The following is a 173,157-nucleotide window of genomic DNA, read 5'->3' on the forward strand; positions in this document are numbered from 1 at the left end:
TCCGGGTGATTGCGGAGCGCAAATTCCATGGATGGAATTTGGGCAAGATCGTCGACGATCTTGCCGCCGGGGGCGGCAGCCCTTGGTATAAATGGAAAGCCCCCTCGCAGGCTGCTGCGAGGGGGGCTTTGTCGTGAAGGCGAACCGGGGTCAGATGTCGAGGGTGTTGTCTTTCTCCCACCCGGAGAAGTGGTTCACGAAGGAGTTCCACTCCTGCCGCTTCATCTTGATGTAGGAGGTCGAGAACGCGTCGCCCATGGCGGTCTTCAGTTCGGGGTCAGCGTCATAGGCGCGGATGGCGTCGAGCATGTTGAGCGGCAGCATGGGCGCGCCGGTGACCTTGTGGCCCTCGGCATACATGTCGATGTCCCAGCGCTTGCCCGGATCGGCCTTCGAGCGGATGCCCGAGAGGCCGGCGGCGATGATCACCGCCTGCAGCAGGTAGGGGTTGGCGGCGCCGTCGGGCAGGCGCAGCTCGAAGCGGCCGGGGCCGGGCACGCGCACCATATGGGTGCGGTTGTTGCCGGTCCATGTCACCGAGTTGGGCGCCCATGTGGCGCCCGAGGTGGTGCGCGGCGCATTGATGCGCTTGTAGCTGTTCACCGTGGGGTTGGTGATCGCCGCCAGGGCGCTGGCGTGCTTCATGATGCCGCCGAGGAAGTGCTTGCCGCGCTCGGAGAGGCCCAGCTCGCCGGTCTGGCCCTCGCCCTTGCCGGCGAAGACGTTCTCCTTCGAGGCCTTGCCGGGCGCGTCCCAGACCGAGATATGGGCGTGGCAGCCGTTGCCGGTCAGTCCCTCGATGGGCTTGGGCATGAAGGTGGCGCGGAAGCCGTGCTTCTCGGCCACCGAGCGGGTCATGAACTTGAAGAAGGAATGCCTGTCGGCGGTCTTCAGGACGTCGTCGAAGTCCCAGTTCATCTCGAACTGGCCATTGGCGTCCTCGTGGTCGTTCTGGTAGGGGCCCCAGCCGAGATCGAGCATGTAGTCGCAGATCTCGCGGATCACGTCGTAGCGGCGCATGATGGCCTGCTGGTCGTAGCAGGGCTTCGCGGCGGTGTCGAAGGGGTCGGAGATCTCGTCGCCCTCGGGGGTGAGCAGGAAGAACTCGGCCTCGATGCCGGTCTTGACGTGCAGCCCCTCTTCGGCGGCCTCGTCGATCAGCCGGCGCAGCACGTTGCGCGGCGCCTGGGCGACGTCCTGGCCCTCCATCACGCAGTTGCTGGCGACCCGTGCGATCTCGGGCTGCCGGGGAAGCTGGATTACCGAAGACGGGTCCGGCACCGCCAGCATGTCGGGATGCGCGGGGGTCAGGTCGAGCCAGGTGGCGAAGCCCGCGAAGCCGGCGCCGTCCTTCTGCATGCCGGCGATGGCCTGCGCCGGGACCAGCTTGGCGCGCTGGCCGCCGAAGAGGTCGGTGTAGGAGATCATGAAGTACTTGACGCCCTTGTCCTTGGCGTAGGCGGCCGGGTCGATGGTCATTTCCGCTGTTTCCCTGTTGTCTTTTCGTTTGTTTTTCACAGAAACGGCGCGGCCCCGTCGAGAGGGCCGCGCCGCAAGAGCTCTGGTCAGTAGCCGGTGCCGGGCTTGCCGGGGTACCAGTCGCTGCCGGCGAGGGGGATCTTGGCCATGGCCGCCGCCTCCAGCGTCAGGGCACAGAGGTCCTCGGGTTCGAGGTTGTGCAGGTGGCTCTTGCCACAGGCCCGCGCGATGGTCTGGGCCTCCAGCGTCATCACCTTGAGGTAGTTGTTGAGCCGCCGCCCGCCCTCGACCGGATCGAAGCGCGCCATCAGGTCCGGGTCCTGCGTGGTGATGCCCGCCGGGTCGCGGCCCTCCTGCCAGTCGTCATAGGCGCCCGCGGTGGTGCCCAGCTTCTGGTACTCGGCCTCCCACTTCGGATCGTTGTCGCCAAGCGCGATCAGCGCCGCCGTGCCGATGGCCACCGCATCGGCGCCAAGCGCCATGCATTTGGCCACATCGGCGCCGGTGCGGACCCCGCCCGAGACCACCAGCTGCACCTCGCGGTGCATGCCCAGGTCCTGCAGCGCCCGCACGGATCTCGCGGATGCAGGCGAGGATCGGCTGGCCGACGTGCTCGATGAAGACGTCCTGCGTGGCCGCGGTGCCGCCCTGCATGCCGTCCAGCACCACCACATCCGCGCCCGCCTTGACCGCCAGCGTGGTGTCGAAGTAGGGCCGCGCCCCGCCGATCTTGATGTAGATCGGCACGCGCCAGCCGGTGATCTCGCGCAGCTCGAGGATCTTGATCTCCAGGTCGTCCGGCCCGGTCCAGTCCGGGTGACGGCAGGCCGAACGCTGGTCGATGCCCTTGGGCAGGTTGCGCATCTCGGCCACGCGGTCAGAGATCTTCTGCCCCGAGGAGCATGCCGCCGCCGCCGGGCTTGGCGCCCCGGCCCACGACGATCTCGATGGCATCGGCGCGGCGCAGGTCGTCGGGGTTCATGCCGTAGCGCGAGGGCAGGTACTGGTAGACCAGCCGCTGCGAATGGCCGCGCTCTTCCGGGGTCATGCCGCCGTCGCCGGTGGTGGTCGAGGTGCCCGCCAGCGTGGCGCCGCGCCCCAGCGCCTCTTTCGCCGGACCGGAGAGCGCGCCGAAGGACATGCCCGCGATGGTGATCGGAATATCCAGCTGGATCGGGTTCTTGGCAAAGCGCGTGCCCAGCGTCACCGAGGTGTCGCAGCGCTCGCGGTAGCCTTCCAGCGGATAGCGCGAGATCGAGGCGCCGAGGAACAGCAGGTCGTCGAAGTGCGGCACCTTGCGCTTGGCGCCGCCGCCGCGGATGTCGTAGATGCCGGTCGCCGCGGCCCGCCGGATCTCGGCGTTGATCGACTGCGAGAAGGTCGCCGACTGGATCGGCGTGGTGCGCGGCGCGTGTCTTGTATCGTCTTTCATCTGGCGGGCCCCTCAGTAGGCGTTGTCAGGCTTGAAGTTGTACAGCTGGCGGGCCGAGCCGTAGCGCTTGAACTCTTCGGGCTTGGCGTCGCAGCCGCCGCGCTCCAGCAGCTCGGCCAGCAGCGTCAGGTGCTCGGGCCGCATCTCCTTCTCGATGCAGTCGGCGCCCAGCGATTTCACCGAGCCGCGCACGAAGAGCCGCGCCTCGTAAAGCGAGATCCCCCAGCGCCTCGCCGGCATCGCCGCAGACCACCAGGTTGCCGGACTGCGCCATGAAGGCCGACATATGGCCGATGTTGCCGTGCACGATGATGTCGATGCCCTTCATCGAGATGCCGCAGCGCGAGCTGGCATTGCCCTTGATGACCAGCGTGCCGCCGCGCCCGGTGGCGCCGGCGTACTGGCTGGCGTCACCCTCGACGATGACGGTGCCCGACATCATGTTCTCGGCCACGCCCGGCCCGGCAGAGCCGTGCACATGCACCGTGGCCTGCTTGTTCATGCCGGCGCAGTAATAGCCGGTGGAGCCCTTGACCGAGACCTCGATGGGCGCGTCGAGGCCCACGGCAATGGCATGGCTGCCGCGCGGATTGACGACTTCCCAGTGCGGTCTGGTTGGTGCTTCCGGCCTGCGCGTGCAGCGTTTCGTTCAGCGAGCGCAGCCCTTCTACCGCAAGGTCAAATGTCTGCATGTCTCAGTGCTTCCAGAAGTAGACGGTTGCGGGTTCGGGTTCCCAGACGCGGGCATCCTCGATGCCCGGCAGGTTCACCAGCGCGCGGTATTCGCTGCCGAAGGCAACGTATTGATCGGTCTCGGCCATGACGGCGGGCTTGCAGGCGATCGGGTCGCGCACCACGCCAAAGCCGTCCTCGGTCCCCACCACGAAGGTGAAGAAGCCGTCGAGATCCTGCAGCGCGCCTTCCAGGGCCTCGCCCAGCGTCGCGCCCTGCTGCATCTTCCAGGTCAGGTAGGCGGCGCCGACCTCGGTGTCGTTCTGGGTCTCGATATGGACCCCGTCGCGGCGCAGCTTGCGGCGCAGCGAGTTGTGGTTCGACAGCGAGCCATTGTGCACAAGGCACTGGTCGGGGCCGGTGTTGAAGGGATGCGCACCCATGGTGGTCACGGCGGATTCGGTCGCCATGCGGGTATGGCCGATGCCATGGCTGCCCTGCATCTTCGAGACCTCGAAGCGCGCCGCCACGTCCTTGGGCAGGCCGACTTCCTTGTAGATCTCCAGCGTCTCGCCCGAGGACATGACGCGCACGCCCGGCGCCACATCCGCCAGCGCCTTGCGCGCCTCGGCGAGCTTGTCGGCGGGCAGGTCGAGCACCGCGTGGCTGTCCTTGCGGGTCAGGCCGACCCCGGCGCCGATCGCCGCGCCCAGCTTTTCGGCGAGATCGCCGAAGGCCGCGTCACCCTCGTCCGACTGCACCGTCAGCTTCGACCGGCCCTCGGCGGTATTGCCGTAGATGGCGATCCCGGCGCTGTCCGGGCCGCGATCGGTCATGGTGATCAACATGTCCGTCAACAGGGCGCCAAGCTGCGGCTCCAGCGCCTTGTCCTTCAGAAAGAGTCCGACAATCCCGCACATTCGCGTTTGCTCCACTTCTTGATTCTGCCCGCGGGCACCTGACGAAAGGCTAGCACCCGATCCCTGATCCCGCAACTGATATGAAAAAAGTTTTCCTCACAGTCAATCAAGCCTGCCAAATCGCCCAAAAACCCGCCGGTTTCCTCAGCAAACATGAGAAATCGACAAACCGCGCCCCCCGCCCTGTGGCCCGCATGACACCGGCCCGCCACCTCTGCGCGGCACGGGGCAGGCGGGTGTTCCGGCGCGAGGAACGTCCGGCGCGAACTGCGGCGGGCAGTGCCCGGATGCATCGAGCGCATAGAGATCACCGGCCCCGGGGCATGGATCCCGGTGAATGCGGGCCTGCGCGTCTTTCGGTTGCCATGCATCGGCTCCTGCCTGATGATGACGCCTGGCATTGGTAAAAAGTCGTTTCAAAGCCACCCGAAAGGGCGGCCATGACCCCATGGCGCGGCAGTCAGGGGGGCCGCGCGCCGCAGCGCATATAAAGCGGCAGCCCAGGCGGGAGTTTTCCCGTTAGGAAAAAAATCTGAACGAAAGTATTGATTTTTGCGGCGACTCGGGTCTGAATGCTTGCCAAACTAACACGAATGGGAGGCGCGTTATGGCGATCATCTACAGAACTTCGGCGCTTGCTCCGCGCCACGCGGAACTTGGCGCAGAGCTTGAGGACTGGAACGGCATGGGCACCGCGTGGTTCTACGACCACACGGACGAGCGGGCCGTGGCAGACTATGAAGCCGTGCGCACCAAGGCCGGGCTGATGGATGTCTCGGGTCTGAAGAAGATCCACCTGACCGGCCCGCATGCGGCCGCCGTGATCGATCGCGCCACGACGCGCAATGTCGACAAGCTGATGCCGGGCCGCGCGGTCTATGCCTGCATGCTGAACGACGACGGCAAGTTCATCGACGACTGCGTGATCTACCGCATCTCGGTCAACCACTGGATGGTCGTGCATGGCACCGGCACCGGCAATGAATCGATTGCCCTGGCGGCCCATGGCAAGAACGTCGCGGTGATCTTCGACGACGACCTGCACGACATGTCGCTGCAGGGCCCGACCGCCGTCGACTTCCTTGCCAAGCACGTGCCGGGCATCCGCGATCTGGCCTATTTCGGCATCGTTCAGACCAAGCTGTTCGGCTACCCGGTGATGATCTCGCGCACCGGCTACACCGGCGAACGCGGCTACGAGATCTTCTGCGAGGCGCGCCACGCCATCGCGCTGTGGGACAGCATCCTGAAGGATGGCACCGACGAGGGCATCCGCCCGGTGCAGTTCTCGACGCTCGACCTGCTGCGGACCGAAAGCTACCTGCTGTTCTATCCCGGCGACAACTCGGAAACCTATCCGTTCAAGGACGAGCCCTGCGGCGACACCCTGTGGGAACTGGGGCTGGAGTTCACCGTTTCGCCGGGCAAGACCGGCTTCCGCGGCGCCGAAAACCACTATGCCGCCGAGGGCAAGGAGCGCTTCAAGATCTACGGCGTCATGCTGGATGGCACGACGCCCGCCGACATGGGCGCACCGATTCTGAAGGACGGCGAGACCGTGGGCGTCGTGACCTACGGCATGTACTCCAAGCTCAACGGCTACAATGTCGGCATCGCCCGGATGCCGGTGGACTGCGCCGTGCCGGGGACCAAGCTGACCGTGCGCAACGAGGACGGCACCGAAATCGCCTGCACCGCCGAGGAAATGCCCTTCTACGACAAGGACAAGTCGATCCGCACCGCAAAGGGCTGATCGTTGGCAGGGGCGTCCTTCACGGGGCGCCCCTTTCCATATCCATGGTCCGGCCCCCCGAGGGGCAGTCGCAGCAGCAAGATGGAGCAGCCACCGCGATGTCAAAGTTCCAGTTTCCAGAAAGCATCCAGAGCCGCCCGGTCTACGGCACCCTCACGCCGCGCCCGGGCAAGGGCCACCTGATGATCGCCGACGCCGAGGGCGCCGAGGCGCTTCTCGATCTCGCCGCGCAGGACGCCGGCCTGATGACCCAAGCCCACGTGATCTATATCCCCAAGGGCACCGATTTCGCGGACCGCCTGCGTGCGCTGAACCCCGCGCAGTTCCACGAGGGGCCCAGCTACGAGGCCTCGGTCCCGCGCATCCGCCGGGTGCTGTCGGACGCGCATATGGGGCTGCAGGTCTACCTTGCCGGAACCGAGGGACTGATGGGGCAGGCCATGAACGAGGCCACCGCCGCAGGCATCCCGCATACCGCCATCCAGACCGAACACCGCGGCTCTGTCGCGCGTCGGATGCAATGCGTGCATTGCAAGGGCATCACCGAGGACGTCATGACCGATCCCTTCACCTGTTCCCACTGCGGGTTGAACCTGTTCGTGCGCGACCACTACTCGCGCCGCATCGCCGCCTTTCAGGGCGTCTGCATCGACGCCGAAGACCCGGGCAATGTCCCCGCAGCGGTGAGGCTGTACTCATGAGCGCCGCGCCCCAGAAAGCCCGCGCCGGTGCCGAGCGCATTGCCGTCACCGTCTCTGCGGTGGTGCCGCTGAACGAGCTTGTGACACGGTTCGAGTTCACCCGCGCCGACGGCAAAGCCTTCCCGCCCTTCTCCGCGGGTGCACATACCGTCATCGAGATGAAGGACGGCGACCGTACCCGCCTGAATCCCTATTCGCTGATGTCCGACCCCGCCGATCCCACGACCTACGCGATCTCGGTGCGCCGCGACGACGCGGGTCGGGGCGGGTCGCTGTTCATGCACCGGAACGTCAAGGTCGGCGATACGATGACGCTGAGCTACCCGGTCAACCTGTTCGCGCTGGACATGCGGGCGCGCAAGCACGTCTTTCTGGCGGGCGGCATCGGCATCACACCCTTCATGGCGATGATCGCGCAGCTCGACCGCATGGGCGGGCAGTGGGAACTGCATTACGCCACCCGCAGCGCCGCGCTGGCCTCTTACGCCGAGGAGCTGACCGCCCGCTACCCGGCGCGCGTGCATGTCTATTACGACGATCAGGGGCAGGCGCTGCCGCTGGCGGATCTTCTCGACGGTCAACCGCTGGGCACCCATGTCTATGTCTGCGGCCCGGCGGGCATGATCGACTGGGTCCACAGCACCGCCACCGCCCATGGCTGGCCCGAAGAGGCCGTGCACTCCGAGGAATTCCTCGCGCCGCAGCCCGGCAAGCCCTTCGAGGTGCGGCTCTGCCGCTCGAACATCACCATCCAGGTGGGCGAACACGAAAGCCTGCTGGAAGCGATGGAGCGTTGCGGCGTCGACGCGCCCTTCCTCTGCCGGGGCGGGGCCTGCGGCCAATGCGAAACCGACGTGATCGAGGCGGACGGCGAATTTGTCCACCGCGACCACTGGCTGGAGGAGGAAGACCACGCCTCCGGCAAGAAGATCATGCCCTGCGTCAGCCGCTTCGTCGGCAAGACGCTGGTTCTGGACCGGTAAGGAGCAGCGACATGACGATCCAGTTCAACGAAGAGACCTTCCGCGACGACTATTCTTTCCGCAATTCCGCCTGGGCGATCAAGCGTTTCCCCTTCCCGTTCCACGAGGACAGCTACATGTACTCGGTCAACATGGAGCAGCACCAGGGCGGGCCCGAGGGCTCGATCTACGAGAAACGTTTCGACGTCGACGAGCACTACCTGTCCGAGATGCAGGACCGCGCGCTGGTGCTGGCCGAGGACCCGCTGCGCTGCCAGTCGCTGCCGCATATGACGCTGGCCGGCTGGGATACGCTCGAACTGATCATGGTGTCGAAGTCCGAGGACTACCCCGACCTCTTCGAGCTGCACCGCGACGGCGACCGCTGGCGCTGGGTCAACAAGCCCATGGGCATCGACCACAGCTTTACCTTCCTCGACGAGACCACGCTGCCCTGTGGTCCGCTGGAATACATCACCCGCCAGACACAGGGCGATTTCGCCGTGCTCGACCAGCGCGACGAGATGCTGTGGATGGACGCGGGCATGGTGACGACGCAGGCCGACTGGAGCCTCGATTTCGACATCGGCATGAACTTCTTCGAGTGGCACGCCCCGGTGCCGCTGGCGCATGAGATGGGCATCTTCAAGCGCGCCCTGAAGTTCCTGCTGAACGTCCAGCAGGGTGCCCCTGCGCGGCGGCTGAACTGGACCATGACGGTGAACCCGCGTCTGGATACCAGCCCCGAGAACTACCACAAATGGGGCATCCAGAAGACCACGCTGACGCCCGAGAACATCGGCGCCAAGCAGCACCTGCGGGTCGAGTTGCAGACCTTCTTCCGGCTGCCGCGCTCGAACGCGCTGCTCTTCCCGATCCGCTGCTACCTGATCGCCTTTCAGGACGTGGTGACGGTGCCGAAATGGGGCCGCCGCCTGCACCGCGTCCTGAGCGACCTGCCCGACGAGCTGGCGACCTACAAGGGCTTCATCGACAACCGTCCGATGATGCTGGACTACCTGTCGCAATACGACGACGGCCTGCCCACCAGCCCCGGCATCTGGCCGGACGTGGACAGCGAGCCGCCGCTGCAACGCTGACATCCCTACGGGGCCCGGAAACTTCCAAAGTTTCCGGGCCGGTTTCTTTCGAAGAAACCGGCGCCCCTCAGGTGCGTTGCGGGTAGCAGATGATCGAAAGGTAACGGATCGGGAAGCGGATCAGCTCTTCCGGTCCATGCGGCGCGTCGGCGTCGAAGAACAGCGTGTCGCCCGGCTCCAGCCGGTAGGTTTCCGTGCCATGGCGGTAGCCGACACAGCCCTCCAGCATGTAGATCGTCTCGATCCCGTCGTGCTGGAAGGTCTTGAAGGTGTCGGATTCGTTGTTCAGCACGATCAGGTAGGGCTCTACGATCACGCCGCTGGAATTGGCGCCGATATGGCCCAGCAGATTGTACTGATGCCCGGCGCGGGTGCCCGCCCGCTCGATCTCGACCCCTTCGCCCGCCTTGGTGTGCACCGCCTCGCGCCGTTCCTCGAAGCCCTTGAAAAAGGCCGTCATCGGCACCGACAGGGCATTCGCAAGGGTCTGCAGCGTGGTCAGAGAGGGCGAGGTATTGCCGTTCTCGATCTTCGACAGCATCCCGATCGACAGATTGGTCAGGGCAGACAGCTCTGCCACGGTGATGTTCTGCTTCTTCCGGTAGGCGCGGACTTCACGTACCGATGGCGACTTCTAGAACCTTCTCGCGTTCCTCGCGAATGCTGTGGGGATCCTGGATGAGCTTGGTCATGGCCTTGGGGGTGTCAATTTTCATGCCTGCATATCCCTCGATGAAATCACTGTATAGGCTAACGTCCACGCTTCTTACTTTTAGCGGAATTTCACTGCATTGCAAAAAAGTTTTCCTGTGGTTAAAAAAATTGGTCTGATTGGTTCTATTGGCCCGAAGCCCGAAGAGCCTGAACCGCCCTCTATACCGAATTCGCGACGTCTCCGGCGGGCCTAGGCGGATCGTACCGGCGCAATCGGCCAGAGAAGGCTTCCGCGGAATTGCCTTTGGCGGCGCCTCGCCGACGGGCGGAGGTTTCTTGCTCATGCATCCGAAAGGCGGGCTTGACCCTTGGTCTTGAAGGAAGACCTCGCGCCGCAGGCAGCAGCCCGCTGACGATCCCGGTGTGGGTCGATGCGCAGTCAGGGGCTTGGCGGCCACGGTGCAAGAGCGCCGCCTGCGGCCCCGCAGAGACGGGCCAGGACAACAGGTTGCGCCCCGCTTCCATTGGTTCGAAGTGGTTCAGATCGCAGCGCGCGAGGCCGCGAGCCGTTGATTCCCTGAAATAATTTTTCTCGTGAAATGAGCGAAATCCGCCGCCGCAGGCGGCAGAATCGCGGTCCCGGATCGCTGTTCCCGCCGATTCCCGCGATGACAGGCCGACCGATCCGCCGGACAGCGCGGCGGGATTCTGTCCCTGCGCGCATCAGCGGGGGCAGGGGCCGGGTCGCGATCCTGCGCGGATCGGCCCAGAGCACGACGCCCCCGACACAGGCGTGTCGGGGGCGTCGCGGATGCAAGGGAACCCGGCGCGCTTACGGTCTCGCGCCCCGGGTGCCGGATCAGGCGTTCTGGAGGTAGGCCGCCATGCTGTCGTCCAGCGCGTCCTTCCACGGCGTGTGGTGCACCGGGGCCATGGTTCCGGTCATCACCGACTTGTAGCGGTTGTTGCGGAAGCCCATGATGTCCTCGGCCTTGTGCTTCTTCCACTGGAAGAAGGCCTCGCAGGCGCCGTCGATGTCGAAGCTGGGATAGTCGGTCTCGGCCACCAGCTCCTGGATGTAATCGGCCTGGTAGCGGATCGCGTATTTCACGTCGTCGTCCACTTCCTCACGCGCTTCGCGCTCCTTCACATCGGCCAGCATCTGCTCCTTGCTGACGCCCGAAAGGTCGATCTTGCCCATGATCGCGTCGCGCACCCACCAGGCCTGCGCGTCGAACATGTTGAAGGTGAACCACTGGTCCTGCATGCCGAGGTAGAAGAGCTTGGGGTTGTTGGCGAAGACCACGCCCTTGTAGAGATCCGCCGTCGCCAGGCGGTTGGCCGTCTTCAGGCGCAGGTCGTCGGGCAGGAAGTTGAAGAAGTGCTTGTAGCCGGTGCACAGGATGATCGCCTGCACGTCCTTGGTGGTGCCGTCCGAGAAGTAGACGGTGTTCCCGCTGACCTTCTCCATCGCCGGCTTCTCTTCCCAGTTGTCGGGCCATTTGAAGCCCATGGGCGCCGAGCGGTAGCACGAGGTGATCGACTTGGCGCCGTATTTCCAGCACTGCGAGCCGATGTCCTCGGCAGAGTAGGACGAGCCGACGACAAGGATGTCCTTGCCCGAGAACTCGCGGGCGTCGCGGAAGTCATGCGCGTGCACGAGGCGGTCGTTGAACGATTCGAAGCCTTCGTAATAGGGCACGTTCGGCGTCGAGAAGTGGCCGGATGCGCAGATCACGTGGTCGAAGTCTTCCGAGTAGACGTGGTCCTTGGTGTGATCGTGCACCGTGACCGTGAACTGGCCGGTGGCCTCGTCGAAGCTGACCCAGCGCACCGCGGTATTGAAGCGGATCAGGTCGCGGACCCCGGCCTTCTGCACGCGGCCTTCGATGTAGTCGAACAGCACGGCGCGCGGCGGGTAAGAGGCGATCTGCTTGCCGAAATGCTCTTCGAAAGAGTAATCGGCGAATTCCGAGCCCTCTTTCGGGCCGTTGGACCACAGGTAGCGGTACATCGAGCAGTGAACAGGTTCGCCGTTCTCATCCAGCCCCGTGCGCCAGGTGTAGTTCCACAACCCGCCCCAGTTGTCCTGCTTTTCGAAGCAGACGATGTCGGGGATTTCCTCGCCCTTTGCCGCCGCCGACTGGAACGCGCGAAGTTGGGCAAGGCCGGACGGTCCCGCCCCGATGATGGCAACCCGTTTCTTGGTCATTTCTGTCTCCCATGCTGAAGAGGACTTTATTGGTACTTATTGGTTGCACCAAATGTCACCCCTGTGCCGCCGTTCTGTCAAATACTTTTTTCACGGAGGCAAACAAATTTACCCTCGGGTGAATATTAGCCGTCTTGTAAAAAGGCACTCGAATGGTAGAGATTGGTATGCTGGGATCAAGTTTCGCACAGACCATCGCCGTAACCTCGCTGTTTCCCAATGATCGCGTCGGGATGACAGAGCCGGTCAATGTCGGCTTTCTGGCCCCCCTGAGCGGCCCGGTCAGCTCGTGGGGTCTTCCGGGCCTTTACGGCTGCGAGCTTTGGGCCGAGTGGCTGAACAGGGCAGGGGGCATCCTGATCGGAGGCCGCCGCTATCCGCTGCGGATCATCCCCTTCGACTGCGGTTACGATCCGCAGCGCGCGATGGAAGGCGCCCGGCATCTGGTGCTGACCGAAGGGGTCAGCCTGCTGATGATGCTGGGCGGCGACACCTTCACGCCGCTGCGATCCTTCCTCAACCAGAGGCGCGTGCTGACCTCGACCCTGTTGCCCAGCGACCTGTCGCCGGACACGCGCTACCTGATCGCGCCCTCCGAGGTGCACCCGGTCTTCAACGTCACCGCGGTCGACTGGCTGGCCGAGAACGAACCGCAGCGCCGCCGGATCGCCCTGTGCAGCCAGCGAGATGCGCTGGGGCTGCCGTCAACGGCCACCTATCGCGCTGCCTTCGAGGCGGCGGGACTGCCGGTGGTCAAGGACATCCTCTACGACCCGGAAGAGACCGACGTCGCCGCCATCGTCGACCCCATGCTGGCCCAGAAGCCGGACGTCCTGTGCTGGTGCACCAGCTACACGCCGATGGTGCACGCCATGACGGAATACGCCTATCAAGCCGGTTTCGACGGGCGCATCCTGTCCTGCACCTTCGACAACTACCCGCGCTGCGTGGCGCGGACGTCGCGCGCCTTCATGGAGGGCACGCTGTTCCAGTTCCCCGATTTCGACGACCCCAAGCTGGCGCGCAAGGCGTTCTTCTTCAACCGTCCCAAGGAGTTCTACCGGGAATACAACGCCCGCTACCCCGAGACCTGGAGCGCGGTCAGCTGGGAGTATGTGGCGATTCTCGAAATCTGGCACGCGGCGGTGGAAAAGGTCGCCTCGGTCTCGCCGGTTTCGGTCCTGACCACCATGAAGCAGATGGAGCCGGTGACCCATGCCTTCGGCCCCGCGCGCTGGTGGGGCGAGCAGGTCTTCGGCATCGACAATGCGCTGATCGGCGACTGGCCGGTGGTGCGCCTGGTGGACGGCAAGGCGCAGATCGCCGAGTTCCGGTCGGTCCCGGACTGGCTGAAGCGGCACGAGACCTTGCTGCGCAGGCACCTGCAGTCGATGGGGCAGCTGTGGCAGCAGCGCGCAGAGGCCGGCACCGTGCAGACCACCGGCCTTCTGACCCGCGAAGCCGGAGACTGACAGGCCCCGCGCGCTGCGCCTTGACGGATGGGGCCGCCGCCGACCAGCGGCCTGCGGTCACCGCTGCGCAAGAGGCCGGGCGGGGCGGGCAACCCGGTCATCGCAGGCGGCGCCCCGTGTCAGGCGGCCCGGGGGTTTAACGCTCGTGCAGGAACAGCATCTGCTCTTCGACCAGATGCAGCTTGGTGATCTCGACCGCCGCCTCGACGTCCCGCGTGGCAATCGCGTTGAACAGCGAGTTGAACCGCGCCTGATAGGCCTGAATGCGTCCGGGCGTCAGGTGCTTGCGCATCAGCGCGGTGCGGAAGCTCTGACGGCAGACCTCGATGGTCAGCTCGTAGCAGGCTTCGAGCAGGGGGTTGCGCGTGGCCCGCGCGATCGACCGGTAGAACTCTTCCTCACCCCTGATGAACTCGTTGAGGTCAGTGCGCACCGCCTCTATCCGGACCACCACCCGGGCCAGTTCCTCAAGATCCTTGGGCGTCATGTTCATCACCGCAAGGCGGGTCATCTCGGGCTCGATGATCGAACGCACGATCAGGTGGTCCAGCGGGCTTGTCCGCTCTCCGATGGAGCCCTGCTGCGGGGCCTCGGACCGGTGGGAATGGTAGGTGACAAAGCTGCCGCTGCCCTGCCGCCGCCGGACCATGTCACGGCTTTCGAGCACATCCAGCGCCTCGCGCACGGTGTTGCGCGACACCCCCAGCTCCGAGGCCAGCGCCCGCTCGCTCGGCAGGCGGGAATCCGGCGGATACTCCCCGGACTGGATGCGGACAAGCAGCCGGTCCACCACGATGCGGACCGTTTCCCCGATACTGCTCGGGGCGGCAGAGGCGTTGAGTCTGGTCTGGTTCATCTGTGTTTCCGTCACGGCGATCCCGGCGCGTCTTGCGCCCCGTGGCAGGACGTCCAACCTTGTATTACGCGACAAGCGGCGCTGGATACAAGAAGGCCCCGGCGCGATGCCGGGGCCTGCCAATAGGCTTTGCGGTCAGCTGCGCGCCAGCCCGTCGGGCGTTCTGGCTGCCGCCGGGGCATCGTGGGGCCGCCCGGTCGAACCCGCACCCGGCACGCTGTCCGCATGGGTGTGGACGTCCGGTTCGAGATCCCAGTACAGCTTGTCCAGACCGTCGACCTGGTCGGCATCGTCCACACGCAGTCCGACGGTGGCCTTCAGGATCACCGACAGGACCAGAGCGGTGACAACGCCGGTCCCGACGCAGGTCACGATCCCGGCAAGCTGCATCAGCAGGGAAATCTCGCCGTGCTGGAAGGCATAGGCGCCTTCCTCGATGCCCAGGTACCCGCCGCGCGGGGTGCCCGCCTTGAAGATGCCAAGGAAGATCAGGCCCAGCGTGCCCGACCCAAGGAACAGCGGGAACAGCTTGTGCTCATCGATGCCGCGCTTCAGCGTGAACTCGTAGACCGCGTAGGCGGCAAGCGGCGCAACGAGGCCCAGCAGCAGCGCCTGCCACGGCAGGTAGACGTCGAAGCCCGAGGCCCCGGCCACGTAGCCCGCAAGCGGCCCGAGCAGGGTATAGGCATAGTTCTTCGAGGCATAGGCAAGGATCAGTCCGGTGACCGCGCCGCCGGCCCAGACCAGTGCATAGTTGTTCAGCGCAACGCCGACGCTGGTTTCGGCCATGGTCACGCTGAACGCCATGGCTTCGGGATCGAAGAAGAACAGGCAGGACAGGATCACCGGCGGCAGACCCGCGAAAATCATCAGCAGGCCCGGTGCGCAAAGGCCGATGCTGGGCGCCAGATAGGCCGACACGCGCGGATGCGGCTCCATCATGCCGGGGCGCTTGCCAAGCATGGGGGTGAAGACCAGCAGCATGCCCGCCGGGAACATGTAGACGAAACCCACGCCGAAGAAGTCATGAAAGCCCAGGTTGGTCAGCGGCCCGACCGACCCCCATGTGACAAGGCTGAGCGCCGAAGAGACGACGGCGGCAACCACGCAGGTGATGTAATAGGCCGCGGGCTTCATGCGCTCGGCAACCGAGAAATGCAGCAGGACGTTGATGATCCCCGCAAAGACCGCCAGGAAGAAGACGAAGATCTGGAAGGTGTTCAGGCCGGGAAAGATCGCCGGATCGACCCGGTGCGCAAGGCTGTTGGTCATGGCTCCGCCGATCCACCAGTCCTTGATGGAATCCATCAGCGTGCCTTCGACCATGATATAGTACTGCGCGGCCCAGAAGCCGAAACCGATCACGTAGTAGGTGGTGAAGCCCAGGAAGAAGCCCAGGGTCTTTTCGATGGTCGAGTTGAACAGGTTCTTCCGCCGGGTGGTGCCCGCGTCGATCAACAGCAGGCCGATCACGACGAAGATGGCGCCCACGGTCCCAGACGCGTACAGCAGGTTCTGCACGAGCTGGTTGAGCGTCACCTGTTCGGCATAGATAGTGCTAATATCCAGTGACATTAAGTCATCCCTCTTGGTTCTGGTTCTTCTGGGGACACGTGCCGACGCGAAGGCGGGCCAGGGGTCCTGCAAAAGACCATTGTTGGTGTATATTGGACCAATTTGGACCGCTTAGGCCTGTTCGGTCGCGGGTATGATGCAGGAAGAAGGCTTGTGGACCAAAGAGTTTTCTTCATGAGGGGAAATTTTTTTGCCGCGCGGGCATGGTTTTGAACAATTTTCGAACGCGCGGGACAGGGAGTTGTCGGATTTTAGATCTTGTTTTTCAGCGCCTTGCTTTCCATGCCCCCTAAGATGGAGATCCCATTGCGTTGCTTCGACACGCGTCGCGTCAGGCTGTCTGACAAGGCCGTGTATGGGCCGATGGTTCCCGGTCTGGTCCGTTCAAATAGACCAATAGGCGCGAATCTCGGGCCCGAAACCGGCGTGAACCGCTGGGCCAGCGGGCGGGGCATCAGGGCAAACGGCCCCAGCTTAACCATTCAGGAAGGCAGTCCGGTCCCGCCGGTCCTGCGCGTCAAAAGCGCTGCGGCGGGCGCTGGCTCTACACCTTGCCCCGGCTCGGCTCGCACTTGTGCATCAAAACCCATCCCATATCCGCGTGCCCGCAGATCGTCCTGCGAGGAGAGTGACATTTCTGAGTTGCTCATGGGGGAGATCGTCGCCTTGGGGCGACACAGGTGACTCCGGTAATCCGTCTTATGTAATGTATGGCACAGAGCGCTCCTTCGCTGCGCCCTCGATAAACGGCAGCGATCCGCAGGTGCCGCCGCGGCCAGGTCCGTTCAATCCCGCTCCGACGTGACTTAACTGCACGTAGCCGCCTCTCACAGGTCGCAAGAGACCGCTCTTCGTTTGCCATGTGAAGGACAGGCCCCTCATGACGATGACTGAAGCTCCTGATGAGCGGCGCGGCGGCTTTGGCGGGCCATGATCCGATTCCCGCAAACGTCCGGATTGCGGCTAGAGTTGACCCGATGGAATCCCTGGCTGGCAAAGGAGCGGAAAGGCATGAAGGCATGCATCACCAGGCAGGCCGAAGACGGCATCCTGTCGGCCTGATCCGCCGCAAGGCGCGGTTCAGGGAGGCGACCTTCTTCAATTGGAAGAAGACCTACGCTGGATTGATGCCATCCGAGATGAAGCGTCTGCGTCTGCTCGAGCTGGTGAGCCTGCGGCTGGAGAGGAACGTCGCCGGCCTCGCATTGGGCAAGGAGAGGCTGAGCGAGTGAACGCCACCGGGCCGAGAGGGCCCGCGAACGGACGTCACTAAGCGTAAGCACCGAGGCCTGCCCGAAGAGGACACTGGTCGACGGGATGCGGGCCGTTTCGCAGCTGTCGATCCGCCTGAACAGCCAAAGCTTCATGAGCCCTGAAGATGCCGCCGAAAAGCCAGTCGCTTGATGGTTTCCACGCTGTGGCTGACGGCGTGGGGGCACGCGTTGAGGGCGGGTTGCCCCGGCCTGGCAGTTTTTTTTCGGGAATTTTTTGGATTTTGGATGCAAGAACGCCCCGGCTGATGGGATCAGTCGGGGCGTTCTGGTGTTTTTTGTATAGAGAGATTTGGTTTTTACTAGGTTTGGCGGCGACCTACTCTCCCACGTCTTGAGACGCAGTACCATCGGCGCGGAGGCACTTAACGGTACGGGTTCGGAATGGATCCGGGTGTTTTGCTCTCGCTATGACCACCAAACCAAGGAAAAACCAAAATGCTGCGCATTTTGCTTTTGCTTGGTTTGGTGAGCGGGTGACAGGGTATCTTGCACAGCAAGACGGCCCGAGAACCCGCACCCTAGCAAGCTGGGCGCTGATACGCAGCACAATCAACATCGTCGTCCAGGTCATGTACACGTTCTGTGTATGCTTGTTTTCCGTAACAGGTTTGATGCGCTACCGCTTTGCTACTTGAGCGCGGAGGCGTATCCAACCTTGCTGTTACTGGATCAAATCAAGCCTATCGGACCATTAGTACCGGTCAACTGAATGCATTGCTGCACTTACATCTCCGGCCTATCGACGTGGTGGTCTTCCACGGTCCTCAGGGATACCTTGTTTTGAGGGGGCTTCCCGCTTAGATGCCTTCAGCGGTTATCCTGTCCGTTCATAGCTACCCAGCACTGCCGTTGGCACGACAACTGGTCCACCAGTGGAACGTTCACCCCGGTCCTCTCGTACTAGGGGCAACTCCTCTCAAGTATCCTACACCCACGGCAGATAGGGACCGAACTGTCTCACGACGTTCTAAACCCAGCTCACGTACCTCTTTAAACGGCGAACAGCCGTACCCTTGGGACCTGCTCCAGCCCCAGGATGAGATGAGCCGACATCGAGGTGCCAAACACTGCCGTCGATATGGACTCTTGGGCAGTATCAGCCTGTTATCCCCGGCGTACCTTTTATCCGTTGAGCGATGGCCCTCCCACTTGGGACCACCGGATCACTATGGCCGACTTTCGTCTCTGCTCGACTTGTCAGTCTTGCAGTCAGGCTGGCTTCTGCCATTGCACTCAACGAGCGATTTCCGACCGCTCTGAGCCAACCTTCGCGCGCCTCCGTTACGCTTTAGGAGGCGACCGCCCCAGTCAAACTACCCACCACGCAGGGTCCCGGATCCGGATGACGGACCGCGGTTAGACATCAAGCAGAACAAGGGTGGTATCTCAAGGATGACTCCACCGCGACTGGCGTCACGGTTTCAAAGTCTACCACCTATCCTGCACATGTTGTGCCTGATGCCAGTGCGAAGCTGTAGTGAAGGTGCACGGGGTCTTTCCGTCTAACCGCGGGAAGCCTGCATCTTGACAGGCAATTCAATTTCGCTGAGTCGATGTTGGAGACAGCGGGGAAGTCGTTACGCCATTCGTGCAGGTCGGAACTTACCCGACAAGGAATTTCGCTACCTTAGGACCGTTATAGTTACGACCGCCGTTTACCTGGGCTTCAATTCAGAGCTTGCACCCCTCCTTTTAACCTTCAGGCACCGGGCAGGCGTCAGACCCTATACGTCGTCTTGCGACTTCGCAGAGCCCTGTGTTTTTAATAAACAGTCGCCACCCCCTGGTTTGTGCCCCCGGCACTCTTGTACCGGGCCTCCTTCTCGCGAACTTACGGAGGTATTTTGCCGAGTTCCTTCAACATCGTTCTCTCAAGCGCCTTGGTATTCTCTACCAGTCCACCTGTGTCGGTTTGGGGTACGGTCTTACAGTGGGGCTATTTCCAGGGACCGTCTTGAACATGCACCAATCCGATAAGGTACATGCGTCGCCACGATCCGTCACCACCACACGGCCCAGGAATATTAACCTGGTTCCCATCGACTACGCCTTTCGGCCTCGCCTTAGGGGCCGGCTTACCCTGCTCAGATTAGCTTTAAGCAGGAACCCTTGGACTTTCGGCGAGAGTGTCTCTCACACTCTTTGTCGCTACTCATGTCATCATTCTCGCTAGTGATCTCTCCACCGGATGGCTCACGCCCCGGCTTCACAGAAAGCACATGATCTTGCGCTACCGCCTAGCGGCTACTTGAGCGCGGTTTCCCGCGATCAACCAACCTAAGCGATAGTAAAGATCAGTGCTATGTCACACTACGCTCCGCTACCATGCCTTACGGCATCCTAAGCTTCGGCTCATGGCTTGAGCCCCGTTACATCTTCGCCGCAGGACAACTTGATTAGACCAGTGAGCTGTTACGCTATCTTTAAAGGATGGCTGCTTCTAAGCCAACCTCCTGGTTGTTTTGGTCGTCCCACCTGCTTTCCCACTTAGCCATGAATTGGGGGCCTTAGCTGTAGGTCAGGGTTGTTTCCCTCTCCACTACGGACGTTAGCATCCGCAGTGTGTCTGCCATCTAGTACTCCCGGGTATTCGGAGTTTGGTTAGGATCAGTAAGCCTGTGGGGCCCCATTACCCATCCAGTGCTCTACCCCCCGGGGTATTCGGATGACGCTCTACCTAAATAGATTTCGCGGAGAACCAGCTATCTCCGAGTTTGATTGGCCTTTCACCCCTAGGCACAACTCATCCCGACCTTTTTCAACAGGTGTGGGTTCGGACCTCCAGTTAGTGTTACCTAACCTTCATCCTGGTCATGCCTAGATCACTCGGTTTCGGGTCTGATCCATCTAACTCATCGCCCTATTAAGACTCGCTTTCGCTGCGCCTACACCTATCGGCTTAAGCTTGCTAGATAGACCAAGTCGATGACCCATTATACAAAAGGTACGCCGTCACAAGACTGGACACTAATGATAATCATCTGATTGGAACCGACACCCTGAACTGCACCGTTTCGATGCCCGGGTTGTCATCGTAGATCCCTGCGTTCGACCGGTGGTCGTAGCTGAGGCCGAGCCGCCATCCCTGGCGCGTCTCGTATCCCAGTTCGACACCCGAGCGGAACTCGAGAGGTCCACCCAGATCGAAGCCGCCATTGTCGAAGTATATCCCCGGCATGGCATGCAGTTCGCCGTAGAAGCCGCTCTTGCCGAAGGGAAACGTATAGGTCTGGCCGAAGCCAACCCATGTCTCCCCCGCTTCGCCAACCGAAAGACCGACTGCGCTTCCGAAGGGACCCATCTTGTGGCCCAGATCGTAGCGCAGGTAGACTTCGGAGGCGGGCTGAGCGCGCCGTTCCAGAACCTGGCCGGCCGAGAAGGCCACCCGGGGGTCGTTGCCGACTTGCCCAGGCATCCAGCCTCGGTGCCACAGTGGTTCACCCCCATATCGGTCAGACCGAGCAGGAGCAGTGCCACTGCGAAGGTTCCGTCTGCCATGATCGTATCTCCTTGTTACAGGAGGCGGTCATGACCCAGATTGTCATTAGAGTCCAGTCAAGCTCCGACTGATTGTAGGCGTTCGGTTTCAGGTACTGTTTCACTCCCCTCGTCGGGGTGCTTTTCACCTTTCCCTCACGGTACTGGTTCACTATCGGTCAGCAAGGAGTACTTAGCCTTCGAAGGTGGTCCTCCGATCTTCAGACAGGATTTCACGTGTCCCGCCCTACTTAATACGTCCCATTGAGCTTCTCATACGGGGCTGTCACCCGCTATGGCTAACCTTTCCAGGTTATTCTGATCACTCTCAAGGCTCGGCTGGTCCCCGTTCGCTCGCCGCTACTAGGGGAGTATCAATTGATGTCCTTTCCTCCGGGTACTTAGATGTTTCAGTTCCCCGGGTTTGCTCTTCAAACCCTATGTATTCAGGTAAGAAGTACCTGGTTCAGCAAGATATAAGCTACCGAAGTAATTATATCGAACTGTCAGGTGGGTTGCCCCATTCGGAGATTCATGGATCAAAGCCTATTCTCGGCTCCCCATGACTTATCGCAGAGTATCACGTCCTTCATCGCCTCTTGCTGCCAAGGCATTCACCAAACGCCCTTCTCGCGCTTGATTTGATCCAGTAAGAGCAAGGTTTTAGATGGTCCCGAAGGACCAAATGGAGGATCGCTTTAGGATCGTTCCTCCGCCCCGCTGGTTCACAGGGCCTTGCGTTGAGCGACACGGTCGGCAGACCGCCCCGCTCTCTTACCGGACAAAGCATACTTTCCCGCCCTCGCCTTCCGGCGAGGACTGTCACCTGGTTAAGGTGACTTTGGTTAGTGTACTTGACTTGGACAACGATTGCTCTTTTCAGAAGGGATATCCCGCGACGGCCGGCTAGACCACCTTGGAACCTTCACCGTGGTCCTTTCCGCGTCACGCCTTGCGGCGATCCCCGGTCAGGGGTGAACCAACTGAGATTGCCGAACACTTACGGCAATCAAGCAACGTTGATTGTTTCTCTCTATACGATGTCATTGAGTTTGTCCCAGCGCCTTGCGGCTGCTTGAGGACGAAGTCTCGTCCGATTGGACGGGGAAGCATTCGCAAATGCTTGCCGATCTAATCGGAGAACTATGCTGGTCCGGTTTTCGCTGAATGGTGCCCTCTCGTGAGCTTTGCTTCGCAAAGCCACTGTCGGGACCACTTTCCTGCGGAAAGTGGTGGGTCGAGGAGGACTTGAACCTCCGACCTCACGCTTATCAGGCGTGCGCTCTAACCACCTGAGCTACCGACCCATTCTTTCGGGCCCTGCTTGATGGTGGAGCCTAGGAGGATCGAACTCCTGACCTCCTGAATGCAAATCAGGCGCTCTCCCAGCTGAGCTAAGGCCCCGTGCTTTGGAACCCCACACGGCGATCCGTGCGGAACCTAGCGTTCTGAAGAGATATGAGGACGGCGATGGCCCGGTGTGATCGGCTTTGATTGCCGATCTTCTGCTAAGTGCATCATGATCAAGGCGAACCTTGATGCTAGAAGCATCCTTAGAAAGGAGGTGATCCAGCCGCAGGTTCCCCTACGGCTACCTTGTTACGACTTCACCCCAGTCGCTGATCCTACCGTGGTCCGCTGCCTCCCGAAGGTTAGCGCACGGTACCGTCAGGTAGAACCAACTCCCATGGTGTGACGGGCGGTGTGTACAAGGCCCGGGAACGTATTCACCGCGTCATGCTGTTACGCGATTACTAGCGATTCCGACTTCATGCCGTCGAGTTGCAGACGACAATCCGAACTGAGATATCTTTTGGGGATTAACCCATTGTAGATACCATTGTAGCACGTGTGTAGCCCAACCCGTAAGGGCCATGAGGACTTGACGTCATCCACACCTTCCTCCCGCTTATCACGGGCAGTTTCTCCAGAGTGCCCAGCCGAACTGCTGGCAACTGAAGATGTGGGTTGCGCTCGTTGCCGGACTTAACCGAACATCTCACGACACGAGCTGACGACAGCCATGCAGCACCTGTCACTGCGTCCCCGAAGGGAACCATCCATCTCTGGATGTAGCACAGGATGTCAAGGGTTGGTAAGGTTCTGCGCGTTGCTTCGAATTAAACCACATGCTCCACCGCTTGTGCGGGCCCCCGTCAATTCCTTTGAGTTTTAATCTTGCGACCGTACTCCCCAGGCGGAATGCTTAATCCGTTAGGTGTGTCACCGAATTGCATGCAACCCGACGACTGGCATTCATCGTTTACGGTGTGGACTACCAGGGTATCTAATCCTGTTTGCTCCCCACACTTTCGCACCTCAGCGTCAGTATCGAGCCAGTGAGCCGCCTTCGCCACTGGTGTTCCTCCGAATATCTACGAATTTCACCTCTACACTCGGAATTCCACTCACCTCTCTCGAACTCAAGACCAACAGTTTTGGAGGCAGTTCCGGGGTTGAGCCCCGGGATTTCACCCCCAACTTGCTGGTCCGCCTACGTGCGCTTTACGCCCAGTAATTCCGAACAACGCTAACCCCCTCCGTATTACCGCGGCTGCTGGCACGGAGTTAGCCGGGGTTTCTTTACCAGATACTGTCATTATCATCTCTGGCGAAAGTGCTTTACGACCCTAAGGCCTTCATCACACACGCGGCATGGCTAGATCAGGCTTGCGCCCATTGTCTAAGATTCCTCACTGCTGCCTCCCGTAGGAGTCTGGGCCGTGTCTCAGTCCCAGTGTGGCTGATCATCCTCTAAAACCAGCTATAGATCGTAGGCTTGGTAGGCCATTACCCCACCAACTACCTAATCTAACGCGGGCTAATCCTTCTCCGATAAATCTTTCCCCCGAAGGGCGTATGCGGTATTACCCTCAGTTTCCCGAGACTATTCCGCAGAGAAGGGCATATTCCCACGTGTTACTCACCCGTCCGCCGCTCACCCGAAGGCGCGCTCGACTTGCATGTGTTAGGCCTGCCGCCAGCGTTCGTTCTGAGCCAGGATCAAACTCTCAAGTTGAAAGCATCTTGCGATGCTATCCTTGACGTTCGAACCTCTGCACATCTCCAATACTCACCGGTGCTTTGGGGGCATCCGGCTATATCCACCCGGCTAAGGAAGGATACGTATTGGAAGTCATCTGTTTGATTGTGCTTCAGGTTTCATCAGAAACCGAAAGCCGCTCAAACAGTGAAGCTGACACCACATCATCTAGCTGAAGCCTAGTGGCGCGACATACAGACAGTTGATCCATCGATTTGGACCAAAGCCGCCCGCATATCTCTTCAGATATTAGCGATGTCAAATAGCGTAGAAACAAATACCGAACCGGTGCGCCCTAACTTCTTCGGCGCGCCCGCCCGTCATGCCTCTGATTTCTGCCGCCGCGCTTCCCTTTCCGGACCCCTCGTTGGCGCCCCGTCCGTTCCGTCTGGCGTCCCGTCGTGCGCCTCAGCGCCGCCGGTGAAGGGGGTTCTACAGTTAGCTTCCCGGACCCGCAAGCGGTTTTTTCAAAAAAATGGCAGATAACTCCCCGGGCCCGTCGGAGGCCGATTTCGGCTGGGTCAGCGGCCATCTCTACAGCCTCCGGCACACGTGGCGCGGTTCAGCCATATGTGGCCTATAAGAAGGCCGCCGCGTGAAACGGCTCCGGCGTCCCTGGCAGGCCCGCGCCTTCGGTCAGGCATCGCCACCAGCGAAGTGCAGACCGGCCCGGCGGCGGTGGTGTGCCGGAGGGCGCGGGACGGCGGATCGATGCAACCGCCCCGCAGTGCCCGTGGAAACCGGCGCCCCGCGCGGCGTTCCCACAGATACAGAAAAGGGTCGCCCCGGATCCCGGGGCGACCACGTCAAAGTCAGGGATCAGTCGAAGCTCTGCAAGATCCCGCGCCCGACGAGATTGATGTCGTCGGGATTGATCAGGTCCGGGCCGGTCCAGCCGGACAGATCGTATTCGCCCATGCACCGGGACACGAAGCCCTGCATATTGGCGAGGTCGCCGTTGGCCGTGGCGTGCAGCAGCGTCTCGATGCGGATGTTCTCGTAGTTGCCGGCATAGTTGCGTTCGTAAAGCTCATGCCGCCCGCCGAACTCGGTGCCAATGGCATCCCAGAGCAGCTTCAGAAGCTTGACCCGGTCGATGGCCGCATAGCCGTTCGAGCCGCGCACGAAGCGGTCGAGATAGGGCCGGATCGCGTCGCTTTCGAAATCGGCGGCAGAGGAGGGCAGATAGATCAGCCCAGAGGCGACATGGCGCTCGATCAGCTCCTTGATCCGGCCATAGGCCATGGGCGCGAAGACCCGGTAGGCGAGGCCGGCGTTGGCGTTGGGCAGGTTGAAGCCCTCCGTGCCCTCCCACGGAACCGGGGATTTCACCATGGCGTCGGACAGGCTGTGGAACAGGTTGCGCCAGGCCAGCACCTCGCCGACCGCCGTTTGCACGCCGCGGAAATCCTTCGACCCGGTCGCGGCGACCGCCATCGAGAACAGGCCCGCGATGAAATCCAGCTTGACCGAGAGCCGCGTCAACCCGTGCAGGGTGAAGCGCGGCACAAAGCCGGAGGCCGGGAAGAACTGGTTGATCTTGTCGGTGTCGCCGTAGACGAAGATGTTCTCCCAGGGCACCAGCACCTTGTCGAAGACAAGAATCGAGTCGTTTTCGTCCATGCGGGACGACAGCGGGTAGTCGAACGGCGATCCGGTGGCGGCGGCATTGAACTCGTAAGACGACCGGGCGATCAGCTTGACCCCCTCGGCGTCCATCGGCGCGGTGAAGATCAGCGCGAATTCCTTGTCCTTCACCGGAATGCCGTAGTGGGCGATGAAGTTGTAATGCGTCAGCGCCGAGCCCGTCGCCACCACCTTGGCCCCCGAGACGATCAGACCGGCGTCGGTTTCCTTCTCGACATGCATGAAGACATCGCGGACCTCCTCGATCGCGCGGTCGCGGTCGATCGGCGGGTTGACGATCGCGTGGTTCCAGTAGTCCAGCCGGTTCTGGGTCTTGTTGTACCAGTTCACCGCGTTTCCGGCATATTCGCCGTAAAAGCCGCTGTTGGCGCCCAGCGTGCCGAGGAAGGCGGCCTTGTAGTCGGGCGACCGGCCCATCCAGCCGTAAGAGACCTTTTGCAGGTCGGCCACGGCGTCCCGGCTCTTGATCAGGTCCTCGCTGGTCTTCGAGCCCGGGAAGAACGGATGCGTGACATTGCCGGACCCGTTGTCCGCCTGCACACCGATCACGTCCTTGCGTTCGTGGAACCTGTCGTACCAGCGCGCCACCATGCGGGCGGAATTGCGAAAGGCCGGGTGCTTGGTCACGTCCTTCACGCGTTCGCCGTAGATATAGATCTCGCGGCTGTCCTGGATGCTTTCCGGGAACTCCTGTCCGGTGAAAGCCTCGGTCTTGGAACCGGGTGCGGCGTCTTTGGGCATGGTCGTTCTCCTCCGATGAAGCACCGGAACGGCCTGAATGGCGCCCGGCAAGATGGTCGTCATCCTGCGTCCCGCACCGCCCGTGCCGCTAGGTATGACAGCATACCAATCCGGGTATCGCGTCCTGCAACCCGGCGCGGCTAGGGTCAGGTCGACCGGCAGACCGGAGGAGGAGGCCGCCATGTTTGACCAACCCGACCTGACGCATTGGCACCGCGACGTGCCCTCGCTTGGCGCAAGCGTCGTGACCCTGGGCGCCTTTGACGGTGTGCATTCCGGCCATCAGGCGCTGATCAACGGCGCGGTGAAAAGCGCCCGCGCCCTGGGCCTGCCCTCGGTGGTCTGCACCTTCGATCCGCCGCCCAAGGTCTTCTTCGGCAGGGCCGCGCAGCTTTGCCCCCTGTCGGTGAAGCTCGCCCGCATCTCGGCGCTCGGCCCCGACCACGTGGTGGTGCTGTCCTTCGACGAGGCGCTGCGCGGCCTGTCACCGGAGGCCTTCATGGCGCGGCTGACCCGTTTGCAGCCGCAAGAGATCCGCGTCGGCGGCGATTTCCGCTTTGGCGCGAAGCAGGCCGGCGACGTGTCCCTGCTGGCGCGCCGCTTCAACGTCCATGTCCAGTCGCCGGTGCGCTGCGCCGAAGGCGAAGTGATCTCCTCGACCCGGATCTGCGGCCTGCTGGAGCAGGGCCTCACCGCCGCCGCCGCAACGCTTCTGCGCCCCGGCTTCAGCCCGGAGACCCCCGCATGACCCAGCTTGACCCGCGCCAGCTTCGCGATGCCTGCGGCCTGTTCGGCACCGGCGTCAATGTCATCGCGACGCGCCCCGAGGGCGGCGATCACGGCATGACCGCCAATGCCTTCATGTCGATCTCGCTCGATCCGCCGCTGATCTCGATTTCCATCGGCGCGCGGGCGAAGATCCTGCCGCACCTGCAAGAGACCGGGCGCTTTTCGGTCAGCACCCTGGCCGAAGGCGCGGAGGCCCTGGCCCGGCACTTCGCGGGACGGCCTGCGGAAGGCCTGCCGAACCCCTTCGTGGATCTCGACAACCTGCCGGTGATCCGCGGCGCGCTGGCCGCCTATGCCTGCGACGTGGTGAACGAGGTGCAGGCGGGCGATCACACAATCTTCATCGGTCATGTGCGCCAGCTGGTCACCGATCCCGGTGCGCGACCGCTGATCTTCTACAAAGGCCGTTTCGGCGCCATCGCCGGGCAGGCGCCCGCCCCGGAACTCTGTGATCCGATCGCCGAGGCGATCTGGTAGCCCGAACATCAAAAGAATACGCCAAGGAGGAGCCCCATGCGAAACATTACACTCGAGAACATCACCGAAGCCGTCACCGGCGCGATGAAGCCCGATATCCCCGAGCGCAACCGCGAGATCATGACCGCCGCGCTGAAACACTTCCACGCCTTCGCCAAGGAGGTGAACCTGACCCATGGCGAATGGCTGGAAGGCTGCGAATGGATGCGCCGCGCGGGCGACATCTCCAGCGCCGCACGCAACGAGTTCATCCTGATCAGCGACATTCTGGGGATCGAGGTGCTTGTCGACATGCTGGACAACAAGGTGACGGACGGCGAAAGCGAAAGCACCGTTCTGGGGCCGTTCTACCGGGAAAATCCGCCGGTTCTGCCCAAGGGCGCCAGCATCATCCAGAAGGGCTTCGACAACCAGAAGACGCTGCGCGTTTCGGGCCGTGTCGTGGATACTGCGGGCACCCCCATCGAGGGCGTGCAGATCGACGTCTGGGAGGACGCGCCGAACGGGCTTTACGAACAGCAGGACCCGGATCAGCCGGACTTCAACCTGCGCGACCGGTTCCTGACCGACGCGGAGGGCTCTTACGAGTTCGTCGGCCTGCGCCCCGAGCCCTACCCGATCCCCTATGACGGCGCCGCCGGTGAATTGCTGAACTACATGGGCCATCACCCGATGCGCCCGGGGCACATCCATTTCATGATCTCCAAGCCCGGCTACAAGCCGCTGATCAGCCAGATCTACGACAGCGAGACCGAGTACCTCGACAATGACGCGGTCTTTGCCGTCAAGGAAAGCCTGATCGGCGAGATGAAGCCCGCCCCGGAAGGCGCCGATACCGACCTGGTCATGAGCTTCGACTTCCGGCTGAGGCCCGAGGCCGGGGCCCGGGCCGTGGCTGCCGAGTAACCCCTACCTTCCCCCTGCGGGCGCCCTTCGGGGCGTTCGCCCTGTCATCCGAAGGAGACGCCCATGGCGCATAATGCCGCCGAACTCATCGAAACGCCGCTCCTTGACGGTGACCTCCTGCGCCAGACCGCGATCCGTGAGATCCGCGCCCAGATCGTGACGCTTCCCAGCGTCCGCGCGCATCGGTTGTCGAATACCGAATTCTCTCACCGGGAGTTCGTGCTGGTGCGCGTGCGGCTGGCCAACGGCATCGAGGGGATCGGCGAGGCGGCGGTGCTGGGCGGACCGCGTTGGGCCGAGGAATCGGTGGAATCCATTCAGGCGGCGGTGACCCGCTACCTTGCCCCGGCCCTGCTGGACTGCCCCGCTGCCCGGCCCGCCGAGGCGGCGCTGCGCATGGCCAAGGCGGCCTTTCGCAACAACGCGGCCAAGGGCGCGGTCGAAACGGCGATCTACGATGCGCTCGCGCAGACGCTGGACGTGCCCCTGACCCTGCTGTTCGGCGGCGCGCTGCGCGACCGCGTGCCGGTGCTCTGGGCGCTGGCCTCGGGCGATGCCGAGCAGGAGGTCGAAGAGGCGCGCGCCAAGCTGGCCGCCCGGGAACACCGTGACTTCAAGATCAAGCTGGGCTTCGCAAGCCCCGAGGACGACCTGCGCCGCCTGCGGAGACTGCGCGACGAGGTGCCGGAGATGCGCCGCCTGATCGTCGACGTGAACCAGGCCTGGAGCGAGGCCGATTGCCGCCGCTTCCTGCCCGCCCTGCAGGAACTGCGGGTCGACCTGATCGAACAGCCGCTGCCCGGCGACGATTTCGAGGGCATGGCGCGGGTCGCGGCGCAAAGCCCGATCCCGCTGATGGTCGACGAGGCCGCCTTTACCCACCGCGAGATCACCCGCGCCGGAACCATGGGCTGCGGCAGCGTCTATTCGCTGAAACTGGTCAAGAGCGGCGGGCTAAGGGCGCTGACACAGGCGGCACGGGTCGCGGAAAGCAGCGGCATGGAGCTGTACGGCGGCTGCCTTCTGGAAGGCTCGATCGGGGCGGCGGCGCATCTGGCGGTCTTTGCCACCCTGCCCCGCCTGCCCCAGGGATGCGAGCATTTCGGCCCGCGCCTGCATGTCTCGGAAATCGTGAAAGACCCGCTTGTGATCGAGGATTTCCACCTGTGCGTGCCGCAGGGGCCGGGCCTCGGCGTGCATCTCGACGAAGACCGTTTGCGCGATGCCCTGCGACCCTCGTAGGGCTTGTCCGGCGCCGGCGGAGCGCGGAAGATGACCGAAGGGGGGACGGCGATGGACTTCAGGCGGTTGAGCTATTTCGTGGCCGTGGCCGAAGAGCTGCATTTTGGCCGCGCCGCGACGCGCCTTGGCATCGCCCAGCCGCCTCTCAGCCGTCAGATCGCGCAGCTCGAGGCCGGGCTGGGCGTGCTGCTGTTTGACCGCTCGCGCAGCCAGATCCGCCGCACCCGGGCCGGGGATGCCCTGCTCAAGCACGGTCGCAATATCCTCGATCAGGTCGAGCGTGCCGAAAGAGAGGTGCGCCGCATCGGAGAAGGCGCGGCGGGCCGCCTGCGCATCGCCTTTGTCGGCACCGCCAGCCACGGCGTCCTGCCCGAGTTGATCCGCGAGTTCCGCAATGCCTATCCCGACATCGAACTGGCGCTGTCGGCGATGAACAATGCCGAGCTGAAGACCGCCCTGATCGCGCGCCACATCGACGTGGCCATTGCCCGCCCGGCGCTGGAAGACGAAGAGATACGCTGTTTTCCGCTGCACGAGGAACCGCTGATCCTTGCCGTTCCGGTCGAATCCGATCTGGCGCGCGCCGAACGGCTTCGTCTGGCCGACCTGAAACGCGAGACCTTCGTGCTCTACCCGCGCCGTCCGCGTCCCAGCTTTGCCGACAACATTCTCGACCTGTGCAAGAAAGAAGGCTTCATCCCCGCCAAGGAGGTCTTGGCGCAGGACTTCCAGACCGCGATCTCGCTGGTCTCGGTCGGCGTGGGACTCGCGCTGGTGCCGCGCTCGGTGTCATTGTCGCCGCGTCACGGCGTGGTCTACCGTGACTACGACGGGCACAATCCGGGCACGACGATCTCCCTTGCCATGAGGCAGGACAACCAGGGGGTGCACTCGCAGAACTTTGCGTCTCTGGCCAAGAACTTTGCCCGCAGGTTGAAGAAGGACGGAAGGTGAGCGCCGGGACGGACCGACTCCACCCCGGCGCTGCCTGAGGCTGTGCTTTCAGGCCATGACCGCCTGCGGCAGGCCAAGTATGGCGCGGGTCTGGGCCGGGGTGGCCGCAGGTCGCCCGTGCCGGGCACAGAGCGCCGCCGCCCGCGACACCAGCGCCGCATTGGAGGGCGCCAGCGTGGTCCGGTCCAGCCGCACGTTGTCTTCCAGACCCGTGCGCACATGCCCCCCGGCCCGGATCGCCCAGTCGTTCAGCTCGATCTGGTGCCGTCCGATCCCGGCGGCGCACCACGGCGCATCCGGGCCGAACAGGCGGTGCATCGTCTGCACGTAATAGTCAAAGACCGCCCGGTCGGCAGGCATGGCGTTCTGCACGCCCATCACGAACTGCACGTAGGGCCGATCGCGCAGGCGACCGTCCTGCCACATGCGATGCGCCATCAGGATATGCGACAGGTCGAAGGCCTCGATTTCGGGGCGCACCCCATGCGCGGCCATCTCTGCCGCCAGCCAGTCGACCAGCGCGGGCGGGTTCTGATAGACCCGGGTGGGGAAATTGTTCGAACCTACCGACAGCGAGGCCATGTCCGGCCTCAGCGACACCATCCCGCCCCGCTCTTTGCCCGCCCCCGATCGGCCACCGGTCGAGAACTGGATCAGGATGTCCGGGCAATGCCTGCGCAGGCCTTCCAGCAGGCGCGCGAAACGCTCGGGGTCGGAACTTGGGCTGCCGTCGGGGTTGCGCACATGGGCGTGCACGATGCTGGCCCCCGCCTCATGGGCCGCCTGCGTGCTTTCCACCTGCTCTTCAACCGAGACAGGCACCGCCGGATTGTCGGATTTCTGCGGCAGCGAGCCGGTGATGGCCACGCAGATGATGCAGGGGCTGGTCATGCAGCCACCCCCTGCCCCGCCCTCATCCGCGCGAGGGCGTCGATGAAGAAGGGCCGGAACCCCTCGGGATGCTCGCTCATCGGGAAATGGCCCAGCTCATCCATGACCGCGCAGGTCGCCCCCGGGATCGCCGCGGCGGTGCGCTCCGTGTCTGCCGGTGTGCAGGTCAGGTCATAGGCGCCCACCAGCAGATGCACCGGGGTCCGGGTCGTGTCGATCCGATCCAGCCGTCCGATCAGGCTGTCGTCGCGGGTGTAAAAGCTCAGGTCGCCGCGAAAGACACCGGGGCCGCTGGCCATGAACATCCACAGCGTCGCCCAGCGATCACGCTCTGGCGCATGGGGCGAGATATTCGCCGAGACCAGCGCCGCCCCCATCTGCCCGCCATGCGCATCGGGCCGGTCGAACCAGTCGATGTCGTACCAGGCGGACTGGAAATCCGAAGCTTCGATGGCGATGAACCCGGAAAACCGATCCGGGTGCAGCGCCGCCAGCTGCAAGGCGATCCGTCCCCCCATGGAACAACCGGCGAGCACAGGCCGCTCCAGCCCGAGCGCCTCGCAGACCGCAAGAACCGTGGCGATATAGGTCTCGGTGGTCAGCAGGTACTCTTCGCGCTCGAAGCCCTCGGGCGGCAGCGACTTGCCGTGCCAGGGCAGGTCGAAGGCGATCAGCCGGTGGCCCTCGGTCACGGCGGCATCGTTCATCAGGTGCCGCCATTGCCGGGTATCCGCGCCCGCCGTGTGCAGGCACAGGACCGGGCGGCCCGCGCCCGCCTCTTCGAAATAGATCCGCTGCCTGCGGCCTTCGATCTCGACCGTCGCGTAGCGCCCGGTGATGGGTTCGATGCTCATGCCCGTGCCTCCCCACGCCCGAGGGCGAGAAATTCCTTGAAGAACCGCAGGTTCTTGACAAGGCTCAGGATATCGCCGTCGATGCGCGCCCGCTCGATCTTGACCAGGCCGAAGAGGTCATGGAACCCGGGCGCGGGCCGGGCCGTCCAGAAGGCCCGCAGCGCCTCGGCATCGGTCCTTATAGCGAAGCGCCAGGCGATCTTGCGGCTGGGTCCGGTTTCCACGCGGGCCAGTGCGCCCTTCTCGAAATGCAGGTAGTATTCCGCCTCGTCCACCTGCAGCAGGACCGTATCCGAGAAGAGCCGCCCCAGCCTGACAAGATGCGGGGTCCGGCCCAGCTCTTGCCGCATCGCTTCGATTGTTTCGAGCACATCAAACTCCCTGATTGGTCCGGCAGCATGATCGCTTCCGGAGGCGCGCCCGACAATGCTGCGCCCGGTATCGCGCGATACCGTGGCGTTTGCCCTTCGGGGGACCGGGGCGCTGTCTTGGCGATGAAGGCAGGGGACTTTCCGCGCGCGCCGCCCCCCGGCCCGGAGCACCCGCAAGACTTGCCGCCTGCCCCGGTGTCCGGTTCAGGCGCCCCCCCGTGACCGTCCGCTCACAGCGTCCGTTCACAGCGTCGGGGGCGGCCCCAAGGCCCAAGCCCCTGCCGCTCTCTGCCCCCTTTGCACGGCCCATGGCGACACGCCCCCTTTGGCCGAGGGCGTTTGACAGGGTCGCGGCGGCTTGCTAGCTAAAGCCCGAACCGTTGGGGTGCCTTGCAAAAGGCTGAGAGGCGCGGCTGCGCTAACCCATCGAACCTGATCCGGGCAATTCCGGCGGAGGGAACGGTCTTTGCGCAAGCTGGCAGTTTTCACACGCGGTGCCCCTTTGTAAGAGGCATCTGCCATGGCGCATATCGCACTGACGATCGCGGGGTCCGACAGCGGCGGCGGGGCTGGCATTCAGGCCGACCTGAAGGCGATGTCGGCGCTTGGGGTCTACGGCGCCTCGGTCCTCACCGCCGTCACCGCGCAGAACACCCGGGCCGTCACCGCCGTACACGGCATCCCGGTAGAGGTGATCGCGGCGCAGATCGCGGCGGTGCTGGGCGATCTCGATGTCCGGGCGATCAAGATCGGCATGCTGGCCCTGCCGGAGATCATTCACTGCGTGGCCGAAGGGCTGAAGGGCTACGCCGGTCCGGTGGTGCTGGACCCGGTGATGATCGCCAAATCGGGCGACGCGCTCTTGTCGCCCGAGGCGGTCGCGACCCTGACAGAGACCCTGTTGCCCCGCGCGCATCTGCTGACCCCCAACCTGCCCGAGGCGGCCCGCCTGCTTGGCCTTCCGGTCGCGCGCGGCAAGGACGAGATGATCGCACAGGGGCGCGCGCTTTGCGGGCTTGGCGCGCAGGCGGTGCTGATGAAGGGCGGCCATGCCGAGGGCGATCTCTGCCGCGATATTCTGGTCGCGCCGGATGGCGTGCTGGCCGAATACACGGCGCCGCGCATCCACACCGGGAACACCCATGGCACGGGCTGCACCCTGTCGTCTGCGATTGCCGCCGGTCTGGCCAAGGGGCTGGCGCTGACAGAGGCCGTGCAGGAGGCGCATGGCTATCTGCAAGCGGCCATTGCCGCCGCGGACCGGCTTGGGGTCGGCTCCGGCCACGGGCCGGTGCATCACTTCCACCCCTTCTGGCCCGCATCGGATAACCTGTGAAAACATGGTCGGTCATAGGCGCGGGCGTCGCGGGGCTGACCGTCGCGACCGAACTGGTCCGGCGCGGGGCCCGAGTGCAGATTTTCGACCCCGCCGGACCGCCGGGGCCGCATGGCTGTTCGTGGTGGGCGGGCGGCATGCTTGCGCCGTGGTGCGAATACGAGAACGCCGAAGAGCCGGTCCTGCGGCTGGGCCAGAAGGCCATCGGATGGTGGGCCGACAGGGTCGGGGTGGAGCGCCGGGGCACGCTGGTCGTGGCCGCGCGCCGCGACCTGCCCGACCTGCGCCGCTTTGCCCGGCGCACCGAGAATTTCGCAGAGGTCACTGCGGAAATCGCAGAGCTTGAGCCGGATTTGCCGGGCTTCCCGCAGGGCCTGTTTTTCGAGGCTGAGGCGCATCTGAACCCGCGCCCTGCGCTGGAGGCCCTGTTTGCCGCGCTGCGCGCACAGGGCGTGGCCTTCCACCAGACGACCGCGCCGGAGGGCCTGCAAGACGTGATCGATTGCCGGGGCCTCGCGGCGCGCGACCAGCTGACCGACCTGCGCGGGGTCAAGGGCGAGATGCTGATCATCCGCTGCCCGGGCGTGACTCTGACCCGTCCGGTCCGGCTGCTGCACCCCCGGATCCCGCTTTACGTCGTGCCCCGGGGCGACGGGGTCTACATGCTGGGCGCGACGATGATCGAGAGCGAGGACAGGGGCCGGATCACCGCCCGCTCGATGCTGGAACTGCTGAGCGCCGCCTACGCGCTGAACCCCGCCTTCGGCGAGGCCGAGGTGCTGGAAATCGGCGTCGATCTGCGCCCCGCCTTCCCCGACAACCTGCCGCGCATCCGCAGGCGCGGAGGCACGATCTTTGCCAATGGCCTCTACCGCCATGGCTACCTTCTGGCGCCCGCGCTGGCGCAGGGGGTCGCGGATCTTGCGCTGAACGACACACATTCGGAGTTGGTCGATGAAGATAGTGCTTAACGGAACACCGCGGGAGGTCGCGGCGGAAACGCTCGCGGATCTTCTGAGCGAATGCGGAATGTCCGGGCGCGTCGCCACGGCGGTGAACGAGGCCTTCGTGCCCGCCACCCTGCGCGCCGCGACGCCGCTGCACGACGGCGACCGCATCGAGGTCGTCGCGCCGATGCAGGGGGGCTGAGCATGAAGGCGTTCTACGGCACAGAGCTGCCCAACCCCCTGATGCTGGGCACGGCGCAATATCCCAGCCCCGCGATCCTGGCGCAGGCCTTTCGGGAAAGCGGCGCGGGGGTCGCGACCGTCTCGCTGCGCCGCGAGGGGGCGGGCGGCAGCGGGCAGGCCTTCTGGCAGATGATCCGTCACCTCGGCGTGCCTGTGCTGCCCAACACGGCGGGCTGCCACACGGTCAAGGAGGCGGTGACCACGGCGCAGATGGCGCGCGAGGTCTTTGACACACCGTGGATCAAGCTGGAACTGATCGGCCACACGGACAGCCTGCAGCCGGACGTCTTCCAACTGGTCGAGGCGGCCCGCATCCTGACGGAGGACGGCTTTCAGGTGTTCCCCTACACCACCGAAGACCTGATCGTCGCGGAACGGCTGCTGACCGCCGGGTGCGAGGTGCTGATGCCATGGGGCGCGCCCATCGGCTCGGGCCGGGGGCTCAACAACGAATACGCCCTGCGCACCATGCGGGCCGAGTTTCCCGAGGTGCCGCTGGTCATCGACGCGGGCATCGGCCTGCCCAGCCACGCCGCCCGGGCGATGGAACTGGGTTTCGACGCCGTGCTGCTGAACACCGCCGTGGCCCGCGCGGGTGATCCCGTGGCCATGGCCCGCGCCATGATGCGCGCGGTCGAGGCGGGGCAACTGGCACATCGGGCCGACCCCATCGATGCCCGGGACATGGCCGAGGCCTCGACCCCCGTAGTCGGAAAGGCCTTTCTGTCATGACGCTCGACCGCTTCTACCCGATCTTCGACAGCGCCGACTGGTTGCGGCGGATGCTGCCCCTCGGGGTGAAACTCGTCCAGCTGCGGATCAAGGACGCCGCGCCCGAAACCATCCGCGCCGAGATCGCCCTCTCGCGCGACCTCTGCCGCCAGCACGGCGCGGTTCTTGTGGTCAACGACCACTGGCAGGCGGCGCTGGATCTGGGCTGCGACTGGATCCATCTGGGGCAGGAGGATCTGGACGTGGCCGACCTGCCCGCCATCCGCAAGGCCGGGCTAAGGCTTGGGGTCTCGACCCATGACGACGACGAGTTGGAGCGGGTGCTGGCCATGGCGCCCGACTACGTGGCGCTCGGGCCGGTCTATCCGACCATCCTGAAGAAGATGAAATGGCACCAGCAGGGTCTGCCCGGGGTCACCGAGTGGAAAGCCCGCGTGGGGGACACCCCGCTGGTCGGGATCGGCGGTATGTCGGTCGAGCGCGCGCCGGGCGTCTTCGATGCCGGGGCGGACATCGTCTCTGTCGTCACCGACATCACCCTGAACGCCGACCCCGAGGCGCGGGTGCGCGCATGGCTGGCGGTCACGCGATGAGCCGATACACGCGGCAGACGATCCTTCCGCAGGTGGGCGAGACCGGGCAGCAGCGGCTGGCCCGCGCCCGCGTGCTGGTGGTGGGCGCGGGCGGGCTGGCCGCCTACGCGCTGCCGCTTCTGGCGGGGGCGGGCGTCGGCCATGTCACCGTGGTCGACGACGATACGGTCTCACTGTCGAACCTGCACCGGCAGACGCTGTTCACCGAAGACGATTGCGGGCAGCCGAAGGCCGAGGTGGCCGCAAACCGGTGCCGCGCCCTCAATGCGCAGATCACCGTCGAGGCGCGGTGCTGTCGCGTGACCCCGGCCAATGCGCCCGAGATGATCGCCTCGGCGGATCTGGTGCTGGACTGCGCCGACAGCTACGCCGTCAGCTACCTGCTCAGCGACCTCTGCCTTGCCCGGGGCACACCGCTGATCAGCGCCTCGGTGCTTGGACTTGGCGGCTATGTGGGCGGGTTCTGCGGCGGCGCCCCCTCGCTGCGCGCGGTCTTCCCCGATGCGCCGGAGAGCGGCGCAAGTTGCGCCAGCGCCGGTGTGCTGGGTCCGGTGGTGGGCGTGATCGGTGCCATGCAGGCGCAGATGGCGCTCGCCGTGCTGCTGGGGCTGGCCCCAACGCCGCTCGGGCAGCTGGTCAACCTCGACGCGCAGAGCCTTGCCACATCGGGCTTCCGCTTCGACGCGGCGCCCGAACCCGCGACGGGGTTTGCCTTTGTCGCCGTCTCTGATCTGACAACAGACGACCTGATCGTCGAGCTGCGCGGCCCCGACGAGGCACCGACACCACTGCACCCGGCGGCCCGGCGTCTGGGCCCTGACCAGATCACCGACACCGGCGCGCGCCGCCTTGCCCTGTGCTGCGGCACGGGCCTGCGGGCGTGGCGCGCCGCCGAAACCCTTCACCGGACATGGCCCGGCGAGATCGTGCTCGTCTCGGCCTCTGCTTGCTAAAAGGACACCCACACATGAAACGCCTTCTGATCCCTGCGGCCCTCTTGCTGGCCGCCTCTCCTGCGCTGGCGCAGGACAAGATGACCGTGCTGCTGGACTGGTTCGTGAACCCCGATCACGGCCCCATCATCATCGCCGAGGAAAACGGCTATTTCGCCGATGCGGGCCTTGAGGTCGAGGTGATCCCGCCCGCCGATCCCTCTGCCCCGCCGCGCCTCGTGGCCGCCGGGCAGGCGGATCTGGCGGTGTCGTACCAGCCGCAACTGCACCTGCAGATCCACGAGGGCCTGCCGCTGAAGCGCGTCGGCACCTTGGTCGCGACCCCGCTGAACTGCCTGCTGGTTCTGGCGGACGGGCCGATCGACACACCGGCGGACCTGAAGGGCAGGAAGGTCGGCTTTTCGGTCGGAGGCGTCGAAGAGGCGGTCCTCTCCACGGTTCTGGGCAAACACGGCGTCGCGTCCGATGACGTCGAGATGATCAACGTGAACTTCTCGCTCTCGCCCGCGCTGATGTCTGGGCAGGTCGATGCGGTGATCGGCGCCTTCCGGAACTTCGAGCTGAACCAGATGGAGATCGAAGGCGTCGAAGGCCGCTGCTTCTACATCGAGGAAGAGGGCGTGCCCTCCTACGACGAGCTGATCTATGTCGCCAACCCGGACCGCATGGACGCCGACCGGATCGCGCGCTTCCTCGAGGCGACGGAACGCGCCACGCAGTTCATCGTGAACCACCCCGAGGAAAGCTGGGAAATCTTCGCCGCCACCTCGGCAGAGCTTCAGGACGAGTTGAACGAAAAGGCGTGGATGGACACCCTGCCCCGCCTTGCCCTGCGCCCGGCGGCCTTCGACGCGGGCCGCTACGCCCGGTTTGAGGCCTTCCTGAAGGACAACGGCATGATCGACAGCCTGAACCCCGTCGAGGCCATCAGCATCGACGTGACCGCGCAATGAGCGGCTATGGCACGGCCTTCTCGCTGCTGCGGGCGCAGGCCGGGGACGCATGGCGGGACTATACCCGCCATGCCTTCGTCGAGGGTCTGAAGGACGGCACCCTGCCGCGCGCGGCCTTCCTGCACTACCTGCGGCAGGACTACGTCTTCCTGATCCACTTCTCCCGCGCATGGGCGCTGGCCGTGGTGAAGGCTGAGACGCATGACGAAATGCTGGCCGCCGTCGCCACGCTGAACGCGCTGGTGACCGACGAGTTGAAGCTGCATATCGGCATCTGCGAGGCGGCGGGCCTGTCGCAGGCCGAGGTCTTCGCGACGAAAGAGCGGCCCGAAAACCTCGCCTACACGCGCTTCGTGCTCGAAGCCGGGTACAGCGGTGACCTGCTGGACCTGCTGGCGGCGCTGGCCCCATGCGTGATGGGCTATGGCGAGATCGGCACGCGACTGGCGGCCGAGACGACCTCGGACAGCTACGCCGATTGGATCGCCACCTATGCCGGCGCCGAGTATCAAGAGGCCTGCCGGGCCGCGGGCACCCTGCTGGACGCGGCGCTGATCCACCGTCTGGGCGCCGATTACGCATCCTCTCCGCGATGGGACCGGCTGTGCCGGACCTTCCGCACGGCAACGGAACTGGAAGCCGGTTTCTGGCAGATGGGTCTGACGCCGTGACAACGGCCCCCGGCATTACCCTGCAGGGGCATGCCTCGGTCAGGGGCGCGCCGCTCTTTGCGCCCCTGACCCTGTCCCTGCCCGCCGGGGAATGGACCTGCCTGCTGGGCGGATCGGGCGTGGGCAAGTCCACCCTGCTGCGCCTGATCGCGGGGCTGGACACCGGCGCCGCTTTCGACGGCACGATCACCGCCAGCGACAGTGGCGCCGTGGCGGCGCGCACGGCCTACATGGCGCAGGACGACCTGCTGTTGCCACTGGGCCACGGTGCGCCGCAACGTCCAGCTGGGCGCCCGCCTGCGCAAAGAGCAACCGGACCATGCCCGCACGGGCCGCATCCTGCACCGCGTCGGCCTGAGCGATCATGCCGACAAGAAGCCCCCTGCCCTGTCCGGCGGACAGCGCCAGCGGGTCGCCCTTGCCCGCACGCTGATGGAGGACAAGCCCATCGTCCTGCTGGACGAGCCCTTCTCGGCGCTCGACGCCCAGACCCGGGCCGCGATGCAGGAACTGGCCGTCGAGGTCTTGCGCGGCAAGACCGTGCTGATCGTGACCCACGACCCCGCCGAGGCGGCGCGTCTGGGGCAATCCATCCGCGTGCTCAGCCATGCGGGCCTGAGGGCCCTGCCCCACCCCGCCTCTGACGTCCCGCGGCCCTTCGACGATCTGGAAACCCTTGCATGTCAGGCCGCGCTCCTGTCCGAGCTGCGCGAAGGCGCGCCATGAAGGCCCTTCCCGCTGTCGTCGCCTCCCTCTTCGCTCTCGCGCTCTGGCAGGCCATCGTCACCGTCACCGGGTTGCCGAAGTTCATCCTGCCCGGCCCCCTTCAGGTGGCGGAAACATGGTGGCACAACCGCGCCCTGATCGCGGAACACACGCTGGTGACCGCGCTCGAGGTGATCCTCGGGCTGGGGATCGGCGCGGCGCTGGGGATCGCCACGGCCCTGCATCTGGCCGCCTCGCGCACCGCGCGGGTGCTGATCCGTCCGATCCTCGTCTTCACGCAGGCGCTGCCGGTCTTTGCCCTTGCCCCCATCCTGACGCTTTGGCTGGGGTTCGGGCTGTGGTCCAAGGTCTTCATGGCGGTGCTGATCATCTATTTCCCCGTCACATCCGCCTTTTTCGACGGCTTGATGCGCACGCCCAAGGGGTACCTCGACCTGGCGCGCACGATGCAGGCCAGCCCCTCGCGCATCCTCTGGCATATCCGCGTTCCCGCGGCCCTGCCCTCGCTGGCCTCGGGCCTGCGACTGGCCGCCGTCTATGCGCCCATCGGCGCCGTGATCGGGGAATGGGTCGGCGCGTCGCGGGGCCTTGGCTACATGATGCTGCTGGCGAATGGCCGCGCCAAGACCGACCTCATGTTCGCGGCAATGCTGACGCTGGGGCTTTTCGCCATCCTGCTGCATGTGGCGATCGTCCGGCTGACAAGACCGCTTGTGCCGGAAGAGGCCAATGGCGCCCGAACCCGACAGGCCGCGCCCGGCACCGGACCGTAACACCCCCGGGCGCCACCGGGCGCTCTGACCGGATTTCCGGCACCGGCCCTGTCAGGGCCGAACCCTCTGGCGGATCTGGCGGCAGGGGCCGCGCCCCGCAGCGCCTGCGCTGCCCTTGTCAGAAGGCCTGTCCCATGATCGACCGCGCCGCGCTCGGGTCGCTTCGCGAGCCCCGGGCAATGCCGCGTTGTCACCGCCTCACCGAAACGTGACTCCGAACCGCCCGGAATCCGTGCCGCTGGGGCGTGTAATCTGAACCGTTCGGTTTACTTATCAGCCCAAAGCAATCCCGGGCGAAGGAAACCCACATCATGGCCATGACCGGCAAACAGCTCTTCACCACGCTTGACGCGGACGGCACACTGACCGTCGCGCTTGAAGACGTCACCGTCGCGGACCCGACCGGCAATCAGGTGCTGGTGAAAATGGAAGCCGCCCCGATCAACCCCTCCGACCTGGTCATTCTGGTTGGCGGCGCCGACATGGAGACCGCCGACTACAGCCCCGGCAAATTCGTGGCGAAGATGCCCGAGCCGGTCAATGCCGCGTCCAGCGCACGGCACGGGCTGAAGCTGCCCGCCGGCAACGAGGGCGCGGGCACGGTCATCGCCGCCGGCGACAGCGCGGCGGCGCAGGCGCTGCTGGGACAGCGCGTGGCCTGCGTGCCGGGCAATGCCTACAGCCAGTATTGCCTTGCCGATGCAGCCATGTGCCTGCCCTCGGGCGACCATACGGCAGAGGAAGGGGCAAGCGCCTTCGTCAACCCGATGACCGCGCTCGGCTTTGTCGAGAACGCCCGGGCGGACGGTCAAAAGGCCATCCTGCACACGGTCGGCGCCTCGAACCTCGGCCAGATGCTGACGCGGATCTGCAAGGAAGACGGCCTCGATCTCGTCAACATCGTGCGCAAGAGCGAACAGGCCGATCTGCTGCGCGCGATCGGGGCAGAGCATGTGGTCGACCAGTCGCGCGACGACTTCATGGAGCGCCTGACCGATGCCATCCGGGACACCGGGGCCTTCTACGGCTTCGACCCCGTCGGCGGCGGCACGCTGGTCGACACCGCCTTCAAGGCCATGGAACGGGTGGCCGTCGAACGGATGAGCGAATACTCCCGCTACGGTTCGGACCAGCCGAAGCGCATGTTCATCTACGGCCTCCTCGACACCGGCCCGACCACGCTGACGCCCAGCTACGGCTTTGGCTGGACGCTGTCCGGCTGGCTGCTGTTGCCCTTCCTGCAGTCCGCCGGTCAGGAAACCCTGGCCCGGATGCGCCAGCGCGTGCGCGACAATCTCACCACCACCTTCGCCAGCCACTACAAGACGCGGGTCACGCTGGAGCAGATGCTGACCAAGGAGGCCGTGATGGACTACCGGCAGATGCGGACCGGCGAGAAGTACCTGGTGACGCCCTGGGCCTGAGGCGGGATCGCACGGCCCCCCGCACCGGGCGGGAAGCGCCTTCGAAGGCGCTTTCAAAAGACCCTTCGAAGGGCCTTCCCCGGCGCGCGCCGGGACGGGGGCGGCGCCCGCAGCCTCCCCCGATTGCGGGGCGCCGCCTACGGGACGCGATCGGCGCTGGATGACTCCGCCGCCGTTTCGCGGCAATGGATGCCCAGCATGACCAGCGCGGGCCACAGCAGATAGGCCTCGATCTCGACATTCTCGCCGAAGGTCAGCAGCACGATCACCATACACAGGCCAAGCGGCAGGCGCCCGCGCGGCCCTCGCGCGGCATCGACCATCGCGACGGCGGTCTGCCAGACCAGAGGCACCAGCAGCGCGGCAAAGCCGACGACCCCCTTCACGAAGAGCAGGCCGTACCACGTATGGTGGCTGCCGATGGGCATGTATTCGACGATATGGGGGCCCGGCTCGACCCGGCCATGGCCGAACCAGTAGGCCTCTGACTGCCAGCGGTCCGAGGCGATCCGCTGCAGCGTCGCGCGCACCCGGGTGCTGTCGGCGCGCGCCGACTTGAAGGCATCCACCCCGGCCAGGATGTTGCGGCCCAGTGCCTCGCCGATCACCGCCATGGAGGCCGCCAGCGCCGCCAGTGCCGACCATGCCCAGCCCCTCAGGATCAGCGGCATGAGGCGCGGCCCGACGGTGCAGGCCACCAGACCGACAAGACCCATGCGGGATTTCGAGGCGAGAATCATCAGGACGCCCGCCGCCACGCCCGCCGCCATCCAGCGCCGGTCGCGGTCCTCCTGCGCGAAGAGCACCATGGTCACGCCCAGCAGGGCCGCAAAGGGCGACCACGGCGCGTAGAACTGCCAGCGCGGTGTCCAGGACGCCGGGTCGAAGGTGAAGAAATAGACCGAGAAATACTCTGGCCCCGGACCGCCCACGGCCTTCAGGGGCGAGGTCCAGATGCGTTCGGGCAGGCCGATGTAGGGGGCAACCAGCAGCACCGGGGCGATGCAGAGCGTCCAGAGGCCAAGGCGGCATTGCGCCCGGACCAGCGTTTCCCGCCGGATCGGCAGAACCGCGCCCGCAAGCGGAAACAGCGCCATGAGCGCCCAGCCCTTGGCCCAGCCGATGGAGGATTTGATCGACTGCTTCAGGCCAAGATCCCAGTTCAGATGCCCGGCCCAGAGCGCAACCAGCATGACGATCATGCCGAGACACCAGCACAGGACAAGCGGCGGCACCGGGCCGGTGGCGCGCAGGTCCGGGCGGATCGCCGGTCCAAGGTAAAGCGCCAGCGCCACGAGCCCGGCAAGCCACCACGCAAGCACCGGCCCGACCACGTAGAGCGCGCCAAGCGCATAGAACGGCCAGGTCCAGGTGATGGCGCGGCGGACCAGCCGCTCCGGCAGAGTCTCAGGCCGGGTCACGACGCTCTCCCGCGCCACGGGTCAGGCCGGTGATGATCGCCCGGCGCAACCATCCCAGCGCCAGCGCCAGGCCAAGCATGAGCGAGGCGGCGATGCCGACCGCCAGCGACAGCTTGAGGTTCGGCGAAGACGGCCGGTCCGGCATGGTCGGATCCTCCAGCACCTGCACGAGGGGATAAGAGGCATAGACGTCCGTCCGCTGCGACTGGCTGCGCGCGATCGCCGAGGCAAAGACCGCTTCGGCCACGTCGAGATCGCGTTGCAGGTCATCGAGGCGGGTCGCCAGCGGGGCCAGCCTTTTCAGCCGGGCGGTTTCGCCCTCGTGCTGTTCCCGCAGCGTGGCCAGCTGCGCGGCAAGGCCCGCCCGCGCCGCCTCTTGCCGGACCAGGTCCGTCAGCAGCGCGCCGCGCCCGTCCGCCTCGGTGCGCTCGGGCACAATGGGGCTGCCGGTCAGATCCTCGGCGCGCGCCGCGACCTTGCGCCCGGCATCGCGATGGGTCGCGGCGGCGGCCTCGACTTCGGGGTGTCTTGGCCCGTAGCGGGCTTCGGCGTCGGACAGCACGGAGGCGGCCTCTGCCATGGTCTGCATCAGCGCGCGATAGGTCTGGTCGCCGTTCAGGCGCAGGATCAGCGCCGCCCCGTCGGCCCCGGTGCCCAGCCGGGCCTCCATCCCGGCCACGGTGCTCTGCGCCATCTGCAATTCCGCCTGAAGAACCGCGATCCGCTGGGCGAGGCCGTCGGCCTCATCCACAAGGCGCTCGAATTGCTCGGCGGAATGCAGGCCGGTCTCGGCGCGCAGGGCATCGATGTCGGCGCGCGTGCGCGCGACCGAGTCGCGATAGTCGCGGATCGCGTCCAGCCCGCCGGTTTCCCGTGCATCCTGCTCGTCGCTGCGCAGGCGGTCGATCTCTTCCATGAAGGCCTCCAGCAGGGCCTGAAGGCGGCGCTGCACCGCCGCGGCGTCTGCGGCGGTCATCTGCACGTGGATGAAGGCGGTCTGATCGACCAGCTTGACCTTGGGCCGCCCGAAGTCGCGGTCGGACAGGCCGACCCGCGCCGCCGCGTCGCGCAGGACGCGGTCGGCGGTCAGCAGGCGCTTGTAGGTTTCGGTCGGGCTGATGGCACTGCTGGCGAAGGCCGAATTCGCATGGGTCGAGGCCTGCCCGATATTCGCGAGGTTGACCGAGGACGAGGCCCCGGACCCCGGCAGGATCAGCGACATCGCGCTGTCATAGACCGGCGGTGCGGTCATCAGGTAGCCGGTGATCGGCCCCCAGATCGCGCCCAGCCCGGCAAAGGCCAGAAGCAGGTAGCGCGGCAGCCGCCCGGCATCGGACAGGCGCCCGCCACGCAGGATGCGCCCCGCCGTGGGACGCGCCCGCCACAGGGCGACACTCGGGAAACTGCGTCGGGGCAGAACGGGATCGGTGGCAACTGACATCCGGCAAACTCCTTTGCGGATGTCTTACCCCGACGGCCCGTCCGGCTCAGCCGCGCGTCAGGCGGGTTGCGCGGCGTCTTTGGCCCCGCGCCTACCCCATCGGATAGGGTTCAGAACAGCTTTTCCTCGCGCGCTATGATCGCCGCCTGCGTGCGGTTGTTGACCTCGAGCTTGCGGTAGAGCGTCTTCATGTGCAGCTTGATCGTCGGCTCCGTCAGGTCGAGATCGCGCGCGATCTCCTTGTTGGACTTGCCCTCTGACAGGCCCTCAAGCACCTGCAACTCGCGCGGGGTCAGCTTGTCGACCAGGGGATGCGTCTCGGCCTTCTCCGGTGCGGTCATGAAGTCGATGGGCGCATATTGCTCGCCCATGGCCATGAAGCGCACCGCGTTGACCAGCGATTTCGCGGGCAGCGTCTTGGGCACGAAACCCGCCGCGCCGACGGACAGCGCCTCTTCGGCGATCTCGCGCGTCGCCTGCCCCGAGATCAGGGCGACACGCTGCCCGCCCTGCAGGGTCAGGGCCCGCCGGAGACCGTCCAGCCCGTCCATGCCGGGCATCTTGTAGTCGAGCAGGACCAGATCGTAGGGCGCGTCCTCCTCGATGCGGCGCACCGCCTCGTCGAAGGTGGCCGCGCTGCCAAGTTCGATGCCCTCCTCGGCACCGAGAAAGGCGATCAGCGTGTCGCGCAGCAGGTCATGGTCGTCGGCAATCAGAACTCTCATCAATCGTCTTCCGGTCATCGGCTGTGAAGCGGTGGGCGGGTGGTCAACCAAGAAGGGATAGCGCAGGCCGGCAATCCCGCTAAGGGGCATTCGCGTCACCTGTCTATCCCTTTGGAGTAGCCTTGCCAATTCCGGATGGGGCGAAACGCCGTGGGGAGGATCCTGCGGCGCTTTGGCGTCCCCTTCGACCCGCAAGCCCGCTGCGCCCATCCGGGCGCGGAATTGCCCGCGAAGGGCGGCTCGGCTCTTTTCGGGGAAACCCTGCCCACCGTCGAAAGGTCCCTGCCATGATCCCAATCCATGCCGCCCGTTTCCTTGAAACCTGCGAACCCGCCACGGCCCTGCCCACCCGGACGGTGCTGGGCCTGCCGCTGGCCGATACCGGCGCCCCCGAGGTCATCGCGCGCCTGCTGAACGGCGAGCGGCACAGCGTGTTCTTCCTGAACGCGCATTGCGCCAACCTGCGCGAAGCCGACCGGCGCTATCGCGACGCCCTTGCCCGGGCCAGCTGCATTCTGCCCGACGGCATCGGCGTGGAGCTGGCCGCGCGGATGACCGGCAGCCTTCCGACCGTGAACCTGAACGGCACGGATTTCACGCCGAAGCTGTTGCAGCAGGCCCGCGAGCGGGGCCTTTCGGTGTTCCTCTTCGGTGCGGCGCCCGGCACGGCAGAGCGTGCGGCGCGGCGGCTGGCCCGAGGACATTCCCGGCCTGCGCATCGCCGGCACGCGGGACGGGTACGACGGGGCGCAGGATACGGACGAGGCGATTGCGCGGATCAACGCCTCGGGCGCCGATATCGTGCTCGTCGCCATGGGCGTCCCCGGGCAGGAACTGTGGATCGACGCGCACCGCCAACAGCTGGACGCGAAACTCGTCATGGGGGTCGGCGCCCTCTTCGACTTTCTCGCCGGAAACGTCGCGCGGGCGCCGCTCTGGCTGCGGCAGGCCAAAATGGAATGGCTCTGGCGGCTGTTGCAGGAACCGCGCCGCATGGCCCGGCGCTACCTGTTGGGAAACGTGACCTTCATGGTGCGGGCGGCCCGTCATGCGATGCAGCAATCCCGCCCCGAGATGCGCGCCAAACGGACCTTCGACCTGGTGGGAAGCGCCGCGCTGATCACGCTGATTGCGCCGCTGCTGATCCTGATCGCCCTGCTGATCCGCCTCGACAGCCCCGGTCCGGCCCTGTTCCGGCAGGTCCGTGTCGGACGCGACGGGCGGCCCTTCACCATCCTGAAGTTCCGCAGCATGTACCGGGACGCCGAGGCCCGGCTGGCCGAGGTCCGCGCGCAGTCGGATCGCGACGGGCTGTGCTTCAAGGCGCGGCAGGATCCCCGGGTGACGCGCATGGGGCGGATCCTGCGGCGCACCTCTCTGGACGAGCTGCCGCAGATCCTCAACGTGCTGTTCGGGCAGATGTCCCTTGTCGGGCCGCGTCCCGCCCTGCCCTCCGAGGTCGCAGCCTACCCGGCGGCGGCGCTGGAACGGCTCTCCGTGCGCCCCGGCATCACCGGGCTCTGGCAGGTGGCCGGGCGTGCGGACATCGGCTTTGACAAGATGGTGGACATGGATGTGGCCTATGTCCGCTCCCGCGGCCTGATCGTCGACCTGCTGATCCTCGCCATGACGGCGCGGGCCGTCGTCAGCGGACGCGGCGCCTACTGAACCCTCTTACCGGCGTATCCTATCCGAATGGATAGGCGTCCGATCCCGAAGTCCCGGTGACCGTCTTGGCAGCGCCGTGGCAAAATCGCATCATGCATCAAGGAGTCCCGCCCATGTTCCGAATTGCTCGTTTCTTTGCCCTCTTCCTGTCTCTCTCCGGCTTCGCGGCCCGGGCCGAGGTACAGACACTGCCCGCGCCCGAAGGCCCGGTGCTGCTGACGATCTTCGGCAATATCGCCGTGACCAATGTCGACGAGACGGCGCAGTTCGACCTCGAAATGCTTCAGGCACTTGGAGAGACGGATATCGTCACCGACACGATCTGGACCTCGGGGTCCCACCGCTTCACCGGCGTCCTGCTTGAAACCCTGCTGGCGGCTGTGGGGGCAGAGGGCGCGGAGGTATCCGCCACCGCGATCAACGATTACACCGTCGAGATCCCCCGCTCGGACGCAACCGAAGACGGGCCGATCATCGCCTATGCCATGGACGGCAAACCCATGTCGCGCCGGGACAAGGGGCCGCTGTGGGTGATCTATCCCTACGCATCCGACCCGAAATACAGGACAGAGGTGATCTATGCGCGCAGCATCTGGCAACTCGACCGTCTGACCCTGGACGAATGACGGAACGGGACGGTGGGCGCCCGGCCTCCGAGGGCATGCGCATCTCTTTGGCCGCCGCCCTGCTCGCCGCCATCGTGGCGGCGGGCTTTCTGGTTTTCGAGGTGCTGCGCGAGTTCCGCCTGCTCAGCACGGCCAGCTCCGACAACACCCATTGGGTTCTGTCCCAGACCGAGGTCGAGTTTCTCGAATTCCGCTCGGCGCTGATCGCCGCGCGGCACCCCGAGGCCGGAGAGGACGAGCTCGACCAAGTCGTGATCGAATTCGATGTCTTCTACAGTCGCATGACCACGCTCGGCACGGGGCAGCTTTACACCGAGTTGCGGACGATACCGGGATTCGCGGACCCCGTGGCGGACATCCGCGCCCGGCTCGATGCGATGATCCCCGTCATCGACGGCCCCCGGGACGATCTGGCCACCGCCCTGCCCCGCCTGTTGGCGGAGGCGGATACCATGCGCCTGCCGCTGCGGGGTCTGGCGACGACGGGTCTGCAGTACTTTGCGGCAAGTTCGGACGAAAGCCGCACCTCGGTCGCCGATACCCTGATGCGGCTGGCGGTGCTGACCGCGACGATGCTTCTGGCGCTGATCGTGGCGATCGCCCGGATACGGCGTACCGGCCTGCAGACGGAACGGCGCGGCAAGCAGCTGTCCGAAGCCTACGCCCGGCTCAACACCATCCTAGACACCTCGCTTGACGCGGTGATCGTGGCCGACATGCAGGGCCACATCCTGACGTTCAACCCGGCGGTACCGAACGGATTTTCGGCTACCGCTACGCGGAGGTCTACGGAAAAAACCTTGCAGAGATCATCGTTCCCGACCACTTCCGCGAGGCCCACGAGGCCGGCATGGCGCGGATGCGTGAGACCGGAGAGGCGAAGGTGGTGGACCATGGCCGCGTGCGGCTGGAAGCCCGGCGCCGCAACGGCGAGGTCTTTCCGGTGGAACTGGCCCTGCAAAAGGCCCGCGCCGGGGGCGAAGAGGTCGTCATCGGCTTCCTGCGCGACATCTCGCACCGCGTCGCCGCCGAGACCGAGATCATGGAGGCACGCGACCGGGCGCTGGCCGGAGAGAAGGCCAAGGCCGAATTCCTTGCCATGATGACCCACGAGATCCGCACCCCCCTGAACGGGCTTCTGGGCAACCTCGCGCTTCTGAAGAAGACGCCCCTGAACAGCCAGCAGGCTCACCATCTGCGCAATATGGACATCTCGGGCGCATTGCTGATGCATCACGTCGACGCGGTGCTCGACGTGGCCCGGTTCGAGGCCGGGGCCGTCAAGGCGCAGGAGGACACCGTCCACCTTGGCCAGCTTTTGCAGGACATCGTCGACGCCCAGCGCCAGCGCCGCCATGGCGGGCGGCAACCGCATCGGCTGGGAATGGTCCGGCGCGGCCCTGACATGGGTGCGCGTGGATGCCTCTCGGCTGCGTCAGGTGCTGGTGAACCTCGTCGGCAATGCCATCAAGTTCACCCGCGACGGGCGCATCCAGATCGAAGCCGAAACCCTGCCGCCGGAAGACGGCACCCGGCCCATGGTCGAGATCCGCGTGATCGATACCGGCATCGGCATCGCCGAAGAGGAGCTGGGCAAGGTCTTCGACGACTTTCACACCATCGGCGGGGCCGAGGCGTCCACGGTGGGCGGCACCGGGCTTGGCCTCGGGATCGCGCGGCGCTTCATGCAGGCCCTGGGCGGCGAGATCGGTGTCGAAAGCACGCCGGGCGAAGGCAGCGCCTTCTGGGTGCGCTTCCCCGTGACCCCGGCAGAGGCACCGGCGCCGGACACCGACAGGCCAGAGGCGCCGCCCCCCGACACCGCACCCTGCCGGATTCTTCTGGTGGAAGACAACGAGATCAACCTCGACCTTGCCCGGCACATGCTGCGCGGCCTTGGCCATTCCGTCACCGAGGCGCGGGACGGTCGGGCCGCGGTGGCGCTGGCCGGTGCAGAGCCCTTCGACATGATCCTGATGGATGTCCGAATGCCGGTTCTGAACGGGCTGGACGCCACGCGCGCCATCCGGGCGGGCGCGGGACCGAACGCGACCACCCCGATCATCGCGGTCTCGGCCAATGTCCTGCCCGAAGCACGGGACAGGTTCGTGGCCGCGGGGATGACCGGTTTTCTGGCCAAGCCGCTGTCCCCGGACAGCCTTGCCCGGGTCATTGCCCGCTATGCCCCGCAGGCCCCGCCGCCCGCTTCGGCGGCGCCCTCTGCCCCCCTGAAGGACGGTGGGGCGGCGGCACCAGCCGAAACGCCCGGACAGCCCCCCTGCCCCATGCGGCAGAAATCAACGCCGCCCCGCAGGGCGCCGGGGCGGCACCACCGCCCTCGCCTCTGGCCGCCCTGATGGCGCGCTACCAGTCCGAGGTCGATGCCCTCCTTGCCCTCGATCTGGCCGCCACCCCCTTCGACAATCTGGCGGAGCAGGCCCACAGGGTGGCCGGCAGCGCGGCGGCCTTTGGCCAGACCGGGCTGCGCGCGGCGCTTGTCACCGTCGAGATGGCGGCGGAAAGCGGCGACGCCGAGGCCGTGGCGCTGGCCATGGAAGAGGCCCGCGCCGCCCGCGACACGGACCCCGACCCGACCCTAGGGGACTGAGGGCCCGCCTAGGGGATCAGCAGGGCCGCCGCGGCGACGCCGCCGACCACCCGTGCCGATCTCGGCGAGGTTCGTGACCCGGCTGTCGTAGCAGGCGATCGAGTCCCCCGGCAGCAGGTAGGGGTCGTAATCGTCGCGGTCGGCGCGGCGCAACTGGTCCTCGATGCTGCGCTCGATCACCACCGAGACGCCGGTCAGGGGGTCGCGCGTGAACAGCACGGCAGAGCGATGCGCGCTGCTGGCGCGCGCGCCGCCGACGCAGTTGGTGTTGACCACGGCCTGCATGAACCGGGTGCCATATGGCACCTCGCGCACCTCCCGCCCGATTGCCGAGGGTGCATTGCCGGTGGCGGGCTGCGTGAGGTTGGACAGGAACAGCGAGATGCCCGGCGGGCTGATCGGTCCGGGGCGCATCAGCTCGTCCTGAAAGCACTGACGGCTGGGCACGACGATCTCGTCCCCGGCCAAAAGCACGATGTCCGTGGCGTGGCGCCCGTGGAAGACTCCGCGCAGGTCGAGGATGTGCCGGTGCCCGGCCCTGTGCAGCTCGATGCGCGACAGGTCGGCATCCGGGCGCACGCCCCCGGCGGCGCGCAGGGCGGTCGAGAGGTTGCGGCCCTCGGTCGAGGCGCCGATGGCCGCTTGCCGGGCGCGGTCGATATCGGCCCCCGAGCGCACCCCGACCTCTACCGAATGGGGCTCGAAGACGGCGCCCGAGACCGCGACCGCGACGCTGGCCATGTCCACCAACCGGACCGACAGGCGCGGGGTGCTGTCGTAGAACCCGCCTTCCCGCAGCAGGCGACCCAGCTCCTGCTCGATGTCATTCGTGGTGCGCCCCTGCGCCGGGATCGGCGGCAGGAAGGGCATCTTCAGCAACCCGTCCCGGGAAATCACGTAATCGCCGTTGAAGGTCTCGTCGTCGCCGACACGGATGTCGAGAAGGTCGTCGCGGGACAGACGTTCCCCGCGCAGCGAGAGCGCCACAAGGCCCCCCTTGCCAGCCCCGGCATCCCCGACCCCACCGCCGGGGCGGCAGGATTCCGCATTCATGCGGGTCGAGACCAGCATCTCGCCGCTCTGGCGCGGCGGATCGCGGTACTGCGCCTCGGAAGCCGCCGCCGGTGCGGACCGGCGCGATGTTCTCGGGCGTGGGAGCCGCCCCGCACCCGGCCAGAAACGACAGGCAGACCGCGGTCGTGACAAGGGCCGCACGGCGCAGCGGCAGGGAACTGGGCTGTAATGTCATGCGCATAGGGGTCCTTCCGGAGAGTCACCACATGCATAGCACATGCAGAACACATGCATAGCGCGACCGTCCCGGCACGGCTTCCACGGGAGCGGATGGGCCACCTGTCCATCCGGATAGGTCGCGGGGCGAAGGCGGCTTCGGCCCCTCCCCCCGCGTGTGGGACAGACCGTGACCCGCTTGGCTATGGATTAAACGAACCCGAACAGGAGCCCGCCACCCGTGTCCCGCGCAAACGCACTCTTCGGCCAGCTGATGGCCTACGGCGCCTCGGAGATCGCCACGAAGCTGTCCCGGCTGGGGGTGGTGATCGCCGTCGCCCGCACGCTCGACCTTGCCGAGATCGGCCTGGCCGCCGCCGCGCTCGCCACCGGCGACCTGCTGAAATCCCTGACCGAGAACGGTGTCGGCCAGCGCATCATCGCGGCACCCGCCGAGACGCTGGAGGCCACCTGCAAGCGCGCGCACCGCCTGAACTGGATCTGGTGCTCGGGTCTCTTCACGGTGCAGGCCGCGCTGGCCCTGATCCTGTGGCTGGCCACCGGCAACGCCATGCTGGCGGCGCTGGTGCTGGTCCTCGCCGGGGAATACCTGTTCATGCCGGGCGGGCTGGTGCACTGCGGCCTCGCCCTGCGCGCGGGCAAGCTGAAGCGGACCGCGGCCATTGCCGGGACGCAGGCCGTGACCGCCAACCTGCTGTCCGTCGGGCTGGCGGTGCTCTGGCCCTCTGCGATTGCGCTGGTCCTGCCGCGCCTGCTGACCGCGCCCTTCTGGCTTTGGGCCATGCGGCGCCTGCACCCCTGGCGCCCCGATCCGCAGGCCGGTCTGGCGCCCACCGCCGACTTCCTGCGCTTCGGCGGCCCGGTGCTGGGAACCGAAGTCATCCGGACGGCGCGGCTGCACGGCGACAAGCTGGTGGTCGGCGCGCTTCTCGGCCCGGAACTGCTGGGCGCCTACTTCATGGCCTTCAACGCGGGCCTCAGCCTTGCCACCTCCTTCTCTGCCGCCTTTGCCGCGGTTCTCTTTCCGACCCTCTGCCGCGCATCCTGCCGCACGACCGCCCTGCGGGACGGGCTGCGCCTGTCGCTGAGCCTGATCGCCCCGGCGGTTGTGGCGCAGGCGCTGCTGGCGCCCTGGTACGTGCCGCTGCTGCTGGGGGCACAGCACGCCGACCTGGCCACCCCGGTCGCCATCCTCTGCCTCGTCGCCATCCCGACGATGATCTGGACCGCGACGGCCGGCTGGCTGCGGGCCGAGGGCCGCACCGGGGCCGAACTGCGCGGCACGGCGATCCTGACCGGCACGCTGCTGGCAGGCACCGCATGCGCGGCACCCTTCGGCCTCGAGGCGCTGGCCTGGACCCACCTTGCCACCGCCTGCGGCGTGATGCTGGCGCTGTCGCGCCCCGCGCTAAGCCTGTCCTATCCGCAAGTCTTCAAGAAGGCCTGACCCATGCCCCTGATCTCTGTCATCGTGCCCCTCTACAACGCGGCCCGGACCCTGAGCGCCACGGTCCGCTCGATCCAGGCCCGGGGCTGGCGCAACTGGGAAGCCATCCTCGTCGACGACGGGTCCACCGACGGCAGCCTCCCCATCGCCGGGGCCCTAGCCGCCGATGATGCGCGCCTGCATGTCGCGCGCAATCCCGGCAAGGGACCAAGCGCCGCGCGCAACCACGGGGCGCTGACGCTGGCGCGGGGGGATATCTTGTGCTTCCTCGATGCGGATGATCTCTGGACCCCGGAAAAGCTGGCCGAGGTCGCCCAAAGCCTTCTTGGCGGCGAGGCGGATGCCGTTTACGACCGGGTCGGTTTCTTCACCGAGGACCCGGCCTGCATCACCAGCCGCTCGACCGTGCCCGCCGGGCCGCTGACCATTCCCATGCTGCTGGCCGAGAACCCGGTCTGCACCCTGTCGAACCTCTCGCTCCGGCGCGCGGCCTTCGTCGCGGCGGGCGGCTTTCGCGCGGACATGGTCCACAACGAAGACCTCGACTTTCTCGTGACGCTGGCCGGACAGGGTGCCCGGGTCACGGGCATCGCCCGCGACCACGTTCTGTACCGGCAAAGCGCCGGGGGCCTGTCCTCGGATCTGGACGCGATGCGGCAAAGCCGGACCGAGGTGGTGGCCACCGCGCGGCGCTACGGCCATGACAGCGCCCCCGCGCAGAGGCGCGCTACATCCGCTACCTGACCCGCCGCGCCATGCGGCTGGGCCACGACTGCGCCACGGTGCGCAGCCTGGTGACCCAGGGGCTGAAAGCCGATGCCGCCGCATTCCTGACCCCGCCCCGGCGCGGGTTTGCCACCGCGATCGGCGGCCTTGCCTATCCCGCTCTGCCCCGCGCCCTGCGCCGCTTTCTGTTTTCCCGCTGAAGGAGCACCCCCATGCCATACGCCTCCATCGTCGTCCCCGCCTTCAATGCCAGCCGGACCCTGCCCGCAACGCTTCTGTCGCTGCGCTCGCAGACCTTCCGCGACCTCGAGATTGTCGTCGTGGACGACGGATCGACCGACGACACCGCCGTGATTGCCAGCCGCGCTGCCGAGGCCGACCCCCGCATCCGGCTGGTCCGGCAGGGCAACCGGGGTCTGGCCGGGGCACGCAACAGCGGCATCCATGCTGCGACCGGCACGGTTGTCGGGTTCTGCGACGCCGATGACCTCTGGCTGCCGGAAAAGCTGGCCGCGCATGTCGAACACCTTGCCCAGGCGCCGCTGGTGGGGCTCAGCTACTCCGGCTCTGCCATGATCGACGACAGCGGCGCCCGCATCGGCCACGCGCAGCGCCCGCGCCTCTACGGCGTCACCCCGGCGCATGTGTTCAAGCGCAACCCGGTGGGCAACGGCTCCAGCCCGGTGATGCGGCGCGAGACGCTGGCCGATATCGCATGGCGCCCGGCCAGCGAACCCAAACGGGACTGGGTCTTCGACGAGACCTTCCGCCAGTCCGAGGACATCGAATGCTGGCTGCGGCTTTGCCTGACGACGGACTGGATGATCGAAGGCGTTCCCGGACTGTTGACGGAATACCGCATCAGCGGCGGCGGCCTGTCGGCCAATGTCGAGGCGCAACTGGCCTCGTGGGAGCGGATGGTCACCAAGTTGCGCCCCGCCGCGCCCGATTTCTTCGAGCGTCACGAAGCCGCCGCGCGCGCCTACCAGCTGCGCTACCTCGCGCGGCGCGCCGTCTCTGCCGGGGACGGGCCGGTCGCCCGCGACTTCCTGCGCCGCGCGCTGGCACAGTCGCGCCGCCCGCTGATCGAAGAGCCGCTGAAAAGCACCGTCACCCTTCTTGCAGCCGCGGCCACCGTAGCCGTCTGGGGTCCGCCCCGCTTCCCTTCCTGCGCACCGCGCGCAACCCCGCCCGTTCCTGACCAGCCAACCGGAGGAGACACCCCATGCCCCGCATCCTGCATCTTGTCGACGACACCACCCCCGGCGGCGTCATGCGCGTCATCGAGCATGTGACGACCAACGCGGCGCTGTCCGCCCGGGCCGAGCACTGCGTTCAGGTCGTGTCCCCGACCGGCCCCCTGCCGCCGGTTCAGGCCGATGTCATCGTCTCGCACCTGTCCCTGTCCTGGCGCCGGCTGCCGTTGCTGATCGCGTTCAGGGCGCGCCACGCGCAGGTTCCGCTGATCCATGTCGAACACAGCTACACAGAGGCCTTCACCGCCCTGAACGTCTCGGCCCGGGCCCGGTTCTTCACCATGCTGCGGCTGTCGCTCTCGCTGTTCGACCGTGTCGTCGCGGTCAGCGAGGCGCAGGGGCGGTGGCTGCAGAAGCGCGGCCTTGTCGACGCGCCGTCGCTGCAGGTCATCCCCTCGGCGGTCGACCTGTCGCCCTTCCGCGCGGTGCCGCGCCAAAGCGGTCCCGTCCGGGTCATCGGCGCCATTGGCCGGCTGCACCGTCAGAAGGGCTTCGACATCCTGATCGAGGCCTTCCGCATGCTGCCCGATCCCGACATCGCCCTGCACATCCACGGCACCGGGCCAGAAGCCGCAGACCTCGCCGCCCGCGCTGCGGGAGACACGCGCATCCGCTTCTTCGGCCACGCGGCCTCGCCCGCCGCCGCCTATGGCGGGGTCGATCTGGTCGCCATGCCCTCGCGGTGGGAGGCCTTCGGGCTTGTCGCGCTGGAGGCCCGCGCGGCAGGCCGGGGGCTGGTTTGCGCGGATGTGGACGGCCTGCGCGAAAGCGGGGCGGGCGCCCGATTTGTCCGGGGTTCCACGCCGCAGGACTGGGCCGGGGCGCTGACCGCCTGCCTGAACGACCCCCTGCCCGCAGTGCCGCCGCCCGCCGCCTTCGACCCGTGCTGCGATGGCTGGCTGCGCCTGATGGACGACATCCTGCAACCGACGGCCATGGCCGCATGACCGCTTGACCGCGCGTCCGTTCAGAGCCACCGGGGACACCGCTGGCTGATCGTCCTGATCAACCGCCGCCCCCGGGGCTGTGCGCATCAAGCCCCGGGTTTGCGCCGGCAAGGCCGGAGCTTCACAGCCGGACCGCTTCACAGCCGACCCGGCCCACCGCAAGCCCGGACCGAAGATTCGGACCGGATCGAGACTCGAACGCGGGTCCATCCCGTCGCCGAGACAAGGCGTCGGACGAGCGGCTGAAAGCATGGATCAACCGTCTGCGCCTGCCGCGGGACCAGCCGCGGCGTCGGAACGGAAATGCCGCCTTCGTCAGGGAATGCAACGGTCCCGGACGCGCGGCCCGGTCCGGCGTCCAGAGGCCCGACCGTCAGCCAGAGCCGCGCGGGCAAAGCGTCGGCACCATCGCGTGCCGGACCAGCCCCTGTTCGCCGCCGAGCCGCGCCAGCAGCAATTCGCCCGCGGTCCGGCCAAGCCGGGTGGTGTCGATCCCCACCGTCGTGAGGCCGGGGCCGACGTTGCCCGCATCCTCGTGGTGGCCGAAGCCGACGATGGCCAGCTCGCGCGGCAGGTCCAGTCCCCGGCGCAGGGCCTCGTAAAGGCCGCCGATGGCCAGCACGCTGTTGGAAAAGAACACCGCGTCGATATCGGTTGCCCGGTCCAGCAGCCCGGCAAGCGCCGCGCTGCCCGCGCCGGTGCCCTCCAGCGGCTCGGCATGCAGCGTCTCGGCCACGGTCAGGCCAAGCTCGGCGCAGGCGCTGGCAAAGCCCGCGTGACGCAGCGCACCGCGCCCGGTTGCACGGTACCGATCACCGCGACGCGGCGATGGCCCTGACGGGCCAGATGCTCTGCCGCCATGCGGCCCGCGTCGGTGTTCGAGAAGCCGACCAGCATGTCGATGGGATCGGGCGGCCAGGCCCATGTTTCAAGGATCGGCACGCCGAGCGCCCGCAGCCGGTCGCGGTTGTCCTCCATCTCGATGACGCCGGTGAACAGCACCGCCGCCGGACGCAGCTGGCTCAGCGACTGGATCGCCGCCGCCTCGCGCTCGTAAGAATAGCCGGTCTGGCCGATCAGGAACTGGTAGCCCGCCGTCTCGAGAACCCCGGCGCAGGCACGCAGCGCCCGGCTGAACTCCGAGCTGAGCATGTTCGACTGGTAGGCGACGACGATCCTCGACCGCCCCGACCGCAGCGCCGAGGCCATGGCGTCGCGCTGGTAGCCCGTCGCCTTCATGGCCGCCTCGATGCGCCCGCGCTTGTCCGCGCTGACCTTGGCGGGGTCGCTCAGCGCCCGGCTAACGGTGATCGGCGCGACGCCAGCCAGCTTTGCCACATCCTTCAGCCCGACCTTGCCCGAGGGGGCAGGGCTCTGCGCCGTGCGCGGGATGCGCAGCACGGCATCGGGGCGGGGCGGGGTCATGGCTTACCTGTCTGCAAATTTTCCAACCTGTAGCAAGCAGTCCCCGGGCAGGCAATCGACGTGCAGGCGGCGCGACATGACCACCCCCGCTCGCGCCACATGCAGGGCCACGGGCGGATCGAGCGGACGCTCGAAATCGGCGAAATGACCGGCGAGGTCGCCGGGGCGCACCGTGTCGCCGATCTCGACGGCGGGTTCGAACCAGCCGCGATGCGGGGCATAGATCGCCTGTTCGTATTCGTTGAGCGTCAGGAAGACGGTCCGGTGGGGCGTCGCCGTGCTTGGCAGCAGCGGCGCGTCGAGCAGACCCGCCGCCATGAGCACGCCGTTGATCGCCTGCGCCGTAAGCGCGACGCTCTGCGGGGTCAGGGACGCGCCGCCGCCGAATTCGCCGCTGATCGCGATGGCCCCGGCCCGGATCGCGCCCGCCATCGAGGTCGGCGCCTCGGCGCCGTTCCGGGCGATGAAGGCATAGGGCATCGCCATGGCCGACAGCAGCCGCTCGGCCTCGGCCTGTTTCGCGGGGTCCGCGTATTCCTCGATCAGCCCGGTCGGCAGATGCGCCATCGAGGTGCCGCCCGAATGCAGGTCGAAGACGATATCGTGCTTCGGGAAAAGATCCTGTTCGAGACAATGGGCGATGCGCTGCGTCGGCCCGCCCGCCGGATCGCCGGGAAAGGCCCGGTTGAGGTTGCCGCCGTCGAGCGGCGAGCAGCGCCGCGCCGCCATCACCGCCGGAAGGTTGACGTAGGGCAGCACCGTGACCGCCCCCTTCAGCCGCCCGGCCTCCTCTGCGCTCTTCAACAGCGGCAGGATGCGGGTGAGCGCCATGCAGCCCTCGTATTCGTCGCCGTGGTTGCCGGCCATCAGCAGCACCGACGGCCCGTCGGTGCCGCGCACGCGGAACACCGGGATGCGCGCCTGCCAGTAGGGCGAGCGGTCGACGGACACCGGCATCACCAGATGGTCGGACTGGAACCCGACCCGATTGAAGTCGAGGGCGACGTGGACGCCGGTATGCATGGATGGGCCTGTATCTTGGGAAGAGAAAGCGCCGCGGGCAGGGTCATGCCCGCGGCAGTCGGGCAAGGGTCAGAGGTTGGGCAGCTCCTGCCGCTCTCCGAAGAAGGTTTCCTGCAGGTCACCCAGGTCTCCGCTCATCCGGTGGAAGAACAAGAAGGTGTTGATCCAGTTGAGGAAGTTCTGCTCGCCCTGCGCCACGGCGGCATGGGCAGGGGATTGCCGGATCTGGAAGGCCAGCGCGACGTCGTGGCCGGGGTTGTCCTGCCCCACCTTGAGCGCGATGGCGCTGTTCTCGGCGAAGTAATCGACCTGCCCCGCGAGGAAGGCGGCGATGGCGGCGGGGGTGTCCTCGAAGCGCGACAGCTGGATGCCCGGCGCGTTGTCGGTGAGCCAGGTGTCGAGGGTCGAGCCCTTGGCCACGGCCACCCGCGCGCCTTCGAGATCGCCGGGGGCGTCGAAGGTCGGCGCATCTGCCGCGCCATAGACGCCCAGCGTCACGGCGGCATAGGGCTGCGAGAACATCACCATCTGGGCCCGCTCGGGCGTGGCCCCGGCGGCGGCGATCAGCAGGTCGACCTTGCCCGACAGCAGCGAGGGAATCCGGCTCTGGCCGGTCAGCGGCACCAGTTCCAGCTCGGCGTTCAGATCCTTCGCCATGAGCTTTGCCAGTTCGACGTCGAGGCCGGTCTCGGCACCGCTGTCATCGGTGAAGCCCCAGTGGCGCGGCGTCCAGCAGCACGCCGACGCGCAGCGTGCCGTTGTCGAGTACATCCTGAAGCCTGTCGGCCTGCGCAGGCGCGGCGAGGCTGGCGGCCGCCAGCGCGGCGGCAATGAAGTTCCGGATCATCCTGTTGGTCCTTTTTTAGTGAGAGGCCGCAAGAAAGGCTTGCAGCTCGGGGGTTTGCGGGTTGGCAAACAGCTCTGCGGGCGGGCCCTGTTCCCAGACGCGGCCCTGGTGCATGAAGACGATGCGATTGGCGACATTGCGGGCAAAACCCATCTCGTGGGTCACGAGGATCATGGTCATCCCCAGCCGCGCCATGTCCTCCATGACCTTCAGCACCTCGCCCACCAGCTGCGGGTCAAGCGCCGAGGTCACCTCGTCGAACAGCATCAGCTGCGGGCGCATGGCAAGGCAGCGGGCAATCGCGACGCGCTGCTGCTGCCCGCCGGACAGCTGGCCGGGATAGGCCCTGCGCTTGTCGGCGAGGCCGACGCGCGACAGCACCTCTTCGGCCAGCGCGGGGGCCTCGGCCTTGGTGATCTTGCCGGTCAGCACCGGGGCCAGCGTCACGTTGCGCTCGATGGTCATGTGGGGAAAGAGGTTGAACGCACTGGAAGACGATGCCGACGGTCTGGCGCATCTCGCGCAGGTTCGGCATGTCCATCGCCATGCGCTGCCCGCCGATGCGGATCTCGCCGCCCGAGGTTTCCTCGAGCGCGTTGATGCAGCGCAGCAGCGTCGACTTTCCCGAGCCGGACTGGCCGATGATGGTGACGATCTCGCCCTGCTCGATGGTCAGGTCGATGCCCTTGAGCACCTCGAGCGCGCCGAAATTCTTGCGGATGTTTTCGATCTCAACCAGCGCCATTGAAACGGGCCTCCGGGCTGCGGGACCAGCGGGTCAGTGGATAACAAAGGGCAAAGTAGACGACCGCCACCAGGCTGTAGGTCAGCAGGGGCTGGAAGGTGCCCGCGATCACGATCTGGCCTGCGCGGGCCAGTTCGACGAAGCCGACCACCGAGGCCAGCGAGGTGTTCTTGATGAGCTGCACGAGGAAGCCGACCGTTGCGGGCAGCGCGATGCGCAGCGCCTGCGGCGCGATGACATGGATGAACACGTGACGGCGGCTCAGCCCGAGGCAGTCCGCCGCCTCCCATTGCGCCTGGCGCACAGCGGCGATGCCGCCGCGCCAGATCTCGCCGAGGAAGGCCCCGGTATAAAGCGCATAGGCCAGCGCCACCGCGACCAGAGCGGGCAGCTCGATGTTCAGGAAGACCGGCAGGCCGAAGTAGAAGAACATCAGCAGGCCAAGCAGCGGGATGCCCTGCAGCATCTCGATATAGGCCCAGGCGATCCAGCGCGGCGCCTTCGCGCGGGCCGAGCGCGCCGAGGCTGACCAGCAGCGCCAGCGGGCCGCCGAAGGCCAGGGTCAGCGCCACCAGCAGCAGCGTCCATTTCAACCCCTCGATCAGGGCAAGGATATCGGCGGGGGAAAACTGTCTCATGTCTCAGCGCCCCTCGGGCCAGCGGAAGGCCAGCTTGCCGATCCCGGCAAAGGCGAGGCGGAAGAAGATCGCCATGCCGAGGTAGATGGCGCAGGCCAGCGCGTAGACCTCGAAGCTGCGATAGGTGCGGCTGTCGATGAAGCCCGCGGCGTGGAACAGCTCGTCCACCGAGACCTGCGAGGCCAGCGAGGTGCCCAGCATCAGCAGCACGAACTGCGAGGTCATCGAGGGGTAGATATTGCGCAGCGCCGGCGGCAGCACGACATGGCGGAACAGCTGCCAGCGGCTGAGGCCCAGGCAGGCGCCCGCCTCGATCTGGCTCTTGGGGATCGAATCGAGCCCCGAGCGGAAGATCTCGGTCATGTAGGCGCCGAAGTAGATCGACAGGGCGATGGCGGCGGCGGGAAAGGGCGGCAGGCGCAGGCCAAGCCCGGGCAGCACGAAGAAGATCAGGAAGATCTGGATCAGCGCCGGAGTGTTGCGGATCACCTCGACATAGCCGCGCGTGATGCGGGTCGCGACGGGATGGCCCGAGCGCAGCGCCCGCGCGCCCAGCAGGCCAAGTGCCAGCCCTCCCAGCACCGCAAGGGCGGTGAGTTCGAGCGTTGTGATGACGCCCTCCCACCACGCATCCTCGTAGCGCCAGAGTGGTCGAAAATTCAGATTGGTCATGGGTGAGTGGGGTCTATGGTAACGTTGTCATCATTGTGCGACACAAAAATCATCCATGGTAACGTTGTCAACATCATTTTCCCGAAAACATGAAAATGGCGCCGGGATTCTCTCCCGGCGCCACGCAGTGCCCGATTTCCGGGCCGTCAGCCGAAGCGGGTCTTGATGGCGGCGACCACGCGTCCCGCTGCGTCCAGCTCCCAGAGCACGCTGTGACGGTCGATGCAGGTGCAGGGGTGCGAGATGCCGAATTCGATCACGTCGCCCGGGCGTAGCCCCGCGTGATGCAGGAAGGCGTGCTGGTCGTTCAGCTTCGTCACCGTGACGCCGATATCCGCAACCGGCACGCCATCCCGCCAAAGGCGCAGCGCGATCGGCAGATCCTGATCGATGGCCACGTCGCGCAGACCCATGCCGCAGATCGCAAGCCCCTCTTCGGGGGTCGAGAGCACCTCGGCCCAGAGCCGCAGGGTCGGGATGAAGGCGCCCTCGAGGTGGCCGCCGCGCTTCTGCATGTCCGCAAGGCCGCGTTCGTAGACGCCGTGGTCGTGGAAGTAGAGCGCGCCGGAGCGCAGCACCAGATCGGTGTTCGGGGCCTGCGCCAGATCGCCCAGCAGCGCCAGCACCCGGTCGAACCAGGCCGAGCCGCCCACCGACAGCATCAGCGGCGCCTCGGGACCGGCAGCCTCGCGGATCTGCGCGAACAGAGCCTTGCTGCGGATCAGCAACGCATCGATGCGGCGCTGGCTTTCGACCGGGTCCGCCACCGCGCTGGCGCCCTCGTAGGCGGCAAGCCCGGACAGGCCCAGCCTGCCCTCGGACAGGATGCGCCGCGCCAGCGCCAGCGCGTCCTCGTCGCGACGGATCCCGCCACGGTCGGTGCCGATCTCGACCAGCAGGCCAAGCGGCGGCAGCGTCTCGTCCCATGCGGCGCAAAGCGCCTCGTAGGTCTCGGCACTGTCGACGAAGATGTGGAATTCGGCGCCCGGGTAGCCCTTCAGAAGCGCCGCGAGACGCCGCGCCGCCGCCGCACCGCCGATGCCATTGGCGAGGATCAGCCGCGTGATCCCGGCGTCGAGCAGAACCGCCGCCTGCCGGATATCGGCCACCGTGGCCCCCAGTGCGCCCGCGTCCAGCAGGCGCTGCGCCAGCAGCGGCGCCATCGGAGTCTTGGCATGGGGTGCAAGCTTTGCGCCGTAACCTGCCACGTGATCCATCATCAGCCGCGTGTTCGCGTCGAAGCCCGGACCGTCAAGGGTGATCATCGGCAACTGCAACGCGCCGTCCGCCGGGAAATGGGTGCCGCCGGTCGCCTCATCGGCACTGCCGCCGGTGGGAAAGCCGCGCAGGGTGGCGTCGAGGGGGATGGACATGGGCGACTCCTGTACATGTTCGTTATAGCGGTCGTATTTCTGGAAAGATGACGCTTCAAGGGAAGATTGGCCAGATACAGCGCGGAATATCCGAAGTACGTTACGCTATAATGGACAATTCGGCGAATCCCGGCTACCCCGCATGCACAGACGGACCAAGGAGACCAAACATGACCATCAAGCGGCACGGCGTCGGCGATGCGAAGGGCAACGGACAGAAGGCCCTGCCCTTCGCCAAGGCAACCGAGGCAGACGGCTGGCTCTACGTGTCGGGCCAGACCCCGATGAAGGACGGCGAAGTCGCCGGCCACGGCATCGTCGAGCAGTCGCATATCGCGATCCAGAACATGCTGAAGATCGTCACCGACGCGGGCTACACCGCCGCCGACATCATGCGCGTCGGCGTGTGGCTGGACGATCCGCGCGATTTCTGGAGCTTCAACGGCGTGTTCGAACAGTACTTCGGCGACAACCCGCCCGCCCGCGCCTGTGTGCAGTCGGCCATGGTCGTCGACTGCAAGGTCGAGGTGGATTGCATCGCTTTCAGGAAAGCGTAATTTCCCGACGGGCCGCGCGGGGATCTCGCGCGGCCCATGCACAAGGGGCGAGACATGGAACGCAAACGCGCACGCGGGCTCGACCGCGCGGTCGAGATCTGTGACCTGCTGGCGCGGGCCTGTCGCCCCATGCCCCCGGCCGAGATCGCCCGCGCCATCGGCGCGCCGCGGTCGTCGGTCTACGAGCTTTGCGCCACGATGACCGGGCTCGGCCTGCTCGAAGCGGACGCCGAGGGCATGCTCTACCCGGGGCGCAAGACGCATTTCTGGGGGCGCAGCTACCTTGCGGGCTTCGACCTGGCGCGCGAGGCGCAGCCGGTTCTGGACGCGCTGACCGCGCAGACCGGCGAGACCTCGCAGCTTTGCGTGATCGACGGGCGCAAGTACACCGTCCTGCTGATGCGCGAGGCGGACCGCGCCTTCCGGATCAGTGGCGACGTCGGTGAACCGACGCCAATCCCCTGGACCGCCTCGGGGCGGCTGCTGCTGCAACACCTGACCGACCACGAGATCCTGGCGCTGATCCCGCCCGAGGACTTCCGCCAGCCGGGCGGCGAGACGCTGTCCCCGGCGCAGTTCCTGCTGGAGTTGCGCGCCGCCGCCAGCGAGGGGTTCTTTTCCTTCGACAGCCCGTCGGACAGCTACACCCATTGCTTTGCCGCCGCTGTCACCGGCGAGCGCGGGGCCTGCGTCGCGACGCTCTGCCTCGTGGCCCCGCGCGAGGAGGCCCGCGCGCGCCACGCGGCGCTGAAGGCCAGCCTGATCCAGCACGCGGCGCGGCTGTCGGAACGGCTGGCAGGCATTCACGGCGCCGGTTCGCTCACCGCGTGAGGGGTCTCGACCCGCGGCCAGAGCGGGCGAGTGAGGCGCGTGTAGGGGTTCGTCGCGGGGTCGTTCGGATAAGGCCCGTCGACCGCGACATAAAGAACATCCGACGCGATGGGCGCGAAGGCACCGTAGAAGTGGTTCGTCGACTTGATGACAAGAATATCCTTGCGCATCGGATCGACACCCGCGTTGCCGAACAGATCCGGCGAGAAGGCCTGCGAGCGGTTGCTGTTGAGCACCACCTCGATGCCCTGCACCCGGATCACCGCGATATCGCCCAGCGGCACCACCGAGGTGCCGAAGCTCTGCACCGCGTCCTTCCGCACCTGCACCACCTCGACGGTCGCGTCGATCGGATCGCCCGCCGTGGCCGAGGTCTTGCCGCCGAAGCGCAGGTCGAGCGTCGCGCCCGTCCCCGCCGCGTGGCACAGGCGCACGGCCATGGGGTCCCAGATCGTGCCGAAGGCGCAATTGGTCACGCCCGCGTCGAGGAAGCCCTTCAGGACAATGGTTGAATCGCCCGCGGTGCCACCGCCCGGGTTATCCCAGATATCGGCCACGACCACCGGGCCGCTGCGGTCCTTCGAGGCCAGCGCGGTGGCGCGCTCGATACCCTGCGCCAGCGTCAGGAACTCGGGCCGGGTCTGGCCGCGCATCCCGAAAAGCCGCCGCCCCAGCCGTTCCGCCAGCGCGTCGCCCCCTGCCCTGTCGTTGTCCGTCACCACGACGATCTTGGCGCCCAGATCGGGGAATCCCCGGCCATGAAGCCGTGAATGGCCGAAACCGCCAGCACGCGCCCCGTGCCTTCCAGCGCCATCATCTCATCGACAAAACCGCGCATCGGCTGGATCGAGGTCGGCAGCACATCCATCATCCGCACGTCATAGACCGAGACCTGCGGCGTCACCTCGCCCCGCGCCGCGCGCAGGGTCAGCTCTACCACCGCCTCGCCGGTCTCGGCGAAATCGGTGTGGGGGAATTCCTTGAAGGCGATGACCACGTCGGCGTTGTCGGTGCGCGCTTCGCTGAGGTGGCTGTGCGGGTCGAAGCTGACGCCGATCTTCACGTCCGGCCCGACCATCTCGCGCACGGCGGCGATCAGCGCGCCTTCGCAATCCACGGTGCCTTCCGCGATCATCGCGCCATGCAGGCCCAGCACCACGGCGTCGACCGGCAGCGCCTCGCGAAGCTGGCCGAGGATCTCGTCCCGCAGCCGCGTCCATGTCGCGGCGTTGCACAGCCCCCCGGGTTCCGCCCAGGTGGCGGTGCCCTCGATCAGAGCGATCTCGCCCGCGCGGGCGCGGCGGCGCAGCGCGGGGAAGACGGCGCTGCACAGGGTCGGGGTTTCGGGGTGCTGCCCGGGCGGCGCGTAGAAGCTTTGCGCGAAGTCGTTGAAGTCGGTGCGGAGCGGGGAGAAGGTGTTGGCCTCGAAGCCGACGGAGGCGCAGAAGACGCGCATGGGTAGGAGCCTTTCCAGAGAGGGTGCGCGGGGCCGTCACAGCCCCGCGCGAGGGGATCAGTCGAGGTAGGCGGAATCGTTGGCCGCCTCGGACCTCGGTCTTGAACAGGTCGAGCAGCGTCAGCGCGCCCTCGTCGAGGGTCTCGGCGGCATAGGCCTCGAAGGCCGGTTGGGTCGCTTCGACCATCGCGGCACGGTCCTCGGCGGACAGCGCGGTCACTTCCATCTGGTCCATCAGCCCGGCAAGGCCGCGGTCCGAGGCCTCGATGATCCGCGACAGCCCGCGCGAGGCGGTGACGCATTCCTCTGCCGCGTCCTGCAGCGTGGCCTGCGCCTCGGGCGACATGCCCTCGTAGAAGTCGCGGTTGATCAGCAGCGTGTAGGGCGAGAACAGGTGGTTGGTCAGCGTCAGGTACTTCTGCACCTCCGGGAACTTGGCGAAGGAGATGGTCGGCACCGGGTTCATCTGGCCGTCGATCACGCCGGTCTGCAGACCGGAATAGACCTCGCCCCGGGCCAGCGGATAGGCCTCGGCCCCCAGCGCCTGCATGATCTTCTGGTGCGAGGGCAGCGTCATGGTGCGCACCCGGATGCCCTCGAAATCCGCCAGCGTGGCGATCTCGCGCTGCGAGTTCGTCACGGCGAAGAACCCGCCGGTGTCCGGGAAGCCCAGCACCACCACGTCGCCCAGCTCTGCCTCCATGTCCTCGGCCAGCGCTTCGCCGAAGGGACCGTCGAAGACCTTGTAGGTGCTGGCGTTGTTGCGGAAGGCAAACGGCAGGTTCAGCACGTCGATGCGCGGGTAGTAGCCCGCCATCGCGCCGGTCGAGGCCAGCGTCATCTGGATCACGCCGTCGCGCACCATCTGCACATGCTCCGAGGCAGAGCCAAGCTGGTTCGACGGGAAGACCTCGACCTCGTATTCGCCATTGGTGTCGGCGGCGACCACATTGGCGAAGACGGCGGTACAGGCATGGGCCGGGTTCTCGAACGGGTCCGCCTTGTTGTCATGGCCGAAGCCGATGGTTTCCGCCTGGGCCGCCCCGGATACAAGCGCGGTGCCGAGGCACAGGGTTTTCAGCATGGTTTTCATTGGTTTTTCCTCCTTGTTGGATTCTCAGTTGGTGAAGCCCAGCAGGCGGGGCAGCAGCAGCGCCGCGTCCTCCCAGTAGGCGTAGACGATCAGCACGCCGAGCTCGGCCAGCAGGAAGGGCACGAGCTTGACGGTGATCCGTTCGATCTTCTCGCCCGTCACCGAGGACAGCACGAAGAGGCAGGCCCCCACCGGCGGTGTCATCAGCGAGATGTTGAGCGACAAGATGAAGATGATTCCTGCGTGGATCGGATCGAGCCCGATGGTCTCGGTCAGCGGCACCAGCACCGGGGCAAGCAGGATCAGGATAGCGGTGATGTCCATCACCATGCCGATCACCAGCAGCACCGCGATGATGATCAGCGTCACCACCCAGTGGCTCTTCAGAGGTCGCAAGGACCGCCTCGGCGATGGCCTGCGGGATGCGCTCGAAGCTCATCCACCAACCAAGGATACCGGCGAAGGCGATGATGACGAAGATCACGCCGGTGATGCGCGCGGTGCTGATGAGCATTTCCAGCAGCGCCCCGAAGGTCAGCCTGCGGTACACGAAGGCCCCGATGAAAAGCGCGTAGGCCACGGCGATCGCCGCCGCCTCGGTTGGTGTGACGATACCGCCGAGGATGCCACCGAGGATGATCGCGGGCATGGCCAGCGCGGTCAGGGAGGACACGAAGGTGCGCCAGATCTCGCCCAGCGTCGCGCCGCGCTCTGCCACGGGCAGGTTCTCGCGTTTGCCGCCAAGGGCGATGACCGCCATGCAGATCACGCAGATCGCAAGGCCCGGCAGGATGCCCGCCGCGAAGAGGCCGGAAATCGACACGCCCATCAGCGAGCCATAGACCACCATCAGGCCCGAGGGCGGAATGGTCGGCCCGATGATGGACCCCGCCGCGGTCACCGCACAGGCATAGTCGCGCTTGTACCCGGCGCGTTCCATGGCGGGAACCAGCGTGCGGTCGAAGGCGGCGGCGTCGGCGGTGGCCGAGCCGGTCAGCCCGGCAAAGAACACCGAGGCCAGCATATTGGCATGCGCCAGACCGCCCCGGAACCGGCCCACCAGCACCTCGGCCAGCTTGATCAGCCGGTCGGTGATACCGATGTGGTTCATGATCTCGCCCGCCAGGATGAAGAACGGCATGGCGAGGAAGGGGAAGGCGTCGAGCCCGGCAAAGACCTTGCCCGGGGCCACCGCAAGGAAGCGCTCGCCCCCCATGGAGATCAGCCCCACGACCCCCGCGATGCCGACGGAAAAGCCGATGGGCGTGCCGATGATCAGCAGCAGGACGAAAACCAGCGCGACGGTCATTTCGGCATCTCCACGGTTGCGGGTTCGCCCTGGCGGCCCTTGTCGCGCAGGATGACAAGGATCAGCTGGACGCAGCAGATCGCGGCAGAGACGGGGATGGCCGCGTAGAAGGGCGCCATGGAGACGCCGAAGATCATCGCCTGCTTGTTCGCGCCGCCGGTGGCGAAGCCGATGCCGAACCAGAGAAGGTAGGCGAAGAGCGCCAGCGCCAGTACGTCGCTGATCATCAGCAGCGTCCGGCGCAGGCCGAAGGGCAGACGGTCGATGACGGTGGTCAGGCCGATATGCTCGCGCCGGGCGATTCCGCTGGAAACGGCCAGCATCGCGGCCCAGATCATCAGGTAGCGCGCCAGCGTTTCCGGCCAGGGCAGTTGCCAGTGGAAATGATAGCGGTCGATCACCCCAAGCCAGACATCGAGCACCAGCGCCACCATCAATGCGGCGACGATCAGCTCGACGGCCCGGTTGAGCCTGGCACTGGCCCGTGCGATTGGCGTTTCCATCTGGGTCTCCCTCTTCCGTCTCCGGGTCACTGTAACAAAGAATCGTAACTCGTCTTCATATTTTGTAACTGAGGTACATTTTTCTTTAAATTGTCATAATTTTCAGGTAGATACCGACTGTGCTCTTATCTCAAGGCACAACTAAGGCTCCATTTTCACCGCTGGATGTGCAGAATCACCCCATGACGCCCCCGCCGAATGCCCCCCGCGCTGCCGCCCCCAATGACGTGATCACCGCGCTCAGCGACATGGATCGCCATTTCGCCGCGCGTGAACAGCGGGTTGCCGAAGTGGTGAAGGCCAATCTCGAGGCGGTCACCCAGATGACCATCGCCGACCTGGCCGCGCTGGCCGAGGTCTCGACCCCGACGGTGGTGCGCTTCTGTCGGACGCTGGGCTGCGACGGGTTCCGCGATTTCAAGATGGTTCTGGCGCAGAACCTCGCGGTGTCGCGCCAGTATCTCGATCCGCCCGTGGCGCCCGGCGCGACCGGTGGCGTCGAGGTGGTGCAGCAGGTTCAGGATGCGGCGCTGCGCAGCATGGCGACGCTCGAGGCGCAGATCGACGCCGACACCTTCGAACGAGCGCGGTCCGCGATTGCGGGCTGCCGGTCGCTGCTGGCCATCGGGGTCGGCGGCGGATCCAGCATGACCGCCGAGGAAGCCGCGAACCGCTTTTTCCGGCTGGGGCGGATTGCCGTGGCCACCAGCGATCCGTACCTCATGCAGATGCGCGCCGCCGCGATGCAGCCCGGCGATGTGCTGCTGGCCTTCTCGAACAGCGGCCACGCCGCCGAGGTCATCGCCGCGCTGCGTGTGGCCCGAAGCTATGGCGCGACGACGGTCTGCATCACCCGCGACGGCTCTCCCCGGCGGCGGCCTCCGAGATCGCGCTGTGCTTCGACCTCCCGGAAGAGCAGGACATCTACAAGCCCACCGCCTCGCGTTTCGCCTACCTGCTGCTGCTCGATGCGCTGGCCACGGCGGTTGCGCGCACGACCCCCGAGGACAGCGCCGACCGGCTGCGGCGGCTGCGCTCGTCGCTGACCGCCTATCATGGCCGGACAGGGCCGCAACCGCTGGGCGACTGAGCGGCGCGATCCCCGCGCATCCAGTCAACCTCCGGTCACAAGCGGGTCGCGCGGGCGGCCCTGACGGTCCCGGATGCCTGACTGTCCCGGATGGGTGGCCTGCGGCGCGACATGCATGTCGCCCCACGTCCTGCCGATCCGATCCTTGCGACCTGCGGAGACGGAGGTTTCCCGGCAGCATGACCCGAGAGCTTCTGATGACGAAGACAGGTTTCACCAAGACCCGGTCGCCGGGCCTGTTGCGTCGGATGGAAGGCCGCGCCCTTGGCATGAGCAGCCCCCCTGCCCCGGCCTGACTGCGCTCGTGAACCCAGACCGAGACGCGGTCGACGGTGGCCCAGCCACCGCCGACCGCGCCGGGTCGCCCTGCCCCTGCCGGTCCCCGGCACCGGATGCTCAGGCCCGCTGCTGGCGGGCCTGCATCTGCGCCATCGCCTCTGCCATCACCAGCGCCGCCTCGATGGAGTCGATCACCGGCAGGCCGTGGCGTTCGGCCAAAGCACCGGCACGACCGGTCAGGCCGCCGGACCCGAGGATGATCGCCTCGGCCCCGTCGTCGCGGCGGGCGCGCGCAATGGCCTGATCGATGCTGCGGTCCACCGCAGCCCCCTCCCCCGCCGCCGCCGCGACGCCGACCCCGGTTGCATGGACCGTGCAGCGCCCGGTCGCGCCCAGCCCAGCCAGCAGCTTGTGGATGCCCGGCACCATGGTTTCGACCGTGGTGACGATGGCAAAGCGGTCGGCCAGGAACCGGGCCGCCGCCACCGCCGCCTCGGCAGCGCCGACCACCGGGCCGCGCAGGAAACGGCGCCCCTCCGCCAGCGCAATATCGTCGAAACAGGCCATCACATAGCCGTCGTAATCGGGGTGTCGCGACAGCAACTCGATCGCCAGCGGCTCGGCCAGCCGCCGGTGGTCCGGCGTCTCGATCGAGCGCGGACTATCGGCGGGATTGATCGCCTCGACCCTTGTGTGCGGCCCAAGCGCCCGCTGCGCGGAGGCCCGGACCAGATCGGTCACGGCGGGGTTGCCGTTGGGATTGACCACCAGCAGGCGGCAGGGCTTGGCGAGAACAGTCCCCGCCCGTGTCTGAAGAAGCGTGCTCATCGGATCATTGCCCCGCCGAGAGTGAGGGCAGCAGCAACGCGATATCCGGCACCAGGATCAGCAGCCCCGCGAACACGATCATGATCAGCACGAAGGGCAGCGCCCCTTGCACCACGTCGTTGAAATCGCCCCCGCCCTTGCGCACGCCCTGCACCACGAACAGGTTCATGCCGACCGGCGGTGTGATCAGGCCGATCTCGCACATCACCACCACGAAGACCCCGAACCAGATCGGATCGATGCCAAGCGCCGCCACCATCGGCACCGCGACCGGCACCGTCAGCACCAGCATGGACATGGCGTCCATGAACATGCCCAGGATGACGTAGAACAACACGAACAACAGCATGAGTGCGGTTGCGCTGAGGCCCAGCCCCGTGACCCAGCGCGTCACCGCCTGAGTGCCGCCGGTCATCGACAGCGTGACGTTCAGCAGCAGCGCGCAGACGATCACCAGCACCACCATGCCGGTGGTCTTGGCCGATTGCACGAAGCAGTTCACCAGCAGATCCCAGTTCAGCCGTCGGTTGCGCCAGACGAACCAGAAGGCCGCCATCACCCCCAGCGCCGCGCTTTCCGTCGGCGTCGCCAGCCCGCCATAGATCGAGCCCATGACAATGCCGAAGATCACCGCCGGCGGCACCAGATGGCGCAGCAGACGCCGCTTTTCAGCGAGCCGGGACGTCGATCACCGCGCTGTCCCGCCCGGCATTGGGATAGGCCAAAGCGATATAGACCGAGAACAGCACCACCAAGAGCAGTCCCGGCAGGATGCCCGCGATGAACAGCTGCCCGACCGAGACATTGGCCAGCGAGCCGTAGACCAGCAGGTTGACCGAGGGCGGGATCAGGATGCCCAGCGTGCCCCCCGCCGCCAGCGTGCCAAGCGCCGGGCGGCTTGGGTAGTTGCGCTCGCCAAGCGCGGGCAGCGCGATGGTGCCGACCGTGGCCGCGGTGGCCACCGACGACCCGGAGGTCGCCGAAAACAGCGCGCAGGTGCCGATATTGGTGTGCAGCAGCCCGCCGGGCAACCGGCCCAGCCAGACCGCCAGCGCGTCGAACATCTTGTCCGCGATGCCACCACGCAGCAGCAGTTCGCCCAACAGCATGAACAGCGGGATCGCCGTCATCACCGGGTTGTTGAGCGTGCCCCAGACGACGCCGCCCATGGTTTCGACCAGCGGCATGCCATAGGCCATGTAGCCGCCGACACCGCCCACCGCCAGAATCGACACCGCCACCGGCATCGACAGGAACATCAGGAAAAGCATAACGGCGAAGCCGCCGAAGATGACTGAAATGCTCATGCCCGCGCCTCCAGGTCGGAAAGCTCTGCTTCAAGCTCGTTTTCGACCGTGTCGGGGCCGTAGTCGCGGCGCAGCGTGGTGCCGCGACCCGCGAGGGCCAGCCGGACCGCCCGCGCCGCCAGCAGCACCGCGGCCAGCGCAAAGACCGACATGCCGACCAGCCACAGGGCCTGCGGCCAGATCAGCGGCGTCGCCCAGGGGGTCTGCGCCACCGACTGGAACAGCTGGGTTTCCTGCACGGTGCGCGCGGTGAACACCAGCAGGAACAGCGCCAGCCCGGCCAGGGTCAGCGCCGCCAGAAGGTTGGTGGCGGCCTGCAGGAAGGCCGGCATCTTCATGTGCAGCAGGTTGATCCGGATATGCGCCTGCTCGATCACCGCCACGGTGAAGCAGAGGGGCGCGCCGATCGCGATGGCGTAGCCCGACAGTTCGTCCACCCCGGCAAGCGAATGGCCAAGGAATTTCCGCAGCACCGTCTCGACCGCGATGACGATGCAAAGCACCGTCATCATCAGGCCGAAGACAATCGCGGATGCCTTCGAATAGCGTTGCATGGCAGCCTCCTCCGCTCTCGGGATCACAGGCCGAGCTCGGCGCCGACAGAGGCCATCCAGTCCGCTTCGCAGGACGGGTTGACCTTGTTGCACTGCTCGGCCCAACCGGGCAGCGAGGTTTCGACCAGCGCCTCGCGCACCGCGGCCAGATCCTTGTCGCTGACCGCGACCGCCTTCAGCGAATAGGATGTCCCGTGGACACAGGGTTCGGGGCCCGTGTTGCAGTTCATGGCATCGACATACAGTTCTTCGGAATAGGTCCAGATCTCGTCGGTCAGCACCTCGATCGCCGCCTGAAGCTTCTGCTGGTTCTCCGCCGACAGCGCGTTCCAGCTGTCGAGATTGATGGCGTAGCCGTTGGTCGCCAGTTGCAGCGCCACCGGCAGCACCGTGGTCGTCACTTCCGGCCAGCCGCCGGAATTGGCCGAGGCCGGGCCGGTGATGGCGCAATCCACGACTCCGCGCGCCAGCGATTGCTGCACCTCGCCGAAGGGCAGCGGCACGCCGGTGGCGCCGAACTTGCCGACGAAGGCGGCGGCGGACTGGTCGCCGACCCGGACCTTCAGCCCGTCCAGATCCGCCAGTTCAGAGACCTCGGGCTTGCAGAAGATGACCTGTGGACCGGCCGGCCAGATGCCCAGCAGCTTGGCGTTGAACCGCTTCTGCATCGCCTTGTCGACGGTGGGCATGAAGGCGGCGACATGGGTCTTGCCGGCGGCGAAATCGGGATTCAGCCCGACCAGGTCCAGCCCCAGGATGGTCGGCTCGTCGCGGCTGATTTGCGGCCCGCGCACCGAGACCACGTCGAACAGCCCGTTGCGCAGGACCCGGATGCCGTCGGTGTCGGGGATGCCCGACACGTCCACCGGCAGGAATTCGATTTGCACATCCATGCCCGACCGTTCGGCGAAGGCTTCGAAGAAGGGCTGCTCCTTCTTCTGCTGGATCAGGCCCGAGCCAACCGGCTGGCCAAGCACCCGCAGCGAAACGGTATCGGCCCCGGCGGCCCCGGCGGCAAAGGCGATGACCCCGGCGGCGGCGGCAATCAGTCTGCGTTTCATGGTTTTCCTCTCCCTTGGTTTGCCCGGCTCGGACCCGTCCATGGGGTGAAAAACCGGCCCCTCCATGAAAGCACATTTTCACACAAAAGAAACTAGATTTTCATAAACCGCGCCAAGGACACCCTTTCCGAGGCCGTGGAGCGCCCGTGTTTCGGTCAGATATGGACAGGTTCTGGGGGGAGGGTCGGGCAAATCGGGCCCGAGGGTCACTGAAGCTCGTCGAGCGCCTCGTTGACCGATTCGATCTCTGCCGAGGCGACGCCGTCCGGCCTCGGCGGCGAAAACGATGGTGCGGTTGGCCAGCACGTTCAACAGCGCCATCACCGCCACATGGCTGAACAGCGGCCCGGTACGAGGCGGTTTCGCAGCGGAAATGCCAGGCCGCGTCGGTGCGCGGGCTGGCCCCCTCGTCGGTAACATAGGCGATCCGCGCCCCGGTCCGGTCCAGCGCGTCCAGCACCCGGTCGATCTGCGACACGCGCCGCCGCAGCCCGAACACGATCACCACGTCGCCCTCCGCGACGCTGGCGATATGTTCGCCCATCGTGTGGCCCTGCCCGGGAATCGCGACAATATCCTCGATCACCTGGGTGAGTTGCCAATAGATATAGACCGCCAAGGCCGCCCCGGCGCGGTAGCCGACCACCCAGACCTTGCGCGCCGACAGCAACGCCCGCGCCAGGGCATCGATCTCGGTCAGTTCAATCCCGGCGAAGGTCGCGGCGAGATTGTCCATGTCGATCCTGGCAAATGCGTTGGCGTCGGAAATCTCGGTCTCGGTCGCACGCGCGGTGAACAGCCGCGACCCGGTCTGCTGCTCGGAACGGGCATGGCGCCGGGCCTCTTCGTAGTTGGGATAACCAAGGCGGCGCACGAAGCGGGTCACGGTGGCGTTCGACACGCCGGCAAGCGCCGCCAGCTCCGATGCCGAGTAGCTGGCCAGTTCGCCCGGAAAATCGCAGACCAACTCTCCCAGCTTGCGCTCCGCCGGATGCAGATCGGGCAGCGCGCGGCGGACGCGGGACAGGAAGGGCCGTGACGACATGGAGCCTCGTGAAATCGGTTTTTCACGAATAGCCCGTTTCCCGATCAATAGCCAGCGCCACGCCTGCACCCTGAGGTATCCCGCCCCGGCCAGAACGCCGCAGGCGCACCGCGTCGCCCGAAGCTCCAGCGCGCCGCGCACACGCCACAGAACCGGCTGCCGCCCACCCTCGGGCGAGGGCAAAGCTGCCCGTCTCGGAAAAGGCGCCGGAAAATCAAGAGAGCTACCGAAAAATGATTTGTATTCAATAACTTCCCCACGCAGAGGCATGAGTTTGGCCCGGCAGATCGGACAACTCGCAAGGCTCGGGGGACGCAGAACCGGACGCGCAGGTCCCGCCCCTGCTGCATTCCGCTAGTCTCGCAAGAGACTGTCACAGGGGCTTTCTCTGCGCGTCAGCGCCTGACGGCCGCCCTGCCCTTGTGGCATCCGGCCAATTCACCCCTGTGCGCCCCGAAGGCCGATGACGGATCGGTCTTCGGGGCCAGACGTTGCGTGACGCCTTGGGTAACCCGTGGGTTACGGTCGGCGCGCGTAACCCACGGGTTACTGCTCCAGCGCCGCTTCGAAAGCCTCCACGGCGCGTTGAAGTTTGGCCCGGTCGACCGAAGAAAAATCCACCTCGGAGAGGATCCGGCATTCTCCCTTGCGCGCGGTGACCTTGCTCTTGCCGACGTGGAACTCGTACTTCACGCTCTTCTGCGACTTCGGAGCCACGGCCACCCGGGTCTCGCCATCCGCAAAACGGCGCAGGATGGCAAGTTGGTCCTCTACGGTTTCCGCCCCAATAAGATCGCCGCGCAAAGCCTCGGCAAGATCGGGCGCCGCCTGCAACCGTCGCACGACATCGACTCCAAGGTTGCGGGGCACGGCCTTCGGGAACTTCAGCGCCTCGCCCAGCTCTTCCAGCAGATGCACGAAGCTGCGGATGTAGCTGCGCTTCATCTTGTGCAAAGAGGCGTAGATGCGGCTGACCAGGTCGCGGGCGCCCTGCCCTTCCTCTTGCGCGGCGATGATGGCGACCTGCGCCATCTCGGCAAAACTCAGGTCTTCGCGGATGACGTTCTCTTCGACCATGTCGATGTAAAGGTCGATCCGGCTGCTTTGCCCTTCATCGACCCGCGCAACCGCGCGCGCAAAACGGTCGTCGCCGGTTTCCTTGTGCAGCTGCCGCAAGGCCGTAAGTCGACGCCACCCCTTCTTCAGCTGGTAGCCGCCATCCACCTGGAACACTTCGATAGGCTCTTTCTGGCCGCGCTCCCGCATGGAGGTTTTCAGTTCCTCCATCTCGTCAGAGGCGGCGACCGCCTCCAGATCCAGCCGGTCGCGCGGCAGCGCATCGGTCCGGATCTCGCCGACAGGAAGCTCGACCAGAACCCGCCCCTCATCTCCGGGCGCGACGCCACTCTTTGGCGTCAGAGGCGTTCCGGCGGCGCTGCTCCACCAGGTTCTCGGTGCTTTCCGCAAGCGATCCGGCCGCTTCGCGGACCGCAGTCCCCATCGGACCGGGGTTGCGTTTGCGCTTGGGGGTATCGGGGGCGTCGATGGGGCCGAACCCGAACTTGTTCCTGCTCATGTGTTAACCTCCTCTTTCTTGTCGCGACGCATCCAGGCGCCCAGCACCACTTCCTTGAATTCTTCGTAGGTCGTATCGAAGCTTTGTCGCGCGCGCTTCCATGTCTCGCGCGTCATCTGCCGATAATCCTGCTCGTAGACCGACATCTGGAAACGCCCGGATTGCTCGACCGCCCGGGTCATCTCGATCGCATTGCGGCAGACATCGGCGCCGAACACGTTGCGAAAGGCCTCCATCATCGCGACATGCAAGGGGTTGGAGGCCTCGAACCGGGTCATCAACAACCGGATGTCGTCGAATTGCTTGGGCAGGGTGATCCCCGCATCCTGCGCAATCCGCGCGTAGCCTTCCGAGATATCTTCAAGCGCATCGCCCAGCTGGCCCAGGAAGCTGGTGGTGCTGTCGTATTCCCAGTAGCCGGGACCGGAGGGGATATAGAGGATATCCGCCGCGAAGGCCGCGTTCAGCGACTGGTAGCCAATGGCGGGCGGACAGTCGAAGATGATCAGGTCGAACTGGTCCTCCGGCAGTTCATCCAGGTAGCGTGCGACGCAGCCGAAGAAGCTCCAGGCCTTGTGCATGGCCCGGTACTGGGCGCTGGCGAATTCGACGAAAGCCGCGTTGGCGCAGGAGGGAATGATGTCGATGGTGGGCCAGGCGGTTTTCTGGATGAAGTCCTGAACCCGCTGGGCGCCGATGGACTGGACGTCTTCGGGCAGCTCGTCCGCGGTGGGGTAGGGGCAATCCGCCGGATCATCATAGGCGGCAGCGATGCGATCGGCCTCGCGGCAGAGATCGCGGCACATGATGCCCCAGACGGTGTTCCATTCCTTGACCTCGACCAGCCCCATGGAATGGGTCAGCGTGGCCTGCGGATCGAAATCGACCACAAGCACCCGGTAGCCATCCAGCGCGGCGGCATTGGCCAGATGCTGGGCGACCACGGTCTTTCCCACGCCGCCCTTGAAGTTCGACACCGCCACGCGCATCGCCCGTCCCGCCGGACGGTGCGGCAGCAAGGTCTTGCCCCGGAAACGGATGCGGCGACGCAGCTCGTTGATCTCTGCCAGCGAGAACCAGCGCTGCCGCCCGTCCTCCTCTGTCGATCCCTGCGGCAGCGAGGGGTCATCGGCCAGCTTCTTGCGCAGCGTGTCGGCGGGGACATGAAACATGAACTGGCTGATTTCCCAGATCGAGAAGGGCCGGAGGGATTTCTCCTCAGCTCGGGGAAAAGGTCGCCTTCCGAACCGCCGCCTGCTGGGCAAGGCTGCGTTCGTTCATGGCTTGTAGGTTGGAATGATCTCGCATGACCTCGCTCGCGTTATGTGGTATTTGCCCCTGAATAACCGGATTTCGCGAAAGCGCAAAACGCAGAATCCCGGGAACCGCCATTTTTCGGAGATCCGGACCCAATTACGGGATTTTCGTGGAACGGCGGCAACGGTTTGGGTGACAGACCAGGGCAATCCGCAGGATATAGGGTGACACCGCAAGATCGATAAGGTGACACTTGGCTGTCCCCCATTACCTATATACCGATTTTTTCTTCTTTTTTAGAAATCGGGACAGCGCTCCCGTACTTAACCCGATGTTGACAAAAAACGGGATTAGTGAACACTGAAGGCAGAACGGGAATCGGACGCAGAGACGGTCTCGGCACAAGAGGTGGCAGTCATGGACGCTCGGCGTTTCACCGGCCCGCAGGCCGGCTCTCAGAAATACGACCTGCTGACAGCGATGTCGGTTGCCGGCTTGAACGGGACACCGGGGTTTCAGACCTCGATGCTGCGACTCGTGGCACTGGTGACCGCGCGATACAACTGGAGCCGCGACGAGCTGACCGTCGGTCAGCGGGAAATGGCGCGGCTTTGGTCGGTGGATGAACGCACGGTCAAGCGTGAGATCAAGAGGCTGACCGCCGCCTCGATCCTGCTGCAACTAAGGCCCGGAGTGCGGGGCAGGGTGGCGGCCTATCGCCTGAACATCGCAGAAATCCACCGGCTGAGCGCGCCGGTCTGGGATCGCGTCGGACCCGATTACTCGGAGCGCATGACACAGCAGGCGCCGAAACCGATCCCGGAAAAGGTTGTGCACGTGGACTTCGCCGCGTCCGAGGCGCGGGCCGGGACAGCGGTGGCGCCGCCGCCTGCGGCTGACCCGGCCGATCCTCGGGCCCTCACCCTGTCACGGCTGGCCGCGCTGGAACCGGCCCTGCACCGCAGCTGGTTCTCGGCCCTGTCGATGGCGGGCTACGAGGCCGGGGTTCTGATGCTGCGCGCGCCCACCCGGTTCCTTGCGCAATACGTGCAGACACATCACCAGAAACTGCTGACCGGAACGGCGCAGCTGTCTTTTCCCGGTTTGCGGCGGATCGAGATCACGGTGTGACCGTTCGGGACGCAAGCGGCAGGCGGCGGGTGGTCGCCCCGGCGTCGTGATGGGGGTGGCGACACCGCCAGCTCCCGCGCCGAAGGCGGTCGCCAGAGACAAGAGGACAACCATGACCGAAGACCGCATCCAATGGCTGGATACCGTGACCAAGCTGGGGCCCGGCCATGCCGGACGGGTTGTGGTGGCGGCGTCCCATGGCGGGGAATACGCCGCCTATTGCGCCGCCCGCGCGCAGGTCAGGGCGGTGATCTTCAACGATGCCGGGGTGGGGAAAGAGTCCGAGGGCATCCACGCGATCAGCTATTTCGGCAAGCTGGGGGTCCCGGCTGCGGCGACCTCGCATCTTTCGGCGCGGATCGGGGACGGGCAGGATCACCACGACACCGGCGTCATCTCTTACGTCAACGAGGCAGCCGCACGGATCGGCTGCAGGGTGGGCCAGAGCACGCAGGACTGTGCCGGGCACATGCGTGCCGCCAAAGCCTTCGGCTACGCGGTTCCGGCGAAGGCCGAGAGCCGCGCCCTGATCGCCGGGGAAAACGGTCGCCCCGGCATCGTCGTGATCGACTCGCTGGCGTTGCTGACGCCAGAGGACGCCGGGTCGATCATGGTCACGGGTTCGCATGGGGCTTTGCTTCCCACGGACAGCCGGATCCTGATGAACGGCGACGCGCGGGGTGTGCTGCTGTGCGACGCGGGGTTCGGCAAGGAGGGGAACGGGGTCCGGCGCGTGATGGCACTGGACGAACACGGTAAGCCCGGCGCCTCGGTCTCGGTCACCAGTGCGCGGATCGGCAATGCGCAGTCGGTGCTCGAAACCGGCATCCTGTCCTTCGTCAACCGGACCGCCGCCGGGCTGGGCGCGCATGTGGGCATGACCGCCCGGCAGTATGTCACGCTGCTGCAGGAACGCCTTGCCGACAGCCCCGTGGTCCTGGGTCGGCCCTGAGGCCGCGCCTTCGTCAGAGACCCTTTCGGCAAGCCAGACTGATGGCGTGAAAACGCAGCCGGCCCGCGCGACGGATCGCCGTATCCTCTATGCATTGAGCCGGGGTTTCGTGCAGGGCAGGGGGGTGAGTGCAACCCGGGAGGGGGCAGGCAAAGCCGATTGCGGGGCCTCGTGACCCGGCGGATGGCCTGCGCCTTGCCGGGGATGCCCCTGAAAAAAGCGGGCCGCGCGCAGGGGCGCGCGACCCTTAAGGATCAGTTTCCGGGGGTCAGCTTGTAGATCGTTCCCTCGTCGATCGAGGTATACAGGCTGCCGTCCGGCCCCATGACGACAGAGCGGAAACGCCCGGGATCCATCGGCAGGGTCATTTCTGTCACGTCATAGACGTCGTCGTGGTCGTCGTTGAACTGGATCACGTCGATGCGCTGCCCGATGGGCGTGCCGCCAAAGCCGATCCCCATGATGCCGACGACCATGGCGCCGTCCCAGTCGCCCCACTGCTCGCCCGAGAGGAAAGCGGCGGAAGAGGTGCCCTGCGACCAGCCGTTGTTGTTCCAGATCGGGGGCATTGCGTCGGGGTAGGTCTCGAAGTCGGTCATCGGCATGAAGGCCGCCCGTTCATAGCGGTTCATCCCCTCTTCCTGGTTCGGGCTGTAGCCGCAGTAGTCGTCGGGGCAATCCCCGCGTCCCGCCATGTTCGGGCGCGGATCCCAGCCGGCGTTGCCGCCGTTCACGAGGACGGTGATCTCGTCCGAGTGCCATGGGCCGTGCTCTGCCGTGATCGCCGCGCCGGTTTCCGGGTGGAAGGCAATGCCCTGCACGTTGCGGTGGCCATAGGTGTAGGTCCGCGGGTCAAAGCCTTCGGGCGGGCTATTTTCCGGGTGGGCGTTGCCGTCGGTGTCGATGCGCAGAACCTTGGAGCCCATGATCGTCGGGCTTTGCGGAACCTCGCCGTTGTGGGTGTCGCCGGTCGTCAGGAACAGCGCCCCGTCCGGGCCAAACCGCACGCGGCCACCGTTGTGCGCCCCCGGACCGCCGAAGGGGTGGTCAGAGGCGGCCATCTTGTAGGGCACGTCGTCGACGATGTCGGTCCGATCCGCCACCGAGGTGAAATCCTCGCTCAGCGTGAAACGCATCAGGCGGTTGGTGTGCGGGTCGGACATGTTCGAGGTCGAATAGACGTAGATCCGGCGGTTGCTGTCGAACTCGGGATCGAAGGCAACGCCCATCATCCCGGCCTGACCCTCGCAGAACAGGTCAGAGCCGTTCTCGGGGTAGCCTTCGGCTTCGCCCACGCCGTAAAGCGCGTTGACCGACCCGTCGGGCATGCGGACCGACAGGCCGCTGCATTTCTCGGTGAACAGCATGGTGCCGTCATCGAGGAAGGCCATGTCCCACGGGTTGTCGAGATCGTCGAGCACGATCTCATGGGTCAGCATGGTGGTGTTCATGCCGTCCTGAGCCATCGCCGGGGCCGACAGCATCGCCGTTCCGGCAAGCAGCGACGCAGCCATGGGCCAGGTCAAGCGGTGGTCTGAATATGTCATAGTTTCCTCCCTTTTCACCGGCCATGGTGTTGAATATTGATCTGGCCGGACCCGTTCTTCGGGTTCTGTTGCCCATGTCTGCGCAAGACCAAGGGCTGTTGCGGTGCGGGGGGCGCGGCCCTTCGGTAGGCAGGTCTTCCTCAGGTCGCGCCGTCCCCCGATCGTTCCAAGGGTGCCTTCGGGGGTGTCAGTTGAAGGCCGTGGTCACATAGACCGCGAGGCTGGCGATATCGTTGTCGGACAGCTTTTTCGCGTGCTGGATCATCAGGATCGAATTGGGGCCGATCTTCTCGCCCTCGCGGTAGCGTTCCAGCCGCTCGACGATATACGCGGGGTCCTTGTCGGACAGGCTGGGGTAGCTGGCGGCGCCCTGCGCCTTGTTGCCGTGGCAGGCGCGACAGGATCGGGTAAAGATCTTCTTCGCCGCCGCAAGATCGACGTCCTGAACGGCGGGCTCGCCCTCGGCCTTCGGCGCGGCGTCCTGCGCGTGGCCGACCGAGCCCAGCAGCACAACGGCGACCCCCAGACAGACACTCCTCCACATCTGCTTCGTCTCCATCATTGGTTTCACACTCAGATGTGGAGCAGAGCATTTCCGTGTCAATCTTCGCCATCAACCAAGGAGTCTGTATTGACCGGGGCCTCCGCGGACCAGACTTGCGGCGCGGTCCGGGCAGTATCGAGTCGATGGAATATGTGCCCGCCCGCCCGGTGCTACGGCGTTGCGGGGCTGGCGAGCGGCAGCAGCACCGCAAGGCGGGCGCCGCCCAGAGCCTCTGACCGGTCAAGGCGGACTGTGCCGTCCAGCGCGTCGATCCGTTCGCGCATGCCCATCAGGCCGCGCCCCTCGGTCCATCCGGCGCGCGGGCCATGGCCGTCGTCCTCGACGCTCAGGCGCAGGCCGCCGGTTTGCGTGGCCGTCAGCGTGATGCGGATATGACGGGGCTGGCTGTGGCGCAGGGCATTTGTCAGGGCCTCCTGAAGCACCCGGTAGAGCGTGGCATCCGCGGTGTCGCCGGTCCGGGGCAGGGGGGCGGGGCAGACGAGGTGGAAACGGATATCCGGGTGCGCGTCGGCGTGGTCTCCGACAAGATCCGTCAGCACGTCGCGCAGGGGCAGCTGTCCGATGGTCGAGGGCCGCAGCGTATCCAGAACCCGCCTGTTGATCCGGCGCATGTCGGTGACGAGCCGCTCGATCCCGGCGGCCCGCTCTGGCGCTGGGGCCGGGTCGGCGCGCAGGCCCTCGGCCAGAACGCTCAACCCGAAGAGGCAGGGGCCCATTTCGTCGTGCAGGTCCCGGGCCAGCGCGCGGCGTTCGTCTTCGCGCAGGGCCAGCAGCTTTGCCGACAGGGCCTTTCGGTCTGCCTCGGAGCGTTGCAGCGACGCGGCCAGCCGGTCGATCCGGTCGCCGATGGGCCGCAGGTCGGGTGTGCCGATGGCCGCTGCCCGGTTGCCGTAGTCGCCCGACTGCAGGCGCATCAGCAGGGTTTCGAGCTGGCGCAGCGGGTCGAGCGCGCGCCGCACAAGCATGCCCGACAGCAGCAGCAGCGCAAACGTGGCCAGGCTCCAGACCAGAAAGAGCGCCTTGATATCCTCCCAGACCTCGGCGGCTTCGTCCCCGGCGCTGGCCGCGATTTCGATCACGCCGCGGGGCCCTGTGTCAGGGCCTGCGACCGGAACGGTGACCGGGCCGATATCCGGCGCGACCCAGCCCAGAAACCAGCCCGGCACCACCTCTTCCCCGGGCCCCTGTCCTGGCGGCAACAGGAGTGGCACGGCGGGGCCTTCATCCGACGGCAGATACCGGATGCGGACGTGCCGGGGCCGGACGATGGCGCCGCGCAGGTCCTGCAGGACGCTGTCCGGGCTGGCCGCGTGATGCGCCACGACGTCCCGAGATCAGGATCGCGGCGCTGTCCTGTGCCGCAAGGACCTCTCGCGCGATCGCGGTGCGGGCGTTCAGCAAGAGCACGATGCCGGTGCCCGCCATGACAACCAGATGCACGGCGGCGATCACCAGCAGGACACGCGCTGCAAGCCGGATGCGGTGCATGGTCTCCTCCCTTGGTCGCGGTTCGCAGGGCTGACGCTATCCCGAAAAGGGGCGCCGTGCCGATGGGACATTGGTTCTGGTCATGCCGTCTGTTCCCCGAATTGGCTGCCGGATGTTCCCGGACGGCGGGGCCTAGTCCTGCAGGGGCAGGGGGTCGAGAGGCACCAGAGGCAGCCCCTCTGCCTGCCAGTCGTCCACGCCCCCGGGATACCACCGGGCGTCGTAGCCAAGCGCCCGGACCCGCTGGACGGCATTCCAGCTGAGCCAGCAATCGAGTTGGCAGAAGACGATGACCGGGGCATCGGGGCGGGCGTGATCCCCCAGCGCCGCATGCAGGTAGGCGTCGGCCCAGGCCTCTGTCGTGCCCCAGCCGACGACCGGCAACCAGAGCGCCCCGGGCAGGCTTTCATGGCGTTCGGGGTGAAGCCGGTGCCGTTTGCGGTGATCTCGAAGGTCTGCAGCGGGTGGACGTCCAGCAGGGTTGCGCCCTGCGCCGCAAGGGCCTGCACCCGGGCGGTCGACAGGGCGGGAATGCCCTCTGGCGGGGCGGGGATCGGGGCGCGGTACTGCGCCATCCGGTAGCCGCTGAAAGGATCGAACAGAGGCGCCTCGGCCAGCCCCGGTGAGGCAAACAGGATCACGGCAAGGATCCGGGAAAAAACGGCAATCAGACAGGGAGCTTTTGGCATTACGCAAATGATAACAGTGCATTAGACCTTTTGACAGTATACCGTCAGACCCGCCCCCGGCAACGTGAAAGGGTGGCGTCCCGGTCGTGGGCCGCCCTGCCAACCGCCGCCAACAGGGGTCGTCCTCAATGCTGTCCAAACCAATCCTGTCCGCCTGCCTTGCAAGCCTCATCGGTCTCGCCGTGCCACAGGCCGCGCTGGCTCATGGCGATGCCGCGCCGCAGGCCGTGGACACCACCGGCCTGCCTGACCTGCCCGAAGAGATGGCCTCGGAAAACCCGTGGCGCGAGGCGGATGGAGACCTGTTGATGACCGCCGTCGAGATCGGCGCGAAGGGCTTCAACAGCAATTGCGCGCGCTGCCACGGGCTCGAGGCGATCTCGGGCGGCCCGGCGCCCGACCTGCGGTTTCTCGAGGCCGACGGCTGGGGCGACGAGTGGTATCTCGACCGGGTGCTGAACGGCTATGAGCAGAACGGCGCGGTCAAGATGCCGCCCTTCGCCGACATCCTCAGCCGAGGAAGCGGTCTGGGCCATCCGAACCTACGTCGAGACGCGCCCCGACGATCAGGAACTGGCCGACCGCCAGGACGAGCTGCACGCGTTGAAAGAGCGGATCGACGGGCTGAAGGCGGATGCCTCGGGTGCCATCGACGTGGCGGGCGCGCTGACCGAGCTGGGCGAAAGCTTCGAGGCGCTGTCCGGCGCGCCCAGATCGGTGACCGCGCTGGAAGAGGCGGCCTGGCTGTTGCGGGCGGAACCGCCGCGGGTGAACGCGGCTTCGGATGCGCTTCTGGGCATCCTGCGGGACTGACGCGCCATGTCCGCCCTGCTCACCCAGCTTTTGCCCGGAGGCGGCCCCGTCCGACAGGACGCGGCCCCCGGGCAGGCCGATCCACGGGACAGCGGCATGTGGCCGCTGCACCGGGCGGACTGGCTGGGCGACCCGGCGGACTGGCGCAATGACGCCGCCGTCGTGGTGCTGGGGCCCGAGGCGGCAGAGGATGCGATGCATGTGCCCTTCACGCTGGACGCGACCGGCGTGGGTGCGGTGGAACGGATCGTCGTCACCATCGATTACAGCCCGATCCCGCAGGTGCTGACCTTCTGGCCGGGCCGCGCGCGGCCGCTGCTGGGCTTCGGCGTGAAGTATGAATCCGGCAGCCCCCTGCGGGCCTCGGTCCAGCGCGCCGGGGGCGGCTGGCGGATGGGCGCGCATTACGTGTCGGCCATGGGCGGGGGCTGTACCGCGCCCGCCGCCGCGCATGGACAGCCCGACTGGCAGGAGGGCTTTGGCGAGATGCGGGCGCGGCTCTGGCCCGACACCGGGCGGCTGCGCGTCTGGCTGCGTCACCCGCAGGACACCGGGCTGGCGCCGGGCATCGCCGCGCACCACGTGACCGAGATGGTGCTGGAGGATGATGCGGGGCAGATCGCCCGGCTGGACCTGCACGCGCCGGTCGAAGAGAACCCGGCGCTGACCTTCCTGCTGCCCGAGGATGTCTCGGGCCCGGTCACGATCCGGGCGCGCGACACCATGGGCTACCGCTTTGCCGGAGAGGTGGCGGCATGACCCCCGCCCGCCAGATCCGCCGCCGCGCCCTGCTGAAGGCCGGGATTGCCGGGACGGCGAGCCTTGCCCTGCCGCTGGCCGCTGTCGCCGCGCGTAGCTACGGCTTCGACGCGGCAGAGGTCGCGGACGGCGTCTGGCTGATCGCGGGCGCGCAGGACAGCCTGAACCGCGACAACGGCGGGGCGATCGCCAACACCGTGCTGCTGAGGACGGGGCAGGGGGCCATTGTCATCGATACCGGATCGACCGCGCTGATGGGCGCCGAGATCCGGGCCTTTGCGGACCAGCGCCTTGGCGGCGTCGCGGCCACGCTGATCACCCATCACCACCCGGACCACTGGTTCGGCAACGCTGCCTTTGCCGATGCGCCGATCCTGTCGCTGGGGCCGACCGCGCAGGCCGCGGCGCTGAACGGGCAGGGCTACTCGGATGCGCTCTACAGCATCCTCGGACCGTGGATGTCGGGCACGACCCCGGTGCCGCCGCAGTCGCCGGTGCAGCCCGGCGCGCAGAGCCTTGCGGGCCGCGCCCTGACGCTGATGCCGCTGGCCGGGCACACAGAGGCGGACCTTGCGATCCTTGATGCGGAGACCGGCACGCTGATCGCGGGCGACCTGCTGTTCCTCGACCGGGCGCCGACGCTGCCCGATGCCGATATCGCCACCTGGCGGGCCAGCCTCGACAGCCTGGGCGCGCTTCAGCCCTCGGGCACGATCCCCGGTCACGGGCCCTTTCACCGCTCCAGCGCCGCGCTGGCGCAGACCCGCGCCTATCTGGAGGCGACCGATGCCCGCCTGATGCAGGCCGCCGAGCTGGGCCTGACCCCGGCAGAGGCCATGGCCGCCGGGCCGGTTCCCGGTTTTGCCGGATTGGGGGCCATGCCCGAGGAATATCACCGCTCTGTCGTGCAGCGATGGGCGGATTACGAACAGCGTGCGCTGACAACGATCAGCGACGCCTGACCGACGGGGCGGGCCGACCCGCCGCGCAATCTTCATGGAGGAGAGAGAGATGAACGGACTGCTCAAGACAACGGTCGCCAGCCTGTCGCTGCTGGCCCTGACAGGCGCGCCCGCGCTGGCGGACGTGACGTGGGAGGACATCATGGCCGACCACGAAACCACGACGGACGTGCTGATGTACGGCATGGGCAACAATGCCCAGCGGTACTCCTCGCTGACGCAGATCAACGCCGAGAACGTGCAGCACATGCGCCCGGCACGGGCCTTCTCTTTCGGGGATGAAAAGCAGCGCGGGCAAGAGGCGCAGGCCATCGTGCATGACGGCGTGATCTACATCACCGGCTCGTATTCCCGCATGTGGGCGCTGGATGCCAAGACCGGCGAGCGCCTGTGGAAGTTCGAGGCTCGCCTGCCCGAAGACATCCGCCCCTGCTGCGACGTGGTGAACCGTGGCGCCGCGATCTACGGCGACAAGGTCTATTTCGGCACGCTCGATGCCTCGATCTACGCGCTGGACAAGAACACCGGCAAGGTCGTCTGGCGCGAGAAGTTCGGCGACCACAAGATCGGCTACACCATGACCGGCGCGCCGACCATCGTGAAGGACGCCGAGAGCGGTCGCGTGATGCTGATCCACGGCTCGTCCGGGGACGAATTCGGCGTTGTCGGCAAGCTCTATGCCCGCGACGTGGACACCGGCGAGGAAATCTGGATGCGTCCCTTCGTCGAGGGCCACATGGGCAAGCTGGCAGGCGCCGACAGCACCACCACCGGCGACCCGGACGCGCCGTCCTGGCCGATGAACGAAGAGGGCACCGACAAGAAGGAAAGCTGGTATCACGGCGGCGGCGCACCCTGGCAGTCGGCCAGCTACGATCCCGAGACCAACACCATCATCGTCGGCACCGGCAACCCGGCGCCCTGGAACACATGGGAACGCTCCGAAGGCGACAATTTCCAGGACTTCGACTCGCTCTATACCTCGGGTCAGGCCTATGTGAACCCGACCGACGGAGAGATCATCGGCTTCTACCAGCACACGCCGAACGACGCATGGGACTTCTCGGGCAACAACGAGCTGGTGCTCTTCGACTTCACCGACAAGGACGGCGAGCAGCACCGCGCCGCCGCCCACGCCGACCGGAACGGCTTTTTCTACGTGACCGACATCGACGCGCTGTCGGACCGCAACGGCGAAAGCATCAACCGTCCGACCGCCCTGCTGAATGCCTTCCCCTTCGTGGATGACATCACCTGGGCCGAGGGGATCGACCTTGAAACCGGGCGTCCCATCGAGGTCGAGGGCCAGCGCCCGCCGCTGCCTGCCGAGGGCGAGACCCGGGGCGCCACGATCCAGGTCACCCCGCCGTTCCTGGGCGGCAAGAACTGGAACCCGATGGCCTACAGCCAGAAGACCGGCCTGTTCTACGTGCCCGCCAACAACTGGACCGAGGACTACTGGACCGAGACCGTCACCTATAACGCCGGGGCCGCCTACCTTGGTCAGGGCTTCCGCATCAAGCGGCTGTTCGACGACCACATCGGCACCCTGCGCGCCTACGACCCCGCCACCGGCGAGAAGAAGTGGGAGCACAACGAGGAATTCCCGCTCTGGGCCGGCGTGATGGCCACGGCGGGCGACCTCGTGTTCACCGGCACCTCGGACGGCTACGTCAAGGCCTTCCACTCCGAGACCGGCGAGCAGCTGTGGGAGTTCAACACCGGTTCGGGCATCATCTCGCAGCCCGTGACCTGGGAACTGGACGGCAAGCAGTACCTCGGCATCGCCTCGGGCTATGGCGGCGCGGTGCCGCTCTGGGGTGGCGACATGGCGACGCTGACCACGCAGGTCAGCCGGGGCGGGTCGTTCTGGGTCTTCGAGATCCCCGACGAGCTGCTGGCCAGCGCTGAATAAGACCGATGACGGGGCGGCTTCCGGGCCGCCCCCTGATCCCAAGGGAGAGTACAGAGATGAAGACGTTCCTTCTGGGCGCGGTCGCGGCCCTCTCGCTGGCCAGCGCGGCGCAGGCCGAGCAATCCAACACCCAGCGATTGCAGGCGGTACGCCACGACCTATCCGATCATCGTCGACACCGAAGAGCCGCGCGAAGGCCCGCTGGTCATCGACGGTTGCGAGTTGAAACCGGGCGCCGACTGTCCGGGCGTCGATCTCAGCCATGCCGACCTGCGCGGCGTCCAGCTGATGGGCGCCAACCTGCGCGGCGCCAAGCTGACGCGGGCCAACCTCTACAATGCCACGCTCAAGGGCGCCGATTTCTCGGGGGCGGACCTGCGCGGCGCGACGCTGACCAAGTCGCACATGCAGGGCATGGTGGCGCGCGGTGCCGACTTCACCGGCGCCAACATGGATTTCTCGCGCCTCGCCGGGGCCAAGTTCCACGGCGCCAACCTGACCGCCATCTCGATGGAGGCCAGCTGGGCGCCCAAGATCCGCCTTGTCGGCGCGACCATCAAGGCCTCGAACCTGCAGGAGTCCAAGTTCTACGACGCGGACTTTGGCGAGGCGATCATGGAAGGCAACAATATCCGCTATGCCATCTGGGAAGGCGCCCATATGGAGAACTGCACCGGATGCCCCTTCGACTGGTGATCCTCATCATACTGGCCTGGCTTGTTCCCCCCTCCCAGGGCCGGGCCGAAACGCTCGCGGCGGGTCTGACGACCTGCCGCGAGGTCGTTTCCGATACCGCGCGGCTGGCCTGCTACGATGGTCTTGTGCCGGTGGAGCAGGGGGACCGGTTCAGCGGCAAGGGCAGCGGCATCACGCCCGAGTTCACCGTCGCGGCACCGCGCCTGATGCGCTTCGACAGCTCCGACGTGATCATGGTCGTCTACCTGCTGAACGAGGCGGGCGCCGTGGTGCAGAACCTGCACCGGGGCGGGGCAGGGGGCGGCGCCTTCCTGATCGAGACGCCGGGCCGATACCATGTGCAGGTCAATGCCTCTGGCGCGTGGAGCGTGACCGTCCTGCCGCCGTCGCCATAAAGTCGTATCCGCTTTTGCGCCGGTCCGGTCTAGCCTGACCGCGTTCCGGTGACGGAGCGGAAAACGGGAGGAATCATGACCAAGAGCCGGGACGCTCCGGTTGCGGCGCAAGACCCGCGCATGATCTGCGGGCTTGTGATCGACGATCACCCGATGATCCACCTCGGCTGCCGCCAGCTTCTGACGGATGTGGGGTTCGGCGAGGTGCTGGCCGCCTCCTCGGCGAAGAGGGCATCGCCATCGCCCGCGACCGGCAACCGGATTTCGCCGTTCTGGACCTTGGGCTGCCCGGCGCCGGTGGGCTGGACAGCATCGCCAGCCTGCGCGCGGTGGCGCCCGCGATGCGCATCCTTGTCTTTACCATGAACGACCGCCCGGCCTTTGCCGCCCGCGTGCTGGAGGCCGGGGCGCATGGCTTCCTGTCCAAGAACGCCGCGCCCGACCGGTTCCGAGGAGGCCATCGCGGCGATCCGCGCGGGCGGGATCTACCTGGACCACGAGACCGCGATGAAGCTGGTGACCCGGCGCAGCCTCGGCTCGGGCTGTCCGCTGGCCGGTCTGACCCGGCGTGAGCGCGAGGTGCTTTTCGCTCTGGGAGAGGGGCTAGACCTGTCGCGCATCGCCGGGGATCTGGGGGTCAGCTACAAGACCGCCGCCAACACCAGTTCCGCGCTCAAGAAGAAGTTGGGCGCCGAGGGGCTGAACGACCTGATCCGGATCGCCATCGAGAACGGGGACGAACGTCTGGCGTGAGGGCTGAAAGCGGATGCCCGTTTCCAGCCTTCCGAAAAACGCCGGAAGATCACACGATGGTCCGGCGCTACCGCTGTTCGGCCTTGAGGAAGGCGGCAATCGCCTGCCGGTTGGTCTGGCCGATCATGCTTTCCCCGTCCGCCACGAGATCGGCCAGAGACTGGCGGCGCAGGGCATCGCGCCAGACTGCCTCGGCGGACAACATGCGGGTCTTGATGAAGCAATCGGCCTTGTAGGCGCAGGGATCGGTGCTTGCCCCGGGCGCGCGGCGGCGGATTTCGCGGCAGGTGAAGGCGGGCCCCGACCCGTCGATTGCCTCGACGATATCAAGCAGGGTGATCTCTGCCGGGGCGCGGGCCAGCCGGTAGCCGCCACGCGGGCCGGGCGTGGCCTCGACCAGGTGCCGGGCCGCCAGCGCCCTCATGTGTTTCAGCAGGTAGGATTCCGACACGCCGTGAAACTCGGCAAGGCTCTTGCCCGGCAGCACCATGCCCTCGTCGAGACCGGTCAGCAGCAGCATGCAATGAAGGGCCGTCTCTACCCCGTCGCTCAACCGTCGCATCTGTCGCCCTCTTGTTCCCACCTAATCGTAGATATAAATTATCGATGATTCGTCAGCAAGCAGGAAGGACAGGCCATGACACCCCGTATGAACATCGCCGCGGAGGCCCCGGCGCTCTATCGCACCATTCGCGCGATGGACGGCCAGATCAGGGAGAGCGGCCTTGACCCGGCCCTGCTGCACCTGGTGAAGCTGCGCGCCTCGCAGATCAATGGCTGTGCGTTCTGCGTGGACATGCACGCGCAGGAGGCGCTGGAGATCGGCGTGCCCGCGCAGAAGCTGCATCTTGTGGCCGCCTGGCGTGAATCGCCGATTTTCACGACCAAAGAGCGCGCCGCTCTGCGCTGGACCGAAAGCCTGACGCATATTTCCGCGACGGGCGCGCCGGACGATGATTACGAGGCGGCCCGGGCCGCGTTCGATACGCCCGAGCTTGCCATGCTGACCGTGGCGATCGGGGCCATCAACATGTTGAACCGCATGGGGGTCGCCGCCCGCCTGCAGCATCCGATCAGGGAAGGGGGCTGAGGTCCGGCGCCGCCGGCCTCTGACGGCGTCGGGGCTGGCGGGGAAAGGCGGCGGTCGGCCCGGAAGCCGACCACCGCGCGTCGGGTCAAATGCGGGGGGCCCGAAGGCCCGGGGTTGCGGATCCCGGTCTCCCGCAACCTGTCCCGGTCGGTCCGGCGATCAGCCGGGCAGGCGCGCCACCGCGATCATCTCGACGCGCATGCCGGCGCGGGCCAGCCGGACGCCGCCGGTTGCGCGGGTGGGCGGGTTCTGGGGGTCGACCCAGGTGTCCCAGACCTCGTTCATCACGCCGATATCGGCGATGTCATCAAGCCAGACCTGGATCGAGATCAGGTCCGCTTTGGAGGCGCCCAGCTCGGCCAGAACAGAGTCGATATTCGCAAGCACCTGACGCGTCTGGGTGGCGAGGTCCGCGTCGAGATCGTCGGGCACCTGCCCGGCGAGGTGGATGATATTGTCGGCGACGACCGCTTTGCTCATGCGCGGGCCGGGTTGGAAACGGGTCAGTGTCATGGTGTTTTCCTGTATGACGGGATGCGGGTGGGGTCAGGCCTGCGGCCCAAAGCTCTGATCGAAGAAATCCAGCCAGTTGCCGCCGAGAATGCGGTCGGTCTCGGGTTCCGAGAAGCCGACCCTGCGCAGGCCGGCTGCAATCCCGCGCAGGCCGCGGTTGTCTGCGAACCATTCGGGCTGGTCGGGGAAACCGGCGGCATCGGCAGAGCCTTCGCCGTAGTCGATCTGGCGGGTCCAGCGGTAGGCGCGCATCCATTCCACCACGGAATCCGGCTGATCCTGACAGAGGTCGGTGCCGATCCCGATGCGCTCGACCCCCATCAGCTCGGCGGTGCGCGCGATCATCGTGCAGAAGTCGTCCAGCGTGCAGGCGCTGCCGCCCTTCAGGTGGTGCGGATAGACCGAGAAGCCCAGCATGCCGCCGCTTTCGGCCAGCGCGCGCAGCACCGTATCGGACTTGTTGCGCCGGGCCGGGTGCCAGCTGGCCGGGTTCGCGTGGGTGATGGCAATGGGGCGGGCGGAATGCTCGATTGCGTCAAGGGTGGAGCGTTCCGACGAGTGGCTCATGTCCACCACCAGTCCGACGCGGTTCATCTCGGCCACGACCTGTCGGCCCATGCGGGTCAGGCCGGGGTCTTCGGCCTCGTAGCAGCCGGTCGCCAGCAGGGACTGGTTGTTGTAGGTCAGTTGCATGAAGCGTGCGCCGAGCCGGTGCAGCACCTCGACAAGACCGATGTCCGCCTCGATCGGGGCAGGGGTCTGGAAGCCGAAGAAGATCGCGGTGCGGCCCGTTTCGCGGGCCCGGCGCACATCGTCGCCGGTAAAGCCCTGCATGATCAGGTCGGAATGGCGCTGAAACCGCAGGTTCCAATCCGCGATGTTCCGCACGGTTTCGCGGAAATCCTCGTGGTAGGCGATGGTGACATGGACGGCGTCGACGCCGCCTTCGCGCATCTGGCGAAAGATCTTTTCCGACCAGTTCGCGTATTGCAGGCAATCGATGAGGTAGCTGGACATCCGGACGTCCCCTGAAGCTGTTCGTGAGTTTCCGCACTATTGCCTCGTGGCGGGGCTTCAGTCACATTCAAACGGTTTAACCGCATTAAAGGAATGTTGAAGTATGGCCATCAAGATCGAGATGCTGCGGAATTTTGTCGCCGTGGCCGAGCTGGGCAATCTGAACGATGCGGTAGAGCGGCTTGGCCGCACCGCCTCGGCGGTCTCCATGTCGCTCAAGCAGCTGGAGGATCATCTGGGCGCGCCGCTGTTCGAGACCGATCGGAAGAACCGCCTGACCGCTCTGGGCCAGTTCACCTTTGCCGAAGGGCGCCGCGAGGTCGAGAATTTCAACCGGTGCATCGAGATCCATCAGCGCCTACGCACAGGCGCGGGTGGGCACTGTCCGGATCGGGGCGGTGCCCTCGGTCACCGCTGTGCTCTTGCCGCCGGTCGTTCAGGCGTTTCGCGCCGAGCGGCCCGATGTCATCATCCACATCCGCGACATGGACTCGACCACCGTGCTTCGCGAGGTCGAAATGCAACGCATCGACATCGGGATCGCGTCAGGCCGGGGCAGCCTGTCGTCGATCACAACGCGGCCGCTGTTTTCTGACAGGTTCGGGGTGGTCTGCTGCGCGGGCCATCCGCTGCGGGATCTGACGCAACCGCTGCAATGGGATGACCTTCGGCCCTATACGCTGATCTCGAACGCGACCGGCGCACAGATCGCCAGCCCCGAGTTCAGGGCGATGGATGAGGCCGCGCACCTGCGCATCCGCAATACCGGTTCGGTGCTGGGGATGGTGCGGGCGGATGTCGGGATCACGGTCCTGCCGAAGCTGACGCTGGATGGGCAGGCGCATGATCTGCTGTTCCTTCCGCTTGCCGATCCGGCCGCGACGCGTCAGGTGAGCATTCTCACCCGAAGCCAGGCCGAGTTGCCGCCGGTTTCGCAGATGTTCGAGCGCGCGATCTTCGACGGCGTGGCGAGACGGGGGCGCAGCCATCCCGATGACTTCAAAATAGTTGAAGTATGCGCCACTACTTCTTGATTGATTGGAATCCCGACCCATGCGGAATTAACACATCACGAAGCCGGCGCGTCCGGCAGACACCAAGGAGGGAGAAATCGCATGACCACCGACATCACCAGACGAACGCTTCTGCGCGGCACCGCCGCAGCGGCCTTTGCCCTGTCCGCCCCCCGGTTCGCGCTGGCACAGGCGCCCGACTTCCTGACGATTGGCGGCGGCCCCTCGGGCGGCGTGTTCGGCATCGTCGGGACGGCGGTTGCCAGCCAGCTGTCCGCGATCTTCCCCGAGACCATCATCGACGTGCAGCCCGGCGGTTCGGGGCCGAACCTGCTGCGCGTGCGCGACGGCAAGGCCGATCTGGGGATCACCTCGGCCAACAACGCGCTCGACGCCTGGAACGGCCTCGATCCGGCCACGCCCGAAGCGCCGGTTCAGAACGCCCGCGGCCTGATGACCATCATGCAGAGCGCGATCCAGATCTGGGTCGATGCGCGGTCCGACATCCAGTCGCTCGAGGATCTGCGCGGCAAGCAGGTCAGCGCAGGCCAGCCCGGCCAGACCTCCTGGCTGACCTTCGAGAACCTGCTTGCGGCGGCCGGAATGACCATTGCCGATATCGAAGCCGATGGCGGCAAACTGCACCCGCTCAGCTGGTCGGAATCGCATGAGGCGCTGAGCAACGGCCAGCTTGACGCGGTGATGTGGCTGTCGCTCTGGCCGCACCCGACGGTGCTGCAGAACGAAACGGTGCGCCCGATGCGCGCCCTGTCCTTCGATCCGGCGGTGCTGGAGAAATTCGTGGCCGATCACGGCGCCGGGTTCGAGCCGGTCACGCTGCCCGCGGGCCTGTTCGGCGGTCAGGAAGAGCCGGCGCAGACGCTGGGCACCAACACGATCCTGTTCGCGGGCGCAGAGATGCCGGACGAGACGGCCTATGCCATCGTCAAGCAGCTGTGGGAGAACCGTGAAGAGCTTTACACCGCGCATTCGCTGCTGCGCTACATGACCCCCGAAACCGTCGGTCAGGGCATGGTCGTTCCGGTGCATCCGGGGGCGCGGAAATACTTCGAGGAGCAGGGGATCGCGATCTCCGATTCCAAGCTCGAGGCCTGAGGACCGCACAGATGACCACCGCAACCGAAACCGGTCGCGCGCCCCTGCGTGACCGTGCAATCACCGTTCTTGCTCTGGCGATGACGGCCTTCCACCTGCTTGCGGCCTCGCCGCTGTGGCTTGCGCCCAACCTGCTGCTCAGATCGATGCACATTCTGTTCGCGGTGGTCATCGTCTTCCTGCTTCAACCGATGCCCCGCCGCAGGTTGGGGCATCTGGTCGACTTCGGCCTGATCGCCCTGTCCGTGGTGACGCTGGGCTATGCCGCGCTTCATCACAGTGCCATCGTCGTGCGCCCGCCCCGGACGCTGGATGCCTCAGCCACAGAGCTGTTCGTCGCCATCGGCGCGATCGTGGTGATCCTGGAGGCCACCCGCCGCAGTCTTGGCATGGCAATCGTCTGGCTCTGCCTGATTTTCATCGTCTATGCCTTTGTCGGCCCCGAACTGCGCCACGTCAGCTGGTTGCGGTACGCTGGCCCATGGCGGGGTCGGGATCAGCGAATTCGTCGACCAGATGTATTTCAGCTTCGAGGGCCTGTTCGGCACCGCGCTTGGCGTGTCGGCGGAATACATCTTTCTCTTCGTGATGTTCGGCGCTGTGCTGCAAGTGGCCGGTGGCGGCGATTTCTTCATCACCATCACCCGTGCCATGACCGGCCAAAGCCGGGGCGGCCCGGCAAAGATCGCCGTCATCGCCAGCGGCCTGATGGGCATGATGTCGGGCAGCGCCGTTGCGAATGTCGCAACCACCGGTTCGCTGACCATCCCGATGATGCTGAAGCTTGGCTACCCGCGCCGTTTCGCCGGGGCAATCGAGGCCATCGCCTCGACCGGCGGGCAGATCACGCCGCCGATCATGGGGGCCGCGGCCTTCCTGATGGCGGGCATTCTGGGCATCGGCTATCTCGAGGTGGCCGCCGCCGCGCTTATCCCGGCGCTGCTGTTCTACGTGGCCTTGCTGCTTGCGGTGCATCTGGCATCCGTCAAGCTGAACCTGCAACCGCTTGCGGCTGCCGAGGCCGGATCGACCCGCGCGGTGCTCATGGGGGGCTGGACCTTCCTGATCCCGGTCGTGATCCTGGTCGCGCTGCTGATGCAGGGCTATTCGGCAAGCTTCAGCGCCTTCTTCGGCGTGGTCGCGGCTCTTGTGACGCCCTATCTGCGGCGTTCGACCTTCGTGCATTGGCGTCAGCATGTTGCGGGCATCCGGCTGGGCGTCGAAGGCGCCGCAACCGTCGCGGCGGCCTGCGCCTCTGCCGGGATCATCGTGGGGGTCGTGCAGATCTCGGGGCTTGGCTTCAAGTTCAGCGCCGTGGTCACCAGCTTCTCGGGTGGCTCGCTGGATATCGCGCTGCTGCTGGCCATGATCGCCGCCTTTATCTTCGGAATGGGGATGCCCACGACGGCGGCCTATATCGTGCAGGCCACGCTGGTGGCACCGGCGCTGGTGAAGCTGGGGGCCGATCCGCTGGCCGCGCATATGTTCGTGTTCTACTACGCCGTGCTCGGGCAGATCACGCCGCCTCTGGCCGTCGCGGCCTATGCGGCTGCCCCGATCGCGGGCGAGCGTCCGTCCCGCGTGGGCTGGACGGCCTTCCTGATCGGCCTGCCGATATACATCATCCCCTTCATGTTCGTGTCGAACTCGGTGCTCCTGACGCCCGACTTCAGCCTCGACCTGGTCTATTCGCTGCTGCGCGCGGTGCTGGCGGTTGCCGTGCTGTCCGCCGTGGTGATCGGCTGGCTCTTCGGCGCGGCGCTGGGATGGATGACGCGGGGGCTGCTTGTTCTGGCCGCCGTCCTGATGATCCACCCAGAGCTCGTCTCTTCGGCGGTGGGCCTGGCGATCCTGGTCGGCATCTATCTGCTGCAACGTAGCAAGTCTGTGAAAAATCGCGAGGTTACCCCCTGATGAACGAAGCTTTCGAACTGCCCGCACCGATCGGCACGAACTACGAATACATCCTGGCCTCGCGCCATGACCGCCTTGTGATGGTGGCGGGACAGATCGCCAAGGTCGGGGACAACGCGCTTCACGCAACGGGCCGCTGCGGTGAGGATGTCGACCTCGAAACGGCCTGCAAGAACGCCGAGATCGCCGCCGGGCAGGTGCTGGCATGGCTGTCGGAGCAATGCGAGCCGGGCGAAAGGATCGAGCGGATCCTGCGGATGACCGCCCATGTCGCGGTCGGGGATCACCCCTTCGATATCTCGACCGTCGCCGATGCGGCCTCTCGGTTGTTCATCTCGGCGCTTGGCGAAGCGGGGCGCCACCCCCGCTCGGTCATCGGCGTCAGCCGCCTTCCGCGCAACGCGCCCGTGTTGCTGGAGGTCACCGCGGTATTGGGCCCGCTGGATCGCGACTAGGGGGTGCGGCGGTTTCCGGGCCGGGGCGGCGGATGCCCTGACAGTCGGCTTGGCGGTTCAGGCGGTCCCCTCCTGCCCGGCAGAAGGCCCGCGCCCAAAGGCCGCCGCTGGTGATCGCGCGGCGGTCTTGCGGGCGGCGGATCAGACTGCGCGCAAGCAGAGGCCTGCAAGTGCCGGGTGAGGGCGCGCCGGAGGGCATCTTGCCAGCGTCGGCCCGGGGGCGCGGCAACCCGGGGATTGCAGCCGGGCGGCCCGAAAGACCGCCCGTCAAAGGTCAGACGGGCAGGACCTGCACGAAATCCGCCGCGCCCTTGTCCAGCGCCGGGGCGCCGCTGGCCCGGGGCAGGGCGACGGTGACGGCCTCGACGCCGAAGTCCCGGATTTGCCGGGGCACGCCCCCGCCCCATTGCAGGTGGCCCTGTCCGATGATCCCGACCACCAGCGGCGCCTCTGCCGCTGTCGCGACAGCCGCGATGCGGGTGGCGAAGGCGCGGTCCCAGACCTCTTGCGCGCGCAGGAAACGGTCGAAGGCCGGGTCTTCCGGTCCCTTGGCCTCGCGGTCGGGGCGGGCGCCGCCGGTCAGGTCGAAGATGAAGCGCCGGTAGGGCAGGGGAGAGGGCCGCGCCGGGGTCAGGCCCTCGCGGTCACGCTCGGACACCGCATCCCAGCCGCCCCTGCCCACCTCGCGGACCAGGCCGCGGCGGCAATTGAGGCCGATCATCGGCACCGCGTTCTCGCGGCAGAAGCGGAAGATCGGCAGGTAAAGCTCGGCGGGAAAGCCCCAGACCTCTTCCCATTCGGCGCGCTTCAGGAATGTGGCCTCGTCCAGCCCGCCCGCGACCCAGTCCGCCAGAACCGGGTCGAGCCTTGCGGGGAACATCTCGAAGCCCATGACGATGGGGCGGTGGGCCAGCAACCCGGCGGCGACATGCATCTGCCAGCGGTGGATCTCGGCCCGGTCGTGCTGTTCACCCAAGAGGACGACCTGCGCGCGGGCCAGTTCCGCGATGACCTGCGCCTGTGGCAGCCGATCCGCCGCGCCGGGTCTGTACCACCCGGCGGTCATGCGGACGCCTCTTCGGATAGCACCAGACCGATGTCCTGCCCCCCGGCATCATAGGCATAGTGGCGCCCCCCGGCCTCGACCCAAGTCGCAACGGCGCCTGCCTTCAGGTGAAGGTGAAAATCCGGGGTCATCACATTGGCAAAGCCCATCGCGGGCTTGACCGCCCCGATCGTGCCGGACCAGGACTGCGACCGCCCCTGAAGGGCAAGGCTGATGGTGACCGGCACGGCGCGCTCGGCCAGCGCACAGAGCAGGGCCATGCCGGGATCGTCCGCGACCTCTGCCGGTGTATCGCCCTGATCGGCCTTTTCGCGCGGCGCAACCGGGGTGCGGGTGAACCCGTCGAAACCCGCCGAGGAAGGCGCCCGCATCCTCCATGCCGACGATGTTCACCAGCACCTCTCCGGCCTCGTCCAGCAGGCTCAGCGCCGGGTAGGTCTTGCCCCTCATGACCGAGGTCGTGTCGAGCGCGATCCGCAGCACCCGGTCGGTTTCGACGATGGCATTGTGGACCGTGCCGCGGATCGTCACGATCAGGTCGTCGACCAGCACGCTGTCGACCGGGCCGATCCGCTCGTGCGTGGCGCCCCCGCCCGACAGGACCACCATCACCCGGCCGCAGCGGGGCAGGCGCGTCAGAACCGCGCCGGGGGTGGCCCCGTCGAGGATCCAGCGCCCCGCGAGGATTTCCGGTTCCGGGTTCGTTTCTGCATCCGTCATGCGCTTTTCCTTCTTTGCGGGATGTCTGTGCCCGGGGTCCAGACGCCGGTGATGTCCAGCGCCACGGGCTTTCGATGCGAGACGCACAGGATCGTGGTCTCGGGAAGGTCGCGGCGCAGGAGCGACAGCAGATGCGCCTCGGCGGTGCTGTCCAGCGATGCGGTCGCCTCGTCCAGCACAAGCCAGCGCGGGCGGTGCAGGAAGACGCGGGCCAGCGCCAGCCGCTGGCGCTCGCCCATCGACAGGCCCTCGGTGCCGGTCTCGCCGCGCGCCAGCGCCTGCAGCCGGTGACCAAGGCCGACATGGGCCAGCACCTCGGCCAGAGGCCCGGGGCCGATATCGGCGGGGTCCAGGGGATAGCAGGCGGCGGCGGCAAGATCGGTACGAGGCCACATGCGGGCGCTGCGGCAGGACGAAAAGCGGTGCCGCGGGCCGGTCGATGTGCCCTTCGCCATAGCGCCAGAGCCCGCTCAGGGCGGCAACCAGCGACGACTTGCCCTCGCCCGAGGCCCCCTGAAGCCAGATCCGGTCTCCTGGCAGGATCGCCATGTCCGGCACCGGGGTCAGCCAGCGGCCTTCCGGGGTGGCCAGTCGCAGGCCGCCTGTGGACAGGGTTCCGTCGCGGCTGGTGGCCGAGGTGATCGACACCGGAGCGGTCGGCACCGGCGCGGGGTCGCGGGTGATGCGGAAGAGGTCGTCGAGACGTTCCGACACCGCGACGAATTCTGCCAGTTCCTTGTAGCTGAAGATGAACCAGCTGAGCGTGGTGGTCACGCGGCTGAAGGCGGCGGACAGCTGCATCAGCCCGCCAAAGCTGACCGAGCCGGCAAAATAGGCGGGCAGGGCAAAGAACAGCGGCACCCGCAGCACGGACTGGAAGTAGGGCCGGGTGAACAGGCCGAGGATCGCCTCGCGCCGGATCAGCCTATGCCAGTTCTGGCGGATGTCGGCAAAGCGCGCGTCCAGATGGCGCCGCTCGGCGGCGACGCCCCCCGCCTGCGCGATCTCGGACGCATTGTCGCGCAGCTGCACAAGGCTGTGCCGGAAATCGGCCTCGCGCCGCTCTTGGTTGAAGTAAAGCCCCTTGAGCGCGCGACCCATGACATGCGTGATGATCGAGCCGAGCAGCACGTAGATCGGTGCCAGCCAGACCATGTAGCGCGGCACTTCGACACCAAGCCCGAAGAGGGTGAGGCGCAGCACGAAATCCGTCAGCCCCCACAGCACGACGACATAGGTGATCAGCCCGACGACCCGCCCGACAAGTTCAAGCACGAAGTCCAGAGCCAGATCGACATAGCGGTCGCAATCCTCGGCGATGCGCTGGTCGGGATTGTCGAGCGACTGCGCCGACAGTCCCGGGCGCAGGTGCCAGAAGGCATGGTCGGCGGTCCAGCCGTCCAGCGCCTGATCGGTCAGCCGCGCGCGCCAGCGCAGGCGCAGCCATTTCTTCAGGTAGTCGCTGACAAGGAAGATCCCGGCGGAGGCCCCGATGAGCCCGGCAAAAACCGCCAGCTCGCGCAGGGCGCCGGGCAAGTCCATGTTTTCCAGCGCATCGTAGAAGCGCCGGGTCCACGAGATCATCTGCACGTCGACCCACAGATCGACGAACAGCAGGGCGAACACGATGCCGAAGACCAGCAACCCGACCCAGGCGCGCGGTCCAGAGACCGCGCGCGCCGTCAGCCGCCAGATCCGTCCGAAGACGCGCTGCATCAGAACGTCATGTCGAAGCTGACCGCGAAGGTCCGGCCCGGCCCGGTCTGCAATTCGATCGGGTTGGCGCGGGCGACAGAGGCGCTGGCGGTCTGGCCATAGCTTGCCGCGCCCGCGGTGAAGTAGCGCCGGTCGAAGACGTTGTTCACGCTGAGGTTCAGGAAGCCGTTGTCGATGATTTCCCATTTTGCATGCAGGTCCAGCACCGAATAGCCCTTGGGCTTGAAGTCGGTGTCGCTGGCGGTGTCTTTCACGTCGGCAGCCGCCGTCAGCACGCCTTCAAGCCGGAGGCGCGGGTTGTCGAACTGATGCGCCAGACCGAAGGTCGCGGTGAAGGGCGGCAGCGTGTGCGGGGTTTCCTTTGCGGACGGGTCGATCTTTTGCGTGCCTTCCTGCCATGCCGCCGAGACCTCGATCTGGGTGTTTTCACCGATGCTTCGGCCGAAAGAGGCCTCGATGCCCTGCACGTTCACGACCGAGATGTTGCGATAGGTGTAGTCGTTCGTGCCCGGCGGGTTGTAGAAGCTTTGGATGAACTCGGAATAATCCGCCTTGAAGGCGCTGATGCCGGCAAAGCCGCGATCGTCCTCGTAGCGCAGGCCCAGCTCGTAGCTCTTGACCTCTTCGGGCTTCAGGTCGGGGGCCGGGATCAGGGTGAAGAAGGTGCCCGGCCTCGAGGTGTACAGCTGCTGCGCGGTCGGCATCTTGAAGCCTTCGCCGTACTTGCCCCAGACCGACCAGCTGTCGTTGAGGTGATAGGTCAGGGCCAGGCTTTTCAGCAGGCGCTGTTCCTCGCGCACACCCGGCTCCTTGCCCGGAACCGGCTGATAGTCGCCGTCGACGCGCGGCTCGATCCTGTAGGTCGCAAAGCGCAGGCCCGGCGTGATCTCCAGCCGGTCGCCCAGCAGGCCGATGCGGTCCTCGACGTAAAGGTCGGCCCGTGTCGTGGTGGCATTGGCAAAGTTGAAGCCGCCGGCCCGCGCCTCGGTGGTGACGCCGGTGGTCAGGTTGGTGGTGCGGTCCACCCGCCGGTAGTCGGTTTCGGCACGGTCGGCATCAAGGCCGAAGACCATCCGGTGCGAGGCGCCGCCGGTGACGAATTCGGCCACGGCACGGATGTCGAGTTCAAGGAAGTCCTCCGAGAACGCCAGACGGTCTTTCTTGCGGATCTCCTCTCCGGCGGCGGAGGTCGACAGCTCTGTGCCGGTGCGCAGATAGTCGTGGTCCGACCAGGCAAGCGTGCTGACGACTTCGGTGATCACGCCGCTCGAAGACCAGGTGTGTTCCAGCGCGTAGCGGTTGCGGGTCAGGTCCAGATGACGGTCCTTGTCGCGGATGACCTCACCGGTGGGGGTGCCGCTGGACGAGGAAAAGACCGGCCCGAGGACATAGTCCTGCTGCACCGAGGTCTGGCGGTCCAGCGCGTCGATGCTGAATTCCAGCCGGTGCGCGGCGTTGGGCGTCCAGACCATCTTGGCCAGCGCGCGGGTGGAGGTGTGGTCCGCGGGATCGAGTTCGCCACAGGGCGTGGCGCCGAAATCCAGGTTGCGCGGGCACCCGTAGATGCCGCCATCGTCGCGGGCCTTGGACAGCTGCGCTTCGTGGCCGCTTTCGCGGGCAAGCCCCGCCATCACCGAAAACTGATCGGAAAACCGCTGGGCGATGCTGAAGCTGCCGCTGGTGGTTGTGTCGAAGCTGTCATGGCCGACCGAAACCGCGCCGCCCCTGTCGCGCCCCTCCAGCAGGTCCTCGGGGTCCAGCGTCTCGAAGGCGACGAGCCCGCCCAGGGCATCGGCGCCCCACAGGACCGAGGCCGGTCCGCGGACGATTTCGACGCTCTTGGTGAAGTTGAGATCGACGTAGTCCCGGGTGCCGTCGATGATGCGCTCGGGCGTGCGCGAGCCGTCGACCTGAATGGCCACGCGGTTGCCGCCGACGCCGCGGATGGTAAATCCGCCGAAGGTGCTGAAGGGATCGGCTGACGTCGTCTGACGGCTGACCGTCACGCCGGGAATGCGCCGCACCAGTTCCTCGATGTCCGAGATGTTGCGGCTTTTCAGGCGTTCGGCGTCGACCACATCGACCGTGCCGGGAAACTGCAGGACGGTATTCCCGGCTCTGTCGGTCGTGAGGATCAGCGTACCCAGGTCATAGCCCTGAGCCTGCGCGGATGAGGCGGCAACAAGCGCCATTGTCGAAACGGTCAAGGCACCACGACGGGCCCGCGCACATGGTATCTGTGCCAAGGTCTTCTCCTTCGGTTCGGATCGGGACGCTGGCTCGGCGATAGGCGGGTGCTGGCGGGAAAGGGACCGCTTGTGCGGTCGTTCGATCAAGGGCGCTAACAATTCTGATAAAAAGTGTCAAGAATGTCGATGCGCTTTGCCCGGCCATCAGCGGCGGCGCAAAGGCGGGCTGCGTGATGGCGCGCCCGGAACCGTCAGGAGGGCGTGTCCCGGCACCTGCCGGAGCTTCTCTGGCTGTGACCGCCCTCCGCGGGCGATCTTCGGGGCCAGCTTCGTCCAGACCTTGCTTCTGCGCGTGACCCGCCGTTGATCAAAATTTGCGCATGCTCTCCTGTCCCGTTCTTCTTGCGAGTGATTTGCAGTTGCAAATTAGTGTGGCCGTGGTAGCCATATTGCGACTCGCTCGCAACTTCGGGGCGGATCGAGAGTTGAGCCGACATATTCAGAGGAACTTCCATGACGACGACGATGACAGGCCTGATGGGCGCGGTGGCACTGACCGCTCTGACCGCCGGTGGTGCGATGGCGCAGGACGGCAAAATGAAGGTCGTCACCACCTTCACGGTTCTGGCGGATATGGCGAGCCACGTCGCCGGCGATGCGGCCGAGGTCGTGTCCATCACCAAACCGGGCGCCGAGATCCATGGCTACGAGCCGACCCCGCAGGATATCGTGCGCGCGCATGGTGCCGACCTGATCCTGTGGAACGGCATGAACCTCGAGCTCTGGTTCGAGCAGTTCCTGGCGAACCTGGGCGACATTCCTTCGGTGACGCTGACCGACGGGATCGAACCGATCCCGATTGCCTCCGGTGCCTATGAGGGCAAGCCCAACCCCCATGCCTGGATGGGGCTCGACAACGCGATCGTCTATATCGACAACATTGCAGAAGCCCTGGCCGCGCAGGACCCCGAGAACGCCGAGACCTACAAGGCCAATGCCGAGACCTACAAGGATGAGCTGCGCGCCACGCTCGAACCGCTGCGCGCGCAGGTCGCGCAGATCCCCGAGGCGCAACGCTGGCTTGTCACCTGCGAAGGGGCCTTCAGCTATCTTGCCCGTGATTTCGGGATGAAGGAGCTGTACCTCTGGCCGATGAACGCGGACCAGATGGGCACGCCCCAACAGGTGCGCTCCGTCATCGACGGGGTGAAGGACAACGACATCCCCGTGGTCTTCTGCGAAAGCACGGTCAACACGGCCCCGGCCGAACAGGTCGCGCGCGAGACCGGCGCGCATTACGGCGGCGTGCTTTACGTCGACAGCCTGTCCGAGCCCGACGGCCCGGTGCCAAGCTACCTCGATTTGCTGACGGTGACGTCGCAGACGGTGGCGGACGGGCTTGCCACCGGCATGAACTGAGCTTTTCTTGACTTACGGGATCCCCTCCGGATGGCTCTGCATTCGGAGGGATTTCCCGTTCCGGGCGCCGCCCCTTCCGGTAGAGAGACAGCAGTGAAAGATAGTACCAACATGGAAAAATCTGCGGAGACGGCGAAGAAGGCGGGTGGCGGCATTGCCGCGCGGGACGTCACGGTCACCTATCGCAACGGTCACACCGCCCTGCGCAACGCCAGCTTCGAGATTCCGCGGGGGACGGTCACGGCGCTGGTAGGTGTGAACGGGGCGGGCAAGTCGACGCTGTTCAAGGCGATCATGGGCTTTGTCCCGGTGGCCATGGGCGACATCCAGCTTCTGGGCCTGTCGGTAAAGGAGGCCTTGAAGCGCAACCTCGTCTCCTACGTTCCGCAGTCCGAAGAGGTCGACTGGTCCTTCCCGGTGCTGGTGGAAGACGTGGTGATGATGGGCCGCTACGGGCACATGGGTTTCCTGCGCCGCCCGTCGAAGGACGATCACGCGGCGGTCGAGGCGGCGCTTGGCCGCGTCAACATGCTGGATTTCCGCCACCGCCAGATCGGTGAGCTGTCCGGTGGGCAGAAAAAGCGCGTCTTCCTCGCGCGTGCGCTGGCGCAGGACGGGCAGGTCATCCTGCTGGATGAGCCCTTCACAGGCGTCGACGTAAAGACGGAAGAGCAGATCATCGCGCTGCTTCGGGCGCTCAAGGAAGAGGGGCGGGTGATGCTGGTCTCGACCCACAACCTTGGGTCCGTGCCGGAATTCTGCGACCGCACCGTGCTGGTCAAGGGTACCGTGCTTGCCTACGGGCCGACCGAGACGACCTTCACGCGGCAAAACCTCGAAGCGGCCTTCGGGGGCGTCCTGCGGCATTTCACCCTTGGCGGGGCCGATCTGCACGACGACGACGACGACCGCCGCCTGTCGATCTACACCGACGACGAGCGCCCGCTGGTGCATTACGGCGACCGCGTCCACAAGGCGGGGGGAGGGATGACCGCCTTGCTGGAACCCTTCACCTACGGCTACATGACCAATGCCATGTGGGTGTCCGCCCTTGTGGGCGGCGTCTGCGCCTTCCTCTCGTCCTACCTGATGCTCAAGGGCTGGTCGCTGATCGGTGACGCGCTTTCGCACTCGGTGGTGCCCGGTGTCGCGGGCGCCTATATCCTCGGCCTGCCCTTTGCATTGGGCGCCTTCATCTCCGGCGGGCTGGCGGCGGGGGCCATGCTGTTCCTGTCGGATCGGTCCGGGCTGAAGGTGGATGTGATCATCGGCATCATCTTCACCTCGTTCTTCGGGTTGGGGCTGTTCATGGCCTCGGTCAACCCGATGTCGGTCTCGATCCAGACGATCACCATGGGCAACATTCTTGCCATCACCCCCGAGGATACAGTGCAGCTGGCCATCATCGGCTTTGTGTCGCTGGCGGTCCTGCTGCTGAAGTGGAAGGACCTCATGGTCACCTTCTTCGACGAAAGCCACGCACGCTCGATCGGGCTGCGGCCCGGGCTGCTCAAGGCGGTGTTCTTCGTGCTGCTCTCGGCCTCTGTGGTGGCGGCGATGCAGACCGTGGGTGCGTTTCTGGTGATTGCCATGGTGGTGACGCCGGGCGCGACCGCCTACCTGCTCTGCGATCGCTTCCCGCGGCTGATCCTGACCTCCGTGGCGATCGGCGCGGTCACCAGCTTTTTGGGCGCCTACATCAGCTATTTCCTGGACGGGGCCACCGGAGGCGTGATCGTGGTCCTGCAGACGGCGATTTTCCTTGCCACATTCGTCTTCGCGCCGAAACACGGGGTTCTGGCGGCCGGGGCCAAGGCGCGGGCCGCCCTGAAAGAGGAGGCGGCGTGATGCTGGAGGCCCTTCTTCTGCCGTTTCAATTCGGCTTCATGCAAAACGCGTTCTGGATCGCGATCATCGTCTCGGTGCCGACCGCGCTGCTGTCCTGCTTCCTCGTTCTCAAGGGCTGGGCGCTGATGGGGGATGCGGTCAGCCACGCGGTTCTGCCGGGCATCGTGCTGGCCTACATCCTCGGGCTGCCGCTGATCCTTGGTGCCTTTGCCGCGGGGATGCTGACGGCGGCGGCGACCGGCTACCTGGCCGAGAACAGCCGGGTGAAGCAGGATACGGTCATGGGTGTGGTATTCTCGGGCATGTTCGGGCTGGGGATCGTGATGTATGTCGGGCTGCAGACCAACGTGCACCTCGACCATATCCTGTTCGGCAACATGTTGGGGGTCGGGACGCAGGACCTGTGGACGGCGGGCATCATCTCGGTGGTCGTTGCCCTGGTCCTGGTGGTGAAGTGGAAGGACTTCATGCTGCACGCCTTCGATCCGGCACAGGCCAAGGTCTCCGGCCTGCCGGTCAGGCTGCTGCATTACGGGCTGCTGGCGATCCTGTCGCTGACCATCGTGGCGACACTGTCGGCGACCGGGCTGATCCTTGCCGTCGGGCTGCTGATCGCACCGGGGGCGATTGCCTTCCTGACGGCGCGCAGCCTGAAATGCATGCTGCCGGTCGCGGTCGTGGTCTGCATGCTCTCCATGCTGGGGGGCGTCTATCTCAGCTTCCATATCGACAGCGCGCCCGCGCCGACCATCATGCTGATCCTGACCGTGCTGTTCATCGCGGCCTTTGTGCGCCGGTCGGTTCAGGCGCGACGCGCGTCCGCCACCCTATGAACGGCCCGCCGGCAGGGAGCCCGGCGGACCACGATTGCCCGCAGACCGAAGTCCGGGCCAGTCATTGCGCTCATCAACATTGTCTTCCTGATGCTGATCTTCTTCCCGGTGGCGGGATCGCCTGACCGCCGCCGGTGTGGCCCCCGCGTTGCCGGGTCGGTCAGGGCGGCCCGCCGCCCCCCGGTCCGGAACCGCATCCGCTTGGCTGACGTTTGACCCGGGGAGGTGCTTGCATGACGGGACTGCGTTCGAAGCTTTTGACAAAGCCGATTCACGCCTGGGCGAAGGGGGTTCTTCCGGCCCTGTCCCAGACCGAAAGCGAGGCGCTCAACGCCGGAGAGGTCTGGTGGGAGGCCGAGCTGTTCTCGGGCAATCCGGACTGGTCGAAGCTTCTGGACGTGAAGGCGCCGAAACTCACGGCAGAAGAGCAGGCCTTCCTCGACGGGCCCTGTCGCGCGCTCTGCCGGATGATCGACGACTGGCGGATCAACCATGATGACGCCGACCTGCCGGACGCGGTCTGGACCTTCCTGCGCACGCAGGGCTTCTTCGGCATGATCATCCCCAAGTCCCACGGCGGGCTTGGGTTCTCGGCCTTCGCGCATTCCGAGATCATCCGCTTCATCTCTACCCGCTCGGTCGCCGCGGCGGTCACCGTCATGGTGCCGAATTCGCTTGGCCCCGGCGAGTTGATCCACCGGTTCGGCACAGAGGCCCAAAAGGAGTACTGGCTGCCGCGCCTCGCCGACGGGCGAGACCTTCCCGCCTTCGGGCTGACCAGCGCCGAAGCCGGATCCGACGCCTCGGCGATGGTGGACGAGGGGGTGATCTGCAAGGGCGAATGGCAGGGCGAAGAGGTGCTGGGCATCCGGCTCAACTGGGCCAAGCGCTACATCACGCTTGCGCCGGTCTGCACCGTTCTGGGCCTTGCCTTCAAGCTGCGCGACCCCGACGGGCTGCTGGGCAAAACCGAGGATATCGGCATCACCTGCGCCCTTGTCCCCACCGATCTGGAAGGGGTCGAGACCGGTCGGCGGCACCTGCCGTCCTCGACGATGTTCATGAACGGGCCGACCACCGGCAAGGATGTCTTCATCCCGCTCGATCACATCATCGGCGGGCCGGACTATGCCGGGCGCGGCTGGATGATGCTGATGTCGGCGCTGGCCGCCGGGCGCGGCATCTCGCTGCCTTCGATGGGCTGTGCCGCCATCGCGCTTTCGGCCCATACCACCGGCGCCTATGCCCGCATCCGTCAGCAGTTCAATCTGCCGATCGGCGAGTTCGGCGGCATACAGGAACCGATGGCGCAGCTGGCCGCCGATGTCTACGCCATGGATGCGGCGCGCCGCCTTACCTGCGCCGGGCTGGACGAGGGCCGCGCGCTTTCGGTGATCTCGGCGATCATGAAGCTGCACGCCACTTACCGGATGCGCGAGGCGCTGAACCACGCGATGGATGTGCATTCCGGCAAGGCGGTGATCGACGGGCCGTCGAACTACCTGCTGCCGCTCTACCGTGCGGTCCCGATCGGCATCACGGTGGAGGGGGCGAACATCGTCACACGCTCTCTGATCATCTTCGGGCAGGGCGCGATCCGGGCACATCCGCACATGCTCGACAACATGATGGCCCTGCAGGAGCCCGATCCGGAAAAGTCGCTGGCGGCCTTCGACAAGAGCTTCTGGGCGCATGTGGGCCACACCACCCGGACGCTGTTCCGCGCATGGGGCCGCGCGCTGACCGGCGGGCGCTTTGCCCCCGCCCCGGAGGCAGGGGCCGCCGCGCCGATCTACCGCCAACTGTCGCGCTGGTCGGCGGCCTATGCGCTGACGGCGGATGTCGCCTTCCTGACGCTGGGCGGCGCGCTGAAGCGCAAGGAAATGATCTCGGGCCGGATGGGCGACATCCTGTCTGAAATGTACATCCTCTCCGCCGCGCTGAAACGCTGGGAGGACGAAGGCCGCCAAGAGGCCGACCTGCCCGTGTTGCGCTATGCCGCCGCCGAAGGGTTCAAGCGCATACAGAGCGCGCTGGACGAGGTGATCGCCAATCTGCCCGCCCGCTGGGCCGCACTGGGTGCTGCGGGTCTTCACCTGGCCGGGATCGCCGCGCCGGGGCGCCGACGACCGGCTGACAGAGGCCGCGAGCGCGCTGATCTACGAGCCTTCAGAGGCCCGCGACCGGATCACCGGCAGGGTGTTCGAAGGCTGCAACCGCGACGGCGTTCAGCTGCTCAACGAATGCTATGCCAAGGTTGTCGAGATGGCCCCGGTGATGAAGCGGCTGCGCGATGCGCGCAAGACGCCGCAGGAGGCGCTGAAGGCGGGCCTCCTCAGCGAGGCCGAACTGGCGGGGATCGAGGTCATGCAGGCGCTGGTGGACGAGGTCGTGGCGGTCGACGATTTCACCCCCGAGGCGCTGTCCCTGCTGTTCCCGAACCGCGACAAGGCTCGGGCGCGGCGGACAAACCGGCGATCTGTGGGATGACCGGGTGAACCCTTCACCCAAGCCCCCCGGCTGCAACGGGGGGTGGTCGGTCTTGGCAGCGGCAACCGGGACGGAGCTTCCCGAAAGCGCGGCGCCAATCAGGGCGACGCTTGTGCCCGCTGTCGCCTGTGCTGCGGTGACGCGTGCAAGTCCCTTGGGGCTTCTTCCATTCCGAAGAACGGCGCGCGGCATCAATCCGTGGGATCGGACGCCCGGGCGCGCAGCGAGGCCAGGGCCTCGTCAGAGAAGAAGCTCTGGATCGCAGTGTGTTCGCTGGCCAGCGCGACCAGGGTCACCCCCGGTCATAGAGGGCCTTCACCGCGCCTGAACTGCCGGCGAAACAGGCGACGGGCAGGGCGGCTTTCCGGGCTGAGGCGATCACCCCGGTCATCGCGTCGATGACGCGCGGCGCGGACAGATCGTTGACGCCATAGGCGATGGCGAGGTCGGCAGGGCCGATAAAGACACCGCTGATCCCCGGCACGGCAACGATGTCGTCGATATTGTCGACGGCGGCGGGATCTTCGATCTGGACAAGGATCGTGGGGGCGGCGCTGGCGTCGAGATGCTCTTTCATGCCGAGGCGACCGTAACCTCCCGCCCGGGTCGTGGTGGCAAAGCCGCGTCCGCCGTCGCCGTAATGGGCGGCCCGGACGATGTCGCGGGCCTGTCGCGCGGTCGAGACATGCGGAACCACGACGCCATCGGCCCCCATATCCAGAAGTTTCAGCAGCCCGGTGGGCTGATCGTCCGGCAGCCGGGCGAGGATCGGTTTGCCGACCGCGCGCGCGGCCAGCACCGCGCGGTCGATGTCGGCCCAGCCAAACGGCGAATGTTCGCAATCGAGGATAAGCGCGTCCAGCGCGGTGCCGCCCAGCACCTCGATCACCATGGGGTGCGGGGTTTTGACAAAAGTGGCAAGCAGCGGGCTGCCCTGTTTCAGACGGTCATGAAAGGTCATTGCGGGGCCCTGTCAGGTAAGGGGGTCAGGCGTTGTGGCGCAGGTAGTCGGCATAGGTGACCGAGATCTGCTCGGCGGCGGCCCGGGTCGCATCGAGGTATTGCGCGACCAGGGCGGTGCTGGTCTTGTGGTTGGCGAATTGCGACACGACCAGCGACAGGCGGGGTGTGCCCAGATGATCGCGCACCGGCAGGCCGAGAGAGACGAGGCCCTCTTCCAGCTCGCAATCGGAACTGGCGTAGCCCTGTGCGCGGATGCGCGCGGCTTCGGCCAGCATGGCGGTTGGCTCCGTGATGGTTCTTGCGGCCAGTTTCTGCGGGCTGTAGCGCGCGAACCACTTCCGTATCTCGTCGTCGGGCTTCATCGCCAGCAGCAGCTTGCCCCCGGTAGAGGCATGGGCCGGCAGCCGGTCCCCCAGCGCCAGTTGCGAGGCATAGACCCGGCGCGAGGGGTCGCGGCACAGGAACATCACCTCGGACCCGCTGAGCGAGACGATGGAACAGGGGCAATCGAGCTCTGCGGCCAGTTCGCGCACCTTCTCCGCCAGGATCGACAGGATCGAATTGCCCGCCAGGAAGGCGCGTGAAATCCCGAGGCTCTTGGCGGTCAGCACATAGGTGCCGCTGCCGCTTCGGTCGAGATAGCCCATGGCCACGAGGGTCAGGATCAGCCGGCGCGCGCTGGCCCGGCTGGTTCCGACATGCGTCGCCGCGCTCTGAAGGCTGACGCTCTGCACCCCGGGTCCGAACATTTCAAGGATCGCCATGCCCTTGGCCAGGGTCAGGGAGTAATCCTTGGGATTGTCCTGCATGATCTCTTCGGGCAGGGCAGAGGGGCGTGCGGTGCCTGTCATCGCCGATCAGAAGATCTTGGGCTCTGGCACCGGCGCCCCGGCGGCGGTCTGCAGGAAATCGAAGTCGCAGCCGTCATGCGCCTGACTGACGTGGGACATGTACATCTTGCCAAAGCCTCGCTGGTAGGGATCTTCGGGCGGGGTCCAGAGGGCGCGGCGCCGGGCCAGTTCTTCGTCCGAGACCTCCATGTGGATGCGCCGCCCCGGAATATCGACCGTGATCATATCACCGGTTTTCAACAGCGCCAGCGGCCCGCCGACATGCGCCTCGGGCGAGACATGAAGCACGCAGGCACCGTAGCTGGTGCCGCTCATGCGGGCATCCGACAGGCGCAGCATGTCGCGCACACCGGCCCTGACCAGCTTTCCGGGGATCGGCAGCATGCCCCATTCCGGCATGCCCGGCCCGCCAACGGGGCCCGCGTTGCGCAGCACCAGAACGCTGTCCTCGGTGACCTCCAGATCGTCAGAGTCGATCTGCTCCTTGAGATCGGCGTAATCGTCGAACACCAGTGCCGGGCCGCTGTGGTTCTGGAACTTCGCGCTACAGGCAGAGGGTTTGATGACACAGCCCTCGGGCGCAAGGTTGCCTTTGAGAACGGCCAGCGCGCCTTCGGCATAGATCGGGTTGTCGACCGGGCGGATCACGTCGTCATTGTAGACCTGCGCATTGGCGATATCCTCGCCCAGCGGTTTGCCGGTGACGGAAATCATCGACAGGTCCAGGTGATCGGTCAGCCGCGTCATCAGCGCCGGAAGCCCGCCCGCGTAAAAGAAATCCTCCATCAGATAGTCGGAGCCGCTGGGGCGGACATTGGCGATCACCGGCACGACCCGGCTGAGCCGGTCGAAATCCTCCAGCGTCACGTCGACACCGGCGCGCCGCCCGATGGCAATCAGGTGGATGATCGCATTCGTAGAGCAGCCCATGGCCATGGCGACGGCAATGGCGTTCTGCACCGAGGCGGGGCGAATGATGTCCGAGGGTTTCAGATCGGCCCAGACCATGTCGACAATCCGCCGGTACGGTCATCTTGCTCATGGCGATGTGGTTGCTGTCGGCGGTCGGGATCGACGAGGCCCCGGGCAGGGTGGTTCCCAGTGGCATCGGCGATGGCCGTCATGGTCGAGGCGGTGCCCATGGTCATGCAATGGCCATAGCTGCGGGCGATGCCGCGTTCGACGCCTTCCCAATCCTGCCGGGTGATCTCGCCGGCGCGCAGGTCGTCCCAGTACTTCCAGCTGTCCGAGCCCGAGCCCAGCGTCTTGCCCTGCCAGTTGCCGCGCAGCATTGGCCCGGCGGGCAGGTAGATCGCCGGGACATCCATGCTGATCGCCCCCATCAGCAGGCCGGGCGTGGTCTTGTCGCAGCCCCCCATCAGCACAACACCGTCGATCGGATGCGACCGGATCAGCTCTTCGGTCTCCATCGCCAGCATGTTGCGATAGAGCATGGCCGAGGGCTTGACGAATTGCTCGGCCAGCGAAATCGCCGGCAGCTCCAGCGGGAAGCCCCCGGATTGCAGGATGCCGGTCTTGACCGATTCCGCGCGCTGGCGGAAATGGGCGTGGCAGGGGTTGATGTCGGACCATGTGTTGATGATCGCGATGATCGGGCGGCCTTCCCAGTCTTCGGGGTCATAGCCCATCTGCCGCATGCGCGAGCGGTGGCCAAAGGTGCGCAGGCCGGGGTCACCGAACCAGCGGAAAGAACGAAGGTCTTCGGGTGTCTTGGTCATCGGGCGTCCAATTCTTCAGAACAGCGAGCCGGACAGCGCGAACATCACGGTGATGAGCGCGGCGGCCAGAAGATAGCCCGCAATGTCCGAGGCGATGCTGGCGCGGCGGCTCAGCTCGGTTTCAGTCTTGTTGTGATCGTCAGCGTTCATTTCGACAGGACCTCTGGAAAGAACAGGGCGATCTGCGGGAAGAACAACACCAGCAGCAGGCCCAGTATCTGCATCAGCACGAAGGGCCAGACCGAGGCGAAGATCTCCTGCAGGGTCACGTCGGGCGGGGCCACGCTCTTGAGGAAGAAGCAGGCCGGGCCGAAGGGCGGCGACAGGTAGTAGATCTGGATGTTCATGGCGAAGAGCACCCCGAACCAGACCGGGTCGTAGCCAAGGCCCACCGCAACCGGGGCAAAGATCGGGACGGTGATGAAGACGATCGCGATCCATTCCATGAAGGTGCCCAGCACGAACACGATGCCCATCATCAGCAGGATCACCAGGACGGGATGCCAGTCCAGCCCTTCAAGCAGGCCCTGCAGGAAGCGGCTGCCGCCGATGATGTTGTAGATGCCCACCAGGCTGACCGCGCCAAGCACCAGCCAGACCACCGAGCCGACCGTCAGCACGGTCTGGCGAAAGGTGTCGCGGATCATCGCATAGCTCAGGCGCTTGCGCAGCAAGGCGACAAGGATCGCGGCACAGGACCCGATGGCCGCCGCCTCGGTCACCGAGGCGATGCCGGAATAGATCGTGCCCATGACGCTGGTGATGACGAACAGCGGTGCGACCAGGGCCCGGACGGCGGCCCGTTTGCGCGGCCCTCTGGCACCCTCCGTCACGGGCAGCGCCGGGGCGACGGCGGGGTTCCGGCGGGCGCGGATGTAGATGTACAGCATGTAGATCGAGGCCAGCAGCAGCCCCGGCCCGGTGCCGCCAAGGAAAAGGTCGGAAATCGAGACATTGGCGGTGACGCCATAGACGATCATCACGATGCTGGGCGGGATCAGCGTCGCGAGGGCACCGGCGGCACAGATGATGCCGATCGACAGCTTGCGGTCATACCCCAGCCGGAACATCTGCGGCAGGGCTATCATGCCCAGCATCACGATCTCGCCCCCCATGATGCCGCTCATCGCGGCCAGGAAGACGGCGACCACACAGGTCTGAATGCCCAGTGAACCGGGGAAAGAGCCGCCAAGCTCTGCCATGGCGTCGAACAGGCTTTCGGCGATGCCGGACCGCTCCAGTATCCCGGCCATGAAAACAAAGAGCGGCACGGCGACCAGCGAATAGTTTTCCAGCACGTGGTAGACGTTGCTCGACACCAGAAACAGTCCGGGCGGGCCGAAATAGATCAGGGAGGTCGCGACCGAGACCAAAAGCGTGGCCACGCCCAGCGGGGTGCCCAGGACCATCAGCGCCAGCAGGGCAATGACAATCAGGGCCGTGACAAGGGCGATGCTCATAGCGAGACGTCTCCGGGTTCGGTGGTGGGGGGGCGATGCCCGGTCAGCAGCAGCACGAGGTTTGCAAGCGTCTGGACGACCCCCAGAATGGCAGCGAGAAAAAGGATCGGTTTCAGCACCGCCGGCATCGGCGGGTTGAAGGCGCTGCCGGTGCGTTCAACCTGGGTCAGGGCTTCGTAGGCGGGGGGAAGGTGGCACAGGCGAGGGCGACAAAGGCCAGGGCCGTCAGCAGCAGGGTCACCACATCCAGAACCCGTTTGCGCGAGGGGCGCACGAGGTCATGCAGGAAGGTGATGGCGATATGGCGGTTCTGCTGGCCGACATAGCCGACGGACAGGGCCCAGGCTATGGCACAAAGCGTCAGGGTGACCTCGAACGCCCAGTCTGACGGCGCATGGAAGAAGTATCGCATGATGACTTCGCGGACCGCCACCAGCAGCGACACGAGGTAGAGCGGCGCGCAGGCGTAACCGATGGCAATACTGATCCGCGAGATGAGCAGGCTGGCCGCTTGCATCCGGTGTCCTCTCTGGGAAGTGGGCAAAGGAAGGGGCCGGAGACTGCATGCCCCGGCCCGTCACGCAGGGCTGTCAGTCGTTCAGCAAGCCGATCAGGCGCAGGTAGTCCTTCTGCGCTTCATAGACCATTGCCGCGTCGTCGGACTGCTCTGCGGCCCGTTCCCATGCGGCGCGCGCCGCCGCGCGGAAGGCCTGCCGGTCCTGCGCCGACCAGTCGATGATTTCAAAGCCGTCGCGTGTGGCCAGCTCTGCCGCCGTCCGGCGGTCTTCCAGGTCCGCGGCGCGGCGGATATCGTCGTAGGCCGCGTTGTACCAGACTTCGAGGATGGTGCGGTGCTGCTCGCTCAGGCCTTCCCACTTGGATGCGTTGATCGAAAAGCTGTGCACCGCCTGCGAGTGGATGCCGGGGTAGATCGGCGCCTTGGCGATCTTGTGCAGGCCCAGGGCTTCGTTGTTGACCAGCGCGCTGGCATCCGCAGCGTCGACAAGCCCGGTTTCCAGCGCGGTATAGACCTCGCTGAAGGGCATGCTGACCGGCGTTCCGCCAACGGCGCGGAACACCTCGGAGGCAAGCCCTTCGGGCGCGCGGATCTTCGTGCCTTCCATATCGGCGAGGGTCCGGATCGGCTTTGCCGCAACCAGCGCTTCCCGGGCATAGGGGCCGCAGCCGATGACCTTCAGCTTTTCGCCGAAGTGGGTGTCGTACAGCGTCTGAAGCACATCCCGGCCCTTGTCGTTGCGACAGAAGGTCTGGCCCTGATCGGGGGAATCGTAGGCGGCAATCAGATCGCCGAACAGCGCGAAGGCGGCGTCCTGACCGGCGAAGTAGTTCGCGGTGGTCATCTGCCCGTCGAGAATGCCCGCTGACACGGCCTTCGGCGTTTCGCGATGCGGCACGACCGCGCCGATGGGCAGCAGTTCGACCATCAACTCGCCGCCGCTCATGGTTTCGAGTTTCGGCACCCAGATGTCTTGCAGGCGGGACATGACGAAATCGCCCGCGTTCTGTGCCGTTTGAATGCGAAGCGTTGTTTCGGCCGTGGCCGGAGCCGCCAGGGCGAGTGCGATGGCGCTTGCCGCAAGTGCGCGAAAGGTCATGAGTGTCTCCTCTGATATCCCTCTGGCATCGGTATCGAGAAGAAGCCTCGCTCCGTCAAATAATCCGAACCACTGTGCGATTATCGAACAGCATCCGGTCGATCAGAGGTCCGGGGGAGGGACGCAGCCCGCGGTTTTTCGGGTGCCGGGCAGCGGCGGCTGCCTGCGGACATCTCCCTTGCGGGGCCATGCGCCTTGCTGATGTGCTTCGGCTGGGTGACGGCAGCGCCCCGGGGGCTGCATCCTCGGTTTCCCGATCCGCACCCAGGGTGCCGAGATGCGGGCTCTGCCGCTTTCCCGGGGGCGCCCGCCCTTGCGGTCTAGCGCAGGTTTATTCGCTGCGCGCTTGCAGCATCCGGCTGACGAATTCCTCGCCACGGCCCGCGTCCACGCAGCGCGCCAGAATGCGGTGCGCCGCCCGTGCCAGTTCGGCATCGGCCCCCAGCGTCTCGACCGCGTAGCGCAGGTCCTTCTCGGCGTTGCGGATGGTGAACCGGCTGCCGTCGAAATCGCCTTTCAGCGCCGGACCGACCGCCTTTTCCAATGTGCCGGACCGGGCGGCCCCGGTGCCCATCACGTCGAACAGCGCCTGCCAGTCCACGCCAAGCCGGCGCGCGCCGGTATAGGCCTCGGCCAGAAGCGCCATGGTGCCCTGCGTGACGAGGTTGTTCATCAGCTTGGCAGTGTGACCGGCGCCGACATCGCCAAACCGGCGCACGACGCGCGAATATGTCGACACCACCGCCGAGACCCGCTCGAACTCTGCCGCGGGGCATCCCACCAGCGAGGCCAGTTCACCGGCCTCGGCCTGCGCCGGGCCGCCGGTCACCGGGGCGTCGGCGAAGACCGCCCCCTGCGCTGCCACCTGCGCGGCGACGCGCCGGGTCACCGCCGGGTCGGAGGTCGTGGCGTCGATCCACATCCTGCCCGCTGTCAGCGCGGGCAGGATCTTGTCGGCACAGGCCTCGATGGCGGGGCCATCGGGCAGGCAGGTCAGGATCACCCCGACCGAACCGGCCAGTTCGGCAGCCGATCCGGCCTCTTCGGCGCCGTCGGCGATCAGGCAGTCGATCACCCTGCGGCTGCGGTGCGGCAGGATCCGCACCCGGTGCCCCGCGCGGAGCAGGCAGGCGGCCATGCCGCCGCCCATCATCCCGGCGCCGATGACGCCGATCGCGGGTTTCGCCCCGGTCATCGGCCTGACGCCCGGGGCTGCGGGTCACGGACCATAGAACACGTCCACCAGCGACAGCGACACGGCAGGCACGTAGGTGACCAGCAGCAGCACCAGCACCAGGACGCCGATGAAGGGCAGGTTGGTGCGCGTCGTGCTCCAGACATCCGTCTTGGCGATGGAACAGGCGGTGACCAGAACGCTTGCCACCGGCGGGGTCTGCTGACCAAGCGCGATGTTGAGCGTCAGCAGGATGCCGAACTGGATCGGGTCGATGCCCAGCTGGTTCACCAGCGGCATGAAGATCGGCACCGTCAGGATGATCGCCGCCGCCCCGTGCAGCACCATGCCCACGAACAGCAGGAAGACGTTGATGATCATCAGCACCGCAAAGGGGTTCGTGGTGATCCCGGTGATCCCCTGCGCCAGCCGCTGCGGCAGCTCGGTTTCCGTCAGGTAGAGACCCAGCACCGCCGAGGATGCCACCAGCAGCATGACAACCGCCGTCTGGTTCACCCCGTCGACCAGCGCATGGTACAGCTTGCCGAAGCTCAGCTCGCGGTAGATGAAGCCGCCGATCAGCAGCGCCGCCAGCACCGCAAGGCCCGCGCCCTCGGTCGCGGTCACGATGCCGCCGAAGATGCCGCCCAGGATGAGGACCGGCAGGATCAGCGCCCAGATCGCGTCTTTGGTCGCTGTCCACAGGCGGCACAGGCTGAAGCCATCCTCGCGCGGCAGGTCGTAGCGCACGGCGAAATAGTAGCTGAGCGCCATGAGCAGAAACGCCCCAAGCAGCCCCGGCACGATGCCCGCCACGAAAAGCTTCACGATCGAGGTGTCCGACAGCGCGCCGTAGAGGATCATCGGGATCGAGGGCGGAATGATGATGGCCAGCGACGCGGTCGACGAGGTCAGCGCCGCCGCGAAGCGGGGCGAATAGCCCTTCTTCTTCATCGCCGGGATCAGCACGGATCCGGTCGCTGCCACATCGGCCACGGCCGAGCCCGAGATTTCCGCGAAGAACAGCGACACGCCCACGTTGACCATGGCCAGCCCGCCGCGCACGAAGCCGATGAGCGCCGAGACGAAGGTGATCAACCGGGACGAGATGCCGCCGGTGTTCATCAGTGCGCCCGCCAGGATGAAAAGGGGGATGGCGATCAGCGGAAAGCTGGTGGCGCCGTCGTACAGCGAGAGCGCCGCGTTCAGAAAGCCGAGGTGCCCGTTCAGGATGAACACGCCCATCAGCGCGGACCCGAGGATCGCCACCGCAATGGGCATGCCGATGCCGATCATCAGGAACATCGACAGAAGGATCAGTGCCTCGGTCATGTGTTGGACTCCGTGCCTGCGCGGGTGCGCGCCAGTTCCGCCTCTGCGCGGGCGATTTCATGCTGAATTTCGAGGGTTTCCGGGTCGATGCCGGACCGGACCTCGGCCATGCGGCACGGGCAGGGTGAGGGCACGGCCCAAGAGGATCAGCGCCGCGCTGACCGGCAGGATGCCCTGCACGACGCTGCGCGGGACAAACCGCAATGTTGTCATGGTTTCGTTGCCGAAGATGCTGAGGATCGTCCAGCCGGCCCAGAGCGTGACGGCGAAGATGGCGAAGAAGATCGCCTCGACCAGCCAGAACAGGGCGATGCGCCCGGGCAGCGGCAGGCCGAACATCAGCCCGTTGAAGCCCAGATGCGCATTGCGCAGCACGGCCAGCGCCGCGCCGGTGAAGGTGATCCAGGCCAGCAGCAGTACGGCGACCTCGTCGTACCAGATCAGCGAATTGCCCGAATAGCGAAAGCCGACGGCCAGCAGCACGATGACGGCAAGGATGACGATCAGCGTGACGGTGAAGAGTTGCAGGAAGAGGTCGAGCCAATGAATGACGCGGTCGAGCATTGAACGGTCCCGGTTGGACAAGGGGTCAGGATTGGAGTGGGGCGCATCGCAACGGCGATGCGCCCCGATTGGATCGGATCAGATCACGACTCGCCGTCGGCCAGCGACATCACCTGGTCGATCATCGCCTGGCCGTCTTCGACCTCTTCCGCGAATTTTTCATACAGCGGCGCAGAGGCTTCGACGAAGGCGGCGCGGTCTGCCGTATTGACTTCCATGCCGGCTGCCTTGAGCTTTTCCAGAAGCGCGCCGTCCTGCTCGGCGCCCTGCTCGCGGGCCCAGAGCGCGACTTCCTGCGCGGTCTCGGTCAGCACCTGCTGGATTTCCGGGTCGAGCCGCTCGAAGGCTGCCACGCCCACGGTCGGGTAGGCCGGGGAATAGACGTGGCCCGACATCGACAGGTACTTCTGCACCTCGTTCAGCTTGCCCCCGGCGATATTGGTCAGCGGGTTTTCCTGCCCGTCGATCACGCCGGTCTGAAGCGCCACGAAGACCTCGGAAAAGGACATCGGTGTCGGGTTGGCGCCGTATTCGCTGAACATGGCCACACGCCAGGACGAATTCGGCGTGCGGATCTTCAGCCCTTCAAGATCGGCGGGCGTGTTGACCGGCCGTTCGTTGTTGGTGATCTGGCGAAAGCCGTTCTCCCAGACGGCCAGCGGGCGATAGCCCTGCGCCTCGGCGGCGGGCACCAGCACATCCTTGAAGAAGGTCTCGTCGATGCGCGCCAGATGCTCGCGGTCGGCGACAAGGAACGGCAGGTCGAAGATCGCGAATTCCGGCGCGATCTCGGGCATGGTCGAAGAGGGCAGGGTCAGGTGCATGGTGCCCAGCTTGATCTTCTGGAGCATGTCCTTGTCCTTGCCCAGCTGCGAGCTGTCAAAGACCTTCACGACGGCGGTGTCGCCGAATTTCTCGTTGGCGCGGCGGGCGAATTCGCTTGCCGTTTGCTGCTGAAGCGAGCCGGTGGCCGCGCTGAGGCCGAAGATGATCTCTTCCTGTGCCGTGGCGGCACTGGACATCATGGCCAGCGTGGCGGCACCGAAGAGTGCGCTCTTGAATTTCATTGGTTTTCCTCCCTCTGGTTGGTGGCGGCGGGTGCCGCCGGTCGAAGTGTCAGCTTGTGATCAGCTGTTGAGTGCGTCCTCGCGCATTGGCCCGCGGAACAGGGCCGTCAGATCGGTCGGGGCTTCAGCTGCGCTGTCCCGCGGCGAGCGACCGGCCAGCTTGCGGCCAAGCGCGACGGCGTTGAAGGTCGCGCCCGTATCGGCCGTGCCCTTGCCCGCGATGTCGTAGGCCGTGCCGTGGGCGGGGGTGACGATGGGGAAGGGGTAGCCCGCGATCAGCGTCACGCCACGGTCGAAGCCCATCAGCTTCATCGCGATCTGGCCCTGATCGTGATACATGGTCAGCACGGCGTCGAATTCACCCTTCAGCGCCCGCACGAAGACGGTGTCCGAGGGCACCGGGCCGGTCACGGACATCTGCTGTTCCTGCGCGCGCTGCACCGCGGGCAGCAGGACGTCCTCGTCCTCTGTCCCGAAATTGCGCCCGTCGCCGGCATGGGGGTTCAGCGCCGCGACACCGATGCGGGGCCGTTCGAACCCGGCGCCTTCCATGGTCTCGATCGTCAGGCAGAGCGCCTGATAGATGCGGTCGGTGGTCAGCGTGTCAGCCACCTCGCGCAGCGGGATATGCGAGGTGACCTCGCGCGTTCCAGACCTCGTCGAGCACGTTGAACTCGCGCCCGCCGCGGTCGGCGTCGATGGTTTCGGTGATAAAGCCGATCTCGTCCACGTAGTCGGACTTGGCCAGCCGCATCCCGTGCTTGTTGAACGGCGTGAAGAAGACCGACCCGGCAAGCCCGGCATTGGCCAGCCGCAGCGCCGCCGCGAAATTCTCCAGCGCCGCCGCGCCGGTCACCTCGGCTGGATCTCGCCCAGCGTCAGCGCGGCCGGGTCGCAATTGCCCATGTCCACCAGCACGGTGCCGTCCGGCAGGCCCTGCGTCGCCTCTTCGGGGGTGACGGTGGGCAGGTCGATTTCAAGGCCCGCATGCTGCGCGCCCATGGCCAGCACGCGCGCATCTCCGATGACGATCATGTCGCCGCGATTGGCCTCGGCATCGGCGAGGACGCGGGCGCTGAGTTCGGGGCTGATCCCGCCGGCATCGCCGATGGCAAAGGCAACTCGGTGTTCGTTGGTCATGTATTTCCTCATTTTGTATACGAAATACATTGCATGCCCTCGCAGTGCAAGGCAGGAAGTTCTATAGTGTCCGTAAAAATGCAGCCGGGAGTGCAGGCATGGAGAAACTAGGCGTCGCGGCGGCCGGCCCTGTGGCGATCCGCAAACAGACCCTTCACGATCAGGTGGCGAACCGGATTCGCGACCTGATCATCGAGGGCTATCTGGAACCGGGCAGCCGAATCGACGAGACGCGGCTGATCGAACAGCTCGAGGTGTCGCGCACGCCGTTCCGCGAGGCCCTGCGCACGCTGGCCGCCGAGGGGCTGGTGATCATCCGTCCCTCGCGCGGGGCGGTGGTGCGCAAGCTGACGGCGCAAGACGTGTTCTCGATGCTCGAGGTGCTTGGGCATCTGGAGAAACTCGCCGGGGCGCTGGCGTGCCAGCGCGCCAGCGACGAAGAGATCGCGGCCCTCATGGCCCTGCACAACGAGATGCTGGAGCTGTACGAAAAACGCGAGCGGCTGGCCTATTACAAGCTGAACCAGGCCTTCCATTCGCGGCTGAGCGAGCTGTCGGGCAACGAGATCCTGTGCGACATGCAGCGCAATATTCAGGCGCGGCTGAAGCGGATCCGCTTCATCGGCAACCGCACGCCCCCGCATTGGGCTGCCGCCGTGGCCGAGCACGAACAGATGGCCGACGCGCTTCTGCGCCGGGACGGCGACGCATTGGGTGAGGTCATGGCCAAGCACCTGATGAACACCTGGGACCGCGTCAAGGACAGCGTCTGATCCGGGCGGGGCGCGGCGGCCCCGTCATGGGGCGGCAGTGGCGGCATCCTTCCCGATCGCGAAGGCCGGGCGGCAAGCTCTCCGCAATGGCCGGGGTGGCAGTTGCATGGGCGTGCGCGACGGTTGCGGCGGGGCCCGGATCCACGGCGCATACCCCGACGCCCGTTGTGCGACAGCAGGAAGAGGGGGGCGGCAAGGCCCGGGGCGCCCGAAGCGGGCCTGTCCCGTGCCAAGGTGGCCGGTCTTGTCGCTGCCGCCCTTGGGGGTTGCGCTCTGGTGGGAAGTACATTTGTATACCAATGAAAATTTCTGCCGGGTGGCCGGGGATCGGTTGTCTAGGCGAGGCGGGCCGCCTCGGGGTGTCGTTCCATTCATGTGCTCCGGTGCGTCCGCCCGCAGGTGACACCGGGGCCGATTGCGTGTTGGATGCCACCCTGGGCCCTGTCAGAAAGAGCGAGATGAGTTCGATGGACGATATGAAGCACGAACCGGGTGACGGCGGCTCGGACGATGGTGTCGCTTCCTATGTCCTCGACGAGCAGATCGGCTTTGCCCTGCGAAAGGCAAACCAGCGGCACATGACTCTTTTTGGCGAAAAGATGCTCGACGGGCTGACGCCAACCCAGTTCTCGGCCCTGTTCCGGTTGGTCGAGAGTCCCGGGCCGCAGTCGCAGAATGCGCTTGGGCGGAGCGTCGCGATGGATGCGGCGACGATCAAGGGTGTCGTCAACCGGTTGGAGGCCCGCGGTCTTGTCATGAGCCGGAAGGACGAGGTCGACCGCCGCCGTTACGTGATCGAGGCGACCGCGAAGGGCAGGGCGCTGATCGGGGCGGCGATACCGGTGATGGCGGAAATCACTGAGGCAACCATGGCGCCGCTGACCGTTGCCGAGCGGCGCACGGTTCTGCGGTTGCTGGCAAAGCTGAGCTGATCGGCGTGTTGTATGTGCGGCTTGGGGTGCCAGGTTGCGGAAAGGTCAGGGGGGCATGAGCGACCACACCACAAAGCCGTACCGGTGATGCTTCCGCGATGGTAGAGGCCTACGATCCGCGCAATCACCCGGCGCAGCTGGTGCGCCGTATCCACCAGCGCGGGGCGCAGCTCTTTACCCAGAACGTGCAGCACCCCCATCTGTCGGTCACGCAATTCGTCGCGCTGGTCACGCTGCTGAAGGAGGGCGCGGTCACGCAAAGCATGCTTGGGCGGATGACCTCGATGGACCCCTCCACCACGACGGTGGTGGTGCGCAAGCTTGAGCGCGAGAAGCTGATCGAGAAGCGGCGCAGTCTTGAGGATCAGCGGTCGTCGGTCATCGAGCTGACCGAGGCGGGGCGCCAATGTGCGATCAACCATATTCCGGTCAGCGTGGAGGCGGGCGAAAGGCTGCTGGATCCGCTTACCGCGATCGAGCAGCAGCTTTTCATGGAGTTGTTGCGGAAGGTGATCGCGGTCGAGGACTGAAGTCTTGCCGCGCGGGCTCCGATTTTGCTGCGTACTCGTTCGAAAATTTCTCATTGAGGCGTCACGACTTCATCGCCGTGGAAAAGTTTTCCCGCAAAAACAGCCTATTTTTCGAAATCTGGAACTGATCCAAAAGAATCTATTGCGCGAATGATCCGAGTCCTTTTACTTTGAGTACGTAGCAAAATGGCTCCTGTGTGAGGGCCGCTTTATGAACGCAAGCTCGGGAGTGATGGGATGACGACACTGGTTCGGAATGCATGGTACGTGGCCGCATGGTCGCGCGAGATCGACGATGAACTGCGGCGCTTCACCATTCTTGGCGATCACATCCTGCTTTATCGCCGCAAGGATGGCACCGTTGTCGCGCTGGAGGATCGCTGCCCGCACAGGCTGTTGCCGCTGTCGAAGGGCAAGCGTATCGGTGACGCGGTGCAATGCGGCTATCACGGGCTGACCTTCGGTCCTGACGGCAAGTGCACCCGGGTTCCGGGGCAGGACAAGATTCCGCCCTCTGCCTATGTCGAAAGCTACCCGATCGAGGAGCGCCACGGGATCGTCTGGATCTGGATGGGCGAGCCGCACCGCGCCGACCCGGCCAAGATTTTCGATCTGCCGCAATTCACCGATCCGAACTGGCATGCCCATCAGGGGGATGCGCTGCACCTGGAATCGAACTACCTCAACGTGGCCGAAAACCTTGTTGACCCGGCGCATGTGAGCTTTGTGCACCCGACGACCTTGGGCAATTCGGCCTCGGAAAACGTGCCTGTGCATGTCTCGACCGAGGGTGAGACCATCACCGCCTGGCGGTGGATCCGCGATGCAGAGCCGATTGGCTTCTTCAAGGCCTTCGGTGGCTTCGAGGGGAACGTCGACCGCTGGCATTACTATCACCTGCATCTGCCCTCGATCGCGGTGATCGACTTCGGCTCGGCGGATGCCGCCGACCAGATTGCCGAGGATGACCGGGATAGCGGCAACCGCGTGCTTGCGCTGCACTTCATGACGCCGGTTGACGAGGGCTATACCATCGACCGCTGGATGCACCTTCGGAACACCGCGGTCGACACCGAGGAAGCGTCGGAGAAGATCGATGCCATGTTCCGCATCGCCTTTGCCGAGGACAAGGCGATCCTGGAAGCCGTGCACGCCGAAGAGCAGCGCCCGATGAAGCGGCGGCCGATCCGTATCGCCATCGACCGGGGGCCGATGGTCTACCGCAAGCGCATCAACGACATGCTGGAAACCGAGCGGACGCTGGACGCCTCTGCCGAGACCAACGCGTCCTTCGTCTATCATGACTGATGCAGTGCTGACCGGGGGATCTGACATGCTGGATACGGGACAGACCGCGCCGCTGACGCTGGAAGTGGCAGAGCGCGTGCGGGAAAGCCGAAACGTCGTTTCTTTCCGGTTCAAGGTGGTGGAGGGCGACTTGGCGCCCTTCACCGCGGGCCAGTACCTTCCGATCCGCCTTGGCCTGCCGGAGCGGCCCATATCGACTTATACGATATCCTCCGACCCGCGCGACCGCAGCGGCTACAGGATCAGCGTCAAGCTGGAGCCGGAGGGGAAGGGGGGCTCGCGCCATCTGCACGAGGCGGCTGAGGTCGGGGCGCGCTTCTTGGCCGAGCGAGCCGCGCGGCAAGTTCGTCCTGGCAGAGGATGACCGCCCGGTCCTGCTGTTGACCGGCGGAATCGGCGTGACGCCGGCGCTGGCAATGCTGGCGGAACTGGCCCGTCAGCCGGACCGGCACGACGTGGTTCGTGCACGCCTGCCAGAATGCGCAAGAGCACTCTTTCGCGGACGAGGTGGCGGCGCTGGCAGGGGCCGCGCCGCATGTTTCGACCCATGTCGCCTATGCCGAGGGATGCGAGGAGGATCTTGCCGAGGGGCGGTGCCAGTCCATCGGGCTGCTCGACCGCGAGGCCCTGCGCATGCTGCTGCCGCAGGATGCCTATCGCGTCTATCTTTGTGGGCCGGACGGGTTCATGACGGCGATGCGGGCGGTGCTGGTCAGCCTGGGCGTGCCGGACAGCGAAATTCAACAGGAGTCCTTTGGTGGCGCCCTTGCCGAGGCGCCGCGCCAGGAGCCCGCCGGGCGGCCCGCGGTGGCGTCTGACGGGGCCGGTCCGGTGGTCAGGTTCGCGCGATCGGACCTTGAATTCACCTGGGACGGGTCGAGCGGAACCCTTCTGGAGTTTGCCGAGGCGCAGGGGTTGTCGCCGAACTTCGAATGTCGTGACGGAATCTGCGGCACCTGCGCCTGCCGCAAGCTTTCCGGCGAGGTTGCCTATGCCGAAGAGCCGCTTGATCTCGCCTGAAGACGGGCACGTCCTTCTGTGTTGCTCGGTCCCGAAAGGGGATGTGACCCTCGATATATGACATGTCTCGCACATCATTTTCGCAAAGTATGCCTAAAAAATGTGCGAAGCTGGAACTCGGGCGGGGCGCATGCGGAAAAACATGCAGCAGGGAAGTTTGTTTCTATACAAATGAATTTTTCCGCGCTTTTATGTGACTGGAGGATGAAGCGCGTCGCCTGCCGACCGCAACAAAATAGGAAAATCGGACCCCGTTTGAGGGGCAATAGAGAATGTCGCGGGCTGCGAGGCGCGGTCCGTGAACAGGCGGGTTATGCCTGCCGAACGCAACAGGGAAAAGACGAAAGGAACGCCATGAAACGCCGCCAATTCTTCGCCACGCTCACGGGTCTGACGATGCTTGCCAGCCTTCCGGCAACCTCCGCGCTTGCGCAGGATGCCTACCCCAGCGAACCGATCCACATCACCGTGGTCTGGCCCGCGGGTGGCGGGCATGACCTGGTGGGTCGCCTGATCGGTCATGAGCTGTCCCAGATCATGGATACCGCGGTTGTGGTCGACAACGTGACCGGTGCCGGCGGATCGACCGGCATCCGCCATATCGTCGAGGCGGACCCCGACGGCTACACCATCGGCGTGATGGGCCTGCACGCCGTGTCGCAATCCTTCATGAACCCTGCAGCACCCAGTGCTCGAAGGTCTGGATCCGCTTGCCTACGTCAGCGACGAGCCCGGCGCGATCGAGGTGAGCGCCGACATGGGGATCGACACGCTTGCCGATTACGTCGCCGCGATGAAGTCGGACCCGATGGCGCTGATGAACGGCAACGATCCGCAGGGCGGCAATTCCTTCATCTTCGCAAGCGTCATCCCGGATGCGCTGGGGGTGAACATGATGAAGCTTCCCTATCCCGGACATGCCCCCACCGTGACCGCCCTGCTGACCGGCGAGGTCCAGACCGCGACGCTGCCGGTCCCGCCGATCCTCGAGCACGCAAAGGCCGGAAAGGTGAAGGTCCTTGGCGTCGCGTCGGAACAGCGGCATCCGCAGCTGCCGGACGTTCCGACGTTCAAAGAGCAGGGCTACGATGTCGTGGCGAACGATTTCGTCATGCTGGTGGCGCCGGTCGGCATTCCGCAGGACGTCCGGGCCAAGCTGGAAGAGGGCCTGCTGCAGGCCATCAACAGTGCGGGCTTTACCTCGGCTGCGACGGACAATGGCCTGGTGCTGCGCCCGGGCGGTGCCGACCTGGCGGCGGAAGAGCTCGCGAAACAGGTCGATCTGGTCTACCCGATCCTCGAGGGCGCCGGCCTTGTTGCCGAGGAACTGAAGCGGCAGTGACGCCCGTGAACGGGGCGTCGACCACGCCCCGTTTCCAGACTCACGAAACAGGAGCCAGCCATGACCCCGCCCATCGAAGACTCCGCCCGCAAGACCTTTGCCGCCGGCCTTCTCTTTCTCTTCATGGCGGGTGCGGGTTGGCTTCTGCTCCGTCATAGCATCGCGCTGTTTTCCGGAAACCAGATGCCGGGCGACCCCGGCCCCTTTTTCCTGTCCCAGCTGTGCCTGATCATTCTCGCCACCGTGGGCTTCGTTCTGCTGGTGATCGGAGCCTGGAGCTGGGCGCGGGACGCACAGCGCCACCGACACACAGGGGCCATCGTGGCCATGCTGCGAGAGTGGTCGCTTTCGGCGGGCTTCGTGCTGACATTGCTGACGATGCCCGCGGCGATGCGCCTGCTGGGAACCCCTGCCGCGGTGGCGCTCTTTTCGATCTTCTGGATCTACGTCCTGCTGGTTTCGATCAGCGGCCACTCTTGGCGAAACCTGATCGAAGCGGCGGCCTTCGGCACGGCCACCGCCGCGTTCATCCATCTTTTCTTCGTGCGTCTGCTGACGCTTCCGCTGCCCGTCTGAGAGAGGACCGAACCGATGCTGCTTGAGTCGTTCTTCACTGTTCTCGCCGATTTCGCCACGAGCCCTGCCAAGTTGGGCCTCGTCGGGCTTGGCGCCATCCTTGGGCTGGTTCTGGGGGCCATACCGGGGATTTCATCGACGATGGCCCTGGCGATCCTCATGCCGGTGACCTTTACGATGGAACCCGGTGTGGCGATCCTGTTCCTGATCTCGGTCTTCATGTCCAGCGTCTACGGCGGTTCGATATCGGCCATCCTGATGAAGCTGCCCGGCACGCCGGCGTCGATCTTCACCCAGATCGACGGGTATCCGATGGCCCGGGACGGCCGCGCCGGGCATGCCCTGAACTATGCCTTGGTGGCTTCCACCGTGGGCGGCATGGTCGGGCTGGCCCTGCTGGTCGTGTTGGCGCCCGTGCTGGCGGATTTCGCGACGAATTTCCGCAGCCCCGAGTTCGCCGCCGTGGCGCTGTTCGGCATCGTCATGCTGTCCTTCGCGTCCAACGGCTCGACGCTGGTGGCCAGCGCGGTCGGTTTCGTCGGCGTGCTTCTGGGGATGGTGGGCTTCGATGCGCTTACGGATGCGCAGCGGATGACCCTGAACCAGCCCATGCTGCAATCGGGGCTGAACCTGATCCCGGTGATCATCGGCCTGTTCGGCCTGGGTGAGATCCTGCAGAACCTTGTGCGCTTCGGCGACACGCCCGCCGCCCGGCCCGCCATTGGCAAGGTGATGTTGCCGTTTGCCGAGCTGGTCAAGCGCTGGAAGGTCATGCTGCGGGGCTCGGTGATCGGCACCTTCATCGGGGCGATCCCCGCCGCGGGATCGGCTGTGGCGGTTTCCATCGCCTACGCCCAGGAGCGGCGGTTGTCGAAGGAGCCCGAGAAATTCGGCACCGGGCACCCGGACGGCCTTGTCGCGCCGGAGGCGGCAAACTCTGCTTCCGTCGGTGGTTCGCTCATTCCGCTGATCGCGCTGGGGGTTCCGGGGGACACGATCACCGCCGTGCTGATGGGCGCGCTGATGGTGCATGGGCTGACGCCCGGGCCCCTGCTCTTTGCCAACGATCCGACATTCGTGTCCTGGATCTATGTCTCGGTGCTTCTGGCGCTGGTGGCCACGCTGGTGCTGGGCCTTGCCATGATCCGCGCCGCCGTGCTGGTGACCCGCATTCCGCCGCAGCTGATGTATGTCTTCATCGCGGTGTTCTGCGTCATCGGTGCCTTCGCGATCCGCAACGACATGAACGACGTCTACGTTATGGTTGCCTTCGGTGTGGTCGGTTTCGTTTTCTCGCGCATCGGCCTGCCGGTGACGCCGCTGGCCTTCGGGCTGATCCTTGGCCCGATCCTGGAAGAGAACCTGCGGCGCAGCCTGATGATCAGCCAGGGGTCGTGGAAGATCTTTATCGACCGTACTCGATCTCGGCAACCTTGCTGGCCGTCTGCGTGCTTCTGGTGGCCCTGCCGCTGATCACCGCCTTGCTGCAACGCGTCTACGGGCCGCTGGCCGGGAAGAAGGGCGGGAAGGTCCCCAGTAATTATCCCGGTGAATAATTGTTCTTGAGGGATTGGCGCTGCACCGGTTAGGAGGGGGAAACTCTGAAAACCGGATAGCGCCATGACCTCCTCGAACATACGCCGTAAGCCGGGCCGTCCGAAAGAGGGGCCGGAACTCCGCGAGGTGATCCTGGACAGGGCCGAGTTGCTCTTTGCCGATCATGGCTTCAACGGAACCAGGGTGCGGGAGATCGCAACAGAGGCCGGGGTCAACCAGGCGCTCGTGCGCTACTACTTCGGCTCCAAGCAGGATCTGTTCGATGCGGTGGTCCGTCGGCGCGGCAGCGTGATTTCGGGTGCCCGGCATGTGCTGCTGGACGACCTGCTGTCGCGGGACGTGGCGCCGACCGTCTCGGAACTGGTGCGCTGCTATCTAACACCCCAATGGGAAATGAAAAACTCGGGCCCGAACGGCGCGGCATTCGTTCGCCTGCAGGCGCGTTTGCATGCCGAGCAGGAAGACCATGCCTTCCGCCTGCGACGCGAGGTCTATGATGCCTCGGTCAAACGCTACATCCAGGCGCTTTCAGAGGTACTGCCGGAGATCCCGAAAGAGATCATCTCGACCCGGATGGCCTTTGCCGTGGGCACCTACATGTTCATGCTGAACGACCTCGGGCGCATCAACGACATGACCGAGGGGCAGGTCGGGGACCTCGGCGGTGCCGCGCTTCTGGATCAGCTCGAAGCCTTCCTGTCCGCCGGTCTCGGCGGCGCCGCTGAACAGGTAGATGACCTGGAGACCAAATACGTTTGTATGCGAATGATTTTCGTTGAAATTATACGTATGACTAATTATGCAGGAAGGTGCGTTGATTTCAGAGGTGAGAATCATGACCCCGATCCGAATTGGCCAGATTGTGCCGTCTTCCAACATCACGATGGAGACGGAGATTCCGGCGCTTTTGCGTGCGCGAGAGGCGGTAGCGCCGGAGCGTTTCACGTTTCATTCGTCGCGGATGCGGATGAAGCATGTGACGCGGGAAGAGCTGGCGAAGATGGATGCGGACAGCGACCGCTGCGCGCTGGAGCTGTCGGACGCCAGGGTGGACGTGATGGGCTATGCCTGCCTGGTTGCGATCATGTCGATGGGGCATGGCTATCACTGCACCTCGCAGGAGCGGCTGCAGGGCGTGACCCGCGACAATGACGCGGAGGCGCCGGTTGTGACCTCCGCCGGGGCTCTGGTCGAGGGCATCAAGGCGATCGGTGCAAGGAAGGTCGCGGTGGTGGCGCCCTACATGAAGCCGCTGACCGAGATGGTGGTGGACTACATCCGCAACGAGGGCATCGAGGTGGTGACCTGGCGCGCGCTGGAGATCCAGGACAACCTGGCGGTGGCGGCGCATGACCCGATGAACCTGCCCGGCATCGTCGCGGAGATGGACACCTCGGAGGTCGATGCGGTGGTGCTCTCGGCCTGCGTGCAGATGCCCTCGCTGCCTGCGGTTTCGACGGTGGAGGCGCAGGTCGGCAAGCCGGTGCTGACCGCCGCCATCGCCACGACCTGGCAGATGCTCCGGGCGCTGGATCTCGACACGCGGGTTCCGGGCGGCGGCACGCTGCTCTCGGGCGCCTACTGAGGAGGGTGGCATGAGCTTCGGGTACAATATCCACGCCAATGGCATCCGCCAGCACCTGATCCGCTGGGACGGGCCGGAGGGCGCGCCGCAACTGCTGCTGATCCCGGGGATCACCTCGCCCGCGATCACCTGGGGCTTCGTCGCCGAACGGCTGGCCGAGCGCTTCGAGGTGCATGTGCTGGACGTGCGCGGGCGCGGCCTGTCGGAGACGGGCGACCTGGATTACACGCTGGATGCGCTGGCCGATGACGCCATCGCCATCGCCGTGACCATGGACCGTCCCGTGGTGATGGGCCATTCCATGGGCGCCCGGATCGCCATTCGCGCCAATGCCCGCGACCCCGAACCCTTTGCCGGTTTCCTGCTGGTCGACCCGCCGATGTCCGGGCCGGGCCGCCGCGCCTATCCGTCGCAATGGCCCTGGTACGGCGACAGCATCGTGATGGCGGCGCGCGGCTGTTCGACCGAGGAGATGCGGGCCTTCTGTCCGACCTGGAGCGACGAACAGGTCGCCCTGCGCGCGGAATGGCTGCATACCTGCCACTGGGGCGCGATCCGCATCGCCTTCGACGGGTTCCACACCGACGACATCCATCAGGACATCCCCGGGATCGCCAAGCCCGCGCGGCTGGTCATCGCGGGGGGCGCCACGGTGGTCGACGCGGTCGACCAGGCCGAGGTCGCGCAGCTGAACCCGGCCATCGAACAGCGCATCGTGGCCGGTGCCGGCCACATGATCCCCTGGGACAACCTCGAGGGCTTCCTCGGGGCGGTCATGGACTTCGACCTTCAATAAACCGGGAATAGGGAGGATCCGTCATGGATCATGCAAGCTTTACCGACATCTGCCTGCACCAGCTGAAGATGTCCGGGGTGCGCAAGGACGAGCGCCTGATCGTTCTGACCCAGGGCAATGACCGGCTGGACTATGCCGATGCCTTCATGGCGGCGGGCCGCATTCTGGGCGCCAACATGTACCACATGCGGCTGCCCGCGCCGCCCGTCGTCGGGTCCTGGGCGGTGGGTCAGACCGGCCTCGCGGCGATGCCCGAGGCGGTCGAGGCGCTGAAGAACTGCGACATGCTGATCGACTGCGTGTTCCTGCTGTTCAGCCCCGAACAGTTCGCCATCCAGGCCGCCGGGACGCGCATCCTGACCGCGGTCGAGCCGCCGGAGCTGCTGGCGCGGATGCTGCCCAGCCAGGAGCTGCGCGAGAAGGTCGAGATCGGGGCCGACTACCTGGCACGGGCCAAGGTCATGCGCATCACCTCGCCGCATGGCACCGATGTGACCTACAAGCTGAACACCTATCCCACCGTGGCCGAATACGCCTGCACCGACGAGCCCGGGCGCTGGGACCACTGGCCCTCGGGCTTCGTCTTCACCGGCGGCGACGACGACGGGGTGGACGGGCAGATCGTGGTGGCGCCGGGCGACGTGCTGCTGCCGCAGAACATGTATGTGCGCGACCCGATCACCTACACGATCGAGAAGGGCTGGATCACCGACATCCGCGGCGGGCTGGATGCGGAACTGGTCAAATCCTACATGGAGGGCTTCAACGATCCGCGCGGCCTGGGCATGAGCCACGTCGGCTGGGGCATGAACCGCGACGCGCATTGGCATGGCATGACCCCGGGCGAATTCCCCGGCGGCATGGGCATGGAGCCGCGCAGCTTCTACGGCAACGTGATGTTCTCGACCGGCCCCAACAACGAGCTGGGCGGGCCCAACGACACCGCCTGCCACCTCGATATCCCGATGCGCGGCTGCTCGCTGTTCCTCGATGACGAGCCGATCGTCATCGACGGCGATCTTGTCGTCAAGGAGATGCAGATCGCGCGCCGCTGAGCGCGGCCCCCCCAAAGCCAGCGCCGCCTCTGTCCGGGCCCGGGGTCCGGCGGGGCGGGCGCCCCATTTACGGAGGACAGGACATGTCCCAGCAACAGGTCTATGCCGAGGCCGGTTTCGGCCGTACCGGTGCCGCGCGGCAGCCGCCCGGCCATCGTGGTGGTGGATTTCTCCTACGGCTTCACCGACACCCAATACCCGACCGCCGCCGACATGTCGGCCCAGATCGCGGCGACCCGCCGGTTGACCGAGGCCGCCCGCGCCGCGGGTTTCCCGGTAATCTATACGGTCATCGCCTTCCAGCCACTGGAGCTTGCGACGCTGCCCTCGGCTGAAGAAGGCCACGGGCATGGCCGCCCTGACGGTCGGGTCGCGGCTGGTCGAGATCGACGCCGCCACGGGCATCCGCCCGGACGACCCGGTGATCGTCAAGCACGGCGCCTCGGCCTTTCACGGCACCAATCTTGCGGGCCTGTTGACCGGCGCCGGGGTGGACACGGTGGTGGTCACCGGCGCCACCACCTCGGGCTGCGTGCGCGCCACCGCGGTGGATGCGGTGCAATCGGGCTTCACCGTGCTGGTCCCGGCGGATTGCTGCGCCGACCGAGCCCGCCCCCCACACGACGCCGCCCTCTATGACATCGACCAGAAATACGGCGACGTCACGGACGCAGACGACATCCTCGCTTGGATGGCCACGCTCTCTGCCTGAGAGCGGTCACCACGAGGGCAGGAAAGGGGCGCGGGTTGCGCCCCTTTTTTTGTATTGTCAGGCTTGGGATCGACCCGGGACACAGGGAAGGGCGGCCCCGGAACGGGACCGCCCCTCGGCGTGACCGGATCAGCCAAGAGCGGCTGTCATCGGATCGTAGGCATAGACCCAGGCCGGGTCTTCCGGCTCTTTCAGCCAGGTGTTCGCATTCGAGATCGTCTGGACCTTGGTCGCCCGGTCGCGCCGCGTGTTCTCGTAGACCTGGAAGGCATTGGCATAGTCGCCGATGCCGGTTTCCGTCAGGCAGCGCGTCAGCACGGCGGCATCCTCGATGGCCATGCAGGCACCCTGAGCCATGTGCGGACGCATCGGATGGCAGGCATCACCCAGCAGGCACATCCGGCCACGGCTCCAGAGGTTGAGCGGATCGCGGTTCCAGAAAGGCCATTTGGTGACGGTTTCGGTGGCGTCGATCAGCGCCTGCACCATCGGATGGCCGCCGCCGAAAATCGCCTCCATCTCTTCGCGGGAACTGTCGACGAAGCCTTCCTCGTGCGGCCAGCTGTCGACCGGAACGCCGGTGACGTAGTAATATTCGGATCCGTCGCCTTTCGTGGCGTAGGCCATGATGTGGCGCGACTGCTCCCACCACCATTTGACACAGGTCTCGAACTCCAGGCCGCTGGCCCGCAGCTTGTCCATGTTGAGCAGCGCCCGGTGGCCGATCCAGCCGCTGTAGCGCGGGCGTTCCTTGCCAAGCAGTTTCTCGCGCAGAAGCGAGTTGATGCCATCCGCGCCGATGACGATACGCGCCGCGATCTGCTGACCGTTTGCAAAGGTCATCAGCACGTCGCTGTCGCGCTCTTCGATTTCGGTCAGCCGGTGATCGAAATGGACCTGGTTCTTTGGCAGGACATCGATCTGTTCGGCATGCAGGTCACCGCGGTGGATGGTGATATAGGGCGCGCCGTATTCCTTCTTGGCGTGGTCGCCGAGGGGGATGCGCGACAGATATTCGCCCGTCGTGCCGTCCCGGGAAAACCAGAAATCGGGATGTGCGCCGATCTCGGCAAGGCGATCTTCGAGCCCGATCTTGCGGAAGATCTTCATCACGTTGGGGCCGATGTGAATCCCGGCGCCAAGGCGCGTGAACTCGGGTGCCTGTTCGAAGCAATGCACGTCGAAGCCCGCATCGACCAGGAGAGCGGCGGCGGCCGCGCCACCAAGGCCAGCTCCGATTACGGCAATGTCTACGGTGTCGATTGCGGTCATGGTTTCCTCTGTCCTTTAATCATTCGTGTACAAACAAATATCACGCAATCGACGATCCGGGAAGAGTCTTCTTCAGGGCGTTTAAACCTCTCGAAAACAGAAGGTTAATCTGATCTCCCGACCGGAGGGCCGGGGACCACGCCTAGTGAGGGCCGTTCTAGGGGTCTGCCCGAATCTGTTTGAACCGCAGGAGCGCGACGGGCGCTTCGGTGACGACGAGGGTCGGCATGCCGTCGACCGGCCTGGCGGGGTCGGGCAGCGGTTTCGCTTTTGCCCGCCGTGCATCGCGTGCGGCTCGGCGCGGTGGCCTATCGGCATGTGCAGGCAGGTTTTGTCCGGCGCCGGTGCAAAGGCCGCGCCGGAAGCGTGGCCGCTCTTCGGTCAGGTCAACCGGCGCCCGGCGCCTTGCCGGTCCTGCGGCGGGCCGGCGGCGGGATGCGGCGCGGCTTGGCCATTGACGGGGCCGGAATCGCCGGGGCAGGTCCGCCGCTCAGTTGTGGTCGCAGCCTATCTGGAAGCCGCTGTCGCAATGCGCGATCAGGCGTTCCGTGTCCCCGGCGCTCCAGTCTTCGGGCGCGGTGAGGGCGACCCAGGGCTCGACGTAGTCGCGCCCGTAATAGGAGTGGCCGTATCCCGCCGGTGCCGTCGTCGCCAGGGCCATGTCCACCGCCAGCTGAAACTGCGTGACGACCGGCATGAACCGCATTTCCGGCGACACATCCGGCGCCGGGGGCTCGGTCATCCAGACCGGAGGCCGGAACACCGAGGCCGGTTCGTAGAAGACAATCGGATCGCTGGCGTATTGCAGAAAGACAATCCGCATGGCGCCCCAGCCGTCCGGGCCGAGGGCGTTCTGGTAATTGGACGCGAAACGCACCAGCCGCCCGTCGCCGAGAACCGGGGCGACGTAGGGGCTGCCTGCGTTGCGGGAGGCTACCACCGCCCGCCATTTGGCCGAGGGGAAAGGCGACCCGGCCCAGAGCGCGCCGTCGATCGGATCGTCGAGCAGCGCAAAGAGGTCGGTGCCGTACATCGAGGACCAGGCGCCCAGGCTGAGGCCGTGAATGTAAAGGCGCGGGCGGCTGTCTTCGGGCAGCGAGCGCCAGTAGCGGTGTACCGCGCCGATAAGCGCCTCGGCCTGGTCGAGACCGGCATCGGTTTCAAGGATCAGCGCAAGCGGGGATTGCAGGTAGGAATATTGCGCGGCCACCGTCGCGACATCGCCGCCATGCATGTATTCGACCGGGTCGAGCGCGCCCGGGTCGAGCCAGCCGGTGCCGGTGGGCAGGGCGACGATCAGGACTTCGCGCTGAAACCCGCCCTGCCTGCGCAGCTCTTCCAGCGCGATCCGGGCGCGGGCCTCGGGGCTTTTGTCGTCGGCAAGCCCGACATAGACGCGGATCGGCTGAAGGGCGGCGCGCCCGGTAAAGGCGGCGATATCGGCGGCCTTCGGACCGGATGTCACGAAGTTGCGGCCCGGCTGGCCAAGCGCGCTCCAGTCGACAAGGGAGTCCGCGCCGCCCGTCTCGATGCCCTCCGGGATCGGCGGGGCGGTCTCGAACAGCGCCTGCGCGGTGGTGTAGGATCTGTCCAGCGCACCGATGACCCGGTCGAGCATGCCGTCGCGCGTGACGACAAGCAGCAGCAGCCCGGTGACGGCAAGCCCGGCGACATTCGCGGCCCGCGGCGGCATGTAGCGGTAGAGGCGGGTGCGCACCCGGTCGAACAGCCACTGGACCGCCAGGCCAAGGACAAACAGCAGCACGAAGACGGCGATCGCCAGGGCCAGCATCTGCGGCGTATGCGAGGTTTCCAGCGGCGGCATCTCCATCCGTTCGCGGACACCGTTCTGCCAGTTGCGCGCCCGGGAAATGCACAGAACAAGCAGGATCAGGAAGGGCAGGACGATGGCGACCCGCAGCCGCATCAGCGCGCGTCCGGTCGCCTCGGGCAGCTCCAGCAACCGCCAGATCGACAGCGCCGCGCGTCCGATCAGGTATCCCAGCGCCATGACAAGCCCGCCAAGCGCCCCCTGCACGACCCAGCCGCGGGGGATCAGCGTCGGCGTCAGCGACGCGGCGAAGAACAGTAGCCCAAGCGTCAGGGCCAGAATGTAGAAACGGGGCATCTTCATACCGGGCTCTCCTTGGGCAATGGCCGCCAGCCGGTCAGCGCATCCAGCAGCGCGACGGCAAAGGCCGCCGAAAAGGCGCCGGTCAGGGTCAGGGCGATCCGCGTGAAGGCAGCATAGCCGGCATCCTGGGTGCTGAGCGCCCCGGCGATCAGCGCCAGCATCACCGAGAAGGCATATTGATAGACCATGCTGGGATGCGGACCGAACAGCATCTTCTGGCCCAGCCACAGACCACCCAGGAAAATCAGCCCGAGGATGATCGGCAGATGCGGCGACAGGGTGAACACCATCAGGGCCGCAAGTGCCAGCGCGGCGCCGAAAAGGGTCGCGCGCAGGCGCTGGAAGGCTTCGGAGAACACCGCCCGGCGTGTCGGGAACACCAGGACCATCGCAGCGATCACCGCCATCATCATGTCCGAGGGCTGCATCACGGCGTAAAGCCAGAAGCTGAGCGCAAGCAGGACGGTTGCCCGGATCGCGGCGCCCGTGACGGCATTGCCATGGCCCGGCGTCGGATCGTCCACATGCTTGTCCCGGGTTCGCGCGGGCACCAGCAGGTAGACCAGCGGTCCGACCACAAGCGCGACAAATGCGGCCTGCACGAAGCCGTCGCGCAGGGTCTCGACCGTTGCGCTGCCATGCATCCCCATCACCGACATCAGCACCGTGACGATGACGATCAGCATGCCGGTCTGTGCGCCGGACCGCAGGACCATCAGGAACCCGGCGAAATAGAGCCCCCACATGGCCGTGACATAGGCCAGCGGCATCGGGCGCAGCGTCTCGACCAGCCAAGTCATGATCCAGGGCAGTACGATCATCGCGCCGACCCCGCCCAAAAGCTTGGCCGGATCGAAGGCCCGGCGCTGCCCCGCGATAAGCCCCACCGGCAGCGCAGCGATGATCGGCGGCAGCGCGGGATCGATCAGCGGGATCGCCGCATAGGCCAGCGCCCCGGTCAGGCCAAGGCGAAGGCCGTAATGCGGGTCGTCATCGACGTTGGGGCGGGGTGTGACATACATGTCAGTGCAGGTAGCTGGTCCAGGACCGCAGGCGCTGCATCCCGCGGGCCAGCAGGGCGATGGGGCCACCCTCGCTGCCATTGGCAAAGATCACCGCATGCACCTTGCCGCCGACCCGGGCACTGCGCGGCCAGGCCTCCATCCCGCCGATCAGCTCTATCCGCACCGGGATGCGCCGCGCGGGTTCGAACCAGCGGTTGCTGGGCTGGTTCACCACAAGCCCGTCCTGCACGCTTCGGCCCGGGCTGATGCCCCAGGCGATGCTCTGCACCCGGCCTTCGAAGATTTTCCCGGGCCGGGCGTCGAAAAGCAGGCGGGCGGGATCGCCGGGGCGCACCGCCTGCAACTGGTTTTCGCGCAGATCGACGGTGATCCAGGCCGCCTCGGCGTCGATGAAGGTCAGCGCCGGATTGCCGGCGCCGACAAACTGGCCTTCGGACAGGGTCACATTTGTGACGACGCCCAGATGCGGGGCGGTGACGGTGGTCGAGGCCAGATCGTATTGCGCCTGTTCCAGCTGTGCCTCGGCGGCGCGAATGGCCGGGTTGTCCCGGCCTTGCGGGCCTAGCTGGGCGCGCGCGCTTTCCAGGTTGGCCTCGGCGCTTTGCAACTGGGCCTCGGCCTCTGCAACGCTGGCGCGGGCCTGATCTCCCTGTGCCTTGGCCGCGATCCCGCGTTCCTCCAGCCGGAAGGTGCGCTCGGCTTCGGCGCGGGTGGTGTCGAGCGCGGTGCGCGCCTGGGTGACGGCAGCCTGTGCGGCCACGAGAGAGGCACTGGAGGCGTCGATGTTCTGCAGCGCGGTTTCCAGCTGCGCCTCGGCCTGACGCACCGCGAGCTCGAAGGGGCGGGCATCCAGCGACAGCAGCGGATCGCCGGCCTGCACCACGGCGTCATCCTCGACGAGGACCGCCACCACCTCGCCGGACACGCGCGGCGCGACCTGCACCACCTGCGCCGATACGATCCCGCGCGAGGACGACGGGGTCAGCCGGTCGGTCGTCGCGTAGAGCGCCACCAGGGCGACCAGCACCAGGACAGTGACGACAGCCACCCGCCGGGCTGACCCCTGGCTTTGCTTCTCTGCGGCATCATGGGTCATTCGGACTCACTTCCTTTCCTGCTCGGGCGGGGATACCGCGCGCATGAATCTGAGCGTTGCCGCCGTGCCCCTGCCGAGATCCCGCGCGGCCTGTTCCGTCGGAGACAGGTTACCCCGGCCATCCGACACCAGCCAGCCTTTTGAAATCAGGTCCTTGACCTTGCGGCGCACGGTTTCGCGCGGGATGTCCGAATACAGAGAAACCGAATGCGTGTTCACGCCGGTCGATGCCCCGGTGCCCTTGTCCAGGGCCGCATAATGTCGCTCGGCGATCACCGCCATGATCAGGCCCTTGTCCAGATCGTTGTCCAATTCCCGGCGCAATACGATCAGTAGCTCTGAAAAAGCCCTGACATGCGCACGAAACGCCACTGCATCATGGGCCATCAGGCTCCCTCCCTGCCACCCCTCAAAGGGCATAGTCCGCATTCACATTACCCATTTCGGGGAATTTGGCCATGCCATCCGCTTGCCGTGCCGGGACGGGCGCCCGACATTGGTGGGCAGAAGGCAGGAGGGCCCCGCCATGGACGATCCGCAGCGCGTCAGCCTGAAAGGGCGGCGGCGGGCGGACCCGACTGATCACAGCGCAGGCCCGAATGGCGTGGCGTCATCGCGAAAGGACCGGAATGAATGAAACCCAGCTTCCTGAATGACCAAGGACAGAGTATCCTGAAAGCTGCACTCTTCGCGGCGGTGATCAACGGCGCGATCAATGGAGTCATACAACTGTTTCTGCTGCGCGCGCATACACCGCTGATGCTGACCGTCGACGGGATCACCAACGACGCGCATACCGTGTTCGGCACGGCGGTGACGCTGGCCGCCGTCTTGGCGATGATCCTGACGGTTGTCGGGCATGTCACGCTGAAGGGCCCGAAACGCCGCTTCTGGCCGCATGGGCTTCTGCTGACCCTCTGGCACGGGCTGCTGGCCTTCGGCGCCGTCGTGTCGGCCGCTGTCCTGTGGCAGCGCTTCGCGGGCTCGGTCGAAGTGTCCTTGTTGACGGCAAGCGCGATGATCGGTCTGATCGCGGCACTGGTGGCCGGGGTCATTACCTACAGAACCAACATGGCCAGCCGGCTACAGCCGGTGCCTGCGCAATGAAACATGGGCGAGGAGACAAGAAATGTCCGCGAAACGAAATGCACTGTTCGGCACATTCATCGCCGCGCTCATGTCCTCGGGCGGCGTGATGGCACAGGATGCACCCGCCTCGGCACAGGCGTCGAATCCCGAAACGCTTGGCTGGATGCAGGGGTTTCCGCCGCCCGATGACCGGATCATCCGTTTTACGGATCCCGATTACTTCGCCTTTCCGAAGCTGCGCTGGACCGTGTGCAACTTCCGCGCGCTGATGCCCAACACCGCCGTGCGCAACGGTTCTGACGGCGCCGATGTGCTGCCGGTCGCGCTTGATGCCGGGATCGACGACCTCAGCTTCACGCCGCTCGGCTCGGACGAGACGATGACCTGGGACGAGGCCTTCGACGCCAACTATACCGACGCCATGTTGGTCATGCACCGCGGGCGCATCGTCTACGAACGCTACGACGGCTGCATGGCCGAGCAGGTTCTGCACGGCGCGATGTCGGTGACCAAGTCCATCACCGGCCTGATCGGAGAGGTTCTGGTTGCCGAGGGCCGCCTGGATGAAAGCGCGCTGATGGCCGACCTGATCCCGGAGCTGGCCGATAGCGCCTTCGGCGATGCGACCGTGCGTCAGGTGCTGGATATGACCACCGCGCTCGACTACTCCGAGGACTACGCCGACCCCGAGGCCGATGTCTGGACCTATGCGCAGGCGGGCAGCACCCTGCCGCCGCCCGAGGGCTATGAGGGGCCGCGCAGCTATTTCGAGTTTCTCGAAACGGTCCGCAAGAACGGCACCCATGGCGAGGCCTTCGGTTACCGCACGATCAACACCGATGCGGTGGGCTGGCTGATTGCCCGCACCACGGGAATGACCGTGGCGGATTGGCTGGCGGAAAATGTCTGGACCCGGATCGGAGCCGAGCGCGAGGCGTTCTATACGGTCGACTCCATCGGCACGCCCTTCGCGGGGGGCGGGTTCAACGCCACGCTGCGCGACATGGGGCGGCTGGGTCAGCTGATCCTGAACGATGGCGTCTGGAACGGCGAGCAGATCCTGCCCGCCGCCGCCATCGCCCGCATTCGTGAGGGCGGCGACAAAGAGGCCTTTGCCAAGGCCGGCTATGACCTGCTGCCGGGCTGGAGCTATCGCGGCATGTGGTGGGTCAGCCATGACGACCACGGCGCCTTTGCCGCGCGCGGCGTGCATGGCCAGACCATCTGGATCGACCCGAGCCGCCGAGATGGTGATCGTGCGCTTTGCCTCGAACCCGGTGGCCGGAAATGCCGCCAATGACCCGACATCGCTGCCCGCCTATCGCGCGGTGGCCGATCACCTCATGGCGCAGCAGACCGCCCCTGTGTTGCAGGGCCCGGACTGGATCATCGAGGATATCGACGGGCGCGGGGTCATCGACAGATCGCCCGCCAGCCTGAACTTCGGCGCCGATGGCCGCCTTTCGGGCAACGGAACCTGCAACCGTCTGGTGGGGTCCTACAGCGAGGCGGACAATACGATTGCGCTTGAGCAGGTTGGCACGACGATGATGGCCTGCCCGGAGGCGCTGATGGAACAGGAGCGCCGCCTTCTGGACATCCTGCAGGGAGAGGTCGCCTTCGAATTCACCCAGGAGGGAGCCCTGATCCTGACCGGACCGGATGGCCGGACAATCCTGGCGCGGCGGTGACGCCCGGGGCTGCGCGGGATGTGCAGCCTGTGGTGCCGGTCAGAAGGGCCCGTCCCCCGGCGCATTGCGGGGGGTCGGGCCATGTCGGGCGGGTGCCGCCCCCGTCACGGAATGAAAGGCGCAACCGGTCAGGAATGCAGGCCCATGCGCAACGACACCTTGAACGGACGTTGACGAAGGGACCACAGCCAACGCCGCGGCGGCGTGGAAGCGGTCACCCGGATTTGCGCCGATCCTCACCGGGGAAACCTCGCCGCCGTTGAGGCCGACGCGGGGGCTGTCGCGCCCCCTGCCGTGGCCCATCCTTCGAACCTTCTGGCATCGCGATGGGCCTGCGTGTCCCGGTGCCGCGATGCCCTCGATGCCTCTGTCACCGGGGCCGGACTCTCCGGCTCTTGTGGGCCGTCGGCTGCATGGAGGTCGGCGCGCGGGCTCTCTCGCGGTAGACGACGTAAAGGCCCGAGGCAAGAATGACGGCGATCCCCAGCCAGGTCATCCGGTCCGGGAAGTCTCCGAAGACCAGGAACCCCGCGGCGGTGGCACCGATGATCTCGAGATACTGGAACGGTGCCAGAAGCCCGGCTTCCGCGTGGCGAAAGGCTTCGGCGATCAGGACATAGCTTCCGGCGGCAAGAAGGCCGCTGCCCAGGATGAGGGCCCAGTCCGCCGTCGCAAGGGCGCCCGGGGCCGGTGGAACAATGCCAGCCGCGCGAAGGCCGAGGGACAGCGCGACCAGACCGAGGCAGGCATAGATCGTGGCGCCGCACTGGACGGTCAGACCGGAGCGGCTGCGCGAGGCGCGGCGCAGGACGATCATATTGAGCGCATAGGAGGTGGCGGCGAGCAGCGGTAGCAGCGCGGCGGTCTCGAACTCGGCGCCGGGCCGGATCACGATCAGCGCACCGACCAACCCTGCGCCGACCGCTGCAAGGCGGCGGGGGCCAACGGTTTCGCCAAGCAGGGGACCGGCCAGCACCGTCAGGATCAGGGGCTCGACGAAGAAGATGGCAATCGCGGTGGCAATCGGCATGACCGCGAAGGCGCTGATCAGACTGACAAGCGTGATCATCACCAGCAGGCCGGACAGTGCAACGACCGGCGAGAACATTGCGCCACGGAGGCGCCTGCGCATCAGCACCGCCGCGGGCAGAAGGAAGGCCGCCTGGGCGAGGACGCGCGCGGTCGCGACGTCGGTCGGGCTCAGCTTCTCCGTCAGAAGCTTCGACAACGTGTCGCTCAGTGGCAGCAGGAACATTGCCACGGCCATGCAGGCCATTCCTGCGAAAGATCCGGTCCGCATGGTCTGCGACCGGTCGGGCGAGGCAAGAGACATAGGACACCTCATAGCTTCAGGCTCCGCGCGATGGTGCGGAAGCAAGTCCGGGCGTTCAGGACATCGGTTGACAATATCGGGGTTGGGCAGCGGAAGCTGCGACGCCATCGCATGCTGCTTTGCACAGCGCGTATAGGGGGCTTCAAGGGGCTTGTCCAATCCGGAGAGCAGGCAGATTTCTGGCCCGACCGCCGGGTGTGGCCGATGCCCTCGGGCAAGTGCGCCGGGACGGCATGCGGCCCGCGCTTCGAGGGTTCGGACTGGCGGATAGGCCGGATCGTATCCCGGCCTGCGGCTGCGATCCTGCCGGTTCGGGCGATGGCACCGCAGGGGGCTTGCCCTCGGCGGCGTGCAGATCTGCGATGTCCCCCGTGCAAGCAACCGATGGGGGCGCTGACCCATCGGTTTGTCGCCCCCTTTCCGGCGGGCCAGAAGGGCCGTGCCGCCAAGGACGGCGAAGCGGATCAGGGGTGGGATCGCCGGTTGAGGGGCCCCGGGGGCATGGGATCGGCGGCAGATGCAACCCGGGCTGCCGGAAGGCGACGGTCATCGCCTTCCCGGCTTTTCGGGCAAGGGTCGGCGCGGGTCTTCGAACCGGTCTTGCGACCGACGGCGCTATGCCGTGCAGTCGATCAGAACCTTCACATTCGCCTCGTCCCGGGCGGCGATCAGCTCGAAGACCTGTGCGGACTGGCTCAGCGGCAGGGTGCGGGTGATCAGGCGTTCAAGATCATCTGCCAGGGTCATCGCCAGATCGATGCTGCGGCGGAACTGTTCGCGGGTATAGACGCGCGAGCCTACCAGGCGCAGCTCCTTGAAGGCGATGTCGAGCAGCGCGACCGGGCAGGGGGATTTGTGCAGCGATGTCAGGCAGATGGTGCCGCCGGGTCTGGCGATCCGGGTCATGTCGCCTGCGGCATCGGCCACGCCTGCGCATTCGAAGACCACATCGACACCGTCACCGCCGGTCATCGTCTGGACCTGCGCCGACAGGTCCTCGTGGCGCAGGTCGACCGGCTGGAAGCCCAGATCCCGCGCCAGGGCCAGCCGTGCAGGATCGACGTCCGACACCAGGACAGAGGCTGCGCCGGCTTGCCGCGCGGCAAGCGCGGTCAGCAGGCCGATCGGGCCAGCGCCCAGAACCGCAATGCGGTCCGCAAGCCCCATGCCCGATTGTTCCACCGCGCGCAGCGCCACCGCCATCGGCTCGACCAGCGCCGCAATGCGGTTGTCCATCTCTTCCGGCACCGCGAAGAGCATGTCTTCGTCCACCGCGAGATATTGCGCGATGCCGCCATCCCCGTCGATGCCGATCAGCCGGAGGCTGTTGCAGACATGGGGCTTGCCGGTGCGGCAGGGATGGCAGGTTCCGCAAGAGAACAGGGGATAGGCCACCACCCGCTGGCCCGGGCCGAAGCGGCTGCCGGGGGTGACGACTTCGCCCACGAATTCGTGCCCAAGGATCAGCGGCGCGGCGGCGCGCGGGTGGCTGCCGGAATGGATGCCGATATCGGTGCCGCAGACACCGCAGAGCTGCAGCTTCAGCAGCACCTCGCCGGGTTTGGGCTGCGGTTGCTCGGTCTCGCGGACCTCGACGGATTTCGGTCCGGTATAGACAAGGGCTTTCATGGGGCGGGTTTTCCTTTGTCAGGCGACGGCATAGCCGCCGTCAACGGGAATGACGGTGCCGGTCATGAAGCCGGCAAGCGGGGTGGTCAGGAACAGCGTCGGGCCGGCCAGGTCGCCCGGCTCGCCCCAGCGCGCCATCGGTGTGCGCGACACGATGGCCGCCGCGCGTCCGGCATCCTCTTGCAGGCCCGAGGTGAGCGGCGTTCTGATCCAGCCCGGGGCGATGGCATTCACGCGGATGCCATCCGGCGCCCAGGCGATGGCCAGTGACTTGGTCAGCTGCGCCACGCCGCCTTTCGAGGCGGAATAGCCCGGCACCAGGCCGCCGCCGAAGAACGACAGCATCGAGGCGGTCATGACGATGGACCCGCCGGTGCCGGCCAGCGCGGGCCTGGCGGCATGGGCGCAGCGCATCGCGCCGTTGAGGTTGATGTCCACCACCTGCGCGAAGACGCCGGGGTCCAGCTCGGCCCCGCGGCGGATCACACCGGCGCAGCAGACCAGCGCGTAAAGGTCCGGGGTGCCGCCGACCACATCGGCGACCTCCGCCTCGTTCCGCACGTCGAGCTGGCGGAACGAGAGGCGGGAGGACAGCCCCTCGGTCTCGGCCCAGTCCCGGGCGGCGGCGATGTCCGCCTCGGCCACCCCGGTGGCCACCACGTCGGCACCCGCCTGCGCGTAGGCCTTCGCGATGCTGCGACCGATGCCCGAAGAGCCCCCGGTGACCATGACCCGCCGACCCGAGAGGAAGGGCGCCGCCCGGGCGCCTGTCTCTGCCTGCCCGGACATCATCGGATGAACTGGTCCACGTAACCGGCCCCAAGACCGACTTCTTCGTAGTGGTTGCGGCACATCTCGATCTTGGTGAAGACGTCCTCGAAACCCATGGTCTTGCCGTAGGGGTCGACGTAAAGCATGACGCCGTTGACCTGGAAGTAGGTGATCATCTCGGTCACGTCCTCGGGCACCACCAGGGTATGCGTCTCGCCCGGGGGCTCGTAGACATAGCCGCCTTCGCGGGCTTCCCAGTCGTGTTCCAGATAGTGCCAGCGGCCTTTCAGCACGAAGCCATGCACCGGCTGCGGATGGCGGTGGCGCGACAGCACGCCCGATTTGCGCACGCGCAGCAGGTTCATCCAGTACCCCTGCGAGGCATTCAGGCAGAGCGGGCGAAAGGACACCGATTCAGTCTGCGGCACCCAGACACGTTCGTCGGTGGCGATGGCCTCGGGGATGACGATCTCTTCGGCGGCATCCTTGGGGAAGGGCAGCTGGTACGGGGTGAGCGCATCGTCGCGCGTTTCGGCTTTGTCGGGTTCGACGGGCATGAGAGCCTCCTTTTTTGTGGAGTTACGTAAGTTCAGGGTTGGAACGGGTCCTGCGCCAGAGGCCGAGCAGGGGCGGAAGAACCCAGACAAGGATGGTGATGACGCCCAGCGTTCCCGCGATGGGACGCTCGAAGAAGGTCAGCAGGTTGCCGTCGGCCTTGATCATGCTGGACATGAAACTTTCCTCGACGATCTTGCCAAGCACCAGGCCCAGCACGAGCGGTGCCGCCGGATAGTCATTGGCTTCCATGATCCAGACCAGCACGCCGATTGCGGCCAATGTCCAGAGATCGAAGAGCGCGTTGTTGGTGGCGAAGGTGCCCAGCACGCACATCAGCAGGATTGCCGGGTAAAGCAGGCCGGGACGCAGCCCCAGAACGTGGCGCCCGCCCATCACCGCCGCCAGCCCCAGCGGGATGATCAGCAGGTTCGCAAGGACGAACACGATGTAGATCGCGTTGACCAGATCGGGCGAGGTGACAAAGACCATGGGCCCCGGCTGGATGCCCTTGAGCACCAGCACGCCGACAACGATTGCGGTTATGGAATCCCCGGGGATGCCAAAGACCAGCGCCGGCACGTAGCTTCCCGAAAGCGCAGCGTTGTTGGCCGAGGCGGATCCGGCGATGGCCTCCGGTTCGCCCTTGCCGTAGTTGGCCTTGACCTTCGAGAACCGCTGGCTGACCGCGTAGGCGATCCATGCGGCGATATCGGCCCCGGCACCGGGCAGCGCGCCGATCACCGTGCCCAGCAGGCTGCCGCGCAAGACCGGCAGCTTGAACCGCCAGAGGTTGCCGGGCTGGCCCTTCAGGATCGACAGACCGGCGGCGGGCGGTGTTTTCGGCTGCGTCAGCGGGGCCGCGGTACGAGCGCAGGATCTCTGCGACGGCGAAGGCCCCGATCATGACCGCGATCAGCGAGACTCCGGCCTGCAGGTCGATGACGCCGAAGGTATAGCGCGGCAGGCCAGAGGTCACGTCGAGCCCGATCATGGTCAGCGCCAGGCCCAGCAACAGCGACAGGGTGCCTTTCAGCTTGTCCTTGCCCGCCACCATGGTGGCGCAGGACAGGCCCAGCAGCGACAGCCAGAAGTATTCGTAGCTGGAGAACTTCAGCGCCACCCGCGCCAGTTGCGGGGCCGCGATCACCAGCGCCGCGGTGCCGACCAGTCCGCCGAGGACCGAGACGCTCATCGACAGCCCCAGCGACAGGTCGAGGCGGCCCTTCTGCGTCAGCGCGTCAAGCTCGCGCATATAGGCCGCCGAGGCTGGCGTTCCGGGGATGCGCAGCAGGGCTCCGGGGATGTCTCCGGCAAAAATCGACATGGCCGAACAGGCGACGATGGCGCCGATGGCCGCGACCGGCGACAGGAAGAAGGTGACCGGCACCAGCAGGGCGACCGCCATGGTCGCGCTCAGCCCCGGGGTGGCGCCGACGAACAGGCCGAAGGCGGCGCCCAGCAGGATCACCCCGATCACCTGAAAGCTGAAGACCATTTGCAGGGAAGACAGAAACACATCCATGACGAGACCTCAGAACCAGGGGCTGAAAAAGGAACTGGTGGGCAGGGGAACCCGCATGATCCGCGTGAAGAACAGGGTGACGATCACACAGATCGTCACCGCCGAAAGCAGTGCCGGTAGCGGTTTCTCCTGCCAGGCCAGCGCGTTGAGAAAGATCAGCGGGGTAGCCACCAGAAGCGTGCCGAAGGCCGGGGCGAGCAGGCCGAAAAGCACGATGCTCAGCGGGATCAGCAGCACCCGCGCCAAGGCGAGGGGATTGCGCATCCAGTCGGGGGCCTCGGGCCGGAAAAAGCCGCCGTGTCCTGCTGCGCGGCGGGCGCGCAAACTGCGCGCCGCGATGGCGATGCCCAACAGCAAAAGCCCGCTGCCGATGATATAGGGAAACAATCTTGGCGATGCGGCCCCCGCGGGTTCGGGAAAGCCGGTGGCCCGTTGCACCACGAAGCTGCCGAGGCAGGCAAAGCCCAGTCCTGTCCAGAAATCGGGAAGCCGCATCGCCCTGTCCTCAGTTGTCGCGTTGCGACAGGCCGATGGACTTCATGACCTCGCCGACGCTTTGCTGGGTTTCGTTCAGGAAGGTCGCGAAATCCTCGGACCCGCGGAACTCGGCGCCAAAGCCCTGCTTGGCCATGAAGGTCTGGAAGGCTTCGCTTTCAAAGACGGCCTTTGTGGCCTCTTCCAGCCGCGCCACGGCGGCGGCGTCCATGTCCGCCGGACCGACGACCCCGCGCCATGTGCCACCGGCGTAGGGTGTGCCGGTCTGCTCGGTTGCGGTGGGCACGTCGGGGAAGGATGCATTGCGCTCGTCCGCGAAGACGGCGATGGCCCGCGACAGGCCCGCATCCATCATCGTCTTGCCTTCGGGCAGGGACGACGGGATGATCTGCACCCCACCGGCGGCCAGTTCCTGGAACCCCGGCGCGGCGCCCTGAGACGGCACCATGGTGACTTTCAGCGGATCGATGCCCTGCTGCTGCAGGAAGCCCGCGAAGGCCAGGTGATAGGCCGCACCGACCGCGGCGCCCGACATCTTGTAGGTGCCTTCCGGGTCGGCCTTGATCGCGGCCACGGCCTCTTCGACGTTCTGCCAGTCGCTGCTTGCGGCAATATGAAAGGCCGCCGGGTCAAAGTTGATCAGGGCGACAGGCGTGAAATCGTCGGCCTGAAACTCGGCGTTGCCGGTCCAGTAATAGGTCAGCATCTCGGCGGTCGCGAAGCCGATGGTATAGCCGTCCGTGGGCGCCGTCACCATCGCGTTGTGGCCCACCACACCGGCCCCGCCCGAGCGGTTGACGACGGAGACCGGCACGCCCAGCTGCGACTCGAGCCCGCTGGCCAGAGTCCGCGCAATTGCGTCGGTGCCGCCGCCCGCATTCCACGGCACGATCATGGTGATGGGTTTTTCGGGATACTCCGCAGCGGCCATACCGGTGGTGGCCACCGCTGCGGCCATCGCCAGCAGGGTGTTCTTCAGCATATAGTTTTCCTCCTGATTTCAGCTGATAGGTTTGGTAAGCTCGTATTTCTCCAGGTGTCGGCGCGTGATGCCGATCATGTCGAGCATCGCTTGCCGTGCCTCTTCAGGCCGGCGCTGCTCGATCGCTTCCAGAACCCGCAGGTGATTGACCAGGTTCTTGCGAAAGCTCTCCATGTGAATCTCGATGGCGGCCTTGAACAACTGCCCCAGCACCGCGTCGATGGCGGTGTCGAAGGCCTGCAGGATCGGGTTTCCCGTCGCCGCCAGAATGGCCAGGTGAAAATCCTTGTCGGCCTGGATGGCCGCAGGGACGTCATCGTGTTCGGCGGCCTGCTCCATGGCCTCATAGGCCAGCCGGATGCGGGTAATCTCGCGCCGCTCGGCGCGAACGGTACCGCCAGCGCGCAGGCGGCGGGCTCGAAGACCTCGCGCGCCTCGTCGATGGCCGAGGACAGTTCGACATTGAAGCCGTCGTCGGGCTGCATCCAGCGCAGCACGTCCCGACTGAGCAGGCTCCAGTCCTGCCGGGGACGGACCCGCGTGCCATGACGCGTGCGCACCTCCAGCAGACCCAGCGCCGAAAGCGTCTTGATGGCTTCGCGCAGGGTGGTGCGGCTGACCGAGAGTTCCTCGATCAGGTCTTTCTCCACGGGCAGGGCCGCCTCTTCGCCATAGGCCCCTGAAACGATCCGGCGCCCGAGAATGTCGAGCACTTCAGAAGCCTTGGCTGGCCGGTAGCGTCGCCCGGAGGCGCGGCAGAATTCATGTGTTTCATCGATACCTCCCCTGCCGGGGTCGGCCAGTCCTCCGTCCCGGCCGCACCACCGGGCCGGAGGTAGGATGAATCAGGGGCTGCGTCAATGGTATGATTAATGACTCTGAATTATCGTACCATTCGATCCGGCGGTCAGGTTGTCCCGCATCCCGGGCGGAATGCCGCGAAACAGGGCCGTGATTCAGGCAATTCGGTCGACGGCAAGGGCATGTCCCGTCATCCGAAATTCTCGGGGAGTTGCGGCCTTTGCGGTGGAGTGCGCCCCGCCGAAGACGGCCCGCGCATCAACGCTTTCCGCGAAAGCCCGGCCCCTGCGCCGCTTCCGGGCACTGACCGCCGCGTGGCGCGAAGGCCGAATTCGCCGTCAACCGCAGACAGGAGCCTCGACGGGCGCGCCCGGCGGGGGTATCCCAGTGATCAGGAGAGGACCAAGCCCCGGCAAAGAACGCGAAATCCACAGGGATCACGTCAGTGTGGCGCGGGCCATCCCGGGGTTCCGGTCCCGCGAATCGACGGAAGGCGGGGCGGTCGTCTTTCCTGTTGTGCACAGGATGCGCCGATGGTGGAGAATCGTGTCCTGTTAGCGCCTCCGGGGTCGCGGATCACAGCCAGTCAAGCGAAATCAAATGTTGACTGCTAGGAAAAGAAATTGATTATAGGGAAAAGGCAGACGCACTGAACTCGAAAGGACAAGTGGCATGTCGCTGGACGACGTCGGGATCTGGAAATCGGGCCGTGGCAAGGGCCGCCGCACACCGAAAGGGCGCCAATTCGACGATGAGGCGCTGGTCGACATCCAGACGCTCCTTGGCGACTCGCCGCGCCGCCGCGACCTTCTGATCGAGTTCCTGCACCTGATCCAGGACCGCTACGGCCACCTTTCGGCGGCGCATCTGCGCGCCCTGGCCGAAGAGATGCGCCTGTCGATGGCCGAGGTCTACGAGGTTGCCACCTTCTACGCTCATTTCGACGTGGTCAAGGAGGGCGAGACGCCGCCCCCCGCCCTGACCATCCGCGTCTGCGACTCGCTGTCGTGCGAACTGGCCGGGGCCGCGCAGCTGAAAAGCGCGCTGGAAGAGGGGCTGGACCCGGCGCAGGTTCGGGTTCTGCGCGCGCCCTGCATGGGGCGCTGCGACACGGCGCCGGTGCTGGAACTGGGCCACAACCACATCGACCACGCCACAGCCGACAAGGTGCATGCGGCCATTGCCCGGGGCGAGACCCATGCCCATCTGCCCGACTACGAGGCCCTGCAGGCCTACCGCAAGGGCGGCGGCTACGACACCCTGGAGGCGCTGCGCGGCGGCAGCCAGACCGTGGACGCGGTGCAGGACACCATGCTCGAGGCCGGGCTGCGCGGTCTGGGCGGCGCGGGCTTCCCCTCGGGCCGCAAGTGGAGTTTCGTGCGTGCCGCCGAAGGCCCGCGCTACCTGGCCGTCAACGGCGACGAGGGCGAGCCGGGCACCTTCAAGGACCGCTATTACCTTGAACGCACGCCGCATCTGTTCCTCGAGGGCATGCTGATCGCGGCATGGGCCGTCGAGGCGGAGAAGTGCTTCATCTACATGCGCGACGAATACCCGGCGGTGCTGGATATCCTGCGGCAGGAAATCGCGGCGCTGGAAGAGGCGGGTCTGGTCGAGAAGGGCTATATCGACCTGCGGCGCGGGGCAGGGGCCTATATCTGCGGCGAAGAGTCGGCGATGATCGAATCGATCGAGGGCAAGCGCGGCATCCCGCGCCACCGCCCGCCCTACGTGGCGCAGGTCGGCATCTTCGACCGTCCGACTCTGGTTCATAACGTCGAGACGCTGAAATGGGTGGCGCGCATCCTGCGCGAGGGCCCAGAGATCCTGAACGGCGTTGAAAAGAACGGGCGCAAGGGGATGCGGTCCTTCTCGATCTCGGGCCGGGTCAAGAACCCCGGTGTGCATCTGCTGCCCGCCGGGTCCACCATCCTCGACCTGATCGAGGCGGCGGGCGGCATGCTCGACGGCCATGTCTTCAAGGCCTACCAGCCCGGCGGCCCCTCTGCCGGTCTGCTGCCCGCCAGCCTGAACGACGTGCCGATGGACTTCGACACGCTGCAACCGCACGGCACCTTCATCGGTTCCGCCGCCGTGGTGATCCTGTCGGACCGCGACAGCGCCCGCGATGCGGCGCTGAACATGCTGCGCTTCTTCGAGGATGAAAGCTGCGGCCAGTGCACCCCCTGCCGGGCGGGCTGCGAGAAGGCCGTCAAGCTGATGCAGGCCGACCGCTGGGACACCGCCCTTCTGGAAGAGCTGAGCCAGACCATGGTCGACGCCTCGATCTGCGGCCTCGGACAGGCCGCGCCGAACCCCATCCGCCTGACCATCAAACATTTCCCGGAGGAGATCTGAGCCATGAGCGAGACAATCACCTTCAACCTGAACGGCGAGGATGTCACCGCCGAGGCGGGGATGACCATCTGGGAAGTCGCCAACGGGCGGGGCCTGAAGATCCCGCACCTGTGCCACAAGCCCGCGCCCGGCTATCGCCCCGACGGCAACTGCCGCGCCTGCATGGTCGAGATCGAGGGCGAGCGGACCCTTGCCGCCTCGTGCATCCGCGAACCGGCTCGAGGGCATGGTGGTGAAGACCGCCACGCCGCGCGCCGAAAGCGCCCGCAAGATGGTGATGGAACTGCTGCTTGCCGACCAGCCCAAGCGCGAGGTGGCGCATGACCGGTCGTCGCACCTGTGGGACATGGCCGAGGAAACCGGCCTCGACGTCAGCCGCTTCCCCAAGCTGGAAGAGGGCCGCATCCCGCTGCTCGACGACAGCCACGTGGCGATGTCGGTGAACCTTGATGCCTGCATCCAGTGCGGGCTCTGCGTGCGCGCCTGCCGCGAGGTGCAGGTCAACGACGTGATCGGCATGTCGGGCCGGGGCCACGACGCCTGGCCGACCTTCGACTTCGCCGACCCGATGGGGGCCTCGACCTGCGTCGCCTGCGGCGAATGTGTGCAGGCCTGCCCGACCGGCGCGCTGATGCCCGCCACCGTGGTCGATGCGAACCAGCAGGGCGACAGCGCCGATTACGACAGCGAAACCGAAAGCGTCTGCCCCTTCTGCGGCGTCGGCTGCAAGGTTTCGCTGAAGGTCAAGGACGGCAAGGTCAAATATGTCGAGGGCATCAACGGCCCCGCCAACGAAGGTCGCCTCTGCGTCAAGGGACGCTTCGGCTTTGACTATATCCACCACCCCCACCGCCTGACGAAACCGCTGATCCGCCGCGAGGACGCGCCGCCCAAGGGCATGAACGTCGATCCCGGCAACCTGATGACCCACTTCCGCGAAGCCTCGTGGGAAGAGGCGATGCAGGCCGCGGCGGGCGGGCTTGCCAAGCTGCGGCAGGCCCATGGCGGCCAGTCGGTGGCGGGCTTCGGCTCTGCCAAATGCACCAACGAAGAGGCCTATCTCTTCCAGAAGCTCATCCGTCAGGGCTTCAAGCACAACAACGTCGACCACTGCACGCGGCTGTGCCACGCCTCGTCGGTCTCGGCGCTGATCGAGAACGTCGGCTCGGGCGCGGTGACCGCGACCTTCAACGAGATCGAGAACGCCGATGTGGCGATCATCATCGGCGCCAACCCGATCGAGAACCACCCCGTCGCCGCGACCTACTTCAAGCAGTTCACCAAGCGCGGCGGCAAGCTGATCGTCATGGATCCGCGCGGGCAGGGCATGAAGCGCTTTGCCTACCAGATGCTGCAGTTCCGCCCCGGCGCCGACGTGTCGATGCTGAACGCGATCATGAACGTGATCGTCGAGGAGGGGCTTTACGACAAGCAGTATATCGACGCCTACACCGAGAACTGGGAGGCCGAGAAGGAACACCTGAAGGCCTTCACCCCCGAAGCCATGGCGCCGATCTGCGGCATCGACCCCGAGGTGATCCGCGACGTCGCCCGCACCTTCGCCGGTGCCAAGGCGGCGATGATCTTCTGGGGCATGGGCGTCAGCCAGCACATCCACGGCACCGACAACTCGCGCTGCCTGATCAGCCTTGCGCTGATGACTGGGCAGGTGGGGCGTCCCGGCTCCGGCCTGCACCCGCTGCGTGGGCAGAACAACGTGCAGGGGGCGTCGGACGCGGGTCTCATCCCGATGTTCGTGCCGGATTACCGTTCTGTCGAGGATGCGGCGGTGCGCGAGGATATCTTCGGGGTCTGGGGCCGTGACGAGGACTGGTCCGACAAGAAGGGCCTGACGGTGACCGAGATCGTCGATCAGGTCTATGCCGGCAACATCAAGGGCATGTACATCCAGGGCGAGAACCCGGCCATGTCCGACCCGGACGTGGAACATGCCCGCGACGCCTTTGCCAAGCTGGAACACCTTGTCGTGCAGGACATCTTCCTGACAGAGACCGCCTATTTCGCGGATGTGATCCTGCCCGCCTCGGCGCTTTACGAAAAGGACGGCACGGTCAGCAACACCAACCGGCAGGTCCAGCGGGTCCGCCCGGCAGTGCCGCCCCCGGGCGACGCGCGCGTCGACTGGCGGATCACGGTCGAACTGGCCCAGCGGCTGGGTCTGCCCTGGGACTACAGCGACGTCTCGGAGGTCTTTGCCGAGATGAAGCAGGTGATGGCCTCGCTCGACAATATCACCTGGGAGCGGCTGGAAACCGAGACCGTGACCTATCCCTCGCTGTCGGAAACCGATCCGGGGCAGGCGGTGGTCTTCGGCGACGGCTTCCCGCGCGCCGAGGGCCGGGCGAAGTTTACCCCCGCCGCGGTGATCCCGCCGGACGAGGCGCCGGACGAAGCCTACCCGATGATCATGACCACCGGTCGCCAGCTGGAACACTGGCACACCGGGTCGATGACCCGCCGCGCCTCTGTTCTGGATGCGGTGGAACCGGAGGCCAACTGCTCGCTGCATCCCAAGACGCTGCGCGCGCTTGGCGTCAGCCCGGGCGAGATGATCCGCCTGACCACCCGGCGCGGCAGCATCGAGATCATGGCCCGCGCCGACAGGGCGGTGTCCGAAGACATGGTCTTCGTGCCCTTCGCCTATGTCGAGGCGGCGGCGAACGTCCTCACCAACCCGGCGATCGACCCCTACGGCAAGATCCCCGAATTCAAGTTCTCTGCGGTGCGCGTCGAGGCGATCACCCACACCGCAGCCGAATAAGCCAAGTCAAACAACAGGGACATCCAATCATGGCCTATAGAACCGACATCGAGATTGCGCGCGACGCAAAGAAAAAGCCGATCCAGGAAATCGGCGACAAGCTGGGCATTCCCACCGATCACCTGCTGCCCTACGGCCACGACAAGGCCAAGGTCAGCCAGGACTTCATCAACTCGGTGCAGGGCAATGACAACGGCAAGCTGATCCTCGTGACCGCGATCAACCCGACGCCGGCGGGTGAGGGCAAGACCACCACCACCGTGGGTCTGGGCGACGGCCTGAACCACATCGGCAAGAAGGCGATGATCTGCATCCGCGAAGCCTCGCTCGGGCCGAACTTCGGCATGAAGGGCGGCGCCGCCGGGGGCGGCATGGCGCAGGTCGTGCCGATGGAGGACATGAACCTCCATTTCACCGGCGACTTCCACGCCATCACCTCGGCGCACTCGCTGCTGTCGGCGATGATCGACAACCACATCTACTGGGGCAACGAGCAGGAAATCGACGTCCGCCGGGTGCAGTGGCGCCGGGTCGTGGACATGAACGACCGCGCGCTGCGCCAGATCACCGCCTCGCTGGGCGGTGTGGCCAACGGCTTCCCGCGCGAAGCGGGCTTCGACATCACCGTGGCCTCGGAAGTCATGGCGATCCTCTGCCTTGCCAAGGACCTCAAGGACCTAGAGCAGCGCCTGGGCGACATGATCGTGGCCTACCGCCGCGACCGCACGCCGGTCTTCTGCCGCGACATCAAGGCCGAAGGCGCGATGACCGTGCTGCTGAAGGACGCGATGCAGCCGAACCTGGTGCAGACGCTGGAAAACAACCCGGCCTTCGTGCACGGCGGCCCCTTCGCCAATATCGCGCATGGCTGTAACTCTGTCATCGCCACCACCACCGCGCTGAAACTGGCCGACTACGTGGTCACCGAGGCGGGCTTCGGCGCCGACCTGGGGGCCGAGAAGTTCATGAACATCAAGTGCCGCAAGGCGGGTCTGGCCCCGTCGGCAGTGGTCTGCGTGGCCACCGTGCGGGCGATGAAGATGAACGGCGGCGTGGCCAAGGCCGATCTGGGCGCGGAAAACGTCGAGGCGGTCAAGAAGGGCTGCCCGAACCTGGGCCGTCACATCGAGAACCTCAAGTCCTTCGGCGTGCCGGTGGTTGTGGCGATCAACCACTTCGTCACCGACACCGATGCCGAGGTCGAGGCGATCCGCGAATTCGCGAAGACGCACGGCGCCGAGGCGGTGCTGAGCCGCCACTGGGAGCTGGGTTCCGAAGGCTCTGCCGATCTGGCGCGCAAGGTTGTCGAAGTGGCCGAGGCCGGTCAGGCGAACTTCTCGCCGATCTACCCCGACGAGATGCCGCTGGCCGAGAAGATCCAGACCATCTGCAAGCGCATCTACCGCGCCGACGAGGCCCTGATGGATCAGAAGATCCGCGACCAGCTGAAGCTCTGGGAAGAGCAGGGCTATGGCAACCTGCCGGTCTGCATGGCCAAGACGCAGTACTCCTTCACCACCGATCCCAACCGGCGCGGCGCGCCCACGGGCCACTCGGTGCCGGTGCGCGAAGTGCGCCTCTCGGCGGGTGCGGGCTTTATCGTCGTGGTCTGCGGCGAGATCATGACCATGCCGGGCCTGCCGCGCGTGCCCTCGGCGGAGAACATCCGCCTGAACGACGCGGGCCAGATCGAAGGCCTGTTCTAAGACCGGACCGGCCGCCGGCAGGATCCTGTCCGGCGGCAGGCAGGGGGCGCGTCAGCGTCCCCCGTTCCCGCGACCTCGCAGAGGCGCGGGGTGACCGCTGTTCCTGCTGCCGCTACTCGGGCTATGGAAGAGCTTCTTTAAGTATAGCGGATCTGCCATGCGGGTCCGGGCGGGAGACAGAAATGACAGCGACGATCATCGACGGAAAGGCCTTCGCGGCCACGGTGCGCGGACAGGTGGCCGAGCATGTAGCGCGGCTGAAGCAGGAACATGACATCACGCCCGGCCTCGCGGTGGTGCTGGTGGGCGAAGACCCGGCCAGCCGGGTCTATGTCCGCTCGAAGGGCAAGATGACCGTCGAGGTCGGCATGAACTCGTGGGAGCACAAGCTGGATGCCGACACGCCCGAGGCCGACCTGCTGGCGCTGATCGACCGGCTGAACAATGATCCGGCGGTGCACGGCATCCTTGTGCAGCTGCCGCTGCCCAAGCATCTGGACGAGGATCTGGTGATCAATGCCATCGATCCGGCCAAGGATGTCGACGGCTTCCACATCTCGAACGTCGGCCTTCTGGGCACCGGGCAGAAGAGCATGGTGCCCTGCACGCCGCTGGGCTGCCTGATGATGCTGCGCGACCACCATGGCTCGCTGTCGGGAATGGACGCGGTGGTGATCGGGCGGTCGAACATCGTCGGCAAGCCGATGGCGCAGCTGCTGCTGGGCGACAGCTGCACGGTGACCATCGCGCATTCGCGGACCAAGGCTCTGGCGGATGTGGTGCGGCGCGCCGATATCGTGGTGGCGGCGGTGGGCCGCCCCGAGATGGTGCCGGGCGACTGGATCAAGCCGGGCGCGACGGTGATCGACGTGGGCATCAACCGCATCGACGCCCCGGAAAAGGGCGAGGGCAAGACCCGGCTGGTCGGCGACGTGGCCTACGACAGCTGCGCGGCGGTGGCGGGTGCGATCACCCCGGTGCCGGGCGGCGTCGGCCCGATGACCATCGCCTGCCTGCTGGCCAACACGCTGACCGCCTGCTGCCGCGCCAACGGCCTTGCAGAGCCGGAAGGCCTGACCGCATGAAACCGGACCCCCGGTATCTGCTAGGCAAACCCGTCCGGGACCGCATCCTGTCAGAGGTTCAATCCATGACAGGGGCGGCCGGGCGGATCGGCAAGCTGGTCTCGATCTCTATCGGGGACATCCCCGAGGTCGCCGTCTACGTCCGCAATCAGGCCCGCGCCGCCGCGCTTGCGGGCCTGCCCTTCGATCAGGAATTCTGGGGCGGCGAGGTCGGACAGGACGAATGCAAGGCCCGCATCCAGGCGATGAACGATGATCCCGACGTGCTGGGAATCATCCTGCAGCGCCCGGTGCCGGATCACATCAACGTCCGCTCGCTGCAATCCGCCATCCATCCCCTGAAGGATGTCGAGGGCATGAACCCGGCCTCGATCGGCAATATCGTCTACAACGATGTCGCCATGGCCCCCTGTACCGCCGCCGCCGCGGTCGAGCTTATCCGCGAGACCGGGCTCGACATGAAGGGGCTGGAGGTCGTGATGGTCGGGCATTCCGAGATCGTCGGCAAACCGGCGGCGATGATGTTGATGGCCGAAGGCGCCACGGTGACGGTCTGTCACCACCTGACGCGCTCGGTCGCGATGCATTCCCGCCGCGCGGACGTGATCGTCGTCGCCGTCGGCAAGGCGCATCTGATCGGGCCGGACATGGTCAAGCCGGGGGCCGCGGTCATCGACATCGGCATCAACCAGCGCATCCACCCGGACGGCTCGACCGATATCGTCGGCGATGTCGACACCGAGGCGGTGAAGGAAATCGCCGGCTGGGTCACCCCGGTTCCGGGCGGCGTCGGTCCGGTGACCGTCGCCATGCTGATGCGCAACGCGATGCGCGCCTACCAGCGCCAGCAGGCGGCGGGCTGGAGAACCTGAAGCCGCGCCGCCAGCGGTTCACTGCAAGAGGCATCGCAAATCTCTTGCTTGATACCGAAGGCGGTGTATATTCTTTTCATTAAATATTTTTTCCGCAAAGGCAAAAGCCGGAAGGAGAGGACATGCTGGATACCCGCTTTCCCAATGTGGTGCCGGGGCCGCCGCGACCCAGCGGCATCTTCGAGCCGAAGGTCTTTTCCATGCCGCCGGGCAGCGAACGCTACGTGGTCGAGGGCCGCGGCGCGATCCTGGTCCGACTGGAGGCCGGCGACCGCACTGGAGATCGAGAACACCGAGGGCGGCCAGCCCTGCGAGATCGTCTGCGCCCACCCGGACGGCAGTTTCGATCCCGGCTTGATCGGGGCGACGGGGCAGGGGGATGCCTCGGGGTTGAAGGCTTTGCTGACCTCGGAGGACCGCTCGCTGCGCAGCCTGCGGATGGGCATCGAGGCACGGGGTCTGGATCTTGCCCGCGCGACGGCGGTGACGCTGTTCGGCGCGACGACTCCGGCGCGCACGACGGAAAGCTTCACCGCAACCGGCGAAGGCACCGTGATCATCGCGGCCCCGGGCGGCATCATGGATTTCGAGGCGCAGGACACGGCCACACCGCTGACCGTCTACATTCGCCGCGCCACCCTGAAAACCGTCAAGACGTTCGAACTGCCCGACCCGCTGGCCGATCCTGTGGCCGACGTCCGCGTGCATTCGGCGACCGCCGAGGCCTATTTCGTCAAGGCCGGGGACTATATCCAGATCCTTGACGTGAACGGCAAGCAATGTACGGATTTCCAGTGCTTTTCCGCGCGCAAACTGGACAAGGGCATCGAGCACGCGCTGGATGTGACCACGACCCGGACGCTGATGGAACACGCCTACCCGATGCCGGGTCTGCATGCGAAATACTACGATCAGGACATGCTGCCGCTGGTCGAGGTCATCGAGGACACCTGCGGGCGGCACGATGCCTTCGCGCTGGCCTGCTCGGCCAAGTATTACGACGACATCGGCTATCCCGGCCACGTCAACTGCTCCGACAACTTCAACGCGGTGCTTGCGCCGCATGGGGTGACCGGACGCAAGGGCTGGATGGCGATCAACTTCTTCTTCAACACCGGCCTCGACGAGCACGGCGTCATGTACTCGGACGAGCCATGGTCGCGGCCCGGGGACTACGTGCTGCTGCGGGCGCTGACCGACCTTGTCTGCGTCAGCTCTGCCTGCCCGGACGACACCTCGGCTGCAAACGGCTGGAATCCGACTGACATCCATGTCCGCACCTACAGCGGCAAGGAAACCTTTCAACGCGCCGTGGCGTACCGGCCCACCCCAGATGCGGAAGCGAAGATGACGAAACAGACCGCCTTTCACGACCGGTTCGACCGGTTCACCGACAACTTCATCGAATACAACGGCTACTGGCTTGCCAATTGCATGGCGACCGCCGGCCCGATCGCGGAGTATCACGCCTGCCGCCAGAAGGTTGTCGTGACCGACCTCAGCCCGCTGCGCAAGTTCGAGATCACCGGACCCGACAGCGAGGCGCTGTGCCAATACGTCTTCACCCGCAACATGAAGACCCTGCCGGTCGGCGGCGTGGTCTATACCGCGATGTGCTATCCGCACGGCGGCATGGTGGACGACGGCACCGTCTTCCGGCTGGGCAAGGACAACTTCCGCTGGATCGGCGGCTCCGACTACGGCGGCGAGTGGATCCGCGAAAAGGCCGACGAGCTGGGTCTGAAGGTGCTGATCCGGTCCTCTACGGACATGCAGCACAATATCGCGGTGCAGGGCCCGGAAAGCCGCGACCTGCTGCGCAAGATCATCTGGACCGCGCCGCACCAGCCGAACTTCGACGATCTCGACTGGTTCCGCTTCACGCCCGCGCGCCTGAACAACGAACAGGGCGTTCCGGTGGTGATCAGCCGCACCGGCTACACCGGCGAACTGGGCTACGAGATCTTCTGCCACCCCAAACACGCCGGAGAGGTCTTCGACGCGGTCTGGGAGGCCGGTCAGCCGCATGGCATCACCCCGCTGGGCTTCGAGGCCCTGGACATGGTGCGGATCGAGGCCGGGCTGATCTTTGCGGGCTATGATTTCTCGGACCAGACCGACCCCTTCGAGGCGGGCATCGGCTTTACCGTGCCGCTCAAGTCCAAGCCGGACGATTTCATCGGGCGCGACGCGCTGATCCGCCGCAAGGACACCCCGGCGCGCAAGCTGGTCGGGCTGGACATCGACAGCAACGTCGCGGTGTCGCATGGCGATTGCGTGCACATCGGGCGGGCGCAGATCGGAGAGATCACCTCGTCGATGCGCTCGCCGCTGCTGGGCCGGAACATTGCCATGGCGCGGGTGGACGTGGCGCATTCCGCGCCGGGCACGAAGCTGGAGATCGGCAAGCTAGACGGTCATCAGAAGCGTCTGCCCGCCACGATCCGCGCGGATCTGGCCGCCTACGACCCCAAGAAGGAACGTCCGCGGTCCTGACCCGCGGCGTCGCGGGCGCCCCTCGGCAACGAGGGACGCCCGCCCCGCCCATTCGTTACCCTGTCCAAACTGAGCCCGGTGGTGCATTCGTTGCACCGCCGGGTTTTTTCGTGGACGCAGATCGGCGCAGGGTTAGCCGAGTACGAATGCCGTATTCCAGCCGGCTGGGCGAGGGGAGAGTGTTTCCCATCCTTGTCCTATGACGATCACCTCAGGATGGGCCGACCTTCTGTGTGAGACCGCCCGCCCCCTCATCGCCGTGGCACGACAGAGTTGCCGCGATCCCTGAAGAGATGCGCTCAAGTCACTGCAAGATAGTTGGAAAGATGAGGATCAGGTGCACACCCCCGGGCGCTGAAGCGACCCGGGGATGGCGCGACTTGACCGGGCTAGGGGCCCCGGCCAATCAGCAAAACTTGCACATCTGCAACATTGGTGCCGGTGGCGCCGGTGATCAGGAGATCGTCCGACAGGCGCAGCGCCGCATTACTGTCGTTGTTGTCCAGGTAACGTTCAGGCGGCTGACCGCGCGCGCGGATGCGGTTCAGCGTCTCCTGGTCCACGATGGCGCCCGCCGCGTCGGTGGGGCCGTCGCGTCCGTCGGTGCCGCCGGACAGGAAGGTCCAGGGCGCGGCGACCGGCTGGGCATCGGCAAGCGCGGCCAGCCTCAGCGCCAGTTCCTGGTTGCGCCCGCCCAGACCGCGCCCGCGCACCCGCACGGTGGTTTCACCGCCCCAGAGGATCGCACGGGGCCGGTCGCCCGCAGCACTGTCCCGCAGCGTGCGAAAGATCGAGACCGCCGCCTCTCCGACATCGCCGGTCAGCGGGGTCTCGATGGCGTGGGCGTCGTAGTCGTGGCGCAGGCTTTCTGCCGCCGCCAGAACGCTTTCGCGGTTGCCGCCGATCAGGTGGTTGACGGTATCGCCCGGGAAAGGCACCCGGGCCGCGCGGCGCAGATGGCGCTGGATGCTTTCGGGCAGACGCTCGAAGAGACCGGCATCATGCAGGAGCTGCCTTGCCTCTTCGGCGGTTCCGATGGGCGCGGCGGTTGGGCCGCTGGCAATGGCCCGCAGGTCGTCGCCGATCACGTCCGACAGGATGTAACCGGTCACCTGCGCAGGCGCGGCAAGGCGGGCCATGCCGCCGCCTTTCAGCTCTGACACCTGTTGCCGGATCAGGTTCATGGCGACGATATCCAGCCCGCTGGCCAGCAGCAGCCGGTTCAGCGCCTGCTTGTCGTCCAGCGTGACCCCCGGCGGCGGCGCGGGCAGCAGGGCAGAGCCGCCGCCCGAGATCAGGGCGATCACCCGGTCACCGGGTTCGGTGCTGGCCAGCACCTCCTGCATGCGATGCGCGCCGGCGGCCCCGACACTGTCGGGCACCGGGTGCCCGGCGCGAAAAATCTCGGAGCCCGGTGTTTTTTCCGTGTTTTCGCGGTGGGTTACGCAGATCGACAGGCGCGGGCCGTCGATGCGGGGCAGGACCGCCCGCACCATGGCGGGGGCCGCCTTACCGACGGCAAGCACGATGGTTCGGTGGCCATGCGCGGCCTTGGGGAGGGGGAGGAGTCGAGGCAATCGCGCATGGCCAGCGCCGGGTCGGCGCGTCGTGTCGCGGCCCGGAAAGCCCGGGCCGCGTCCTGTCTGAAGTCGGAAATCTTATCCGGCGGCAATCTGGCGCGCCTTTTCGACCAGAACTTCGGCCTGGCGGATCGAGGCGTAGTCGATCAGCCGCCCGTCCAGCGAGACGGCGCCCTTGCCGGCGGCTTCGGCCTCGGCCATGGCGGTCAGGATGCGACCGGCCTTTTCGACCTCGGCGTCAGAGGGCGACATGACCTCGTTGGCCAGCGCGACCTGGCTGGGGTGGATGGCCCATTTGCCCTCGCAGCCCAGAACGGCGGCTCGCTTGGCGGCGGCGCGGTAGCCGTCGGGGTCACGGAAATCACCGAAGGGGCCGTCGATCGGGCGCAGCCCGTTGGCGCGCGCGGCGACCACCATGCGGGCCAGCGCATAGTGCCACATGTCGCCCCAATGGGTTTCGCGCGTGCTGTTCACATCCGGGTCCGTCAGGACCGAGTAATCGGGGTTCACGCCGCCGATGATCGTCGTGCGCGCGCGGGTCGAGGCAGCGTAATCGGCGACACCGAAGTGCAGGCTTTCGTTGCGCTTGGAGGCGGCGGCGATCTCGGAAACGTTCTGCATGCCAAGCGCGGTCTCGATGATGTGCTCGAAACCGATTCGCTTTTTCATGCCCTTGGCGTCTTCGATCTGGGTCACCATCATGTCGACGGCATAGACGTCGGCGGCGGTCCCGACCTTGGGAATCATGATCAGGTCAAGCCGGTCACCGGCCTGTTCGACCACGTCGACCACATCGCGATACATGTAATGCGTGTCGAGCCCGTTGATGCGGATCGACATGGTCTTGGTGCCCCAGTCGATCTCGTTCAGGGCCTTGATGATGTTCCGGCGCGCCTGTTCCTTTTCGTCCGGAGCGACCGCGTCCTCGAGGTCGAGGAAGATCACGTCTACGTCGGATTGCGCTGCCTTTTCAAACATTTGCGGCTGCGAACCGGGCACTGCCAACTCGGATCGGTTAAGACGGGCCGGGGCTTGGTCGATGGCGTGGAAGGACATGGTCGGGGACCTCTCTGAAAGGATATTGCGTGTGGACCCCTAATGGCATTCTTTATATTTTTATTCCCGTCAAGAAATTTTTTTGCATACGAGTGCACACCGGGAGGGGGCTTACCCGCCCCCCTTGGCCTGCGATGCGTAGTAATGGGCAATCGCCTGAGCGCGGTTTTTCACCGACAGCTTGTCGAAGACGTTGGACAGGTGAAACTTGACCGTGTTGGTCGAAATGTCCAGCCGCTCGGCCAGCTGCTTGTTGGTGAGCCCCTCGGCGAGGGCGTCGAGGATCGCGCGTTCCTTGCGCGACAGCGTGGCGATCGGATCGGTCTTCAGCTCGCGAATGTCGAGATAGGGAAAGACCATCTTGCCCGCCGCCACATCCACGCAGGTCTGGACCAGCGCGTCGATCGGCGCCGCCCGCGACACGAAGGCCGCGGCCCCCGAGGCCATGGCCCTGCGCGGGCTTGCCGGGTCGGCGTCATGTCCGTAGGCGACGATCTCGCGGCGCCCTGTCCTGCGCGCGCAGCACCTCGATCAGCTTTTCCGCCCCCAGCGCCGGGATGTTCCAGTCCAGCACGCAGACGCGCACTGGCACCCGCATGATCATCCCCAGAAAACCCTCGGCGGTGGCGCTGGTGGCGACCAGCGAGAATCGGGGATCGCGCTCGAAGACTTCGGACATGGCCGAAAGCACGAGGGGATTTCCGTCCCCCAGCATGATGTCTATCAGATCCGCCTTCATGTCACCCCTTTGAAGTTAAAGCGTTAATCGGAAGAAACCACCCATTTGGGGGGTGTCTGGAACGGCATACAACGGAATACTTGCCCAAATGGGTAGGAACTTCCCCACCATTTTGGATGCCCAAAAGCAGGATTAAGGGACGTTTTTTTAACTTTCAACAAATTATATAACCCAGAGGAAACAAAATTCTCACTGAGGTAAACACTGGGAGGTGTCATGACCGTAGCGCAACTTTTCCCCAAGCTTGAGATCCCGGAAACCATCGCGGCGGGCCCCGGCCCGGGCAATACCGATGCCCGCGTTCTGGCGGCTTTCTCGGGCGCCGGTATCGCCGACCACATGCACGGCGACGTTCTGCGCGGCATGGTTGAATGCAAGCTGATGCTGCGCCAGGTCTGGGGCACCGAGAACATCCACACCTTCGGCGTCGCCGGCACCGGCTGGAGCGGCCTGGACGTGATGTTCAGCGCCATCATGCCCGGCGACAAGGTTGTCGTCTTCAACAACGGCACCTTCTCGGGCATCGACGGGCTGACCGTCCGCATGAAGGCCGCCACCGCCGCGGAACTGGCGCTGAACCCGCTGGACCCGAAACCGGCCTCTGTTGTCGTGGTCGACGTGCCGCACGGCGTCTCGGTCACCGGCGGCATGGTCGAAGAGGCGCTGGCCCGGCACAAGCCGAAGTGGGCCTGCATGGCGCATTGGGAAACCGGATCGGGCCGCATCAACGACATCCGCGGCTTCAGCGAGGCCTGCGAGCGCCACGACGTCATGGGCCTGGTTGACGCGGTTTCGTCGCTGGGGGTCGAAGATTTCCGCATCGACGATTTCCCCGGCGTGCACGGCTGGGCCTCCTGCCCGCAGAAAGGCATCTGCTGCCTGCCGCTGACCTATGCGCCGGTGTCCTTCACCGACCGCTACATCGAGACGCTGAAGAAGACCGGCACCCGCACCTTCGTGCATCACCCGATCATGGAGGCCCGTCACTGGGGCATCATCGACGGCAAGGACGTCGAGAAGGGCACCTATCACCGGACCCATTCCGCCTATGCGGTCTCTGCCTTCCACGAGGCGCTGCGCATCACCCTGCAACAGGGCATCCCGGCGCGCGCCAAGGAATACGCCTTCCACGAGGCGGCGCTGCGCCGCGCGGTGCGGGCCATGGGCTGCGAGGTGACCTCGAACATGACGTCGCTGGTGGTTCTGAACCTGCCGTCAGAGCTGGCGGGCCGCGAGATGGAGCTGGTGCAATCCTGCCGGGCGCAGAACTTCGGCATCTGGCCGACGCTGTCGGCGCCGGTGCAGATCCGGATCGGCATCCTCAACCTGCTGACCCGCGCCGCCATCACCGATATCGTCCACCGTTTCGCGGATGCGATCCGCGCCATGGGCGGCACCGTTGACGGCGCCCGCGTCGAAGAGGCGCTGAACGCCGCCTACGACCAGGCCATCGCGGCAGAGTAATTCCAACACGATCCAATCTTTCGGAGGAGGAAAGAGCATGGATATCCATGAGTATCAGGCGAAGGAAATCCTCGCCAGTTTCGGTGTCGAGATCCCGCCGGGGGCGCTGGCCTACAGCCCGGAGCAGGCCGCTTACCGCGCCCGCGAACTGGGCGGCGACCGCTGGGTCGTCAAGGCGCAGGTCCACGCGGGTGGCCGTGGCAAGGCCGGCGGCGTGAAGGTCTGCGACAGCGACGCCGAGATCCGAGGCCACCTGCGAAGAGCTTTTCGACCGCAAGCTGGTGACCCATCAGACCGGACCCGAGGGTAAGGGCATCTACCGCGTCTACGTCGAGGGCGCCGTGCCGATCGACCGCGAGGTCTACCTGGGCTTCGTGCTGGACCGGACATCGCAGCGGGTGATGATCGTGGCCTCCGCCGAAGGCGGGATGGAGATCGAGGAGATCTCTGCCGAGAAGCCCGACAGCATCGTGCGCGCCACCGTCGAACCGGCGGTCGGCCTGCAGGACTTCCAGTGCCGCCAGATCGCCTTCAAGCTGGGGATCGAACCGGGCATGACGGCGGCGATGGTGCGCACGCTTCAGGGCTGCTACCGCGCCTTCCGCGAGCACGACGCGACCATGGTCGAGATCAACCCGCTGGTGGTGACCGGGGACAACCGGATCCTCGCGCTGGATGCGAAGATGACCTTCGACGACAACGCGCTGTTCCGCCATCCGCAGATCAGCGAGCTGCGCGACAAGAGCCAGGAAGATCCGCGCGAAAGCCGCGCCGCCGACCGGGGCCTGTCCTATGTCGGGCTCGACGGCAACATCGGCTGCATCGTGAACGGCGCCGGTCTGGCCATGGCCACGATGGACACCATCAAGCTGGCCGGGGGCGAACCCGCCAACTTCCTCGACATCGGTGGCGGCGCCACGCCGGAACGGGTCGCCAAGGCCTTCCGGCTGGTGATGTCCGACAGCAACGTGCAGGCGGTGCTGGTCAATATCTTCGCGGGTATCAACCGCTGCGACTGGGTCGCTGAAGGGGTCGTGCAGGCGCTGAAAGAGGTGCAGGTCGAGGTGCCCGTCGTGGTCCGCCTTGCGGGCACCAACGTCGAGGAGGGTCAGAAGATCCTCGCCAAGTCCGGTCTGCCGATCATCCGCGCGACCACCCTGATGGAAGCCGCCGAGCGCGCCGTTGGCGCCTGGCAGAACGACCTGACCCAGAACTCCAGAATGAGGGCCGTGCAATGAGCATCTTCATCGACAGAGACACCCCCGTCATCGTTCAGGGGATCACCGGCAAGATGGCCCGGTTCCACACTGCGGACATGATCGCCTATGGCACCAATGTCGTCGGCGGCGTGGTGCCCGGCAAGGGCGGGCAGGTGGTCGAGGGCGTTCCGGTCTTCGACACCGTCGAAGAGGCGGTTGCCGCCACCGGCGCGGTTGCAAGCCTCGTCTTCGTGCCGCCCCCCTTCGCGGCGGACAGCATCATGGAAGCCGCCGACGGGGGCATCAAGTACTGCGTCTGCATCACCGACGGCATTCCCGCGCAGGACATGATCCGGGTGAAGCGCTACATGTACCGCTACCCCAAGGAAAGCCGCATGGTGCTGACCGGCCCGAACTGCGCGGGCACGATCAGCCCGGGCAAGGCGCTTCTGGGCATCATGCCGGGCCACATCTACCTGCCGGGTCACGTGGGCATCATCGGTCGCTCGGGTACGCTGGGCTACGAGGCCGCGGCCCAGCTGAAAGAGCATGGCATCGGTATCTCGACCTCGGTCGGCATCGGTGGCGACCCGATCAACGGTTCTTCGTTCAAGGACATCCTCGAACGCTTCGAGGCCGATGACGAGACCCATGTCATCTGCATGATCGGCGAGATCGGCGGACCGCAGGAAGCCGAGGCCGCGGCCTATATCCGCGACCATGTGACCAAGCCGGTGATCGCCTATGTCGCGGGCCTGACCGCCCCCAAGGGCCGCACCATGGGCCACGCGGGCGCGATCATCTCGGCCTTCGGCGAAAGCGCCAGCGAGAAGGTCGAGATCCTGACCGCCGCCGGAGTCATCGTCGCCCCGAACCCGGCGGTGATCGGTGACACCATTGCCAAGGTCATGCAGAAAGAGGCGGCGTGATGAACACCATGTCCGTCCGAAACAATCGGCCGCGCGTGCTTGTCACGCGCCGCTGGCCACAATCGGTCGAGACCGAGCTGGCCGAACGCTTCGACACCGTCTTCAATATCGAGGACAAGGCCATGAGCGCCGCGGATTTCCGCGACGCCCTGGGCCACTTCGACGCCATCCTGCCGACGGTCACCGACGGGCTTGGCCCGGACGCTCTGAATGTGCCGCAGGCCCGCACCCGGCTGCTGGCCAATTACGGCGTCGGCTTCAGCCACATCGACACCGATGCGGCAAAGCGGCTGGGGATCGCGGTGACCAACACGCCCGACGTGCTGTCGGAATGCACCGCCGACCTTGCCATGACGCTGATGCTGATGGTCGCCCGCCGCGCCGGCGAAGGCGAGCGCGAGCTGCGCGCCGGGGCATGGACCGGCTGGCGTCCGACACATCTGGTCGGCGCCAAGGTCACCGGCAAGGTGCTGGGCATCGTGGGCTTTGGCCGCATCGGTCGGGCCATGGCGCGGCGCGCGCATTTCGGCTTTGGCATGAAGATCGTCGTGCAGAACCGCTCGAAGATCGCGCAGGAGGTGCTCGACCGTTTCGACGCGGAGCAGGTCGACAGCATCGACGAGCTGCTGCCGCAATGCGATTTCGTCTCGCTGCACTGTCCCGGCGGGGCGGCCAACCGGCACCTGATCAACGCGCGCCGTCTGGACCTGATGAAGCGTGGTGCCTTCCTGATCAACACCGCCCGGGGCGAGGTGATCGACGAGCAGGCGCTTGCGCAGGCCCTGATGTTCGATTGCATCGGCGGCGCTGCGCTGGATGTCTTCGACGGCGAGCCCCGGATCGCGCCGGTCCTGCTGGACTGCGACAACCTCGTCATGCTGCCGCATCTGGGCAGTGCCACCGAGGAAACCCGCACCGCCATGGGGCGGCGGGTGGTCGACAACCTCGTGGACTTCTTCGAGGGCCGCGAACCCGGCGACCGGGTGGCATGATGCGGGCGGTGGCAGAACCCAAGGGGCAGGAGTCCCCGGACACCTACGCCCAGGATGTGTATCGCCGCCTGCGTGGGGCCTGGCTGAAGGTTCTCCACCGCCGCGCGCCGCAGGTGGCGCAATCGCTGTCGGGTGGCGAGGCCGGTTGGGACGAGGCGCGCTACTCCGATCACCTGCAGGCCAGCACCATCTGGTTTCACCTGCAGCAGATCATGGAGGAAAACCTCGCGATCCGCACCAGCCGCCTGTCCGAACAAGAGGGCGCGCCGGGCGAGGACGGCTTTCTGCGCGCGCTGACCGACTGCCCCGAGGACCAGCGCGCCACGATGGTCTCGCTGCTGGCCGAGGGCAGGTTGTCGGTCGGCCCGACGATCACCGCCCACCCGACCGAGGCCAAGCGTGTCTCTGTCATGGAGATCCACCGCCGGATCTACCGCACCCTCGTGCTGTTCGAGACGATGCGCTGGTCCCCGCGCGAAATCGAGCGTCTGGAAGAGACGCTCGAGATGGAAATCGACCTTCTGTGGCTGACGGGTGAGCTGCGGATGGAGCGCCCCAGCCTTGAATCCGAGGTCGACTGGGGCCTGCAATTCTACCGCACCAGCCTGTTCGACGCGATTCCGCGCCTGTTCGAACGCTACCACGACGCGGTGACAGAGGTGCTTGGCCCGCCCACGCGCGATCATTGCTGTATCCGGTTCCATTCCTGGATCGGCGGCGATCGGGACGGCAATCCCAATGTCACCGCCGGGGTGACGCGCATGGCGCTGGACCGCTCGCACGAGATGATCGTCGAGAAGTACCTTCAGGCCCTCGACCGGGTGATCCCGCGCCTGAGCATTTCCGAGAAGATCGTCGCGGTCCCGCGCGCGCATCGCGACGCGCTGGCCGGGATCGTCGAAACCCGCAGCACCGACCCGGATCGCTGTGCCGCGCGCAATCCCAACGAGATCTTCCGGCAGGCGGCCACGGCCATACGGCAATGCCTTGCCGCCGGGGATTACCGCGACGTCTCGGCCTTCCTTGCCGACCTGCGCAGCGTCGAGGCGGCGCTGGAGTCCGTGGGCGCCGTGCAGATGGCGCGGCAGCTGGTCCGCCCGCTGCGCTGGCAGGCGGCCACCTTCGGCTTCCGCGCCCATACGCTGGATATCCGCCAGAACTCGGACGTGGTGACACGCACGCTTGAAGCGGTCTGGAACGCCCTCGATGCCGCGCCGGAACCGCTGTCGGCGGACTGGTCCGCACGGCTTCGGCGCGAGGTGGGACAGGCGGGCCTGAAGGCGCTCGACCGAGGCAAGCTGGGCGACGAGGCGGCGGAACTGATGGCGCTGCTGCATCTCATCCGCGAGGTGCACGATGGCCCGGACCCCGAGGCCATCGGCCCGTTCATCCTGTCGATGACCCGCTCGGCGGACGACCTGCTGGCCGTACTGCTGCTGGCCCGTTATGCCGGGTTCGGCGCCGAACGCCTGTCGCTGAAGGTGGTGCCGCTCTTCGAGACCATCGAGGACCTGCGCGCGGCCCCGGCGATCCTGCGCGACGTCCTGTCGATCCCGCTGGCCGCACGGAGCATGAAGGACCGCACCGGGCGGCTGGAAATCATGCTGGGCTATTCCGACAGCAACAAGGACGGCGGCTTCCTCTGTTCCAGCTGGTCTCTGGATCGGGCGCAGCGCGCGATCACCCGCGCCATCGCCGCCTTCGGGGCGCGCCCGGTGTTCTTCCACGGTCGCGGCGGTTCGGTCAGCCGGGGCGGGGCGCCCACCGCTCGCGCCATCGCCGCGCAGCCGCGCGGCACGCTGACCGGAACCCTGCGCCTGACCGAACAGGGCGAGGTGGTGACCGCGAAATACGCCAACACCGGCACCGCGGCGGCGCAGCTGGAACTGCTGGCCTCTTCCGTGCTGCGCCACAGCACCGGCCCGGCCTTCGAAACCGTCGACCCCGAGGCCGACGACGTGATGGAGACGCTGTCCAGCCTCAGCCAGACCACCTACCAGACGCTGCTGCGTCATCCGGGCTTCCTGAGCTATTTCAACGAGGCCAGCCCGGTCAACGAACTGGCCCTGCTGAAGATCGGGTCGCGCCCGGCCCGCCGCTTCGGCGCCGCGTCACTCTCCGATCTGCGCGCGATCCCCCGGGTCTTTGCATGGACCCAGAACCGCCAGATGATCAGCAGCTGGTACGGCTTCGGGCAGGCGCTGCAGGATTTCCGCGCGATCCGGGGGCCCGAGGGCGAGGGTGCCCTGTCCCGGGTGATGCAGGACCTGCCGCTCTTCCGGCTTTGTGTCGACGAGGTCGAGAAATCGCTGATGCTGGTCCGGCTGGACGTGGCAGAGCTTTATGCCGGACTGGTGGAAGACCGGGCCGCGGCCGAAGCGGTCTTCGGCCTGATCCGGGCCGAGCACAGGCGCTCGGTCGAGGCCATCGAAAGCCTTACCGGCACGCCCCTGGGCAGCCGGTTCCGCAACGCTGCCGCGCGGATCGCGCAGCACGACTCCGCCCTGCGGTCGGCCCACGAAGCGCAGGTCCGCCTGTTGCAGCGGGTGCGGGCCGAGGACGGCAACCGCCATCGCATACAGTTGATGCAGACCATGAACTGCATTTCGGCCGGTCTTGGATGGACCGGCTAGGAGGAACAGGAGGAAAGTCATGAACGTCACCTTTACCCAGGACGGGTTCTTCTCGGACTCGCTGTCCGACCGTGACCCCGAACTCTTTGCCGCGATCACCGGCGAGCTTGGCCGCCAGCGCGACGAGATCGAGCTGATCGCCTCCGAGAACATCGTCAGCCGGGCGGTTCTGCAGGCGCAGGGCTCGGTCATGACCAACAAATATGCCGAAGGCTACCCGGGCCGCCGCTACTACGGCGGTTGCGACTTCGTCGATGTGGCCGAGAACCTCGCCATCGACCGTGCCAAGGCGCTGTTCGGCTGCGAGTTTGCCAACGTGCAGCCGAACTCGGGCTCCAGGCCAACCAGGGGGTGTTCCAGGCGCTGATCAAGCCCGGCGACACCATCCTCGGCATGAGCCTCGACGCCGGTGGCCACCTGACCCACGGCGCCAGGCCGAACCAGTCCGGCAAGTGGTTCAACGCCGTGCAATACGGCGTGCGCAAGCAGGACAACCTGCTGGATTACGACCAGGTCGCCGAGCTGGCAAAAGAACACCAGCCCAAGCTGATCGTGGCCGGCGGCTCTGCCATCCCGCGCCAGATCGACTTTGCCCGCATGCGCGAGATCGCCGACAGCGTCGGCGCCTACCTGCATGTCGACATGGCGCATTTCGCCGGTCTGGTGGCGGCGGGCGAGCACCCCTCGCCCTTCCCGCATGCGCATGTGGCGACCACCACGACTCACAAGACCCTGCGCGGTCCGCGTGGCGGCATGATCCTGACAAACGATGAAGAGATCGCCAAGAAGATCAACTCGGCGATCTTCCCCGGCATCCAGGGCGGCCCGCTGATGCATGTGATCGCGGCCAAGGCCGTGGCCTTCGGCGAGGCGCTGGATCCTTCGTTCAAGACCTACCAGCAGAACGTGATCCGCAACGCTCAGGCGCTGTCGGACCAGCTGATCAAGGGCGGGCTGGACACAGTGACCCATGGCACCGACACCCATGTGGTGCTGGTGGACCTGCGGCCCAAGGGCGTGAAGGGCAACGAGACCGAGAAGGCTCTGGGCCGCGCGCATATCACCTGTAACAAGAACGGTGTGCCCTTCGACCCAGAGAAGCCGACGGTGACTTCCGGTATCCGCACGGGTTCTCCCGCCGGGACGACACGCGGCTTCGGCGAGGCCGAGTTCCGCCAGATCGCCGACTGGATCGTCGAGGTCGTGGACGGGCTGAAGGCCAATGGCGCCGAAGGCAATGCCGCGGTCGAGGCCAAGGTGAAGGGTGAGGTCGCGGCCCTGTGCCAGCGCTTCCCGGTGTATCCGGGGCTGTAAGGGCCCTT

Annotated in this window: 153 protein-coding genes, 2 tRNA genes, 3 rRNA genes, 23 pseudogenes and 1 riboswitch; of the genes and pseudogenes, 89 read left to right on the forward strand and 92 right to left on the reverse strand. The window is 66.1% G+C overall.

What is annotated here, in order from left to right; translation table 11 throughout:
• Positions 1 to 150 precede the first annotated feature (150 nt).
• From glnT to ABFB10_RS00020, 4 genes and pseudogenes are all read right to left on the reverse strand, one after another.
• Positions 151 to 1,479, reverse strand: a complete 1,329-nt coding sequence (glnT, locus tag ABFB10_RS00005) for a type III glutamate--ammonia ligase (RefSeq protein WP_347164808.1) — start codon at positions 1,477 to 1,479, stop codon at positions 151 to 153.
• 86 nt (positions 1,480 to 1,565) lie between these two features.
• Positions 1,566 to 2,911, reverse strand: a pseudogene (locus ABFB10_RS00010) (FMN-binding glutamate synthase family protein).
• A 12-nt stretch (positions 2,912 to 2,923) separates the two neighbouring features.
• Positions 2,924 to 3,603 (reverse strand): annotated as a pseudogene (locus tag ABFB10_RS00015) (protein GlxC).
• Positions 3,604 to 3,606: 3 nt separating this feature from the next.
• Positions 3,607 to 4,503: a class II glutamine amidotransferase gene (locus ABFB10_RS00020; protein WP_347164809.1), complete on the reverse strand. Its 897-nt coding sequence runs from the start codon at positions 4,501 to 4,503 to the stop codon at positions 3,607 to 3,609.
• Between the two features lie 607 nt (positions 4,504 to 5,110).
• Here ABFB10_RS00020 and ABFB10_RS00025 point away from each other — a divergent pair.
• The 4 genes from ABFB10_RS00025 to ABFB10_RS00040 all read left to right on the forward strand — a co-directional run bounded on the left by ABFB10_RS00025 (position 5,111) and on the right by ABFB10_RS00040 (position 9,019).
• Positions 5,111 to 6,256 carry an aminomethyl transferase family protein gene (locus tag ABFB10_RS00025; protein ID WP_347164810.1) on the forward strand — a complete coding sequence of 382 codons (1,146 nt, stop codon included), beginning with the start codon at positions 5,111 to 5,113 and terminating at the stop codon, positions 6,254 to 6,256.
• 98 nt (positions 6,257 to 6,354) lie between these two features.
• Positions 6,355 to 6,957, forward strand: coding sequence for a dimethylamine monooxygenase subunit DmmA (gene dmmA, locus ABFB10_RS00030; RefSeq protein WP_347164811.1), 603 nt, complete (start codon positions 6,355 to 6,357; stop codon positions 6,955 to 6,957).
• The gene (locus ABFB10_RS00035; RefSeq protein ID WP_347164812.1) at positions 6,954 to 7,940 is read left to right on the forward strand and encodes a PDR/VanB family oxidoreductase; all 987 of its coding nucleotides are present in this window, start codon (positions 6,954 to 6,956) and stop codon (positions 7,938 to 7,940) included. The genes dmmA and ABFB10_RS00035 overlap by 4 nt, the downstream gene beginning before the upstream one ends.
• An 11-nt stretch (positions 7,941 to 7,951) precedes the next feature.
• Positions 7,952 to 9,019 (forward strand): heme-dependent oxidative N-demethylase family protein, encoded by a 1,068-nt coding sequence (locus ABFB10_RS00040; RefSeq protein WP_347164813.1) that lies wholly within the window; start codon positions 7,952 to 7,954, stop codon positions 9,017 to 9,019.
• A 67-nt stretch (positions 9,020 to 9,086) separates the two neighbouring features.
• Here the strand turns inward: ABFB10_RS00040 and ABFB10_RS00045 are convergent.
• A pseudogene (locus tag ABFB10_RS00045) lies at positions 9,087 to 9,735 on the reverse strand (helix-turn-helix domain-containing protein).
• 797 nt (positions 9,736 to 10,532) lie between these two features.
• On the reverse strand, positions 10,533 to 11,885 hold the full coding sequence (locus ABFB10_RS00050) for an NAD(P)-binding domain-containing protein (protein WP_347164814.1): 1,353 nt from the start codon (positions 11,883 to 11,885) through the stop codon (positions 10,533 to 10,535).
• 167 nt (positions 11,886 to 12,052) lie between these two features.
• On the opposite strand from ABFB10_RS00050, the gene ABFB10_RS00055 reads away from it, so the two are divergent.
• Entirely contained in the window at positions 12,053 to 13,357 is a 1,305-nt protein-coding gene (locus tag ABFB10_RS00055; protein WP_347164946.1) for an ABC transporter substrate-binding protein, read from the forward strand.
• Positions 13,358 to 13,493: 136 nt separating this feature from the next.
• On the opposite strand, the gene ABFB10_RS00060 is transcribed toward ABFB10_RS00055, so the two are convergent.
• Together ABFB10_RS00060 and ABFB10_RS00065 are read right to left on the reverse strand one after the other, a co-directional pair.
• The gene (locus ABFB10_RS00060) at positions 13,494 to 14,213 is read right to left on the reverse strand and encodes an FCD domain-containing protein (RefSeq protein ID WP_206564348.1); all 720 of its coding nucleotides are present in this window, start codon (positions 14,211 to 14,213) and stop codon (positions 13,494 to 13,496) included.
• A gap of 135 nt (positions 14,214 to 14,348) precedes the next feature.
• Entirely contained in the window at positions 14,349 to 15,788 is a 1,440-nt protein-coding gene (locus tag ABFB10_RS00065) for an ammonium transporter (RefSeq protein ID WP_347164815.1), read from the reverse strand.
• Between the two features lie 902 nt (positions 15,789 to 16,690).
• Between ABFB10_RS00065 and ABFB10_RS00070 the strand changes: the two genes are divergently transcribed.
• Positions 16,691 to 17,020 (forward strand): hypothetical protein, encoded by a 330-nt coding sequence (locus ABFB10_RS00070; RefSeq protein WP_430522970.1) that lies wholly within the window; start codon positions 16,691 to 16,693, stop codon positions 17,018 to 17,020.
• A 345-nt stretch (positions 17,021 to 17,365) separates the two neighbouring features.
• Here ABFB10_RS00070 and rrf read toward each other — a convergent pair.
• Positions 17,366 to 17,481, reverse strand: a 5S ribosomal RNA gene (gene rrf / locus ABFB10_RS00075).
• On the opposite strand from rrf, the gene ABFB10_RS00080 reads away from it, so the two are divergent.
• A complete protein-coding gene (locus ABFB10_RS00080) occupies positions 17,470 to 17,697 on the forward strand; it encodes a hypothetical protein (protein ID WP_347164816.1) in 228 nt (75 codons plus the stop codon). The genes rrf and ABFB10_RS00080 overlap by 12 nt on opposite strands.
• Before the next feature lie 35 nt (positions 17,698 to 17,732).
• On the opposite strand, the gene ABFB10_RS00085 is transcribed toward ABFB10_RS00080, so the two are convergent.
• From ABFB10_RS00085 to ABFB10_RS00105, 5 genes are all read right to left on the reverse strand, one after another.
• Positions 17,733 to 21,181: ribosomal RNA gene (locus tag ABFB10_RS00085) — 23S ribosomal RNA — on the reverse strand.
• A 588-nt stretch (positions 21,182 to 21,769) separates the two neighbouring features.
• Positions 21,770 to 21,846: transfer RNA gene (locus tag ABFB10_RS00090), tRNA-Ile, on the reverse strand.
• A 21-nt stretch (positions 21,847 to 21,867) separates the two neighbouring features.
• A tRNA-Ala gene (locus ABFB10_RS00095) sits at positions 21,868 to 21,943 on the reverse strand.
• A gap of 153 nt (positions 21,944 to 22,096) precedes the next feature.
• Positions 22,097 to 23,558 (reverse strand): 16S ribosomal RNA (locus tag ABFB10_RS00100).
• Together the 16S, 23S and 5S rRNA genes with 2 tRNA genes alongside form the textbook arrangement of a ribosomal RNA operon.
• 843 nt (positions 23,559 to 24,401) lie before the next feature.
• Positions 24,402 to 25,970 (reverse strand): 4-hydroxyphenylacetate 3-hydroxylase N-terminal domain-containing protein, encoded by a 1,569-nt coding sequence (locus tag ABFB10_RS00105; RefSeq protein ID WP_347164817.1) that lies wholly within the window; start codon positions 25,968 to 25,970, stop codon positions 24,402 to 24,404.
• Between the two features lie 181 nt (positions 25,971 to 26,151).
• Between ABFB10_RS00105 and ABFB10_RS00110 the strand changes: the two genes are divergently transcribed.
• The 5 genes from ABFB10_RS00110 (at position 26,152) to ABFB10_RS00130 (ending at position 30,338) form a co-directional block, all read left to right on the forward strand.
• Complete coding sequence (locus ABFB10_RS00110) at positions 26,152 to 26,718, forward strand: FAD synthetase family protein (protein ID WP_347164818.1); 567 nt, start codon at positions 26,152 to 26,154, stop codon at positions 26,716 to 26,718.
• Positions 26,715 to 27,236, forward strand: coding sequence for a flavin reductase family protein (locus ABFB10_RS00115; protein ID WP_347164819.1), 522 nt, complete (start codon positions 26,715 to 26,717; stop codon positions 27,234 to 27,236). The genes ABFB10_RS00110 and ABFB10_RS00115 overlap by 4 nt, the downstream gene beginning before the upstream one ends.
• A 36-nt stretch (positions 27,237 to 27,272) precedes the next feature.
• Positions 27,273 to 28,142 carry a dioxygenase family protein gene (locus tag ABFB10_RS00120; protein WP_347164820.1) on the forward strand — a complete coding sequence of 290 codons (870 nt, stop codon included), beginning with the start codon at positions 27,273 to 27,275 and terminating at the stop codon, positions 28,140 to 28,142.
• Between the two features lie 63 nt (positions 28,143 to 28,205).
• A complete protein-coding gene (locus ABFB10_RS00125) occupies positions 28,206 to 29,384 on the forward strand; it encodes a muconate/chloromuconate family cycloisomerase (protein ID WP_347164821.1) in 1,179 nt (392 codons plus the stop codon).
• 30 nt (positions 29,385 to 29,414) lie between these two features.
• The gene (locus tag ABFB10_RS00130; protein WP_347164822.1) at positions 29,415 to 30,338 is read left to right on the forward strand and encodes a LysR substrate-binding domain-containing protein; all 924 of its coding nucleotides are present in this window, start codon (positions 29,415 to 29,417) and stop codon (positions 30,336 to 30,338) included.
• Positions 30,339 to 30,386: 48 nt separating this feature from the next.
• On the opposite strand, the gene ABFB10_RS00135 is transcribed toward ABFB10_RS00130, so the two are convergent.
• Genes ABFB10_RS00135 through ABFB10_RS00145 form a run of 3 tightly spaced genes read right to left on the reverse strand, consistent with a single transcriptional unit; the run spans position 30,387 to position 32,454 of the window.
• Positions 30,387 to 31,229, reverse strand: coding sequence for a 3-oxoadipate:acetyl-CoA acetyltransferase (locus ABFB10_RS00135; RefSeq protein WP_347164823.1), 843 nt, complete (start codon positions 31,227 to 31,229; stop codon positions 30,387 to 30,389).
• Complete coding sequence (locus ABFB10_RS00140; RefSeq protein ID WP_347164824.1) at positions 31,226 to 32,083, reverse strand: alpha/beta fold hydrolase; 858 nt, start codon at positions 32,081 to 32,083, stop codon at positions 31,226 to 31,228. Before ABFB10_RS00140 ends, ABFB10_RS00135 begins: the two co-directional genes overlap by 4 nt.
• Positions 32,080 to 32,454 (reverse strand): hypothetical protein, encoded by a 375-nt coding sequence (locus ABFB10_RS00145; RefSeq protein ID WP_347164825.1) that lies wholly within the window; start codon positions 32,452 to 32,454, stop codon positions 32,080 to 32,082. Before ABFB10_RS00145 ends, ABFB10_RS00140 begins: the two co-directional genes overlap by 4 nt.
• Before the next feature lie 371 nt (positions 32,455 to 32,825).
• Positions 32,826 to 32,930: riboswitch (TPP riboswitch) on the forward strand.
• Positions 32,931 to 32,974: 44 nt separating this feature from the next.
• Between ABFB10_RS00145 and thiD the strand changes: the two genes are divergently transcribed.
• From thiD to ABFB10_RS00200, 11 genes and pseudogenes are all read left to right on the forward strand, one after another.
• Positions 32,975 to 33,790, forward strand: coding sequence for a bifunctional hydroxymethylpyrimidine kinase/phosphomethylpyrimidine kinase (gene thiD / locus ABFB10_RS00150; RefSeq protein WP_347164826.1), 816 nt, complete (start codon positions 32,975 to 32,977; stop codon positions 33,788 to 33,790).
• Positions 33,787 to 34,761, forward strand: coding sequence for an FAD-dependent oxidoreductase (locus tag ABFB10_RS00155; RefSeq protein WP_347164827.1), 975 nt, complete (start codon positions 33,787 to 33,789; stop codon positions 34,759 to 34,761). The genes thiD and ABFB10_RS00155 overlap by 4 nt, the downstream gene beginning before the upstream one ends.
• Entirely contained in the window at positions 34,745 to 34,939 is a 195-nt protein-coding gene (gene thiS / locus ABFB10_RS00160; RefSeq protein WP_347164828.1) for a sulfur carrier protein ThiS, read from the forward strand. The genes ABFB10_RS00155 and thiS overlap by 17 nt, the downstream gene beginning before the upstream one ends.
• A gap of 2 nt (positions 34,940 to 34,941) precedes the next feature.
• Positions 34,942 to 35,712 carry a thiazole synthase gene (locus tag ABFB10_RS00165; protein ID WP_347164829.1) on the forward strand — a complete coding sequence of 257 codons (771 nt, stop codon included), beginning with the start codon at positions 34,942 to 34,944 and terminating at the stop codon, positions 35,710 to 35,712.
• Positions 35,709 to 36,305 carry a thiamine phosphate synthase gene (locus tag ABFB10_RS00170; protein WP_347164830.1) on the forward strand — a complete coding sequence of 199 codons (597 nt, stop codon included), beginning with the start codon at positions 35,709 to 35,711 and terminating at the stop codon, positions 36,303 to 36,305. Before ABFB10_RS00165 ends, ABFB10_RS00170 begins: the two co-directional genes overlap by 4 nt.
• Positions 36,302 to 37,258 carry a HesA/MoeB/ThiF family protein gene (locus ABFB10_RS00175; protein ID WP_347164831.1) on the forward strand — a complete coding sequence of 319 codons (957 nt, stop codon included), beginning with the start codon at positions 36,302 to 36,304 and terminating at the stop codon, positions 37,256 to 37,258. The genes ABFB10_RS00170 and ABFB10_RS00175 overlap by 4 nt, the downstream gene beginning before the upstream one ends.
• Before the next feature lie 14 nt (positions 37,259 to 37,272).
• Positions 37,273 to 38,211 (forward strand): ABC transporter substrate-binding protein, encoded by a 939-nt coding sequence (locus ABFB10_RS00180; RefSeq protein WP_347164832.1) that lies wholly within the window; start codon positions 37,273 to 37,275, stop codon positions 38,209 to 38,211.
• On the forward strand, positions 38,208 to 38,882 hold the full coding sequence (tenA, locus tag ABFB10_RS00185) for a thiaminase II (RefSeq protein WP_347164833.1): 675 nt from the start codon (positions 38,208 to 38,210) through the stop codon (positions 38,880 to 38,882). Before ABFB10_RS00180 ends, tenA begins: the two co-directional genes overlap by 4 nt.
• A pseudogene (locus tag ABFB10_RS00190) lies at positions 38,879 to 39,608 on the forward strand (ABC transporter ATP-binding protein). The gene tenA and the pseudogene ABFB10_RS00190 overlap by 4 nt, the downstream one beginning before the upstream one ends.
• Positions 39,605 to 40,381: an ABC transporter permease gene (locus ABFB10_RS00195; RefSeq protein WP_347164834.1), complete on the forward strand. Its 777-nt coding sequence runs from the start codon at positions 39,605 to 39,607 to the stop codon at positions 40,379 to 40,381. Before ABFB10_RS00190 ends, ABFB10_RS00195 begins: the two are co-directional and overlap by 4 nt.
• A 311-nt stretch (positions 40,382 to 40,692) precedes the next feature.
• Complete coding sequence (locus ABFB10_RS00200) at positions 40,693 to 41,805, forward strand: zinc-binding dehydrogenase (RefSeq protein WP_347164835.1); 1,113 nt, start codon at positions 40,693 to 40,695, stop codon at positions 41,803 to 41,805.
• A gap of 137 nt (positions 41,806 to 41,942) precedes the next feature.
• Here ABFB10_RS00200 and ABFB10_RS00205 read toward each other — a convergent pair whose 3' ends face one another.
• From ABFB10_RS00205 to ABFB10_RS00215, 3 genes are all read right to left on the reverse strand, one after another.
• The gene (locus ABFB10_RS00205) at positions 41,943 to 43,226 is read right to left on the reverse strand and encodes an O-antigen ligase domain-containing protein (RefSeq protein WP_347164836.1); all 1,284 of its coding nucleotides are present in this window, start codon (positions 43,224 to 43,226) and stop codon (positions 41,943 to 41,945) included.
• On the reverse strand, positions 43,213 to 44,667 hold the full coding sequence (locus tag ABFB10_RS00210; RefSeq protein WP_347164837.1) for a GumC family protein: 1,455 nt from the start codon (positions 44,665 to 44,667) through the stop codon (positions 43,213 to 43,215). Before ABFB10_RS00210 ends, ABFB10_RS00205 begins: the two co-directional genes overlap by 14 nt.
• Before the next feature lie 110 nt (positions 44,668 to 44,777).
• Positions 44,778 to 45,392 (reverse strand): response regulator transcription factor, encoded by a 615-nt coding sequence (locus ABFB10_RS00215; protein WP_347164838.1) that lies wholly within the window; start codon positions 45,390 to 45,392, stop codon positions 44,778 to 44,780.
• Between the two features lie 287 nt (positions 45,393 to 45,679).
• Between ABFB10_RS00215 and ABFB10_RS24470 the strand changes: the two are divergent.
• From ABFB10_RS24470 to ABFB10_RS00245, 6 genes and pseudogenes are all read left to right on the forward strand, one after another.
• Positions 45,680 to 46,027 (forward strand): annotated as a pseudogene (locus ABFB10_RS24470) (WecB/TagA/CpsF family glycosyltransferase); the annotation flags it as partial.
• Between the two features lie 40 nt (positions 46,028 to 46,067).
• A complete protein-coding gene (locus ABFB10_RS00225) occupies positions 46,068 to 47,060 on the forward strand; it encodes a sugar transferase (protein WP_347164839.1) in 993 nt (330 codons plus the stop codon).
• 113 nt (positions 47,061 to 47,173) lie between these two features.
• Positions 47,174 to 47,686, forward strand: a complete 513-nt coding sequence (locus ABFB10_RS00230) for a putative pterin-binding protein (RefSeq protein ID WP_347164840.1) — start codon at positions 47,174 to 47,176, stop codon at positions 47,684 to 47,686.
• Positions 47,687 to 48,497: 811 nt separating this feature from the next.
• Positions 48,498 to 48,902, forward strand: a pseudogene (locus ABFB10_RS00235) (histidine kinase dimerization/phospho-acceptor domain-containing protein); the annotation flags it as partial.
• A gap of 91 nt (positions 48,903 to 48,993) precedes the next feature.
• A complete protein-coding gene (locus ABFB10_RS00240; RefSeq protein WP_347164841.1) occupies positions 48,994 to 50,043 on the forward strand; it encodes an ATP-binding protein in 1,050 nt (349 codons plus the stop codon).
• Entirely contained in the window at positions 50,043 to 50,294 is a 252-nt protein-coding gene (locus tag ABFB10_RS00245) for a hypothetical protein (RefSeq protein WP_347164842.1), read from the forward strand. Before ABFB10_RS00240 ends, ABFB10_RS00245 begins: the two co-directional genes overlap by 1 nt.
• Here the strand turns inward: ABFB10_RS00245 and ABFB10_RS00250 are convergent.
• Positions 50,283 to 51,365: a polysaccharide biosynthesis/export family protein gene (locus ABFB10_RS00250; RefSeq protein ID WP_347164843.1), complete on the reverse strand. Its 1,083-nt coding sequence runs from the start codon at positions 51,363 to 51,365 to the stop codon at positions 50,283 to 50,285. The genes ABFB10_RS00245 and ABFB10_RS00250 overlap by 12 nt on opposite strands.
• A 400-nt stretch (positions 51,366 to 51,765) precedes the next feature.
• On the opposite strand from ABFB10_RS00250, the gene ABFB10_RS00255 reads away from it, so the two are divergent.
• The 5 genes from ABFB10_RS00255 to ABFB10_RS00275 are packed head-to-tail and all read left to right on the forward strand — an operon-like array spanning position 51,766 to position 55,921.
• On the forward strand, positions 51,766 to 52,992 hold the full coding sequence (locus tag ABFB10_RS00255; protein ID WP_347164844.1) for an oligosaccharide flippase family protein: 1,227 nt from the start codon (positions 51,766 to 51,768) through the stop codon (positions 52,990 to 52,992).
• Between the two features lie 3 nt (positions 52,993 to 52,995).
• Positions 52,996 to 53,736, forward strand: a complete 741-nt coding sequence (locus tag ABFB10_RS00260; protein ID WP_347164845.1) for a glycosyltransferase family 2 protein — start codon at positions 52,996 to 52,998, stop codon at positions 53,734 to 53,736.
• A gap of 11 nt (positions 53,737 to 53,747) precedes the next feature.
• Positions 53,748 to 53,918 carry a hypothetical protein gene (locus ABFB10_RS00265; protein ID WP_347164846.1) on the forward strand — a complete coding sequence of 57 codons (171 nt, stop codon included), beginning with the start codon at positions 53,748 to 53,750 and terminating at the stop codon, positions 53,916 to 53,918.
• Positions 53,919 to 53,930: 12 nt separating this feature from the next.
• Complete coding sequence (locus tag ABFB10_RS00270; protein ID WP_347164847.1) at positions 53,931 to 55,013, forward strand: glycosyltransferase family 2 protein; 1,083 nt, start codon at positions 53,931 to 53,933, stop codon at positions 55,011 to 55,013.
• Positions 54,944 to 55,921: a glycosyltransferase family 4 protein gene (locus ABFB10_RS00275; protein ID WP_347164848.1), complete on the forward strand. Its 978-nt coding sequence runs from the start codon at positions 54,944 to 54,946 to the stop codon at positions 55,919 to 55,921. Before ABFB10_RS00270 ends, ABFB10_RS00275 begins: the two co-directional genes overlap by 70 nt.
• A gap of 373 nt (positions 55,922 to 56,294) precedes the next feature.
• Here ABFB10_RS00275 and ABFB10_RS00280 read toward each other — a convergent pair whose 3' ends face one another.
• From ABFB10_RS00280 to ABFB10_RS00320, 10 genes and pseudogenes are all read right to left on the reverse strand, one after another.
• Positions 56,295 to 56,657 (reverse strand): substrate-binding domain-containing protein, encoded by a 363-nt coding sequence (locus ABFB10_RS00280; RefSeq protein ID WP_347164849.1) that lies wholly within the window; start codon positions 56,655 to 56,657, stop codon positions 56,295 to 56,297.
• Positions 56,658 to 56,659: 2 nt separating this feature from the next.
• Positions 56,660 to 57,346, reverse strand: a complete 687-nt coding sequence (locus ABFB10_RS00285) for a LacI family DNA-binding transcriptional regulator (protein ID WP_347164850.1) — start codon at positions 57,344 to 57,346, stop codon at positions 56,660 to 56,662.
• Between the two features lie 3 nt (positions 57,347 to 57,349).
• Positions 57,350 to 58,369, reverse strand: coding sequence for a M14 family metallopeptidase (locus tag ABFB10_RS00290; RefSeq protein WP_347164851.1), 1,020 nt, complete (start codon positions 58,367 to 58,369; stop codon positions 57,350 to 57,352).
• 69 nt (positions 58,370 to 58,438) lie between these two features.
• Entirely contained in the window at positions 58,439 to 59,140 is a 702-nt protein-coding gene (locus tag ABFB10_RS00295; RefSeq protein WP_347164852.1) for a transporter substrate-binding domain-containing protein, read from the reverse strand.
• Positions 59,070 to 59,216, reverse strand: coding sequence for a hypothetical protein (locus ABFB10_RS00300; protein ID WP_347164853.1), 147 nt, complete (start codon positions 59,214 to 59,216; stop codon positions 59,070 to 59,072). Before ABFB10_RS00300 ends, ABFB10_RS00295 begins: the two co-directional genes overlap by 71 nt.
• A gap of 15 nt (positions 59,217 to 59,231) precedes the next feature.
• Complete coding sequence (locus tag ABFB10_RS23865) at positions 59,232 to 59,546, reverse strand: ATP-binding cassette domain-containing protein (protein WP_430522977.1); 315 nt, start codon at positions 59,544 to 59,546, stop codon at positions 59,232 to 59,234.
• Positions 59,452 to 59,961 carry an ATP-binding cassette domain-containing protein gene (locus tag ABFB10_RS23870; RefSeq protein ID WP_430522971.1) on the reverse strand — a complete coding sequence of 170 codons (510 nt, stop codon included), beginning with the start codon at positions 59,959 to 59,961 and terminating at the stop codon, positions 59,452 to 59,454. Before ABFB10_RS23870 ends, ABFB10_RS23865 begins: the two co-directional genes overlap by 95 nt.
• Positions 59,948 to 60,475: pseudogene (locus tag ABFB10_RS00310) on the reverse strand (amino acid ABC transporter permease); the annotation flags it as partial. The gene ABFB10_RS23870 and the pseudogene ABFB10_RS00310, both read right to left, overlap by 14 nt.
• Positions 60,476 to 60,602: 127 nt before the next feature.
• Positions 60,603 to 61,271 carry an amino acid ABC transporter permease gene (locus ABFB10_RS00315; RefSeq protein WP_347164855.1) on the reverse strand — a complete coding sequence of 223 codons (669 nt, stop codon included), beginning with the start codon at positions 61,269 to 61,271 and terminating at the stop codon, positions 60,603 to 60,605.
• A gap of 146 nt (positions 61,272 to 61,417) precedes the next feature.
• The gene (locus ABFB10_RS00320) at positions 61,418 to 62,644 is read right to left on the reverse strand and encodes an alanine racemase (RefSeq protein WP_347164856.1); all 1,227 of its coding nucleotides are present in this window, start codon (positions 62,642 to 62,644) and stop codon (positions 61,418 to 61,420) included.
• 170 nt (positions 62,645 to 62,814) lie between these two features.
• Between ABFB10_RS00320 and ABFB10_RS00325 the strand changes: the two genes are divergently transcribed.
• Together ABFB10_RS00325 and ABFB10_RS00330 are read left to right on the forward strand one after the other, a co-directional pair.
• A complete protein-coding gene (locus tag ABFB10_RS00325; RefSeq protein ID WP_023852104.1) occupies positions 62,815 to 63,201 on the forward strand; it encodes a RidA family protein in 387 nt (128 codons plus the stop codon).
• Positions 63,202 to 63,255: 54 nt separating this feature from the next.
• Positions 63,256 to 64,032, forward strand: coding sequence for an IclR family transcriptional regulator (locus tag ABFB10_RS00330; RefSeq protein ID WP_347164857.1), 777 nt, complete (start codon positions 63,256 to 63,258; stop codon positions 64,030 to 64,032).
• Here the strand turns inward: ABFB10_RS00330 and ABFB10_RS00335 are convergent.
• From ABFB10_RS00335 to ABFB10_RS00360, 5 genes and pseudogenes are all read right to left on the reverse strand, one after another.
• Positions 64,005 to 64,751 carry an MlrC C-terminal domain-containing protein gene (locus tag ABFB10_RS00335; RefSeq protein WP_347164858.1) on the reverse strand — a complete coding sequence of 249 codons (747 nt, stop codon included), beginning with the start codon at positions 64,749 to 64,751 and terminating at the stop codon, positions 64,005 to 64,007. The genes ABFB10_RS00330 and ABFB10_RS00335 overlap by 28 nt on opposite strands.
• Positions 64,748 to 65,488 (reverse strand): M81 family metallopeptidase, encoded by a 741-nt coding sequence (locus tag ABFB10_RS00340; RefSeq protein ID WP_347164947.1) that lies wholly within the window; start codon positions 65,486 to 65,488, stop codon positions 64,748 to 64,750. Before ABFB10_RS00340 ends, ABFB10_RS00335 begins: the two co-directional genes overlap by 4 nt.
• Before the next feature lie 208 nt (positions 65,489 to 65,696).
• Positions 65,697 to 66,581, reverse strand: a pseudogene (locus tag ABFB10_RS00345) (TRAP transporter substrate-binding protein); the annotation flags it as partial.
• A complete protein-coding gene (locus tag ABFB10_RS23875) occupies positions 66,496 to 67,890 on the reverse strand; it encodes a TRAP transporter large permease (RefSeq protein WP_430522972.1) in 1,395 nt (464 codons plus the stop codon). The gene ABFB10_RS23875 and the pseudogene ABFB10_RS00345, both read right to left, overlap by 86 nt.
• Positions 67,887 to 68,393, reverse strand: a complete 507-nt coding sequence (locus tag ABFB10_RS00360; protein ID WP_347164859.1) for a TRAP transporter small permease — start codon at positions 68,391 to 68,393, stop codon at positions 67,887 to 67,889. Before ABFB10_RS00360 ends, ABFB10_RS23875 begins: the two co-directional genes overlap by 4 nt.
• Before the next feature lie 182 nt (positions 68,394 to 68,575).
• On the opposite strand from ABFB10_RS00360, the gene ABFB10_RS00365 reads away from it, so the two are divergent.
• Positions 68,576 to 69,439: a MurR/RpiR family transcriptional regulator gene (locus ABFB10_RS00365; protein WP_347164860.1), complete on the forward strand. Its 864-nt coding sequence runs from the start codon at positions 68,576 to 68,578 to the stop codon at positions 69,437 to 69,439.
• Positions 69,440 to 69,879: 440 nt separating this feature from the next.
• Here the strand turns inward: ABFB10_RS00365 and ABFB10_RS00370 are convergent, their stop codons facing one another.
• The 8 genes and pseudogenes from ABFB10_RS00370 to ABFB10_RS00405 form a co-directional block, all read right to left on the reverse strand.
• The gene (locus tag ABFB10_RS00370; RefSeq protein WP_347164861.1) at positions 69,880 to 70,590 is read right to left on the reverse strand and encodes an aspartate/glutamate racemase family protein; all 711 of its coding nucleotides are present in this window, start codon (positions 70,588 to 70,590) and stop codon (positions 69,880 to 69,882) included.
• Between the two features lie 4 nt (positions 70,591 to 70,594).
• Entirely contained in the window at positions 70,595 to 71,221 is a 627-nt protein-coding gene (locus ABFB10_RS00375) for a TRAP transporter large permease subunit (protein ID WP_347164862.1), read from the reverse strand.
• Positions 71,222 to 71,258: 37 nt separating this feature from the next.
• A complete protein-coding gene (locus tag ABFB10_RS00380) occupies positions 71,259 to 71,897 on the reverse strand; it encodes a TRAP transporter large permease subunit (protein WP_347164863.1) in 639 nt (212 codons plus the stop codon).
• Positions 71,894 to 72,451: a TRAP transporter small permease gene (locus ABFB10_RS00385; protein WP_347164864.1), complete on the reverse strand. Its 558-nt coding sequence runs from the start codon at positions 72,449 to 72,451 to the stop codon at positions 71,894 to 71,896. The genes ABFB10_RS00380 and ABFB10_RS00385 overlap by 4 nt, the downstream gene beginning before the upstream one ends.
• Before the next feature lie 23 nt (positions 72,452 to 72,474).
• Positions 72,475 to 73,512 carry a TRAP transporter substrate-binding protein gene (locus ABFB10_RS00390; RefSeq protein ID WP_347164865.1) on the reverse strand — a complete coding sequence of 346 codons (1,038 nt, stop codon included), beginning with the start codon at positions 73,510 to 73,512 and terminating at the stop codon, positions 72,475 to 72,477.
• Between the two features lie 100 nt (positions 73,513 to 73,612).
• Positions 73,613 to 74,626 (reverse strand): MurR/RpiR family transcriptional regulator, encoded by a 1,014-nt coding sequence (locus ABFB10_RS00395; RefSeq protein ID WP_347164866.1) that lies wholly within the window; start codon positions 74,624 to 74,626, stop codon positions 73,613 to 73,615.
• 477 nt (positions 74,627 to 75,103) lie between these two features.
• On the reverse strand, positions 75,104 to 76,024 hold the full coding sequence (locus ABFB10_RS00400) for a ParB/RepB/Spo0J family partition protein (RefSeq protein ID WP_347164867.1): 921 nt from the start codon (positions 76,022 to 76,024) through the stop codon (positions 75,104 to 75,106).
• Positions 76,025 to 76,129: 105 nt separating this feature from the next.
• Positions 76,130 to 77,441: pseudogene (locus ABFB10_RS00405) on the reverse strand (AAA family ATPase).
• 366 nt (positions 77,442 to 77,807) lie between these two features.
• Here ABFB10_RS00405 and ABFB10_RS00410 point away from each other — a divergent pair.
• Complete coding sequence (locus ABFB10_RS00410; RefSeq protein WP_347164868.1) at positions 77,808 to 78,521, forward strand: DnaA N-terminal domain-containing protein; 714 nt, start codon at positions 77,808 to 77,810, stop codon at positions 78,519 to 78,521.
• A 112-nt stretch (positions 78,522 to 78,633) separates the two neighbouring features.
• Entirely contained in the window at positions 78,634 to 79,473 is an 840-nt protein-coding gene (locus ABFB10_RS00415; protein WP_347164869.1) for a hypothetical protein, read from the forward strand.
• Between the two features lie 254 nt (positions 79,474 to 79,727).
• Here ABFB10_RS00415 and ABFB10_RS00420 read toward each other — a convergent pair whose 3' ends face one another.
• From ABFB10_RS00420 to ABFB10_RS00440, 5 genes are all read right to left on the reverse strand, one after another.
• Positions 79,728 to 81,020 (reverse strand): PQQ-dependent sugar dehydrogenase, encoded by a 1,293-nt coding sequence (locus tag ABFB10_RS00420; protein ID WP_347164870.1) that lies wholly within the window; start codon positions 81,018 to 81,020, stop codon positions 79,728 to 79,730.
• Positions 81,021 to 81,207: 187 nt separating this feature from the next.
• Positions 81,208 to 81,582 carry a c-type cytochrome gene (locus tag ABFB10_RS00425; protein ID WP_347164871.1) on the reverse strand — a complete coding sequence of 125 codons (375 nt, stop codon included), beginning with the start codon at positions 81,580 to 81,582 and terminating at the stop codon, positions 81,208 to 81,210.
• 152 nt (positions 81,583 to 81,734) lie between these two features.
• Complete coding sequence (locus ABFB10_RS00430; protein ID WP_347164872.1) at positions 81,735 to 82,796, reverse strand: sensor histidine kinase; 1,062 nt, start codon at positions 82,794 to 82,796, stop codon at positions 81,735 to 81,737.
• Between the two features lie 10 nt (positions 82,797 to 82,806).
• Positions 82,807 to 83,073, reverse strand: a complete 267-nt coding sequence (locus ABFB10_RS00435; protein WP_347164873.1) for a hypothetical protein — start codon at positions 83,071 to 83,073, stop codon at positions 82,807 to 82,809.
• 132 nt (positions 83,074 to 83,205) lie between these two features.
• A complete protein-coding gene (locus ABFB10_RS00440; RefSeq protein WP_347164874.1) occupies positions 83,206 to 83,934 on the reverse strand; it encodes a rhodanese-like domain-containing protein in 729 nt (242 codons plus the stop codon).
• Here ABFB10_RS00440 and ABFB10_RS23880 point away from each other — a divergent pair.
• The 9 genes and pseudogenes from ABFB10_RS23880 to ABFB10_RS00485 all read left to right on the forward strand — a co-directional run.
• Positions 83,891 to 84,220, forward strand: a pseudogene (locus tag ABFB10_RS23880) (c-type cytochrome); the annotation flags it as partial. The gene ABFB10_RS00440 and the pseudogene ABFB10_RS23880 sit on opposite strands and share 44 nt — an antisense overlap.
• Before the next feature lie 7 nt (positions 84,221 to 84,227).
• The gene (locus ABFB10_RS00450) at positions 84,228 to 84,575 is read left to right on the forward strand and encodes a hypothetical protein (RefSeq protein ID WP_347164875.1); all 348 of its coding nucleotides are present in this window, start codon (positions 84,228 to 84,230) and stop codon (positions 84,573 to 84,575) included.
• A gap of 6 nt (positions 84,576 to 84,581) precedes the next feature.
• Positions 84,582 to 85,334, forward strand: coding sequence for a quinoprotein dehydrogenase-associated SoxYZ-like carrier (locus tag ABFB10_RS00455; protein ID WP_347164876.1), 753 nt, complete (start codon positions 84,582 to 84,584; stop codon positions 85,332 to 85,334).
• Entirely contained in the window at positions 85,331 to 86,296 is a 966-nt protein-coding gene (locus ABFB10_RS00460; protein WP_347164877.1) for a quinoprotein relay system zinc metallohydrolase 1, read from the forward strand. Before ABFB10_RS00455 ends, ABFB10_RS00460 begins: the two co-directional genes overlap by 4 nt.
• Positions 86,297 to 86,345: 49 nt before the next feature.
• The gene (locus tag ABFB10_RS00465) at positions 86,346 to 88,211 is read left to right on the forward strand and encodes a PQQ-dependent methanol/ethanol family dehydrogenase (RefSeq protein ID WP_347164878.1); all 1,866 of its coding nucleotides are present in this window, start codon (positions 86,346 to 86,348) and stop codon (positions 88,209 to 88,211) included.
• Positions 88,212 to 88,433: 222 nt separating this feature from the next.
• Positions 88,434 to 88,907 carry a pentapeptide repeat-containing protein gene (locus ABFB10_RS00470; RefSeq protein ID WP_347164879.1) on the forward strand — a complete coding sequence of 158 codons (474 nt, stop codon included), beginning with the start codon at positions 88,434 to 88,436 and terminating at the stop codon, positions 88,905 to 88,907.
• Positions 88,904 to 89,302 carry a hypothetical protein gene (locus tag ABFB10_RS00475; protein WP_347164880.1) on the forward strand — a complete coding sequence of 133 codons (399 nt, stop codon included), beginning with the start codon at positions 88,904 to 88,906 and terminating at the stop codon, positions 89,300 to 89,302. The genes ABFB10_RS00470 and ABFB10_RS00475 overlap by 4 nt, the downstream gene beginning before the upstream one ends.
• Positions 89,303 to 89,574: 272 nt before the next feature.
• Positions 89,575 to 89,691: pseudogene (locus ABFB10_RS23885) on the forward strand (DNA-binding response regulator); the annotation flags it as partial.
• A gap of 22 nt (positions 89,692 to 89,713) precedes the next feature.
• Complete coding sequence (locus ABFB10_RS00485) at positions 89,714 to 90,055, forward strand: response regulator transcription factor (protein WP_347164882.1); 342 nt, start codon at positions 89,714 to 89,716, stop codon at positions 90,053 to 90,055.
• Positions 90,056 to 90,122: 67 nt separating this feature from the next.
• On the opposite strand, the gene ABFB10_RS00490 is transcribed toward ABFB10_RS00485, so the two are convergent.
• Positions 90,123 to 90,617, reverse strand: coding sequence for an RrF2 family transcriptional regulator (locus tag ABFB10_RS00490; protein WP_347164883.1), 495 nt, complete (start codon positions 90,615 to 90,617; stop codon positions 90,123 to 90,125).
• Positions 90,618 to 90,704: 87 nt separating this feature from the next.
• Here ABFB10_RS00490 and ABFB10_RS00495 point away from each other — a divergent pair, with 87 nt between their 5' ends.
• A complete protein-coding gene (locus ABFB10_RS00495; RefSeq protein WP_347164884.1) occupies positions 90,705 to 91,145 on the forward strand; it encodes a carboxymuconolactone decarboxylase family protein in 441 nt (146 codons plus the stop codon).
• A gap of 159 nt (positions 91,146 to 91,304) precedes the next feature.
• On the opposite strand, the gene ABFB10_RS00500 is transcribed toward ABFB10_RS00495, so the two are convergent.
• Positions 91,305 to 91,658 carry a RidA family protein gene (locus ABFB10_RS00500; RefSeq protein WP_347164885.1) on the reverse strand — a complete coding sequence of 118 codons (354 nt, stop codon included), beginning with the start codon at positions 91,656 to 91,658 and terminating at the stop codon, positions 91,305 to 91,307.
• Between the two features lie 33 nt (positions 91,659 to 91,691).
• On the reverse strand, positions 91,692 to 92,675 hold the full coding sequence (locus ABFB10_RS00505; RefSeq protein ID WP_347164886.1) for a membrane dipeptidase: 984 nt from the start codon (positions 92,673 to 92,675) through the stop codon (positions 91,692 to 91,694).
• Between the two features lie 121 nt (positions 92,676 to 92,796).
• Here ABFB10_RS00505 and ABFB10_RS23890 point away from each other — a divergent pair.
• The 3 genes and pseudogenes from ABFB10_RS23890 to ABFB10_RS00520 all read left to right on the forward strand — a co-directional run.
• Positions 92,797 to 92,907: pseudogene (locus ABFB10_RS23890) on the forward strand (helix-turn-helix domain-containing protein); the annotation flags it as partial.
• A 142-nt stretch (positions 92,908 to 93,049) separates the two neighbouring features.
• On the forward strand, positions 93,050 to 93,709 hold the full coding sequence (locus ABFB10_RS00515; protein WP_347164949.1) for a LysR substrate-binding domain-containing protein: 660 nt from the start codon (positions 93,050 to 93,052) through the stop codon (positions 93,707 to 93,709).
• 81 nt (positions 93,710 to 93,790) lie between these two features.
• A complete protein-coding gene (locus tag ABFB10_RS00520; protein ID WP_347164888.1) occupies positions 93,791 to 94,804 on the forward strand; it encodes a TAXI family TRAP transporter solute-binding subunit in 1,014 nt (337 codons plus the stop codon).
• A 274-nt stretch (positions 94,805 to 95,078) separates the two neighbouring features.
• On the opposite strand, the gene ABFB10_RS00525 is transcribed toward ABFB10_RS00520, so the two are convergent.
• Positions 95,079 to 95,225 carry a hypothetical protein gene (locus tag ABFB10_RS00525; protein ID WP_347164889.1) on the reverse strand — a complete coding sequence of 49 codons (147 nt, stop codon included), beginning with the start codon at positions 95,223 to 95,225 and terminating at the stop codon, positions 95,079 to 95,081.
• Positions 95,226 to 95,230: 5 nt separating this feature from the next.
• On the opposite strand from ABFB10_RS00525, the gene ABFB10_RS00530 reads away from it, so the two are divergent.
• Positions 95,231 to 96,718, forward strand: a complete 1,488-nt coding sequence (locus ABFB10_RS00530; RefSeq protein WP_347164890.1) for a TRAP transporter permease — start codon at positions 95,231 to 95,233, stop codon at positions 96,716 to 96,718.
• On the forward strand, positions 96,718 to 97,173 hold the full coding sequence (locus ABFB10_RS00535) for a RidA family protein (RefSeq protein WP_347164891.1): 456 nt from the start codon (positions 96,718 to 96,720) through the stop codon (positions 97,171 to 97,173). The genes ABFB10_RS00530 and ABFB10_RS00535 overlap by 1 nt, the downstream gene beginning before the upstream one ends.
• 274 nt (positions 97,174 to 97,447) lie before the next feature.
• On the opposite strand, the gene ABFB10_RS00540 is transcribed toward ABFB10_RS00535, so the two are convergent.
• The 4 genes and pseudogenes from ABFB10_RS00540 to ABFB10_RS00555 all read right to left on the reverse strand — a co-directional run bounded on the left by ABFB10_RS00540 (position 97,448) and on the right by ABFB10_RS00555 (position 102,882).
• Positions 97,448 to 98,239: a ChaN family lipoprotein gene (locus ABFB10_RS00540; protein WP_347164892.1), complete on the reverse strand. Its 792-nt coding sequence runs from the start codon at positions 98,237 to 98,239 to the stop codon at positions 97,448 to 97,450.
• 716 nt (positions 98,240 to 98,955) lie between these two features.
• Positions 98,956 to 99,414, reverse strand: a complete 459-nt coding sequence (locus tag ABFB10_RS00545) for an ATP-binding cassette domain-containing protein (RefSeq protein WP_347164950.1) — start codon at positions 99,412 to 99,414, stop codon at positions 98,956 to 98,958.
• Positions 99,415 to 99,712: 298 nt separating this feature from the next.
• Positions 99,713 to 100,675, reverse strand: a pseudogene (locus ABFB10_RS00550) (SbmA/BacA-like family transporter); the annotation flags it as partial.
• Positions 100,675 to 102,882: a TonB-dependent hemoglobin/transferrin/lactoferrin family receptor gene (locus ABFB10_RS00555; protein ID WP_347164893.1), complete on the reverse strand. Its 2,208-nt coding sequence runs from the start codon at positions 102,880 to 102,882 to the stop codon at positions 100,675 to 100,677. The pseudogene ABFB10_RS00550 and the gene ABFB10_RS00555, both read right to left, overlap by 1 nt.
• A 495-nt stretch (positions 102,883 to 103,377) precedes the next feature.
• Between ABFB10_RS00555 and ABFB10_RS00560 the strand changes: the two genes are divergently transcribed.
• The 5 genes and pseudogenes from ABFB10_RS00560 (at position 103,378) to ABFB10_RS00580 (ending at position 109,462) form a co-directional block, all read left to right on the forward strand.
• Positions 103,378 to 104,283, forward strand: coding sequence for a metal ABC transporter substrate-binding protein (locus ABFB10_RS00560; protein ID WP_430522973.1), 906 nt, complete (start codon positions 103,378 to 103,380; stop codon positions 104,281 to 104,283).
• Positions 104,284 to 104,394: 111 nt separating this feature from the next.
• Positions 104,395 to 105,252 (forward strand): annotated as a pseudogene (locus tag ABFB10_RS00565) (manganese/iron ABC transporter ATP-binding protein); the annotation flags it as partial.
• 18 nt (positions 105,253 to 105,270) lie between these two features.
• The gene (locus ABFB10_RS00570; RefSeq protein WP_347164952.1) at positions 105,271 to 106,131 is read left to right on the forward strand and encodes a metal ABC transporter permease; all 861 of its coding nucleotides are present in this window, start codon (positions 105,271 to 105,273) and stop codon (positions 106,129 to 106,131) included.
• A complete protein-coding gene (locus tag ABFB10_RS00575) occupies positions 106,131 to 106,964 on the forward strand; it encodes a metal ABC transporter permease (protein WP_347164894.1) in 834 nt (277 codons plus the stop codon). The genes ABFB10_RS00570 and ABFB10_RS00575 overlap by 1 nt, the downstream gene beginning before the upstream one ends.
• 233 nt (positions 106,965 to 107,197) lie before the next feature.
• Complete coding sequence (locus tag ABFB10_RS00580) at positions 107,198 to 109,462, forward strand: acyl-CoA dehydrogenase (protein ID WP_430522974.1); 2,265 nt, start codon at positions 107,198 to 107,200, stop codon at positions 109,460 to 109,462.
• Positions 109,463 to 109,746: 284 nt separating this feature from the next.
• Here ABFB10_RS00580 and ABFB10_RS00590 read toward each other — a convergent pair whose 3' ends face one another.
• The 15 genes from ABFB10_RS00590 to ABFB10_RS00655 all read right to left on the reverse strand — a co-directional run bounded on the left by ABFB10_RS00590 (position 109,747) and on the right by ABFB10_RS00655 (position 121,360).
• Positions 109,747 to 110,415 carry an HpcH/HpaI aldolase family protein gene (locus tag ABFB10_RS00590; RefSeq protein WP_347164895.1) on the reverse strand — a complete coding sequence of 223 codons (669 nt, stop codon included), beginning with the start codon at positions 110,413 to 110,415 and terminating at the stop codon, positions 109,747 to 109,749.
• A gap of 25 nt (positions 110,416 to 110,440) precedes the next feature.
• Positions 110,441 to 111,268 (reverse strand): IclR family transcriptional regulator domain-containing protein, encoded by an 828-nt coding sequence (locus ABFB10_RS00595; protein ID WP_347164896.1) that lies wholly within the window; start codon positions 111,266 to 111,268, stop codon positions 110,441 to 110,443.
• Positions 111,269 to 111,274: 6 nt separating this feature from the next.
• Positions 111,275 to 112,276: a dihydroxy-acid dehydratase domain-containing protein gene (locus ABFB10_RS23895; RefSeq protein ID WP_430522975.1), complete on the reverse strand. Its 1,002-nt coding sequence runs from the start codon at positions 112,274 to 112,276 to the stop codon at positions 111,275 to 111,277.
• On the reverse strand, positions 112,258 to 113,007 hold the full coding sequence (locus ABFB10_RS23900; protein WP_430522976.1) for a dihydroxy-acid dehydratase domain-containing protein: 750 nt from the start codon (positions 113,005 to 113,007) through the stop codon (positions 112,258 to 112,260). Before ABFB10_RS23900 ends, ABFB10_RS23895 begins: the two co-directional genes overlap by 19 nt.
• 15 nt (positions 113,008 to 113,022) lie before the next feature.
• Positions 113,023 to 113,157 carry a hypothetical protein gene (locus ABFB10_RS00605; RefSeq protein ID WP_347164897.1) on the reverse strand — a complete coding sequence of 45 codons (135 nt, stop codon included), beginning with the start codon at positions 113,155 to 113,157 and terminating at the stop codon, positions 113,023 to 113,025.
• Complete coding sequence (locus ABFB10_RS00610; protein ID WP_347164898.1) at positions 113,154 to 114,467, reverse strand: TRAP transporter large permease; 1,314 nt, start codon at positions 114,465 to 114,467, stop codon at positions 113,154 to 113,156. The genes ABFB10_RS00605 and ABFB10_RS00610 overlap by 4 nt, the downstream gene beginning before the upstream one ends.
• 166 nt (positions 114,468 to 114,633) lie before the next feature.
• The gene (locus ABFB10_RS00615; RefSeq protein ID WP_347164899.1) at positions 114,634 to 114,984 is read right to left on the reverse strand and encodes a TRAP transporter small permease subunit; all 351 of its coding nucleotides are present in this window, start codon (positions 114,982 to 114,984) and stop codon (positions 114,634 to 114,636) included.
• Between the two features lie 73 nt (positions 114,985 to 115,057).
• Positions 115,058 to 116,083: a TRAP transporter substrate-binding protein DctP gene (gene dctP, locus ABFB10_RS00620; protein ID WP_347164900.1), complete on the reverse strand. Its 1,026-nt coding sequence runs from the start codon at positions 116,081 to 116,083 to the stop codon at positions 115,058 to 115,060.
• Between the two features lie 331 nt (positions 116,084 to 116,414).
• The gene (locus ABFB10_RS00625; RefSeq protein ID WP_347164901.1) at positions 116,415 to 117,278 is read right to left on the reverse strand and encodes an NAD(P)-dependent oxidoreductase; all 864 of its coding nucleotides are present in this window, start codon (positions 117,276 to 117,278) and stop codon (positions 116,415 to 116,417) included.
• Between the two features lie 24 nt (positions 117,279 to 117,302).
• Complete coding sequence (locus tag ABFB10_RS00630; RefSeq protein WP_347164902.1) at positions 117,303 to 118,589, reverse strand: TRAP transporter large permease; 1,287 nt, start codon at positions 118,587 to 118,589, stop codon at positions 117,303 to 117,305.
• A 57-nt stretch (positions 118,590 to 118,646) separates the two neighbouring features.
• Positions 118,647 to 119,153, reverse strand: coding sequence for a TRAP transporter small permease (locus ABFB10_RS00635; protein ID WP_347164903.1), 507 nt, complete (start codon positions 119,151 to 119,153; stop codon positions 118,647 to 118,649).
• A gap of 83 nt (positions 119,154 to 119,236) precedes the next feature.
• Positions 119,237 to 120,220: a TRAP transporter substrate-binding protein gene (locus ABFB10_RS00640; RefSeq protein ID WP_347164904.1), complete on the reverse strand. Its 984-nt coding sequence runs from the start codon at positions 120,218 to 120,220 to the stop codon at positions 119,237 to 119,239.
• A 60-nt stretch (positions 120,221 to 120,280) separates the two neighbouring features.
• Positions 120,281 to 120,832 (reverse strand): 4-hydroxythreonine-4-phosphate dehydrogenase PdxA, encoded by a 552-nt coding sequence (locus ABFB10_RS00645; protein ID WP_347164905.1) that lies wholly within the window; start codon positions 120,830 to 120,832, stop codon positions 120,281 to 120,283.
• Entirely contained in the window at positions 120,825 to 121,076 is a 252-nt protein-coding gene (locus ABFB10_RS00650; RefSeq protein ID WP_347164906.1) for a hypothetical protein, read from the reverse strand. The genes ABFB10_RS00645 and ABFB10_RS00650 overlap by 8 nt, the downstream gene beginning before the upstream one ends.
• Positions 121,073 to 121,360, reverse strand: coding sequence for a hypothetical protein (locus tag ABFB10_RS00655; protein WP_347164907.1), 288 nt, complete (start codon positions 121,358 to 121,360; stop codon positions 121,073 to 121,075). The genes ABFB10_RS00650 and ABFB10_RS00655 overlap by 4 nt, the downstream gene beginning before the upstream one ends.
• 98 nt (positions 121,361 to 121,458) lie before the next feature.
• Here ABFB10_RS00655 and ABFB10_RS00660 point away from each other — a divergent pair, with 98 nt between their 5' ends.
• The 7 genes and pseudogenes from ABFB10_RS00660 (at position 121,459) to ABFB10_RS00690 (ending at position 125,923) form a co-directional block, all read left to right on the forward strand.
• On the forward strand, positions 121,459 to 122,133 hold the full coding sequence (locus ABFB10_RS00660; protein ID WP_347164908.1) for a GntR family transcriptional regulator: 675 nt from the start codon (positions 121,459 to 121,461) through the stop codon (positions 122,131 to 122,133).
• A gap of 467 nt (positions 122,134 to 122,600) precedes the next feature.
• The gene (locus ABFB10_RS00665) at positions 122,601 to 123,065 is read left to right on the forward strand and encodes a MarR family winged helix-turn-helix transcriptional regulator (RefSeq protein WP_347164909.1); all 465 of its coding nucleotides are present in this window, start codon (positions 122,601 to 122,603) and stop codon (positions 123,063 to 123,065) included.
• 98 nt (positions 123,066 to 123,163) lie between these two features.
• Positions 123,164 to 123,595 carry a MarR family winged helix-turn-helix transcriptional regulator gene (locus ABFB10_RS00670; protein WP_347164910.1) on the forward strand — a complete coding sequence of 144 codons (432 nt, stop codon included), beginning with the start codon at positions 123,164 to 123,166 and terminating at the stop codon, positions 123,593 to 123,595.
• 237 nt (positions 123,596 to 123,832) lie between these two features.
• Positions 123,833 to 124,903, forward strand: coding sequence for an aromatic ring-hydroxylating dioxygenase subunit alpha (locus tag ABFB10_RS00675; protein WP_347164911.1), 1,071 nt, complete (start codon positions 123,833 to 123,835; stop codon positions 124,901 to 124,903).
• 25 nt (positions 124,904 to 124,928) lie between these two features.
• On the forward strand, positions 124,929 to 125,267 hold the full coding sequence (locus ABFB10_RS00680) for a ferredoxin--NADP reductase (protein WP_347164912.1): 339 nt from the start codon (positions 124,929 to 124,931) through the stop codon (positions 125,265 to 125,267).
• Positions 125,268 to 125,356: 89 nt separating this feature from the next.
• Positions 125,357 to 125,593, forward strand: a pseudogene (locus ABFB10_RS00685) (hypothetical protein); the annotation flags it as partial.
• A 6-nt stretch (positions 125,594 to 125,599) separates the two neighbouring features.
• Positions 125,600 to 125,923, forward strand: coding sequence for a 2Fe-2S iron-sulfur cluster-binding protein (locus ABFB10_RS00690; protein ID WP_347164954.1), 324 nt, complete (start codon positions 125,600 to 125,602; stop codon positions 125,921 to 125,923).
• 189 nt (positions 125,924 to 126,112) lie between these two features.
• Here ABFB10_RS00690 and ABFB10_RS00695 read toward each other — a convergent pair whose 3' ends face one another.
• Complete coding sequence (locus ABFB10_RS00695) at positions 126,113 to 126,574, reverse strand: hypothetical protein (RefSeq protein WP_347164913.1); 462 nt, start codon at positions 126,572 to 126,574, stop codon at positions 126,113 to 126,115.
• A gap of 37 nt (positions 126,575 to 126,611) precedes the next feature.
• Here ABFB10_RS00695 and ABFB10_RS00700 point away from each other — a divergent pair, with 37 nt between their 5' ends.
• From ABFB10_RS00700 to ABFB10_RS00735, 8 genes and pseudogenes are all read left to right on the forward strand, one after another.
• Positions 126,612 to 127,265 carry a Bug family tripartite tricarboxylate transporter substrate binding protein gene (locus ABFB10_RS00700; RefSeq protein WP_347164914.1) on the forward strand — a complete coding sequence of 218 codons (654 nt, stop codon included), beginning with the start codon at positions 126,612 to 126,614 and terminating at the stop codon, positions 127,263 to 127,265.
• Between the two features lie 60 nt (positions 127,266 to 127,325).
• Complete coding sequence (locus ABFB10_RS00705; protein WP_347164915.1) at positions 127,326 to 127,841, forward strand: tripartite tricarboxylate transporter TctB family protein; 516 nt, start codon at positions 127,326 to 127,328, stop codon at positions 127,839 to 127,841.
• A 15-nt stretch (positions 127,842 to 127,856) separates the two neighbouring features.
• Positions 127,857 to 129,314, forward strand: a complete 1,458-nt coding sequence (locus ABFB10_RS00710; RefSeq protein ID WP_347164916.1) for a tripartite tricarboxylate transporter permease — start codon at positions 127,857 to 127,859, stop codon at positions 129,312 to 129,314.
• 147 nt (positions 129,315 to 129,461) lie between these two features.
• A pseudogene (locus ABFB10_RS00715) lies at positions 129,462 to 130,094 on the forward strand (TetR/AcrR family transcriptional regulator); the annotation flags it as partial.
• A gap of 139 nt (positions 130,095 to 130,233) precedes the next feature.
• Positions 130,234 to 130,983 carry a maleate isomerase gene (ndpH, locus tag ABFB10_RS00720; protein WP_488175600.1) on the forward strand — a complete coding sequence of 250 codons (750 nt, stop codon included), beginning with the start codon at positions 130,234 to 130,236 and terminating at the stop codon, positions 130,981 to 130,983.
• A gap of 10 nt (positions 130,984 to 130,993) precedes the next feature.
• On the forward strand, positions 130,994 to 131,779 hold the full coding sequence (locus ABFB10_RS00725; protein WP_347164918.1) for an alpha/beta fold hydrolase: 786 nt from the start codon (positions 130,994 to 130,996) through the stop codon (positions 131,777 to 131,779).
• A gap of 23 nt (positions 131,780 to 131,802) precedes the next feature.
• Positions 131,803 to 132,834, forward strand: a complete 1,032-nt coding sequence (locus ABFB10_RS00730; protein ID WP_347164919.1) for a 2,5-dihydroxypyridine 5,6-dioxygenase NicX family protein — start codon at positions 131,803 to 131,805, stop codon at positions 132,832 to 132,834.
• Positions 132,835 to 132,917: 83 nt separating this feature from the next.
• Positions 132,918 to 133,546: pseudogene (locus ABFB10_RS00735) on the forward strand (isochorismatase family protein).
• Between the two features lie 129 nt (positions 133,547 to 133,675).
• On the opposite strand, the gene ABFB10_RS00740 reads toward ABFB10_RS00735, so the two are convergent.
• The 5 genes from ABFB10_RS00740 to ABFB10_RS00760 form a co-directional block, all read right to left on the reverse strand.
• Entirely contained in the window at positions 133,676 to 134,818 is a 1,143-nt protein-coding gene (locus ABFB10_RS00740; protein WP_347164920.1) for an FAD-dependent monooxygenase, read from the reverse strand.
• A 490-nt stretch (positions 134,819 to 135,308) separates the two neighbouring features.
• Positions 135,309 to 136,952: an alpha/beta hydrolase gene (locus tag ABFB10_RS00745; RefSeq protein WP_347164921.1), complete on the reverse strand. Its 1,644-nt coding sequence runs from the start codon at positions 136,950 to 136,952 to the stop codon at positions 135,309 to 135,311.
• Positions 136,949 to 137,974, reverse strand: coding sequence for an FUSC family protein (locus tag ABFB10_RS00750; RefSeq protein ID WP_347164922.1), 1,026 nt, complete (start codon positions 137,972 to 137,974; stop codon positions 136,949 to 136,951). Before ABFB10_RS00750 ends, ABFB10_RS00745 begins: the two co-directional genes overlap by 4 nt.
• A gap of 1 nt (position 137,975) precedes the next feature.
• Positions 137,976 to 139,073, reverse strand: coding sequence for an HlyD family secretion protein (locus ABFB10_RS00755; protein ID WP_347164923.1), 1,098 nt, complete (start codon positions 139,071 to 139,073; stop codon positions 137,976 to 137,978).
• Between the two features lie 6 nt (positions 139,074 to 139,079).
• The gene (locus tag ABFB10_RS00760) at positions 139,080 to 139,460 is read right to left on the reverse strand and encodes a hypothetical protein (protein ID WP_347164924.1); all 381 of its coding nucleotides are present in this window, start codon (positions 139,458 to 139,460) and stop codon (positions 139,080 to 139,082) included.
• A 246-nt stretch (positions 139,461 to 139,706) separates the two neighbouring features.
• On the opposite strand from ABFB10_RS00760, the gene ABFB10_RS00765 reads away from it, so the two are divergent.
• From ABFB10_RS00765 to ABFB10_RS00775, 3 genes are read left to right on the forward strand one after another with little or no spacing between them, the layout of a single operon-like run.
• Positions 139,707 to 140,180 (forward strand): hypothetical protein, encoded by a 474-nt coding sequence (locus ABFB10_RS00765; protein ID WP_347164925.1) that lies wholly within the window; start codon positions 139,707 to 139,709, stop codon positions 140,178 to 140,180.
• 22 nt (positions 140,181 to 140,202) lie between these two features.
• A complete protein-coding gene (locus ABFB10_RS00770) occupies positions 140,203 to 141,462 on the forward strand; it encodes a serine hydrolase domain-containing protein (RefSeq protein ID WP_347164926.1) in 1,260 nt (419 codons plus the stop codon).
• Positions 141,410 to 141,853, forward strand: coding sequence for an META domain-containing protein (locus ABFB10_RS00775; RefSeq protein WP_347164927.1), 444 nt, complete (start codon positions 141,410 to 141,412; stop codon positions 141,851 to 141,853). The genes ABFB10_RS00770 and ABFB10_RS00775 overlap by 53 nt, the downstream gene beginning before the upstream one ends.
• A gap of 370 nt (positions 141,854 to 142,223) precedes the next feature.
• Here ABFB10_RS00775 and ABFB10_RS00780 read toward each other — a convergent pair whose 3' ends face one another.
• The 10 genes and pseudogenes from ABFB10_RS00780 to ABFB10_RS00825 all read right to left on the reverse strand — a co-directional run.
• Entirely contained in the window at positions 142,224 to 143,120 is an 897-nt protein-coding gene (locus ABFB10_RS00780; protein ID WP_347164928.1) for a DMT family transporter, read from the reverse strand.
• A gap of 681 nt (positions 143,121 to 143,801) precedes the next feature.
• Positions 143,802 to 144,815 carry a zinc-dependent alcohol dehydrogenase gene (locus ABFB10_RS00785; RefSeq protein ID WP_347164929.1) on the reverse strand — a complete coding sequence of 338 codons (1,014 nt, stop codon included), beginning with the start codon at positions 144,813 to 144,815 and terminating at the stop codon, positions 143,802 to 143,804.
• An 18-nt stretch (positions 144,816 to 144,833) separates the two neighbouring features.
• Positions 144,834 to 145,607, reverse strand: a complete 774-nt coding sequence (locus tag ABFB10_RS00790; RefSeq protein ID WP_347164930.1) for an SDR family NAD(P)-dependent oxidoreductase — start codon at positions 145,605 to 145,607, stop codon at positions 144,834 to 144,836.
• Positions 145,604 to 146,143, reverse strand: coding sequence for a 2,4'-dihydroxyacetophenone dioxygenase family protein (locus ABFB10_RS00795; RefSeq protein ID WP_347164931.1), 540 nt, complete (start codon positions 146,141 to 146,143; stop codon positions 145,604 to 145,606). The genes ABFB10_RS00790 and ABFB10_RS00795 overlap by 4 nt, the downstream gene beginning before the upstream one ends.
• A gap of 22 nt (positions 146,144 to 146,165) precedes the next feature.
• Entirely contained in the window at positions 146,166 to 146,909 is a 744-nt protein-coding gene (locus tag ABFB10_RS00800; RefSeq protein ID WP_347164932.1) for a tripartite tricarboxylate transporter permease, read from the reverse strand.
• A 133-nt stretch (positions 146,910 to 147,042) separates the two neighbouring features.
• Positions 147,043 to 147,666: pseudogene (locus ABFB10_RS00805) on the reverse strand (tripartite tricarboxylate transporter permease); the annotation flags it as partial.
• 9 nt (positions 147,667 to 147,675) lie between these two features.
• Positions 147,676 to 148,161 (reverse strand): tripartite tricarboxylate transporter TctB family protein, encoded by a 486-nt coding sequence (locus ABFB10_RS00810; RefSeq protein WP_347164933.1) that lies wholly within the window; start codon positions 148,159 to 148,161, stop codon positions 147,676 to 147,678.
• Positions 148,162 to 148,171: 10 nt separating this feature from the next.
• A complete protein-coding gene (locus ABFB10_RS00815; RefSeq protein ID WP_347164934.1) occupies positions 148,172 to 149,143 on the reverse strand; it encodes a Bug family tripartite tricarboxylate transporter substrate binding protein in 972 nt (323 codons plus the stop codon).
• Positions 149,144 to 149,161: 18 nt separating this feature from the next.
• Positions 149,162 to 149,662 carry a FadR/GntR family transcriptional regulator gene (locus tag ABFB10_RS00820; protein ID WP_347164955.1) on the reverse strand — a complete coding sequence of 167 codons (501 nt, stop codon included), beginning with the start codon at positions 149,660 to 149,662 and terminating at the stop codon, positions 149,162 to 149,164.
• A gap of 26 nt (positions 149,663 to 149,688) precedes the next feature.
• Positions 149,689 to 149,856, reverse strand: a pseudogene (locus tag ABFB10_RS00825) (FadR/GntR family transcriptional regulator); the annotation flags it as partial.
• Positions 149,857 to 150,616: 760 nt separating this feature from the next.
• Between ABFB10_RS00825 and ABFB10_RS00830 the strand changes: the two are divergent.
• From ABFB10_RS00830 to ABFB10_RS00855, 6 genes and pseudogenes are all read left to right on the forward strand, one after another.
• The gene (locus ABFB10_RS00830; protein WP_347164935.1) at positions 150,617 to 152,302 is read left to right on the forward strand and encodes an NAD(P)H-dependent oxidoreductase subunit E; all 1,686 of its coding nucleotides are present in this window, start codon (positions 150,617 to 150,619) and stop codon (positions 152,300 to 152,302) included.
• Between the two features lie 3 nt (positions 152,303 to 152,305).
• Positions 152,306 to 155,084 (forward strand): annotated as a pseudogene (fdhF, locus tag ABFB10_RS00835) (formate dehydrogenase subunit alpha).
• Between the two features lie 29 nt (positions 155,085 to 155,113).
• On the forward strand, positions 155,114 to 156,790 hold the full coding sequence (locus ABFB10_RS00840; RefSeq protein WP_347164936.1) for a formate--tetrahydrofolate ligase: 1,677 nt from the start codon (positions 155,114 to 155,116) through the stop codon (positions 156,788 to 156,790).
• Positions 156,791 to 156,972: 182 nt separating this feature from the next.
• Positions 156,973 to 157,875, forward strand: coding sequence for a bifunctional methylenetetrahydrofolate dehydrogenase/methenyltetrahydrofolate cyclohydrolase FolD (gene folD, locus ABFB10_RS00845; protein WP_347164937.1), 903 nt, complete (start codon positions 156,973 to 156,975; stop codon positions 157,873 to 157,875).
• Positions 157,872 to 158,747, forward strand: a complete 876-nt coding sequence (locus ABFB10_RS00850; protein WP_347164938.1) for a bifunctional 5,10-methylenetetrahydrofolate dehydrogenase/5,10-methenyltetrahydrofolate cyclohydrolase — start codon at positions 157,872 to 157,874, stop codon at positions 158,745 to 158,747. Before folD ends, ABFB10_RS00850 begins: the two co-directional genes overlap by 4 nt.
• A 122-nt stretch (positions 158,748 to 158,869) precedes the next feature.
• Positions 158,870 to 161,243: pseudogene (locus tag ABFB10_RS00855) on the forward strand (trimethylamine N-oxide demethylase).
• Positions 161,244 to 161,632: 389 nt separating this feature from the next.
• Here ABFB10_RS00855 and ABFB10_RS00860 read toward each other — a convergent pair.
• From ABFB10_RS00860 to ABFB10_RS00875, 4 genes are all read right to left on the reverse strand, one after another.
• Complete coding sequence (locus ABFB10_RS00860; protein ID WP_347164939.1) at positions 161,633 to 162,739, reverse strand: glycerate kinase type-2 family protein; 1,107 nt, start codon at positions 162,737 to 162,739, stop codon at positions 161,633 to 161,635.
• Between the two features lie 162 nt (positions 162,740 to 162,901).
• Positions 162,902 to 163,879, reverse strand: coding sequence for an HpcH/HpaI aldolase/citrate lyase family protein (locus tag ABFB10_RS00865; protein ID WP_347164940.1), 978 nt, complete (start codon positions 163,877 to 163,879; stop codon positions 162,902 to 162,904).
• A gap of 111 nt (positions 163,880 to 163,990) precedes the next feature.
• Positions 163,991 to 164,326 (reverse strand): helix-turn-helix domain-containing protein, encoded by a 336-nt coding sequence (locus ABFB10_RS00870; protein ID WP_347164941.1) that lies wholly within the window; start codon positions 164,324 to 164,326, stop codon positions 163,991 to 163,993.
• Positions 164,327 to 164,354: 28 nt separating this feature from the next.
• Positions 164,355 to 164,618, reverse strand: a complete 264-nt coding sequence (locus ABFB10_RS00875) for a hypothetical protein (RefSeq protein WP_347164942.1) — start codon at positions 164,616 to 164,618, stop codon at positions 164,355 to 164,357.
• Between the two features lie 216 nt (positions 164,619 to 164,834).
• On the opposite strand from ABFB10_RS00875, the gene ABFB10_RS00880 reads away from it, so the two are divergent.
• From ABFB10_RS00880 to glyA, 6 genes and pseudogenes are all read left to right on the forward strand, one after another.
• Positions 164,835 to 166,082, forward strand: coding sequence for a pyridoxal-phosphate-dependent aminotransferase family protein (locus ABFB10_RS00880; RefSeq protein WP_347164943.1), 1,248 nt, complete (start codon positions 164,835 to 164,837; stop codon positions 166,080 to 166,082).
• A 37-nt stretch (positions 166,083 to 166,119) separates the two neighbouring features.
• Positions 166,120 to 167,320: pseudogene (locus tag ABFB10_RS00885) on the forward strand (malate--CoA ligase subunit beta).
• Positions 167,317 to 168,210 (forward strand): succinate--CoA ligase subunit alpha, encoded by an 894-nt coding sequence (sucD, locus tag ABFB10_RS00890; protein WP_206566832.1) that lies wholly within the window; start codon positions 167,317 to 167,319, stop codon positions 168,208 to 168,210. The pseudogene ABFB10_RS00885 and the gene sucD overlap by 4 nt, the downstream one beginning before the upstream one ends.
• The gene (locus ABFB10_RS00895) at positions 168,210 to 169,202 is read left to right on the forward strand and encodes a 2-hydroxyacid dehydrogenase (RefSeq protein ID WP_347164944.1); all 993 of its coding nucleotides are present in this window, start codon (positions 168,210 to 168,212) and stop codon (positions 169,200 to 169,202) included. The genes sucD and ABFB10_RS00895 overlap by 1 nt, the downstream gene beginning before the upstream one ends.
• A complete protein-coding gene (locus ABFB10_RS00900; RefSeq protein WP_430522978.1) occupies positions 169,202 to 171,835 on the forward strand; it encodes a phosphoenolpyruvate carboxylase in 2,634 nt (877 codons plus the stop codon). Before ABFB10_RS00895 ends, ABFB10_RS00900 begins: the two co-directional genes overlap by 1 nt.
• Positions 171,836 to 171,854: 19 nt before the next feature.
• Positions 171,855 to 173,149: pseudogene (gene glyA, locus ABFB10_RS00905) on the forward strand (serine hydroxymethyltransferase).
• Positions 173,150 to 173,157: the final 8 nt, after the last annotated feature.

The organism is Ponticoccus litoralis, assembly GCF_039769985.1.
Lineage (GTDB): Bacteria > Pseudomonadota > Alphaproteobacteria > Rhodobacterales > Rhodobacteraceae > Ponticoccus > Ponticoccus litoralis.

Coding starts and splice junctions, on each gene's coding strand:
- ABFB10_RS00725 (WP_347164918.1), top strand. CDS start 130,994: ATGAGCTTCGGGTACAATATCCACGCCAATGGCATCCGCCAGCACCTG.
- ABFB10_RS00790 (WP_347164930.1), bottom strand. CDS start 145,607: ATGATGTCCGGGCAGGCAGAGACAGGCGCCCGGGCGGCGCCCTTCCTC.
- ABFB10_RS00250 (WP_347164843.1), bottom strand. CDS start 51,365: ATGCTGGTCTCGACCCGCATGAATGCGGAATCCTGCCGCCCCGGCGGT.
- ABFB10_RS00420 (WP_347164870.1), bottom strand. CDS start 81,020: ATGACATATTCAGACCACCGCTTGACCTGGCCCATGGCTGCGTCGCTG.
- ABFB10_RS00020 (WP_347164809.1), bottom strand. CDS start 4,503: ATGTGCGGGATTGTCGGACTCTTTCTGAAGGACAAGGCGCTGGAGCCG.
- ABFB10_RS00330 (WP_347164857.1), top strand. CDS start 63,256: ATGGAACGCAAACGCGCACGCGGGCTCGACCGCGCGGTCGAGATCTGT.
- ABFB10_RS23895 (WP_430522975.1), bottom strand. CDS start 112,276: ATGGTCTGGGCCGATCTGAAACCCTCGGACATCATTCGCCCCGCCTCG.
- ABFB10_RS00640 (WP_347164904.1), bottom strand. CDS start 120,220: ATGAAATTCAAGAGCGCACTCTTCGGTGCCGCCACGCTGGCCATGATG.
- ABFB10_RS00485 (WP_347164882.1), top strand. CDS start 89,714: ATGGCTTCCTGTCCAAGAACGCCGCGCCCGACCGGTTCCGAGGAGGCC.
- ABFB10_RS00320 (WP_347164856.1), bottom strand. CDS start 62,644: ATGTCCATCCCCCTCGACGCCACCCTGCGCGGCTTTCCCACCGGCGGC.
- ABFB10_RS00435 (WP_347164873.1), bottom strand. CDS start 83,073: ATGCACCGCATCCGGCTTGCAGCGCGTGTCCTGCTGGTGATCGCCGCC.
- ABFB10_RS00130 (WP_347164822.1), top strand. CDS start 29,415: ATGACCGAAGGGGGGACGGCGATGGACTTCAGGCGGTTGAGCTATTTC.
- ABFB10_RS00035 (WP_347164812.1), top strand. CDS start 6,954: ATGAGCGCCGCGCCCCAGAAAGCCCGCGCCGGTGCCGAGCGCATTGCC.
- ABFB10_RS00415 (WP_347164869.1), top strand. CDS start 78,634: ATGACCGAAGACCGCATCCAATGGCTGGATACCGTGACCAAGCTGGGG.
- ABFB10_RS00505 (WP_347164886.1), bottom strand. CDS start 92,675: ATGTCCAGCTACCTCATCGATTGCCTGCAATACGCGAACTGGTCGGAA.
- ABFB10_RS00290 (WP_347164851.1), bottom strand. CDS start 58,369: ATGCATACCGGCGTCCACGTCGCCCTCGACTTCAATCGGGTCGGGTTC.
- ABFB10_RS00765 (WP_347164925.1), top strand. CDS start 139,707: ATGAAACCCAGCTTCCTGAATGACCAAGGACAGAGTATCCTGAAAGCT.
- ABFB10_RS00270 (WP_347164847.1), top strand. CDS start 53,931: ATGCCATACGCCTCCATCGTCGTCCCCGCCTTCAATGCCAGCCGGACC.
- ABFB10_RS00465 (WP_347164878.1), top strand. CDS start 86,346: ATGAACGGACTGCTCAAGACAACGGTCGCCAGCCTGTCGCTGCTGGCC.
- ABFB10_RS00055 (WP_347164946.1), top strand. CDS start 12,053: ATGCTGGGATCAAGTTTCGCACAGACCATCGCCGTAACCTCGCTGTTT.
- ABFB10_RS00675 (WP_347164911.1), top strand. CDS start 123,833: ATGACGACACTGGTTCGGAATGCATGGTACGTGGCCGCATGGTCGCGC.
- ABFB10_RS00060 (WP_206564348.1), bottom strand. CDS start 14,213: ATGAACCAGACCAGACTCAACGCCTCTGCCGCCCCGAGCAGTATCGGG.
- ABFB10_RS00340 (WP_347164947.1), bottom strand. CDS start 65,488: ATGCGCGTCTTCTGCGCCTCCGTCGGCTTCGAGGCCAACACCTTCTCC.
- ABFB10_RS00380 (WP_347164863.1), bottom strand. CDS start 71,897: ATGAGCATTTCAGTCATCTTCGGCGGCTTCGCCGTTATGCTTTTCCTG.
- sucD (WP_206566832.1), top strand. CDS start 167,317: ATGAGCATCTTCATCGACAGAGACACCCCCGTCATCGTTCAGGGGATC.
- ABFB10_RS00040 (WP_347164813.1), top strand. CDS start 7,952: ATGACGATCCAGTTCAACGAAGAGACCTTCCGCGACGACTATTCTTTC.
- ABFB10_RS00300 (WP_347164853.1), bottom strand. CDS start 59,216: ATGATCCGGAACTTCATTGCCGCCGCGCTGGCGGCCGCCAGCCTCGCC.
- ABFB10_RS00900 (WP_430522978.1), top strand. CDS start 169,202: ATGCGGGCGGTGGCAGAACCCAAGGGGCAGGAGTCCCCGGACACCTAC.
- ABFB10_RS00025 (WP_347164810.1), top strand. CDS start 5,111: ATGGCGATCATCTACAGAACTTCGGCGCTTGCTCCGCGCCACGCGGAA.
- ABFB10_RS00770 (WP_347164926.1), top strand. CDS start 140,203: ATGTCCGCGAAACGAAATGCACTGTTCGGCACATTCATCGCCGCGCTC.
- ABFB10_RS00370 (WP_347164861.1), bottom strand. CDS start 70,590: ATGAGCACGCTTCTTCAGACACGGGCGGGGACTGTTCTCGCCAAGCCC.
- ABFB10_RS00775 (WP_347164927.1), top strand. CDS start 141,410: ATGGTGATCGTGCGCTTTGCCTCGAACCCGGTGGCCGGAAATGCCGCC.
- ABFB10_RS23900 (WP_430522976.1), bottom strand. CDS start 113,007: ATGACCAAGACACCCGAAGACCTTCGTTCTTTCCGCTGGTTCGGTGAC.
- ABFB10_RS00785 (WP_347164929.1), bottom strand. CDS start 144,815: ATGAAAGCCCTTGTCTATACCGGACCGAAATCCGTCGAGGTCCGCGAG.
- ABFB10_RS00115 (WP_347164819.1), top strand. CDS start 26,715: ATGACCCAGCTTGACCCGCGCCAGCTTCGCGATGCCTGCGGCCTGTTC.
- ABFB10_RS00495 (WP_347164884.1), top strand. CDS start 90,705: ATGAACATCGCCGCGGAGGCCCCGGCGCTCTATCGCACCATTCGCGCG.
- ABFB10_RS00745 (WP_347164921.1), bottom strand. CDS start 136,952: ATGAAGATGCCCCGTTTCTACATTCTGGCCCTGACGCTTGGGCTACTG.
- ABFB10_RS00440 (WP_347164874.1), bottom strand. CDS start 83,934: ATGAGGCTTGCAAGGCAGGCGGACAGGATTGGTTTGGACAGCATTGAG.
- ABFB10_RS00560 (WP_430522973.1), top strand. CDS start 103,378: ATGACGACGACGATGACAGGCCTGATGGGCGCGGTGGCACTGACCGCT.
- ABFB10_RS00315 (WP_347164855.1), bottom strand. CDS start 61,271: ATGACCAATCTGAATTTTCGACCACTCTGGCGCTACGAGGATGCGTGG.
- ABFB10_RS00625 (WP_347164901.1), bottom strand. CDS start 117,278: ATGACCGGGGCGAAACCCGCGATCGGCGTCATCGGCGCCGGGATGATG.
- ABFB10_RS00455 (WP_347164876.1), top strand. CDS start 84,582: ATGTCCGCCCTGCTCACCCAGCTTTTGCCCGGAGGCGGCCCCGTCCGA.
- ABFB10_RS00450 (WP_347164875.1), top strand. CDS start 84,228: ATGAGCAGAACGGCGCGGTCAAGATGCCGCCCTTCGCCGACATCCTCA.
- ABFB10_RS00880 (WP_347164943.1), top strand. CDS start 164,835: ATGACCGTAGCGCAACTTTTCCCCAAGCTTGAGATCCCGGAAACCATC.
- ABFB10_RS00500 (WP_347164885.1), bottom strand. CDS start 91,658: ATGACACTGACCCGTTTCCAACCCGGCCCGCGCATGAGCAAAGCGGTC.
- glnT (WP_347164808.1), bottom strand. CDS start 1,479: ATGACCATCGACCCGGCCGCCTACGCCAAGGACAAGGGCGTCAAGTAC.
- ABFB10_RS00165 (WP_347164829.1), top strand. CDS start 34,942: ATGAAGGCGTTCTACGGCACAGAGCTGCCCAACCCCCTGATGCTGGGC.
- ABFB10_RS00630 (WP_347164902.1), bottom strand. CDS start 118,589: ATGACCGAGGCACTGATCCTTCTGTCGATGTTCCTGATGATCGGCATC.
- ABFB10_RS00210 (WP_347164837.1), bottom strand. CDS start 44,667: ATGTCAGTTGCCACCGATCCCGTTCTGCCCCGACGCAGTTTCCCGAGT.
- ABFB10_RS00580 (WP_430522974.1), top strand. CDS start 107,198: ATGACGGGACTGCGTTCGAAGCTTTTGACAAAGCCGATTCACGCCTGG.
- ABFB10_RS00710 (WP_347164916.1), top strand. CDS start 127,857: ATGCTGCTTGAGTCGTTCTTCACTGTTCTCGCCGATTTCGCCACGAGC.
- ABFB10_RS00590 (WP_347164895.1), bottom strand. CDS start 110,415: ATGACCTTTCATGACCGTCTGAAACAGGGCAGCCCGCTGCTTGCCACT.
- ABFB10_RS00360 (WP_347164859.1), bottom strand. CDS start 68,393: ATGGAAACGCCAATCGCACGGGCCAGTGCCAGGCTCAACCGGGCCGTC.
- ABFB10_RS00275 (WP_347164848.1), top strand. CDS start 54,944: ATGCCCCGCATCCTGCATCTTGTCGACGACACCACCCCCGGCGGCGTC.
- ABFB10_RS00140 (WP_347164824.1), bottom strand. CDS start 32,083: ATGAGCATCGAACCCATCACCGGGCGCTACGCGACGGTCGAGATCGAA.
- ABFB10_RS00860 (WP_347164939.1), bottom strand. CDS start 162,739: ATGGTGCGGGCGGTCCTGCCCCGCATCGACGGCCCGCGCCTGTCGATC.
- ABFB10_RS00080 (WP_347164816.1), top strand. CDS start 17,470: ATGACCACCAAACCAAGGAAAAACCAAAATGCTGCGCATTTTGCTTTT.
- ABFB10_RS00660 (WP_347164908.1), top strand. CDS start 121,459: ATGGAGAAACTAGGCGTCGCGGCGGCCGGCCCTGTGGCGATCCGCAAA.
- ABFB10_RS00780 (WP_347164928.1), bottom strand. CDS start 143,120: ATGGCCGTGGCAATGTTCCTGCTGCCACTGAGCGACACGTTGTCGAAG.
- ABFB10_RS00065 (WP_347164815.1), bottom strand. CDS start 15,788: ATGTCACTGGATATTAGCACTATCTATGCCGAACAGGTGACGCTCAAC.
- ABFB10_RS23870 (WP_430522971.1), bottom strand. CDS start 59,961: ATGGCGCTGGTTGAGATCGAAAACATCCGCAAGAATTTCGGCGCGCTC.
- tenA (WP_347164833.1), top strand. CDS start 38,208: ATGAGCGGCTATGGCACGGCCTTCTCGCTGCTGCGGGCGCAGGCCGGG.
- ABFB10_RS00605 (WP_347164897.1), bottom strand. CDS start 113,157: ATGAACGCTGACGATCACAACAAGACTGAAACCGAGCTGAGCCGCCGC.
- ABFB10_RS23875 (WP_430522972.1), bottom strand. CDS start 67,890: ATGACCGTCGCGCTGGTTTTCGTCCTGCTGCTGATCATCGGCACGCCC.
- thiD (WP_347164826.1), top strand. CDS start 32,975: ATGGCGCATATCGCACTGACGATCGCGGGGTCCGACAGCGGCGGCGGG.
- ABFB10_RS00110 (WP_347164818.1), top strand. CDS start 26,152: ATGTTTGACCAACCCGACCTGACGCATTGGCACCGCGACGTGCCCTCG.
- ABFB10_RS00575 (WP_347164894.1), top strand. CDS start 106,131: ATGCTGGAGGCCCTTCTTCTGCCGTTTCAATTCGGCTTCATGCAAAAC.
- ABFB10_RS00195 (WP_347164834.1), top strand. CDS start 39,605: ATGAAGGCCCTTCCCGCTGTCGTCGCCTCCCTCTTCGCTCTCGCGCTC.
- ABFB10_RS00070 (WP_430522970.1), top strand. CDS start 16,691: ATGAGCGGCGCGGCGGCTTTGGCGGGCCATGATCCGATTCCCGCAAAC.
- ABFB10_RS00325 (WP_023852104.1), top strand. CDS start 62,815: ATGACCATCAAGCGGCACGGCGTCGGCGATGCGAAGGGCAACGGACAG.
- ABFB10_RS00610 (WP_347164898.1), bottom strand. CDS start 114,467: ATGAGCATCGCCCTTGTCACGGCCCTGATTGTCATTGCCCTGCTGGCG.
- ABFB10_RS00815 (WP_347164934.1), bottom strand. CDS start 149,143: ATGCTGAAGAACACCCTGCTGGCGATGGCCGCAGCGGTGGCCACCACC.
- ABFB10_RS00365 (WP_347164860.1), top strand. CDS start 68,576: ATGACGCCCCCGCCGAATGCCCCCCGCGCTGCCGCCCCCAATGACGTG.
- ABFB10_RS00895 (WP_347164944.1), top strand. CDS start 168,210: ATGAACACCATGTCCGTCCGAAACAATCGGCCGCGCGTGCTTGTCACG.
- ABFB10_RS00615 (WP_347164899.1), bottom strand. CDS start 114,984: ATGCAAGCGGCCAGCCTGCTCATCTCGCGGATCAGTATTGCCATCGGT.
- ABFB10_RS00540 (WP_347164892.1), bottom strand. CDS start 98,239: ATGACCGCCGGGTGGTACAGACCCGGCGCGGCGGATCGGCTGCCACAG.
- ABFB10_RS00875 (WP_347164942.1), bottom strand. CDS start 164,618: ATGAAGGCGGATCTGATAGACATCATGCTGGGGGACGGAAATCCCCTC.
- ndpH (WP_488175600.1), top strand. CDS start 130,234: ATGACCCCGATCCGAATTGGCCAGATTGTGCCGTCTTCCAACATCACG.
- ABFB10_RS00690 (WP_347164954.1), top strand. CDS start 125,600: ATGCGGGCGGTGCTGGTCAGCCTGGGCGTGCCGGACAGCGAAATTCAA.
- ABFB10_RS00535 (WP_347164891.1), top strand. CDS start 96,718: ATGAACGAAGCTTTCGAACTGCCCGCACCGATCGGCACGAACTACGAA.
- dctP (WP_347164900.1), bottom strand. CDS start 116,083: ATGACCTTTCGCGCACTTGCGGCAAGCGCCATCGCACTCGCCCTGGCG.
- ABFB10_RS00730 (WP_347164919.1), top strand. CDS start 131,803: ATGGATCATGCAAGCTTTACCGACATCTGCCTGCACCAGCTGAAGATG.
- ABFB10_RS00490 (WP_347164883.1), bottom strand. CDS start 90,617: ATGCGACGGTTGAGCGACGGGGTAGAGACGGCCCTTCATTGCATGCTG.
- ABFB10_RS00120 (WP_347164820.1), top strand. CDS start 27,273: ATGCGAAACATTACACTCGAGAACATCACCGAAGCCGTCACCGGCGCG.
- ABFB10_RS00635 (WP_347164903.1), bottom strand. CDS start 119,153: ATGCTCGACCGCGTCATTCATTGGCTCGACCTCTTCCTGCAACTCTTC.
- ABFB10_RS00230 (WP_347164840.1), top strand. CDS start 47,174: ATGTTCCGAATTGCTCGTTTCTTTGCCCTCTTCCTGTCTCTCTCCGGC.
- dmmA (WP_347164811.1), top strand. CDS start 6,355: ATGTCAAAGTTCCAGTTTCCAGAAAGCATCCAGAGCCGCCCGGTCTAC.
- ABFB10_RS00595 (WP_347164896.1), bottom strand. CDS start 111,268: ATGACAGGCACCGCACGCCCCTCTGCCCTGCCCGAAGAGATCATGCAG.
- ABFB10_RS00530 (WP_347164890.1), top strand. CDS start 95,231: ATGCCTTTGTCGGCCCCGAACTGCGCCACGTCAGCTGGTTGCGGTACG.
- ABFB10_RS00460 (WP_347164877.1), top strand. CDS start 85,331: ATGACCCCCGCCCGCCAGATCCGCCGCCGCGCCCTGCTGAAGGCCGGG.
- ABFB10_RS00795 (WP_347164931.1), bottom strand. CDS start 146,143: ATGCCCGTCGAACCCGACAAAGCCGAAACGCGCGACGATGCGCTCACC.
- ABFB10_RS00705 (WP_347164915.1), top strand. CDS start 127,326: ATGACCCCGCCCATCGAAGACTCCGCCCGCAAGACCTTTGCCGCCGGC.
- ABFB10_RS00840 (WP_347164936.1), top strand. CDS start 155,114: ATGGCCTATAGAACCGACATCGAGATTGCGCGCGACGCAAAGAAAAAG.
- ABFB10_RS00425 (WP_347164871.1), bottom strand. CDS start 81,582: ATGATGGAGACGAAGCAGATGTGGAGGAGTGTCTGTCTGGGGGTCGCC.
- ABFB10_RS00665 (WP_347164909.1), top strand. CDS start 122,601: ATGGACGATATGAAGCACGAACCGGGTGACGGCGGCTCGGACGATGGT.
- ABFB10_RS00525 (WP_347164889.1), bottom strand. CDS start 95,225: ATGAAAATCAGGCAGAGCCAGACGATTGCCATGCCAAGACTGCGGCGG.
- ABFB10_RS00385 (WP_347164864.1), bottom strand. CDS start 72,451: ATGCAACGCTATTCGAAGGCATCCGCGATTGTCTTCGGCCTGATGATG.
- ABFB10_RS00245 (WP_347164842.1), top strand. CDS start 50,043: ATGGCGCGCTACCAGTCCGAGGTCGATGCCCTCCTTGCCCTCGATCTG.
- ABFB10_RS00200 (WP_347164835.1), top strand. CDS start 40,693: ATGGCCATGACCGGCAAACAGCTCTTCACCACGCTTGACGCGGACGGC.
- ABFB10_RS00135 (WP_347164823.1), bottom strand. CDS start 31,229: ATGACCAGCCCCTGCATCATCTGCGTGGCCATCACCGGCTCGCTGCCG.
- ABFB10_RS00265 (WP_347164846.1), top strand. CDS start 53,748: ATGCGGCTGGGCCACGACTGCGCCACGGTGCGCAGCCTGGTGACCCAG.
- ABFB10_RS00180 (WP_347164832.1), top strand. CDS start 37,273: ATGAAACGCCTTCTGATCCCTGCGGCCCTCTTGCTGGCCGCCTCTCCT.
- ABFB10_RS00680 (WP_347164912.1), top strand. CDS start 124,929: ATGCTGGATACGGGACAGACCGCGCCGCTGACGCTGGAAGTGGCAGAG.
- ABFB10_RS00830 (WP_347164935.1), top strand. CDS start 150,617: ATGTCGCTGGACGACGTCGGGATCTGGAAATCGGGCCGTGGCAAGGGC.
- ABFB10_RS00810 (WP_347164933.1), bottom strand. CDS start 148,161: ATGCGGCTTCCCGATTTCTGGACAGGACTGGGCTTTGCCTGCCTCGGC.
- ABFB10_RS00760 (WP_347164924.1), bottom strand. CDS start 139,460: ATGGCCCATGATGCAGTGGCGTTTCGTGCGCATGTCAGGGCTTTTTCA.
- ABFB10_RS00850 (WP_347164938.1), top strand. CDS start 157,872: ATGAAACCGGACCCCCGGTATCTGCTAGGCAAACCCGTCCGGGACCGC.
- thiS (WP_347164828.1), top strand. CDS start 34,745: ATGAAGATAGTGCTTAACGGAACACCGCGGGAGGTCGCGGCGGAAACG.
- ABFB10_RS00295 (WP_347164852.1), bottom strand. CDS start 59,140: ATGTACTCGACAACGGCACGCTGCGCGTCGGCGTGCTGCTGGACGCCG.
- ABFB10_RS00125 (WP_347164821.1), top strand. CDS start 28,206: ATGGCGCATAATGCCGCCGAACTCATCGAAACGCCGCTCCTTGACGGT.
- ABFB10_RS00755 (WP_347164923.1), bottom strand. CDS start 139,073: ATGACCCATGATGCCGCAGAGAAGCAAAGCCAGGGGTCAGCCCGGCGG.
- ABFB10_RS00215 (WP_347164838.1), bottom strand. CDS start 45,392: ATGAGAGTTCTGATTGCCGACGACCATGACCTGCTGCGCGACACGCTG.
- ABFB10_RS00655 (WP_347164907.1), bottom strand. CDS start 121,360: ATGACCAACGAACACCGAGTTGCCTTTGCCATCGGCGATGCCGGCGGG.
- ABFB10_RS00865 (WP_347164940.1), bottom strand. CDS start 163,879: ATGTCCTTCCACGCCATCGACCAAGCCCCGGCCCGTCTTAACCGATCC.
- ABFB10_RS00260 (WP_347164845.1), top strand. CDS start 52,996: ATGCCCCTGATCTCTGTCATCGTGCCCCTCTACAACGCGGCCCGGACC.
- ABFB10_RS00170 (WP_347164830.1), top strand. CDS start 35,709: ATGACGCTCGACCGCTTCTACCCGATCTTCGACAGCGCCGACTGGTTG.
- ABFB10_RS00670 (WP_347164910.1), top strand. CDS start 123,164: ATGGTAGAGGCCTACGATCCGCGCAATCACCCGGCGCAGCTGGTGCGC.
- ABFB10_RS00285 (WP_347164850.1), bottom strand. CDS start 57,346: ATGACCCCGCCCCGCCCCGATGCCGTGCTGCGCATCCCGCGCACGGCG.
- ABFB10_RS00545 (WP_347164950.1), bottom strand. CDS start 99,414: ATGGCGAAGGGCACATCGACCGGCCCGCGGCACCGCTTTTCGTCCTGC.
- ABFB10_RS00050 (WP_347164814.1), bottom strand. CDS start 11,885: ATGACCAAGAAACGGGTTGCCATCATCGGGGCGGGACCGTCCGGCCTT.
- ABFB10_RS00520 (WP_347164888.1), top strand. CDS start 93,791: ATGACCACCGACATCACCAGACGAACGCTTCTGCGCGGCACCGCCGCA.
- ABFB10_RS00105 (WP_347164817.1), bottom strand. CDS start 25,970: ATGCCCAAAGACGCCGCACCCGGTTCCAAGACCGAGGCTTTCACCGGA.
- ABFB10_RS00410 (WP_347164868.1), top strand. CDS start 77,808: ATGGACGCTCGGCGTTTCACCGGCCCGCAGGCCGGCTCTCAGAAATAC.
- ABFB10_RS00750 (WP_347164922.1), bottom strand. CDS start 137,974: ATGTATGTCACACCCCGCCCCAACGTCGATGACGACCCGCATTACGGC.
- ABFB10_RS00390 (WP_347164865.1), bottom strand. CDS start 73,512: ATGAAACGCAGACTGATTGCCGCCGCCGCCGGGGTCATCGCCTTTGCC.
- ABFB10_RS00570 (WP_347164952.1), top strand. CDS start 105,271: ATGACCGCCTTGCTGGAACCCTTCACCTACGGCTACATGACCAATGCC.
- ABFB10_RS00175 (WP_347164831.1), top strand. CDS start 36,302: ATGAGCCGATACACGCGGCAGACGATCCTTCCGCAGGTGGGCGAGACC.
- ABFB10_RS00740 (WP_347164920.1), bottom strand. CDS start 134,818: ATGACCGCAATCGACACCGTAGACATTGCCGTAATCGGAGCTGGCCTT.
- ABFB10_RS00870 (WP_347164941.1), bottom strand. CDS start 164,326: ATGGCCTCGGGGGCCGCGGCCTTCGTGTCGCGGGCGGCGCCGATCGAC.
- folD (WP_347164937.1), top strand. CDS start 156,973: ATGACAGCGACGATCATCGACGGAAAGGCCTTCGCGGCCACGGTGCGC.